General features: G+C 48.7%; 204 protein-coding genes, 1 tRNA gene, 1 other RNA gene and 1 riboswitch (1 of these 207 running past the window's edge). Of the genes, 105 read left to right on the top strand and 101 right to left on the bottom strand.

From position 1 onward, the window contains the following. The first annotated feature begins 62 nt into the window (after nucleotides 1–62). A complete protein-coding gene (locus tag G441_RS0107615) occupies nucleotides 63–521 on the top strand; it encodes a globin family protein (protein ID WP_026375793.1) in 459 nt (152 codons plus the stop codon). Nucleotides 522–712: 191 nt separating this feature from the next. Here G441_RS0107615 and G441_RS0107620 read toward each other — a convergent pair whose 3' ends face one another. The 6 genes from G441_RS0107620 to G441_RS0107645 all read right to left on the bottom strand — a co-directional run bounded on the left by G441_RS0107620 (nucleotide 713) and on the right by G441_RS0107645 (nucleotide 13,520). Further along, on the bottom strand, nucleotides 713–1,405 hold the full coding sequence (locus tag G441_RS0107620) for a hypothetical protein (protein WP_026375794.1): 693 nt from the start codon (nucleotides 1,403–1,405) through the stop codon (nucleotides 713–715). An 85-nt stretch (nucleotides 1,406–1,490) separates the two neighbouring features. Further along, a complete protein-coding gene (locus tag G441_RS0107625) occupies nucleotides 1,491–2,336 on the bottom strand; it encodes a hypothetical protein (RefSeq protein ID WP_026375795.1) in 846 nt (281 codons plus the stop codon). A 149-nt stretch (nucleotides 2,337–2,485) separates the two neighbouring features. Then, a complete protein-coding gene (locus G441_RS19260; protein WP_156896310.1) occupies nucleotides 2,486–4,075 on the bottom strand; it encodes a zinc metalloprotease in 1,590 nt (529 codons plus the stop codon). A gap of 141 nt (nucleotides 4,076–4,216) precedes the next feature. Continuing rightward, complete coding sequence (locus tag G441_RS0107635) at nucleotides 4,217–4,753, bottom strand: GNAT family N-acetyltransferase (protein ID WP_026375796.1); 537 nt, start codon at nucleotides 4,751–4,753, stop codon at nucleotides 4,217–4,219. Nucleotides 4,754–4,803: 50 nt separating this feature from the next. Further along, nucleotides 4,804–5,376 (bottom strand): outer membrane beta-barrel protein, encoded by a 573-nt coding sequence (locus G441_RS0107640; protein ID WP_026375797.1) that lies wholly within the window; start codon nucleotides 5,374–5,376, stop codon nucleotides 4,804–4,806. Between the two features lie 11 nt (nucleotides 5,377–5,387). Continuing rightward, entirely contained in the window at nucleotides 5,388–13,520 is an 8,133-nt protein-coding gene (locus tag G441_RS0107645; RefSeq protein WP_169726061.1) for an Ig-like domain-containing protein, read from the bottom strand. Between the two features lie 435 nt (nucleotides 13,521–13,955). Between G441_RS0107645 and G441_RS0107650 the strand changes: the two genes are divergently transcribed. Further along, nucleotides 13,956–14,810: a TIGR02285 family protein gene (locus G441_RS0107650; RefSeq protein WP_169726062.1), complete on the top strand. Its 855-nt coding sequence runs from the start codon at nucleotides 13,956–13,958 to the stop codon at nucleotides 14,808–14,810. On the opposite strand, the gene G441_RS0107655 is transcribed toward G441_RS0107650, so the two are convergent. The 4 genes from G441_RS0107655 to G441_RS0107670 are packed head-to-tail and all read right to left on the bottom strand — an operon-like array spanning nucleotide 14,807 to nucleotide 18,027. After that, nucleotides 14,807–16,012, bottom strand: a complete 1,206-nt coding sequence (locus G441_RS0107655) for a sensor histidine kinase (protein ID WP_026375800.1) — start codon at nucleotides 16,010–16,012, stop codon at nucleotides 14,807–14,809. The genes G441_RS0107650 and G441_RS0107655 overlap by 4 nt on opposite strands. Beyond that, a complete protein-coding gene (locus tag G441_RS0107660) occupies nucleotides 16,005–16,724 on the bottom strand; it encodes a response regulator transcription factor (RefSeq protein WP_026375801.1) in 720 nt (239 codons plus the stop codon). Before G441_RS0107660 ends, G441_RS0107655 begins: the two co-directional genes overlap by 8 nt. Then, nucleotides 16,724–17,095 (bottom strand): DUF3019 domain-containing protein, encoded by a 372-nt coding sequence (locus G441_RS0107665; RefSeq protein ID WP_026375802.1) that lies wholly within the window; start codon nucleotides 17,093–17,095, stop codon nucleotides 16,724–16,726. The genes G441_RS0107660 and G441_RS0107665 overlap by 1 nt, the downstream gene beginning before the upstream one ends. A gap of 2 nt (nucleotides 17,096–17,097) precedes the next feature. After that, nucleotides 17,098–18,027 (bottom strand): MipA/OmpV family protein, encoded by a 930-nt coding sequence (locus G441_RS0107670; RefSeq protein ID WP_156896312.1) that lies wholly within the window; start codon nucleotides 18,025–18,027, stop codon nucleotides 17,098–17,100. 162 nt (nucleotides 18,028–18,189) lie between these two features. Between G441_RS0107670 and G441_RS0107675 the strand changes: the two genes are divergently transcribed. Continuing rightward, nucleotides 18,190–18,789, top strand: coding sequence for a hypothetical protein (locus tag G441_RS0107675; protein ID WP_034474732.1), 600 nt, complete (start codon nucleotides 18,190–18,192; stop codon nucleotides 18,787–18,789). After that, a complete protein-coding gene (locus G441_RS0107680; RefSeq protein ID WP_026375805.1) occupies nucleotides 18,789–21,365 on the top strand; it encodes a carboxypeptidase-like regulatory domain-containing protein in 2,577 nt (858 codons plus the stop codon). The genes G441_RS0107675 and G441_RS0107680 overlap by 1 nt, the downstream gene beginning before the upstream one ends. A 138-nt stretch (nucleotides 21,366–21,503) precedes the next feature. Here the strand turns inward: G441_RS0107680 and wrbA are convergent, their stop codons facing one another. Both wrbA and G441_RS0107690 read right to left on the bottom strand, forming a co-directional pair. Further along, a complete protein-coding gene (gene wrbA / locus G441_RS0107685) occupies nucleotides 21,504–22,118 on the bottom strand; it encodes an NAD(P)H:quinone oxidoreductase (protein WP_205622165.1) in 615 nt (204 codons plus the stop codon). A gap of 11 nt (nucleotides 22,119–22,129) precedes the next feature. After that, nucleotides 22,130–22,927 (bottom strand): citryl-CoA lyase, encoded by a 798-nt coding sequence (locus tag G441_RS0107690; protein WP_026375807.1) that lies wholly within the window; start codon nucleotides 22,925–22,927, stop codon nucleotides 22,130–22,132. 184 nt (nucleotides 22,928–23,111) lie between these two features. Between G441_RS0107690 and G441_RS0107695 the strand changes: the two genes are divergently transcribed. The 5 genes from G441_RS0107695 to G441_RS18230 all read left to right on the top strand — a co-directional run bounded on the left by G441_RS0107695 (nucleotide 23,112) and on the right by G441_RS18230 (nucleotide 29,088). Then, on the top strand, nucleotides 23,112–24,233 hold the full coding sequence (locus G441_RS0107695; RefSeq protein WP_026375808.1) for a CaiB/BaiF CoA transferase family protein: 1,122 nt from the start codon (nucleotides 23,112–23,114) through the stop codon (nucleotides 24,231–24,233). A gap of 72 nt (nucleotides 24,234–24,305) precedes the next feature. Next, nucleotides 24,306–25,109 (top strand): IclR family transcriptional regulator domain-containing protein, encoded by an 804-nt coding sequence (locus G441_RS0107700; protein WP_026375809.1) that lies wholly within the window; start codon nucleotides 24,306–24,308, stop codon nucleotides 25,107–25,109. A 220-nt stretch (nucleotides 25,110–25,329) separates the two neighbouring features. Then, a complete protein-coding gene (locus G441_RS0107705; protein WP_026375810.1) occupies nucleotides 25,330–27,552 on the top strand; it encodes a TonB-dependent receptor in 2,223 nt (740 codons plus the stop codon). An 87-nt stretch (nucleotides 27,553–27,639) separates the two neighbouring features. After that, on the top strand, nucleotides 27,640–28,236 hold the full coding sequence (locus G441_RS0107710; RefSeq protein ID WP_026375811.1) for a VOC family protein: 597 nt from the start codon (nucleotides 27,640–27,642) through the stop codon (nucleotides 28,234–28,236). A gap of 12 nt (nucleotides 28,237–28,248) precedes the next feature. Continuing rightward, on the top strand, nucleotides 28,249–29,088 hold the full coding sequence (locus G441_RS18230) for an alpha/beta fold hydrolase (protein WP_051275423.1): 840 nt from the start codon (nucleotides 28,249–28,251) through the stop codon (nucleotides 29,086–29,088). A gap of 35 nt (nucleotides 29,089–29,123) precedes the next feature. Here G441_RS18230 and G441_RS18235 read toward each other — a convergent pair whose 3' ends face one another. From G441_RS18235 to G441_RS0107755, 8 genes are all read right to left on the bottom strand, one after another. Continuing rightward, nucleotides 29,124–31,160 (bottom strand): SDR family oxidoreductase, encoded by a 2,037-nt coding sequence (locus G441_RS18235; RefSeq protein ID WP_051275424.1) that lies wholly within the window; start codon nucleotides 31,158–31,160, stop codon nucleotides 29,124–29,126. A 122-nt stretch (nucleotides 31,161–31,282) separates the two neighbouring features. Next, nucleotides 31,283–32,005, bottom strand: coding sequence for a sulfotransferase-like domain-containing protein (locus G441_RS0107725; RefSeq protein WP_026375812.1), 723 nt, complete (start codon nucleotides 32,003–32,005; stop codon nucleotides 31,283–31,285). Next, nucleotides 32,002–32,907: an aminotransferase class IV gene (locus tag G441_RS0107730; protein WP_026375813.1), complete on the bottom strand. Its 906-nt coding sequence runs from the start codon at nucleotides 32,905–32,907 to the stop codon at nucleotides 32,002–32,004. Before G441_RS0107730 ends, G441_RS0107725 begins: the two co-directional genes overlap by 4 nt. Before the next feature lie 100 nt (nucleotides 32,908–33,007). After that, entirely contained in the window at nucleotides 33,008–34,507 is a 1,500-nt protein-coding gene (locus tag G441_RS0107735) for a protein adenylyltransferase SelO (RefSeq protein ID WP_051275425.1), read from the bottom strand. A gap of 18 nt (nucleotides 34,508–34,525) precedes the next feature. Then, nucleotides 34,526–35,041, bottom strand: coding sequence for a hypothetical protein (locus G441_RS0107740; protein WP_026375815.1), 516 nt, complete (start codon nucleotides 35,039–35,041; stop codon nucleotides 34,526–34,528). Nucleotides 35,042–35,164: 123 nt separating this feature from the next. After that, entirely contained in the window at nucleotides 35,165–36,538 is a 1,374-nt protein-coding gene (locus G441_RS0107745) for an NAD(P)(+) transhydrogenase (Re/Si-specific) subunit beta (RefSeq protein WP_026375816.1), read from the bottom strand. Between the two features lie 15 nt (nucleotides 36,539–36,553). Beyond that, entirely contained in the window at nucleotides 36,554–36,829 is a 276-nt protein-coding gene (locus tag G441_RS0107750) for an NAD(P) transhydrogenase subunit alpha part 2 (RefSeq protein WP_026375817.1), read from the bottom strand. Then, nucleotides 36,826–37,977 carry an NAD(P) transhydrogenase subunit alpha gene (locus tag G441_RS0107755; RefSeq protein ID WP_026375818.1) on the bottom strand — a complete coding sequence of 384 codons (1,152 nt, stop codon included), beginning with the start codon at nucleotides 37,975–37,977 and terminating at the stop codon, nucleotides 36,826–36,828. Before G441_RS0107755 ends, G441_RS0107750 begins: the two co-directional genes overlap by 4 nt. A gap of 412 nt (nucleotides 37,978–38,389) precedes the next feature. Here G441_RS0107755 and G441_RS0107760 point away from each other — a divergent pair, with 412 nt between their 5' ends. Both G441_RS0107760 and G441_RS0107765 read left to right on the top strand, forming a co-directional pair. After that, nucleotides 38,390–38,674: a type II toxin-antitoxin system TacA family antitoxin gene (locus G441_RS0107760; RefSeq protein ID WP_026375819.1), complete on the top strand. Its 285-nt coding sequence runs from the start codon at nucleotides 38,390–38,392 to the stop codon at nucleotides 38,672–38,674. Beyond that, nucleotides 38,671–38,955 (top strand): type II toxin-antitoxin system RelE/ParE family toxin, encoded by a 285-nt coding sequence (locus tag G441_RS0107765; protein WP_026375820.1) that lies wholly within the window; start codon nucleotides 38,671–38,673, stop codon nucleotides 38,953–38,955. Before G441_RS0107760 ends, G441_RS0107765 begins: the two co-directional genes overlap by 4 nt. Before the next feature lie 222 nt (nucleotides 38,956–39,177). On the opposite strand, the gene G441_RS0107770 is transcribed toward G441_RS0107765, so the two are convergent. The 5 genes from G441_RS0107770 to G441_RS0107790 form a co-directional block, all read right to left on the bottom strand. Then, on the bottom strand, nucleotides 39,178–39,558 hold the full coding sequence (locus tag G441_RS0107770; protein WP_026375821.1) for a tellurite resistance TerB family protein: 381 nt from the start codon (nucleotides 39,556–39,558) through the stop codon (nucleotides 39,178–39,180). A gap of 117 nt (nucleotides 39,559–39,675) precedes the next feature. Further along, nucleotides 39,676–40,890 carry a hypothetical protein gene (locus G441_RS0107775; protein ID WP_026375822.1) on the bottom strand — a complete coding sequence of 405 codons (1,215 nt, stop codon included), beginning with the start codon at nucleotides 40,888–40,890 and terminating at the stop codon, nucleotides 39,676–39,678. Continuing rightward, nucleotides 40,887–41,522, bottom strand: a complete 636-nt coding sequence (locus G441_RS0107780) for a condensin complex protein MksE (protein ID WP_026375823.1) — start codon at nucleotides 41,520–41,522, stop codon at nucleotides 40,887–40,889. The genes G441_RS0107775 and G441_RS0107780 overlap by 4 nt, the downstream gene beginning before the upstream one ends. Next, nucleotides 41,519–45,205 carry an ATP-binding protein gene (locus G441_RS0107785; RefSeq protein WP_026375824.1) on the bottom strand — a complete coding sequence of 1,229 codons (3,687 nt, stop codon included), beginning with the start codon at nucleotides 45,203–45,205 and terminating at the stop codon, nucleotides 41,519–41,521. Before G441_RS0107785 ends, G441_RS0107780 begins: the two co-directional genes overlap by 4 nt. 197 nt (nucleotides 45,206–45,402) lie before the next feature. After that, entirely contained in the window at nucleotides 45,403–46,281 is an 879-nt protein-coding gene (locus tag G441_RS0107790; protein WP_084407309.1) for a WYL domain-containing protein, read from the bottom strand. Nucleotides 46,282–46,456: 175 nt separating this feature from the next. Between G441_RS0107790 and G441_RS0107795 the strand changes: the two genes are divergently transcribed. Further along, nucleotides 46,457–46,729: a hypothetical protein gene (locus G441_RS0107795; RefSeq protein ID WP_026375826.1), complete on the top strand. Its 273-nt coding sequence runs from the start codon at nucleotides 46,457–46,459 to the stop codon at nucleotides 46,727–46,729. Nucleotides 46,730–46,739: 10 nt separating this feature from the next. Here the strand turns inward: G441_RS0107795 and G441_RS0107800 are convergent, their stop codons facing one another. Beyond that, on the bottom strand, nucleotides 46,740–47,639 hold the full coding sequence (locus G441_RS0107800) for a histone deacetylase family protein (protein WP_026375827.1): 900 nt from the start codon (nucleotides 47,637–47,639) through the stop codon (nucleotides 46,740–46,742). A gap of 129 nt (nucleotides 47,640–47,768) precedes the next feature. Between G441_RS0107800 and G441_RS0107805 the strand changes: the two genes are divergently transcribed. Beyond that, a complete protein-coding gene (locus G441_RS0107805) occupies nucleotides 47,769–49,148 on the top strand; it encodes a M28 family metallopeptidase (RefSeq protein ID WP_051275426.1) in 1,380 nt (459 codons plus the stop codon). Nucleotides 49,149–49,211: 63 nt separating this feature from the next. Here G441_RS0107805 and cspE read toward each other — a convergent pair whose 3' ends face one another. Next, nucleotides 49,212–49,421: a transcription antiterminator/RNA stability regulator CspE gene (cspE, locus tag G441_RS0107810; RefSeq protein WP_026375829.1), complete on the bottom strand. Its 210-nt coding sequence runs from the start codon at nucleotides 49,419–49,421 to the stop codon at nucleotides 49,212–49,214. Nucleotides 49,422–49,771: 350 nt separating this feature from the next. Here cspE and G441_RS0107815 point away from each other — a divergent pair, with 350 nt between their 5' ends. Continuing rightward, entirely contained in the window at nucleotides 49,772–50,611 is an 840-nt protein-coding gene (locus G441_RS0107815; RefSeq protein WP_026375830.1) for a DUF2797 domain-containing protein, read from the top strand. Nucleotides 50,612–50,626: 15 nt separating this feature from the next. Here G441_RS0107815 and G441_RS0107820 read toward each other — a convergent pair whose 3' ends face one another. Continuing rightward, nucleotides 50,627–51,622, bottom strand: coding sequence for a diguanylate cyclase (locus tag G441_RS0107820; protein WP_169726063.1), 996 nt, complete (start codon nucleotides 51,620–51,622; stop codon nucleotides 50,627–50,629). A 185-nt stretch (nucleotides 51,623–51,807) separates the two neighbouring features. On the opposite strand from G441_RS0107820, the gene G441_RS18240 reads away from it, so the two are divergent. Then, nucleotides 51,808–52,830, top strand: coding sequence for a substrate-binding periplasmic protein (locus G441_RS18240; protein WP_156896313.1), 1,023 nt, complete (start codon nucleotides 51,808–51,810; stop codon nucleotides 52,828–52,830). Nucleotides 52,831–52,852: 22 nt separating this feature from the next. Further along, the gene (locus G441_RS0107830; RefSeq protein ID WP_026375832.1) at nucleotides 52,853–54,295 is read left to right on the top strand and encodes a hypothetical protein; all 1,443 of its coding nucleotides are present in this window, start codon (nucleotides 52,853–52,855) and stop codon (nucleotides 54,293–54,295) included. On the opposite strand, the gene G441_RS0107835 is transcribed toward G441_RS0107830, so the two are convergent. Next, the gene (locus tag G441_RS0107835; RefSeq protein WP_026375833.1) at nucleotides 54,269–54,601 is read right to left on the bottom strand and encodes a hypothetical protein; all 333 of its coding nucleotides are present in this window, start codon (nucleotides 54,599–54,601) and stop codon (nucleotides 54,269–54,271) included. The genes G441_RS0107830 and G441_RS0107835 overlap by 27 nt on opposite strands. 140 nt (nucleotides 54,602–54,741) lie before the next feature. Here G441_RS0107835 and G441_RS18245 point away from each other — a divergent pair, with 140 nt between their 5' ends. After that, nucleotides 54,742–55,173 (top strand): hypothetical protein, encoded by a 432-nt coding sequence (locus G441_RS18245; RefSeq protein ID WP_051275427.1) that lies wholly within the window; start codon nucleotides 54,742–54,744, stop codon nucleotides 55,171–55,173. 10 nt (nucleotides 55,174–55,183) lie between these two features. Here G441_RS18245 and G441_RS0107845 read toward each other — a convergent pair whose 3' ends face one another. Together G441_RS0107845 and G441_RS0107855 are read right to left on the bottom strand one after the other, a co-directional pair. Continuing rightward, nucleotides 55,184–56,368, bottom strand: coding sequence for an acyl-CoA dehydrogenase (locus G441_RS0107845; RefSeq protein ID WP_026375834.1), 1,185 nt, complete (start codon nucleotides 56,366–56,368; stop codon nucleotides 55,184–55,186). Between the two features lie 152 nt (nucleotides 56,369–56,520). Beyond that, nucleotides 56,521–57,963, bottom strand: a complete 1,443-nt coding sequence (locus G441_RS0107855) for an NADP-dependent isocitrate dehydrogenase (protein WP_034474708.1) — start codon at nucleotides 57,961–57,963, stop codon at nucleotides 56,521–56,523. A gap of 102 nt (nucleotides 57,964–58,065) precedes the next feature. Here G441_RS0107855 and G441_RS0107860 point away from each other — a divergent pair, with 102 nt between their 5' ends. Further along, nucleotides 58,066–58,983, top strand: a complete 918-nt coding sequence (locus tag G441_RS0107860; RefSeq protein ID WP_026375836.1) for a LysR family transcriptional regulator — start codon at nucleotides 58,066–58,068, stop codon at nucleotides 58,981–58,983. 6 nt (nucleotides 58,984–58,989) lie between these two features. Here the strand turns inward: G441_RS0107860 and G441_RS0107865 are convergent, their stop codons facing one another. From G441_RS0107865 to G441_RS0107875, 3 genes are all read right to left on the bottom strand, one after another. Next, a complete protein-coding gene (locus G441_RS0107865) occupies nucleotides 58,990–59,901 on the bottom strand; it encodes a M14 family metallopeptidase (protein WP_034474709.1) in 912 nt (303 codons plus the stop codon). 92 nt (nucleotides 59,902–59,993) lie between these two features. Further along, nucleotides 59,994–61,427, bottom strand: coding sequence for an aldehyde dehydrogenase family protein (locus tag G441_RS0107870; protein ID WP_026375838.1), 1,434 nt, complete (start codon nucleotides 61,425–61,427; stop codon nucleotides 59,994–59,996). 9 nt (nucleotides 61,428–61,436) lie between these two features. Further along, nucleotides 61,437–63,077 carry an acetolactate synthase large subunit gene (locus G441_RS0107875; RefSeq protein WP_026375839.1) on the bottom strand — a complete coding sequence of 547 codons (1,641 nt, stop codon included), beginning with the start codon at nucleotides 63,075–63,077 and terminating at the stop codon, nucleotides 61,437–61,439. Nucleotides 63,078–63,409: 332 nt separating this feature from the next. After that, a riboswitch (cyclic di-GMP riboswitch) is annotated at nucleotides 63,410–63,496 on the top strand. A 78-nt stretch (nucleotides 63,497–63,574) separates the two neighbouring features. On the opposite strand from G441_RS0107875, the gene G441_RS19265 reads away from it, so the two are divergent. Beyond that, nucleotides 63,575–65,686 carry a zinc-dependent metalloprotease family protein gene (locus tag G441_RS19265; protein ID WP_051275428.1) on the top strand — a complete coding sequence of 704 codons (2,112 nt, stop codon included), beginning with the start codon at nucleotides 63,575–63,577 and terminating at the stop codon, nucleotides 65,684–65,686. Between the two features lie 53 nt (nucleotides 65,687–65,739). Here G441_RS19265 and G441_RS0107885 read toward each other — a convergent pair whose 3' ends face one another. Both G441_RS0107885 and G441_RS0107890 read right to left on the bottom strand, forming a co-directional pair. Then, complete coding sequence (locus G441_RS0107885) at nucleotides 65,740–67,170, bottom strand: sensor domain-containing diguanylate cyclase (RefSeq protein ID WP_026375840.1); 1,431 nt, start codon at nucleotides 67,168–67,170, stop codon at nucleotides 65,740–65,742. A gap of 123 nt (nucleotides 67,171–67,293) precedes the next feature. Then, complete coding sequence (locus G441_RS0107890) at nucleotides 67,294–67,545, bottom strand: HP1242/YdcH family protein (protein WP_026375841.1); 252 nt, start codon at nucleotides 67,543–67,545, stop codon at nucleotides 67,294–67,296. Nucleotides 67,546–67,863: 318 nt separating this feature from the next. Here G441_RS0107890 and G441_RS0107895 point away from each other — a divergent pair, with 318 nt between their 5' ends. The 4 genes from G441_RS0107895 to G441_RS0107910 all read left to right on the top strand — a co-directional run bounded on the left by G441_RS0107895 (nucleotide 67,864) and on the right by G441_RS0107910 (nucleotide 71,915). Then, the gene (locus G441_RS0107895) at nucleotides 67,864–69,966 is read left to right on the top strand and encodes a M13 family metallopeptidase (RefSeq protein ID WP_026375842.1); all 2,103 of its coding nucleotides are present in this window, start codon (nucleotides 67,864–67,866) and stop codon (nucleotides 69,964–69,966) included. Between the two features lie 142 nt (nucleotides 69,967–70,108). Beyond that, nucleotides 70,109–70,645, top strand: a complete 537-nt coding sequence (locus G441_RS0107900) for a GAF domain-containing protein (protein WP_026375843.1) — start codon at nucleotides 70,109–70,111, stop codon at nucleotides 70,643–70,645. Between the two features lie 223 nt (nucleotides 70,646–70,868). Next, complete coding sequence (locus tag G441_RS0107905) at nucleotides 70,869–71,279, top strand: hypothetical protein (RefSeq protein WP_026375844.1); 411 nt, start codon at nucleotides 70,869–70,871, stop codon at nucleotides 71,277–71,279. 105 nt (nucleotides 71,280–71,384) lie between these two features. Beyond that, the gene (locus G441_RS0107910) at nucleotides 71,385–71,915 is read left to right on the top strand and encodes a DUF3750 domain-containing protein (protein ID WP_026375845.1); all 531 of its coding nucleotides are present in this window, start codon (nucleotides 71,385–71,387) and stop codon (nucleotides 71,913–71,915) included. On the opposite strand, the gene G441_RS0107915 is transcribed toward G441_RS0107910, so the two are convergent. From G441_RS0107915 to G441_RS18255, 6 genes are read right to left on the bottom strand one after another with little or no spacing between them, the layout of a single operon-like run. Next, nucleotides 71,912–73,159, bottom strand: coding sequence for a tetratricopeptide repeat protein (locus G441_RS0107915; protein ID WP_026375846.1), 1,248 nt, complete (start codon nucleotides 73,157–73,159; stop codon nucleotides 71,912–71,914). The two genes, G441_RS0107910 and G441_RS0107915, sit on opposite strands and share 4 nt — an antisense overlap. Continuing rightward, complete coding sequence (locus tag G441_RS0107920) at nucleotides 73,152–73,826, bottom strand: energy transducer TonB (RefSeq protein ID WP_051275429.1); 675 nt, start codon at nucleotides 73,824–73,826, stop codon at nucleotides 73,152–73,154. The genes G441_RS0107915 and G441_RS0107920 overlap by 8 nt, the downstream gene beginning before the upstream one ends. Beyond that, nucleotides 73,826–74,233 carry an ExbD/TolR family protein gene (locus G441_RS0107925; RefSeq protein WP_026375848.1) on the bottom strand — a complete coding sequence of 136 codons (408 nt, stop codon included), beginning with the start codon at nucleotides 74,231–74,233 and terminating at the stop codon, nucleotides 73,826–73,828. The genes G441_RS0107920 and G441_RS0107925 overlap by 1 nt, the downstream gene beginning before the upstream one ends. Next, on the bottom strand, nucleotides 74,233–74,793 hold the full coding sequence (locus tag G441_RS0107930; protein WP_026375849.1) for a MotA/TolQ/ExbB proton channel family protein: 561 nt from the start codon (nucleotides 74,791–74,793) through the stop codon (nucleotides 74,233–74,235). The genes G441_RS0107925 and G441_RS0107930 overlap by 1 nt, the downstream gene beginning before the upstream one ends. Before the next feature lie 5 nt (nucleotides 74,794–74,798). Beyond that, nucleotides 74,799–76,193 (bottom strand): MotA/TolQ/ExbB proton channel family protein, encoded by a 1,395-nt coding sequence (locus tag G441_RS0107935; protein ID WP_084407311.1) that lies wholly within the window; start codon nucleotides 76,191–76,193, stop codon nucleotides 74,799–74,801. Continuing rightward, complete coding sequence (locus G441_RS18255; protein ID WP_034474710.1) at nucleotides 76,193–76,960, bottom strand: DUF3450 domain-containing protein; 768 nt, start codon at nucleotides 76,958–76,960, stop codon at nucleotides 76,193–76,195. The genes G441_RS0107935 and G441_RS18255 overlap by 1 nt, the downstream gene beginning before the upstream one ends. A 268-nt stretch (nucleotides 76,961–77,228) precedes the next feature. Here G441_RS18255 and G441_RS0107945 point away from each other — a divergent pair, with 268 nt between their 5' ends. After that, a complete protein-coding gene (locus tag G441_RS0107945) occupies nucleotides 77,229–77,591 on the top strand; it encodes a hypothetical protein (RefSeq protein ID WP_156896314.1) in 363 nt (120 codons plus the stop codon). Here G441_RS0107945 and G441_RS0107950 read toward each other — a convergent pair. The 8 genes from G441_RS0107950 to G441_RS0107985 form a co-directional block, all read right to left on the bottom strand. Next, complete coding sequence (locus G441_RS0107950; protein ID WP_026375852.1) at nucleotides 77,588–78,790, bottom strand: CaiB/BaiF CoA transferase family protein; 1,203 nt, start codon at nucleotides 78,788–78,790, stop codon at nucleotides 77,588–77,590. The two genes, G441_RS0107945 and G441_RS0107950, sit on opposite strands and share 4 nt — an antisense overlap. 31 nt (nucleotides 78,791–78,821) lie before the next feature. Next, nucleotides 78,822–79,787: a calcium/sodium antiporter gene (locus G441_RS0107955; protein WP_026375853.1), complete on the bottom strand. Its 966-nt coding sequence runs from the start codon at nucleotides 79,785–79,787 to the stop codon at nucleotides 78,822–78,824. A gap of 95 nt (nucleotides 79,788–79,882) precedes the next feature. Next, the gene (locus G441_RS0107960) at nucleotides 79,883–80,947 is read right to left on the bottom strand and encodes a DUF21 domain-containing protein (protein ID WP_026375854.1); all 1,065 of its coding nucleotides are present in this window, start codon (nucleotides 80,945–80,947) and stop codon (nucleotides 79,883–79,885) included. A 32-nt stretch (nucleotides 80,948–80,979) separates the two neighbouring features. After that, nucleotides 80,980–81,444, bottom strand: coding sequence for an ATP-dependent zinc protease family protein (locus G441_RS0107965; RefSeq protein WP_240485103.1), 465 nt, complete (start codon nucleotides 81,442–81,444; stop codon nucleotides 80,980–80,982). A gap of 4 nt (nucleotides 81,445–81,448) precedes the next feature. Further along, entirely contained in the window at nucleotides 81,449–82,483 is a 1,035-nt protein-coding gene (locus G441_RS0107970; protein WP_026375856.1) for a succinylglutamate desuccinylase/aspartoacylase family protein, read from the bottom strand. 6 nt (nucleotides 82,484–82,489) lie between these two features. Further along, nucleotides 82,490–83,395, bottom strand: a complete 906-nt coding sequence (gene rimK, locus G441_RS0107975; RefSeq protein WP_026375857.1) for a 30S ribosomal protein S6--L-glutamate ligase — start codon at nucleotides 83,393–83,395, stop codon at nucleotides 82,490–82,492. A gap of 101 nt (nucleotides 83,396–83,496) precedes the next feature. Beyond that, nucleotides 83,497–84,477 carry a phosphotransferase gene (locus tag G441_RS0107980; protein WP_026375858.1) on the bottom strand — a complete coding sequence of 327 codons (981 nt, stop codon included), beginning with the start codon at nucleotides 84,475–84,477 and terminating at the stop codon, nucleotides 83,497–83,499. Then, a complete protein-coding gene (locus G441_RS0107985) occupies nucleotides 84,474–84,968 on the bottom strand; it encodes a 3'-5' exonuclease family protein (protein ID WP_026375859.1) in 495 nt (164 codons plus the stop codon). The genes G441_RS0107980 and G441_RS0107985 overlap by 4 nt, the downstream gene beginning before the upstream one ends. Before the next feature lie 154 nt (nucleotides 84,969–85,122). On the opposite strand from G441_RS0107985, the gene G441_RS0107990 reads away from it, so the two are divergent. Further along, on the top strand, nucleotides 85,123–86,808 hold the full coding sequence (locus tag G441_RS0107990; RefSeq protein WP_084407313.1) for a GGDEF domain-containing protein: 1,686 nt from the start codon (nucleotides 85,123–85,125) through the stop codon (nucleotides 86,806–86,808). On the opposite strand, the gene rnpB is transcribed toward G441_RS0107990, so the two are convergent. The 4 genes from rnpB to zapE form a co-directional block, all read right to left on the bottom strand. Then, an RNA gene (rnpB, locus tag G441_RS19280) (RNase P RNA component class A) lies at nucleotides 86,808–87,182 on the bottom strand. The two genes, G441_RS0107990 and rnpB, sit on opposite strands and share 1 nt — an antisense overlap. 55 nt (nucleotides 87,183–87,237) lie before the next feature. After that, nucleotides 87,238–87,693, bottom strand: coding sequence for a GAF domain-containing protein (locus G441_RS0107995; protein ID WP_156896315.1), 456 nt, complete (start codon nucleotides 87,691–87,693; stop codon nucleotides 87,238–87,240). 104 nt (nucleotides 87,694–87,797) lie between these two features. Then, nucleotides 87,798–88,523: a YebC/PmpR family DNA-binding transcriptional regulator gene (locus tag G441_RS0108000; protein WP_026375862.1), complete on the bottom strand. Its 726-nt coding sequence runs from the start codon at nucleotides 88,521–88,523 to the stop codon at nucleotides 87,798–87,800. A 90-nt stretch (nucleotides 88,524–88,613) separates the two neighbouring features. Further along, nucleotides 88,614–89,711: a cell division protein ZapE gene (gene zapE / locus G441_RS0108005; RefSeq protein WP_026375863.1), complete on the bottom strand. Its 1,098-nt coding sequence runs from the start codon at nucleotides 89,709–89,711 to the stop codon at nucleotides 88,614–88,616. A gap of 193 nt (nucleotides 89,712–89,904) precedes the next feature. On the opposite strand from zapE, the gene G441_RS0108015 reads away from it, so the two are divergent. The 5 genes from G441_RS0108015 (at nucleotide 89,905) to G441_RS0108035 (ending at nucleotide 95,550) form a co-directional block, all read left to right on the top strand. Then, nucleotides 89,905–90,357 (top strand): ZapG family protein, encoded by a 453-nt coding sequence (locus G441_RS0108015; protein WP_026375864.1) that lies wholly within the window; start codon nucleotides 89,905–89,907, stop codon nucleotides 90,355–90,357. Nucleotides 90,358–90,443: 86 nt separating this feature from the next. After that, the gene (locus G441_RS0108020; RefSeq protein ID WP_026375865.1) at nucleotides 90,444–91,808 is read left to right on the top strand and encodes a DegQ family serine endoprotease; all 1,365 of its coding nucleotides are present in this window, start codon (nucleotides 90,444–90,446) and stop codon (nucleotides 91,806–91,808) included. 98 nt (nucleotides 91,809–91,906) lie between these two features. Further along, nucleotides 91,907–92,959 carry a trypsin-like peptidase domain-containing protein gene (locus G441_RS0108025; protein WP_034474711.1) on the top strand — a complete coding sequence of 351 codons (1,053 nt, stop codon included), beginning with the start codon at nucleotides 91,907–91,909 and terminating at the stop codon, nucleotides 92,957–92,959. Nucleotides 92,960–93,116: 157 nt separating this feature from the next. Continuing rightward, entirely contained in the window at nucleotides 93,117–94,085 is a 969-nt protein-coding gene (locus tag G441_RS0108030; RefSeq protein ID WP_026375867.1) for a protein kinase family protein, read from the top strand. Between the two features lie 319 nt (nucleotides 94,086–94,404). Further along, entirely contained in the window at nucleotides 94,405–95,550 is a 1,146-nt protein-coding gene (locus tag G441_RS0108035; protein ID WP_169726064.1) for an NTP/NDP exchange transporter, read from the top strand. Here G441_RS0108035 and G441_RS0108040 read toward each other — a convergent pair. Continuing rightward, a complete protein-coding gene (locus G441_RS0108040; RefSeq protein WP_026375869.1) occupies nucleotides 95,513–97,369 on the bottom strand; it encodes a metallophosphoesterase in 1,857 nt (618 codons plus the stop codon). The two genes, G441_RS0108035 and G441_RS0108040, sit on opposite strands and share 38 nt — an antisense overlap. 194 nt (nucleotides 97,370–97,563) lie before the next feature. On the opposite strand from G441_RS0108040, the gene G441_RS0108045 reads away from it, so the two are divergent. The 4 genes from G441_RS0108045 to G441_RS0108060 all read left to right on the top strand — a co-directional run bounded on the left by G441_RS0108045 (nucleotide 97,564) and on the right by G441_RS0108060 (nucleotide 100,577). Continuing rightward, nucleotides 97,564–99,024 carry a WS/DGAT/MGAT family O-acyltransferase gene (locus G441_RS0108045; protein ID WP_026375870.1) on the top strand — a complete coding sequence of 487 codons (1,461 nt, stop codon included), beginning with the start codon at nucleotides 97,564–97,566 and terminating at the stop codon, nucleotides 99,022–99,024. After that, nucleotides 99,021–99,824 carry an esterase/lipase family protein gene (locus G441_RS0108050; protein ID WP_026375871.1) on the top strand — a complete coding sequence of 268 codons (804 nt, stop codon included), beginning with the start codon at nucleotides 99,021–99,023 and terminating at the stop codon, nucleotides 99,822–99,824. The genes G441_RS0108045 and G441_RS0108050 overlap by 4 nt, the downstream gene beginning before the upstream one ends. A gap of 102 nt (nucleotides 99,825–99,926) precedes the next feature. Continuing rightward, nucleotides 99,927–100,241, top strand: a complete 315-nt coding sequence (locus G441_RS0108055; protein WP_026375872.1) for a hypothetical protein — start codon at nucleotides 99,927–99,929, stop codon at nucleotides 100,239–100,241. 12 nt (nucleotides 100,242–100,253) lie between these two features. After that, entirely contained in the window at nucleotides 100,254–100,577 is a 324-nt protein-coding gene (locus G441_RS0108060; RefSeq protein ID WP_026375873.1) for a hypothetical protein, read from the top strand. A gap of 166 nt (nucleotides 100,578–100,743) precedes the next feature. On the opposite strand, the gene murA is transcribed toward G441_RS0108060, so the two are convergent. The 7 genes from murA to mlaF are packed head-to-tail and all read right to left on the bottom strand — an operon-like array spanning nucleotide 100,744 to nucleotide 105,364. Next, nucleotides 100,744–102,003 carry a UDP-N-acetylglucosamine 1-carboxyvinyltransferase gene (gene murA, locus G441_RS0108065; protein WP_026375874.1) on the bottom strand — a complete coding sequence of 420 codons (1,260 nt, stop codon included), beginning with the start codon at nucleotides 102,001–102,003 and terminating at the stop codon, nucleotides 100,744–100,746. 9 nt (nucleotides 102,004–102,012) lie between these two features. Continuing rightward, nucleotides 102,013–102,270, bottom strand: coding sequence for a BolA family protein (locus G441_RS0108070; protein WP_026375875.1), 258 nt, complete (start codon nucleotides 102,268–102,270; stop codon nucleotides 102,013–102,015). Between the two features lie 21 nt (nucleotides 102,271–102,291). Further along, a complete protein-coding gene (locus G441_RS0108075; RefSeq protein ID WP_051275431.1) occupies nucleotides 102,292–102,591 on the bottom strand; it encodes an STAS domain-containing protein in 300 nt (99 codons plus the stop codon). Then, nucleotides 102,588–103,247 carry a phospholipid-binding protein MlaC gene (gene mlaC, locus G441_RS0108080; RefSeq protein WP_240485105.1) on the bottom strand — a complete coding sequence of 220 codons (660 nt, stop codon included), beginning with the start codon at nucleotides 103,245–103,247 and terminating at the stop codon, nucleotides 102,588–102,590. The genes G441_RS0108075 and mlaC overlap by 4 nt, the downstream gene beginning before the upstream one ends. Nucleotides 103,248–103,295: 48 nt before the next feature. Then, the gene (gene mlaD / locus G441_RS0108085; protein WP_026375878.1) at nucleotides 103,296–103,763 is read right to left on the bottom strand and encodes an outer membrane lipid asymmetry maintenance protein MlaD; all 468 of its coding nucleotides are present in this window, start codon (nucleotides 103,761–103,763) and stop codon (nucleotides 103,296–103,298) included. Nucleotides 103,764–103,778: 15 nt separating this feature from the next. Further along, nucleotides 103,779–104,558, bottom strand: coding sequence for a lipid asymmetry maintenance ABC transporter permease subunit MlaE (mlaE, locus tag G441_RS0108090; RefSeq protein WP_026375879.1), 780 nt, complete (start codon nucleotides 104,556–104,558; stop codon nucleotides 103,779–103,781). Beyond that, complete coding sequence (mlaF, locus tag G441_RS0108095) at nucleotides 104,558–105,364, bottom strand: phospholipid ABC transporter ATP-binding protein MlaF (protein WP_026375880.1); 807 nt, start codon at nucleotides 105,362–105,364, stop codon at nucleotides 104,558–104,560. The genes mlaE and mlaF overlap by 1 nt, the downstream gene beginning before the upstream one ends. 310 nt (nucleotides 105,365–105,674) lie before the next feature. Here mlaF and G441_RS0108100 point away from each other — a divergent pair, with 310 nt between their 5' ends. The 14 genes from G441_RS0108100 (at nucleotide 105,675) to G441_RS0108165 (ending at nucleotide 119,611) form a co-directional block, all read left to right on the top strand. Then, nucleotides 105,675–106,634, top strand: a complete 960-nt coding sequence (locus G441_RS0108100; RefSeq protein ID WP_026375881.1) for a calcium/sodium antiporter — start codon at nucleotides 105,675–105,677, stop codon at nucleotides 106,632–106,634. Beyond that, entirely contained in the window at nucleotides 106,631–107,188 is a 558-nt protein-coding gene (gene kdsC / locus G441_RS0108105) for a 3-deoxy-manno-octulosonate-8-phosphatase KdsC (RefSeq protein ID WP_026375882.1), read from the top strand. Before G441_RS0108100 ends, kdsC begins: the two co-directional genes overlap by 4 nt. Continuing rightward, on the top strand, nucleotides 107,185–107,748 hold the full coding sequence (gene lptC / locus G441_RS0108110) for an LPS export ABC transporter periplasmic protein LptC (RefSeq protein WP_026375883.1): 564 nt from the start codon (nucleotides 107,185–107,187) through the stop codon (nucleotides 107,746–107,748). The genes kdsC and lptC overlap by 4 nt, the downstream gene beginning before the upstream one ends. Beyond that, nucleotides 107,732–108,259, top strand: coding sequence for a lipopolysaccharide transport periplasmic protein LptA (lptA, locus tag G441_RS0108115; RefSeq protein WP_240485106.1), 528 nt, complete (start codon nucleotides 107,732–107,734; stop codon nucleotides 108,257–108,259). The genes lptC and lptA overlap by 17 nt, the downstream gene beginning before the upstream one ends. Then, nucleotides 108,260–108,985 (top strand): LPS export ABC transporter ATP-binding protein, encoded by a 726-nt coding sequence (gene lptB / locus G441_RS0108120; RefSeq protein WP_026375885.1) that lies wholly within the window; start codon nucleotides 108,260–108,262, stop codon nucleotides 108,983–108,985. Between the two features lie 61 nt (nucleotides 108,986–109,046). Beyond that, nucleotides 109,047–110,531: an RNA polymerase factor sigma-54 gene (locus G441_RS0108125; RefSeq protein WP_026375886.1), complete on the top strand. Its 1,485-nt coding sequence runs from the start codon at nucleotides 109,047–109,049 to the stop codon at nucleotides 110,529–110,531. A gap of 26 nt (nucleotides 110,532–110,557) precedes the next feature. Further along, complete coding sequence (hpf, locus tag G441_RS0108130; protein ID WP_026375887.1) at nucleotides 110,558–110,845, top strand: ribosome hibernation promoting factor; 288 nt, start codon at nucleotides 110,558–110,560, stop codon at nucleotides 110,843–110,845. A gap of 16 nt (nucleotides 110,846–110,861) precedes the next feature. Continuing rightward, complete coding sequence (gene ptsN, locus G441_RS0108135; protein ID WP_026375888.1) at nucleotides 110,862–111,305, top strand: PTS IIA-like nitrogen regulatory protein PtsN; 444 nt, start codon at nucleotides 110,862–110,864, stop codon at nucleotides 111,303–111,305. After that, nucleotides 111,302–112,147 (top strand): RNase adapter RapZ, encoded by an 846-nt coding sequence (rapZ, locus tag G441_RS0108140; RefSeq protein ID WP_026375889.1) that lies wholly within the window; start codon nucleotides 111,302–111,304, stop codon nucleotides 112,145–112,147. Before ptsN ends, rapZ begins: the two co-directional genes overlap by 4 nt. After that, nucleotides 112,147–112,419, top strand: coding sequence for an HPr family phosphocarrier protein (locus G441_RS0108145; protein ID WP_026375890.1), 273 nt, complete (start codon nucleotides 112,147–112,149; stop codon nucleotides 112,417–112,419). Before rapZ ends, G441_RS0108145 begins: the two co-directional genes overlap by 1 nt. An 89-nt stretch (nucleotides 112,420–112,508) precedes the next feature. Beyond that, nucleotides 112,509–113,867, top strand: a complete 1,359-nt coding sequence (mgtE, locus tag G441_RS0108150; protein ID WP_026375891.1) for a magnesium transporter — start codon at nucleotides 112,509–112,511, stop codon at nucleotides 113,865–113,867. A gap of 116 nt (nucleotides 113,868–113,983) precedes the next feature. Continuing rightward, nucleotides 113,984–115,051 carry a PAS domain-containing protein gene (locus G441_RS19270; protein WP_026375892.1) on the top strand — a complete coding sequence of 356 codons (1,068 nt, stop codon included), beginning with the start codon at nucleotides 113,984–113,986 and terminating at the stop codon, nucleotides 115,049–115,051. Between the two features lie 104 nt (nucleotides 115,052–115,155). Continuing rightward, nucleotides 115,156–116,034, top strand: a complete 879-nt coding sequence (locus tag G441_RS0108160) for an ABC transporter ATP-binding protein (protein WP_026375893.1) — start codon at nucleotides 115,156–115,158, stop codon at nucleotides 116,032–116,034. Nucleotides 116,035–116,047: 13 nt separating this feature from the next. Continuing rightward, nucleotides 116,048–119,611, top strand: coding sequence for an ABC transporter permease/M1 family aminopeptidase (locus tag G441_RS0108165; RefSeq protein ID WP_026375894.1), 3,564 nt, complete (start codon nucleotides 116,048–116,050; stop codon nucleotides 119,609–119,611). 47 nt (nucleotides 119,612–119,658) lie between these two features. On the opposite strand, the gene G441_RS0108170 is transcribed toward G441_RS0108165, so the two are convergent. The 3 genes from G441_RS0108170 to G441_RS19910 form a co-directional block, all read right to left on the bottom strand. Then, nucleotides 119,659–120,441: an SDR family NAD(P)-dependent oxidoreductase gene (locus tag G441_RS0108170; RefSeq protein ID WP_026375895.1), complete on the bottom strand. Its 783-nt coding sequence runs from the start codon at nucleotides 120,439–120,441 to the stop codon at nucleotides 119,659–119,661. 26 nt (nucleotides 120,442–120,467) lie between these two features. Beyond that, a complete protein-coding gene (gene arcB / locus G441_RS0108175) occupies nucleotides 120,468–122,831 on the bottom strand; it encodes an aerobic respiration two-component sensor histidine kinase ArcB (RefSeq protein ID WP_084407314.1) in 2,364 nt (787 codons plus the stop codon). Between the two features lie 94 nt (nucleotides 122,832–122,925). Next, nucleotides 122,926–123,753 carry an N-acetylmuramoyl-L-alanine amidase gene (locus G441_RS19910; RefSeq protein WP_034474713.1) on the bottom strand — a complete coding sequence of 276 codons (828 nt, stop codon included), beginning with the start codon at nucleotides 123,751–123,753 and terminating at the stop codon, nucleotides 122,926–122,928. A 569-nt stretch (nucleotides 123,754–124,322) separates the two neighbouring features. Here G441_RS19910 and gltB point away from each other — a divergent pair. Together gltB and G441_RS0108190 are read left to right on the top strand one after the other, a co-directional pair. Further along, a complete protein-coding gene (gene gltB, locus G441_RS0108185) occupies nucleotides 124,323–128,789 on the top strand; it encodes a glutamate synthase large subunit (RefSeq protein WP_026375898.1) in 4,467 nt (1,488 codons plus the stop codon). Between the two features lie 18 nt (nucleotides 128,790–128,807). Continuing rightward, nucleotides 128,808–130,223 carry an FAD-dependent oxidoreductase gene (locus G441_RS0108190; protein WP_026375899.1) on the top strand — a complete coding sequence of 472 codons (1,416 nt, stop codon included), beginning with the start codon at nucleotides 128,808–128,810 and terminating at the stop codon, nucleotides 130,221–130,223. A 3-nt stretch (nucleotides 130,224–130,226) separates the two neighbouring features. On the opposite strand, the gene G441_RS0108195 is transcribed toward G441_RS0108190, so the two are convergent. After that, nucleotides 130,227–130,742: a DUF2937 family protein gene (locus tag G441_RS0108195; protein WP_026375900.1), complete on the bottom strand. Its 516-nt coding sequence runs from the start codon at nucleotides 130,740–130,742 to the stop codon at nucleotides 130,227–130,229. Between the two features lie 106 nt (nucleotides 130,743–130,848). Between G441_RS0108195 and G441_RS0108200 the strand changes: the two genes are divergently transcribed. The 10 genes from G441_RS0108200 (at nucleotide 130,849) to G441_RS0108245 (ending at nucleotide 138,785) form a co-directional block, all read left to right on the top strand. Continuing rightward, nucleotides 130,849–131,199 carry a hypothetical protein gene (locus G441_RS0108200; RefSeq protein WP_034474714.1) on the top strand — a complete coding sequence of 117 codons (351 nt, stop codon included), beginning with the start codon at nucleotides 130,849–130,851 and terminating at the stop codon, nucleotides 131,197–131,199. A gap of 109 nt (nucleotides 131,200–131,308) precedes the next feature. Continuing rightward, entirely contained in the window at nucleotides 131,309–131,902 is a 594-nt protein-coding gene (locus tag G441_RS0108205) for a DUF2726 domain-containing protein (protein ID WP_026375902.1), read from the top strand. A gap of 104 nt (nucleotides 131,903–132,006) precedes the next feature. Next, a complete protein-coding gene (locus G441_RS0108210) occupies nucleotides 132,007–132,714 on the top strand; it encodes a 5'-methylthioadenosine/adenosylhomocysteine nucleosidase (protein ID WP_026375903.1) in 708 nt (235 codons plus the stop codon). Beyond that, a complete protein-coding gene (locus G441_RS18265; protein WP_051275433.1) occupies nucleotides 132,715–133,677 on the top strand; it encodes a cobalamin biosynthesis protein CobD/CbiB in 963 nt (320 codons plus the stop codon). Continuing rightward, nucleotides 133,674–134,507, top strand: a complete 834-nt coding sequence (locus G441_RS0108220; RefSeq protein ID WP_026375904.1) for a cobalamin-binding protein — start codon at nucleotides 133,674–133,676, stop codon at nucleotides 134,505–134,507. Before G441_RS18265 ends, G441_RS0108220 begins: the two co-directional genes overlap by 4 nt. A gap of 110 nt (nucleotides 134,508–134,617) precedes the next feature. Next, nucleotides 134,618–136,009: an adenosylhomocysteinase gene (gene ahcY / locus G441_RS0108225; RefSeq protein WP_026375905.1), complete on the top strand. Its 1,392-nt coding sequence runs from the start codon at nucleotides 134,618–134,620 to the stop codon at nucleotides 136,007–136,009. A gap of 60 nt (nucleotides 136,010–136,069) precedes the next feature. Continuing rightward, a complete protein-coding gene (locus tag G441_RS0108230; protein ID WP_026375906.1) occupies nucleotides 136,070–136,441 on the top strand; it encodes a rhodanese-like domain-containing protein in 372 nt (123 codons plus the stop codon). Nucleotides 136,442–136,509: 68 nt separating this feature from the next. Next, on the top strand, nucleotides 136,510–136,920 hold the full coding sequence (locus G441_RS0108235) for a DUF2721 domain-containing protein (RefSeq protein WP_026375907.1): 411 nt from the start codon (nucleotides 136,510–136,512) through the stop codon (nucleotides 136,918–136,920). Beyond that, nucleotides 136,910–137,470, top strand: coding sequence for a GNAT family N-acetyltransferase (locus G441_RS0108240; protein WP_034474715.1), 561 nt, complete (start codon nucleotides 136,910–136,912; stop codon nucleotides 137,468–137,470). The genes G441_RS0108235 and G441_RS0108240 overlap by 11 nt, the downstream gene beginning before the upstream one ends. Before the next feature lies 1 nt (nucleotide 137,471). Further along, entirely contained in the window at nucleotides 137,472–138,785 is a 1,314-nt protein-coding gene (locus G441_RS0108245) for an NAD(P)/FAD-dependent oxidoreductase (RefSeq protein WP_026375909.1), read from the top strand. On the opposite strand, the gene tyrS is transcribed toward G441_RS0108245, so the two are convergent. Continuing rightward, complete coding sequence (gene tyrS / locus G441_RS0108250; protein ID WP_026375910.1) at nucleotides 138,782–139,978, bottom strand: tyrosine--tRNA ligase; 1,197 nt, start codon at nucleotides 139,976–139,978, stop codon at nucleotides 138,782–138,784. The genes G441_RS0108245 and tyrS overlap by 4 nt on opposite strands. A gap of 209 nt (nucleotides 139,979–140,187) precedes the next feature. Here tyrS and G441_RS0108255 point away from each other — a divergent pair, with 209 nt between their 5' ends. The 5 genes from G441_RS0108255 to G441_RS18275 all read left to right on the top strand — a co-directional run bounded on the left by G441_RS0108255 (nucleotide 140,188) and on the right by G441_RS18275 (nucleotide 145,265). Beyond that, complete coding sequence (locus G441_RS0108255) at nucleotides 140,188–141,486, top strand: OapA family protein (RefSeq protein ID WP_026375911.1); 1,299 nt, start codon at nucleotides 140,188–140,190, stop codon at nucleotides 141,484–141,486. Between the two features lie 9 nt (nucleotides 141,487–141,495). Next, nucleotides 141,496–142,605, top strand: a complete 1,110-nt coding sequence (locus G441_RS0108260) for an anhydro-N-acetylmuramic acid kinase (RefSeq protein ID WP_034474716.1) — start codon at nucleotides 141,496–141,498, stop codon at nucleotides 142,603–142,605. Between the two features lie 16 nt (nucleotides 142,606–142,621). Continuing rightward, on the top strand, nucleotides 142,622–143,101 hold the full coding sequence (locus G441_RS0108265; protein ID WP_026375913.1) for an Lrp/AsnC family transcriptional regulator: 480 nt from the start codon (nucleotides 142,622–142,624) through the stop codon (nucleotides 143,099–143,101). Between the two features lie 169 nt (nucleotides 143,102–143,270). After that, a complete protein-coding gene (locus G441_RS18270) occupies nucleotides 143,271–144,599 on the top strand; it encodes a S8 family peptidase (RefSeq protein ID WP_051275435.1) in 1,329 nt (442 codons plus the stop codon). Nucleotides 144,600–144,725: 126 nt separating this feature from the next. Beyond that, the gene (locus tag G441_RS18275) at nucleotides 144,726–145,265 is read left to right on the top strand and encodes a DUF4136 domain-containing protein (protein WP_051275436.1); all 540 of its coding nucleotides are present in this window, start codon (nucleotides 144,726–144,728) and stop codon (nucleotides 145,263–145,265) included. A gap of 44 nt (nucleotides 145,266–145,309) precedes the next feature. Here the strand turns inward: G441_RS18275 and G441_RS0108280 are convergent, their stop codons facing one another. After that, nucleotides 145,310–147,112: a trans-sulfuration enzyme family protein gene (locus tag G441_RS0108280; protein WP_026375914.1), complete on the bottom strand. Its 1,803-nt coding sequence runs from the start codon at nucleotides 147,110–147,112 to the stop codon at nucleotides 145,310–145,312. Nucleotides 147,113–147,238: 126 nt separating this feature from the next. Between G441_RS0108280 and G441_RS0108285 the strand changes: the two genes are divergently transcribed. Beyond that, nucleotides 147,239–148,171 (top strand): D-2-hydroxyacid dehydrogenase, encoded by a 933-nt coding sequence (locus G441_RS0108285; RefSeq protein ID WP_026375915.1) that lies wholly within the window; start codon nucleotides 147,239–147,241, stop codon nucleotides 148,169–148,171. Here G441_RS0108285 and yjjX read toward each other — a convergent pair. From yjjX to G441_RS0108305, 4 genes are all read right to left on the bottom strand, one after another. Further along, nucleotides 148,168–148,701 (bottom strand): inosine/xanthosine triphosphatase, encoded by a 534-nt coding sequence (yjjX, locus tag G441_RS0108290; RefSeq protein WP_026375916.1) that lies wholly within the window; start codon nucleotides 148,699–148,701, stop codon nucleotides 148,168–148,170. The genes G441_RS0108285 and yjjX overlap by 4 nt on opposite strands. 3 nt (nucleotides 148,702–148,704) lie before the next feature. Further along, complete coding sequence (locus G441_RS0108295) at nucleotides 148,705–150,447, bottom strand: ABC transporter transmembrane domain-containing protein (RefSeq protein ID WP_026375917.1); 1,743 nt, start codon at nucleotides 150,445–150,447, stop codon at nucleotides 148,705–148,707. A 20-nt stretch (nucleotides 150,448–150,467) separates the two neighbouring features. After that, the gene (locus tag G441_RS0108300; protein WP_026375918.1) at nucleotides 150,468–152,009 is read right to left on the bottom strand and encodes a leucyl aminopeptidase family protein; all 1,542 of its coding nucleotides are present in this window, start codon (nucleotides 152,007–152,009) and stop codon (nucleotides 150,468–150,470) included. A gap of 458 nt (nucleotides 152,010–152,467) precedes the next feature. Continuing rightward, a complete protein-coding gene (locus G441_RS0108305) occupies nucleotides 152,468–153,199 on the bottom strand; it encodes an SDR family oxidoreductase (RefSeq protein WP_026375919.1) in 732 nt (243 codons plus the stop codon). 502 nt (nucleotides 153,200–153,701) lie between these two features. Here G441_RS0108305 and G441_RS0108310 point away from each other — a divergent pair. Together G441_RS0108310 and G441_RS0108315 are read left to right on the top strand one after the other, a co-directional pair. Next, on the top strand, nucleotides 153,702–154,388 hold the full coding sequence (locus tag G441_RS0108310) for a 1-acyl-sn-glycerol-3-phosphate acyltransferase (protein ID WP_034474718.1): 687 nt from the start codon (nucleotides 153,702–153,704) through the stop codon (nucleotides 154,386–154,388). A gap of 68 nt (nucleotides 154,389–154,456) precedes the next feature. Next, nucleotides 154,457–155,032, top strand: coding sequence for a hypothetical protein (locus G441_RS0108315; protein WP_026375921.1), 576 nt, complete (start codon nucleotides 154,457–154,459; stop codon nucleotides 155,030–155,032). 6 nt (nucleotides 155,033–155,038) lie between these two features. Here the strand turns inward: G441_RS0108315 and G441_RS0108320 are convergent, their stop codons facing one another. The 6 genes from G441_RS0108320 to G441_RS0108345 all read right to left on the bottom strand — a co-directional run bounded on the left by G441_RS0108320 (nucleotide 155,039) and on the right by G441_RS0108345 (nucleotide 162,517). After that, entirely contained in the window at nucleotides 155,039–155,611 is a 573-nt protein-coding gene (locus G441_RS0108320) for a glutathione S-transferase family protein (protein ID WP_026375922.1), read from the bottom strand. Nucleotide 155,612: 1 nt separating this feature from the next. Next, nucleotides 155,613–156,959, bottom strand: coding sequence for a type 2 periplasmic-binding domain-containing protein (locus G441_RS0108325; RefSeq protein ID WP_026375923.1), 1,347 nt, complete (start codon nucleotides 156,957–156,959; stop codon nucleotides 155,613–155,615). A gap of 34 nt (nucleotides 156,960–156,993) precedes the next feature. After that, nucleotides 156,994–160,152 carry an efflux RND transporter permease subunit gene (locus tag G441_RS18280; protein WP_084407315.1) on the bottom strand — a complete coding sequence of 1,053 codons (3,159 nt, stop codon included), beginning with the start codon at nucleotides 160,150–160,152 and terminating at the stop codon, nucleotides 156,994–156,996. Then, nucleotides 160,149–161,285 carry an efflux RND transporter periplasmic adaptor subunit gene (locus G441_RS0108335; protein ID WP_026375924.1) on the bottom strand — a complete coding sequence of 379 codons (1,137 nt, stop codon included), beginning with the start codon at nucleotides 161,283–161,285 and terminating at the stop codon, nucleotides 160,149–160,151. Before G441_RS0108335 ends, G441_RS18280 begins: the two co-directional genes overlap by 4 nt. Nucleotides 161,286–161,410: 125 nt before the next feature. Then, on the bottom strand, nucleotides 161,411–161,755 hold the full coding sequence (erpA, locus tag G441_RS0108340) for an iron-sulfur cluster insertion protein ErpA (RefSeq protein WP_026375925.1): 345 nt from the start codon (nucleotides 161,753–161,755) through the stop codon (nucleotides 161,411–161,413). Between the two features lie 66 nt (nucleotides 161,756–161,821). Next, complete coding sequence (locus G441_RS0108345) at nucleotides 161,822–162,517, bottom strand: DUF6776 family protein (RefSeq protein ID WP_026375926.1); 696 nt, start codon at nucleotides 162,515–162,517, stop codon at nucleotides 161,822–161,824. Between the two features lie 131 nt (nucleotides 162,518–162,648). On the opposite strand from G441_RS0108345, the gene G441_RS0108350 reads away from it, so the two are divergent. The 5 genes from G441_RS0108350 (at nucleotide 162,649) to folE (ending at nucleotide 167,759) form a co-directional block, all read left to right on the top strand. Next, entirely contained in the window at nucleotides 162,649–164,328 is a 1,680-nt protein-coding gene (locus tag G441_RS0108350; protein ID WP_026375927.1) for a chloride channel protein, read from the top strand. Between the two features lie 13 nt (nucleotides 164,329–164,341). Further along, nucleotides 164,342–164,767 (top strand): CopD family protein, encoded by a 426-nt coding sequence (locus G441_RS0108355; protein ID WP_026375928.1) that lies wholly within the window; start codon nucleotides 164,342–164,344, stop codon nucleotides 164,765–164,767. Between the two features lie 82 nt (nucleotides 164,768–164,849). Further along, on the top strand, nucleotides 164,850–165,035 hold the full coding sequence (locus tag G441_RS0108360; protein WP_026375929.1) for a hypothetical protein: 186 nt from the start codon (nucleotides 164,850–164,852) through the stop codon (nucleotides 165,033–165,035). Nucleotides 165,036–165,044: 9 nt separating this feature from the next. Next, nucleotides 165,045–167,114, top strand: a complete 2,070-nt coding sequence (locus G441_RS0108365; protein WP_026375930.1) for an alpha/beta hydrolase family protein — start codon at nucleotides 165,045–165,047, stop codon at nucleotides 167,112–167,114. Nucleotides 167,115–167,204: 90 nt separating this feature from the next. Next, nucleotides 167,205–167,759, top strand: a complete 555-nt coding sequence (folE, locus tag G441_RS0108370; protein WP_026375931.1) for a GTP cyclohydrolase I FolE — start codon at nucleotides 167,205–167,207, stop codon at nucleotides 167,757–167,759. A gap of 17 nt (nucleotides 167,760–167,776) precedes the next feature. On the opposite strand, the gene G441_RS0108375 is transcribed toward folE, so the two are convergent. Further along, on the bottom strand, nucleotides 167,777–168,445 hold the full coding sequence (locus G441_RS0108375) for a UPF0149 family protein (RefSeq protein ID WP_156896316.1): 669 nt from the start codon (nucleotides 168,443–168,445) through the stop codon (nucleotides 167,777–167,779). Nucleotides 168,446–168,533: 88 nt separating this feature from the next. Here G441_RS0108375 and G441_RS0108380 point away from each other — a divergent pair, with 88 nt between their 5' ends. After that, nucleotides 168,534–170,747 carry a TonB-dependent receptor domain-containing protein gene (locus G441_RS0108380; RefSeq protein ID WP_026375933.1) on the top strand — a complete coding sequence of 738 codons (2,214 nt, stop codon included), beginning with the start codon at nucleotides 168,534–168,536 and terminating at the stop codon, nucleotides 170,745–170,747. A gap of 54 nt (nucleotides 170,748–170,801) precedes the next feature. Here the strand turns inward: G441_RS0108380 and ahr are convergent, their stop codons facing one another. Beyond that, on the bottom strand, nucleotides 170,802–171,803 hold the full coding sequence (gene ahr / locus G441_RS0108385; RefSeq protein WP_026375934.1) for an NADPH-dependent aldehyde reductase Ahr: 1,002 nt from the start codon (nucleotides 171,801–171,803) through the stop codon (nucleotides 170,802–170,804). Nucleotides 171,804–171,989: 186 nt separating this feature from the next. Between ahr and G441_RS0108390 the strand changes: the two genes are divergently transcribed. Further along, nucleotides 171,990–173,171, top strand: a complete 1,182-nt coding sequence (locus tag G441_RS0108390) for an Nramp family divalent metal transporter (RefSeq protein ID WP_034474720.1) — start codon at nucleotides 171,990–171,992, stop codon at nucleotides 173,169–173,171. A gap of 82 nt (nucleotides 173,172–173,253) precedes the next feature. Beyond that, nucleotides 173,254–174,444, top strand: coding sequence for a DUF418 domain-containing protein (locus tag G441_RS0108395; RefSeq protein ID WP_084407316.1), 1,191 nt, complete (start codon nucleotides 173,254–173,256; stop codon nucleotides 174,442–174,444). A gap of 8 nt (nucleotides 174,445–174,452) precedes the next feature. On the opposite strand, the gene G441_RS0108400 is transcribed toward G441_RS0108395, so the two are convergent. Together G441_RS0108400 and typA are read right to left on the bottom strand one after the other, a co-directional pair. Continuing rightward, on the bottom strand, nucleotides 174,453–175,583 hold the full coding sequence (locus G441_RS0108400; RefSeq protein WP_026375937.1) for a MalY/PatB family protein: 1,131 nt from the start codon (nucleotides 175,581–175,583) through the stop codon (nucleotides 174,453–174,455). 137 nt (nucleotides 175,584–175,720) lie between these two features. After that, on the bottom strand, nucleotides 175,721–177,556 hold the full coding sequence (typA, locus tag G441_RS0108405; protein WP_026375938.1) for a translational GTPase TypA: 1,836 nt from the start codon (nucleotides 177,554–177,556) through the stop codon (nucleotides 175,721–175,723). Nucleotides 177,557–178,022: 466 nt separating this feature from the next. Between typA and glnA the strand changes: the two genes are divergently transcribed. From glnA to G441_RS0108430, 5 genes are all read left to right on the top strand, one after another. Beyond that, a complete protein-coding gene (gene glnA, locus G441_RS0108410; protein ID WP_026375939.1) occupies nucleotides 178,023–179,432 on the top strand; it encodes a glutamate--ammonia ligase in 1,410 nt (469 codons plus the stop codon). 94 nt (nucleotides 179,433–179,526) lie between these two features. Next, nucleotides 179,527–180,075, top strand: coding sequence for a DUF4124 domain-containing protein (locus G441_RS18285; RefSeq protein WP_034474721.1), 549 nt, complete (start codon nucleotides 179,527–179,529; stop codon nucleotides 180,073–180,075). Between the two features lie 84 nt (nucleotides 180,076–180,159). Then, nucleotides 180,160–181,236, top strand: coding sequence for a nitrogen regulation protein NR(II) (glnL, locus tag G441_RS0108420; RefSeq protein WP_026375940.1), 1,077 nt, complete (start codon nucleotides 180,160–180,162; stop codon nucleotides 181,234–181,236). Then, nucleotides 181,236–182,645, top strand: coding sequence for a nitrogen regulation protein NR(I) (gene glnG, locus G441_RS0108425; protein WP_026375941.1), 1,410 nt, complete (start codon nucleotides 181,236–181,238; stop codon nucleotides 182,643–182,645). The genes glnL and glnG overlap by 1 nt, the downstream gene beginning before the upstream one ends. Before the next feature lie 137 nt (nucleotides 182,646–182,782). Further along, nucleotides 182,783–184,135: a cytochrome-c peroxidase gene (locus tag G441_RS0108430; protein WP_205622166.1), complete on the top strand. Its 1,353-nt coding sequence runs from the start codon at nucleotides 182,783–182,785 to the stop codon at nucleotides 184,133–184,135. 48 nt (nucleotides 184,136–184,183) lie between these two features. On the opposite strand, the gene G441_RS0108435 is transcribed toward G441_RS0108430, so the two are convergent. Next, on the bottom strand, nucleotides 184,184–185,317 hold the full coding sequence (locus G441_RS0108435; RefSeq protein ID WP_026375943.1) for an HD domain-containing phosphohydrolase: 1,134 nt from the start codon (nucleotides 185,315–185,317) through the stop codon (nucleotides 184,184–184,186). Nucleotides 185,318–185,473: 156 nt separating this feature from the next. On the opposite strand from G441_RS0108435, the gene G441_RS0108440 reads away from it, so the two are divergent. After that, the gene (locus G441_RS0108440; protein ID WP_026375944.1) at nucleotides 185,474–186,199 is read left to right on the top strand and encodes a 1-acylglycerol-3-phosphate O-acyltransferase; all 726 of its coding nucleotides are present in this window, start codon (nucleotides 185,474–185,476) and stop codon (nucleotides 186,197–186,199) included. 35 nt (nucleotides 186,200–186,234) lie between these two features. Beyond that, nucleotides 186,235–186,588 carry a ribonuclease E inhibitor RraB gene (gene rraB, locus G441_RS0108445; protein WP_026375945.1) on the top strand — a complete coding sequence of 118 codons (354 nt, stop codon included), beginning with the start codon at nucleotides 186,235–186,237 and terminating at the stop codon, nucleotides 186,586–186,588. A 20-nt stretch (nucleotides 186,589–186,608) separates the two neighbouring features. Here rraB and G441_RS0108450 read toward each other — a convergent pair whose 3' ends face one another. Then, nucleotides 186,609–189,212 (bottom strand): PAS domain-containing protein, encoded by a 2,604-nt coding sequence (locus G441_RS0108450; RefSeq protein ID WP_156896317.1) that lies wholly within the window; start codon nucleotides 189,210–189,212, stop codon nucleotides 186,609–186,611. Between the two features lie 139 nt (nucleotides 189,213–189,351). Beyond that, nucleotides 189,352–190,353 carry a GGDEF domain-containing protein gene (locus G441_RS19275; RefSeq protein WP_051275439.1) on the bottom strand — a complete coding sequence of 334 codons (1,002 nt, stop codon included), beginning with the start codon at nucleotides 190,351–190,353 and terminating at the stop codon, nucleotides 189,352–189,354. Between the two features lie 319 nt (nucleotides 190,354–190,672). On the opposite strand from G441_RS19275, the gene G441_RS18295 reads away from it, so the two are divergent. Further along, nucleotides 190,673–191,455 (top strand): choice-of-anchor H family protein, encoded by a 783-nt coding sequence (locus G441_RS18295; protein WP_026375947.1) that lies wholly within the window; start codon nucleotides 190,673–190,675, stop codon nucleotides 191,453–191,455. 67 nt (nucleotides 191,456–191,522) lie between these two features. Here G441_RS18295 and yacG read toward each other — a convergent pair whose 3' ends face one another. The 8 genes from yacG to G441_RS0108500 form a co-directional block, all read right to left on the bottom strand. Then, nucleotides 191,523–191,744 (bottom strand): DNA gyrase inhibitor YacG, encoded by a 222-nt coding sequence (yacG, locus tag G441_RS0108465; protein ID WP_026375948.1) that lies wholly within the window; start codon nucleotides 191,742–191,744, stop codon nucleotides 191,523–191,525. Next, nucleotides 191,744–192,496 carry a cell division protein ZapD gene (gene zapD, locus G441_RS0108470; RefSeq protein ID WP_026375949.1) on the bottom strand — a complete coding sequence of 251 codons (753 nt, stop codon included), beginning with the start codon at nucleotides 192,494–192,496 and terminating at the stop codon, nucleotides 191,744–191,746. The genes yacG and zapD overlap by 1 nt, the downstream gene beginning before the upstream one ends. 63 nt (nucleotides 192,497–192,559) lie before the next feature. Next, complete coding sequence (gene coaE, locus G441_RS0108475) at nucleotides 192,560–193,177, bottom strand: dephospho-CoA kinase (protein WP_026375950.1); 618 nt, start codon at nucleotides 193,175–193,177, stop codon at nucleotides 192,560–192,562. Beyond that, nucleotides 193,174–194,052, bottom strand: a complete 879-nt coding sequence (locus tag G441_RS0108480; RefSeq protein ID WP_026375951.1) for a prepilin peptidase — start codon at nucleotides 194,050–194,052, stop codon at nucleotides 193,174–193,176. Before G441_RS0108480 ends, coaE begins: the two co-directional genes overlap by 4 nt. A gap of 91 nt (nucleotides 194,053–194,143) precedes the next feature. Beyond that, nucleotides 194,144–195,355, bottom strand: a complete 1,212-nt coding sequence (locus G441_RS0108485; protein WP_026375952.1) for a type II secretion system F family protein — start codon at nucleotides 195,353–195,355, stop codon at nucleotides 194,144–194,146. 84 nt (nucleotides 195,356–195,439) lie between these two features. After that, the gene (locus tag G441_RS0108490) at nucleotides 195,440–195,859 is read right to left on the bottom strand and encodes a pilin (protein ID WP_026375953.1); all 420 of its coding nucleotides are present in this window, start codon (nucleotides 195,857–195,859) and stop codon (nucleotides 195,440–195,442) included. Between the two features lie 183 nt (nucleotides 195,860–196,042). Further along, a complete protein-coding gene (gene nadC, locus G441_RS0108495) occupies nucleotides 196,043–196,888 on the bottom strand; it encodes a carboxylating nicotinate-nucleotide diphosphorylase (protein ID WP_026375954.1) in 846 nt (281 codons plus the stop codon). Between the two features lie 30 nt (nucleotides 196,889–196,918). Beyond that, the gene (locus G441_RS0108500) at nucleotides 196,919–197,443 is read right to left on the bottom strand and encodes a retropepsin-like aspartic protease family protein (protein ID WP_026375955.1); all 525 of its coding nucleotides are present in this window, start codon (nucleotides 197,441–197,443) and stop codon (nucleotides 196,919–196,921) included. 117 nt (nucleotides 197,444–197,560) lie between these two features. On the opposite strand from G441_RS0108500, the gene ampD reads away from it, so the two are divergent. The 7 genes from ampD (at nucleotide 197,561) to G441_RS0108535 (ending at nucleotide 207,440) form a co-directional block, all read left to right on the top strand. Further along, nucleotides 197,561–198,127 carry a 1,6-anhydro-N-acetylmuramyl-L-alanine amidase AmpD gene (gene ampD, locus G441_RS0108505; RefSeq protein WP_026375956.1) on the top strand — a complete coding sequence of 189 codons (567 nt, stop codon included), beginning with the start codon at nucleotides 197,561–197,563 and terminating at the stop codon, nucleotides 198,125–198,127. Then, nucleotides 198,124–198,975, top strand: a complete 852-nt coding sequence (ampE, locus tag G441_RS0108510; protein ID WP_026375957.1) for a beta-lactamase regulator AmpE — start codon at nucleotides 198,124–198,126, stop codon at nucleotides 198,973–198,975. The genes ampD and ampE overlap by 4 nt, the downstream gene beginning before the upstream one ends. A 203-nt stretch (nucleotides 198,976–199,178) precedes the next feature. Continuing rightward, the gene (pdhR, locus tag G441_RS0108515) at nucleotides 199,179–199,928 is read left to right on the top strand and encodes a pyruvate dehydrogenase complex transcriptional repressor PdhR (RefSeq protein WP_026375958.1); all 750 of its coding nucleotides are present in this window, start codon (nucleotides 199,179–199,181) and stop codon (nucleotides 199,926–199,928) included. Between the two features lie 118 nt (nucleotides 199,929–200,046). Next, entirely contained in the window at nucleotides 200,047–202,719 is a 2,673-nt protein-coding gene (gene aceE, locus G441_RS0108520) for a pyruvate dehydrogenase (acetyl-transferring), homodimeric type (protein WP_026375959.1), read from the top strand. A 20-nt stretch (nucleotides 202,720–202,739) separates the two neighbouring features. Further along, complete coding sequence (aceF, locus tag G441_RS0108525; protein ID WP_026375960.1) at nucleotides 202,740–204,692, top strand: pyruvate dehydrogenase complex dihydrolipoyllysine-residue acetyltransferase; 1,953 nt, start codon at nucleotides 202,740–202,742, stop codon at nucleotides 204,690–204,692. A 169-nt stretch (nucleotides 204,693–204,861) separates the two neighbouring features. After that, a complete protein-coding gene (lpdA, locus tag G441_RS0108530) occupies nucleotides 204,862–206,286 on the top strand; it encodes a dihydrolipoyl dehydrogenase (protein ID WP_034474723.1) in 1,425 nt (474 codons plus the stop codon). A gap of 107 nt (nucleotides 206,287–206,393) precedes the next feature. Then, the gene (locus G441_RS0108535; RefSeq protein WP_026375962.1) at nucleotides 206,394–207,440 is read left to right on the top strand and encodes an NAD(P)-dependent alcohol dehydrogenase; all 1,047 of its coding nucleotides are present in this window, start codon (nucleotides 206,394–206,396) and stop codon (nucleotides 207,438–207,440) included. 44 nt (nucleotides 207,441–207,484) lie between these two features. On the opposite strand, the gene G441_RS0108540 is transcribed toward G441_RS0108535, so the two are convergent. Then, a complete protein-coding gene (locus G441_RS0108540; RefSeq protein WP_026375963.1) occupies nucleotides 207,485–208,651 on the bottom strand; it encodes a hydroxymethylglutaryl-CoA reductase in 1,167 nt (388 codons plus the stop codon). 203 nt (nucleotides 208,652–208,854) lie between these two features. On the opposite strand from G441_RS0108540, the gene G441_RS0108545 reads away from it, so the two are divergent. Next, nucleotides 208,855–209,775: a cation diffusion facilitator family transporter gene (locus G441_RS0108545; RefSeq protein WP_026375964.1), complete on the top strand. Its 921-nt coding sequence runs from the start codon at nucleotides 208,855–208,857 to the stop codon at nucleotides 209,773–209,775. A 24-nt stretch (nucleotides 209,776–209,799) separates the two neighbouring features. Here the strand turns inward: G441_RS0108545 and G441_RS0108550 are convergent, their stop codons facing one another. Further along, the gene (locus tag G441_RS0108550) at nucleotides 209,800–210,657 is read right to left on the bottom strand and encodes an SPFH domain-containing protein (RefSeq protein WP_026375965.1); all 858 of its coding nucleotides are present in this window, start codon (nucleotides 210,655–210,657) and stop codon (nucleotides 209,800–209,802) included. A 137-nt stretch (nucleotides 210,658–210,794) separates the two neighbouring features. Here G441_RS0108550 and G441_RS0108555 point away from each other — a divergent pair, with 137 nt between their 5' ends. After that, the gene (locus tag G441_RS0108555) at nucleotides 210,795–212,855 is read left to right on the top strand and encodes an amidohydrolase family protein (RefSeq protein WP_026375966.1); all 2,061 of its coding nucleotides are present in this window, start codon (nucleotides 210,795–210,797) and stop codon (nucleotides 212,853–212,855) included. Between the two features lie 9 nt (nucleotides 212,856–212,864). Next, nucleotides 212,865–214,412: a bifunctional GNAT family N-acetyltransferase/carbon-nitrogen hydrolase family protein gene (locus tag G441_RS0108560; protein WP_026375967.1), complete on the top strand. Its 1,548-nt coding sequence runs from the start codon at nucleotides 212,865–212,867 to the stop codon at nucleotides 214,410–214,412. 3 nt (nucleotides 214,413–214,415) lie between these two features. Here G441_RS0108560 and G441_RS0108565 read toward each other — a convergent pair whose 3' ends face one another. Further along, entirely contained in the window at nucleotides 214,416–214,802 is a 387-nt protein-coding gene (locus tag G441_RS0108565; protein WP_026375968.1) for a hypothetical protein, read from the bottom strand. A 124-nt stretch (nucleotides 214,803–214,926) separates the two neighbouring features. On the opposite strand from G441_RS0108565, the gene G441_RS0108570 reads away from it, so the two are divergent. Both G441_RS0108570 and G441_RS0108575 read left to right on the top strand, forming a co-directional pair. After that, nucleotides 214,927–216,093, top strand: coding sequence for an iron-containing alcohol dehydrogenase (locus G441_RS0108570; protein WP_026375969.1), 1,167 nt, complete (start codon nucleotides 214,927–214,929; stop codon nucleotides 216,091–216,093). Beyond that, nucleotides 216,090–216,533, top strand: coding sequence for an acyl-CoA thioesterase (locus G441_RS0108575; protein ID WP_026375970.1), 444 nt, complete (start codon nucleotides 216,090–216,092; stop codon nucleotides 216,531–216,533). Before G441_RS0108570 ends, G441_RS0108575 begins: the two co-directional genes overlap by 4 nt. A gap of 7 nt (nucleotides 216,534–216,540) precedes the next feature. Here G441_RS0108575 and G441_RS0108580 read toward each other — a convergent pair whose 3' ends face one another. Genes G441_RS0108580 through pepA form a run of 3 tightly spaced genes read right to left on the bottom strand, consistent with a single transcriptional unit; the run spans nucleotide 216,541 to nucleotide 221,277 of the window. Then, nucleotides 216,541–219,312 carry a valine--tRNA ligase gene (locus G441_RS0108580; protein ID WP_026375971.1) on the bottom strand — a complete coding sequence of 924 codons (2,772 nt, stop codon included), beginning with the start codon at nucleotides 219,310–219,312 and terminating at the stop codon, nucleotides 216,541–216,543. Beyond that, nucleotides 219,305–219,763 carry a DNA polymerase III subunit chi gene (locus tag G441_RS0108585; protein WP_026375972.1) on the bottom strand — a complete coding sequence of 153 codons (459 nt, stop codon included), beginning with the start codon at nucleotides 219,761–219,763 and terminating at the stop codon, nucleotides 219,305–219,307. Before G441_RS0108585 ends, G441_RS0108580 begins: the two co-directional genes overlap by 8 nt. 8 nt (nucleotides 219,764–219,771) lie before the next feature. Next, nucleotides 219,772–221,277: a leucyl aminopeptidase gene (pepA, locus tag G441_RS0108590; RefSeq protein WP_026375973.1), complete on the bottom strand. Its 1,506-nt coding sequence runs from the start codon at nucleotides 221,275–221,277 to the stop codon at nucleotides 219,772–219,774. Between the two features lie 256 nt (nucleotides 221,278–221,533). Here pepA and lptF point away from each other — a divergent pair, with 256 nt between their 5' ends. Then, complete coding sequence (gene lptF, locus G441_RS0108595) at nucleotides 221,534–222,640, top strand: LPS export ABC transporter permease LptF (protein WP_026375974.1); 1,107 nt, start codon at nucleotides 221,534–221,536, stop codon at nucleotides 222,638–222,640. After that, the gene (gene lptG, locus G441_RS0108600) at nucleotides 222,633–223,694 is read left to right on the top strand and encodes an LPS export ABC transporter permease LptG (protein WP_026375975.1); all 1,062 of its coding nucleotides are present in this window, start codon (nucleotides 222,633–222,635) and stop codon (nucleotides 223,692–223,694) included. The genes lptF and lptG overlap by 8 nt, the downstream gene beginning before the upstream one ends. 4 nt (nucleotides 223,695–223,698) lie before the next feature. On the opposite strand, the gene G441_RS0108605 is transcribed toward lptG, so the two are convergent. Next, on the bottom strand, nucleotides 223,699–224,199 hold the full coding sequence (locus tag G441_RS0108605) for an RDD family protein (protein WP_026375976.1): 501 nt from the start codon (nucleotides 224,197–224,199) through the stop codon (nucleotides 223,699–223,701). A 79-nt stretch (nucleotides 224,200–224,278) separates the two neighbouring features. Here G441_RS0108605 and selD point away from each other — a divergent pair, with 79 nt between their 5' ends. The 3 genes from selD (at nucleotide 224,279) to G441_RS0108620 (ending at nucleotide 226,638) form a co-directional block, all read left to right on the top strand. Next, the gene (selD, locus tag G441_RS0108610) at nucleotides 224,279–225,310 is read left to right on the top strand and encodes a selenide, water dikinase SelD (RefSeq protein WP_026375977.1); all 1,032 of its coding nucleotides are present in this window, start codon (nucleotides 224,279–224,281) and stop codon (nucleotides 225,308–225,310) included. Beyond that, nucleotides 225,303–226,403 carry a tRNA 2-selenouridine(34) synthase MnmH gene (gene mnmH / locus G441_RS0108615; protein WP_034474724.1) on the top strand — a complete coding sequence of 367 codons (1,101 nt, stop codon included), beginning with the start codon at nucleotides 225,303–225,305 and terminating at the stop codon, nucleotides 226,401–226,403. The genes selD and mnmH overlap by 8 nt, the downstream gene beginning before the upstream one ends. Before the next feature lie 148 nt (nucleotides 226,404–226,551). Continuing rightward, nucleotides 226,552–226,638: transfer RNA gene (locus tag G441_RS0108620), tRNA-Leu, on the top strand. A 339-nt stretch (nucleotides 226,639–226,977) separates the two neighbouring features. Here the strand turns inward: G441_RS0108620 and G441_RS0108625 are convergent. Then, nucleotides 226,978–228,237 carry a GGDEF domain-containing protein gene (locus tag G441_RS0108625; protein ID WP_026375979.1) on the bottom strand — a complete coding sequence of 420 codons (1,260 nt, stop codon included), beginning with the start codon at nucleotides 228,235–228,237 and terminating at the stop codon, nucleotides 226,978–226,980. Between the two features lie 400 nt (nucleotides 228,238–228,637). On the opposite strand from G441_RS0108625, the gene G441_RS0108630 reads away from it, so the two are divergent. The 4 genes from G441_RS0108630 to nhaA form a co-directional block, all read left to right on the top strand. Beyond that, nucleotides 228,638–228,808 carry a hypothetical protein gene (locus tag G441_RS0108630; RefSeq protein ID WP_156896319.1) on the top strand — a complete coding sequence of 57 codons (171 nt, stop codon included), beginning with the start codon at nucleotides 228,638–228,640 and terminating at the stop codon, nucleotides 228,806–228,808. A gap of 185 nt (nucleotides 228,809–228,993) precedes the next feature. After that, nucleotides 228,994–229,704, top strand: coding sequence for a Crp/Fnr family transcriptional regulator (locus G441_RS0108635; RefSeq protein ID WP_026375981.1), 711 nt, complete (start codon nucleotides 228,994–228,996; stop codon nucleotides 229,702–229,704). A 110-nt stretch (nucleotides 229,705–229,814) separates the two neighbouring features. Then, a complete protein-coding gene (locus G441_RS0108640; protein WP_156896320.1) occupies nucleotides 229,815–230,003 on the top strand; it encodes a hypothetical protein in 189 nt (62 codons plus the stop codon). Then, nucleotides 229,987–230,686 carry the 5' portion of a Na+/H+ antiporter NhaA gene (gene nhaA, locus G441_RS18300; RefSeq protein ID WP_051275441.1) on the top strand. Its footprint extends 662 nt past the window's final position, so only the first 700 of its 1,362 coding nucleotides appear in the window; the start codon lies at nucleotides 229,987–229,989; its stop codon lies beyond the right edge, outside the window. Before G441_RS0108640 ends, nhaA begins: the two co-directional genes overlap by 17 nt.

Raw genomic sequence — 230,686 nt, forward strand, 5'->3', positions numbered from 1 at the left:
TTTAAAAAAATAAGTTGACTATACTTTGATTACTTAATAATCGCTTCCAGGCTGACGATGAGATGTCTTTAAGTAAACGTCAGGTTTTTCTGATTCAGAGTAGTTTCGAAAAAGTCGCGCCCATTGCAGATACGGCGGCAGCGTTGTTTTATCGCAAATTATTTGAGTACGACCCAAGCTTGAAGTCGCTTTTCAAGAATGACATGAAGTCCCAAGGAAAAAAGCTAATGATGACGTTGGGCACAGCGGTCAAGGGCTTGTCAGATCTCGACTCCATTGTTCCTGTTTTGCAAAATTTAGCAAGAAAGCATGTAGGTTACGGAGTAAAAGTTGAAGATTACACGCCCGTAGGAAACGCTTTGCTCTATGCATTGAGCCAAGGCTTAGGGACTGATTTCAATCAGGAAGTAAGGCAAGCCTGGGTAGATTTATACAAAGTAATTGCTGAAGTAATGAGAAGTGCTGCATACCCACAATACAATGCCTCTACTTTTCAAAACACTAAGAACTACAATCGATAGGCCCAGTCTAGAGGCGCGCTGGTTTTTCCTCGCAAACGCGATAAAAAGCGTAAAGTGATTATCAAAATGATGGTTATTCTAGTGACACAAAAAATTAGAACCAGGCCATCCCTGTGTATGCCGCCTCGTCACGAATATATTTTATCACTGAGACACTGTCCGGCAGAGCACTTGTGTAAAAAAGTTATCCACTAGGCAAGCAATAATCCAGACCATGCTGTGAAATCTACCCACCATTGCGCATATGGCAACGTTAGAAAGAGAAAAATATTACTTCCCCAGGCTATCGCAAATACCATAAACGGCGCTTTCAGCTGTCGCTGAGCAGGGATCCTCCACAAGAGTACGACAGCAATCACGAGCGGTATAGACATAATTACCGCGAAGGGTGGCGCAGTTAAACCAATACTTCCGGCGATGTCACGCACAGCCCTTCCAAGGCCCGGAATAAGAAAAATCATAGAAGAACAAATCATGTAGCTGGCGTGCAATCGGGCATTTTTGCGATGTCGAATAGCTTGTATAAACATCCATGTAAATGATGCTGCCAGGAATATTCCGAACCAGTGGATGGCTAATACGCCCTTTGAATGCGGCTGGGGAACTTTTGCAATAAAGTCGAAGGTGACATAAATAGCAGCGATACTGACAAGAGGACCAAGCACATACACAGTTTTGCCCAACATTTTGTGCTGTTTATTTCTCTTTGTTCTCATTAGCCAAGCCTGTGTGATCAAAAGAACACACCACAAGGTCATTGTTATTCCATGAAAGTGCTGACCAAACGTGACCTCTCCAAAAAACTTTGAATAGTAACTGGGCCAAAAACCTACTACCAGTATCACCAGTAGTGCTATGAAGTAATAGACTGCATTTCGGTACACCTGTATCTCCTTTTACATCTGACTTGCAACAATTCTCAAAACCTATTGTTTGTAGCAGTATTGAACCCGATGAAAAACAGCTGCACTAACTACCCAAACTAGATGCCATTTTTGAAGTAGTCCGCGCTTGAGGCTTTTTATGATTTGGTTTTCCATGCTCCCAGCCAAGCCATGCAGCTGCAGCTCCAAGTAAAAATCCCACCCCAGAGCTAATCCAACTGGGAATAGAGGTATACAGGTAGAAAACATCGTGAGCTAACTGTACATAATTGGCACCAACAATAAGTAGTGCTTCTAACGCCATAAAGCCAGCCGCATATGCAAAAGGCCATCCGTTTTTTGTGTCCTTTTTCCATAAATACAAAGCTATTGCCGTTGCGATGGCCATCGAGATAACAATAGAAATATGAATTAGATAGAACGTGTCTGGCCCAGTTGGCCGTAATGCTGGAATGGCCATGATAAGCAGTCGGCTAAATGGGCTTTCAAATAAGACTAATGGGGTCGCAAGCATAAAGCCTGCATGAATTTTAACCGAACGACGGTATTTCAATGCGCCATAGTAAAGAAAGAGATATGCGATGATGGCTATTGTCATAGCAAATCCGAAACCTGCTCCCATCATTTGTGCGAATTTTTCACCACTCGTGTACTTTTCGGCAGTGATATTGATGATTCCAACAAAGCTCGCGGTTAGTAGAGGGAATAACAAAAAGCTCGCCTTTCCCACAGTTTTATGAAGCGCTTTCTTTTGATGGTGTATAGACCAGCTTTGTAATATGACTAAGGCAGTCCATATCAAGGATGTCGCAGCATGCGCATGAAATTCTATTGGGGCAGTGTCGAGACGCATAAAATAGCTTGGAAAAAAGCCAATAATCGTGACGACAAAGATACCTGAAATCCAATAATGTGCTTTTCTGTAAGGCATGACGTACTTCCCTATTCGCGTTTACATTAAAACTAGTAAACAAAGCTCATATTCGCCAGACAGAATTTTCTTCTCTCGCATAGAGACGATGAGTACCATACCGCGATGTAATATTGTCTTTTACATCGCGGCATCGCAGCAAATGACCTTTACTTTTGCTTAGTGTACATATCCCATGAAAGTTCAGGCTCGAATTCTTCAGACAAAAGTTGCTCGGTCGTGACGACCTCTGCGTCTGTAATTGACTTTTCAATGACTCCAACACCAACGGCCCCGCCGTCAAACACGATGTTTTGCCAGTTATTCTGTGTACCCAGTTGAGAAATCCATCGATCCCGATTTACATCGCCACGTACCGTACTGATGGGGTTGCCATCACAATCCCAGTCGACAACGTTTAGCGGCGAAGATTTTCGAGTGTATGTGTTGGCACAGTAGTAGAAGGTTTGATATCCACTCCACTGCGAATCCGAGGATATCCCGTCCGCCTCAACTAAGTTAGCCTCGTCTATCATTGGAAGATCAAAACGTTGGTAATCAAACACTTTCCCAGTCGGGCTATCAATTCCCACCACCTGGAAACTGTAGTTCATTACACTCACGTAGTTTGGCTTATAATTTGTGTGGTCATTGCCGCCGTGTTTAAGTCCGAGGTTATGCCCAATCTCATGAATAAACGTCCCTATTTTGTGTTCATCAGTTCCACCGTTTCCATTTTCCCAACGGCCTAACGACACGATAAAGTCTGAAGCAGGAATACCGAAAGATATGCCGCTCCAAGACCCATTATCAAAAGCATTTGCCCATACCATATAGTGATAAACGGGAGATTTAGCGGGATCAAAATGAACCGCTTTTATAGCGTTGAATTCACTCTCTACAGGGTAGAGGTTTTCGTCGAAAGGCACTTCATTACCGATTTCAAGATGGATAGTAATTCCAGTGCTGCCATCAGGATTGCTGACTGGCGCATTATCAAAAACATCTTCTATTTTACTAAGTACATACGCTGAAGGTCCCAAACCATTTGCTGCACTGGCTCTCGACATAAAGTCCATCTCAACATAAATATCTTTTCTTCTCGGATCAGCATCAATCAATAGTGTGCCGTTTGGATGCCCGAGTATTTCCCAGCCGTCCTCCAAAGCATCGCCGTCAGTGTCCTTATCAAGTGGGTTGGTCAGATAGCTCATTACTTCATCACCATCTGAAATTGCATCGGAATCAGTATCTGGATTTATTGGATTAGTTAGCGTAGTTAATACTTCAACACCGTCTTCAAGATTGTCCAAGTCCGTGTCTTTTTCTAACGGATTGGTGAGATAAGTTAACACCTCTTCACCATCTGGCAATTCATCTTCATCAGTATCTGCCAGGCGTGGATCGGTGAAATAACGCTGCACTTCCTCGCCATCAGTAAGCAAATCCCCGTCTGTATCCGGGTTGTCAGGATCAGTGTGATATATCAGCGTTTCTTCAAAGCTAAGTAAGGAATCTTCATCGACATCATCACCACACCCCCTCGCATATAACTTTTCAATGATCCGCTGCCAGGCGACACTTCCTGGAGGCACTTTCGAAACGGCATTAAGAAGGCCATGACAGGAAGAGGAATTATTTTCTGGTGAAATGGGAAGTGATTTATTTTTATCGGCGTATGCAGGAAAAAAGACAATGGCAAACGAGCATATAGAGAAAACAGGAAAAAACTTCGGGAAATATTTAAGGTTACTTTTCATGTAGGACGGTCCTTCAAGATTAAATCGTTCTGGGACCCACAGGTGTAAATAAGTGATAGAAAACATACAACCTGACTTCAGGGAACATAAGCGTAGTTCACGCAAATCAACTTTGCGTCAATTATTTTACCTATATTATTGTTATTCCTCGCAGTGAACCCGCTCAAAGATTTCAGATGCCTCGCCGTTATAGGTACAGCTTCTTCGATGTGTAAATCCCAATTTATTGGCAACATTAATGGACGCATGATTAGGACTGGAGATTATACAGACGATATTTTTAGAAGAGTGGTGTTGAATAAACCAATCCAACGCCAATTCACAGGCCTCCGTCGCATAACCTTTTCCCCAGGATTCTGGATGTAAGGCATAGCCAAGTTCTGCCTCGCCATGGATATCGGATAAACCGTTACGCTTGAAGTCACAAAACCCCACCGCACCAATGATTTTCGCGGATTCCTTCTCTTCTATAAGCCAGTACCCGTATCCCAGACTAACCCAGGCTCCCTGAAACAGCAGCAGCCGCCGCCATACTTCTTCTGAATTTTGCGTTTTACCGCCCGTGAACCTCGCGACTTCAGCGTTGCCCCAAATTTCGCAACATGTTTGCCAATCTTCCATGGAGTGTGTTCGCAGCAATAATCGCTCACCTTCAACAAAGGGGATTTGACTCGCCAAATGTAAATGCCCGTTGCCCATGAGTTTATTTGTCTTACTCGTTATGCGCATTAGAAGGCGATTCTGATACCCAAATTCATCTCATCAACATCGTTGGCATCGAGCCAGTAGCGCCTTACTTGCAGGTATGGCGTGATGCGGTCTGACACCTGATAAGACAGGCCTAAACTTAGTCCCAAATCGGTACCATCAATCTCACGCTCTATATTCAAATTACCCGAGGTTAGTGTGACATCGGACTGCCAGGTAAACAGGCTCGCTGCAGCGAACATACGCCACCTATCATTCGAGTACAGGTAATACTCCACTGCGATATCGACGCCACTAGCAAGAAGTGCGAGTTGCCCGGCATTTTGACGCAGTGTCGTTTCCGGATCCGGGGTTATCGCTGAAAACGACACCTGACTTTCACCTAAGTCGACCCAGCTTGCGGCCACATACCAGCGTGGTGAGAGTTGATAGCGAACACCGAAACTGGTGCTGACATCTGTATTATCAACCTGCGCATTTGTGATATTCACGCTGTGCTTAGCGGTTGATTTGCCAATTGAGGCAAATGCACTCCACTGCGCTGAAGCCTGACCTGTGACCAACAAAAATATTGCTAAAGTGAATATTTTCATAAACCTCTGGTTCATCTGCCTGCTCCCATGGTTATCACTATGCTGTACCGAGCACTGCGACGCCAAAATGCAATTAACAGCGCAAGTACGGTTAGCCATTGCATGGTGCCTGATGACTTATTGGTCACCGTAATTGTCTCAGCCGGCTCAGGTAGCACGGTCACATTCACGGTGGTGCTAGACTCTAACTGCCCGTCGCTGACGGTGTAGTTTATGGTATCGGAGCCACTGAAATTTTGCGGGGGTGTATACGTCAACGTATTGTCAGTATTTATTGTCACATTGCCACGATCGGCTGAGGCACTGACTATCGTTAACGTATCGCCATTCACATCCATATCATTGGCGAGAACATCAATCTCAATCGGTTGGTTATACTCCGTGGTCACCTCGTCAGCCATCGCCATAGGGGCCTGATTTCCTTCTACCACCACAGACACGGTCGCTATGCCGATTGCGCCTGAAGGGTCAGCAACCTGGTAGGTAATGGTATCCAATCCGTTAAAGCTCAGCACTGGCGTATAGTAAATGGTCTGATTATCGGTGATCATTACATCGCCATTTTCTGCCGATGCGTTGACTAAGGTAATCTCGTCGCCATCGACATCGATATCGTTGGCCAGAACGTCTATCTCAATAGACGTTTCATCATTCGTTTGCGCGCTATCGTCCACTGCGCCCGGCGCACGATTGCCACGAATGGTAACGGCCACTTCTGCACTGGCTGTGCCTCCGCGACCATCAGAAATGATGTAAACCAGCGTGTCCAGACCGGCAAATCCGTCGGGAGGCGTGTAAGAAATCACACCATCGCCCTCGATACTGACCTGCCCGACATCACTGACGACGGATGTTACGGTGAGTTCGTCGCCGTCCGCATCAAAATCGTTAGCCAGTACGTTCTTGGTCGCCGTCGTGTTAGTCGCCATGATCAGCGAGTCGAACGAGGCTTCAGGCAGGCTGTTGCCATTTAAAAATACGCCAACGCCGCCCGGATCAAATACTGCCCCGTTTGTTACACCATCATCGTCATTCGGGCCGCCATCCTCGATGAGCAGCTTGATACACCATGCACCTTCGACCAGACCCTCTGTCCAGACTGGCGAGCCTGATGCAGGGCAGAAGCCTTTTCTGCCCATTGCGGAATACACCGCATTGTTGTCATCGTAAGCAAAATTTACCCAACGTTCGGTCTGACGTTTGTATTTGCGATACACCGCATTGGGTGGAAGAGGCTGCTTTTGTGGAATAATGACGTCGAAGCTTGCGCCCTGCAGCGACTCACCGTAAAGAATAAAGTCATAGATACCGCCAACAATGGCATATTCGGTGTCCACAGGTAACCCCTCGACCATCATCTCAACCAGTTCGCCTGCAGAATTGTAGCTCTGGAAGCTGCCGCCAATACCAGCCACGGGAAGGACTTCTATTCCGTCACTCGGATTCAACGCAGCAATTGACCCGCGACGCATACAAACGCCCGGCTCGCTCTCCACCAGGAAGTTATCTTGATTTGAGGCCTGTTCAGGCACCACATTGCATTCGTTGATGGCATCCTGGAAATCAGGTATGCCATCGCCGTCTCTGTCAGTGTACCCTTCCTGATTATCCGGGATAAGATCGCCATCGGTGTCTCGTGTTGCACTCAGTGGTGCCAGAGTCTCAGTAACTTCTATAAACACGTCCGCTGTATTAGACAGGATAGGATCCCCATTATCGGAAGCAAATAGCGTCACTTGATACACGCCTGTCGCCAATGACGCTGGATTAAATACAAATGACTCTTCTGAACTACTTAAATTAGCCAAACCTATCGAGGTCCACTCAACTGTTATAACATCACCTGGGTTGGCATCTGTGACTACTCCCGTAATGGTTACATTGCTCTGGTCCTGCGCGACAGTGAGACGTTCCTCACCGTTCTGGGTTACGGTAAGGTCAATCTCGGGCGCAATGTTTGCCTCACGTATGGTAATGGTTGAGACGTTGTTTGCACCCAGGTTTTGCTCAGCATTCAGGGAAAAGACGATCGTCTCATCGAACTCGACAATATCATCATTCAGGATATCAAATGTTATGACCTGTTCTGTGCCTTCTTCGAAGGTGACAGACCCGCTTGTCGCAGTATGGTCATCGCTTTGTGCGGTGCCATCGACTGTATAACTAATGGTTAACGGGTAGCTAGGGGAATCGCCGTTTAATAATACACTGACTCTTACAGATGCACCTTCACGAACGATCTGATCCTTACTCAGAGATACCAATGGATTAACGTTGACGGTTTGACTGTCAGTTGTGGTAGTCCCATATGAGTCTTCCGCCTGCCAATGCACTGTGTGGCTGCCTGGCGCAAAATAAGTGCTCCCGCGAGTGATGGTGGCTGGCAATGGATTACCGTCGCCATCAGTTGCCGATGCCACGCCTAAATCCACAACTGTAAAAAGTCCTGTGGCATCTACGGTAATATCGTCCGGCACATCAAGAATTGGCGCACCAATACCTTGTACACCATTAACTGTCAGCCTGACTGTCGCCTGATCAGCTCTACCCGCAATGTCACGGATGGCATAGGTAAGATTGACAGTGCCGATAAAGCTAATACCCGGATTATAAAGTAACTGATTGTTCTCAATTGAAACGTTGCCGAACGATGAATCCGCCCCCTGAATTGTCAATACGTCATTATTAGTTGTGATATCCACATCAGTATCATTGGCCAATACATCAAGTAAATAAATACCAGTTTCGTTCTGCTCAACCGTTATTACATCTCTTTCAGCAATAGGCGAATCATTTACACTTGAAACCGTTATTGAAATGGTTGCAGGGGCTGACGTTGCTTCCCCATCGCTTGCGGTAAACGTAAAGCTGTCAGAACCATTAAAATCCGCATCCGGCGAGTATATCCAACCGGTTACGATGTCAACCAATTGGCCGTGTTGCACATCTGTTTGTATTGCAAGTGTGATGTTATCGCCATCAGAATCCGAAGCAACATTACCAATAATGACTACACCATCTTCGGAGACCGTCACAGACTGATCGTTGGCAACTGGCGCCGTATTGTCTGAGGTGACCTCAATAGTGAACCCATCGAGACTGGCGCTAGCCTGGCCGTCATTAACAGTGAGTATAATAGAGTCGGTTGTGCCAACATCATCAGCTCCCGGCGTGCCTGATAACGTCCCAAACTCAGTATCAATACTCAACCATCCAGGCAAACCGGATGCAGAAAAGGTCAAGGTGTCTCCATCTGCATCAGATGCATTAGGAGTAAATGAATACCCCTCTCCTTGTGATATGCCAGTTCGGGGAGAGCCCGAAATAACCGGTGGCGTGTTGCGAGAGACAACTTGTATCGAAAACGCTGGTAGTGATGCGCTATTTTGCCCATCAGATACAGTAACGACAATAGAATCATAGACACCGACATCTGTGTCGCGAGGCGTTCCTCTTAGCGTACCGGTACGGGAATTAAATGACGCCCAGCCCGGTTGGTTAGATATGCTGAAGGAAAGAACGTCTCCGTCTGCATCCGTTGCAGTCGGCGTAAAGCGGTATTGGTCGTTCTGGAAGACAGTCGTATCTGGAACGCCTGTTATTGTTGGTGCATCGTTAAATTCAACCACGGTAATGCTGAAAGGTGGCAGTTGGTCAGTCAGAGTACCATCGGTCACCCGAATGATAATGCCAGAACTAATCCCAACATCTGCCATGCCTGGCGTACCGGTCAATGCGCCGGTATTTTCATCGAAACTCGCCCACGAAGGTTGGTTGATAATCTCAAAGGTCAGCATATCCTCGTTGGCATCACTTGCAGTAGGCACAAACGAATACATCTGTCCTTCTGTTACCGTGATGGCAGGAACGCCGTTGATGGTAGGTGCGACATTGCCGCACACTTCGCACACTTCTATCGTAAAGGAAGGCAAGGCAGCGGTATCTGTGCCGTCTGTCACGCTGATAAGTATACCTTGGAAAATCCCAACATCTGCAGGCGCTGGCGTGCCGCTTAGCGTTCCTGTGCTGGCGTCAAAGGTTGCCCATCCAGGTTGGCTACTTATTGAAAATGTCAGTGTATCACCGTCTGCATCGCTTGCCGTTGGCGTAAAGGCGTAGGTTTGCCCGACTTCCGCTTCTGTCAAGGCGCTGCCGTTGATGGTTGGCGCATTATTAGGCGTCACCTCCAGATTAAATGGCGGTAAAGATACCTCATCTTCGCCATCAGATACCGATATAGTAACATTGCCATAAATGCCCACATCTGAAGAGCCTGGCGTGCCTGTCAATGCCCCGGTATTACCATCGAAAGATGTCCAGCGAGGCCGATTTGCAATCGTGAACGTCAGTGTATCGTTCTCTACATCGCTGGCGGTGGGAACAAAACTGTAAGCCTGGTTGACTTTGGCTGACGTCTCCGGCGTACCCGTTATTTCAGGTGCATCATTCACGTCATTGATGATGATCGTCACCGTTCCCTCATTTGAATCAGCTAACCCATCATTAGCTACATACGTGAAGAAGTCTGTGAAGCCCCCTTCATTTTCAGGCGGCGTGTAAGTGAACGTGAACCTGTCCTCACCGTTAGAGAGCAATTCGACTGTTCCTCGAGTTGCATTAAGGTTTAATCTAAACGTTAAGGCGTCACCATTCTCGTCGAAGGCGGTGATCGTATCGGTAAAAGTGGTATCTTCATCGATGGTGAGCGTGTTATCCCCAACGACCGGTGCGACGTTGGCATTAGGATCTATCACTTCAATACTGAATGGAGGCAGAGCATCAACGAGATCACCGTCTGAGACCGTGATCACGATCCCTTCAAAGGTACCGATATCATTTTCACTCGGCGTGCCACTTAAGGTACCAGTGGTAGCATTAAAAGAAGCCCAACCTGGTGCGCTATCAATAGTGAATGTGAACGTGTCGCTATCAACATCCGATACAGTTGGTGTGAAGCTGTAGGATGCCCCAGAGGCCGCCAGTGTGGCCGGTGTCCCCGAGATCACTGGCGCATCATTTACCGGCGCCACGGTTAACTCGATTGTCGCTTCATTAGACGTTAATAATCCGTCAGTAGCGGTAAACGTGAAGCTGTCAGGGCCGTTAAAATCTGAAGTGGGCGTATAAGTCGCCACGTTGCCGGCAATATTGACCTGACCGTTTGCTGGTTGAGTGGCCAGATTAAACGACAGCTCATCATCATTATAGTCACTCGCGATTAGCTCAATTTCGACCGTAGTATCTTCGTTGGTAGTTGCAGAACCATCCGAGGCAATAGGCGCACCATTTCCATCGGGGTCAATAACTTGAATGCTAAACACCAATGTCTCGGTAAGTTCTCCGTCGGATACATTAATGGTTATGTTGTCGTACAACCCGACATCATTAACTGATGGCGTACCAATCAATGTTTTACCATTATCCCTGGTTTCCAACCAAGCTGGCACGTTCTCTGTGGTTAACTCGAGCGTGTCATACTCGTTATCTACATCTCTATAATCAAATAAGAATTGATACTCTGAATCGGCTTGCGCCACCGTAGATGGTGTGCCCAGAATAATAGGGGCATCATTGACCGGGCTGACAATGAGTGTGACAGTCGCCTCGTTTGACTCGGCGCCATCCGCGTCTATCGCAACGTAAATAAAGCTATCTGGTATGTTTACTTCCGTATTGAAATTTGCTGGAGGGGTATAAATTACCAAATTACCGTTTGTAGTAAGTTCGCCTTCTTCTGGTATTGAACGTATTTCGTAGAACAACTCATCTTCGTCCACGTCAGTTCCTCTAAGGGAAAAGCTCACAGGCGTATCTTCATCAGTGGTAATGTCAAAACTCTCTGCCTCAGGTGGTGTGTTGGATTTTTCCGTTACCGTGACAGATATCGTTTGCGTGACAATATCGGTACCATCGCCAACCGATAACACAAAGGTATCCATCCCCAAAAAGTCGGTATTAGGTAAATAGGCCACTGTTGCCGTATTGCCTTCACCCGCTACTGATGAGGTTCCATTGCTGGCATCTGTCACACTATAGGACAACGTATCACCCTCAACATCTTCTAATGTCACGGTGACTGTGGCAGCTGTAGTGGCATTTTGTTCGACAGTGATAGAAAAATTGTCGCTGGTAAACGCAGGAGGGTCGTTTACGGGGATCACTGTCACAGAAATCGCTTGTGTGATAGTGGACACGCCATCATTGACAGAGAGTGTAAATTCATCACTGCCATTAAAGTTCTCAATCGGCAGATAGCTGACTATTGCCGTATTATCTTCTACGATAAGACTCGACGTACCAGAGGTTGCGCTGGAAACGGAATAAGATAAAAAGTCTTCATCTACATCAGTGACGCTTACATTGAGTATTCCCGCTTGTTCTGAGTCTTCCTGAACTGTGATAGCAAAATCTGTGCTTAAGAATTCAGGATCGTCATTAACTGGATGGATAGTCACCGTCACTTCGGCCACCGCAGTATCAATGCCATCAGAGACTATGTAGGAGAACGTATCTCTACCATTCGCATTAGTGTCCGGTGTATAGGTCGCCACGTTGCCAGAAACACTCACGGTCCCAACCCCAGGAGCCCTGCCAACACGGTAAGTCAGGGTATCGTTGTCATCCTCATCAGAGCCCAACAGCGTAATAGCAACAGGGGTATCTTCATCAGTCTCTGCACTCACATCAGAGGCTGTCGGCGGGGTGTTATTAGCAACAACGACAATTGAAAATGAAGCTAAACTGTCAGACAGATTTTCGTCATCCGTCACGGTAATCACAATACCGTCGTATGAGTCAACATCGTCAGCCGACGGTGTACCCGACAATGTACCTGTGGTCGTGCTAAACGCCGCCCATGATGGCAGCCCTGTTTCGCTGAACGTCAGGGAAGCACTGTCAACATCGGAAGCAGTCGGCGTAAAACTGTAAAGCTCTCCGACGTTGACACTGGTGGCGGGCGATCCGCTGATGACAGGGGCGTCGTTAACAGGATTAACCGTGACGGAAATCGTCTGCTCTATAGAATCAATGCCATCAGATACGGTTAACACAAACTCATCGGTCCCATTGAAATCTGCGTTCGGCAAGTAACTCAATGTCGCTATATCACCATTTCCGGTTAACCCTGAAGTACCAGAAGTTGCGCTAGAGACTGAATATTCCAATGCATCTCCATCGGCGTCAGAGACAGTGACCTGTAACGATGCCGCCGTAGACGGGTCTTCATCAACGGAAATGGCAAAGTTGCTACTGGTAAAAACGGGGGCATCATTGACCGAGTTAATGATAAAAAACACCTCTTGACTATCTGCTAAATCACCGTCAGATACCGTCACAACAAGCATGCCTTCACCAAATGTATTGGCTGCTGGTGTAAGCGTAATCTGAGCTGAGGTACCAGAAGCGCTCGTAGATACTTCAGCGCCGCCTGAAAATCCTGATATTGACCAGGCCAATGTATCTCCGTCAGCATCCGATGCGGTAAAATTGAATAAGTTAGGTCCGCTATCTTCATCAATGCTGATAGAAATTGGACCAGACGTAATTTCTGGCGCACTATTCACGCCATTGAAGGTCACCGTATGCGGCACCACATCAGACGGCAAGCCGCTTACCGGATCATTGGCCACCACAAGAAAGGTGGTCGTTTCGGATATGGCGATTGGTGCAGTGGCCCATTGCCCACCAGACACATTCACCGGACCTGTGGCAGGCGGTTCCTCGATATCAATCAAACCATTATTATTCGCATCAATAACAACAGAAATAATGGTGCCATCAAGCGGATGTGTGCCTGCCACCACGTAATTTTCATCCGAGGTTTCGGTTGCAGAGGTCACCGTTGGTGCTTCTGGTGGATCTGGGTCAGGGCCTGGTCCCGGACCGGGCCCACCTCCACCACCGCTACACTGTCCCTCGGCCACATCGACAAAGCCTACGCCATCCAGAATAGTACCACTGTAAATAGCGCCATTGGTTGCCGAACCTGTACTGGTAAACTCATAACATGTCGAGTCGGTCAGACTGTCATTTTCAAACACGCTCTGGCCAAACTCATCGGTGGCAGTCGCATTAAACAACTCCGCCAGTATATATGTTCCGGGACCCGGATCCGTCGCAGTGACCGAAGAGGAAATTGACAAATCTGACGCGCTACAAATAATCGTATGCGTAGATGAAGTGGTTTCCTCAGATACACCGCCACTGCATGTCTGCGCTAAACCTGTTTGTGACCAGACTGTGGTTGTCAAAACCAACAAACTGAACATTACCGACTTAACGTATTGGCATTTTTTTATTTTTATATGAGGTAAGGAGCGGCATTTATTTTTCATAGAGCGACCACAACAACGTAAGAAAGCTTAGGCAGGGTTTTTTGGTATAGTGCAATTTGTAGACATATTCAACTTAAATGATTGTCACATAGAGCTTTATTGGTGAGTACTTTCACTGTCGGCTCGATCAACATAAGGTGGGCGATTTCATATCCGAGCTCCAGGGTTGAAGACTCATTGCTTGTGGATTTGCAGGCAGTAGTCATCTACTATGCAATGGTTTATTTATTGAAAAGTATCCGAATGATGTTGCTTCGGTTAGCAGTGCTACTCACTTTCATTTGCGTTTCATGCCGCAGCATCAGTGCTGACGACAATATCTATTGGCAGACTTATCACCTTCCCCCCATTTTGATTAAAACCGGAGAATTGACCGGGCAAGGGTTTGTCGACGAAACCCTGCAACTGATTATCGAGCGCTTACCACAGTATCAGCATCACATGCCGCTGGCATCGCACGCACGTGCTCTTGAAGATCTACGCTTAGGTAAGCAGGTTTGTCATCCGAGTCTGTATTTAACTGAAGAGCGAAAGACATTTGCGTATTTTTCTCTACCGTCAATTATTTCACCGAGCCACAGGCTAATTCTCAAAGATGGTAAAACACTACCAGATGCCCTGAACATACCGGTTGATTTAACTCGGGTTATTCAATCTCCTGAGGTCATATTTGGGCTTATACGAGGGCGTTCCTATGGCGTTATTCTTGATAAACTCGTCAGCAAGCTGCCTAATGAGCAACGTTTTTTATTATCTGCAGAGGAAGCGGATGCAGCTATTAAGCTCGTCGCGCTGGGAAGGCTGGATGCGACGATTGGCTACCCTTACGAAGTGAATTATTTTACAACCCACAGCGAACGTGAAAGTGAGTTACGCCAGTATCAGATAGCTGGCGTTGCTCCTTACGCGGTTGGCTATATCGCTTGCCCCAAAAATCCGTGGGGGCAGCAAGTGATTACGCAAATAAATGAGGTTTTAGTTACACTTAGAACCAGCCCTGAATACATCAGCGCCATGACTAAATGGTGGGCCAACGAGCGTCAGTCTGCATGGTTTCAACAAGCAGTGAAAGAACAGTTTGCCTCCCCCTCTCGCTAACTGAGGTCCGTGATCGGCCAGCTAAGCGTAAATCTTGCTCCTCCCAATTGCTGACTGCGGCTCGCTGACAACCTGCCGTTATGCAATTGGATGGCGCGTTCAACGATATACAGGCCTAACCCAAAACCCATATCATCACTATCTTTCGCCTGCCGGTTAAAAGCTTTAGTGAGTGACTCAACTTTGTCATTCAATCCCTCGCCGTCATCTTCGACAATAATATAAAAATCATCATTCTGGCGTTCGCCACTGACCCTAATCTGAGTGTTTGCGTAGCGCATGGCATTGTTAAGCAAATTTTGTAATGCCATGCTGATTAATCGGTAGTCGAATGCCACTTCCGTATCTTCACAACAGAAATGTACCTTTACTGAAGTCAACGTCATCTGCGTTTTTGATTTCATTTCATCGAATAAAGGTGCAATGCACTGATGCTCGAACTCTGCCTTTTGTTGCCTATTCTGCGTTCTGGCAAACGTCAGATAATCGGCCACTAACTGATTAATCTCATCAATGTCCGCCTGAAGACGAGTGGCTGACGTCTCATCTAACTTTGCATGCAGCTTTTGTAAAACAAACTCCATGCGCGCCAGCGGCGTTCTGATTTCGTGCGCCACGGTATTGGCCAAATCCTGTTGCTGTTTCAGTAGCTCAGCTATGCGCGCTGACATATGCTGCATGGATTCTGCCAATGGATATAACACTGAGCGATTGGAAACCTTCAAACGAATAGGCGCTGGAGTCTCAGCAAAGGATGTGGCTGCACGACGCATACTGACAATGTCTCTGGCCACAGGATAGAGCACAATCAATACCACTGCACCGAGCAATGAATAAAAAACAATGGTCAGACTATTTTGTTCTGGTGCACTTTGCGCATTGTCAGGTAAGGGGCCAAGCTCATATAACCTATCGCCGATATGTTGGTAGTAGCGCAGCTGCTCAGCAGTGTCCTTGAGTGCAACCACCTGCCCTTGTTCAAGTTGTTGTTGTAAGGCAGGCGGAAATTGGATGACATTGCTGTCGATGCGCCTTATCAGGTCAGCGTCCTGTTTTACTGCCTGTGTAAATAACGTTGATGTCGACACCAGATATGCGGAAGGTGGAGCAAAAAATCTATCATATAGCGCATTGAACCCAATCAGCATACCGATCAACATGGCCAGCAACAGGGTGGCGAGAAGAAAAAACTGTCTATTCATCGTCGCCTAATGCATTGTCTGAATCCAGCAGCAGAACATATCCCTTGCCTCGTATCGTTTTGATTGCCAGATCATCGCATCCACAGCTAATCAGCTTTCTTCGCAACCGACTCACCTGGAGGTCAGCCGCTCGGTCGCTACCATCGTAAGGGCGGCCCACAATTTGCAGAAAAAGAAATTCGCGACTTACCGGACCATCACAATAGCGTACGAAGAAGTGTAAAAGATCGAATTCTTGATTAGTAAGATTCACTGGTTCGCTATGCCGAGTTACGGTTTTACTGCGCTCGTTTAGCTGGTAAGGGCCAAAAGCCAGCGATGTAACAGATGCCTTAACAGCATGCTTATTCAGATTATTTTTGATCCGGGCAAGTAAAATAGCAGGTTTGACCGGTTTGGTAATAAAATCGGCAGCGCCAAGCTCTAATCCCTGCAAGTGAGTGTCGTCATCGCCAAGTGCGGTAAGAAAAATGAGCGGACAAGACTGATGTAACCTAAGTCTCTGAGCAAGTTGAAAACCATGCAAGTCCGGCAGCATGACATCGCAAATAATCAGGTCATATTGATGTCGTTGGCCTGTTCTGATTGCTTCAGCACCATTGTGAACGGTAGTAACCTGTGCGCCCTGCTCTTGCAGAAACTCATCAATCAGGCTCGCCAGCGCAACGTCATCCTCTATCAGCAATATTCTGGTGTGAGGTAGAGCGGTCATTAGAAACTCCAGGAAAACTGTCGACGACGTCGCGTTTGAGCAGGCTCGTAGTAGGCCAGTTCAAGTCTGGCGCGATCCAGCAAATCTCGATTACTTTGTTCTCTCACTTCCACAGACAGTGACGTTTTTGTGCTGATATCAATTTGCTCTCGGTGTTCTATCGCGGACGCAGAGCACCATTGCTGCTGTTGCTCTGGTATCACAAAGCAGACTGGTGTTGCGCTGTCTGCTTTAAATTGCATTAACAGCTTAACGTCGCATTTACCTGAAGCATCAACCACACACGTTTTCGGCGCAATGGATAAACCACCAGACGGGTTGGCACTTGCGCTAACGCTAAATATGGCTGCAATCAGAAAAAGTCGGTGCATGGTCAAAAATGATAGTTCAGACCAACAAAGCCTGCCCAGTATTGCTGCTTTTCAAGAATCGGGCTCATCGTCAGTGCACTTGGCTTTCGGGTATAGTGCAAAGAAGTCACTGCCGACATGGATTCCGACAGTCGATAAACGACCGCAACTTTAAGGTAGTTATCCCACAACCACTTGTCTGTGACCTGAGTATCCTTACGCAAGCCATTTTCCTCAGCACGGATACCGAAATAGTAGTTATTGACTGCATCGTTTTTCGCCACAGTGCCGAGTTCCCAGTTAAACTTCCAATCCCCGAAGCGATAACTTTTTTGCAGCGAGAACGTAAACTCTTCACCACCGTGGCCCTGAAAAACATCACGTCCCCATTGCGCAGTGAGTTCAAACCAGTCATTCAAATACATAGCTTTGAGGCCAAGCATATAGGAAAAATCCCGTTCGATATCAGGGAAATCAATCTGTCCTGTGTCTGGTCGTCCGCCAACGTTGGGAATTAATTTACTGATTTCAAGATAGGACACTGGATGATTGTCGGTATTAAATAAAATGCCGTCCTGATTGACATAGCCAGCAATATCTATCAGCAGTGAAGGTTGCTCTATGAGGGCATAACCAATATCGGTAGTTTCGATGTAAAAGCGCTCGGCGTAGTAATACCATTGGGGAAGTACTACGGATACAAGGTTATCACGCTGATTTAATGGGTTATCTATGCCCGCCAGGCCTAACCCGATATCGAATCCCCACTCATGGGTACTGGCATGATCACCATGCGTTGTTTCGCGATCGCTTGGCGAAGCTGCGCTCGGTGCACTTAAAATTAATATTGCCAGAAGTAAAAAAGCCTGTCGCATGGCGTTAAATGCCCACCCATTTAAATCACTCGATCTGTCACCGTACTCCCGTTCTGGTGACTTGGCTACATTGTGCAAAGGATTGCTACAAAAGGCTACAGCCGACTACAAAACGCTACACTAAAAACCGTGCCTGACTTCACCGCCTTATGCTTAATTGTTTGCTCGTTGACCGCCTTAACGGTCCATTAATAAAAAATAAATATTTGCAACATTCCAGCAACAAATAGGAGAGTGAAGGTGAAATTACGCTCACTTCTCGGCAAAACCACCTTGGCGGTGGCAATGTCGGCCAGCCTGGTGATGGCACCCGCCGCACTAGCGCAGAAACACATCAAACAAAATCTTTCACAATTAGTTAATAAAGCAGACAGCATCCTGACAGGCTCTGTCGTGTCTGTCACCGATGGCTTCGATAACCGTCAGCGTCCTTATACCGAGGTCACTGTCAAAGTGGAGTCAGATGTCAAAGGTAAAGTAGACCACGATGGCCTTTACACCTTTCGTCAGTTCGGCCTGACCGAACCTCGTTCGATGGGTAACGGCAAAGTGTATCTTGGCGTCTCCCCTCAAGGTTTCGCAAGCTGGACAGAAGGCGAGCACATCATCGCGTTTATGAATCCTGAAATGGGTGGATTAACCTCAACAGTCGGCCTTGAACAGGGCAAGTTCGTTATCCAAAACGGCAAAGTGATTAACGAGTTAGGTAATCAGGGCTTGTTCGACGACATGGATACCAGTGCATTAACAGCCGAGCAGCAAAACCTGCTTACTACCCCTGGTGCGGTCGACGCTATCGCATTCCTACAATTAGTTGATTCGCTTGCGGAGGTGAAATAATGAGATTTTCTAAAGTAGCAGCCGCATTACTGGCGACCGTGACGACTGGCGCATTAGCAGGTGGTCCGTTATACATCCATGAACCGACCATGCAGCCATACAAATGGGACACCTCGAATGGCCCCATTCCGGTATACACTGACGGTGGTCCGCTTATCGAAGATAAAGATGGCAATCCAGTACAAACCTACACAGTACTGGAAGCAGGGACTTCATTTAACCATGACATGACCCTGCCAGATGGTACGTTTATTCCAGCTTATACGCCGCTTGAGCGTGATATGACATTCCTGACCATTGAACAGGCTAATGCCATCACCGCGCGCGCTGTGAAGGAATGGAGTGATGTTGAAACCTCAACTCTGGAAATGACCGTTCAAGGCACTATTGCGGAAATGACCGGCATCAGCGATGTAGACGCTACTAATGTTGACCAAATTTATGGTGCCGAAAACGGTCGTGGCTTCTGGGTAAACTACGACTCGGATGGTTCGATTCTTGAACAGTACTTCGGCGTGCCTCGCAATCAGGTTTTAGGTATTGCGTTCCCAGAGTGGGCCGATGAAGAAACCGGTGAAATCACCGAAGCAACGGCGTTAATGAACGGCTGGTTCGTTGACAGCAAAGACACTGACGGTGCCAATGCCTCTGGCGTATTCACACATGAATTCGGCCATGCGATCAATATGTCTCACTCACAGGCGAATGGTCATCTCGTATACATGGCCAAGCCCTGGTCCCCACAGTATGACGGTGTGCCTGGCTGTGCCATTACCAACACCTATACGAGTGGCACGCTGGAGTTGGCGAAAAACGTTGAAACCATGTTCCCGTTCATCGATGTGCGCGGTGTTACCGGATACGAGCAGTCAACGGTTAATGTACGTGATGACATCGTCAATATTTCAGACCTCTACCCTACCGCTGAATATAAAGCACAATATGGTTCTATTTCCGGCACGCTGCGAACTAAAGACGGTGCAGTTTACTCGGGTATGAATATCGTCGCGCGTAATCTCGATGCACCTCACAGCGACGTTATTACTCAGCAATCAGGTAATATGACACAAGGTTTGGTTGGCCCTGACGGCTCGTTCACCATTAATGGCTTAACGCCCGGTGGTCGCTACGTACTGTATATTGAAACCATCAAAGCTGGCGGCTACCCCACAGCTCCTACACCGCTGGTTTCAGAGGCAGAATACTGGAATGAGGGCGAAAGCAGCAATCCAGCATTGGACAATGCCTGCGCTTACTCTGAGATCATCGTCGCCGCGGGAGAAACCAAAGAAGTCAACATGCAGTTCAATGGCTATCAGGACGGTATTAAGTACACACCACTGGTACAGGCGTACATCACTGATCACTCTAAAAACGGTCAGTTCGCCATGGGTAACACCCCCAGCGGCACTGCATTCCTTTACAAAGCACCCACGCAGGAATTCTCAGCAATACAGCTGGAGAATGGAGCAATCGTGAAGGCAGGCTCTGCCAATATGAACAAAAACGCCACCAAAGCCGGTGTCATTGTTGACTTTGATGGTGACGATATTGCGACGCCAGCGATCTGGGACCTGCGCAGCAACAAACTGACGCCTGCTGAGGACCTGAGCAATGGTACCTGCCAGTTAAGCGGCCAGTCTGGTAAAAGCTCTGCATCAATCTGGGATGCAAGTGACGATGGCAATGTCTTCGTAGGTACAGCACGCGTCGCGAAGTCAGGTGCAGAGGAATGTGCGCCTGGTGAGAGTGCATTTGCCTATGGACAGCCCGTGGTATGGGATGGCAAGGGTAATCTGACTAAACTACCGATGGAATTGGACAGACCGTATCAGCCAGCCTGGATCCGAGCTGATCGCGTATCCGGTAATGGTGAAACTATTACCGGTATGATCAACGGCTTTGGTCAGGTTGCCTGGGTAAACGGTGAACTTCGCGACATCAATACTGAATTTGGCGCGACTGAAGGCTCCGTCATCTCTCAGGATGGCCGTTATGTGGTGACCACCTCCGCGGTTAGACAGGGGCGTTACACCGTTGGCAAAGGCGCGGTTAAATGGGATACCGAGACAGATGAGCTTGAATATCTCGGTTCACTGCGCTGGTGTGACGATGTGCCATACAACAACTTCTTCTTCGGCAACATGTGTGATCGCGGATACGACCACGAGACGCTGGTCGGACTCGTTGGTCTGCCAAATGTACTGGTGCTGGATGCCAACGATGATCTTAGCGTCATTACGGCACGCTTCGGCAGCGCTCTTGCTGGCGGTTTCTATGGTGCAATCTACATGGAAGGTATGGGTTGGATGACCACCAGTGAATTCTTTGCTCGCCAGGGCGTGGTGGAAGCTCGCAACCTGCTGGCTGATAACATCTTTGGTGTCAGTGCAGATGCGTCAGCAATGATGGGTAACCTTGCCGGTGCGGTCATTTCTATCGATATCGATATTGATAAAGCGTTTGTGTGTGATAAGGGCCAGGACAGAGAACTGAGCTTCCCGAAACAAGTGCTTAAAGCGGTAGAGAAAGGCGCAGAGTTCGGACGCTGTGCCCACCTGAACGACAGATTCTAAACCTGGCGTTCATAAACTAAAACGCTCCCCAGTTTGTGTGCAGCTGGGGAGCGTTTTTTATTGTGCGTTACATATCCCAAAATTAAACAGCGGCCACACTCACACGACTGAGATGTGGCCGCTAACGGGAAGAAACTTTTACTGCGTGCGGCCTCTGGCTAGCTGACCGGCAACTTCAGCGACATGACGTCCCTGACTTTTTGCAATTTCCAGCTCATCTTCAGATGGCATACGGCTGCCGTCACCATTGGCGATAGTTGATGCGCCATAAGGCGTACCGCCAGATACTTCGTCGATCTTCACCAGACGTTTTTCTGTGTACGGCAATCCAACAATCGTCATACCGAAATGCATCAGGTTAACGATGGTAGACATTAACGTAGTTTCCTGACCGCCGTGCTGACTCGCCGTTGAGGTGAATACACTGCCAACTTTACCCACCAGTGCATCCTGGAACCACAGCCCACCGGTCTGGTCGAGGAAGTTGGCCATTTGCGCAGCCATACGCCCATAGCGTGTTGGTGTACCTATGATGATAGCGTCGTAGTCTGGCAGTTCTTCAACAGTCGCAATAGGCGCACTCTGGTCAAGTTTCGCGCCAGCCTGCTTAGCCACATCTTCGGGCATTAGCTCAGGTACACGTTTAATAACTACTTCACTGCCGGGTACTGAGCGCACACCCTCGGCAATCGCTTCTGCCATGGCTTCAATATGGCCGTAGGTGCTGTAATAAAGGATAAGTGTCTTGGTCATAATTCGGTTCCTCAAACGTTAGTTTTTGGCTCTGGGCCTGTGTATTCGATATGTTCTGCAGCTTTTCCTGACAAAATAAAGCCGATCGGCGTTTCTGACTCTTCCTGCAGATGTCCCACCAAACTTGCAGTACGCGCGAGCAGTGAAATACCTTTCAATGCTTCAAGCGGGAAACCCACATCCAGAATGGAGGCTGGAATAGCCCCGTTTACATTGATAGGTAATGCGCGTCCCATCACATCAGGTAGTAAGCGGTGTATCGCTTTTAGCGCACCGATATAGTCACCTTCAGTTTGTTTCTCTTGTGCCAGGGCCAGAATACGATTTGCACGCGGATCGCCGCTCGAGTGTAACGGGTGGCCAAATCCGGGGACCCGTTTGCCAGCGGCTTTTAATTCTTCGAGACAAGCGCGGGCAGCGTCATCCATCGACATACCTTCGTTCTTTTTGCTGACCACGTCATGCAGGAAACGCCCTGCTACTTCAGCACTGCCAAGCACCACAGAGCCACAGCCGTTCAACCCGGCTGCTACCGCCCCTTGAAACGACTCAGGTGCAGCGGCGAGGGTCATTCTTGCTGCTACTACGCTCGGCACCAGCCCATGCTCAGCGATCGCTGTTAGTACTACGTTAGCAAAGAAGCGTTGGTTTTCATTTGGCATCTGACCGCATACAAGTAACCAGAAGTACGATGTGAAATCGACGTTACCCATCACTTCGTCGACCAAGTCGTACCCGCGAACCGTAATATTTTCAGCTGTGGACGTGCAGATAGCAGTGTAAGGCTTATCTTGTTTACCTATTCTCATGCGACTCCCCTGTTTAAGGTGATGACAATTAAATGGAAACTACTGTTCACTTTCATATGGATGCGCGATTTAGTATGAAAGTAACACGCAATTTCGAAAATCGAACTTGTTTTCGATATACGAAAGTTATATCATCACGCTCTATCTTGCAAGAAAACTTTATCTTTTCTGAGTGGAGGTGCGTATGGCTGGCATGTTGTCTGACGTTAAAGTTCTTGAAATGGGAACCTTTATTACTGGACCTGCTTGCGGGATGTTTCTGGCAGATTTAGGTGCTGATGTTCTTAAAATAGAAAGGCCGGAAACCGGCGACCCGTTTCGTGCATACAAGGGCGAGTTATATAGTCCTCACTTCCAGACCTACAACAGAAACAAGCGCAGTATTGAATTCGATACGCGCAACGAGCAGGACCTTGCCGAGTTTGACAAACTCGTTGCTGAAGCAGACGTGTTCATTGAAAACTTCAGACCTGGCGTGGCCAACAAGCTGAACGTAGACGTCGAACGCTTGCATAAAATCAATCCTAAACTGATCTATTGTTCAATATCTGGCTTCGGTTCAGATGGCCCTGACGCGTTAAAGCCAGCATTTGACACCGTTGCGCAAGCAGCAACCGGCTTCTTGAGGTTGTTACTTAATCCTAAAGATCCGCGGGTAGTCGGCCCTGCCATTGCTGATGCAATAACCGGATTTTACGCCTCTCAGGGTGTACTTGCTGCACTGTTAAATCGCGCTAAAACCGGTGAAGGCAAGCTGGTGGAAGTGTCGATGCTCGAAGCGATGACACACTTTAACCTAGATGATTTCACCCATTATTTTTCTGCTGACCAAATTATGGGGCCGGAAAGTCGTCCTAATGTATCTCAGTCATATGTATTCGAGTGTCAGGACGGCAAATGGATCGCTTTGCATATGTCATCTCCTGCCAAATTCTGGGAGGGGCTGGCAAACGCCGTCGGTGAGCCTGACATGCTTGAGCGTCCCGAATTTTCATCGCGCTACGCACGCATCGAGAACTACGATAAGGTGCTTGCCCACCTCAAACCGATATTCAAAAGTCAGCCGCTATCCTATTGGTGCCAGCGCTTAGTTGAAATTGAAGTACCTCATTCTCCTGTCTACAACTCAGCAGAGGCACTGGAGACGGAGCAGGCTAAGCACCTCAAGCTAAAAGTGGAGGCGCCGCATCCTGTCAAAGGCACATTCACTACGGTCAGACCGCCGCTGCGATTTGATGGAGAGATGTCTACCGATGTCACCGCTCCTCCGTTGCTGGGCCAGAATAATGGCGAGGGATTTCGCTAGTTCGCATATCGAAATTCTTGCGTTTAGCTTTGGTTTTGCTAATGTGCGCGAAACAGAGGATTATAAAAAAGCATGACCAAAGTAGTAAAAGATCCCGAATATCTCCACACACTTGAGCGCGGCCTCACCGTGCTCAAGTGTTTCGATCAGTCCCGACCTGAGATGTTATTGAGCGAAGTTGCCGCTGCCAGCGGACTGTCCGCAGCCGTAGCAAGGCGCTGTCTCAATACCCTGGTCAAATTAGGGTACGTAAATAAAATTGGCAGGAAGTTCCTGCTTACTCCAGAGGTACTTACTTTCGGTTCAGCCTTTTTAGCGTCAGCCAGTATAGATACCGTTGTCAGTGAGCATTTACAGAGGCTGCGCGACGAAACCGGGGACAGTGCTTCCCTGTCAGTCATGTCAGGTAATGACATATTGTATCTGGCACATATTCCAACCAAACGTCACATCAGGCTTAACGCTGGTGTAGGCACACGTTTTGCCGCACACGCCACGTCGATGGGTAAGGTACTGCTCGCCAATTTACCGGATGAACAGCTCGAACAGTACTTATCTACAGCGACATTGCATCGTTTTACTGACCAGACCATTACTAATTCAGACACCCTGCGAGAAAAGCTCAGGCTAGTAAGAGAGCAGGGCTATGCGTCTTCATTGAATGAACTCGACTATGGCGTAGTGTCAACCGCCGTTCCCGTTTTTGACGACATGGGTGAAATTCTGGCCGCGATTAACTGCTCTACCGGTGCTTCACGCATATCTCAGGAAGAAATGGTGCGCACCCGACTACCTTTGCTACAGGATGTGTCAAAAGATATTCAGTTCTCATTGAGTAAATGGCCAATATTGCGACATTCCCTTTTAGGACATTGATAAATATCCTTATTTACTTATTTAAAAAGCGCCATCAGGCGCTTTTTTTGTATAAACCATAAGCACTTTATCACCGCAATTACTCCTCTTTTTGAATAAAATGCTAAATATTTCGATATTCGTACTTGATTTCGATATTCGAAGTGTTTATTGTTAAGCGAACGTTAACATTGCGTGAAATTGCACGCATTGAAACGACTTCGATCCACGGGAGAATAAAATGAGTTCCAATTTTGAAAACGTGAGGCTTAGAAAATCTTTACTTGCGATGATGGTTTCTGCCAGTTTGTCTGGTGCGGTGATGGCCCAGGAAGCACAAGACGCAGAGGCGCAAGAAGAGGCGGCACCAAGTGATGTAGAAGTAATCATGGTTAAGGGTACGCGAAGAACCCAGGACCTGCAGGATACTCCCGTGGCGCTAACCGCGTTTACCGCAGCCGATATCGATGGTGCAGGGATTGAACGTCCTGCCGACTTTATCGGTCTAACACCCAACGTGACGCTGATCGAAACCCAGAACGCCGGTATGGCATTTATCACGATTCGTGGTATCTCACAAAACCGTGATACCCAACCTTCAGTCGCCGTTATCGTAGATGGCGTGCAGCAAACTGATGCCGGGCAGTTCCAACAAGAATTATTCGACATAGAACAAATCGAGGTACTAAAAGGACCTCAAGGTGGTTTGTACGGCCGTAATGCGATTGGCGGCGCAATTGTTATCACCACCAAAGACCCAGCTGAGTACGTTGAAGGCCGGGTCAAGCTTGCTGTCGACAATGGACCTGGTTACCGCGTTGAAGGTGGTGTAAGTGGACCAGGTGGCGAGGATTGGGCATATCGCGTATCTGGCTCTTACTACGATACCGACGGCTATATCGAGAATACTAATTTAGGGGAAGATTCTGACCCACTGCGTGACCTTTCTTTCCGTGGTAAAGCGCTATGGTATGTCACAGATACTCTTGAAATAGACTTCAGAGGTTATTACAGCGCGCTTGAAACCCAGCCCTTTAATTACAGTATTGGTCCTGACGTAAATCAGATCCTGCCGATTGAAGTTAACAACCGTGGTATCAACGATCGCGATTTATACGGCGCATCTGTCAAAGTAACTTACGAAAACGAAGAGGGCGGCACCTGGACGTCAATTACCGCATGGGACCGCAGCAAAGAGCTTATCGCCGGTGACGCATTTGACTTTAAGCCTGTCGGTGAGTCTTTCCTTGAGGTCATTCTCGGTTTGCCATTCGACCAAAACCAGATTTCTAACTTCGGTTCTAAATCATGGAGTCAGGAAATTCGCTACACGTCGCCTGACGACGCCCGCTTTAAATATATCTACGGTGCCTATGCAGTAGACACCTCACAATTACAACAAAACGGAGCTCGAGCTGACTTTGGCTTAGGTTTTGCTGACCCACTTGGCGGCATCAGTACCGACCCAAATAACTTCCAGCTAAACTTCCTGTCTGATCGTCGCGATAACTTTGCCTGGGCATTCTTTGGCAACGTGTCTTACGAGATCGACGAACAGTGGACAATTGATGCCTCTTTACGCTACGACCGCGACGAACGTGAAAACCTGACACAGACTCCACAGGCATTTATTCCGAACGTGCCAGGCTTCCCTGTTGGTACAGAAGGCGAAGTACGTAAGCGCGATTTCAGCGAGCTACAGCCTAAAGTTAATTTAACGTATGAGCCACACGATAACCTGACTCTCTACGGTGGGTACAGCGTTGGCTTCCGCTCAGGCGGCTTTAACCAGACCGGCTCAGATGCTATCGCAGGCTCCGCAGGCATTATTGGTATTAAAGAGTTCTATGATGCAGAGACTGCCGAAACGCTCGAATTTGGTGGTAAATTCCGTATACCCAGCCTTAACCTACGCGGTGGATTTGCTCTGTATTCAACAGACAGTGAGAACACGCCATTCTTCGTTTTCTTGCAGCAGAACTCTACGCAAAATATCGGCGTCATTCCTGAAGCGGAATTTAACGGAGTTGAATTCGACTTCAATGCTTCTCCTTTCCCAGGTTTCCGCATCAACGGTGGCTTTGGTTATGTAGATAGCGAGATAAAGTCGTTTGACGATCCAGTAGTCATTGGTAATCGTACACCTGCGGTTTCAGATTACACCGTGAATCTCGGTGCTCAATACACCATGGACATGAATGACGGCATTGATTCACTGGTATGGCGTATCGATTATCAACGTATCGGAGAAACCAACTTCGACATTTATGAATCGACTGAGCGTGAGCCAATTAATCTGGTTAACGCACGAGTTACGTATGAAGCAGAGAACTGGTCGCTTGCCCTCTGGGCCAACAACCTGACCAACAAAGAGTACAACTCTGAATGGTCGCCAGGCGGCTTTATCTATCGCGCCAGACCTCGAATTTATGGTCTGACCTTCACTTACGATTTTGAACTGTAAGTGCATAACATACGAAAACAATTGAAACCCTACTCGAGCTGCACGCGACGTGCAGCTCGTCACTACCATCAATAGTGGAGAAAAATTATGTCATTAGCTCTGTGGGATAAATCAGACACCCCGATTCAAACACTGCGCGCGCAGGCTCGTGCTCGTCAGAACAGTAACCATGTTCTGAAATTGCATCATCACGCTTATCGCTGCGACAACGCAGAAGAAACTCGTAAGTTTTATGAAGACATTCTGGGTATGCCACTGGTATGCGCCATTGTTGAGCCTGTTGACCCTATTACAGGGGCAGAAACACCCTATGCTCACCTGTATTTTGAATTGTCTGATGGCAGCTGGCTGGCGTTTTTCGATTTCCCCAAAAAGTATGCCGACTTAAACGCAAGCTTTGAGAATACAGACGTGTGGACCCACCACATTGCGCTTGAAGTACCTGACGAGGCGACTCTGCAGGCACACCGTGAGAACCTGGATAAGCATGGCATTGAGTACATGGATATCGACCACGAATACTGTAAATCGGTGTACTTCTATGACCCTAATGGTCTGTGTGTCGAGTTTACTCACAACGTAGATGAGACAGAGCGTTACTTCCATGACAAGGCTCGCGACGCCAAAAAAGACATGGAACACTGGATGAAAGTGCGCGCTGAACACTACCCAGACGCATCATAAACGAGACCAGATATGAACACACAGCCAGAAAAGCACAGAATCGTCAGTGATGACGGTGTCAAGCTTGCTGTGTTTACCACCGGCAAGCCCAATGGTTTGCCGGTTTTGTTTTTACACGGAACCTGCAGCAGTCATCGTATCTGGCAGCGCCAGTTTGCTTGTCCGCTTCTCACCGAGGACTTGTTCCTTATTGCTCCCGATTTACGCGGTCATGGAGAATCAGAGCAGCCAACAAGCCGTAAATATTATTCGGACGGAATAAGCTGGGCCGGTGACATCAATGCAATCCTTAATCACTTTGACATTGACTACGCTAACGTTGTTGCCTGGTCTTATGGCGGCAGAGTCATTAATGACTACCTGTTGCATTTCGGCGAACAGCGCATAGCGGGGATTAATTTTATAGCCGCTGGCACCCTATCTACGGCTGCGGTAAAAGGCCCTGGGTATAAAACTCTGGCACAGTTATTCAGCGATGATGCTGCGGTCAGAAAAAGTGCAGAAGAAACCTTCGTTGATGACCTATGCGTCGGTGACAGGTCGATGCGCAAAGAAATCCTCGAAGATGTGCAAAAAACCTCACTTAAAACGCGACTGTATATGCGCGACAGGGTAATGAAATACGAGGATATGTTGTCTGCTCTGACCTGCCCTGTATTGTTAACGCATGGGAGAAAAGATCACTATTCACTGCCGCTGCTAGCCGACATGTTGAACCGTCATATCCCTCATACACGCTTATCCTGGTATGAAAATGAAGGACATATGCCCTTCTTTCACAGCCATGAACGTTTTAACCGGGAACTTTACGAGTTTGCCAACCGGCGTGGCGTCCCTCGTAAAGAGGCCTGAGCCACAGGACACCACTGTCGCACTCTCGCAAAACCTTAAGTGTGATAGCCGCGCAGGATATTGTTGATAGCTTCCAACGTTTCTTTGTCCAGATGCAGCTGCTGCAACGCATCCATTGCCTTGGTTGCCACCACTTTCTTGTTCTGTTCAGCAGAAGGATGGGCTGATGCCTTAGCAGCCTCAGAATCATCAGTGATCTGATACAGCGTCGAGAAAATCAGTTTATTCAGCTTCGGCGACAGGATACCTAATTGACGGACAATAGTGCCGGTCATGGTATTGACTTCACTTGGCTGGTACACAATCGCATCGTTGATTAATTTGACAGCCTCTTTGGTACTCAACACGTTGATATCCTGATAGGACGTCGTCGCCGCAATCATCTTTGTTCTGACCAGCGGCATGTGAATATTGGTAAAGGCAATATTGTCCCCAGCGTACTCAAGCGCAGCCGAGTTTGCCCAGGAATCAAGAGCACTTTTCGACGCCGTATACGATGAAAATCTGGGGCTACCTTTACCCATCGCCGCAATCGTAGAGATATTAACGACATGGCCGCGCTTTCTCTCTACCATGGACGGCAGCAATCTCATGGTCAATTTGACCGCCGAGAAATAGTTAAGCTGCATCACTCTTTCAAAGTCGTGGAACCGTTCATAAGTCAGATTGAGTGAGCGTCGAATTGAACGGCCCGCATTGTTGATCAGAATATCTACATAGCCCTGCTCTGCAAGTACTTTATCTATCAACGCATCGCACGCATTCATATCTGCAAGATCACAAGCGTATGCGACCGCCGAGCCACCAGCATCGGTGATTTCCTTGACCGCGACATCCAGTTTTTCCTGAGTTCTGGCCACCAGCAACACTTTTGCACCGGCTTCAGCACACATTTTTGCCGCTTCCAGACCTATACCGTCGGACCCCCCGGTGATCATCACGATGCGTCCGCGTACCACGTCTGATAAATACTGCGGTTTAAGATATTCAGGATTGAGATGCTGTTCCCAATAATTCCATAAACGCGCCGCATAGGCTTTCAAAGGCGGTACACTGATACCACTGCCCTCAAGTGCTTTAAGCGTATTCCTGCAGTCATAGCGGGTATTCAGATGTTCGGTAAGCAATACCTCTTTGGGAATACCCAGGTTTTCCAGAACTTGGGTTTTAACCCGATTGACGATGGCTTTGTTCTGCAAAAACATGCGAGCGCCAATCGGTAAGAAATCCATCAGCCTGTCTGCCGGCAAGTCGAGTTTCATAGTCGGCCCTTTGGCCGCTTTCAGGAACGTATTGATCACCGCACCAAATGGCGATGATTTAGGATTGGTCAGATGAAAACAGGTGCCGTTTAATCCTGGCTCATGACTGATGTGGTCCAGCGCTTTAGCGATAAAATCAACCGGTACAATATTAAATTCATTGCCACGGTAGACTGGCAATGGTACCCAGCGTGGCAGTACTTCAGAAATAGTATTTATCAGTTCAAAAAAGTAGTATGGACCGTCTATTTTGTTGATCCAGCCGGTCTCAGAATTTCCCACTACCACGGCGGGACGATAGATCCGCCAAGGCACCGCACTCTGTTTTCTGACCAGCCCTTCGGAGATATGCTTGGTTTCAAAGTAGGGATTTTTTTCCACATCCACCGCTTCATCAAACATTTCTTCTGTAAAGACGCCGGGATAAAATCCTGCTGCTACGATAGAGCTGACATGGTGAAAGCACTTAACACTGCATTTTTCTGCTAGATTAAGCGCATTCTGTGTTCCCTCAACATTGGCTTTCTTCTGCTGCTCCTGGTCGGCGGTTAAATCATAAATCGCGCCCAGGTGATAAAAATGATCAATATGACCGATATCTTCAGGGTTTACGCCGCACAAAGGTTCACTCAGGTCCCCGGGCACCGCCACCAGCTTGTCGTCGGCAATGCCGTACTCGAAGCGAATCTTCTCCAGCTTCTTAACGGAATTGGGCCTGACCAGCGCATATATCGTACCTTCACGCTTTCTTAGTACTTCAAGAAACTGCCGCCCTATAAACCCTGTTATCCCGGTCACGAAATAATTCATATTTTCCTCGCATAGTATTATCAGCGTGGGCTCAGACCGTTCTCACAGCGTTTTATAAAGCCCGACTTCCACTTCTCGTTTATCTACTTTAGTCAACTTACGCCATTGCGGCATAATTTTATTTACTTCAATGCACGAACAGCCAATGCTTCATAGGCTGGCATTACCTGTTCTAATACCGCCAATTGTTCTTGATCAAGGTTCACTTGACGTTGTTCATAGCGGCCAAACCCGGTTGATGCCTCAACATTGTGATACCAGTGGTCAGCCCATACGCCATCGCTGTGTCGTCGCCCCTGCGGCCAGCTCAACATGCTGCTATCAAAAGGTAATTGTAGCGCCTCACATAGCCGTTGTAGGGCATACGCAGGATCATGTAACACCCAGTTTGAATCAATGACCGGAATAGCCTGTCCGGATAGCTGACTGATCTGCTGATAAAGCTCCCATTGGCGAATGATGCCTATGTCTTCGGCGCTGCATACACCTCGACTACGGGTATAAGAGTCAATAATCTGCGCAGGGTCACGGATAAGAAAACAGTGCGTTAATGATGCTGTCCAGTGCAGATCAACGCCCTCTAACATGTGATGAGTCATATGCTTTTGATATTGCAGCGGTGCGTCACATGGTCCTTCGGTTAAAAGTGACACTACCTGCTGATAGTCACATGACTGACTTGCAAGAATCTCGTCAAACATTGGGTGAGGGCTTTTCGTTTGGTTCAGATAAAACGCATAAAACGGCTCATCTACAACGTCACAGTCATGACGGTTTTCCCAGCTACGCATCATCGCCGTTGAAATGTTACGTGGGCCTGACCACATCGCAATACGCCTGGTCATGATGATGCAGCCTGTTCTTCAATGAACTGGTGGTAATAGGTTGTCAGCGTCTCGATCATCGGCGTGCTGCCATTCCCTATCTTACGACCATCGACTTCGCTTACCCGGGTCAGGCCTGCAAATGTGCCGGTAATAAACGCCTCGTCAGCGGCGTACACATCGGACAGAGTAAAGTTTTTTTCGAAAACCGGGATCTGATAGCGCTGACACAGGGTGATAACATTACGCCGCGTAATACCATCCAGACAGAAATCGCCGCTAGACGTCCATACTTCGCCATGTCTGACGATAAAAAAATGCGTAGAGTTACAGGTCGCCACGAAACCATGGGGATCGAGCATCAATGCCTCATCAACCCCTGCTTTAGCAGCCTGTATGCAGGCAAAGATGCAGTTTAATTTGGAATGGGTATTGAGTTTCGGGTCCTGCACATCAGCATAGCCACGACGGACATGGGTGGTGAACAGTCTGACGCCCTTACTGTCTGGTGCCAGCGGCGTTTTATATTCTGCGATGATAACAATGGTAGGTGCCGATATCGTCACCCTTGGGTCCTGATAAGGCGTGGCTTTTATTCCGCGCGTTACCATCAGACGAATATGCACGCCATCTGTCATATTGTTGGCGTTACAGGTATCCATGATACGCTCAATGAGCTCAGCTTTGCTCAGACCGATGTCCATGTCCAGCGCTTTGGCCCCATCGTATAGGCGCTGCATATGCTGGTCGATAAAGGCTAAATGGCCGTGGTGCAAACGGATCCCTTCCCATACCCCATCACCCAAAATAAAACCACTGTCAAAAACAGAAATTTTTGCCTCGTCACGCTTAAACAGTTCACCATTAATATTGATCAGAATGGTGGCATTGCGCGGGTCTTCCAGATACTGATGGGTGCCCATAACTCATTGTCTTAAGGTGAAAAGTTTACCCTAGACACTCTCACACCCCAGGTCAATGACTATGCTTGATTTAAGTCAAACCAGAAGACAACGATGCATATCAGGTACCGCAAAACGTTTGAAACTTATCCGTAAATGCTGGCGTGGCGGGCTGTAGAAAGCGCGTGTCGTGTTCACGCTGCTCGTAAGGTGCACTCAGCGCCTCCATTAAGGCATAAAATAACCTCAAATCTCCGCTTGTGGATGCTGCCTCAAGGGCTTCTTCAACCAGATGGTTGCGCGGAATAAGCTGCGGATTCACTGCACGCATCCGACCTGCTGCACCATCGACATCGATAGCTTGACGCCATGTCTTCAGCCAATCATGCAAGGCCTGTTTATCCGCAAACAAACCCTCCACATATTCCGTATTACCTTCAGCAGCATCGGCCAGATAACGAAACGCCAGTGTGAAGTCGATTTGTTGCGTCTCAAGTAAAGTAAGCCAGCTATCATAAAGAGCCAACACCGCATTGTCATCGGTGTTGTCATGCAGACCTAACTTAGCTCGTATCAATGGCAACCAGGCATGCCGGTAATACATAGAAAATGCGTTGACGTGTTCAGTTGCCAGCGCAATCGCCTGCTGTTCATCCTCACCGAGCAGAGGTAGCAAGGTTTCGGCAAAACGCGCCAGGTTCCACTGCGCGATGGCAGGTTGATTCTGATAAGCGTAGCGGCCCTGTAGGTCGATTGAGCTAAACACCGTTTCGGGATCGAACCTGTCCATAAATGCACAAGGACCATAGTCAATAGTTTCGCCTGCGATGCTCATGTTGTCGGTATTCATCACGCCATGAATAAATCCCACGCCCATCCAGCGCGCAATAAGCTCTGCCTGTCTCTTTATCACCGCCTGTAAAAATGACGCATAAGGGCTATCGTCGTTGGCACATGCAGGAAAATGACGAGCGATACTGTAGTCAGCCAGCATTTTCACCTGTTGCGTCTGCCCCCGGGCAGCAAAATATTCGAAGGTGCCGATGCGAATATGACTGGATGCCGTGCGAGTAAGGATACCGCCTGGCTGCGGCTGTTCCCGATAAACTATCTCGCCGGTGCTCACCACGGCCAGCGAACGTGTAGTGGGAATGCCAAGCGCGTGCATTGCTTCAGCGATAAGGACTTCTCTGAGCATGGGTGCCAGTGCAGCTTTGCCATCACCGCCTCGGGAGAATGTGGTGCGGCCGCTACCTTTCAGACACAGATCAATTTTGCTCCCCAGTGGCGTGTTGATTTCACCGAGGATCACGGCCCGCCCATCGCCTAATTGAGGATTAAACTGGCCAAATTGATGGCCTGCATATACCTGTGCAATGGGCTGGGCATCGGCGGGTAAATTTGCCCCAGAGAATAATGTAGCCAGTTGTTCGTCATGCAATGCATTGACAGGTAATCCTAGTTCCGTCGCCAGACCGTGATTGAAAAAGGCCAGCTCGGGTTCAGCAACATGGTCGACGGTCGATTGCACAGAAAAGCCTGGCAGCTGTTCTGCATAGCTGTGCGACAATCCAAGACGAAGTTCGCTGTCAGTTGATGGTGTGTCAGATATGTGCGTCATAAAAACATGAAAGTTGGTCTAGCGTTGGTTTTCCCGGCGTTCCACTCTTACCGCTTCCAGCTCTCTTGGCGGATGAGCAAAATGGCTTATTTCCTGTTCAAGTCGCAGCCGATACTCGACGTTATGAAATGTCCATAATGATTCATTAAGTGCGAGAGTCTGGCTGATCTGATGCTGAAAATACGCTTTGTAATCTTCCTGCTCATACCAGAAGCTAACCAGATCGGTATAGGTGGAATCAAATAATGCTGCATAATGAAGAAAGTACGGCCACTGCTGGCAAAGACGCCGCATGAACGGCGCGATATGCTCATGATCGAAAGGGGCATTGGTTATATAGCCAACCCATTTAATCGATACTTTGTGATGTAGGGCTCGGTGCAGTCTTGATTCGGCAGACAGCGTCGACAACTCCTCGACCACAGGAACGATGTTTGCCGCGTTTATCGTAGACTGGGATATGCCAAGCGAACAGAACGACGCATCCTCTGCATTGAGTACCGCGTCTCCCGCTTGATTATAGAATTTAAGCAATCAGCCAGCCTTTTTGTGTGTAAGTCTTCCGTAAGTGGCTATATTGTAGCCAATAATCATCAGCAAAGCAGGTGAAACCTGCGAATTTCACCTGCTAAGACTCACACCAAAAGAGGCTGTCAGTTAATCATCATCAAACTGGCGGATAATCGCATTTAAACTATCTTTTGCGTCACCAAAAATCATATTACTGTTGTCTTTGAAAAACAGTGGGTTGTCTATTCCCGCAAAACCAGACGCCATACTGCGTTTAAACACGAACACGTTTTTTGCCAGATCTGCATTGATAACCGGCATACCGTAAATCGGACTTCCCTGCATTTCTCTGGCGGCCGGGTTAACCACATCGTTGGCGCCAATCACCATGGCCACATCGAAGGTTTCCATACGCGGGTTAATTTCGTCCATTTCAAACAGTTGCTCGTAAGATACATCTGCCTCTGCAAGCAATACGTTCATGTGGCCTGGCATTCTGCCCGCCACAGGATGAATCGCATAGGCGACCTCACAGCCATTCTCTTCAAGCAGATCCTGCAGTTCTTTGAGAGCGTGTTGTGCCTGTGCGACTGCCATGCCGTATCCTGGCACCACGACCACAGACTGCGCAGCCTCAAGTACATAGAAAGCATCTTCCGCTGACAAAGGTTTAACCTCACCTTCTATGACCATATCGCTGCTTACCACTGACTGAAAACCGCTGAACAGCACGTTGCTTAAACTGCGGTTCATGGCTTTACACATGATCTGGGTGAGAATAACGCCGCTGGCACCCACCAAAGACCCTGCCACAATCAGCAGGTTATTCTGCAATGCAAAACCTGCGGCACAGGCAGCCAGACCGGAGTAACTGTTCAGTAATGAAATCACTACCGGCATGTCAGCACCGCCAATCGGTAACACCAGCATGATGCCGAACACCAATGCTAGCCCAACCACAGCGTACGTCACCGTATCGAGCTGCGGCTGTGTCACAAACAGGTAACCACACACCACAATAGCAGTGACTATCAGCAGGTTGACAAACTTCTGACCAGCAAATACCAGAGGGCGACCGGCTATACGTTCGCTGAGTTTAGCCCAGGCCACCACACTGCCGGAAAACGTCACTCCGCCAATAAGGATGGCCAAAAACCCTACTAACAGCATGAGTTGATTAATCTCTACGGCGTCGTGGATGGACGCCCATGCCACAAGCAAACTGGCAATACCGCCTACACCATTCAACAGCGACACCATTTCAGGCATTGAGGTCATGGCAACCAGTCTTGCCGCCAGTATACCTACCAGAGTGCCTGCGCAGACAGCGATAAAAATCCACTGATAGGAAACAATGGCGTTGTCCAATAAAGTGACGATGATTGCCGCCAGCATACCGACAGCTGACAACAGGTTGCCTTTGCGGGCGGTAGAGGGATGTCCCATCATTTTGAGGCCGAAGATAAACAGTGCTGCACACACCACGTAAACGGCATTGATGACAAGCGTGATACTCAACATATTTTCACTCCTGTCCTATTTCTTTTTAAACATGGCAAGCATGCGGTCAGTGACGAGGTATCCGCCAATCACATTGATGGTGGCAAAGAACACCGCAGCGGCGCCCAACCAGGTAGACCAGCTACCGGATTCGCTGCCAGCCAATGCCAGAGCGCCAATCAGCGTGATCCCGGAAATCGCATTTGCACCTGACATTAACGGAGTGTGAAGGGTAGCAGGCACTTTGCGGATCACTTCAAAGCCAACAAAAATCGCCAGCATTAAGATAAATAGTAGATAAATACCCGTCATACTTGTGCCTCCTTCTCATACAAGGCCTTTATGGTTTTGTTAATCAACTCACCCTGGTGAGTGATAATGGCTGAGGATTGAATTTCGTCTTCAATATCGATTTTCAGCGTTTGCGCTTCTTTATCCCACATATCAGAAAGCAGATTCTGTACGTTGTTGGCATACATCTGACTGGCATCCAGAGGCACTTCATTAGCCCAGGCGCCGGTACCAATGATAGTGACACCGTTCACGCTAACAGTTTGACCGGCAACACTGCCTTCCACATTGCCACCGTTCTCGGCTGCCATGTCTACAATCACGCTACCGGGCTTCATGGATGCGACCACATCCGCCTTAATCAACACTGGCGGTTTACGCCCAAACAGCTGTGCGGTCGTGATCACGATGTCAGACTCAGCGATACATTTAGCCTGTGCAGCCTGCTGAATTTGCATCTGTTCTGCGGTAAGCTCCTGCGCGTAGCCCTGGTCGGTCTGCCCGGTTTCACCCAGATCAATATCGAGAAACTTCGCCCCTAATGATTGTACCTGTTCAGCCACCACGCTGCGGGTATCAAAAGCGATGACATTGGCTCCCAGACGTTTGGCAGTAGCAATGGCCTGTAACCCCGCTACGCCAGCGCCTATGACAAATACACGAGCAGGTTTTAACGTACCCGACGGCGTCATCATCATGGGCAACACGCGCGGCAGCGCATTCATCGCTTTCGAGACCATGACATAGCCCGCCAGACTGGCCTGTGAGCTAAGCGAGTCCATCTTCTGACAGCGACTAATGCGTGGGATCATTTCCATGCTGATGGCAGTCAATCCTGACTGTTTCAGTGTCTCAAGCGTGGCTTTATCATTGAATGGATCGAGATGACTTATCACCAGAGTACTGGAAGACAGGGCTGATAGATCTTGCTGAGCCAGCTTGTGCAAGGTGGCAACAATGTCGGCTTTAGCCAAAAGCTCAGCACGTTCAGCCAGCACTTTAGCGCCAGCTTCAATGTAAGCCTCATCATCAATATGTATATGCGCACCAATGCCAGATTCCACCAGGACTTCAGCGCCCATCAGAGCATAGGCTTTTACGTTTGCCGGCAGAACGGCACAACGCTTTTCACCTGCTACGCATTCTTTCACAAAAGCGATTATCGGCATGTTGTCTCCTTATTCTTATAGCGACAGCCAATCTGTAGCCGACGTTTGCTCGGCCACAATTTTCGCTGGCGTTGAGTCAAACACTTGTTTAAATCTTTCGCTCAGGTGAATAAATAGTCAACGTGCAGCGGTGAATACTCAGCATAAGTTGAAGTGATGGGCTGCATAGAAAAAATAATTTTTGTGAATTAGACGCTTGGTGGGACTTTAACAAATTTGACAGGCGTATAGGTGCCAATCACTTCACGTCACACCTGTGGCAACGGGTGTATTATGAGCACGTGAAACCGCCCTTCATCCTTTTGATGGGGCTCAGTGTCTTGAATGTCGCTAAAACCGGTCTCTGGGAGAATTTCAAACTTGAAAAAGTTGTGCTAACGTTTGTCATCACAATTGTTTAAGGCAAACTACGATGGAAACCAGAATCCAGTTTCGAGTCGATGAAGAGACCAAAAGGTTGGCGCAGCAGATGGCCGAAAGCCAAGGCAGAACGTTAAGTGATGCTTGTAGAGAGTTAACAGAACAACTCGCTGATGCTCAACGTAAGGCTCAGTCGCACGAAATCTGGCTTACAGAACAAGTTAATGAAGCCTTTGAAAAGTATGACTCTGGCGCTTCTGTGTTTATTGATAACGACACTGCAAAGGCACAAATCGAGCGGTTTAAATCAAGCATCAGGGGTAAAAATTCTCAATGATTTTATGGGAAGAAGAGTCTCTAAAAGACCGTCAGAAAATCTTTGAATATCTCTATGGATTTAACCCCATAGCCGCCGAACAAACTGATAAATTGATCGAGTCAAAAGTTTCGAACTTGCTACATAATCTAGATTTGGGTGTTAACAGAGAGGGAATTAGAGGGAGGCTTTTGATTATTCCGACTATCTCAATGATTGTTTCATATTGGGTCGATGGCAAAATTATTCGTATTATGCGTGTACTTCATCAGAAGCAGCAGTTTCCGCAAAGAAGCATGTAACCCAGTTTCTTGTTTGTAGCGAAAGCGCTATTTCATCTAAGACTAACAAACTACTTATGGGATGTGGGCTGCTTGTCTAAACAGGCCACCGCCTACGCGGTGGTGACTGGTCGATGAGGTCTGACTTAAAGTTTGGTTTAAGAGGCTACCGCCTGCACGGTAGAAACCGAATATTTCCGCTTCGAGCCGAGCAGTTGATGAGTTCCATATTAAATGATGTACTCAGGCACTCTGGGCAACCTGACTTGTCAGCACTTTGTTGGATAAAAACTTGAGCAATTCGATTTCCTCCTCGCTGCGTTCTCCATCAATCGCTGTCATCTCCATCGCTACCGCAAAAGCTTCTTCTGGAAATAAGTTGAGGTCTTTAGCGAGTTCTTTGATGAAGTCACGCTGTTCACGATTTTCAACTGCAACACGCGCCTCATGAATGGCATTTGTAATGAACGCATCCTGACTGATGTAGCTGTCCCAGCCACGCTGTTCAAACAGATTGTCGAGGTAATCCTGCTCAGTCAGGGTGATTTTGCCATCACTCTGATAAAGCAAAATAGCTAGCTTAAACAAGGCTTCATTAAAACGTTGCTGGTCGGATAACTGCATCAGCGCTCCCCACTTTTATCATTATGATGACATCAACGGTTGCCGTATTTTGACCATGAAACTATCAAAAGGTGCGAAATTAATTTCAGACTACATTGGGCCCGGACTTCCACATCTTTAACGCAAGCCCAGCTCCACGTCGTGAATAAGATAATTACCGGTGTAGACAGGGTGTGGTTCACCGCTCGCTTCAATAGCAAAGTACGCCTGCTCTTCTTCTGTCAGGCCTTGATAGCCACCTATCACCTGATACAGCCACACTTCCGCATCAAACTCGAGCGCATGTCGCTGGTGATACTCCAACGCGGTAATGCGTTGCCCGGTATCAATCACCTCACAGAAGTAGTCCTCTACCGCTGAACGCAATTGGGTATCATCCAGCTCAACGTGGCTTTGTGATTCTACCGGGATATTGACCGCGGGCTTATCGACGTGCCGGTTCTGACGTTTAATGACTCTGATCGAGCTGACCAGTTGTTGCAGCTCACTTTCATGTTCGACGTTATTTACGTCCACTGCAGCGGCATTAATAAGCGCGGCGGCCTGATTAAACATCACCGGCACCTGACTAAGCTTGGTGTAATCGGTAGGGGCAAAGTCTGGCTGCTGCTCCATATGCAGCAAAAACCCTTTCAACAGTCTTGTGCGTCCTTTAAATTCTCTGAAGCGCCCCAGCAGCGCCAGCAGTCTGGCCTGCACCACCGACAGTTCCTGCGTGACACGCGAAAAACTCTGCTGCAGGGTAACCACAAGCAGTTGCCTGAGTTCTCTGTTACTGCCAGCAAGCTCACTCAACTCATCAAAGCGGAACAGTTCAATCTGATTAAGTAACTCAGACACCTGCTTCTGCGCCAGTTCATTCTCTCTAATTTTGGCGTCAACCGACGAGACATAACCAAATTCATTATTGATCCGACCAAATAACACCCTTACCGCATTAGCCAGGGCTTCGGCCAGCGCATAGACATGCTCTGTCAGGTCTGACAGGTATGCCTGAGATTCGGCAAAACGATTGAAATGAAGCGCTTCCTTGTAGTGCTGAGCTACTGTTTTAAGGCTATCCAGCGCGGCACCAATATTGGCATCGAGCTGACGATTTCTTTCATCCTGCAGACTACCTTCAAGCAGCGTACGAACGGCACTCTTGAGGCGCAGCGGTACATTTTCCTCAGGTCTCCACAATACGCCCATCTGGGTCAGGTTTTCGATCACTTTGGAACTGTACCGGGATTCATCCAGCTGCCCTGACAGATATACCTGCATGATCAAATCACTGTGGCGACTCAACGCATTGAGCAGCTTAACACCGGCCTGATGGAGATTCTGATTCATATCAGACGGCCCTGCTGGACGGCTGACTCAGCCTGTTCGGTTAGCGACAGTGATTCAGTTTCATCAATGAATTTGAGCACTTCATAAAGGTGTTCAATTTTGCCTGTGGCAATAAAAATTTGTTTGTCAGGATTCGGCTTAAGCAGATAGCCCAAATCAGTAAGACGTTTGAACACCTGCTTTAACTGTCCGTCCAGACTGACACTGGTACTGCCAAACATGCGATAACGGGATATTTTTTCCAACTGCTCGGCAAACGCTGGAGTATCCTCAATCGCGCTTTGTAGCTCATTCAAGCGCAGTGCAGTACCGATTGAAACGGGCACATCAGCGCCGTTGGCCTGCTGTACCAGCAGCAACCATTCAACCAGAGGCATCAAATTAGCCGCTGTATCCTGAAACTGCTGCGCCAGTTCTTTTCGCTCAGCATCACCTAAGGTTTTATAGGCGGCAAAAAATACTTCGCCTTCGGCACTGCTACACAGCGTGCGGTTAAGCAGGTTCAAGTGGGGTTCAAGCTTATCCACATTGGCTTTATTTTTGATGTAGCGCCAGGCGTCTTCATCGCTGATTTGACAAATAAACTGTCCGCTTAGCAGCTTCTCCAGAACCCGACCTTGTTCAGTGATCATGCCTGCACCTCCTTACTGGTCTGTTTCTGCTGTAAACGCTGCTTAATGGCACTGACTTTTGGCTGAACCACCTGCAACTTGCGCGTATTTTTGTCGATCAAATAGCGATTGTTGAATAACGACAATACATCAGACTCTGGATTCGGGAATGCCCCCACCACGCTGATACGATTCTTCTGACAGGCGTCAAATATCTTCTTCACATTACTTTGATGTAACGTACCTAACTCATCGATTGGCCAGTGGATCACCGCGTCCGCTTCACCACGCAGCAAGCGCGTAAAGGCGAGCAGGAATTTGCACAAGATGAGATAGGCCATACCGTGACTTGACGATTCATTTAACTGGCGATCGGTGCGGATTACCAAATCGCTGTTGCCTTCCTTAAGATGAAGTTCAATATCCAGCAACTTACTGATGCCACCACTTAGCGCGTCACGTCCCAGAATGTCTAATACCCGACGCATACTCTGCCCGTACTCATCGTCCGGCAGTTCGGTCGCCCCCTGCTCCATCCATTCATCATAGAGACGATTGAATGCTTTGAGTTCAGGCCAGAATTCCAGTTCGCTGATTCGAGAACGGATTTTGACCGCCGAATCTGATACGCCATCAAGGAATAACTCTTCCTCAACTTCCTGAGTGATGCGTCGGCTATGACTGGCGATGCGCCTGTCAATATCTTCAAGCACTTTATAGTATTGTGTCAGGTAGGCCCCAAATATACGTCCCTGCTCTCGTAAGCCCTGAAGCTTTTGTGGCACGATGACATTCAGCAGCTGCGCAAGGTGGCTGACCAGTCGTCGATGATCAATAGTACGAACCCCCTGCGCATTCACGTAGGTACATTCCTCTCTGGAACGCTCCCAGGTATCTGAAAGTCCCGTCCCGGCCTGCGCGGCTATCAGCTGGTCGAAGTGCTCTACCAGAGTTTTAATGTCTTGCAGTAACTCCTCTCGTTCCTGCAACAATGCCTGTCCTTCTGAAATACGCTGGCTGACAGCAATGGTATCGGTTGCTGACTCCGCACTGATTTCTGGAGTTGGCAAAGATAGCTTGGTGAGAGAACGCTGCAGCGTTGCCACCGCCTGGTCCTGCTCTTTAGCGGTTTTTAGTGCCTGCTCTGCAGACTGCTGTTGTGCCTTCAACTGCTCGCGCTGCTGACGATATTCACTCTCATGCGCGGTTAGCTGTCGCTCAGCATCGCTGGCAGATTTACGCGCTTTACTCAGCGCTTTTTGCCAGTTGATTTTGTGACCGTTAAACACAGTCTGATACCAGCGCTCGTAGTCCTTGACCTTATGACGATTCGCATCGGTAAACTGGATGTCTTGTTTCAGTTGCTTGATGCGTTTTTTAAGTATACCGATCTCATCGATATCAACACCGCGATTATCCAGTTCGTTGGCCAGCCACTGCTCGGTCTGTTTGCGTTCTTGGGCGGCCTTTTCTCTGGCTTGCTGACTATGCTGCTCAACTTTTTGCAACTGCGCACGCACATCGTCAATAACCTGCTGCCAGTGGAACTGATGCTCTGTTTCGGCTTCTCGTTGTTGATCGCTCAGTTCTTGCAGCATTTCGTCCTGCTGTTGCTGACATTTGGTCTGTACAAGCTCGTTGGCCTTTAATTTTTTCCTGGCCTCCTGCTTTCGACTTGCCAGCGCAGTCTGGTACTCCTGTTGCAGCGCGTCCTTATCCTGCTGGGCGCGACGACGGGCAGCTTCCGCAGTCCGACAGTCACTCTCACATTTTGCCTGCTCTAACTCAGCATTGCGCACGACTTCACTGGCTGTCGATAGTGCATCTTCAGCCTCGTTTTGCTGCTCATTTGCCGACTCCATCGCAGACTTGCAGGTCGCCAGCTGCTCATTAAGCTGTGCTTCAGTTTTTGCAAATTCAGGCGTGGCGACCTTTTCCAATGCCATCACCAGGCCATAGACGCCAGTCTGGTCAGTGTGGAATTCTGGCTTCAGATCAGTACGCGTTAACAGTGCCGGGTCAATAATCTTGCCAACCGTCGCTTCCCACTCAGGCATATTTTTGCGCACAAATTCCAGCAAGCTACCTTCACCAGGAAATAGCAGTGACTGGACGGTTTCAAACTCTTTCTGGGCAACGATAAGCGCTCGTCTGGCGTGCTCAAGCTCTGTATTTCTCTCACCACGTTGCTTGACTGCATGGGTGTACTGTTGCTGTGCTCGCCTTAAGGTTTCACGACATTTGTCTTCATGCGCAGAGGCCTCTTTGATCGCCGCATCAAGAAGATCCAACTGGGTTTGTTCAAACTCCGAATAGCCCGCATTTTTCAGTTCCGCCTCTATGCTGGCGTGCTCAACTTTGTACTGATTGAGCTGCTGCGAAAACTTTTCAGTGTATTCGCTACGCTGAGCAAGAAATTCATCCTGAATAGCGCGCAGTGCGTCGCGTTCCTGTTGCCGTTGCTGCTCCAGGGTATCCTGCAACTGTGACTTTTGCTCACTGTACTGGTGCAGCTCGTTATTTAATTTTTCTGACAGCTCAGCCACTCTTTTGTTATAGGCCGATTCAACATCCTGATGTTTTTCAGTCAGCAACGCATACCGGGTATTAACCATATCCAGTTCACTTTGCCACTGAGGCAGTTGCTGCAGATTGTTTTGTAGAGTATCAATATCCTGCGCTTGCCAGTCCTCGTATTCGCGCTCAACGCTGTCAAGCTCAGCACTGTACTTGTCAATATCAGCGCGCGCAGATGACAGTATTTGGTTCAACTCATCACGTTGTTCCGACCATTGTTTTTCAATGTGTTTCAGTTCATGTAGCGCATCTTCCAATTGGGTTTGCTGGGTTTTCATGTCAGCAGACAGCTTACTTACATCGAAGCTGAATTGTTGATGCAGCTGTGCGAGCCTCAGTTCATTCTGACTCAGTTGGTGGTCGGCACGTTCTAACTTGGCAAACTCTGGGCGAACTGCATCAAACTCCTTGATGAGATGACATTCCCTGATCCAGTCCTCTACTCTGTTACGGCGCAGGCTTGAATTTGGTGGTTGTACCCCGTCTTCCTCAAGGATGGCGGCGATCATGGCCTTAATGGTTTCCATTTTGCCTTCTTTCGAATGCACCGCTTTGGCCAGCTTTTCTATGTGGCGGAGATGCTGTGATGAATCACAGAGGCTGAAAATACGTGCATAGCCGAGCAATTCCCTGGAATTTGCGCATGCATTGACAACCCCGCGATCGTTCTGCAAGACGGCACGGTACTCTTTGGTGTTAAGCAAATTTGTTACCAGCACATTACTGCGTTTAAGCGATCTGGCCAGCTCATTCATCGAGACACTGGTGTGTTTGCCGCCTTTATTTTTGTATAGGTAATCGTCCAGTTCGAACGGTTTAGCGATGAATCGATAGTTTACGCCGCTGCCAGTGGAAGCCAGCACCACCTGACACAAATCGCCTTCATTGCGTGCGTACTCATAGATAATAAAACTCGATTCACGAGGCAGATACCAGCGTTCGAAACTATCTCGGGTGGCAGGCACAACGCGGCTGGGGTACTCACCGTAAAAAACCGGGATCAGGCGCTGTAAGGTTGTTTTCCCTGAGGCATTAGTACCGCAGATATTTGTGTGTCCGTCGAGTTTTAATTCCACCACACCCGGCAAGTGGGTGTCGATCAGAATGATTCTGTGTAATCCAGGCATAGCTTTCCAACAAGCAGTTTATCTAGCATGAGACTGGCGAGTTTTTGCACGCTGCGGACTCGCTCATTGTTATGCAGATGCTGCACACGAAGCAGCATTGACGAACGATTCTACCCATCCCAGCCCGATTTGAATAGCGTAGGGCGCCATCACTTGGCTAAGCTATTTTTGCGTAAGTAGTTTTTTCTCAAAATGACTCAATGGCCTACAGACACACCGGGGGCCAGTCCGGGATTTTCAACCTGTGACAATATGTCAGGATTGGCCAGAGCAAGCTGACATCCCTGCCCTTTAATTTTGTGTCCTGGTGAACAGTCAACCTGCCAGTGCCTGAGCAAATATGCAGCCAGTGCCGCTCTCACAGCGATATCCCGCTTGCCATCCTGCATGCCGTAGTCCATTTCAATGGCTTTTGACTGTTGGATATCCGGGTGTGGGATCAATGTCATGGTAAGCAGGTTGTGCCATTGACTGTCACTCGCCTGACTTTCCAGCGATGTAATGTCTCGTTGCAACGCAGTGGCTGACACAAAGCGAGTACAGACAAAATCTCTAAATGCCCCGTGTTTGCGGTCATAGGCTCTGACATGCCAGCGGTGTCCATTGTTGACGATTGCATGGGGCACGATTTCACGCTGTGACAATCCGGATGTTAACGAGACATACTCACAGCTCAGCGGTTGCCGGTTATGTATGGCGCGCATCAAGGTTGCAATAATACGTGGTTCTGGATGAATCAAATTCACCGCATCTATACATTGCGAAGATGGCTGTACCTGATGTGATACCCCATCGCCAAAACCGCGACTCAAGGATGTCAGGATCACGCTGGGATCGTGATTAAAAAGCGGTACAAAACCTTCACTGCGGTAGTACTGTTTGGTTTGGTGCACCAGCCTCATATTATCCGGTGCCAGCTCTCGATATTGAGTGAAATCGCGGGTGCTGGCAGCCAGACCGGTTTTAAAACGATTAATCAAATCGCTGCGGGCGATATGGCCAAAGTACTGCAGACTGAAATCGATAAACGCCAAACGCTCACGCTGACCGTGAGTTAACCCACTCAATTCGCTCATATTCACCTCGTTACTATCCACAACCACTCTACACATGCACTCATTATGATGCAATCTTTATAGTCGCATCATTTTGATTGCATAATGCAAGGCGTAATATTGTCCCTGATCAACAACGCATCGCTGAATGGTTTGTTACAGTGGGACCAAAGTTATTGATGCGAGGACGACCACGATGAAAAGCACAAACCCTCTATGGCAGCAGATGCAAACACTTAAAGACGAATTAGCATTACAGTCTCATTTGATGAGCATGGATATGCGCGACCAATGGCATGAATTAGAAAAGCAGGCCCAAGCACTGGAACAGCGCTTTGAAAAAGCTATCGAGAGCGCTGCCCATGATATCGGTAAAGCTGAAGAAGAATTTTTTGTGGGTGAACAACAGCACGTTGAGTCGATGGTGAACAAGTTTCAAACGCTTAAAGACGAGCATGAACAAAAGTAAGTGACGAAAATTAGAACACGCCAGCCGCCCTAAACAGTTGCAGATGTACGTCAACTAAGGCAGGGATATCTCGTTGATATCCCCCGCCAATCACCGCAGCCACGGGGATACCCTGTCGCTGGCATGCTTCAAACACTAATCTGTCCCGTTCGAGCACGCCTTGCGTTGATATTTCCAGATGGCCCAGGTCGTCATTTTCGTGTACATCCACGCCGCCGTCATATATCACTGCATCGGCCTGACTGATACTCATTGCCAGTTGTAAGGCAGATGAGACGGTGTCTAAATATTCTGCGTCGGTGGTGCCTTTGGCAAGATTGAAATCCATATCTGACACTTGTTTGCGATAAGGAAAATTCTTCTCGCCATGAATTGAAACCGTAAACACCTGCGGATTATTCGAAGCCAGCTTCGCCGTGCCATCGCCCTGATGCACATCACAATCAAAAATCAATACGCGGTCTATGTGCTCAGATTCCAACATGCGCAACGCAGCCAAATATAGATCGTTGACCATACAAAACCCGGAGCCAAAATTAGCAAATGCATGATGATACCCTCCGGTCAGGTTAAGTGCAGTGCCGTGTTCAAGCGCTAATTCAGCAGTAAGCACCGTGCCACCCACCGCAGTCAGAGTGCGTCGAATCAATTGCATTGACCATGGAAACCCTATCCTGCGCATGGCTTTGGGATCCAACTTACCCGCTACCAGATCGCCAATGTAACCGGGATCAAAAACGCGTTTTACACGCTCAACATCGATAGCATCGGGAGTATGAAAGTGCGACTCAGAAATACCATGCTGGTTAACCAGCGCATCATAAATACCCTGATATTTCTGGATCGGGAAACGATGCCGTTCGGGCAAATCAAGCTGGCTGTATATGGGATGAAAAACAAGCGGACACATCAGATTGGTCAATCAGTTACGTTGATGATTAAGTAGGTCAGGATTATCCTGCCGGATCACTGTCACAACATTGAACCAGTTGCGACATTGCACAGTAAACACTGATACCCTACCGGCAGGAGAACAATAATGAAAGCCAAAAACTGGGCTGCGACACTAATAACCGCGGTTGCCATTCCTATTACATCCTTTGCATCTGATGACATTCAGTATGCAGACCAGAAGAACTTACATGATATCGCCAAGGCTGTGTCGGCGCAGAATATTGAACGGGATATTACTAAGCTGGTGAGCTTTGGTACCCGTCATACATTGTCCGAAACCGAATCGGATACGCGCGGGATCGGCGCGGCCCGGCGCTGGATCAAAGCTGAGTTTGAGCGCATCTCTGAACAATGCGGAGGGTGTCTTGAAGTTTATTTTCAATCTAAAACCATTTCCGGGGAAAGGCGTATTCCTGATCCTGTTGAGGTGGTTAGTGTAATTGCCGTGCAGCGTGGCATGAGTGACCCTGATCGCTACGTGGTCATGTCCGGAGACATCGATTCTCGTATTTCTGATGTGATGAACTACACCGATGATGCGCCTGGTGCCAATGACAATGCATCCGGCGTAGCCGGTACGCTGGAAGCTGCCAGAGTGCTGTCGCAATATAAATTCCACGGCTCTATCGTTTATGCAGCGCTTGCTGGCGAGGAACAGGGACTGTTTGGCGGCCGTATCATGGCGGAAAAAGCCCAACAGGATGGCTGGCGCATAAAAGCTGTGTTGAATAACGATATGATCGGCAATATTGAAGGCATTAACGGTGTCATCAACAATACCACTGCTCGTATTTTTGCTGAAGGCACGCGAGTAACAGAAACCGAGCAGGAGGCGCGTCTGAGACGCTTTACTGGGGGTGAGGTAGACTCACCAAGCCGCAATCTGGCTCGTTATATCGACTGGATGGCCGACCGTTATATTGAAAACCTAGACACCATGGTTATCTATCGCCTCGACCGCTTTCGCCGCGGAGGTCACCATCGCCCGTTTAACGACTTAGGCTATCCGGGCGTCAGGATAATGGAAACCAACGAGCATTATCATCGTCAGCATCAGGATATCAGAGTCGAAGATGGGATCCGCTATGGTGATACGCTGGATGGCGTGAACTTTGACTACGCTGCCAAGCTCACCGGGCTCAATGCAGTATCACTTGCTGCAATGGCGTGGGCACCTAATCCTCCCATTAACGTGCAGATAGAAGGCGCAGTTCAGCCAAGTACGACGCTGAAATGGGGCGCTTTAGATGGACAGCAAAATCCTCAATTAGCGGGTTATAAAATCTACTGGCGCTATACCGATGCCCCCCAATGGCAGTTCAGTCGCTATGTTGGCAACGTCACCGAATACACGCTTGAGAATATTGTCATCGACAATTACTTCTTTGGTGTGGCGAGTGTGAGTAAAGATGGCTATGAAAGTCCGGTCGTCTACCCAGGGGCGGCCGGCGCTTTTGGGGAATAAGCCAGGAAAATGTCAACAAAAAACCCGCCTTAAAGGCGGGTTTTTAACGTTCAGCAATATCGATTAAAGCACTTTAACGTTAGCAGCTTGAGGGCCTTTTTGACCTTCTTCGATATCAAATGTAACTGCTTGACCTTCAGTTAGTGTTTTGTAACCGTCAGTCTGAATAGCGCGGAAGTGTACGAATACGTCCTTTCCACCGTCATCCTTGCTCAGGAAACCATAACCTTTGTCCGCATTGAACCATTTTACTGTACCAGTAGCTTGAGACATTTCATCCTCACTTAATTTATTCAAAGTTATAAAAGCACTCGACACTGAGTGCACTCGTCTTTAATGAATGTCTTTCTTGCTACGTGACTTATGGTTGGAACTTACTTCAAAGCGGACTTCTAAACCGCCGCAATTTCTTACATAAAGCGACTTACAATAAAACACGTCTTATCAAAGACCTGCAAAGAATAGCACAGGCATTACCTATGTGGTTAGCAGTTTTAGCAAAATTAAACAATTATTCATCAATCTGTCACACAGTATGACACGAGTGAACAGTGCCATATTGTACCTGTTGGCAAATTACTATAGGGTTTGCGCCATCTCGATCTGATATTTGTATGGTGTTTATGACCCTTCTCGTCGGCAACGTTCGAAAAATGCGCGTCCGCACTGACGCGGCTCACAAGGCCCATTATCAACTGCCCGTAGGCGATGAGCTTATCGATATGAATGCTGCCGTAGGTCATCAAATTGAGGTGACCTTTGATGGCAATATTCACTGCGTGCACTGTAATACCAAAACCAAGAAGAGTTTTAATCAAGGCTATTGCTACCGTTGTCTTATAACGCTTGCACAGTGCGACAGCTGCATTATCAAACCGGAAAAGTGCCACTACCACGAAGGGACCTGCCGCGAGCCCCAGTGGGGCGAAGAAAACTGTATGCAGGACCACTTTGTCTATCTTGCCAATACCGGCACAGTGAAAGTGGGTATCACCCGCCACGTCACGGATGGCGTATCCAGCCGCTGGATAGATCAAGGGGCGACTCAGGCTCTGCCTATTTTACGGGTCAAGAATCGTCTCGTCAGCGGCCTGGTAGAATCCGTATTTAAAGCCCATATCGCCGATAAAACCAACTGGCGAACCATGCTGAAAGGTGACGCGAGCGGCGTTGATTTGTTGGCACAGCGAGACCAGTTGCTAGAGCTTGTGCAGAACGACATAAAAGCGATTTCCGATACACATGGCCTGCAATCGGTGCAAACGGTTAACGCTAAGCCGTTTGCGATCAGCTACCCGGTAACGGCCTACCCAACGAAAATCAAGTCAATCAATCTGGATAAAGACATGCAGTTTGGAGGCGAATTACAGGGAATTAAAGGTCAGTATCTTTTGTTGGACGGCGACCGCGTCATTAATATGCGCAAATACGCTGGGTATCACCTAAGCGTAGCGGTTAGCTAGCGAGCCTAGACTGCATCACACAGCGTAACAATGGCGACCTGCCTGCTTTGCCTGTTGCAGTTTATGTTCAGCAACCTGCATCATTTCGTTCGCTGACGTAATGCTTTTGTCTTTACTGGTACTGCTGATACCAATGCTCACACTTAGCAGCTCATCACCAATTGGCAATCGTTGCGAGGCACCCTGCACTTGCTCTATCACATGGTTGCTCAACTGGATCGCGCCAGCAGCGTCGGTTGTCTTCAGCACACAAACAAATCGGTCGCCACCCGTTCTCGCTACCAGGTCTGTTGGACGTTTTAAACAGCCATCAATAACCTGTGCCAATTTACACAGGCAGTGGTCGCCAGCGTCATGCCCGTAGTTAACATTAATGGCGTCAAAATGGTCGATATCGATCACTAGCAGTGAGAGAGGTTGTTCGACGCGCATTGCTGCGTCGAATGCATCATATAAAAACTCCTGCAAATAGCGTTGGCTGTAAACACCAGTCAGTGAGTCTTTGAAAACCAGATTGTGTAATAAGTCTGCCTTGAGCTTTAGAGTAAGATGGATGTTTATTCTGTTTATCAACGTTTTTATATTGGCAGGTTTGGTAATGAAGTCACTACCGCCGATATCCAGACATCTGATTTCATCTTCAACAGAATCCATAGAGGTGAGAAATAACACAGGAATGTGACGTGTAAGCTGGTTGCTCTTTAGCATTTCACATGCTTCCATGCCATTAATTTGCGGCATATTCACATCCATTAAAACGAGATCGGGCAGATTGTAGATACAGTATTCGACAGCTTCCATACCGCTTTTGGCGGTTGATAATTTGTAATGTGCGGACAACTGATGTTGGAGTAACTCGAGGTTTATAAGCTCGTCATCTACTAACAGTATTTTAGCGTTACCAAGATTACCTTGCTCGATTTCACGGAATTCGTCGAAATACCTCACCGTATGCCTGTTATCACCGGGTGACACAGGATGTTTATGCAGACCAGATGGCTGTTGATTCACTGAGTGCCTCCATAGGCAACGCAAGCATAACGCTCGCATATGAGACTCTACGCCTTTCATTGCACAGCACCATTAGACTTTAGCGTAAAATTCAACCACATCTGTCTGAGACGTTGCGAACTTGAACCGGACTGGTAATCTGATCATATTAAGTGCAGGTATACCAAGAGACTCATGGAGGTGTTGTGATACGCGCTGACATCAAATACTGTGGTGGCATGATTGCAAAATTACTCCGCTTCACAGCTGTCTTCGCCGCCGTTGTTTTCATGCCTTATAGCGTTGGGCAGACTCTGCGTTTGGTAGCAGATGAATGGCCGACCTATGTTGAATACGATCCTGACAGGTCAAGGCTAACCGATCTAGCTTCGGCTATCCTTAACGCAACGAAGACTCGGCACAATATTGATGTCAGCACACTGGCGATGTCGGTAAGTGGGCTCAAAGCTGGACGCTATGATGGCTATATAGATCAATTGAGCCTGTTGGAAACGCGACCGGGATTTATCTATTCGCAGCCGTTTTTTACTCACCACCTGCATATCGTATCTAAACAGGAGAGTGCGCAAGAGATCACTTCCCAGTCACAGCTTAGAAGAGAACGCGTCGGCATTGTAAGGCGTTTTGCTGACAGCGATCGAATCAGAAACTTGCATGATGTTCGCTGGGCCAGAGTCCCCACCGATTTTGATAATTTCCGCCAGCTCGCTGATGATAGAGTTGACTTTATCCTTGCAGACAGACTGCAAGTTGAAGAATTTAACCGATTACTGGCCGCTGACGGAGAGGAGCTTTTGTACATCAGCCAAAGGCCAATGATAAGCGTCAATGTCAGTCTCGGAATCAAGGCTGATATTGAAAATGCAAAGCAGCTTATTGCACAGTTTGACGATGCTAAACAACAATTATTATCTTCCGGGCAGATAAACCGCATTATGGATATTGCAGTGCTTCTAAGTACAGATGCAGCCGGTAATCAACAGTTAATCGTTAATAACTCAGTCGAGGCCATGCCAGACGCCGGGAAACTGCTTCAACACGCATACAAATTAGGCGCATTCCGAAGCACAGAGCCAACCAGTTACAGAGTAGACGGTCGCACTTACGAAACATGGAACGATGCGCGAGAGCAGGTTCGGGTACGACCGGTTAAAAGGGGCAGCTTGTTAGATGACGCGCTGTACAAACCGCTCGTAGATAGCTGGTAATATTATGCATAGGCGCCATTCAATGCTTCGCGTAGCCGCGCATCTGTTGTGGTACGTTGCGTTCCTTACGCTGTTTTGTTCACATGCACATTCAAAGACAACGCAGCATCTGCATTTCCTACCCGAGCAGATCACCCTTTCTGAGCAACAAAGAGAACGTATAGAACAGCATTTTAGTGAGGTTCTGAATACTCCTGTGATCTATCATTCTGATGTTGCAGCTGACGTAACTATACGCCTAAGCGTTGTTCCTCAACCGGATGAAGACTGGTTGCGTAGCCGCTATGAATATGCAGCTATTCCCGCTTTTGCCTTACTTACCTTACCCGGAGGTATTTCCCAATCGTCAGAGTTCACTGGTGTCGTTAATCGTCCCTATCGGCTGCGATATGAGACTGCCGTATACCCAATCGATGAAGAGGAAGCTGCATTAACCTTATTAGAACGTGGACGAATATCTGCAATCATCGACTACGCAGATAATGCAGGTCTGTATACCAGTCGCAATAAACATATCGAAAAACAAGCAATTTCTTCCTCAAAACCGGTGTACATCGAATTTACAACCGCATCTGCTCGCGAGCATTTTGAAACCCGCATTGAGCAACTCATCGCCGAAAATATCAGTGTACCTTTCGTGAAATCTGCATCAGATACCAGCCGGCATGCCGACAGCACATTGCATTGGATCCTGATTAATAAGTACTTCGACAATAATCAGGATGCATTAACAGTATCTTACAGCGATACAGAGGCAACACAGTGGTGGCGGCAACAACTCGCAAATAACACGACGTTGCAGATACACAATATGAGCTCTACAGCGGCCTTTGACTTTATCGTTGAAAACGCAAATGCCTGTATTTTAAATGTGTTACGGACCGAGGCGAGGCAGCAGGTCACGTATTTTAGTCAGCCTGCAGTGTATTATCTTGATTTGAGGTTATATGCATTGCGCGAGTCTGAACATGCACAACTGCTGAAACGCCAGACTGGCCAACGAACGTTGTCTCTCGAAACATTAGCGAGCACCTACCCATCACTGATTTTCGGATATACAAGGGGAGCGATAACTCACCCCGTTATTGGTGACATCATTGCCGACGAGCCACAACGATTCATCAACCTTGACAGTGGCGAGATGGAGCGTGCTATTCCGCTGTTGAAACGTGGGCGCATCGACTACATGCTCGAATATCCAACAACACTTCACGAAATACGGCGAGCGGTAGGAGATGATACGCCACTTACAAGTTTTGCTCTTGAAGACAGCAAACAGGCTGTACCTGCACATATTGCCTGCAGTCTTACCGAACGGGGAAAACAGCATATCAACGAAATAAACGCGATATTGGAGGATCCATCACTGCGCAAATCACTCGCCGATGTCTATACCAAGGGCATGAGTGAATCGGAGCAACGGGCTTATCATAAGGCTCTATCGTTCGAAAAACTGCTCGACTAAATCAGCTAGCTTGTCATCCAATGTGGATTCAAAGTTAGCGATAGACTTATCAAAATCAGAAAAGAATGCGTCAGCTTTTTGTCTGTCTACTGTCTCATTACTCAGCGCATATTCAATTTCAGGCAAAGATTTATCGTACCGGGGTTTGATAACCCAGCGCAGGATACCGCTTTCAAACGACTTGAGTTCAGTGCGCGCAAATACGCAAAACTCTTCTACGTAGTCTTTCCCCTGTGGCCCCAGACACCCTGGCTCAATGCGAAATAATACCGTTAATTTTTTATATAAAGGCAAACGTATAGACATATTGGAACCGTCTTCCTGGTGATAGACCCAAGTATTATGCGAGTCGACCCTCACCGTCAAAATCTGTGTGAACAAGTTGGCGTCAGGGTAAATAACTCCTATTCTTAATACTAGTTGAAACTATCGCATTGAAATACGTTATGCATCCTGAACAGCATGGTTCGTATCGTCTTTGGCAGCATGACAATGTGCTCTATGCGGAATTAGTCGATACCTGGAATGATATCGCGGCGGCAAATTTTTCTCGCGACTTCAAAGCATTGGCCAGTGAAATAAACGGCGACTGGGGACACATGGTCTACCTAGATAACTGGGATCTCTGCAGTCCCGAGATGTTCGCCATCATTAAAGAGTTAGTAGACTGGTGTATTTCCCATGGGTTGAAGAGAGCCGCCAATGTTTATGCTCCCTCAGCGATGAAAAAAGAGTTTCTGGGTAGAATGATTGTTGAGGAGCAGGGCGAGTTCAAACGCGCACACTTTGATTGCGAGGAAAAAGCCGTGACATGGCTAAGGCATGAAGGTTTCAATGCCACGGCAGATCTATTTAAACGCTCGAAAGCCGCGCACTAGCGGCTAATGGTCAGAAAAACGCCTGCAAGCCAGTCTGCGCGCGCCCCAGAATGAGACCATGCACGTCATAGGTTCCTTCGTAAGTATTGACCGTCTCAAGATTAATCATATGCCGAATGACGTGAAACTCATCGGCAATGCCATTTCCGCCGTGCATGTCTCGGGCCATACGCGCAATGTCTAATGCTTTGCCGCAATTGTTGCGCTTGACCAGAGAAATCATGGTCGGGTCCCAGCTTCCAGTGTCGATAATTTCACCAACGCGACGGGAGGCCTGTAAGCCCAGGGTGATCTCGGTTTGCATATTGGCCAGTTTAGTTTGAAAAAGCTGTGTCTGTGCCAGCGGCCGGCCAAATTGGTGTCGGTCAAGACCGTACTGTCGAGCGGCATGCCAACAATATTCGGCAGCACCCATTGCACCCCAGGAGATGCCATAGCGTGCCATGTTCAGGCAGCTAAACGGGCCTTTTAATCCTCTCACCTCAGGGAACATGTTTTCTTCAGGCACAAATACGTTGTCCATCACGATTTCACCTGTGATCGAGGCTTTGAGTGACAGTTTGCCCTCAATCTTCGGTGCGCTGAGTCCGGCCATGCCCTTCTCTAGTACAAAGCCACAAATCTTGTTATCTTCCGCTTCGTTTTTGGCCCACACCACAAAGACATCTGCGATGGGAGAATTAGTGATCCACATTTTTGAACCGGTAAGCTTGTAACCGCCGTCAACCTTAACTGCGCGCGTTTTCATGCCGGCCGGATCGGAGCCTGCATCCGGTTCAGTCAGACCGAAGCAACCGATCATTTCACCGGTCGCGAGTTTAGGCAGATACTTTTCTCGCATCGCTTCGGTACCAAATTTGTAAATAGGGTGCATCACCAGCGATGACTGCACACTCATGGCACTGCGATATCCGCTATCTACGCGCTCGACTTCTCTGGCAATAAGGCCATAGCAGACGTAATTGACTCCGGAACAGCCGTAGCCATCGATCGTCGAGCCCAATAAGCCGACCTCACCGAACTGACGCATAATGTTCGGGTCAAACTTTTCTTCGCGATTGGCCATCAGGATACCCGGCTGTAACACTTCCTGACAAAAGCTGTGCGCCATATCCCGGATCATACGCTCGTCCTCGCTGAGCTGATCGTTGAGTAAAAGAATGTCGTCCCAATTACTTAATACGGCGCCTGTCACGTTGTGTTACCTCAAAGGTTAATGTTGATTGCTGTCAATTTAGTACTATACACGCTGTTAATCGCAGGTCACCAGCGACGCCGCAACAATTTATCCTTTGATGTAAACGAAGCGCACCGCCATAGACAATTCATCGCGATGCGCCGCACTCATTAGCCGTGTACCGAGGCATAACCCGCTTCACCGTCAAAGGTATACAGGTTTTCTGTTTTCACCACATCAAAACCGGCGTCGTGCAAACGGGTCTGCAAGGCCAGTACTTCGGCAAAGTCCAGATTTTCGGTCGGTGACAGAAAACGACAGCGCCAGTGGTCCGTACAGAACGTTTCCGGAAACCCGGTTGGCCAGACTTTCACACCACGGTTGGTGATAAGTTGCAGTTTAATATTCTCGCGACTCAGGGCGTTAAGTTTTTGTCCTAACTCAGCAGGCTCACCCTGCTGCCATTGCAGGAAGATATCAATCCCTACCAGCGCCTTTTGAGCAGGCGCTTTACGCACCGGCGTCGGCAGTTTAAGTGGCGTGCTTTGTGCGTAACTGACTGGCGAAAGCAGCGATGGTGTTTTACCCAATCTTGCAATCACTGCATCGGCAAACGCCATGGTGCCAACTTTTTGCTTGCTGACCGTCTGTTTATAAATATCTGCGGTATGAATGCCGTCTTCAAGCGTGCAGAGCCAGGCATTATGAACCTTTTCTGCAACATCCGCCTGGCCAATGTGTACCAGCATCTGAACTGCACCATGCAACAGGCCTGAGGGGTTAGCCACGTCCTGGCCAGCTAAATCTGGTGCTGAGCCATGAATGGCCTCAAACATGGCGCACTGGTCACCAATGTTGGCTGAACCTGCCATACCTACTGAGCCAGCGATCTGTGCCGCCACATCAGAGACGATATCGCCATAAAGGTTGGGCATGACCACAACGTCAAAGTTTTCCGGCGTGTCTGCAATGCGTGCAGCACCGATATCAATGATCATGCTGTCCTGCTCAATGTCCGGGTATTGCTCGCCGATTTCCTTGAACACCTTGTGAAACAGACCATCTGTCAACTTCATGATGTTGTCTTTGATCATACAGGTGACACGCTCACGCCCCTGCTGTCTGGCGTATTCAAAAGCGTAGCGCACGATACGCTCACACCCTGGGCGAGTGATCAGTTTCAGACACTGGTAAACCTCTTCAGTCTGACGATGCTCGATGCCTGCATACAAATCTTCTTCATTTTCTCGAATAATCACCAGATCCATATTCGGATGTTTAGTGTCGACGAAGGGCGAGTAGGCAACGCAAGGGCGCACATTGGCATAAAGCCCCAGCGCTTTTCTCATACTCACATTGAGACTTTTATAACCGCCTCCCTGAGGTGTCGTGATGGGGGCCTTAAGAAACACTTTGGTGCGGCGTAGCGACTCCCACGCACTGTCATCAATACCATTGGTCTGTCCACGCAGATAAACCTGCTCACCAATCTCTATCGTTTCAGGCGCAATACGCGCGCCCGCAGCTTCAAGGATATGCAGTGTTGCCTGCATGATAGACGGGCCAATGCCATCTCCATTGGCAATGGTAATAGGAACCGGTTGCATGCTCATTATCTTGTCTCCGATGGGGTTAGCTAAATTCGGGCGTCATTGTAATGAGTCATAACATTTATAATAATAGATTTTATTGTTATTTTTTATCGATTTTCATAGATGATAAAATCATTTCATACCCGCCAGCTCACCTTCAGACAGTTAGAAATCTTCCGCTCTGTGGCTGACTGCGGCAGCGTCACCGACGCTGCCAAGACACTGCATCTGGCCCAGCCAACGGTATCGACACAGTTGGCAAAGCTTGCCCAGACTACACAAACCGCGTTATTTGAACAGGTCGGCAAAAAGCTGTATCTGACCGATGCAGGACAGGAGTTATTGGAGGCAAGCCGCGATTTGTTTGCAGTACTGGAAAATCTGGAGATGCGGCTTGCCAAACGAGCAGGGTTATCGTTTGGTCATCTTCGACTGTCAGCGGTGACCACGTCTAAATACCTGGTTCCCACCTGGCTTGGCTCTTTTTGCCGACTGTATCCATCTATTGAGCCTGAATTTAATGTCGGCAACCGCGCTGAAATTATTGCTCGCCTGCGTCAGAATCTGGATGACTTTTACATCTTTAGTCACCCCCCCCGGGAGCTGGATATCAACGCTCAACCTATTACCGATAACCCACTGGTACTTATCGCGCCACAGGATCATCCGCTGGCAAACCAGGCGGACCTGACCTGGTCTGACTTACGCAATGAACGTTTTCTGATCCGAGAACAGGGTTCAGGCACACGCTTTGCTATCGAAGGTTTCTTCAAAGAATATGGCGCCCCCCACCTTCGTCCTTTGACCATAGCGAGTAACGAGGCAATTAAAGAGTCCGTTGTGGCGGGTTTGGGCATCGCCATCATCAGCCGCCATGCACTTAGCCACATGGCGCCCGGGAATCTGGTTGAGCTTCAGGTTAAGGAACTCCCTATAAAAAGCCGCTGGTACCTGGTCACCCCACAAGGCAAGGTCGCCTCGCCAGCGGCACAGGCATTTTATGAACACGTTAACAGGCTGCTCGACGATATCGCCCAGTGACAACAATCATTTAGTGTTAGCAAGCAAATATTGCAGACCACCAACGATCGCAGCGACCTGGGCATCAATGCAGATTTCCGGTGTCGCAGACGGACTGTCAGGGTAGACTTCCGTGGTGGTGACGTACTCAGCATTGGTAAACCCACCACACAGTTTTAAGGAGCGCTTGTCGTAATTGATGACCCCAGGTTGAGTAACGTCTGCGCCTATAATTTTGCCGTGTTCATCCGGCGGCGCAATATGAGTCACTTTACCTACGCTTTCGATGACCGCGCGTTGAAAGTCGGGCTGTGAGCGCGTGCTGTCGTCAACGGTATAAAAGCCATCCGGAATATTCCAGTTATCATGGGTCGTGCCGTCTCTGGCTGCTAAAGCAGGGCGAAACTCGCTGTTATCCGTGTCGGTCGTCTCATGCAGGTCAAAATGGGCCAGCCACTGCACATCTAATTGCCGAACCAACTGCATCACCATCCGCGCTTCTGCAGAAAGTGAGTTATCCGTAAAAGAACGATTAGGATCGACGGCATCAGGGTTCCAGCGATTGATAGTTTCATAGCCCCACGGGCTAATGCAGGGAGCGATGAGCAAGTTAATTCTATTGGTATAGTCCAGCGCCACCGTCTCAGCAAACCGGATTGCACCCTGCACACCGCTAGTCTCGTAGCCATGTACGCCACCGGTCACCAGCACATTGGGACGGTCCAACTGCCAGTCAAAAGATTTCAGCGCGTACAGCGGATACTTGATTTCGTCATAAGGTAATGCCCCGTATTGAATAAGCTCAAAGCGTTCTGACAGGGGCATGATTTTATCTAATACCTCTGTCTGGTAACTACGCTGTACATGTTGCTGTTGCAACCAGTGTTGTTTTTCTTCGTTTCCCCAGGGAGTACCGGGCTTGCCGATCGGATAGGTCATAGTGGTCGTCTTACCTAAAGTGATTCATGTTTGCCATCGGCTGCCCACAACGGGCAGCCAATTTTTACCAGATGTTGTTGGTCAGGGTAGGCCTAACCCTGCGGGTCCCGGATCACCAACAGGCGCGTCTCGGTCATATCCTCAATGGCGTATTTGATGCCCTCCCTGCCCAAGCCTGATTCCTTCACGCCGCCATAAGGCATGTTATCCACCCGCCAGCTAGGCACATCACCAATTACCACACCGCCCACATCAAGCACATCCCACGCCTTCTGCGCTTTATAGATGTCTCGGGTAAACACACCGGCCTGCAAGCCAAACTGGCTATCATTTACTTTATTAAGGGCTTCGTCGAAGTCGCTGAATTTACTGATGACGGTAACAGGTCCAAAGGCTTCTTCAGCGTTTACTTCACTATCATGCGGTGCATTCTCAAGAATAGTCGCTTCTAGCATGGCGCCGTCCCGTTTACCGCCGCACAATAATGTTGCCCCCGCTGATACCGCATTCTGGATCCATGACTCCAGTCGTTTTGCCTCAGACTCGGCAATCATTGGACCAATGAATGTATTTTCGTCAAAGGGGTCCCCCATTGTTAGCTGGCTGACTTTGTCGACATACCGTGTCTTGAATTCATCGTAAATACTGTCGTGAATGAATATTCGCTGCACGCTGATACAGCTCTGTCCAGACTGGTAATACGCACCAAATACGATGCGCTCAATAGCGTCATCAAGATCGGCATCCGCATCGACGATACAGCCTGCATTGCCACCCAATTCAAGGATCACTGGTTTCTTCCCGGCACGGGCTTTGAGATCCCATCCCACATCCGGAGAGCCGGTAAAACTGAGCAACTTGAAGCGGTCGTCAGTAGTAAAAAGCTCCGCGCCGTCACGGCTACAGGGCAATATACTGAATGCGCCTTTAGGCAAATCAGTCTCGGCCAGTATCTCTCCGATAATCAATGCGCCAAGTGGCGTGCGAGATGCAGGTTTCAATACAAATGCACATCCTACCGCCAGGGCAGGCGCAACTTTGTGAGCGGCCAGATTTAACGGAAAGTTAAACGGTGAAATAAATGAACAGGGTCCGATCGGGACCTTCTTAGTCATACCGCGGTAGCCATTGGCCCGTGGCGTGATCTCAAGGTTAATGACCTCGCCATTGATGCGCACGGCCTCTTCAGCGGCAATGCGAAACGTATCGATCAGGCGAGTCACTTCCCCGCGTGCATCTTTTATAGGTTTACCAGCCTCAACGCATAACGCTTCGGCGAGTTCATCGAAACGCTCTTTAAAACGTTCGACACAATGATTCAGGATATCCTGACGCTGGTGAGGTTTCATTGCTGTCAACGCTTCCTGAGCATCAACTGCTGCTGCGATAGCCTGATCAATCACATCTTCACCTGCCATGGCCACTCGTGTGGCCACTTCACCCGTATATTTGTTGGTGACAGCAAGATCCTGATTTGCAAAAACGGCCTCGTTTGCAAGATAGTAAGGATAAGCATCCTTTAACATAGGGTTTCCTTAGAGCTCCTGGCTCAATTCTTTTATTGTTTTATTAAGTGTTTGGTCATTCAGACTGTAGTCAACCGGGCAATCAATCAGGTGCACGGCTGGCTCATTCAGACATTTCTGAACAAGGCCCAGCAAGCCTTCCGTAGAGTCGACTCGCCAGCCTTTTGCGCCGTAGCTTTCGGCGTATTTGACGAAATCCGGGTTACCGTAATCGAGCCCGAAGTTATCAAAATTCATATGCGCCTGTTTCCACTTAATCATGCCGTACGCGTCATCACGCAGAATGATCACGACGATGTGTAAGTTCAGGCGCACCGCCGTTTCCATCTCCTGACTATTCATCATGAAGCCACCGTCGCCACAGACCGTCAATACGGCCCGATTTGGATAAACGAGTTTTGCTGCCATGGCAGAAGGCAGCCCAGCGCCCATGGTGGCTAGTGCGTTATCCAATAGCAGCGTATTAGGTGCGAATGCGGGATAATTTCGGGCAAACCAGATTTTGTACACGCCATTATCCAGTGTCACAATGCCGTCATCAGGCATGGCTTTGCGAATATCCCTTACAAAGCGCTCCGGCAGCACCGGGAATCGGTCGTCATCTTCGGACTCACTGCGGTGAGCCACGTAGGCATCATGTACATCGCAGTAGAAATCAAGTTTCCAGCCCTGCTGTGGAGTAATTTTTTCTTTGATTTGCCAGATGCTATTGGCAATATCGCCTACCACCTCAAGCTGTGGGAAATACACCGGATCCACCGCCGCAGAATCAAAGTTTATATGGATCACCTGTTGACCGTTCTGCTCCATAAAAAAGGGCGGTTTCTCAACGACGTCATGACCGACATTAATAATCAGATCGGCTCGTCGAATCGCCCTGTGAACAAAATCCCCATCAGACAGCGCGGTATTGCCCATAAACAGCTTGTCGGTTTCATTGAGTACGCCTTTACCCATCTGCGTAGTGATAAATGGAATACCGGTCTTGTCGACAAACTCTCTGAGCATTTTAGCGGTCAGTTTACGATTCGCACCGGCGCCGATGAGCAACACGGGAGAGGTTGCCTGCTCGATCATTTCCACCGCACGATTGATGGCTTTATATTCAGCAATAGGACGACGCCCCTGAGTAGGCGATATCAACGGTGCCGATGTCTGTTCAGCGGCGATATCCTCGGGTAGCTCAATGTGTACGGCCCCTGGTCTTTCCTCATGGGCAATGCGGAAGGCTTCTCTGACCACAGAGGGAATGCGATCACCACTCACTACCTGAGCGGTATATTTGGTAATCGGGCGCATCATATCGACCACATCAATCACCTGGAAGCGACCTTGTTTGCTGGTTTTGATTGGTTTTTGTCCGGTAATGACCATCATCGGCATTGCGCCCAACTGCGCGTAAGCAGCGGGGGTCACCAAGTTAGTCGCGCCTGGCCCTAATGTGGACAGACACACTCCTACCTTGCCGGTTAATCTTCCGTAGGTAGCGGCCATGAAACCGGCCCCCTGTTCATGCCGGGTCAGGATAAGTTTGATGGATGAGTGTCGCAGAGACTCCAGCAAATCAAGGTTCTCTTCACCGGGTATGCCGAAAATATATTCGACTCCCTCAGCCTCTAGTGCTTTGACGAACAGGTCTGATGCTTTCATAAGGCTCCTTTTAATCATGATGGCGAAACGGCGTTTCACCCATTGCCAATCAGGCAGCTTATTCTCTATACGTTAACAGGTATGGGGCGGTAAGTCGCATTTCAACAGCCGTATTCCTATCCATACTTTTTATACTTCATTGTCACTAATATTGATAAACAGCTCAGGTCGCAACTTTACTGCATACCCCCTATCTTTTCTGGACTTTACTGGCAAACATATAGCCGCTATTAGTGTAGACGGATTTTCACAAAGGTATTTTCAGCAATATCCCAACGCGTCACTTCATACTAATAAAATCTGCTGGTCTGATAGTGTTTTGGTATGCAAGTTATGCAGAATGGCAAACCACGTGAAAATGTGGGGCGCAAAGTCACCGGTCTAAGGAGTCATTACTCTACGACAGCGGGATTGCCGGAAAGCTGACGTTTTTTAAACGGGCAGCCGACTGTTTTTCCGTTCCAAATGACCTTGTAGTAACAATTTGGAGCAACCTAATGAGTCTGTTCAACAACCTACGATTAAGCCTGATTGCAGGCTGTGTCTGTACATCAATCTCAGGCGTTACTTATGCCGCCCCCGATGGGACAGGTGTCACCAACCTACCGCCGCAGGCAATGCAAAATATTCCTGAGGGCAGATTAAAACAGAGTCTGTCTAACCTTCCTGAACCTATTCGTCAGCGGGTTTTACAGCGCCTGTCAGATCTCGGTATACCGGCGTTGGATCTACTGTTGATGGATGTGGATGCCGATGGTGAACTATTTTACATCGAAGAAGGCTTAGTTGAGTTTACCGACAGTGCAGAACCGCAAAGCGACACAACCAACGCCACGTTACCTCCTGTCGATGTATTCAATCTGCACAGCAATCCGGGTTCAGCCAACACCATTTTCCTGGATTTTGATGGTGGTGAAATCAGCGGCAAGGCTTGGGGCGGCGGTGCCAGCTACGATTCCGTCCCTTATGATTTGGATGGCAACCCAGCAGACTTTAATGACACCGAACGCGCTCGGATCCATGAGATATGGACACGGGTTGCCGACGACTTTGCTGCGTTTGATGTCAACGTGACCACGCAGGCACCAAGCAACTTTGGCCCCAACACCGGATGGTTACTATTTACCAAAGACACTGACAATAATGGTAAGGCCATGCCCAGTCAGGGTGCAGGTGGTGTTGCTTATGTAGGCGTATGGGGCAGAAGTAACTATACCTACTATCAACCTGCACTGGTGTATTACAACCGCCTGGGCTCAGGCGCGGCCAATTTTATGGCTGAGGCAGGCTCTCACGAGATGGGGCATAATTTTGGCCTGAGTCACGATGGCACCTCTACTGAAAGCTATTATCGCGGCCTGGGCGCTGACAATGAGCCAACCAGTTGGGCACCTATAATGGGAGTTGGCTACTACAAAAATGTTACGCAATGGAGCAAAGGCGAATATCCGGACGCCAGTCAGTCACAGGACGATATTGCGATTATTCGCAATCAGCTTGGCGATAGTGTGGATAGCGCTGGCTCGGCATCAACACCTGCTGCCTTGATTACCGATGAAAATGGTCAATTTACGGCAACCAACAGACAGCTCGACCCCGGCAGTGTGGTATCAGACAATAAAGGCAGCGTGCAGGTTGCAGACTCGGACTGGTTTCAATTTAATGCCGGGTCCGGCCCAGTGGAGTTCAGCGCTACGCCTGCGTGGGATGCGTTTACACGTTCCAGTCGTCGTGGTGCAAACCTCGATATTGGTCTACGACTCTACGATGCCCAGGGTGGCCTGATTGCCGACAGTGCTGATGAGTTCGACACCAGTGCCAGTTTGAGCACCTCCTTAGCGGAAGGGCTTTACTTGCTTGAGGTATATGGTACCGTGAGCAACTACGCCTCCGATTACGGCAGTCAGGGACACTACTATCTGAATGGCCAGATCGCCGTAGGCGTGCCGGATGTAACGCCACCAGATCCTAACCCCATGTCGTTTGCACAAATGCCCAATGCGTTAGGCGCCTATGAGATTGAGATGCAGGCCACCACAGCTGTGGATGATCGCGGTGGGGTAGTCAGTTACCAGTTTGATTGTCAATCCGGAGGACAGGGCTGCGTCACAAGTGCGTGGCAAACGGATAGTCACTTCGTAGTGAGCGGTCTGCAACCACAGACCGAGTATTGCTTTACCGTCACTGCCAGAGATCTTGCTGGTAACACTACGGTCGCATCTGCGCCAGAATGCGCAGTAACTGAACAGGCCCCGCCACAACCAGAGCCACCCAGTGCACCCGGTACGCTGAGTGTTGCTGATGGCGCAAATGGTACAGCTCTGTTGAACTGGACGGATAATAGCGATAACGAAACAGCATTTGTCGTAGAACGGGAAAAGCTGCATAAAAATGGTCGTTGGCACGCTACACAAATTGTAGCCACATTGTCTGCGGACACCGTCAGCTATGCTGATATCAGCGGTGCGGGTGAATTCCGCTATCGCGTTAAGGCAAGTAACAGCGTCGGTGATTCCGCGTGGACCGCCTGGCGCAATGTCACCGTTACATCGAATGACGGCGGTGGTGGCGGCGACAAGCCATGCCGCGGTAAAAAGTGCACGGGCTAGTGTCTACGCCTGACTATCAAGCCTGCCTTATAGCAGGCTTGATGCCTTCTACCCTACACTTTCGAACAGTGTTGGTTCTTACCTTTCGCTTTAGCCTGATAAAGCGCGTCATCTGCGCGTTTCACAATACTGGTTTGCGAATCAACGTCTTTGCAAAGCGTATAGCCGATACTCACGGTCAGTGGCTCTGGCAGACCAAAATCATGCTCTGATACAATTTCAATCAGCTTTTTGGCAAACGCTTCTGCGCCGTCCTCGTCTGACTCAGCGGCAATGACCAGAAACTCTTCTCCGCCCCATCGGCCAATTAAATCTATCGCTCTGACATGAGATTGAAACACCTTGCTTAATTCAATCAGGATGCGGTCGCCTTCAAGATGTCCGTACCTATCATTGACGGGTTTAAAATCATCCACGTCAATCAGATAGAGGGCAAATGGACTGCCGCTGCGCTTAAAACGATTAAGTTCATTATCGAGAAACTCTACGATGTGGTAGCGATTCCACAGCCCAGTGAGCGGGTCATGCCGGTATAACGCCTCGAGTTTTTCGGTTTTTTCCTGGAGTGCCATACTCAGGCGATTGCGCTGATTGACCAGCACAGCAATGGCGAAAATAATGCAAGACATCATTGCCACGAAGAGCTGTAGCGACATCAAAGGAGAAATGATCTCATAGTTGCTAAACGGCCCCAATTCTTTGTTGGTGGCAACAACAGCGACGGCGGCAACAACGATTTGCACCGTAAACACGACCCGCTGACCCGCTTGTAACATTGAGATAAAAGCGAGCGGTAACAATAAGATACTTAAATATATGAACCACTTGTTTGGATATAGCAGTTCGAATATCACGGCGGTAAAGAATGCAAAAACCGCCGCACTAAAGAGCAGAATGGGAACAAAATATTTGCTTGTTACGCTTTGGCGATGCAAAAATGCAGAGAAGAAAGGAGCGAAAAGCAGTACACCTACCCCATCACCAATCCACCAGTTGGTAAACGCAAACGCGTAATCAACACCGCCCAAAAAGCCAAATAAGTACAGTCCGGAGACACCAAACAGGGCGCTGATAAAGGCACCGAGAATCGCGCAAATCAGCACAAACAATGTGAACTCGTGCAAACTGGAAAACGGGGTGTGACTGCCGGTCAATCGCTGTATCAGACGTGCCATTACAACGATAGCTATCACATCACCTACGCCGTTGAATGTGCCAGAAGCTAACGACGCGGCAATACTACCGAGTGAATCGGTAGAAAAGTAGGCCCATACATTGCCGAAAAATGCGCCCAGAAAAATGCCTGGCCATATGCCTGTTCCATATCTAAACGCGAGGGCGAGCATCAAGCCTGATGGGATCCAGACTGGCGTGATGTTTCCGGGTGGGATAGCAAAAATCTGGCTCAGACGCGCACAGAGCACATATAAAATGGCTGTGCCCAGAATAAGTAATACGGGATGTTCGCTGCTGCGAATCGGCATGTCAGTTTGCTTGAGCCAACTCAACCATATACGCCTTGATTACTATGCTTAACAAAACGTTACGCTAAATCCGTGCAAATGCAAGCAGGCGTGTCTAACGTAATGTCATTCGGGTTCGCAGCGCTATTGCGCTGCTTCTTCCTGTTTTACTCTGCCGATCAACTGGTCTTTCAAATGCACACGACGTAACTTCTGTTGTTCAAGATAGTCATCAGAGCGCGGTTCGTCTCCGGATTCAATTCGATACACCTCATGGTCCAGCTCATTGTATTCATTCAGCATTTTGGAAAAATGTGCATCATTCATTTTTAAATGTCGTATGGTGTGGTGGTGATCTGGAAATTCGTTAAGGAAATTGTGTTTTTCTAATGACATGCGACTCACCTTTTTTGTTACTGCTTAATTGACCTAAAGTATGCGCTCAACACACATAGGCATCTTTGATCTGTATCAGCTTACGCACGCTCTCGGAGAGTGAATTAACGAATGTAATCCTATTACTGTTGAAGCACGTAATGACATTGCGCGCTCGACATTTTCTTATGTCATACCAAGTTGACGTGAATCGTATGTTTATAATTTGTTGCAAAAAGGTCCTTTGTAATCAGCGGTAAAGCCCTGGCATATGGACTTTTTTGCATTATGATAGTGTGCTCAAAAAATAGATATTTATAAAGCGACAGTTGAGGAAGTATGAAAAAGTCTATTCTAGCTGCATCTATAGCAGTAGCAGTGCTCGGCATGAGTGGCTGCAGTCAACCTAACACGAATCAGGCCAGCCCGGCCCCACAAACCGAAAGTCAGACAGTAGCGAAACAAGCAGAACAAGCGACAGGTCAGGCTGAATTAGGAAGTTTTGGCGTAGAGCTTGATGCCCGTGACCTGAATGTAAAACCAGGCGATGACTTTTTCATGTATGCAGGTGGAACCTGGTACGAAAACTTTGAATTGCCTGCGGATAAAACCCGCTACGGTGCATTCACTAAATTGGCTGACCGCAGCGAAGAACAGGTAAAAGCTATCATTGACGAGCTTGCTGCAACGCCCAATTTAAGCGGTGAAGGCAAGCTGGTGGCGGACTTTTACAATTCGTTTATGGACGTGGAACGCATAAATGAATTGGGTATAACACCTATCCAATCGACACTGGATAATATCGCACAAATAAGCAATGTTGATGACCTGACGGAAACATTCGGTAAAGCGTGGCTGGAAGATACTGGAAGCCCAATCTGGGGCGGAATGTGGTTTGACCGTCTCGATCCAGACCGCTATCAGCTCTCTGTTGGTGCAGGCGGACTGGGTATGCCTGATCGCTCCTACTATCTGGAAGAGGGTGAACGTTTTGAGAATTTCCGCGCTGAATACGTCAAGCACGTGGCGGAAATGCTGGCCTTTGCTGGTGTAGAAAATGCCGAACAAAAAGCACAAGGTATACTCGCTCTGGAAACCAAAATCGCCGAAGCACACTGGCCACGGGAAAAGCGTCGTGACCGCGACCTGACCCTGAATCAGATTGAGCGTGATGAGCTAAACGAAGCTTATCCAGGCTTCAACTGGGATCTATTCTTTGCCCAGACGGGCCTTAAAATTCCGCATCTTAATGTCTCTCAGCCAGAACCAGTGAAAGGCATGATCACGCTGATCAACGAGCAGCCACTGGATGTGTGGAAAGACTATCTGATGTACCACACTATTAGTAACAATGCGCCGCTGTTATCTGATGATATCTACATGGCGAATTTTAATTTCTACGGCAAAACGCTGAACGGTCAGCAGGAACCTCGTCCGCGTTGGAAACGCGCGATTAGCCAGATGTCAGGAACTGAATCATTAGGCTTCGCTATCGGCAAAGTCTATGTCGACCGTCACTTCCCTGAAAGCTCCAAACAGCAGATGGCCGAGCTGGTTGAAAACCTGCGTACAGCGCTGGGTGAACGTATTCAAAACCTGGACTGGATGGGCGAAGAAACGAAAAAGAACGCCATGGCGAAGCTCAAGGCATTCCGTCCTAAAATTGGTTATCCGGACGAGTGGCAGTCATTTGACGGACTCGAAATCAGCGCAACCGACCTGATGACCAACGTCAGAAATATTCGTCAGTTCTTCCAGAACCAGGAAGTGGAAAGGGAGCTACAAAAAACTGACAGAGAGCGTTGGGGCATGGTGCCGCAGCGAGTCAATGCATATTACAACAGCTCGTTTAATGAGATTGTGTTCCCTGCTGCGATTCTGCAACCGCCATTCTTTGATCCTAATGCCGATCCAGCGGTCAACTATGGTGCCATTGGCGCTGTTATTGGCCACGAAATGGGACACGGCTTCGACGATCAAGGCAGTAAATCAGACGCCGAAGGCATTCAGCGTAACTGGTGGACAGACGATGATCGCGCGGCCTTCGAAGAAAAAGCTGACATGCTCGCCGAACAATACAGCCAGTACGAGCCTATTGAAGGCAACTTCGTAAACGGTCGCAACAGTTTGGGTGAGAACATCGGCGATGTCGGTGGACTGGCTATGGCCTATCATGCTTACAAATTGAGCCTCAATGGTGAGGAAGCACCTGTCATCGACGGTGTAACCGGCGACCAGCGATTCTTCCTGGCCTGGGCACAGGTATGGCGTGAAAAACGCACTGAACAGTCAATGCTGTCTCAGCTACGTGCGGGTACACACGCGCCAGGGCGTTATCGCGCACTCGCGCCGCGCAACCATGATGCCTGGTATGAGGCATTCGGTGTGCAGGAGGGTGATGCGCTGTATTTGCCGCCTGAGCAGCGCGTGCGTATCTGGTAACACAGGTCGTTATTCGGCCGGAGCGCTCTGCTCCGGCCTTTCCTCTTCAAAGCGGTATTTTTCTCTATTACATTGAAAACAATGACAAGTTAGTCAAAACACGTCTATGCTTGTTGAAAAAATAATCCACTGAGAGCACACCATGTCCGACGACTCGCTACAAGGTATCGATGTTTCTTTGCTGAGCAAAGAACAGTTGATGGCCATTGTAGATGCTTTGGCCAGCCTGATAAGAACCAGAGCTACCGAGCAAGAGTCGCTTGAAATTATTGTTAACCTGGCATGTCAATTGACCTACTCAGCCGGTGCTGCGGTGGAGAAAGTCGTCGACGATCATTTGGTTTATGTCGGTGTCACCGATAATACAAAACACAATGATGGCTTACATATTCCGCTCGAAGGCAGCCTGTCTGGGCGCTGTTTAAATGAAAAGCGCTTACTACGCTGTGATGACGCACAAACAGACGACCGTGTAGATAAAGAAGCGTGCGAAAAGGTCGGGCTTCGCTCCATGATGGTCGCACCGGTGACCTTCGACGGTGGTGATGCTGGCGTGTTAAAGGTGTTTTCCATGAAAGCCTGCGCCTATGATGATGTTGATGAGCAAATCCTGCGCGTTTTTACCACTATCGTCAGTCACACACTGGCCGAAGGCTGGCCAGCTGACGCCCCGCAGTAGACGCACTATTTAGGTATTTCTACAAATACCCAATACTTTTTTAACCACTCCCCGTTTTCCATATAAGCCCATGATTTTCATAATTTTAGTGTAAGCACTGTTGAAGATATGACTATTTTGATTAATTTTGCCATCCCAGATTTGATTAAATTTCATACTTAAGACTAATCGTCACGATGCCTGTTCTGAGTATTATCCGCGCCCCTATAGAACCGGAGGTCATGTGCAATTTTCCAGGCAAAACAAGTACGGTGGATTTACTATCACTGTTGATGAGCCGTTCATACATGCGCAGGTGCAAGGTGTATGTTCAAGTGGCTTATGGCACGAATTCAATGAATTGCTAGAGAAAGCAGCACTCTGCTTGCAGCATAAGCGCTGGGCTGGTCTGGCCGATCTTTCTGACTTACAAGCCTGGCCAAAGCATGTCGAAACGGCACTGCAGGAAACCTATAAAATATGTCTGAACAGTGGCTGTTATACCGCCGCGTTTTTGTTTGGCTGCGCCATTGTTCCGAATCAGTTGCGCAACGTTGAGCAGGCACTGGGTATCCAGGGAAAATTGAGTAATCATACATTCGATAACAAACAAGCCGCGATGCGCTACCTTGGCGATCAGTGCCATATGTCTTAACGTTTCGCCATCTGACGAGCAGCTTTAGCGTTTTAACGCAGAAATAATGAACCAAATCTTCATTCGGTAGATACTGTTTATTATTACTTAACCGTTTATCTCCCTATGCAACGACGCCTATTATCTTTGATTTTGCTGATATTGGTCAGTGCCTGTTCAAACAATAACTGGCGCACCGCCAGTCGTGAACCCGCCGGCATTGCACCGGATCCCAGCGAAGTGAACGAGGCGGTTATCGAAGTCTATGCCGCAGACGCCTTTAGATGGCGAGGATGGTTCGCGGTGCATACCTGGCTAGCAGTAAAACCTGTCGACGCAGACGAATATACCGTCTATGAAGTCGTCGGCTGGCGAGTCAATCAGGGATTGCCAGCGTTGCGCCAGTATCAGACATCAACACCTGACAGGTATTGGTATGGCGCTCGTCCAGAAAAGGTTCTGTCTATAACGGGTGACAAAGCTAAGCGTCTTATCCCTGATATACAGCAGGCAGTTGAAAAGTATCCCTGGGCAAATGAATACAAGGTGTTTCCGGGCCCGAACAGCAACACCTTCCCAGCCTGGATAGGACTGCAGATACCGGAACTGGAACTGGATATGCCATTTAGCGCAATAGGCAGTGGGTACGCTGACTAATTCAGTCCTCGCATGGTGTTATATTTATCCTGTTCATTGCTGATATAAGTGATCCAGCGCTGCGCCAAGCTTTTACTTTCGGGAAAAGACGCTGCCCGTTCACAGGCAGTAATGGCTTTCTCGAATGCGTTCATATTAAATCGCGTCATGCCCATCAATAGCCACGCTTCGCCCTTATGCTTTTCATCCAGGCCTTTATCTAACGCCTTGTACACGGCCTGCTCGGCTTCCTGCCACTGCGCCATATCATAGTGAATGTAGGCCTTGCGCACATATAACACGCCATCATCAGCCAGCTCGGCGGCTTTCGCCAGCGCCATCACTGACGGTTGTAATTCTGCAGCTAAACGCCATGCCTGAGACAACATTTCGTAATTTCTCTGCGTTTCCTCAATCACGCCTTGCTCAATGCTGTCTTCCAACAGCACAGCCGCTTTGTAGGGGACTTTCTCAGACAGGTACAGGCTGGCAAGATTAACCAGTTGAGAGCTGTCTGTAAGCTTGCCGTCCTCGTAAAGGGACTCCATCAGTACCGTCTGTTTATCCAGTCTGTCCAACTGTCCATAGATGGATGCCAGATACAATACATAGGTAGATTTAGGATAGTGTTTGATCAGGATCTCAAGGGTATTGACCATATTCTCCATATCCTTGAGTTCAAAGTAGACGGCGTTCTGTAGCAGTAATATATTTTCTTTGGGCACCAAATTCGCCGACTCATAAACTGCGCGAGCTTGCAAACAGGCTTCGAGCGCCGCAGCCCAATCTTCAAGGCGGTAATTAGCCTGAGCGAGTAATGCATAGTCATCCGCTTTGGGTTGTTCAGATACGCTGATAAGGCGCTCGGCGTGATCTCTGGCCTGAGCGAAATTCTCCAGTACCAGATTAAGTTGCACGAGCGTGGTCAGTACTCGCAGATGCAGAAATACCGGGATCCCATCATCAAATTCCAACACTCTGGAAAAGTTCTCAAGCGCTGCCGCTTCCCCTTCAGTCTTATAAAAAATCGTGCCGCGCAAATACCATAGTTGTGCCTTTTCATATTTGGACAATCTGGGCATGTCCAGGGTTTCAGCCAGTTCCAACAACGCGTCTGCTTCACGGCCCTCATCGACCATCAGGTTGATTTCCTCGACAGCTTTGAACACTTTAAGGCTCATGGCATAGGTCTTTTTCTCCTTGCCATGGGCACCGGTAGCCATCAGCCCCAGACACAATAAAACCAGCAGCACGCGTTTAATCATTGCTGTCCTCACGCTTTTGCAGGGTAAATTTGAATAAATTTCTCACATTCGGCACTTCTATTGCCTCACCGTCGATCACTCGTGGTTTATACTTAAACTTGCGGGCCGCTTCTACAGACGCCCTGACAAACACCTGAGGACACTCCCCGGGTACCGTTGTGACATCTTTTGTCGCGCCCGTTTCAGTAACCGTGTATTCAACCAGGCAGTTCCCTTCCGTCCCGGCCATCGACGCTTTTATCGGATAGGTTGGCGCGACTTTGACGATAGGCAGATATTCGCCATCGCCCTGACCGACACCAATGGCACCGACGTCTACGCTTATGCTGGTGTCAACGGTGGGCGCACTGACATTTAGCGTCGCGTCGCTCATGTTCTGTTCACTGGCTTGTGGGGTGGGCGGTGCAGGCGGTGCATCCTGGGTTTCAGGTCGAGTTGGTTTTCGCTGCTTACGTGCTGAGCTCTCCTCCCGCTCTACTCTGACAAAGTCCAGTAAATTAGCGCGACTGCTCTGGTCCAGCTCTTTGTGACTGGACTCAATTAATACGTACATAAACAGTGTCAGCCCTCCTGCAACGACCGCGCCGATGACAAACAACAGCACAAACCGAACACCATAAAAGCGGTCCGTCACTTGATTCAGTTCATCAACACTGACCTGACTCATCAGCTTTTATCCGCTGCCAGTGCAATATCGTAGACACCCGCTTTACGAGAGGCATCCATGACTTTTACTAAGGTTTCGTTGCGCGACATTCGGTCAGCCTGAATGACAACTATCCCTTTAGGATTTTCCGCATGTAAGCGTTCAATATTCGGCCGCAATGCCCGCAAATCCACCTCGCGACGGTTTATCCAAATTTTGTTGTTCTCATCGATAGCAATAAGAATATTAGCTTTCTCCTGCACCACTGCCGTCGACGCTTTGGGTGCGTCAACCTCGATACCTGCTAACTTGACAAAGGTGGCCGTGACAATGAAAAAGATCAGCATGATAAACACCACATCCAGCATCGGCGTGATATCCACGCTGGCTTCCTGATCCTGAGCCTGAGAGGTCATAAATCTGCGCATTACTTTTTCACCTTACGAATTCTGATATGGTTTTCATCCATTCTGAAAGCTTCCAGAATGGCCAACTTCATGTTGTCTGCTTTTTTGATCAGATAGTTACTGACCATGAGCCCTGATATCGCCACAACCATGCCTGCCATCGTGGATACCGTGGCTTTAGAGACACCACCTGCGGTTGTTCTGGCGCTGTTATTGCCAGTAATGGCGAGCGCATCAAAAATTTCCAGCATGCCCATCACCGTGCCGAGTAGCCCTAACAGGGGACACACTTTGACCATGGTGCGAATAAGACTTAGGTTGCGTTGCATATCCCTGCTAAGGCGACTGAGTAGCAGCTGCCTGAACTGTCCCGCGTACCAGCTACTGTGCTCACTGCGTCGCGCCCACAGATCGTAGGCGAAGCGCCGTTTGCGGGGTAATATGGCACCGAAAAACACCAGTCTTTCCAGAATCAGCGCCCACATAAAGGCGGCAATGATGATGATTAACATCAAAATGTCACCGCCTAATTCAAGCATGTCGCCAAACCACGGGAACAGGTTGTCAAAAAACACTGGCATGCTGGCTACTCCGCCGCCTGCTCTGCCTGCATGGCAACCAGTGCAACCGCTTCCTGCTCGATGATCTGCGATAATTTGGTAGCTTTATCACTGACCACGTTGTGTAGCAGTAACGATGGGATGGCGACAGTGAGACCCAATACGGTGGTGACCAGGGCTTGAGAAATCCCGCCCGCCATAAGTTTAGGATCACCGGCACCAAAAAGCGTAATCGCCTGGAAGGTAATAATCATACCTGTAACCGTACCCAGCAGCCCCAACAACGGCGCGATAGCAGCGCTGATTTTGATAAATGACAATCCACGGCTGATACGAGGCACCTCACGCAGCACCGCTTCTCCCAGTTTAAGTTCGAGCGATTCCAGACCGTCGTTTTTGTTGTCCTGATACACTTTCACCACTCTGCCAAGTGCGTTGTTTCCAGGTTGATCAAGATGGCTTAACTGGTGCTTAATTCGACGATCCTCGACAAGCAGAATAATGAAACGCACCAGTGCGGTAAGCACCACTACCGCGCCTAGTGCCAGGATAATGTAGCCAATCACGCCGCCTTGTTCGACGCGTTCACGCAAATCTGGCGCCGCCCCCATCAGAGAGATGAGCTGGCCTCGAACCGGATCTATGGTGAACGGGATAAGTTCGCCATCATTATCCGCCAGTTGTTGCGCGCCGCTCATATAACGATTCGATGGCTGACGAGGGTATTCTACGAGCCGCCCTGTCTCAGCAATTCGCTGAATATATTTGCCATCAGAAATAAGATTAAAGGTGCCGATTCTGATAACCGGCACCTGTGCTTCCTGCCCCTGCCTGTCCAACACAGTTTGCGTAGATTGCACGATTTTTCCCGACTCGGTCATCTCGCGCTGCAGTTCAAACCATAGAGACTCAATTTCCTCGACTGTAGGCAATTCGGTAGTTTGTCCCATTTTTTGCGAGAACGCGTTGAGGCGCTCACTTCGCTGTGGATAGTGGATCTGAATAAGTGAGTTATCGAACTGGCCCTGTGTATCATTGGCGACCAGTTGTAAAACACCAAAAAGTTCTTTCAATGACCCCAGACGTTCAGACAATCTTTCCTGCAACAAGGTGATTTGCTGATCGTTTTGTTCGAACTGGTTTTCTCGTTGCAGGCTAAGCGCTTCTGCCTGCCGACGTTGCTCGACCGTTTCATTCAGCAGGCGCTGTTGCTGTGCCTGTTGGTTACGAAATGCATCGATGCGTTGTTGATTGATAACCCCGTCGTCACGATGCCCCTGACGCACTTTTTCCAGAAGCTCATCAACCGAAATAGCCTTGCTCGATGTTGCTGAATTTGCCTGCTCGGCCTGTTGTGAATGCACTGCAGGCGGGACAATGACAAAAGACATCGCCGTTAATAGAAAAATAAGCCGTCTCATTAACGCACCTCCATCGATGCCAGCATCGGAATAGTAATCAATTCAGGCGATATCTCTTCTTTGGCGATTTTTAATCCCTTGGTGATATGACGTTGATACTGCCGTTCCGTCAGCGGCTGCCAGCTGGCTGTTTTCTTGTCCCACATGCCGACTTGTTCGCCGCTCAGGTCGCGATACAACAGCGCAATACGTCCGATGCGTAAAAAGTCCACGGCGAACTGACTGCCATCAACTGCCACACGTCCCTTGTAAGATTCGATGGTGTAACCGTATTCATTTTCAATCTGGTAGGCTTCGAATACCCGTCTGCACTTTTCTGATGTCGTAAATTCAGATTTGACTAACAGGTCACGCAAGCCTGCAATACGTTCCTCGCGCTCGCGAGCCAGAAATGGCACGTCTACAGAAACGAAATTCTCAAGCGCATCAACCATACGCACCAATAACGGCATAATTTGCCGTTCAATCTGTGTGGCGTTATTGATGGATTGATTGAGCTTATTAATTTCTTTTTGCTGGTCATCTAACTGGCGCTGTAACATGGCGTTGTACATGTTCAGGCCATCAAGCACTTTCAACTCTTCGATATACTTTTTTTCAAGCGTCTGCGTTTTTTCAAAGGTATCAGAAACCTGTTGTTGTGCCTGCTGATTGTCGGCCAGACGTTGCAGTCCGTCTGTCACCAGTTGTTGTGTTTTTTCCTGTGCATGCGCCGAAAATGCGGCACAAATGGAAAGGAAAATCAGGGGCCTTACTGCCGATAACATACACTGTCTCCCGCGTGTGTTTGCGATCATCTGCGATTATTAATATCGCAGGATGAACACAGTTAAACAGAGCGGGAGTGCGTGCAATTTGTCCCAGATCAGTTTTTTGACATTTTTGTTAACGCGTTAAAATGTCGAGCGCTTTTCTTATTTTAAGAGGGGAAGTATTCACAACTGGGGAAGCGCTAGACGAAATCAGTCTAAGCACAGCGTGTGTTAACTCTGTGATCGCCTACACTATGGAGGTTATTTTTCAACCGGCTTACTTTTGCATCAATTATCAAGTTCGTGTGACTCACTGATTAAACCTTCTCCTGACATGTCAGGCTCGCTGGTACCTGTTAATACTGACAGGCTATGTCAGCTTATTGAAGGTGGCGCGGTGTTGCCAACCAGACTGACACTACTTATTGATGGCATAAAATCATCACCCTGTATGCCACTGGACGCCTTGGTCGCCTACATTGCCAGAATGTCCTCCAGGCAGTGCCGTCAACTCACCCTGCAAAGCACCTCTGAGCATCGCCTATTACTTTTAGTCGACCACCCGCATATGCGTTTACGTAGCTACCTCAATGTCACGGGGTTTTCACTGGCAGGATATTTTGCGGAACTTGAGCTGGTTGTTTAGCGGCGGTCTTTTTCGCAGTCTTGATTTAGCAAACGGTTGAGTATTTCGTCAGTGTGTTGACCAAGTGTGGGTGGGGCTAACTCGTACTCAATCGGCGTCGCCGAAAATTTCACTGGATTCGCCACCAATGGCACCTCATCTACGTGCGGATGAGGCAGTGAGATTGCCATATTGCGATGTTTGACCTGAGGGTCATCAAATACTTTATCCATGGTATTAATCGGACCACAAGGTACATTGACATCATTAAACACCCGTAGCCAATATTCGAGTGGTTGCTGACGCAATTTTGCCTGTAGCTGTGGGATCAGGGTTTCTCTGTTGCGTACTCTTGCCACGTTGGTCTGATAAGCCTTGTCCTCAGCCAGTTCAGGACACCCTAACTGCATACAGCAATCAGCGAATTGTCGATCGTTACCCACTGCAAGCAATATATGTCCGTCCTGTACGCTGAACACCTGGTAAGGGGAAATATTAGGATGCGCAGTGCCCATTCTGGTTGGCACCTCTCCGCTTATCAGATAGTTACTTGCCTGATTTGCCAGCCATGCCACCTGGGTGTCCAGCAGTGCTAAATCAATATGTTGGCCTAGCCCAGTCTGTTGCCGATGATGCAAAGCGGCCAAGATCCCTGATACGGCGTACATACCTGTCATCAGGTCTGCAACGGCAACACCCGCTTTCTGCGGCCCCCCTGCTTCGCTGTCATCTGATTCTCCAGTGACACTCATTAATCCGCCCATCGCCTGGATCATGGCATCATATCCAGCACGTTGCGCATAAGGTCCGGTTTGACCAAAGCCTGTTATAGAGCAGTAAATAAGTCTCGGATTGAGTGATGCCAGGCTTGCGTAATCCAACCCGTAGCTGGCTAACGCCCCGACTTTAAAATTCTCTACCATGATATCGGCCTGCGCAGCAAGGTCGCGGATAACCTGCTGTCCAGTGGATGTAGCGATATCCACTTCAATGGATTTCTTGCCACGATTAGCGCATAGATAATAAGCCGATTCAGCACTTTCCTGACCTTGTCGGTCAGTGAGGAAGGGAGGGCCCCACCCTCGTGTGTCATCGCCTAGACCTGGGCGCTCAATTTTCCACACTTCAGCACCATAGTCGGCCAACACCTGGGTTGCCCAGGGACCGGCCAGAATACGGGTGAGATCCAATACTTTTATGCCATTAAGTGGCCCCGCCATAGCTTTGCTTTCCTGGGTATTGATGCGCCGCTTAGAACTGTGTGGTGATCAGGTAATAATTGTAGGCAATAAAGCAGCACAAAAATATCGCCCCCTCAAGCCGCGTGACCTTACCCGGTCCCCTGAATCCAAGGCAGAAGATCATCAGTGCCACGGTTGCGGCCAACATCAACGCACCGTCTCGATATAAAAAGGACTGATCTAACTGTATTGGGCTGATCACACCGGCAATGCCAGCAACGGCAAGAAGGTTGAATAAATTTGAGCCTACTACATTGCCAATCGCTAACTCATGCTCGTTTTTGCGCACCGCAATAATCGAACTAATCAGCTCTGGTAACGAAGTGCCAATACCAACGATGGTCAGACCGATAATGACCTCGCTGACGCCGAAATACTGTGCGACTTCGACCGCTCCCCACACCAGCACACGAGAACTGATAATCAGGATGACTAAACCCGCCACCAGCCACATTAAATGAACATTGAGACTTGCTTTGTCTGGTTGGACGGTCTCAGCAATATCTTCTGCCAGTTTATCTTCTGGCTCTCTGACCGCCTGCCAGGCACTCCAGCCGATAAGGATCAACAAAATCCCTAACAGGGAATAGGCGTCATCATGAGATAATTCAAGATCAATAAGCTGCCATATAGAAAGCAAACTCACCATTAACAGGATCGGTAATTCCTTTCTAACGATATTAGATTTTACCGCGATAGGACTCAGTAGTGCCGTCATACCGACAATCAGGGTAATGTTGGCAATATTTGATCCATACACATTGCCCAATGCGAGGCCACCATTGCCCTGCAACGAGGAAAATATTGATACGATGATCTCTGGTGCAGATGTCCCGAAACCAATAATAAACATGCCGATAAACAGCGGTGAGGTGCCAAAATAGCCCGCTGTAAACGCCGCTCCGTGGATAAAGCGTTCAGCACTCCACACCAGTACGGGTAAACCTATTAAAATCGCCAGAGTCGCCCAGATCATTCCTTTATCCTCCGTAACTGACCATACATGGATACTTATCCTAGATGATGTGAGTCAGAAAGGTTAATTTCATTGCAAAGCAAAGTAGTCGTCCATTAGTCACCACCTTGTGTATCAGATTGCGCAGCAGGTTGTGTATTGGTTCCCTTTAACAATCTGCCAAGGATGTCAGCCCCCGTAATGATCCTGGGTTCACTTCCCCAGACCAGAACCACGTCAATTTCAATATCACCGTCATGATCCAAATCCAATGACTCGTTAGATTTTAGATGCAGAATGACATCTCCCAGATGCATACTTTCATCTCTTACAACAAGGGGACGATAACAGAACTCATAGGGATCAAACGCTTCACCATGATCAAATAACGCCCTGCGCAGCAGTCCATCGGCATCCATCACCAGTAGCGGATTGCCTTCCAAGTCAGTCAGGATCACCCATTTGTGCCCACTGGCATTGACACGCTTTAAAAACCGGTCGTCTGCATTTTGCGTGATATCCGGTAAAATTGGGAAATCAACCTTACTGGGTAAGCGGATAATCGAGGCGGGGTCGATTCTTTCACCCTCGTCGTTGACGTTAATATCATCAATGGTCAGAAAATTAACGGCACCGATACCCTCAAGCCTGTCGACTTCCGCTTCTTCCGCTTCAATGTGTTTTTCGATCACACTTTTTAAATCGGTTTCGCGAAAGTAATTGATCCCCTCTCGGCCAAGCCAGGCGTCTAGTAATAGTGCGGAAGGTTTGGCTACCGGATATAACAACCACTGATAAAAGCGTAGCAGTGGCGCTAGCATGGCGCCCATTCTCATGGCGTTACGGGAAAAATAGGCCTGCGGAATAATTTCGCCAAACAGAGTGATAAACACGGTAGAAAATGCGAATGCCGCCACGCCGACCAGCACAGAGTCAGACAACAGAGTCAGCAGCACGTTGATACCCACATTGCCCCACAGAATGGTTGTCAGCAAGAAATTAGAGTCCTGGCGCAGATCAAGAATAACCTCGGCATTGCTATTTGACTGGCCGACTTCGACCTCCAGGCGCAATCGACTGAGACTGAAAAACGCAAGGTTCAGGCCTGAAAACATGGCTGACTGTGAAATGCAAAACACGATCCCCAGCCATATCAACCCACTCAGGTCAGTATCCGCCATGAAGCTGGTCCATGCGCCCGATGCAAAAAAATTCAGGCACTGCTTTTACCAGGCCCCGAGGCTAAAAAGTCTTTTGCGGGATCGACCAGAAAGTGGGCTTGCAACGCTTCTCTTCCCAATAACATCAGATGGTTCATGCTAGAGCGGTCGGTCAGAGTCAGTTCAATATCCCACTCCAGACTTCCCAGTTTCGCCACGGTACGAATAACAAAGCGCTTCTCCTTGGTGCCGTTGGAGGATTTTACAATCCGTGAGTCATGTAGCTTTGCCGAGCACTGTATGGTTTTATCTATGTCGTGAAAGTCAGGGTGAAACTCAAAATACACGATGCCGTTATCCACATCTTCAGAGATATGATCGACATGCAATGCAGATGTTTGTGCGCCAGTGTCGATGCGTGTCGTTACTCCCTGCAAACCGAGATTAGGCAGGTCAATGTCTTCTTTGACCCCCACCAGTATTTTGTCACCAATTAAATGGAAATCTTCAATATTCACAGTGTTAGATTCCTAATTCGCCGCTCTCGCCGGGTAAGAGATCGTCCTGAAGTTGTTCAATATGTTCAACGACGTTCTCATCTGGCACATCAAAGCGGGCAATGTGGTACATTGCTTCGCCTTCCTGCACGAGCGGAATATTCTGTTTGCCAATGATCACCCCGCCAAATGGCGCGGTTAATGTTTCTGAAAACATCCCATTTGGGCTATGTATGTCCGCCAATACCTCTTTCTTTTCGACACTATCGCCGAGGCGTTTTCTGTCTACTACGATACCGCTGCAGTTCGCTCTGACCCAGGAACTGCTATAAGACTCATAAGGCGTAATGCGTCGCTTCTTAGCGCGGACCTTCCTGACCATCCCAAGATGTCTGAGGATGTTGGTGATGCCTTTCACTCCCATGCGGATAGATAACTCGTCGAAGCGCAGTGCCTGACCCGCTTCATACAGCAGGATCTTTATCCCTTCTTCCGCCGCAGCAGCGCGCAGTGAGCCATCTCGCAGCGTTGAGTTAAGCATGATTGGCGCACCAAATTCCTGGGCCAATTCCTTGGTCTCGGGGTCTGTTAAATTGGCCCTTACCTGAGGCAGGTTGCTACGATGGATGGCACCAGTGTGCAAATCAATGCCATAGTCACACTTCAATACAATTTCATTAAGAAACAGATGCGCCAACCGCCCGGCTAACGAACCTTTGGGCGAGCCGGGGAAACTGCGATTCAAATCACGCCTATCGGGCATGTAACGGCTTTGATTCAATAATCCATACACATTGACGACCGGCACCGCGATAAGCGTTCCACGGCTAATTTTGAATGATTTATGGCTAAGCAAGCGCCGTATTATCTCAACGCCATTCAGCTCATCACCATGTATTGCAGCACTTAAGAAAACCGTAGGACCTGGCTTTTTCGCTCTCAGTACTTCTACAGACAACCACATGTTGGTATCGGTATATAGCTTTGCCACAGGCAGATCGAGCTTGACCCGACTGCCAGGTGCGATGACGTTGTCTCCGATCACTAACTTGTCAGGCATAGGCCATTAGCCTTTGCCGCGCGAGCGGGTATTACCGGGTTTGCCGTTTTTTTCTATAAACTCGATCACCATTGACGCAATGTCTTTCTTGGTCGCCGTCTCAATACCTTCAAGCCCTGGCGATGAGTTCACCTCCATCACAACGGGACCATGGCTGGACTGCAGAATATCGACACCACAGACGTTCAAGCCCATGACTTTGGCCGCATTTACCGCCGTTGCCCGTTCTTCCTTGGTCAGTCTTATCAGCTTAGCTGAACCACCGCGGTGCAGGTTTGAACGGAACTCTCCTTCAGCTGCCTGCCGTTTCATCGCAGCAACAACTTTGCCACCGACAACAAAACAGCGGATATCAGAACCACCCGCTTCTTTAATAAACTCCTGCACAAGAATATCGGCTTTAATGCCCATAAAGGCTTCGATGATGCTTTCCGCAGCCTTATTGGTCTCTGCCAGCACCACCCCGATACCTTGCGTCCCCTCCAGTAGCTTAATAACAACAGGGGCGCCACCGACGTTCTTAATCAAGTCAGGAATATTATCTGCTTTGTTGGCAAACCCAGTACGCGGCAAGCCCACGTCTTTACGTGACAGCAATTGCAGTGAACGCAATTTGTCACGTGACCGGCTTATGGCAATAGATTCATTGACGCTAAAGGTACCCATCATTTCAAACTGGCGAACGACAGCAGTTCCGTAGAACGTAATTGACGCGCCAATTCTTGGAATGATGGCGTCATATTTTGGCAGCTGCTTACCATGATATCTGACTGCAGGACGACTGCGTGTGATATCCATATAACAGTGCAGGGTATCGATGATGTCGACCTCATGTCCCCGGCTCTCTCCCGCCTCTTTAAGACGTCGGGTCGAGTATAAATTTTCATTACGGGACAAAATCGCTATCTTCATTACTTACTCACATGTTGCTAAGTGTTGGACTATCAGCCTAGCGCTAAGTGAAGAATAACTCCAATGATTTTAGCGTGTTAGAAAGACATAAACAGCGCATGTTAAGGCTGAAATGCCAAGCTTGAAAGAGCTTTGCTGGTCATCGCTTGCATGTACAGGTTAATTTTTTGGTGATGGGGATTCCAACCTGATAGAAAACGGAAAAAGTCGGCCCACGCCAGTGGATAAAGGCAACACCACTCGGCTTCAACATTGGCTGCCAGATGGGCTTTGTCGCACTGGTCTAACGCACTGCGAAGCGCAAAAAAGTAGTAATCCAGATAATCGTTCGCGCACGCTTGTAAAGCGTCATCATCAAGGCAACTACCAAGAAAGTACGCGACATCTTTGATTCCCACGCCGGCACCGACATACTGGAAGTCCACTGCGGCAACATCATCGCCATCATGGCTAAAACAGAAGTTTGCCAGCTTGGCATCACCGTGCACCAATGTCTGATAGGTGGCCTGATTGAGTGTGCTATCGATGAGACTGGCCGCAGCTCTCAATCTGCCCGGTGGCATCACTTCAAACTCATCTTTACGTGTAGCAAGGTGCCAATAGGTTCCCACCGGCCATAAGGCGTCATCCTTAATGCCCAGGTGACGAGCGTGAAAGTTAGCCAGCCAACGCAATACTGCCTTAATCTGCACCGATGTCAGCGTTTTCGGTCTCGCGCTGAACCCCAATGCATCCAAATCCTGCATAACGAGCACAGGAGCAGGCTGGTGAGCAATAGAGAAATACAATAAGGGAACACGGCATGTACTCTCGCATGCCGATGCATACTGCTGATAGAAATGTGCTTCGACCTGATAAGAAATACACTTACGACGATGACTATGCTCTCCGCCCCAGCCGCGCGGATGTTCGATGTGTTGCGGCACATCAACATGCTTTACCACCACAGACGCATTTTGCTTATCGACGTATCGGGCAATTTCACCGTAGCCACTCCAAAGGGTCTGTATGGTCTCTTTTTTATGCCAGTCACCACCCAGATGATGTGACAGGTTACTGGTAATCATACTCTTATTATTCATGTCGACCCATCGCGGGTGACCATCCAGGTTTGCTGGATCAGCGCAGCATCCGCACTGGCCCTGTGTCGTGTCGGCGAAGATTGTTCAATAAGCTGTTGCTTGACTGAATGCCAGACTGACATCTGTGTTTCCGTTAAAATCATATCCAATGGGCTGACGGTGAACGCCATTCTATGTTGCGCGGCATGGAACAAGGTAATCAACCACGGTTGATCAACCACCCACCCGTCCGAGTACACGGTTTTGCCCGCCAACAGCTGATTCAACTCCTGACACACCTCGATAACCGGCCTTCCCTGCTTATCAAGTAATTCCCTGGTAATACCATGTAATGCCTGCGCCTCAAACTGCCAGAATTGCCAGTCAGGCTGTGGTTTGATCAAACTGCAAAAACGCTTACCGTCTGGTAGTGCCACACCCACTTCAATAGGGAAGCTGAGGGAGCCAAAGCCACTGGCTTCAACGTCAATAATGCAAGGGATAGCGTTCATGCTAAGTAAGACACTCCATCGCTGGTAGCGATCTCACATAGTCCTGGCATTGTCATCACGATATGCCTCCTAATACTTTAGTTTAATAGTTAATACAATTTTTCAGCATGTGTGAACTACACTTTATCAAGGTTATCGCGAAGTTTAGTGCATCATGGACAGCCCGACTACACTGGCACTTGGGTATTACCCTTCAATATTGTCCTGCCATGTTGATATGGACGGGCTTGCTACCTTTATTTCGCCAGCACTGGCCAAATTGCTGGTATTAGATGAAGAACAAATTCAAAAGCCTGTAAACCTCGGCGATATTTTCGCTATCGATGAGGGCAGCTCCTTTCGTCAATGTATTTCATCAGCGTTTTTAGCCCGGCAAAATACCTACTCCCTGCAGGCTCAACTCATTAACGACAGCTCACGATGGTTTCAGTTTGAAGGCAGTTTTGTCGAAGGCGAATCACCGTATATCGCGTTTCTCATCCACGATATTTCTAACGAAAAGCGAATTCAGACGGAATATTCCAGACTCAGCAAAATGATGGATTCCGCTGGCCAGTTCATCAAACTGGGACACTGGCATATCGACCTGCTAAATGACGAACTGGTATGGTCCGAGGAAATTTACGCCATGCACGGCGTCGACAGGACGCATTATAAACCCAGCTTGCAAAGCGCCCTATCCTTTTATCATCCTGATGACATCATCACGATTAAACAGACCATAGACAGAGCCATTCATCATGGCGAAGAGTGGCACTTTTCATTACGAATCGTTCGTCCTTCGGGCGAAATACGCAGACTGATGTCAGCCGGACACGTACATCATGATGAGCATGGCAAGCCGATATCGATATTTGGTATTTGTCAGGACATCACCGACTTCCATTCGTTGGCAAGTGAAAAAGAGATGCTGACCTCTGCCATTCAATCCACCCACCTCGGCTTAGTGGTGACCGACCAGAAACGCCGTGTAACATGGTGCAATAAAGGCTTTGAAGAAATGAGTGAGTATTCACTTCGAGAGGTTAAAGGTCAGAACCTTTCAGGTTTTCTGCAAGGTGAAGATACCGACCTGGCGACAACTTTGCAGATACGAGAAAAACTCGATGCCGGTCAACACGTCGACACCATTATCCTGAATTACACCAAGTCCGGAGCAACATATTGGAACCGGGTCATTATTACGCCGTTGTATGAACAAGGAAGGATCAGCCGCTTCGTGGGTGTTCAGCACGACGTCACCGAAGAAGTCAAAATCAAACAAGAACTCCAGCGTCTCAACAGTTCACTGGAAGATATAGTTGAAGAACGCACCAGAGAACTGCTTGAAGCAAATCGCCAGTTAAAGCGGCTGGCTATTGAAGATCCCCTTACCGGCGCTTTCAACCGGCGCTATTTCTTTGAGCAGTATGAAACGGAAGCCAAGCGCGCGCTGCGCAATAAACAGTCAATGACTCTCGCGGCGATCGATATCGATTATTTTAAAGCGGTCAACGACACCTACGGTCATTTAGTTGGCGATGACTTGCTGACCTCGATCGTAGCCACAATGAAATCACAGATTCGTAATACCGACAGTATTTACCGAATGGGTGGCGAAGAATTTGTCATTCTGATGAGCAATACCGACAAAAAACAGGGCAGCGCGCTGATACAGCGGGTCAGACAGGCAGTGAAACAAACGGTTGTGGCGCATGAAAAGTATCAGATATCCGTCACCATCAGTGTGGGGCTGTTGGCACACAATGGTGACATGACGTCACAACAAACCCTGAAGATTGCTGACGAACTGCTCTATAAGGCCAAGCGGGCCGGTAGGGATGTGCTTGTTTCAGATTAGTGCGGAGCTGGCCGATAAGCCGGGTTCTGTGCGCTTTCGCGTAGCGATCATTCCTCTAGGCCAGCAATTGCTTACTGGCTCAAGCAACCTACCCGGTTCCGATGCGGGACCACACCATAAGGAACCCTATTTGGTCTTGCTCCGGGTGGAGTTTACCGTGCCACAACCTGTTGCCAGGCGCGCGGTGCGCTCTTACCGCACCCTTTCACCCTTACCGGCTCGCAAAAGCGAGCTTAGGCGGTCTACTCTCTGCTGCACTTGTCGTCGGCTCACGCCGCCCAGACGTTATCTGGCACCCTGCCCTTTGGAGCCCGGACTTTCCTCCCCCCTACAATCTTTACAGATAGTAAGGCAGCGATCGCCTGGCCAACTCCGCGGCGCGCAGTGTATGCAAAATTGTCAGACCACACAACGTGTATTGTGAACAGACTAATGAAAAAACATCGACACAACATTTGCGATTTTGCGCATGTTGCTAATGTCTTCGTCGCTCCATTCAACCTGCCTGCCCACAGACTCACAACATACAACGCCGGTCGGAGTCAGGTCTTCAAATAAAATATAGTCAAGCAGAGAATGGATATCGTGCTCAGCAAAGTAGGTGTCACTAAAACACTGTGTGGAAGGATGTGAGTGCGCATCGTTGGCGCAGATTGTGCTGTTCGACATGATTGCCGAGAAGTAATCGGGAAAGTCGGATTTGTTCAGGCGCTGACCGGAACTGAATCGGCCGGTAGTGCTGTCGTAGCAAATAATGCATTCAATCGCTTCTTGTTCTTCCGATAATCGCCAGAAACTGATGCGGTTTGCCTGAGCGATAATATCAAGGGCAATGCGACACGCCTTGGATAACCTGACATTCATATCGATGTCAGGTTTACTCATCAAGATTGTCAAATCGGTCAACATGGCCCTAGCTCACTGGCAAATCGTAGTAGACTCTCTGCAATGGGTTTATTTACGAACTCAGGCCATATTTTGTTCATTATTTAGCGTTGCACTACCGCGTTGTGGTAGACGTTTTGTACATCATCACAATCTTCCAACATGGTCATGAATTTATCGAACATGGCCACATCATCGTCGCCTGCCACGTCAACGTGTGTCTGCGGCACAAAGGTGATTTCGTCAACATCAAATTCAACATCACCTAATAGCTCTGTGAGCGCTGTTTTGGCCTTGTAATACTCAGTGTGAGGTGCAAACACAGTGATGGTGTCGTCTTCGCTTTCGATATCGGCAACGTCGACATCGGCTTCCATCAACGCATCCAGCACAGCTTCTTCATCGCTGCCTTTAAAACCAAGAATTGCGTAATGATCGAACATATGAGCAACAGCACCGGGCGCACCAATTTTAGAATTGGTTTTGGTAAAACAGTTGCGCACATCCGTAATAGTGCGGTTGGGGTTGTCTGTCAGGCAATCAACAATCACCATGCAATTACCTGGTCCAAACCCTTCATAACGAGCAGGTGAGAAGTCTTCCCCTGCCCCGCCAGCCGCTTTGTCAATCGCTTTATCGATGACGTGACTAGGGACCTGGTCTTTTTTGGCTTTATCCATCAGACGCTTGAGCGCCAGGTTGGCAGCAGGATCGGTGCCTCCATTTTTAGCGCAGACATAAATCTCTTTGCCATATTTAGAGTACACTTTGGTTTTCTGGCCTGCCGTCTTGGCCATGGCGTTTTTTCTTACTTCAAATGCTCTGCCCATGCATATTCTCGTTACGGGTGGTAATTTTGCGCTGAATTGTACTCAAGGTAATGGCCTTAACTCAAGCCGGATACGCTGATGACAATCCTTTTACGGCAAGTGTTGGGTAGCCAGATAGTCGTGTGATTGCATCTCGCGTAATCTCGACAGACAGCGTTTAAATTCAAATGTCAGTTGCCCCTGTGTATACAGTTCCTCCAACGCGACCTCTGCAGACATGATTAATTTCACGTTACGTTCATAAAATTCATCGACCATGGCGATAAATCGACGCGCGATATCGTCCACGGTCTGGTCCATCTGTTCCACATTTGCGACCAGCACCGTATGGTAAAGTCGACTCAGCTCCATGTAATCATTCTGACTGCGTGGACCATCACACAGTGCTCTGAACTCAATCATCAGAACACCATCGGCGTTGCACATGGTTGGGATATTACGTCCATTAATTGCGATGTTTTTCCCAGTCGAGCCCACCTCTGGCGCCAGTTGATAAAAATAGGTCTGCAAATTTTTATTGGCCTGCTCGTCAAGCGGATAGTGAAAAATCTCTGCCTGCTCCAGCGTGCGTAAACGATAGTCAACGCCGCTATCAACATTGACGACACGGGTATTCTGGTTGATAAGTTCGATGGCAGGTAAAAAACGCGCACGCTGCAGGCCATTACGATACAGTTCATCAGGAATAATGTTTGAGGTCGCAACCAGCACAATACCATGCCCGAACAGCTCTTCCATGAGTGTGCCGAGAATCATCGCGTCGGTGATATCAGACACAAAAAACTCGTCAAAGCAGATCACTCGGGTTTCACTGGCGAGTTTTTTCGCGACAATCTTTAAAGGGTCTTGCTGATTCTGCAATGACTTCATTTCCTGATGCACACGATGCATAAAACGATGAAAATGAATGCGCATTTTCTTATCAAACGGCAGGCATTCATAGAAGGTATCGACAAGATAGGTTTTGCCTCGACCTACGCCTCCCCAGAAGTACAGCCCCTGAATCGATGGACGCTTCATACCTTTGCCGAATTTAGCCGCAAGTTTAACGCGCCAGGTGAGCTTCTTCTTGGGTTGCGTAAGCTCGTCGTACAAACGTTGCAGTTCTTTTACCGCGTTTTCCTGGGCCGGGTCATAATGAAAATCAGGTTGCTGCAAGTCCTGCTGGTACTTTTCCCATGGCGTCATGAAGCGCGTTACCCTCTCACTGGTTAATCAATATTAGAGAAATCTTGTACTGTCATTTTTACAATGCGATCAGTCTTGAAAATCGACGAGCCAGACCACAAATCCAAGCAATTCTAACAGATATTTATTAACACTGAGCAATTCCAGCATTGTGTTGATATAGTTAACTGACAGGCTTATCTACGGAGTTTTTATGGATTGGGTAATTGGACTCGCGCTGCTGTTGAGCGGCGGCATCATTGGTTTTTTTGTCGCCAGACAAGTCTATCAGGGCAACGAGCAGCAAAATTCCAGTAAACAAACTGAGCGAGCGTTAAAAGAATTACTCGCACAACAAGCTGCTCAGCACCTGCATCAGTCTCGCTATTCACTCGATGCGATACAGCAACAGTGTGACGCGCTACGTCAGGAAATGAACGCCTACGAGCAGCTTTTGGAGACAGAAACCGCAGATGATGATCAGCCATCGTTGTCGTTTTTCGGTGAACATGCATCAGCTTACTTGCGTAATAAACATTCAACAGCAAAGCGCAATAAGTCAGCTACCGATGTACAGCCGCGCGACTTTGCTAATACCGGCTCTGGTCTGTTTGACGGTCGTTCATCTGCCGCCGTAGAGCCCGGAAACAATTCGAAACAACCTTAAGTTGAACCAAATTCAAACCGGTATTTCTTAATTATCGGAAACATTAGTTTGAGTTGTCGTTAAGTACTTCAGGAGTGTTAGCCTTAATGAATACATTGTTACGCCAAGCAATTGTGATAGTTGGACTAAGCAGTGCAAGCCTTTTAGCAGGCATGTCTGCACATGCCGCATTACCCTTCTTTTCTTCAGATAAAGACGAGATCCCATCACTTGCCCCGATGCTTGAGGAGACCACCCCCGCGGTCGTTTCAATATCCGTAGAGGGGACGCAGGTAGCTCGTCAACGTGTGCCCGATATGTTCCGCTACTTTTTTGGTGGTCCAAGCGAACAGCTTCAAGAGCGTCCGTTCAGAGGATTAGGCTCCGGTGTCATTATTGATGCGGAGAAAGGGTATGTTGTGACCAATAGCCATGTCGTTGCAAACGCTGACGAGATTACCGTTACTCTCACCGACGGCAGGGAAATGTCCGCCAAGAAGCTTGGCGAAGATGAGCAAAGTGATGTCGCATTGCTGCGTATCGAGCCTGATGATCTCACCGCCGTGAAACTGGCTAATTCAGATGAATTGCGCGTGGGTGACTTCGTCGTCGCTATTGGTAATCCATTCGGGCTAAGCCAGACCGTTACATCGGGCATCGTCAGTGCACTGGGACGTTCTGGACTGAACATCGGTGGTTACGAAGATTTCATCCAGACTGACGCGGCGATTAACCGAGGTAATTCCGGTGGCGCGCTGGTTAATTTACGTGGCGAACTGGTCGGTATTAATACAGCCATATTTGGTCCAAACGGTGGCAATGTAGGAATCGGTTTTGCTATCCCCAGCAATATGATGAAGGCGTTGGTCGATCAGATCGTCGAATTCGGTGAGGTACGTCGTGGCCTGCTGGGCATCCTGGGCAGCGACGTTGACGCAGGGCTGGCCGAGGCTATGAACGCCGAAGTCAATATTGGCGCCTTTGTTAGTGAAGTCACGCCTGATTCTGCGGCCGATAAAGCCGGATTGCAGGCCGGAGACATCATTACTGCAGTCAACGGGAATAAACTCAGCGGCTTCCAGGAGCTACGTGCAAAAGTCGCCAGTCTGGGGGCAGGTGCTGAAATCACCGTTGAGGTATTACGCCAGGGCGAGCGTCTTGAACTGGACGTAACCTTGGGTGATGCGACTGACATGACGGTGACTGCTGAAGAAATTCACCCTGCTCTTGAAGGTGCAGAGCTGTCTAATGGTGAAGACAACCGGGGTAACCGGGGTGTAGAAGTCACCGCTATCGAGCAGCGCAGCCCAGCGGCGCGTATTGGTCTTCAGGAAAATGACGTTATCGTGGGTGTTAACCGCACTCGGGTCGAAACCGTCACTGACCTGAGAGCGAATATCGATGATGCCGCAGGTGTGATTGCCCTCAATGTAAGACGGGGCAACGCGACACTTTATCTGGTTATCAGATAGACCATAGTGCTTGGACAGCGGCGCATGCCGCTGTCCTCATCGCTGTTTCATGCTATGCTTATGCGCCCTAGCGGCGTTTTTTGTTTTTTCGAGGTGTAATGAACTTCATCATCCGTTCAGTAGTGCTTGGGCTGATCATTGCACTGATGATACTGGCGTTGGTGCCAGGACTGCGTTACGACAGTGGCATTGGCTTTAACTGGTTTAGTGACGAGGACACCACGCCCGCCAAACTCAGTTACTACCAGGCCGTCAGCCAGGCAGCGCCAGCGGTAGTCAACATTTACAGCCTCAGTACAGAAAATCGCAATGGTCTGTTTCGCTCACAGTCACTAGAACGCACCAGCCTCGGATCTGGCGTTATCATGACTGAAAATGGGCATATCCTGACCTGTCTGCATGTGATTCAGAATGCCGATAGCATTTTAGTCGGCCTGCAGGACAGCCGCATGCTGGAAGCTCAAATGGTAGGCGTTGATCCGTTCACCGATCTGGCCGTGCTAAAAGTGAATGCCGATAACCTGCACGTGATACCGCAGTTACAAGATACCCAAACCCGCGTCGGCGATGTGGTGATGGCAATAGGTAACCCATTCAATTTGGGCCAGACCATTACTCAGGGGATAGTCAGCCGCACCGGACGTAACGGACTGGCAAACTATGTTGATTTTATTCAGATGGACGCCGTATTACATCAGGGCAACTCGGGTGGGGCATTGGTTGACAGCAATGGCTTTTTAATTGGCATTACCAATGCGAATTTTAAAACGCTGGATGCAAGGCGGCGCCTGCGCGACGTTGATGGCGTAAATTTCGCTGTCCCCTATGAGCTGGCTAAACGCGTAATGGACGAAATCATCGTAAACGGCAAAGTGATCCGCGGACAGCTTGGTTTTCGAGGTGGGGACTTGATTGGTGGCCCGGGCATTTTAATCACTGATGTGGCCAGCAATGGTCCGGCTGAACGCGCCGGCATTCGTCCTAATGATATCCTTATTTCCGTTAACGGCGCACAGGTAGAAAATGCCGCCAAGACCCTCGACCTTGTAGCTGAAACCGAGCCGGGTACAGTGTTACAGCTTGAAGTGAGCCGAGGTGAACAACTTTTGACTATTCCCGTCACCGTCGCTGAGTTGAGTATTGCAGGATAACCACCTTATCAGCGGCTTTGGTTTCTATATAACAATTCAAGACTACGCACATCATGCGTATTTGCTTAGCTCAACAAATAACATGATGTCGATCAAAACATAGATGGCATGATTTAGACATACTCTACTCTTGTCTAATTTCCTACGTGATGAGGCCATGAACAGGGAAGGATGCTTCACTTTACTGTCCGCACTTATCGCAATATATTCCAGTATCCCCGCGTTGAGCGCGGCGGCCCAACCTTTAATGAGAGATGAAAAGATCATATTCGAACTTTTACATCATGGAGAAATTGTTCTCTCTCCGGACGTTGCTAAAGCCTTTGGACAAGACCAAAGCATTACTCAGATACGCAGAATAGGGTTGCGCAACGAGCAATATCAAATCCGCGCCGCATTCAGAGATAAGGCAATAAGGAGAATAAAAGAGGTCGATATCACCTTTAGTGACAATTATTACCACGAGTTAGCGGCGTATATTATTTCTGACTACTTAGGCTTAAACATTATTCCACCTACTGTAATGAGAGAAATTCGAATCTCGTCATCTGGCCTGAATTACAGCAAGGACCTGCGGCAAGGCACATTACAATTTTGGGTAGAAAACTCGACCGTCCTATTTGATCACATGGACACAGACTTGGTTTATCCCGGTAATGTTGACCACAAGAACAGTCAAATTAAGGAAATCAAGGTTTTTGATTGCATTATTGGCAATGTCGACCGTCATGCAGGGAATTTGCTTGTTGATGGTAATCCACGCTTTGAAGCAACGGACAGTATGACGAAATCAGCTCCTTATTTGGGCAAAATATGGGCGATCGATCACTCCAGAGCATTTTACCGCGGGCAAATCAGATCATTTGAATACTGCAGACTCAGTAAACTTAAGAAAGGCGCAATAAGCTTGCAATTCGCACAAAGCATGAAGCTATGGGACATTGAAAAAGTGGAATATTTACTGCTCCAGGGTGGACTTTCTGCAGAACAAATAGAAAGTATAAGACCAGCAAGCATTGAACTTAGATTCCGCAAAGTGCAGCAGCATTTTATCGATACGCAAAGAGAAAGCGGTCTCTCAGAAAAAGAGTTTTACAGCTCAGGAATATGGCATCGAGTTTACTAAATGCGCCTGTCAGTAAAGTTATGTTTTGACCTGAAATTGACCTATCTCAAGCTGGGATTTAATTAGGGATAGACACGGCAAGTAGTGTCTCTATGCTTATTTACAGTAGTCTCTTCAACAAGGTTTACCCTCAATGAGAGGTCGCGCCACAAAAAATTACAGCTATCTAGAGCGTTTCATACGGATTTTCGCTTTCGTTGAGCCTGGAGAGGGAAAACCTACCCTAATATTGGCCTGCTATGCCTGCTTATTATTATTGTTGTATTACGTCCTGAAGCCTATCAGAGAGGCACTTATTCTCGCTGAGCACACTGCCGAAATGCGCAGTTACACGATAGCAATACAGGCCTTAATTTTACTAATTATTATTCCTGCCTATGCAAACTTAATCAGGGGTCGTGGAGCAAAACAAGTTTTACCTCAGGTTACTTTGCTGGTAAGTGCCAGTTTGTTTGTATTTTGGGTGCTATATGTATTCGGTTTACCGATATCAATTCCTTTCTACGTTTGGTTAGGGGTAATAAACGTCCTGTTAATCGCGCAATTCTGGGCATATGCGGCAGATATTCACAACCCCGACGAAGGTAAACGTTTGTTTGCCTTTATTGCTGCTGGCGCATCCATTGGCTCTCTGATTGGTGCCCAAATAAGTGGGCGTCTATTTGGACTACTAGGTGCTGAAGGCTTGATGCTAATCGTCGCTGTTATGCTGCTGGCGTCCATGTGGTTACCTCGCATATTGGGGATGCAATCAAAGAAGCAGCAGCAAGTGCTACACGACGCAAGGTCCGCTAAAGCAGGGTTTGATACCATTATTCATAGTCGCTACTTAATAGCGATAGCGGTATTTGTGATTTTACTCAACTGCGTGAATACTACAGGCGAATATATCCTTGCGAAATGGGTACAAACCTATGCCCAACAAGCACCTGATATAAAAGTTTTTGTCGGTGAGTTTTACAGTAATTTTTATACTTGGGTGAACTTATGCAGCATGCTGATTCAATTGTTTTTTGTATCACGTATTTTTCGTCTGTTTCATGTTCATGGCGCGCTTATCGTATTGCCTTTTGTCGCGCTCATCGGTTACGGCATGGCCACGTTCATTCCTATTTTTACGCTCTTCCAAGTGATAAAGATTGCCGAAAATAGTATTGACTACTCTTTGCAAAATACCGCGAGGCACGCGCTATTTCTACCGCTAAGTCAGCAGCAAATCTATGAAGGGAAAACCGTGATTGATGCACTTTGCTGGCGAATAGGCGACCTCGTTCATGTTGGTATTGTATTCATCGGTTTTCAGCTTTTTAACCTAGACTATCAATCATTTGCGGCTATAAATTTTTTCATTTCAATAATTTGGGTTGCTTGCGCTATCAGGTTAGCTAATCAGCATAAACAACGGCTGTCTGAGCACACTAGTGTGGTCAAGGAAATCGCGTTAACAACCAATCGCGACGCTTAACAAGTGCTCTTATCTGCCTCTTATCAAGAAACTCTCCCAGCATTTTTGTCAAGAAAGTCATCTCTAATCGCTGAATGGATTGCTTTAGTGACGGTGACTGAGCGATCGATAATGTTTTCAAATGGGACGGAGCATAAGAATAGCTTCTAAAGGTACTCATATGGCTGTCTAACCACATATCCCAGTCACCGTTATAACTTACACTGTTTATGTTTCTACCCGTGTTGTAGATAAGTGCATCAAAAACATTCATCAAATTTACCTGATAAGACATCTGACAGGATGCGGCCGGATATTCTCCCGTAGCTAGGCGTTTTTCTTCATCGAAGCTTCTATCAATCAATAATTGCAGTGCCCCAGTTTGGCCATCTATCGTCTTTATTATCGTCGGTGGCACCATAAAAATCCCTAGCGCTTTGGCTACTCTGTAGGCAGCAACTTCATATTTGAAACTTAATGTGTCGGAATAATGTGTCTTCTTGGCACCTCTTGGAACATCATCAGCGGTATAAAACATCGCGCTGAATGATTGTCCGTCATGTTTCATAAAGAGCCTACTTGTGAGTGTTTTATTGACCTCCAATGCTTCAACGGATAACACTTCTGCATGCCTGAGTATCTCTTCCCATTGCTCGAAAGTGTGCGCTTTATAGCGTGCTCGATAAGTGTCCTGGTCAGGTTTTAAAACAGACCAACGCTGACCATCAAATTGCTGTGTCTGATTTTTTTGCAGGGACAATAGCATTGGCTGTCCACCATAGTAGGCTCGGTGTAATCCGGTATCGACATTTATTACTCTACCGCCCAATCGACTCTCAATCGTCCTGCTGACGGTAGGTGTATGGCCAATCACCAAACGCTCTGCATTGTAATGGCGCAAAGCGCTTTGCAAGATTGGCTCTTCAAAAAGCGGATGACACAATGCCGAGCCCCGATACCAAAACGGACTGTTCTCGCTCAGGTCAAATGCGTTATCCACTGCAATAAAGTCTTGTGCATCCTGCCATGCGGGATGTATTGAACCGAGTTCTATTACCTCCTGAAGCTTTTTTTGACGCAACTCATACGGGTCATCTTCAGCGAAAACATTTAGCCAATTTAATCTGTTAAATAGCTCTGTATAGGTTCTTATGACACGCGCAGATTGTTGATTGATCGTCTGCAAGTCAGTGAGAGGAAATTCTTCAGATATGCCACCATGAACATATAGAACATCGTTAATTTGCAACACGCTAGGCTTGGACAATAACCATGCCCCATATTTTCCTTCACTTGAGAATGCTTGCATATGCCCGAAATATCCCAGTGGGTATCGCTCATTGAATGCATCCCTAAGGTTCCTCTGTTCGCCGCTTTCCCCCTTATCATGTGCTGTTAATTCGAAGTGTTGCCAATAGAGCATGCGTAACGCTTCTGATTCATCCGACAGATAGTCCAAATAATCCTTGTCGCTGACATATCTGAGGTCACGAATGAGATTCATTTGCTCGTGATTACCCAATACAATATGAACAGCTCCTCCACGCAGATCAGCTTGCGTTTCAAGCCGCATGAAGAAGTCCATGACATCACGAGATTGTGGACCGCGATCCAGTAGGTCACCTACGCTGACAAAATGTGATTGTTGTGCTTGCCAATCGTTGTTTTCATCGATGATACCCGCGGCTCTCAACAATGTTACTAATTCTTCAAGGTCACCATGAATATCACCAACGACAAACACTCTTTGATCGGTGGCCCATTTATAGCTCTGATTATCAGCAATCACTGTCCATGAAATTGGCAGCAATGTGAGTAATAGCATCAGAAACTTATACATTCATTATCACGAGACGTTCGCACCTACTCACAAGTGTAGCTGCACTAAGAAAACGATGAGAGATTTATTAGTATTAAAGATATCGATGCCGGCTTAAATGTTACCTTAAATCTTCTGACGCATTGCGTTTGAAAGTTGAGCATAGTTGCAAGCTGATTTAACATGGCGTTAACAAACACAAGTTGGCGCGCCAAATGGAAGAGCTCAGCGGTTTAGACGCTTCGTTTTTATATCTTGAGTCCGAAACTATGCCGATGCACATAGGTGGCGTCGCTATTCTCGAAGACTCAATGCGGTTTGAAGACTTCAGGGTATTTCTATCGCAGCGCGTACATACCGTACCAAAACTACGTCAACGTCTGGTCAGTGTACCCATGAGTCTGGACCGTCCCTATTGGGTAGAAGATCCGGAGTTTGACCTAAACAACCATATCCGCGCAGTATCGTTACCTGCGCCCGGCGGCTGGCGCGAGCTTAGAGAGCTGGCGTCAGATGTTTTCTCTGGCCAACTGGACCGTGACAGGCCTCTGTGGGAATTTGTCTTTGTAGAAGGCGTTGACGGCATTGATCAGGTTCCCAAAGGGTCGGTCGCACTGATAAGTAAAGTGCATCACGCTGGTTTTGACGGAAAATCCGGCGCGGATTTGATGAGCATGCTGTATGACGTCTCTCCGGTACCACGTCCGGTATCCGCACCGTCTTCTGACAAGATCGAATCTCTGCCCGGTGGCATCGGCCTGCTGGCCCGCAGCGCGCTGCATCTGGTTACGCGGCCGGGTAAAATTCCCGGGCTTGTATGGGATGCTGGAAAAGCAGCCCTTAAAGCCAGCTACCTGTCTCGCATCGAGGGTATTAAAACCCCAACGTTGCCCTTCAAAGCGCCTAAGTCTCGTCTCAATGATACCGTTGATAAGCAGCGTCGTTGGGACTCGGCCGTGCTTGATCTCGCCCGTGTTAAAAAACTCAGACGAGGTGTGGAAGGAGCAACTCTGAATGACGTTGTGCTAGCGATTTGTGCCGGAGCCCTACGTCGTTATCTGTTGGAAAAAGATGAGCTACCGGATAAACCACTGGTGGCTATGGTTCCTGTCAGCACTCGCACGGCTGAAGAGAAAAATGCCATGGGTAACCAGGTCTCGGCGATGTATATCCAGCTTGCTACGGACATTGAAGATCCCATTAAACGTCTTGAAAAAATCAATATCAGTACACTGGTATCAAAGCTTTATCAGGATGCCATTGATGCGCGCAGCTTGATGGGGTTCGCTGAACTGATTCCTTTCGGCCTGGCAGGCGTTGCTGCACGATTTTATTCACGCGCAGCATTGGCGAAACGTCACGCGCCGTTCTTTAATCTTGTGATCACCAATGTACCGGGACCACCGGTACCGGTCTATCTGGCCGGGCACAAACTGTTAGTCAATATGGGCACTGCCCCTATTTATGACGGCATGGGGCTGATCATTCCGGTCTTCAGTTACGACGGTACGATATCGCTTAGCCCCACCAGTTCCGACAACATCATGCCGGACATCAATGTGTTCACACGTTATATACGAGAGTCAGCTTTGGAGTTAGAGCAGGCGGTAAATGAAAGAGTAGAGGCACACGATGCGCTGAACGCTCTGATAAGCAATAAAGAGGTACGCTTATGAGTCAGTTACCAGAGCAGGTAAAAGAGCAAAGACCCAGCGTCATCAACATGCTTCGTGAAGGCAGGTCGATGCTTGAATTTGGCGCCACTGCGGCGATGATGCCACTTCTGATGCGAGCGCCTAAAGGCGACGGCCACCCAGTGGTCGTTATTCCGGGGTTCCTGGCAAGTGACAGCAGCACCATACTGCTGCGTCGGTTTTTAAAGTCTAAAGGCTATCAAACTCATGGCTGGGGACTGGGACGCAACTTAGGCACCCACATTGTCGGCGGAAAAACTGTAGTCAGCGACCACTTATTGAATCGTATTATTGAACTATCTACTCGCCATGGGCAAAAAGTCAGTCTGGTGGGTTGGAGCCTCGGTGGCATTTTATCCAGAGAGATTGCCCGTGTAATCCCTGACCATGTTCGTCAGGTGATTTCTTTAGGCAGCCCATTTAATGGTCCCAAAGGCGCTGCGCCAATTGCCGCAAGAATATTTAAACTTATCAATGGCGATGTCGGCGAGCGCGACCCGCAAGCGGTAAAGCGCATGTTGATGCCTCCACCGGTGCCGTCGACTGCAATATTTTCCCGTACTGATGGCGTTGCTCACTGGCAGGCATGCCGCGACGACTGGGCGCATGATGCAATAAAAGCGGAAAACATTGAGGTCAGAGGAAGCCATCTCGGCTTAGGACACAATGCTCAGGTACTCTGGATTGTCGCCAATCGCCTTGCGCAACCCGAGAATCACTGGCGGCCATTTCGACAAAGAACGTTGCATAAAATTCTTTATCCTAATCCGCACAGGGCATAACTATCGTGTCACGTCCGCGCAGGCGGACGTTCATTTACCACTTTTACTTAGCGGATTCATAGGCTTATACTCGAAGAAAGGAAATTTATCTCAAGGACAGACATGCAGATTATTCATTATGAATTAATAGTCATAGCCGCTTTTCTTTTATCCATCACCATCTACGCAGCATTTAGCGCCCAGTTAGCTTCTATAAAGTCCGATGCAGATGTTAAACACAATGAATACAGACTACGCTTCTTGGCTGTCGGAGCGGGACTTTTGTCACTCACATTTATGATGAGCCTGATCAATTTGTACAATGGAAAGGTGAACGGATTCGTGGGTGATTACCTTTTTGACCTGTATCACACTAAAAAACCGATGCAGCAAACACCCGAACATAGCGGCGAGGTGAATGAATTTTTACCAGCTTGAGATTACGTTACGGTGGATGAGCCTATCGTAAAGTTTTCACTTAAGGAAAATGGCGATATTGTTGGCACGCTCGACGGTGGTGGTGATACTCACCATTTCACCACCACGTTAAATTACCATTCCGACCTATATTTTTTTGAAAATTACAACCGCTTTGAGTTAACACGTATTGCATCTGCCTACAGCGTAGAGTTTTCTTTAAATGAGGTCGAACCTAACAACAAATTCGGTCTCTCAAACGGAGATGAACTGGATAATGTATGGGTTTCATACCGGTTTCCAGGCGCTACATACGGATATACAGTAACGACATATATTCGACGTGTAACTGATTAAAACGATTACCCTTCATTACCAACTCCGACCGAGAATCTTGGCTTTGGTAAAACTGTGGAACTGCATTTTTGTGGTAGCACTTCAGGTTGATGCCAAGACACACGTCATTGCGGCGAAGGCCAAATGACGATTCTTCGATGAAGCTAAGTGGCAGCGCTAAGGCTGCCTAACTCACTCGTTTAATATCCGCGCCCAATCCAGAAAGTTTGGTTTCTATATGCTCATAACCGCGATCCAGGTGGTAGATACGATTTACCGTCGTCTCACCTTCTGCCACCAGACCAGCAATAATCAGGCTAGCTGACGCTCGCAGGTCTGTGGCCATAACCTGAGCCCCTTTGAGGTTCTCACTGCCAGTGCAAACAGCACTATTGGCCTCCAGCGAAATATGAGCGCCCATCCGCTGCAACTCAGGGACGTGCATAAAGCGGTTTTCAAAAATGGTCTCAGTCACTACGCCAGTGCCTGCCGCCACACAATTAAGTGCGACAAATTGGGCTTGCATATCGGTAGGGAAACCAGGGTGAGGCGTGGTCTTAATATTAACGGCTTTGGCTCTTTCGCCCTGCATATCAAGCTCAATCCAATCGTCACCACAAGTCACTTTCGCTCCAGCCTGTGTGAGTTTGGTAAGCACCGCGTCCATTGTCTCTGGTGCAGCATTCACACAGCGGATATGCCCGCGAGTCGCGGCCGCTGCAACAAGAAAAGTGCCGGTTTCAATGCGGTCAGGCAAAACGCGATAGTGACATCCCTGTAAATTCTTTACACCGCGAATGGTAATCGTATCGGTGCCCGCTCCGCGCACGTCAGCGCCCATACGGTTAAGACAGTTGGCCAGATCGACAATCTCAGGCTCTCGGGCAGCGTTTTCCAGCAACGTCTCGCCATCTGCCAGTGCTGCGGCCATCATCAGATTCTCCGTAGCGCCAACGCTCACTGTATCCATGAATATTCGTGCGCCTTTGAGTCTGCCATTCACTTCGGCATGCACATAGCCTTCTTCAACACGAATCTGGGCACCCATTTGTTCGAGTCCAGATAAATGCAGGTCAACCGGCCGCGCACCAATCGCGCATCCTCCGGGAAGAGAAACGACTGCTCGACCATGTTTGGCAAGCAATGGGCCAAGCACCAGAATAGAGGCACGCATGGTTCTGACCAAATCGTAGGGCGCGGTGAGGTCAGTAAGCTGACTCGCATCAACGTTGACCTGATGCTCACCCGGACGGTCGATTTTCGCGCCCAGCTGCTCAAGCAATTTGGTACTGGTATTGATATCCCGCAAATCCGGGACGTTGTCAAAGTAGCAGGTTGAATCAGCCAGCAAGCTTGCCATCAACAACGGCAGTGCCGAGTTCTTTGCACCCGATATCGCCACGTCACCAGACAGCGGACCGCTGGCATGTATTACAAGTTTATCCATTTACGCGAGTTACTTTGTTTGGTGAAAAGGTTTTTCGCGCTGCCACTGTGCAACGGAGAAGGTTTTGATAGACAATGCGTGCATCGAGCCATCGGCAATTTTATCTTTCAACGGCGCGTAGATCATTTGCTGTTTTTTTACGCGTGACATGCCCTCAAATACGTCACTCACGGCAATGATCTGAAAGTGTGAACCATCGCCTGATACATACACCTCATCGAGGTCTAGAGCCTGCTTAAGCAGATCTTCAATCTGTTTATTTTCCATCTGAACTCAGTATATTTTGCGTTATTTTATTGGCAATAACCCATCGGCATCGCTTAGTTTTGCTAATGCCAGTAAGCGTTCTGGTACATTCTCAAATACCACATTTGAGCCTGCTTTTTGGCTATCCCTGACGATGTTGAGTAGCCAGGCCAGTCCGGCGCTATCCACTTTACTTACGCCCTGCAAATCGAACGCTCCGCCGTTGGCAATGGAAGCTGCGTACTGCTGCGAATAGTTTTTGCCCAACGTGTGCCTGTCAAGATCACCGCTAATGGAGACCCTGCTATCATTTTGCACGGTAATCTCTAGCGTCTGGCTCACTCAGCTTGCTCGCTTTGGTCATTGTTCAGCACGATAGGCTTTGAAATGACATCTCGCATCTGTGCAATCACTACATCAATCCCTTCCTGACGCAGAATACTCTCAAACTCACTGCGTTTGCTGGACAACAGGCTAATCCCTTCGGCAATCATATCGTACGCTTTCCACTCGTTGGTTTGCTTACTTTTGCGCACTTTAAAAGCCACTTTGATGTCTGGCTTGCCGTCATCCTGGACTACCGCGCGAACCGTTACGGTATTTTTATCCTCAAACTCGGATTCAGGCTCAAACATGACCGTCTGGTCATCGTAATATCCCATTGCAATCGCGTAGGTCGTGATCAGATACTCACGAAAAACCGCAACAAATTCATTACGTTGCGCTTCGCTGACATTCCTGAAGTGTTTACCCAACACCATGAACGCCGAAAATTTGTAATCGATATACGGAAGCAGCTCTTCTTCCATGATCGTGCGCAGCACTTCAGGGTCACGCTTAATTTGAGTCTGCTCGCGTTTGATTCTATCAAAGGTGGCGCTAGCCACTGTCTGAACAAGTTGGTAAGGGTTTACTTCCTCACTATCTTGCGCTAGCGCCTGCGTTGCCAGTACCCAAAAGACCGTGATGGCTAACAGCTTGTTCAATACTACTTTCACTCTTTTCTCCATTAATCCTAAAACGTACGCCAATTGCTGCTGCAATCTCTATTCGCTGTCTCTACCGAATAAAAACTGGCCAATTAAATCTTCCAGCACGAGTGCTGATTTGGTGTCTTCGATGTAATCACCATCCTGCAAATTCTCTATCCCATCGAAACTAAACCCGGGCGTAAATCCGATGTACTGTTCCCCCAGCAGACCAGATGTCAATACCGCAACAGAACTGGTTTCCGGGAATTCCATGTACTGCTTTGAGATGGTCATTTCCACTACAGGAGTGAAGTCACTCGGATCCAAACGAATAGAATCGACTCTGCCAATGGTCACGCCGCCGACTTTTACCGCTGATCGCTCTTTAAGACCGCCTATGTTGTCAAACTTAGCATAAAGCCGGTAAGTCTCACCGTTACTCTCCATGCCTTGGTTGGCCACGTGTATTGCCAGCATGAGTGCCGCGGCAATCGCCATTGCAACAAAGGCCCCCACCAACAGTTCAGTTTTCCTTGAATTCATTTGACGTCATAACTCCTAATTAATTCCGAACATAAGGGCAGTCAGCACAAAATCCAGCCCCAATACTGCTAAAGATGAATAAACCACCGTCTCTGTGGTCGCTTTGCTGATGCCTTCTGAGGTAGGCACTGCATCATATCCCTTGAACACTGATATCCAGGTCACCACCAGTGCGAACACGGCGCTCTTAATCACGCCGTTAAGTACGTCTTCATTCCATTCCACCGTGGCCTGCATAATTGACCAGTAGCTACCGGCATCCACACCAAGCCAGTCAACCCCAACCAGATGCCCGCCAAGAATACCCACAGCACTGAAAATGAGCGCCAGCATGGGCATCGAAATGATGCCTGCCCATAATCTGGGAGCGATAATCCGGCGTAGCGGGTCAATTGCCATCATTTCCAGACTGCTGAGCTGCTCAGTGGCTTTCATCAAGCCTATCTCGGCGGTCAATGCCGAACCGGCACGACCGGCAAATAATAACGCGGTCACTACCGGCCCAAGTTCTCGCAGTAACGACAGTGCGACCATAGGTCCCAGGCTGCCTTCCGCACCATAGTCCACCAGAATAGTATAGCCCTGTAGCGCCATTACCATGCCAATGAACAGGCCGGATACGATGATGATCAACAGTGACTGCACGCCAACCACGTACATCTGCTTAACCACCAGCGGAAAATGTTTAACCGGTTGCGGTTTTGCAATCACGGCACCAAACAACACCTGAGTCGCTCGTCCCAACGCGGACAAACTTTCCAGGGTAGAGGCGCCAAGGCGCGCTAGCCAATCCATTAACGCACCTCCATTAGACTTTTAGCCAATTCATCTGCGGGATAATGGAAAGGTACCGGACCATCAGCGCTACCTTGTAAGAATTGTTGTACCAGCTCGGATGAATCTTCTCGCACCTCGTCTGGCGTGCCAGAACCAATGATTTTTTGATTAGCCAGGATATATACGTAATCTGCAATGCTCAGGACTTCTTTTACATCGTGAGTGACAACGATTGAGGTAACACCGAGACTGTCATTCAACTGTTTGATCAGCTTTACCAGTACCCCCATGGAAATTGGATCCTGCCCCGCAAATGGCTCGTCGTACATGATCAAATCCGGATCCAGTGCTATCGCTCTGGCCAGCGCCGCACGTCGCGCCATACCACCGGAGAGTTCGCTGGGCATCAGGCCAGCAGCACCTCTCAGACCTACTGACTGCAGCTTTAGAAGCACTACTGTGCGAATGATATCCTCTTCAAGCCGGGTGTGTTCTCGCAATGGATAGGCAATGTTGTCGTATACCGTCATGTCGGTAAACAATGCACCACTTTGAAACAGCATGCTCATCTGGCGACGCACTTTAAATAACCGGCTGCGGCGCATTGCGGGGATCGATTCACCGCGGAATAAAATGTCACCACTATCGGGTCGAAGCTGACCACCGATAAGTTTCAGCAGTGTGGTTTTTCCAATTCCACTGGGTCCCATGACGGCCGTTATCTTTCCCTTCGGCACCTGCAGTGAGATACCGTCATAGATGGTTCTACTGCCACGGCGAAACGTGAGATCTTTTATGTCGACCAAATTGTCCGTCTGTTTCACGCTAGTTCCTGTGTCTCAAATTAAAATATCGCAGTGCACCTTAGTACGGCGAGAGAGCGATATAGCATCATTTTACCTGCTTTCAAGGCCTTTCCACAAAATGAAAAAGTAACAAGGTATATTCGAAAAAATGAATAGAGGATGAATGACGCTGATGAACAGACCCAGGTTTAGCGTGGTTTGGCTCAGCATTTTTTCAAACAAGTGCTCAAAAACTATCCTGTTCATGCATTGTTTAGCCTAATTTGATAGGAAACAGACACTGTTTTTGCGACAATCATCCGATGTTTTTTGAGGTCCTTGGATTGCAGTGTTAATACAGGTTTGTATCTTTATCGTCGGTCTGATCGTGTTGAGCTGGAGTGCCGACCGATTTATCTATGGTGCATCTGCACTCGCACGCAACATAGGCGTGTCACCCATGATGATTGGACTGACTATCGTCGCAATGGGCTCATCAGCGCCTGAAATTGTGGTTTCTGCGACCGCGTCGATGGCCGGTAACCACAATACAGGTATTGGTAATGCAATAGGGTCCAACATCACCAATATTGCGTTGGTACTTGGACTTACAGCGCTTTTTAAGCCACTTTCCGTTTCCTCAGGTACCGTCAAGCGGGAGCTTCCCATACTGCTCGGTATCACCCTGATTGGCTGCTATTTTCTCAGCGACAGCAACTTTACTCAGCGTGAAGGACTTATCCTTATTATCATGTTCTTTGCGGTTATCGTCGGTATGGCATGGATTTCATTGAGTGTTGAGATGGGAGATCCTCTGATCAGTGAAACCGAAGATGAGATCCCCTCGGATGTGCCAATCGGTTCTGCCGTGATGTGGGTATTAGCGGGCTTGGTATTGCTGCCGACCAGTGCACATTTCATGGTTGAGTCCGCCGTGGATATTGCACGCTACTTTGGCATCAGCGACCTGGTTATTGGCCTCACCATCATCGCTTTGGGCACCAGCCTCCCCGAATTGGCTGCCAGTATCGCAGGCGTGGTCAAAGGTGAGCACGATCTGGCACTCGGTAATGTGATTGGCTCCAACATGTTTAACTTGCTGGCCGTACTTGCCATGCCTGGCCTTATTGCGCCCGGTATACTTGACCCTGATATTGCACAGCGCGACATTTATGTGATGCTGGGCTTGACCATATTGCTATTCTTATTCAGTTTTAATTACAGCGGCGCAAGGCGTATTACCCGATTCGAAGGATTGGTGTTCGTCGCCGCGTATATGGCATACCAATATTGGCTATTAATGCAATGACAAAACACACCACCACCTTGTACGGAGACGTCAGTGAAACGCTGTTGAACGCCATGACAGACATCAGGCTCTTGGTTCTAGATGTCGATGGGGTGTTTTCCGATGGACGTATCTATCTGGGCAACAATGGTGAAGAGCTCAAAGCGTTCCACACTCGGGATGGCTATGGCATTAAAGCTGTGGTTAAACACGGCGTCGAAGTAGCGATTATCACTGGCAGGCGTTCACGCATTGTCGAAGAGCGAATGAAAGCGCTGAATGTCGAGCACATTATTCAGGGCCAAGAAGACAAACACCGGGCATTGACCAAATTGGCACAACGCCTAGGTCTAAAAGCCAAACATATCATGTCAGTGGGTGATGATATGCCAGACTTGGGTATGTTTTCACTGTCCGGAATCCGTGTCGCCGTCAAGGACGCCCACCCCTATGTCAAACAACAGGCTGACCTCATCACGACTCAGCCCGGCGGTTTTGGTGCTGTTCGGGAGGTCTGCGATCACCTGTTACTGGCCAAGGGCAAACTGCAATATATCCACGGAGCATCGGTGTGAACCGCGTTGGCCTGAGCATATCTTCGCTGTTCGTACTGGCACTACTGGTATATCTGCCTTCATGGCTGGAAGAAGAGCAGAGCGCGCCCATTTCAGAGCTGGAAGAAGCGTGGCGACCAAACTATCAGGCCAATAACCTGCGCACTACTCTGTATGATGAAAATGGCCGGATTAACCATCAGGTCACAGCGGTAGAGATGGAACATTATGAGTTACTGGGATTTGTTTTGTTCAAGCAGCCCCAATACACCTTATATCTGGAGTCGTCTCAACAGCCCTGGCAACTTACCGCTCAGGAAGGCACACTTTACGATGACAACCGTATTCAGTTAGAAGACAATGTCGTCATTCGCAGTCTCAACCCGGGCGACTTTGTTCAGCAAATCACCGCTGAATTTATTGAGATAGACCTGGAAAATAAAACCATGATGTCTGATCAACCCGTTGTGATTAGCGGCATTGAATATACGATAAACAGCAATGGCTTCGTTGCTGATCTGGAAACCAAGCAATATGAGTTACTCGACCATGTACAAACGTTGTATGCGCCTCGTTCCTAGCCTGGCACTTCTAACTGTCGCGTTTGTTCAGCCATTCAGCCATGCTGGCCAGGATGACTTCCTGCAAGACTTAAAAGTTGTCGCACAAAAACAGTTTGTGGATGGCAAAAATAAAACATCTGTCTTTCAGAACGATGTATTGATCACGCAAGGCTCTCTGACCATTGACGCAGATGAAGTAGAGGTCATTGCCACCTTTGGCGAAGGAAAAGAAGTGATCATCGCCAGAGGTGCACCGGCAATATATACCCAAAAGCTTGACGATGGCAGCGATGTAAAGGCCCAGGCCAATGAGATTCGCTATGAACGGGAAACCCGCACGATCACTTTAACCGGGGGGGCTGAATTGCAGCAAAACAGCAGCATGGTCACCGGTGATTCCATTGTGTTTGATATTGAAAAAGAACAATTAATTGCTGAAGGCAGCGAAGAAAATGATGGTCGCGTCACCACCATTTTCCGCCCTGATGCAACTAACTCAGACAAAAAAGACGAGCAGGAACAGCCGTAAATGCCTACTTTGAAAGCAACCCATCTGGCTAAGTCTTACAAGGCCAGACAAGTTGTAAGAGACGTCAGCCTGGAGGTGTCAACGGGTCAAATTGTCGGCCTGTTAGGTCCTAATGGAGCAGGTAAAACAACGACGTTTTACATGATCGTCGGCCTCGTACCTTTAGATAAAGGCGAGATTTTTATTGACCAGACTGAACTGACGCTACAGCCAATGCACGAGCGTGCTCGTAAAGGCATAGGTTACCTGCCGCAGGAAGCCTCCATTTTTCGTAAACTCAGCGTGTATGAAAATCTGATGGCGATTTTGCAAACTCGAAAAGAGCTGTCAGTTGACCAACGCGAGCAGGAAGCCGACGCGCTGTTAGATGAATTCAATATTAACCATATACGCAATAGTACCGGCATGAGTTTATCCGGAGGCGAACGCCGACGGGTAGAAATCGCCAGAGCACTGGCCGCAAATCCGCAGTTTATTTTATTGGATGAACCTTTTGCCGGTGTTGATCCCATTTCGGTCAATGATATAAAGAAAATTATTCAGCATTTACGAGACCGCGGGATTGGTGTATTGATTACAGACCACAACGTCAGAGAAACCCTTGATGTATGTGAGACTGCATACATTGTTAGCCATGGTGAATTGATTGCTTCAGGTAGTGCTGAACAAGTGTTGAGCAACCAGAAGGTGCGGGATGTATACCTTGGCGAACAATTCAGGCTATAGTTAAGGATAACAACACGAAAAATGAATAACAGCGATTTGCTTTCATCAATTTAAGACGTAAATGAAGCCCTCATTACAGTTAAAATTTAGTCAACAGCTCACTATGACGCCTCAACTGCAGCAGGCCATACGCCTATTGCAGCTGTCTACATTAGATCTTCAGCAAGAGATCCAGGAAGCGCTGGATTCCAATCCGCTGCTTGAAGTTGAAGAAGGCATGGACGGTAGCGCTGAGTCAGCGCTAAACGGCAATGACAAAATTGACAATGAAGCAACCACGACCGCTGACGCCGACAGTATTGAGTCAGGCCAGGCGCTTGAAAAAAACGATTTGCCTGATGAGTTACCGATCGACAGCACATGGGACGAATACTACAGCGCCTCATCCGCACCCGCACCGATGTCGTCCACCAACGACGATGAACAGATTTTTCAGGGTGAGACCAGCGATGACATTCAAGAACACTTATTATGGCAAATGCGTCTTACCCCGTTTAGTGACACCGATCGAGCCATCGCCACTGCGATCATTGATTCTATAGATGAATCGGGGTATCTGACCTGTAGTCTTGAAGATATCTTGGAGAGCCTTGACTCTGATGAAATCGACGGCGAGGCCATCGAGCTGGACGAAGTTGAATGCGTGTTAAAACGTATTCAAATGTTTGATCCTGTAGGTTCAGGTTCGCGCACACCTCAGGAATGTTTGCTGGTGCAGCTTCGTCAGTTCTCCGACGACACCCCCTGGCTTAACGAAGCAAAATCTCTGATCACAGAACATAGTGATTTGTTGGGTAGCAAAGACTATCGCACGCTGATGCGCAAGACTAAACTCAAAGAAGATGAGTTGCGTCAGGCCATGATGTTATTACAATCGCTCAACCCTCGTCCTGGGAGCGCGCTTATTACCAGCGAGCCTGAGTATGTCATTCCGGACGTGTCTGTGGCCAAGAAAAACGGCCGCTGGGTCGTTGAACTGAACCCTGACAGCTTGCCAAAGCTGAATATCAATCAGCAGTACGCTGCGATGAGTCGCAATGCCCGCAATAATGCTGACTCACAGTTCATTCGCTCGCATATGCAAGAAGCCAAATGGTTTATCAAAAGTCTGGAAAGCCGCAACGAGACATTAATGAAGGTGGCAAACTGTATCGTACAGCAGCAAGTCGGCTTTTTTGAGCACGGTCCTGAGATGATGAAGCCAATGGTGCTCAACGATGTTGCGGAAATGGTGGACATGCATGAGTCGACGATCTCACGGGTGACCACGCAGAAATATATGCACACCCCCAGAGGTATCTTTGAACTGAAATATTTCTTCTCCAGTCATGTTGCAACAGAATCCGGCGGAGAATGCTCATCAACGGCAATACGGGCATTGATTAAAAAACTGGTGGCAGCAGAGAAGCCTAACAAGCCACTTAGTGACAGCAAGATTGCTCAATTGTTGGCCGACCAGGGTATTAAAGTGGCCCGGCGAACAATAGCAAAATACCGGGAATCACTGTCGATTCCACCGTCTAACCAACGTAAGAGCCTAATTTAGGCTTACCATCAGAAGGAAGGCGCCTTATGCAAATCAACCTAACTGGTCATCATGTCGAAATTACTGATTCGCTGAGAAACTATGTCGACACCAAGTTTGAAAAGCTTGAACGTCATTTTGACCATATCAACAATGTTCACGTCATCCTCAACGTCGAGAAGCTGAATCAAAAAGCAGAGGCCACGCTACACCTTAACGGAGGTGAAGTGTTTGCAACATCAGAGCATGAAGATATGTACGCGGCAATTGATTCCTTGATAGACAAATTGGACCGTCAGGTGATTAAGCATAAGGAAAAGCTCAAGCGCCACTAACATCTCAATCACCATAATGGAAATAAAAGACATCCTCAGCCCAGACTGCGCTCATTGCGCAGTCGAGGGCAGCAGCAAAAAACGCATTTTAGAAACCATCAGTCTGATCGCCTCAGAACATCAACCCGATATTGAGCAAGCCACCGTGCTGGCCAGTTTGATGAACAGAGAAAAAATGGGCAGTACCGGTATTGGCAATGGCATTGCCTTACCCCATGGACGTCTGCAGGGGTTAAAAGATGTCACCGCTATTTTGGTGACGACTAAAACCGGTGTCGACTTTGACGCCATGGACAATCGCCCCGTGGATATATTCTTCGCCATCCTGGTACCCGAAGACCAGGCCGATGGACATCTGCAAACTCTTGCTACCATTGCTGGCAAACTGAACGATAAAGAGACAGTACAAGCCATTCGCGACGCAAATAATGACGACGCATTGATTAAGGCGATTTTATGAAACTGATTATCATCAGCGGTCGCTCGGGGTCAGGCAAATCCATTGCCTTACGCGCCTTGGAAGACCTTGGCTACTACTGTGTTGATAATATTCCCGTTAACTTGCTACCGACCCTGACACACACGGTCGTTGATGAGTACGATCAGGTCGCTATCAGCATTGACGTGCGCAATCTGCCGAAGAACCCTCATGAACTGGTTGAAATCCTGGACTATCTGCCCGCAACCTGGGACATGACCATCGTCTATCTGGATGCCAGCGATGATATGCTGGTAAAACGATTCAGTGAAACCCGGCGTTTACACCCTCTGTCGCGACAGAATAAATCTCTGGATGATGCCATTCAGGCCGAGAGTCAGCTGCTGGCGCCGATAGCCGAGCGCGCTGACTTATATCTGGATACCGATAAGTTATCCGTGCATCAGCTGGCCGAACTGGTACGAGAACGGATCCTTGGCAAGAAAAGCTCACGACTGGTATTGGTCTTCGAGTCCTTTGGTTTTAAGTATGGCATTCCCAAAGATGCTGATTACGTTTTTGATGCACGCTTTCTTCCCAACCCACACTGGGAGCCAGACTTGAAACATTTAACCGGCCTGGATGCTGATGTGGAAATCTTTCTTGGTTCACAACCCATCGTGACCAAATTTATCTGGCAGATCCAGAACCTTATCTCTACCTGGCTTCCGCATCTGGAACGTAATAATCGTAGCTATGTCACAGTGGCCGTGGGCTGTACCGGCGGGCAACACCGCTCAGTGTATGTCTCAGAAAGTCTGGCAAAAACCTTCAGTGCATCGCACCCCGATGTGCAAATCAGGCACCGTGAGCTGAATCGATAATGGCGCTGCAACAGACGATTACCATCATTAACAAACTTGGCTTGCACGCCAGAGCAGCGACACAATTAGTACAATTGGCCAATCAGTTTGACGCTGATATCACGCTGCAGCTGGGTGACAAATCCGCCTCTGCGAACAGCGTGCTGGGGATCATGATGTTGGAAGGTAATCAGGGTAAAGACATCACTGTGGTCACAGATGGGAAAGACGCCAAACCAGCCATGCAGGCAGTTGTAGAGTTAGTTACCGCAAGATTTAACGAAGCAGAATAGCGACTTTAACGCTGCCAAAACCATCCCCCTTGATGTACACTGTTTCACAAATGCAGCATGCTTTTCAATAGCTTACTGGTGCACATCAAATGGGTGATTCACTCCAGGCAAAATACTCTCAGAAGCAACTTAAGGACATTAATGATGCCCTTGAGCTGGGACGTTTTGTGTCGGTTCGTAAGACCCTGCATGAGCTCCCCGCTTCGTATGTGGCACTGCTGCTAGAATCCAGCCCGACAAAAACCCGTGACGAACTGTGGAAGCTGCTCGATGAGGACTTCCACAGTGACGTAATCGAAGAACTGTCAGAAGAGGTCCGTAACGGCATTATCCGTAAGATGGTGCCCGCCGAGATTGTCGATGTACTGGAAGACATGGACACCGACGATCTGGCAGAAACTCTTAGCAGCTTGCCCGAAGACGTGGTGCAGGGCGTTCTGCGCTCAATGGATTCACAAGACAGGCACAGGGCAGAACAAGCCCTATCCTACGGCGAAGAAACCGCTGGTTTTATCATGAATACCGATACTATCACGCTGCGCCCCGAGGTCAGTGTCGATGTAGTATTACGTTATTTGCGCCTGAAAGGCGAACTGCCTCACAACACCGATATGTTCTATGTGGTGAATCGCAATGACACCCTGATCGGCACAGTGCCCGTTACACGGTTATTGATTTCGGTGCCCGAGACCACCGTTGAAGAGCTCATGGACGATGAGCCCGAGGCGATTCCGGTCGACATGCCTGATGACCAGGTTGCCAGCCTGTTCGAACGTCATAACTGGTTATCTGCCCCAGTGGTTAACGACAAACATCACCTGGTTGGACGGATCACCATTGATGACGTGGTTGATATTATTCGTGAAGATGCGGAACACTCAATGATGAGTATGGCCGGTCTGGATGACGAGGAAGATACCTTCGCACCGGTGATGCAAAGTACAAAACGCCGTTCGATATGGCTGGGTGTTAATTTGGTCACAGCCCTGCTGGCTGCGATGGTCAGTGATATCTTTGAAGCCACACTGGCACAGCTTGCCGTACTTGCGATTCTGAATACCATTGTGCCCAGCATGGGCGGGGTAGCTGGGAATCAGACCCTGACTCTGGTAATCCGTGGTATGGCACTCGGTCACGTAAACCCCGGCAATGCGCGCTGGCTGATCAGTAAAGAGCTTGCGATAGGCTTTTTAAACGGCGTGATATGGGCAGTACTGATTGCATCAGTTGTCGCATTGTGGAAACAGGATTGGTATCTGGGTGTCATTATTGCGTTTGCGATGATGGTCAATATGATTGCGGCTGGCCTGGCCGGCGCCACCCTGCCACTCATCATGAGAAAGCTGCGCATCGACCCGGCTCTGGCCGGCAGCGTCATTCTGACCACTATTACGGATGTGGTCGGTATCTTCGCCTTCCTGGGTACTGCCACGCTATTTTTACTCTAGCCTTTACATTTATTGAGCGAGCACAAGTGGCGACATTTTGCCTTTGCTAGGCTGTTTGCCTTTGCTAGACTAACCGTCGGTTGATTTATACCCGCCATACATACTAAACCACACTTATGTCCCACGATACCGAGGAAATGTTGTTTCTTTCCGCCTTGTTAGTCGACATCAAACCCCTTAAGGTTATTCGTCAACTATTGAGCATGTCTATCTCTCCGATTCTGATCACTGACGCGGGAAGGCTCGATAGCGGTTACCGAATAATCTACGCCAATCGTGCATTTTGTCGGTTGACGGGCTACGAACTGGCCGAATTAGTCGGTCAAAGCCCGCGTATTTTCCAGGGCAAGGACAGTCATAAAGAAACCATTCAGCGATTGGGTAGAAAGTTAAAAGAAACCGGCTATTTTCGTGGTACCTCAGTAAACTATCGCAAAGACGGCAGTGCCTATCCGCTTGAGTGGGACATCTCGCCCATCCGGGATGAACAGGGTAAGATTAAGTTTTTTATATCGATTCAACGGGATTTAAGCATGCTGGTTGGTGTGGCAGAACAGTTCAAAGATATCAATGAATCCGCCAGGCATTTTATTCATCATGTCAAAACAGCAAACCAGGATGACGAATCGATTGTGCAAGAAACCACGGCGCTTCTCAACAAGCTAAAAGACAATGCCATGCTCTACTCATCCCCAATATTTGAAGACGACGCGTTTTTCGACTTTGACGCTGAGCCACTCTCTGCACACGCAGCCAACAAAAAAGCAGCAATGTCGGCATCCGAATACCTGCAAAAAGAAAATCTCACAAAAGATGAACTGTCTACATTGCTGACCTGCATATCACAGCTTGAGGAAGATATTGCTCTGCTAAGTTCATTTCCCAATCAGCAGCAGCGTTTCGGTGATGTTGAAAGCACCTTTAGAGAATTATCCGACGCTATCTTTTTTTTGGTTGAATTTACCGATACTGCCCTGGCACTACAGGAAGTCGCCGACTGCATGGCTACCAGTGATGTCAGTACCAGTAATCGCATGATCATTGAATTTCTGCACTCCTTACTAAATGAGCTGGATGGCTGGATCCGTTCAGTGTTTGTCGATCAAAACAGCGACAACGTGCATGAAGGCGCAGGCAACATTGTCTCCTCAGCAAAACAGATTGCGGCATTATTAAGAGCCTGATTGTTTATCAGCACATTACAAATTTCGTAACACTCTGAAATGTCACTACTGTGCGCGCTCTGCTACTCTGGGTCAGTTAACACGGAAAAGACCAAGGATCACGCATGTTACACATCAAAAACCTCACAAAAACATATGATAACGGGGTCAAAGCGCTAAATGGCGTTAATCTCTCCATTGATAAGGGAATGTTCGGACTGCTAGGGCCAAATGGCGCTGGCAAATCCTCCCTGATGCGCACCATCGCGACGTTGCAGTTGCCAGATACTGGCAGCATCCAGTTCGATGAACTTGATGTGTTGAAGCAGCCCAATGAACTGCGTGAAAGGCTTGGCTATCTGCCGCAGGATTTCGGTGTTTATCCGCGCATCAGCGCAGCGGATTTACTCGACCATCTGGCCATTCTGAAAGGCTTGACCAATAAGGGCGAGCGCAAAGAGGTGGTAGATGGCCTGTTGGCCCACACCAACTTATTCCAACATCGCAAAAAAGCGGTCAGCGGTTTTTCCGGCGGCATGCGCCAACGCTTCGGTATCGCGCAGGCATTGCTCGGCAATCCGGATTTATTGATTGTAGATGAACCCACTGCCGGCCTGGATCCGGAAGAGCGGAATCGTTTTCACAATTTATTGGTCAGCCTCGGCGAGGAAAAAGTGATCATCCTGTCGACGCACATTGTCGATGATGTTTCTGAACTTTGCAGCAATATGGCGGTGCTTGGTTCTGGGCAAATCCTGCTCGAAGGTAATCCAATTGAGGTCACTACCCGCTTGAATGGTCGCATCTGGCGCAAAGCGGTGTCATTGCAGGAAGCCGAACAAATGGAGCAAAGCCTGAATGTTATTTCTAAAAGACTACTGGCGGGCCAGACGCTGATCCATGTGCTGGCGGATGAGGCGCCTGAGGGATTTGAACGCACACCGGCTACGCTGGAAGATGTGTACTTCTCGACGCTGAATGCTTCACGTAGCCAAGCAGCGTAAAGGGAGCAGGATAATGCTAACCAAAATGCTCTCATTCGAGTGGCGCTATTTTACTAAGCAGCCCTCCTTTATTGTTACCGGACTGGTGTTCTTTTTGCTGCCGTTTTTGGCCATGACCATCGATAACGTACAAATTGGTGCCACCGCCAATGTTAACTTCAACAGCCCGTTTGCTATCACTCAGGCCATTTTGATTTTGGGAATATTTTCTATGTTCCTGGTGGTTAATTTTGTGTCTGACACTGCGCTGAGAAATGACAGCAGCAAGATGGCTGAAATCGTCTGCACTAAGCCGGTATCAGCCTGGCAATACCAGCTGGGCCGGTTTTTTGGCGCTTATCTGGTGTGTGTCACGATATATGCAATGGTACCGCTTGGCCTGTTCCTTGGTGCCATTATGCCGTGGGTTGATAGCGAGCGTCTGGGTCCCAATACGCTGGCGATGTATGCCCTGCCCTTCGTATACTTTTCACTGACCACGCTGTTTGTTTTATCGGCAATTTTTTATGCTGCCGCGCTAAAGTTTCGCTCTCAGGTGGCAGTCTACCTGGTCGCCGTCGGTCTGTTTATTTTATATGTCGTGTCGGGCAATCTGCTCGATGACCCTGCATACCGTTCATTAGCCGCCCTGGCGGACCCATATGGCCTGCGCGCGTTTGCGGACCAGACCCGTTATTGGACAACGTTTGAACGTAATAACCAGCTGGTCGAATTCAGCGGTATCGTGCTGCAAAACCGTCTCATCTGGCTACTTGCCGGGATCATTATTCTGGCGTTGTTTGGCGGGTTGAGAAAAGGTCTTAGCCTCTACGTACCAAAGGATAAAAAGAAAAAGAACAAGCAGGAGAAGGTTGAAGCAGTGCCGATGACTAATCGTCTGGATTACAAGCCACGTGGCCACCGTAACCTGCTGCAGTTCTGGACGCGCACACGGTTTGAGATAAAGCAAATCATGACCAGCCCCGGGTTCTACATTCTACTGGCGTTCTCTGCTTTTAATCTGATTGCACAATTAATTGACCCATCGGCGCTGTATGACGCTCCAAACTGGCCGCTGACCCAGGACATGCTGAACCTTATCAGTGGCGCTTTTGGCCTGATGATGATCATCATTGTTACCTACTACAGCGCCGAGGCCGTGTGGCGAGAACGCTCTGTTGGCATGGGTGATATCGTCGACAGCATGCCGGTATTCAACTTAAGTTTCTGGTTGTCCAAGCTGATTGCCGTCTGTCTGGTGTTTCTGTCCATTTACACCGTCTCAGCACTGGTGACGATTTGCTATCAGTTAATAAAAGGCTATGGCTATCTGGACCTTGGACAGTACGCCATTACAATCGGCTTTTTCTTTATGCCGACGTGGATATTGCTGGCGATTCTGGCGTTTTTAATTCAGGCCATGAGCCCGAATAAATATGTCGGTATGCTGATATTCGTTGGTTACTTCTTTGTCTCTATTGCCTTCGGTGAGTTGGGGCTTGAACACAACATGTACAACTATGCCGCGGCGCCGCAGATGCAATACTCGGACATGAACGGCTTCGGCTGGTATCTGACTACGCAAACCTGGTACCTGCTGTATTGGAGTTCATTAGCATTGATTTTCTGTGTTATCAGCTACGGACTATGGCAGCGCGGTCCACAGGTGCCATTGAAAGCGCGCTTTTCTATGCTCACCTACAACGTTGGTCGCAGCGGTCTTATCCTTGCTGCCCTGGGCTTTGTCGGGTTTGTTACCACCGGCGCTGTAATCTATCACAACACGCAGGTGAAAAATGTCTATTTCACCAGCGACCAGTTGGAAGATTTACAAGAGGCCTATGAGCGGCAATTTGGTCAACACCTGGATGACAATATTCCGGTGATCACTAAAGTGGATACCAGTGTGGATATCTACCCTTACCAGCAACGCATTGAAGCCAGCGCTGACATCGTATTTGAGAACCGCTACGACACACCTATAGAAAAGTTTTTGGTCGGCTTACCGCAGTCAACGCCAATGGTGGAGCTGACGATGCAGGGCGGAACCCTTGGCGAGACCATAGGTGATTTCCGTACTGCCTGGTTTATCTTCGATGAGCCTCTAATGCCAGGCGAGCAACGCACTGGCGCTATGAAGGTAGTGCGTGAACACGACGGCTTCAGGGATAGCAATTTTGATACCTTATTGCTTGAGAATGGCACCTTCATTAACAACGCCGAGCTGTTTCCGACGTTTGGCTACAATGAAGGCTTTCAAATTTCAGATCGCCATGAACGCCGCAAGAGGGGACTACCAGAATTGCAGCGCGCCTGGCCACTGGAAAGTGAACAGCACCAGCGTGAAGGATTCTTTGGCAAAGGTGGCGCTGAAATCATGTTCTCTGCCACCCTGTCTACCAGCGACGACCAATTTGCCATTGCGCCGGGTTATCTGACCAGACAGTGGCAGGAGAATGGCCGCAATTATTATCGCTATGAAATGGATAAACCCATGCTCAACTTCTTCTCTTTAATGTCTGCCAATGTGGCGGCGAAGAAAGAAGAATATAAAGGTATCAGCATTGAGGTGTACTACCATCCTGCACACTACTGGAACGTAGATCGCATGATGGAGAGCGTGCGCGACTCCATCGACTACTTTACTGAGGTATTCGGACCTTATCAGCATAAACAAGTGCGTATCATCGAATTCCCCGGTTATCGCAGCTTTGCACAAAGTTTTGCCAATACGGTGCCTTATTCTGAGCGAATTGGATTTATCACTGATATCAGAGACGACGCGCATATTGATCCGGTCTACTATGTGACTGCGCACGAGGTTGCTCACCAATGGTGGGCGCATCAGGTCATCCCGGCTAACGTTCAGGGCAGCGCAATCATTTCTGAAAGTCTGTCACAGTACAGCGCACTGATGGTCATGAAACGTAAGTATGGTGAAGCCAAACTGCGTACCTTCCTGACCTATGAGTTGGACAGCTATCTGCGCGGTCGCAGCACTGAACTGATCAGGGAAATACCGATGCTACGGGCGGAAAATCAGCAATACATCCATTACCGTAAAGGCTCAGTGGTGATGATGGCACTGGCCGATAAGCTGGGCGATGATCACGTTAATGCTGCACTGAAATCCTTGGTCGATACCTGGTATGGTCGCACCGATCGTTACCCCACCACGTTAGATTTGGTGAATGCGCTGAAGCTAGGTGCTACCCAGGAAGAGCAGGACTTCATCGACGCGCAGTTTACTGAAATCACACTTTATGAGCTGATTACTAAAAGTGCGAAGGCAGAGCAGAGCGATACGGGTTACACCGTCACTCTGGATATTGATGCCAAGCGCTTCGTTGCAGATGGCGAGGGTCAGGAGCAGGAGCAGACCATGGAAGAATGGGTAGATATCGTGCTTTTTGCCAATGACCCGGATGACTTTGCCGGTGACACGGACGTGTTGTATCAGCAAAAGCACAAGCTGGTGAGCGGCGAAAATCAGGTTGTCATTAACGTTGAGCAAAAGCCCGCTTATGCAGGTGTCGATCCGTTTGTGCGCTACATAGACCGGGATACGGATAATAATATCCTGCCGGTATCAGAGTAAATTCGCCTGTCGGTAAAATAGTAAAAAGCCCTCTCTCGAGGGCTTTTTTATTTCAACTGCTGCACAAACCCGTTCACTTTGCGCACCAACCAGCGTGGGTAGTGGGTTGCCCACTGCACCAGTACTTTATTGGCTAATTTATCCACAAACACAACATCGTTGTTGGCACAGGCATTGTAAGCCTGCTTTGCCAACGATTCAGGTGAAGCTTTGAACACGCCTGGGATCAGCTTTTCCAATCCCCCCGCTTCGTTCATCATGGCTGTTTTTGTTACACCCGGACATACGCAGGTAACGGTCACGCCAGTACCGCTTAACTCCTGTGAAATACCTTCCGAAAACGACAGTACGAATGCTTTGGTCGCACCATAAACTGTGAAGCCTGGGGTCGGCATAAAGCCCGCTATCGAGGCGATGTTTACAATTTTCCCTTTGCCTCTGGCCAACATTGGCGCGATAAACATCTGGGTCATATTCACAAGCGACTGAATGTTAAGTTGCATAAGATTATTCAGCTTCACAGGATCGGATTCGGCAAACTTTTCGACCTGCATCATGCCGGCATTGTTGATAAGAATATCAACATTAATGCCCTGCTTTTCGAGATCGTTAAAAAGTGCCGTTGGCGCGCCAACGGGGATAAGGTCAACCGCTTCGCAATGCACCTTGACCGAAAAAGCTGCGCTTAATTCCGCTGCCAGTTCCAACAGCCGTTCTTCGTTGCGGGCAACGAGCACCAAATCGTGACCATGTCGGGCAAACTCATAGGCAAGACAGCGGCCAATGCCCTCGGATGCGCCAGTGATAAGTGCAGTCTTAAGCTTTTTCATCAGTACTCCCATTGAAAAGTGGGGATTTAATCTTCGATTGCCTGTTCATTCAGCCAGTCGGACAGCTTCACCATGTCATGCTGAACCGCCATATTCAGTTCCTCCACCCAGTCGTGTACATTCTGCCACCAGGCCGGGTGATCACCCTGCTGGATCTGATTGGCAATACGCTGCACCCGCGACAGCCCAACCGAGCCCGCCGCGCCCTTAATTTTGTGGGCTTGAGAACACACTTCGTCTTTATCGTTAGCACTTAAGTTGGATTGCAGAATATCCATATAGTCAGGGATTTTCTCTTTGAACACGCCAACACTGGTACGCACCATATCTTCGCCAATGTTATCAACCAGCATCTGCAACATATCAATGTCCAGAATACTGTCCAGCTCACCGCTGGCCTTATTATTCTCCTGGGGTTCAATTAACACTGCAGGCTCCTCATGGAATAACGCATTGAACACTTCTATCACGCGACTTTTCTTAATTGGCTTGGCAATAACGTCGTCCATGCCATTTTGCAAATACTCTTCGCGGGTTTTTATCACATTGGCGGTTAGCGCCACGATAGGGGTCTGCTCGACCAGACCTTCTTCGTGCAATATGTTGGCGATATCAAATCCGGTCATATCCGGCAGCTGAATATCAAGCAAAATAAGATCGTAGGTTTTGCTTCGCGCCATGCGCAACGCATCTTCGCCATTCATGGCCACTTCTACAGTTTGCCCGAGCTTCTCCAGTAACGCCTTGGCGACCATAACATTTAATTCAATATCCTCAACCAACAGGATATTCAGCCCGGTCACCTGCAGTTCTTCACGCTGCATGGGCTTGTTGCTTATTGCCAGTGGTAATTCGACCACAAAGCAGGTGCCGACACCGACTTTACTCTGTACGTCGATGGAACCATCCATTCGGCTCACCATTTCTTTAGAAATAGCCAAACCTATCCCGGTTCCCGTTGCAGTCTGATGTTCTGGCCGATCGACCTGATAATACATAGCAAAAATTTTATCCAGTTCGTTTTCCGGAATACCCACGCCGGTATCCTGGATTTTGAAACGCACGATAGAAATACCGGGCCCACCATCTCGGGCGTCGACACTGAGGCTGACTTTACCTTTTTGGGTGAATTTCACGGCGTTAAACAAAAGATTCCACAAAATCTGGCGAAGACGTGTACCGTCTACCTCAACGTGTGCTGGCAGCGGGTCGATGATTTGCGTCTCGAAGGCCAACGATTTGTCTTCCGCCAGCAAGCGAATAATGGAGGCCAGTTCATTGGAAAAATCACGAATGGACACCGTCTTAAGGCTTAGCTCAAGCTTGTCTCGGTCCAGTCTGTCTAAATCAATAATATCGTTAAAGATGTTACCCAGTGTGATGGCACTGGCATAAATCGTACTGACCCAGGCGAACTGCTCTTTGCTCAGCTGCGTATCACGCAGCATTCTGCTCAGGCCCACAATACCATTCAATGGCGTGCGCAATTCGTGACTGATTGTGGCAATGAATTTGGTTTTATCCTGGCTTGCCTTGCTGACGGCATTTTCAGCTTGCTTACGTTCAGTAATGTCCCGTCCAAAGGCGAGCAAGCCAAGACGCTGTCCATCATGGTCAAAAAACGGCACTTTACGCATTTCGAAATAACGGCGTCGGCCGTCGGCAAAACGCAGCCAAAGCTCTTCAGTAATACTGGCATTTGATTCGAGCACTTCGTGATCGCTGGCCACCACCTGTTTGGCCAGATCTTCGTCATAGACCTCATGCGGAGTCAGTCCAATCAGTTCTTCCTGGGATTTGCCAGTCAACTGTTCCGCGACCTTATTACAACCAGCAAAACGGCCCTGTTCATTACGGTAATAAATCAGGTCCGGGGACGCATCAATAATCGATTTTAACAACGTCGACAAGCGTCTTGCTTCTTGTTCCTGCTGGGTTTTTTCACGGATTTCCTTTTCCAGGTCAGCGAACACACTTTCCCGTTCCAACTGCGCGTTTTTACGCTGTTCAATCTCGTGATTTAGCTGCTTTATGTTGTTTTGCAACTCACGGTTGAGCAGTACATCTTCGTCCCTGAGACTTTCTAATTGCGCGACAACGTCTTTAAGGTTGTGGCGTGACTGCTCCAGCTGTTTCACCAGTTCACTGAAGAAATACAGTACCCAGGGCGCACTCAGCATTGTCAGAATGACCGCGCTGACGAAATCGTCCGGTGCCACCTCGCTTCCCAGACTTCGTCTGATGAGGTATGAACCGCCTAACGTAAAAGCAAGGGTCAGAAAGACAAACAGCACACTGACTTTCAGCGTGCCAAAGCGCTCCACAAATTGTGCAAATCGGATAGCCCAGGAATCGCCGGGTGAGCCTGAGGGAGTCGAACTGGTCTGCATATAATCTCTGCAAGGTAGTAGCGAAGTGCGAGCCATGCTAGCAAGTTTCGCTAACGCGTCAACTCCGGCCAGACGATCCCGGGCAGCATATTGCCTAGGTTAAGTACTTGCTACTGACCCAACCTTTGAGGGTAAATTCAACCTGGCTCCATCCCTGTTTTTGCTGCAACACCTTGACATTGGTTCCCAACGAAAGTGGCTCGGTAACTTTATCAAACTGTGCGCCGGGCCCCTCCCGCACGTTAAGGCGACTGGCGTTAACCAGTTTTGAGGTAGCTTCAAACACGCTATCATCCTGACCGTCATCGGCTCTTTCTTTGTCTAACATGGCGCGCAGTTTGTCTAGCGGAAATGCTGGACCGGGATCAACCTTCCGTTTTGGCGATATCTCCTCATGCCCGACGATAGTGTCAATTCCGTAAGCGTTACACAGGCTTTGACACACGGCGAAGGTTGCTTTGATCTGCTCCTCGGTATAGGCATGCCAATAGGTTTCCGTTTTTTGGTTTCGATGCACTCCGCAAAATACATCTTCACCGGAATAGGCACGATTAAACCAAGATAGAAACTGTCCCTGACCATTTGGCGTGAGCTCCCCCGCATTATCCAGCTCAATACCGATGGAAAAACGGTTCAGTCCACTGCGGCCCTGCCAGCTGCTTTTTCCCGCATGCCAGGCCACCATGTCGAATGGTACTAATTGCACAATCGCTCCATCACGGCCAATCACAAGATGCGCAGAAACCGAATTGTCAGGATCGCACAGGGTTCTTACGGCAGACTCTACACTGCTGCCCGCAGTAAAATGGATCACCAGAGTATCAGCCTGCCCTGCCGCAAACCGCCCGCCGGTATTAGGCGAGGACTCAAATGTCACCGATGGGCCAACTAACTTATTATCTTCCACTTGATAATCAGACATATTCCATTGCTCCAGTGATGGCCATATTCCTTTAAAACTGTAGTCGATATTGTTGATTTGTCTGAGCCGATATTAATGTCGAAGGGCATACTTTCGGCTTGAGTGAATAATTATTCGATAAAGAGCCATGTTTTCCGAATAAAAAGCAGATATATGCCGATAATTTACGAATCTTTTATAATAATTTCACAATTCTTATCTTTTCAGAAACCGTTATTGAATTACACCATACTTTAGACATAACCTGTTGATATAAATAACTATTACTTATCTTCTAGACCACTAACTCGCGTTCACCTATGGTATTAGACTTAGAACCAATTGATTTCTAATTATGAACTGGGTATGTTGTACGGCCCGCTTGGTAAAAATGCATAAAAATTCGATACACACCCTGTATCTTCTAAAAATAATAAGACGACAAGAAAACACCCTACGCTGAACCGTGCCGACACGAAAAGAGCACACAGCGTAAAGGCAGCGATCCCTGCCCTCACGCGGAGCAACAAAGCGCCACACAAGCAAGTGCGTTTACCGCGACTAGACAGGCGGTTGAAGGAGAGACATATATGAAATTGTATAATCCCAATGATTCTCGGGATAATTGCGGGTTTGGTCTTATTGCACACACCCAGGGCGAGCCCAGTCACAGGCTGGTGAGTACCGCCATTAAAGCACTGGATCGCATGCAGCATCGAGGCGGCATCGCCGCCGATGGTAAAACCGGCGATGGCTGCGGTTTGCTATTACAGAAGCCGGACGCATTTTTTCATCACATTGCCGAAGAGCAAGGCTGGAAGTTAGGAAAAAAATACGGCGTTGGCATGATTTTTCTCAGCCAGGACCCTGAACTAGCCGAACAGGGTCGTCAGGCCATTAACGAAGAACTGGCCCGTGAGACGCTGACCGTGCTTGGCTGGCGCACCGTGCCTACCAACCCTAGCGTGTTGGGCGATCTGGCAAAAACCGGCTTACCGCAAATCGAACAGGTATTTGTGAATGCGCCACCAGGATGGCGAAAGCGTGACCTTGAACGTCGCTTATTTATGGCCAGACGCCGTGCGGAAAAGCGCATGGAGCATGACGCGGACTTCTACATTGCCTGTTTGTCGGCATTGGTAACGATTTATAAGGGGCTAGTGATGCCCCGAGATTTGCCAGCCTTCTATCTGGATTTGGCCGACGAGCGCATGCAGTCAGCCATATGTGTTTTCCATCAACGCTTTTCTACTAACACATTACCGCGCTGGCCTTTGGCTCAGCCGTTTCGTTTTCTTGCCCATAATGGTGAAATTAACACCATTCGCGGTAACCGGGACTGGGCCATGGCCCGTACCGCAAAATTCAGTACTCCTTTGTTGCCTGATCTGAAAGAAGCAGCGCCGTTCGTCAATATGGAAGGCTCTGACTCATCGTCGCTGGATAATATGCTTGAGCTATTTTTGGCCGGCGGCATGGATTTATTCCGCGCTATGCGTCTGCTGGTGCCACCAGCATATCAAAATAACGACACCATGGACCCGGAGCTTCGCGCGTTTTACGAGTTCAACTCGATGCATATGGAGCCTTGGGATGGACCAGCGGGTATTGTATTAACAAATGGCCGCCATGTTGCCTGTAATCTGGACCGCAACGGTTTGCGTCCTGCTCGCTACGTTATCACCAAAGACGGCTTGATTACCCTGGCGTCGGAAGTCGGTATATGGGACTACCAGCCGCAGGATGTCATTGAAAAAGGCAGGGTTGGCCCCGGCGAGATGCTAGCTGTCGATACCTACACAGGGAAAATCTGGCGCTCCAACGAAATCGATCAAGATCTCAAAGAGCGCCACCCCTATCAGGAATGGCTAACAAACCATATCAAGCGCCTCACACCGATAGAAAAAACCGACTCGTCGCTGATTGGTAAGCGCGTTTTTAACGACGATATGATGGCCACGTTCCACAAGCTGTTCAATTACAGTTATGAGGAACTGCATCAGGTAGTCAAGGTACTGGCTAAAGATGGCCAGGAGGCGGTAGGCTCGATGGGCGATGATACGCCCATGGCGGTGATGTCGTCCAAACAGCGCACCTTGTATGACTATTTTAGACAACAGTTTGCTCAGGTGACCAATCCACCCATTGATCCTCTGCGTGAAAATCATGTGATGTCACTGGCGACCTGTATCGGCCGTGAGCAAAACGTATTCAGTGAAACGTCTGGCTATGCCAACCGCGTACTGTTCGATTCACCCATTCTGATGTACACCGATCTACAGCAGTTGCGGGACTTTGACCCGGAGCATTATTACTCAGAAAAAGTTGAACTGAATTACCTGCCTGAAGAGGGCCTGAAAAAGGCCATCGAACGCATCTGTAATGAGGTGGAGTATCTGGTTAAACAAAAGCATGCCGCTTTTGTGGTGTTATCTGACCGGGATATCAAACCCAATAAGTTACCGATACCGGCAGCGATGGCGGTCGGAGCTGTGCAGCGCCGGCTGGTTGAAAAGTCACTGCGTTGCGATTGCAATATCGTCGTAGAAACCGCATCAGCCAGAGATCCGCATCATTTTGCTGTCCTGATTGGTCTGGGTGCCACAGCAATCTATCCCTTCCTGGCCTATGAAAGCATTGAACAGATGGTCGAGAACAAAGAGCTCGACATCAGTGCGCTGGACGCAGTAATCAATTATCGCAAAGGCATCAATAAAGGTCTGTACAAGATCATGTCGAAGATGGGCATCAGTACCGTTGCCAGCTATCGCAGCTCCAAGCTGTTTGAAGCCGTAGGCATTAACAGCGACGTCATGGAACTGTGCTTTAAGGGTATGCCCAGCCGCATCCAGGGAGCTGGCTTTGAAGACTTCGAACAGGACCAGATTAACTTATCCAGAATAGCCTGGCTGAAACGCAAAAAAATGAGTCACGGCGGACTTCTCAAGTATGTACATAACGGCGAATATCATGCATACAATCCGGATGTAGTTCAGAGCCTGCAAAAAGCGGTGGTCAGCGGTAACTACGACGATTACAAGGTATTTTCGAATCTGGTTAACGAGCGTGCACCATCCCACCTGCGCGATCTGTTAGGTATCGTTACACGACAAAACAGTATCGATATTGAAGATGTAGAACCAGCCGAAAATCTTTATCCACGCTTTGATACCGCGGCGATGTCCATAGGTGCACTCAGTCCAGAGGCCCACGAAGCACTTGCTATTGCGATGAACCGCCTGGGCGGTCAATCAAACTCTGGCGAGGGTGGTGAAGATCCGGAACGTTTCAATACCGAGAAGAATTCCAAGATCAAGCAGGTTGCCTCTGGCCGTTTCGGTGTGACGCCACACTATTTGTCCAACGCCAGTGTGATTCAAATCAAGGTTGCCCAGGGTGCCAAGCCCGGCGAAGGTGGACAATTGCCAGGTGATAAGGTCAATCAGTATATTGCAGAGTTACGCTATTCGGTGCCAGGCGTAACGCTGATTTCACCTCCGCCTCATCATGACATCTATTCGATAGAAGATTTGGCACAGCTGATATTTGATCTCAAGCAGGTCAATCCACAGGCGCTGATATCCGTCAAACTGGTATCTGAGCCAGGCGTGGGTACGATCGCGACCGGTGTGGCAAAGGCCTACGCAGACCTGATTACGATTTCAGGTTATGACGGCGGCACGGGTGCCAGTCCGTTAACATCAGTCAAGTATGCCGGCAGTCCGTTTGAGCTGGGTTTGGCAGAAACACAGCAAGCACTGGTTGAGAACGGTTTACGGCATAAAGTCAGGGTGCAAACAGATGGCGGACTCAAGACCGGGTTGGATGTGGTCAAAGCCGCGATGCTTGGCGCAGAAAGCTTTGGTTTCGGCACCGGCCCCATGGTGGCGCTGGGCTGCAAGTACCTGCGTATCTGCCATTTGAACAATTGCGCGACCGGTGTGGCCACGCAAGATGAAAAACTGCGTGATAACTACTTCATTGGCTTGCCAGAGATGGTCATGAACTACTTCAAGTTCATCGCTCAGGAAGTGCGCGAAATTATGGCATCGCTGGGCGTAAGCCGGTTTGAAGATTTAGTCGGACGTACTGATCTGCTGCAAGTGATTGAGGGCTACACCGCGAAACAAAATCGTCTGGATTTGTCTCCACTTTTAGCTAAGTCAGAAGCCGGCAACCACACCAGGCTGTTCTGCTCTGAGACCACCAATGCGCCGGCAGATAAAGGCGAGCTCAATCTGGCTATTTTGGCAAAGGCCCAGAAAGCCATCGCAAGCAAATCCGGTGCATCATTGAAATTTGATATCCGAAATACAGACCGCTCGGTAGGCGCATTGGTATCCGGAGAAATTGCCAAACAGCATGGCAATATGGGTATGCACGACCACCCTGTGCGAATTGAATTGCACGGCACCGCTGGACAGAGTTTTGGCGTGTGGAACGCAGGCGGACTTGAGATGCGCCTGATCGGCGATGCCAATGACTATGTCGGTAAAGGCATGGCTGGCGGCAAATTGGTCATTCATCCACCGGCGGGTGTCGATTATGATCCGCATACAAGTGCGATTATGGGTAACACCTGTTTATACGGTGCCACCGGCGGCAAATTATTTGCAGCGGGTCGTGCCGGAGAGCGCTTTGCCGTACGTAACTCGGGCGCTATTGCGGTGGTCGAAGGCACCGGCGATAACGGCTGTGAATACATGACAGGCGGTATTGTGGCCGTACTTGGCCCAGTGGGTATTAACTTTGGCGCCGGTATGACAGGCGGATTTGCCTATCTGTTCGATGAACACAATGACCTCGACAATCGAGTAAACAAAGAATTGGTGGAAATTCTGGATATTGGCGACAAGGTCATACTGTCAGAGCATTTACGCGGATTGATTAATCAGCATTATGAAGAAACCGGTAGCGAGCATGCGCTGCAACTGCTGACGAATTTTGGCGAGCTGCTGACGCGCTTTAAATTAATTAAACCGAAAACCAGCGACGTCAAAAATCTGCTTGGTCACATTAGCCGCTCAAGCGCTGAACTGCGCGTTCAGGCACAGTAGTAGGAGGGCTTACGCGAGATGGCAAAAAACGTATATCAGTTCGTCGATGTTGAACGCATTGACCCACCGAAAAAGCCGATTTCTGTGCGCAGATCAGACTTTGGTGAAATCTATCAACCTCTCTCTCAGTCACAGACTGAGGGACAGGCAGACCGCTGTCTGGATTGCGGAAATCCCTATTGTGAGTGGAAATGTCCGGTACATAACTTTATCCCACAGTGGCTGAGCCTGGCTAACGAGGGGAAAATCCTTGAAGCAGCAGAGTTATCTCACCAGACTAACAGTCTGCCTGAAGTTTGCGGGCGCGTCTGCCCACAAGACCGCCTGTGTGAAGGTGCATGTACGTTGAACGATGAATTTGGTGCCGTCACCATTGGCAGCATCGAAAAGTACATCACCGATACCGCTTTTAAAATGGGTTGGCGTCCCGACATGTCCGGCGTTATTCCAACCAATAAGAAAGTCGCGATCGTGGGTGCGGGGCCGGCAGGCCTGGCATGTGCCGATATTCTGGTACGTAACGGCGTCAAACCCGTGGTGTTCGATCGCTATGAGGAAATAGGCGGGCTGCTGACCTACGGGATACCATCGTTTAAGTTGGAAAAAGAGGTGGTGCAGTTACGTCGACAGATTTTCACTGAAATGGGTGTAGAGTTCGTTCTGAACACCGAGATCGGTAAAGACATACCCTTTCAGCAGCTGATGGACGACTATGATGCCGTATTTCTTGGCATGGGAACCTATACCGCCATGAAAGGTGGCTTCAAACATGAATCTGCACCCGGCGTGTATGAAGCCCTGCCCTTCCTGATTGCTAACACCAAGCGCGTGATGGGACAGGAAAAAAATCCGTCTGAATACATCGACATGCGCGGCAAACGCGTTGTCGTGCTTGGCGGTGGCGATACTACGATGGACTGCGTGCGCACCTCTGTGCGCCAGGGTGCTGAGAGTGTTATATGCGCTTATCGTCGTGATGAGCAAAGCATGCCGGGCTCTCGTCGCGAGGTCGTCAACGCGCGCGAGGAAGGTGTCGAATTTCAGTTTAATCTGCAGCCGCTGGATATCGTGCTGAACGACAAGGGCGAAGCCTGTGGCGTGAAGCTGGTCAAAACCGAAATGGGAGAGCCTGATGCACAGGGGCGTCGCCGACCGGTTGAAGTACCGGATTCAGAACACGTGCTTGAGGCCGATGCGGTGATTATCGCCTTTGGCTTCTCACCCAGTCCGGCCGGTTGGTTTTCTGACTATGGCATCGTACTGGATGAAAAAGGCCGCGTGCGCGCCCCGGCGCAGGGCAAGTATCCATTCCAGACATCCAATCCGAAGATCTTCTCCGGTGGTGACATGGTGCGTGGCTCAGACCTCGTTGTCACGGCCATCGACGAAGGCCGCAAAGCAGCTGACGGCATTCTCGATTATCTGGGTGTATAGTCACTATCTAATCATGGGCGAACGTTTGCGTCGCCCTGTGATTGCTATCTTCATTATCCAGATTGAGCCGTCACCTAATACAGCAAACAGCAATGCCATTATTAGCCCAACGGCGACCGCTTCAGGCGTAAGCAGCACCACATAGCTATAGACTTCACGCGTACGTTGTAGAATGTCAACATCAGCATTGCTGGCAATGACCCATATTTGAGTCACTAAGGGCGCATCGAGTTGTGTTAAGTGTGTCTTTAGTCGCTGATTACGCAGCATGATGTTTTCAATATTATCCGCATCGCTGACAAACACGCGGTCCTTGCTGCTTCGATAATGTGCAATCAGGCGCAGCAGACTGCCATCAAAATAACGGTCAGCGGTGTCCTGAAAGCCTGACAAATTTTGCTGTGATTCGCGCCACTGCGCATCTACCCGTTTAACATATTGGTCGATGAACCCTGGCACCTGAATACCGCCTAGCAGCCCCGCGCCGAAAATCATCAGGCGCAAATAGTGTCTGAACATCAATACCTCACTGACAGCCGGCATACCTTAAAGCGTAGCCATCTGCTTGCCCATGCCTGTTTGACACTCTATATTGATGGATAGGTAATCACAAACAGGATTGGTAATGAGCACCACGTGTCGCGCATCTTCACTTACTGCACTATGTCTATTGGCAAGCTACGCAGCGTCTGCACAGATGGAAACGCAAACGTGTCCGAGTGCGTTTCATGACCTGCCTTTGCACCAAAGTGCCAGACTTTGTCAGACTTTTGACGATACGGTCCCTGCCAGTCTGGTCTATCACGCGGATGTGCTGCCTTCTGAAGCTGCGGATTTCTACAGCCAGCAAAACAACTTCACGTTCACCTCAGCCAGTGTCAAAGGACGCACCGTGCTGACTACCGATAATCAGGACAAGATTGTGGTCATCTCTGCCGATGGCGATGGCGCTCAGATCGATATTCTGATCAAATAATTTCCGCCAGCCAGTGCTTAGCTGGCACCAAGTTTGCTCAGTTCCATATAGACGCGTGAAACACACTCAAAGCGTCAAATTTTTGTCGTTGATTTTACGAGGTAGACAAATGGAACTCGCCATTATTTTAATGATGTTGTTGATTGTGGTTGCCATCGGCGCCATCAAACTGAGCGATCAGGGTCTGTCTTTTCCCTTTAAACGCAGAACACAGTTGCTCACTCCCGTTGAACGCAGCTTCCTTGAACTGTTGGAAAGAGCGGTCGGAAACAAATTCCGCATCATGTGTCGGGTCAGGCTCACGGACATTATCAGCCTGCGTCAGTCGACCAATAAAAAACAGGGCAAAGTTGCACTGTCCAGAGCCAATGGCAAACATCTGGACTTCGTGCTGTGCTCACGTACAGACATGAGCCCCATCGTGGCCATTGATTTAGTCCATAACGCTGGAAAAGAGGGATACAAAACCAATCGTGATTGGTTTATCAGCGGTACGCTGGATGCAGCGAAGATCCCACATGTGCGTATCAAGGTTAAATCAGGCTACACAGTGGAAGATATTCGTGGTGTGATTGATGCCAAGCTGGCGCCGTTGAGACGCGTCGATACCAGCTTGCCAGCACTGGATGCCCCCACACCCAAGATGAATGATAAAAAGCGGCCAACCAGACCGATTCGCTCTTCACGACCGGTTGCCGCCTGACGCTCAAATGTTACCTGTCCGGATCGCATCCAGCGATCCGACATGCATTCTTGCCCATAAGCGTATACACTGCGCGCCGAATTTAGATTAGGTACGCATAAACGATGAAAATTGGCATTCTGGGCGCCATGGATCAGGAGGTGTTGCTGCTCAAAGAACAGCTTACCAACGTGACTGTATCCGAGTACGCCCATCTACAGTTTTATTCTGGAAAAATTCATGACACAGACGTTGTCGTAGTCAAATGTGGTATCGGTAAGGTCGCAGCCTCCGTTGCCACGACCGTGCTTATCGACCGTTTTGCGCCAGATTATGTGGTGAATACTGGCTCGGCCGGAGGCTTTGATAAAGATCTGGATATCGGCGATCTGGTCATCGCGGAAAACGTGCAGCATCATGACGTTGACGTGACCCATTTTGGTTACGAGCTTGGTCAGGTGTACGGCATGCCTGCGTTGTATCCTTGTGAAGAAAAGTTGATCCGGGCGGCAGAAAAAGCTGCCCAAGATGTGGTTCACGTAAAAAGTAAACGTGGCCTGATTTGCACCGGCGACAGCTTTATTGGTTGTGATGAAGCGGCATCCAGACTACGTTCGTTAATTCCGGACATGCGTGCTGTAGAGATGGAAGGCGCCGCGATCGGACAAACATGTTACATGCTGGACACGCCGTTTGTGGTTATACGCTCACTGTCAGATATCGCCGGAAAAACCTCGACAATGTCATTTAAGAGTTATATTGATATTGCAGCTAAACATTCGGCCGAACTGGTAATGTCAATGATCAAACAAATGGCAAACGAGGCGGTGTAATTGAACCCGCCAGATTTGCAACTCTGGCTTCACCCCACGCTGATTCCGGCGTGGGTGATCATCGGGGTATTCATCGCCGAAGCGATGCTACCCATCAGCGCCCGTTATCATCCGCTCACTATCATTCGTATTCTGGCTGACAGAATGGCTGCCAGGGTGCATCCCAGTACCCAACGCAGTGTCTCGCAGCAGAGAATTTCCGGCGCACTGGGTTTTATCGTTCTGCTGACACCGCTTATCCTGATCGTGGCACTATTCACCCATGTAGTGGAGTTTCCCCATCTTTTCGACGCGATTGTGTTATTTTTTGCTTGTGAATTCAGAACCTGTCGCAGACAGATGCAACGCATCATTCACGCCCTTGAGCACGAGCACAAATCGCTGGCAAGAGATCTGCTGTCGACGTTTGTATTGCGCCAGACAAACACACTTTCGCCATTGGGCATTGGCAAAGCTTCGCTAGAAAGCATGCTGCTGCGATTCAGCTACCAGGTCATCGCGCCGGTATTCTGGTACCTGCTGTTTGGCGCTGTTGCTGCGCTCAGCTATCGCATGTTGTATGAAGTGGCACAGATGTGGAATCGCCAACAGCTACGTTTTATACAGTACGGCGCGCCTATTCGATGGACCGTCAACTTGCTGCAGTGGCTGCCGAACCATGTGGCTGTTTTTATTGCAGCTATCGCAGGATCACCTCGTGGCGTATTATCAAGTCGCAAACCATCGGCTCCCTGTTTACGTGCGAAGCTGCTTGCAAAACTCGGCGGCGCATTGGAAGTAGAACTAGGTGGCCCGGCGTTTTATGACGGCATAAAACAACGACTGTCAAAAGTGGGCGGCACCAGACAAGTGGTGTTTTCCGATTTGCACAGAGGGCTTCAGAGCGTGCTGCGTATGCAAATGGTCTGCGCTGTATTGGTATTGCTGTTTTGCGCTATCCATTATGGTGCTCGCCATCTATGACAATGCGCAATGTCTTCATATCGCTGCTGTGCTGCCTGCTGGCTTGCTGCAGCAGCATTGCCAGCGCACAACGCATCGTCAGCCTTGCTCCCCATACCACTGAGTGGTTGTTTCAACTTGGATTAGGTGAACAGGTAGTAGGCGTCAGTGCATACAGTGACTACCCCGCTGAAGCAGCGCAGCTGCCCATAGTAGCAGACGCCAACGGCGTAAATTTTGAACAGCTGATCAGGTTACAGCCAGATATCGTTGTCGCCTGGCAAGGTGGCAATAAGCCACAGGATCTGGCCAGAATTACGCAGTTGGGCTTTACCGTATTTTCCTCCAACCCGCAGAAACCAGAAGATATTGGTCTGGAGCTGATAGAGCTTGGACAAATACTGGGGACAGAATCACAGGCGATAACTATCGCGCAAACACTAAATGACAACCTCAGTAGCGTGACAAAACGTTACGCACAATTACCGCCATCACGCATATTTTATTATCTATGGTCTACACCATTGATGTCGATTGGTCCGGATGCCTGGGCCAGTCATATACTGCATTTTTGCAATGCAGCGCAGATATTCAGCGATGCTGAAGTCGATTATCCGCAAGTGTCAGTCGAACAGGTTGTGCGCCGTCAACCTGACGTCATCATCGCCGCAAGTCACCAACCCGCAGCGCAACATCAACAGTTCTGGAGCCGCTGGCAGGACCTGCTTGATGTACCTCTTATCACCGTCAATCCAGACCTACTGCACCGCTTCACGCCAAGAATAGTTGAGGGTATCGAGCAGCTTTGCGACAGTATTCATCAAGCACAGTCATACACCGCCGATATCTGAGATTGGATAGGTGACTATCGTCTGTGAACCGAAGTCACTATACTACGTACAAATTGTCGTGCTGCGTCGCAGCCTCAACCTGATAAACAACTATGACGGCTACTGTATACATGAATCAAGAAAACCACGTAATGGCGACTGGAGACTACAAAGTCGCTGATATTTCGCTGGCCGACTGGGGTCGCAAAGAGCTGACAATCGCTGAAAGTGAGATGCCAGCTTTGATGAAGATCCGCGAAAAATATCGCGCCTCACAGCCTTTGAAAGGCGCTAAAATCCTCGGCTGTATTCACATGACCATACAAACCGGCGTACTGATTGAAACGCTGGTGGCGCTTGGTGCAGAGGTACGTTGGTCTTCTTGCAATATCTTTTCAACTCAGGATCACGCGGCGGCCGCCATTGTTGCGGCAGGTGTACCGGTCTTTGCCTGGAAAGGGGAGACCGAGGAAGAGTATGAATGGTGTCTAGAGCAAACTATCCTCAAGGATGGCAAGCCATGGGATGCCAATATGGTACTGGACGACGGTGGTGATCTGACTGAAATGCTACATGACAAGTACCCGCAGGTACTGGAAAACGTGCACGGCATCACCGAAGAAACAACCACAGGCGTACACCGTCTGCTGGACATGCTTGAACAGGGCACATTGAAGGTGCCAGCCATTAACGTTAACGACTCGGTGACCAAATCCAAGAACGACAATAAATATGGCTGTCGACACAGTCTGAATGACGCGATCAAACGTGCCACAGACCATTTGTTGTCAGGTAAAAAAGCATTAGTTATCGGTTACGGTGACGTAGGTAAAGGCTCGGCACTGTCGCTCAGACAGGAAGGCATGATCGTTAAGGTGACTGAGATTGATCCTATCTGTGCAATGCAAGCCTGTATGGATGGTTTCGAAGTGGTTTCTCCCTATAAAGGAGGCAACAACACAGGCAACGCCGCAGACGTAGACACTGCGTTGTTGCAAAACACTGACCTGCTGGTCACTACCACGGGCAACGTCAATGTGTGCGATGCAAACATGCTTGGCGCTCTAAAAGCCGGCGCAGTGGTGTGTAACATCGGCCACTTTGATAACGAAATTGATACCGCCTACATGCGTAAAAACTGGCGCTGGGAAGAAATCAAACCCCAGGTCCATAAAATCTATCGCTCTGATGAAGAACGCGATCATTTACTGCTTCTATCTGAAGGGCGATTGGTCAACCTGGGTAACGCCACCGGCCATCCGTCACGCATTATGGACGGCTCGTTTGCCAATCAGGTGCTAGCTCAGATTCACCTGTTCGGACAAGCTTTTGCATCACAAAGTGCCGATAAGCAGGCTGAACTGCTGCGCGTGGAAGTGTTGCCCAAGCAGCTTGATGAAGAAGTCGCTCGCTACATGGTAGAAGGCTTTGGCGGTGTATTAACACGCATGACTGAGCAGCAGGCCAAGTATATAGGCGTCTCTGTGGATGGTCCGTTTAAATCTGACGACTATCGTTACTAAATGTAGTAGCAACACCGACGAAGGGAGCGATGGCTCCCTTTTTTACCTTGAGGCAATGTTATGAAACGTTTGTTTATTTCTCTTCTCAGCATCGTTAGCGTCTGGGCAAGCGCCTCTGGCGTGCCAGACATTACTGCCCAGCAGTTGCTTGCACAAGATGCCAACGATCGATTGATCCTCGACGTACGAGGGCCGGATGAATATGCACAAGGTCACGTACCTGGTGCAATTAATATTCCGCACACAGAAATTGCCGAGCGACTGGATGAGATCCTGTCGCACAAGGATAAGCAGGTCGTCGTGTACTGTCGGTCTGGTTATCGAGCTGGCAAAGCGATTGATGTGTTACTTGAGAATAACTTCAGTCAGGTGCAACACCTTGAAGGCGATATGCTGAAGTGGCAAGAAGCAGAATTACCGTTGGAGAAATAATTTTTTTGTCCAACGTCATAGTGCGATACATTACCCCTGAGCATTTATAAACCACTCGGGCTGCCACGATGCAAATTGATCTCGCCACACCGGCAATGTTATTCCCGGCAATCTCACTGTTATTGTTGGCGTACACGAACCGATTTTTAACGCTGGCATCGGTGATCAGAAACTTTGCTGGTGAAGATGAAGACTCGGGTGTTAAACAGCAAATCAGCAATTTACGGCGACGAATTCAGCTGATCAAGCGCATGCAGGAAGCCGGTGCTGTCAGTTTTTTCCTGTGCGTAGTGGCAATGCTGGGCATTTATCTGCAATACCAGACGGTGGGCAGTTGGATTTTCGCTGCCAGTTTGGTCTGCCTGATGTATTCACTGTGGCTGTCGGTCCGAGAAATTCGCATCTCAGTGGAAGCGTTAGACGTCCATCTTGATACCTGTGGCTACCACACTTCAAATAAAAAAAATCATGCAAATTGATTATCAACCCTTAGGTGAATGTCATTACGAAGGCTTGCTAACGCTCGCTAACTTCGTACATGGCGATAATTATCTTGACCATGATGGTCTGACGGCACTACATAAAGCAAGCGTAAAAGACGGTGTGAATGTGAGCTGGGTTGCGCTTCAGGGCGATGACGTTGTTGGGTTTCGTCTGACCCAGGCGGCGGGCAACTGGTCGGTAGACAAATGGTGCACCCCGTCAGCATGGGGTGTACCTATCGAGGATGTCGCGTACTTTAAGTGCAATACCGTGTCGCCTGCTTTACAGGGCCATGGTATAGGCTCGACACTGCTATCATTGTCGATAGATAAACTCAAACAACAGGGCAGTCAGGCTGGGTTGGCGCACATCTGGCTGGCCAGTCCCGGTAATAGCGCGTTCAGATATTTCACCCGCTGCGGTGGCAGGCTGGTTAGAGAACACCCTAACAAGTGGCAAGAGCATTCTATTCACGACGGTTACCTGTGCCCTGTTTGCGGTGAGCTATGTCACTGTACTGCCGCTGAAATGATCATTACTTTCTAGCATGTACGATCCGTTAAAGGACAAAGTCCCTATTGCTTCCGCAACCGGCAGTTACTGGCAACACACCTGCCCCGCCTGGCCCTCTTCACCTATGAGCTGCTCTCAGGATGTTGATGTCGCGATTATTGGGGCAGGATATACCGGGTTATCTGCCGCGCTGCATCTGGCCAGACACTCTGATGCAAAGGTTATGGTATTGGACGCCGTCTCTCCGGGTTGGGGATGCGCAGGCAGAAATGCAGGGTTCGCGTTAGCCGGTAGTGGGCGTCTCAGTCTTGCACAAATGCAGAAGCGCTGGGGCAGCAAAGTGGCAAATGGCGTGCAGCGCGAATACGACCGGGCGCTAACGAGTCTTTACGACCTAATCGACGAATATCAGATCGACTGTGACCTGACCCGCGGAGGCTACTTACGTATCGCGCATTCCCCCACACAGGCACAGGCACTGCGCTCTCTTGCCCAGCACAATAAAATGTTTATAGATGCTGATACGCTGAAAAGCCAATACATACGTGCTCCATTTGCCCACGGTGGTCTGTTCCAGCCGGCAAGTCAGGGACTCAATCCGCTTAAGTTATGTCATGGCCTGGCACATGCTGCGCAATCTGCAGGTGTCAATATTTGCACTGAGACGCCGGTTATTGACTGGCATTCAGCAAGGGATAGGCACACTCTGACAACGCCTCATGGTAAAGTGAAAGCCAGCAAAGTCATTATCGCCAGCAATGCCTATAGCGGTAAAAACCTGCACGCAGAAATCCAACATCGCCAGTTTCCGGTGCTGTCCAGTATTATCGTGACAGCACCGTTAAACAATGAGCAGAAACAAGCCATTGCCGTTCGCGAGGGGCTACTGGTGATGGATACCCGGCCAATGAAGTACTACTACCGGATGCTGCCTGATGGACGGTTATTATTTGGTGGACGGGGTGCAGTGACAGGGGCCTTAGCAGAGGATCAGCGCTACAAAGATTCATTGACCCACGCACTACACCAGACCTTACCAGGACTCGGCCACATTGACGTTAATTACTTCTGGAGTGGCTGGGTCAGTATTGCGCTGGACGACCACCCTCGCCTGTGGAAGAACGAGCAAAGTCAGACCTATGTGTCAATGGGATACTGCGGATCTGGCGTAAGTTACGCCTGTTATGCAGGTCAACAGCTTGGCCGCTGGATAATGGATGATAACGCGCTGCCAGCCTTGCCTATCTATGCGCAGCCGCTGCCGCGCTTCCCTCTGCCATGGGCGCGGCGACCGGCATTATCATTGTTTTATAACTGGTTGGCGTTAAAGCAGAAACTGACCGGCTAGTTGAGCGTGATGCGCGCAAACTTGCGTTTACCTACCTGATAAACCGCAGTGCCCGACTCGGTGATCTGATGTTTGGTATCAGCGACTTTTTCACCGTCAATTTTGACTGCATTTTGCTTAATCATACGCATTGCTTCAGAGGTAGACGCCACCAGTTCCGCTTCTTTTAATAGCGCGGGCAGCCCCCAACCTTCACCCAGCGTGAAGCTGTACTCCGGCATATCATCCGGAATCGCGTTTTTCTGGAAACGCTGAATAAAATCCTGATGGGCTTTCTCTGCATCTTCTTGCGAATGGAAACGCTCAATAATTTCTTTCGCCAGCGCAATCTTCACATCTCTCGGGTTGGCACCCTTTTGCACCTCAGATTTCAATGTGGCGATCTCATCCAGCGGTCTGAAGCTAAGCAGGTCATAGTAGCGCCACATCAATTCATCGGAGATCGACATGATTTTGCCAAACATGTCATTCGGTGCATCCGTAATACCAATGTAGTTATTCAGTGACTTGGACATCTTCTGCACGCCGTCCAGCCCCTCTAACAGCGGCATCATCAGAACGACCTGTTGGGCCTGTCCTTCTTCTTTCTGCAACTCTCTGCCCATCAGCAGGTTAAAGCGCTGATCGGTGCCGCCAAGCTCAACATCGGCCTGCAATTCTACCGAGTCCCAGCCCTGAACCAGAGGGTAGAGAAACTCATGAATAGCAATTGGCTGTTCATTCGCGTAGCGCTTCTTAAAATCATCTCGCTCTAACATTCGCGCAACAGTCTGACGGGCTGCCAGTTTAATCAGTCCGTCCGCGCCCATGTTGTCCATCCATTCAGAATTAAAGCGGATGGTGGTTTTTTCAGGGTCCAGGATTTTGAAAATCTGTTGTTTGTAGGTTTCAGCGTTGGCATTGATCTGCTCACGGGACAAGGGCTTACGGGTGACGTTTTTGCCAGTAGGATCACCAATCAGACCGGTAAAGTCGCCGATCAGAAATATCACTTCGTGGCCTAGCTGCTGAAATGCTCTGAGCTTGTTGATCAGTACCGTATGGCCAAGATGTAGATCCGGCGCTGTGGGATCGAATCCGGCTTTGACTTTTAACCGCTTGCCGGCTTTCAGACGATCAATCAGTTCCTGCTCAACCAGAATATCCTCTGCACCGCGTTTTATCTCGGCTAACGCATCTTGCCAATCGCTCATATTCAGTCCCAAGGTGTATAAAGAACCCGGCATTTTACTTATCAGACCATAGCAAGCAAAGGGTTTGTCAGCCAAAATTATCCGAAATCACCAAAATCAAACATTTGCTTGTCGTTATCCTGCTCTGAACGAGGCCCTAAATGTCACTGGAAATACGCCACAAATCGTTATATTCTGCTGGATGAGCCGGAGTTGAGTTGTACAGAAACGTGGTTGCTAAAACATTAAAACAATTGCCTAAACCGCACAAATGGATGCTTAGTGCCGCCGCAGGGCTATTCCTGGTGAGTCTTTTGTTACCTTCAGATGACGCATCAGCATCTAAGCATACGTCAGCCGTTGAGTTACAGCCTAATACCCGCTATCCGTTAGATATCAAGCTGCAACACCTTGCTCCCACTACTGATGCACCTGTGGTTGATGACGAACCTGAGTGGCAGGTTTACACTGTGCGCAACGGTGACAGTCTGGCCAAAGTATTCAAACGCGCAGGTTTGTCTGCTAAAGAAACCCATGAGGTGAGCCGTGCAGGTGAACATGCCAAGCGACTTCTCAAAATCATGCCCGGCGACAAAATCCACATCGCACTAGACCAGCAAAAACAGTTTTCCGCTCTGATGTATCCGCTTTCCGCGCTTGAAACGTTAATCATAGATAAACAAGACACGGGCTATGTCAGCAATATCGAGCGCAAAGAGGTAGAACATCGCTATTCTTACGCGCAGGGTGAAATTCGGTCTAATTTCTGGAACGCAGCGGTAGAGGCAGGCCTGACCGATAATCAGATCATGAGCCTGGCGGCCATCTTTGGCTGGGATATCGACTTCGCCCTTGAGATCAGACAAGGCGACACCTTTAATGTTGTGTTTGAAGAGCAATATGCAGAAGGCGTATTCGTTGGCTACGGCAACATCGTTGCAGCAGAGTTTGTCAATCAGGGAGACGAGTATCGCGCTATTCGCTATACCGATGGCAACTACTACACGCCAGAAGGGCGTAGCATGCGTAAGAGCTTCTTGCGGGCGCCTGTAAACTTCTCTTACATCAGTTCAAACTTCACTACCAAGCGTTTCCATCCGGTCCAAAAGCGCTGGAAAGCGCACCGCGGCACTGACTACGCGGCAAACCGAGGCACACCTGTCATGGCGGCAGGTGACGGCAAAGTGATACGTTCATCCTATGACAGGTTCAATGGCCATCACGTGTTCATCCAACACGGCGAAAAATACCAGACCAAATATCTACACTTCACCAAGCGTATGGTAAAAGTTGGCGATACCGTCAAGCAGGGACAAGTTATAGGTACAGTTGGTTCGACCGGGCTTGCCTCTGGTCCGCACTTGCATTACGAATTTCTGGTCGATGGTGTGCATCGCAACCCACGCACTGTACAGCTCCCCAAAGCTGAACCTATCGATGCCAGTGAGCGTAGCGCATTTGAACTCCTGGCTGAGCGTCGACTACAGCAATTGAATACCAACAAACGCATTATGCTAGCGATGAACTAGCGCCGTTCTATGTATTATATCGGACTCATGTCAGGCACCAGCTTAGATGGCATCGACGTGGCATTAGCCCGATTCAGCGGTGACACAAGTGAGCTTGAAGACTATGTGAGTAAGCCATTCTCGCCGGCCTTGCGCAACACACTTCTGCAACTATGCGCTACATCAGATGATGAGATTGAGCAGATGGGGCGGGCTCAGGGACAGCTCGCTGCCGAGTATGCTGCCGTCATCCAACACCTGCTAGAAAAAAATCAGATTAATGCTCGTGAAGTAAAAGCGATTGGCTGTCATGGTCAAACTGTCCGCCATCGCCCCGACATTGACATGCCCTTTACATTACAATTGGTCGACGCAAGTCGTTTGGCAGTGCTGACCGGTATCGATGTTGTTAGTGACTTTCGCAGCAAGGATATGGCCTTAGGGGGCCAGGGAGCTCCCCTGGCACCCGGCTTTCATCATGCGTTTTTCGCCCGTCACGTTGCGCAGCAGGATGTCGTTATCGTTAATATAGGTGGCATTGCCAATCTGACAGTGTTGCCACATCGTTCCAATACCGACGTTCTTGGCTTTGACAGTGGTCCCGGCAACGGCTTAATGGACGCCTGGATGCAAAACTATTGTGCTCAGGATTATGATAAGGACGGTGTGTTTGCCGCATCCGGGCGTATCAATCAGATGCTGCTCGATGCCTGCCTACAGGATGATTATTTTGCTAAGCCCATGCCCAAGAGTACCGGCAGAGAATATTTCAATCTCGATTGGGTGCGTCATAGAATCGAGCGTCTGCAGACAACGCCTGAGCATCAGGACGTGTTAGCCACGCTGACAGAGCTGACGGCCGTAACCATTGCCGATGCAATAAAACACACGTCTGCTTCAAGTAAAGTATTTATATGTGGCGGCGGCGCATACAATACATATTTGATGCAACGGTTAAGTCAGCATCTCGACCAGCAGGTACAATCTACAGCCGAGTTGGGTTTATCTCCTGATGCAGTAGAGGCCATGGCCTTTGCATGGCTTGCCCATGCGCATATTGAAAGGCTAGCGGGGAACATACCGGCCGTTACCGGCGCATCTCGACAAGCAGTGCTGGGCTCACTGACACCCTGGCAATAATGGAATGGAGAAAGCGGTGAAACACCACACCAAAGCACTGGATAATACGGACTTAAATATTCTCGCTGAGCTTTATGCTGACGCCCGTGTATCGAACAAAGCGATTGCCGAAAAGGTGGGACTGGCGCCTTCTTCCTGCCTGGAGCGGGTAAAGCGCATGCAGCAAAACGGTGTGATCACTGGCAGCCGACTGTTGCTCGATTTCAACCAGCTAGGCGGGCATATTCAGGCGCTTATATCGGTTCGGGTGTCGGATCATAACCGCGAAACCGTCGATAAGTTCCAACAGGACCTGTTGCCGCTGACGGAAGTCGTCAGCGTCTTTCACCTTGGTGGGGAAAATGACTTTCTGGTGTACGTCGCAGTCAATGACTCGATTCACCTGCGAGATTTCGTATTCAATGCCATTACTGGCCGCCCCGAGGTGAACCACGTAGAAACTGCACTGGTGTATGATTTTCAGGTAAGTCCAACCTTGCCTGTTTTTAAGTCCTGACAAAGACATCTGATCAGATTTGAAAATTTAGCCTTTCTTCAACAGTGGACTATGCTCTGATGACGTTGCCGAATTAATCGGCGGTCGTTTATGAGCGGATGCCGTTCTTTGTCGTGTAAAGATTCCTAACTCATCACGTTGTTTTTTCTTTTCACACGGAACAGTCATCATGAAATATCTTTCCTCCATCGTTTTTTTGATTTTCTTTACCCCTTTATCGTTAGCTGACGTAACCAGTCTTTCGCAGCTTTGTTTTAATACATATGAACCGACGTTTGGTGTACCCAACTCAGAGCCTCTGGGCGTTTGCCAGTGGGATATGAGCCTTATCGGTGCAACTGAGTCAGATAGTTACCAGCGTGCGACAGGACAAGGTGTAAGGGTTGGCGTACTTGATAGCGGTATCGATATGACCCATCCAGATATTGCCCCCAATTTTGAAATGGCAGGCTCATGCTCATTTATCAATGACGATACGCCTACTGCCAACCCCAGTGAGATAGCCAACGGCGACTGCAGCAATAAAGCGGCAGTACAGGATTTTAATGGCCACGGCACCCACGTCGCATCAACCATTGGCGCACCATTAAATGGTATTGGTATAGCAGGTGTAGCGCCAGATGTGACGCTTGTGGCACTGAAGGTCTGCACCGAAGTCGGCTATTGTTTTGCTGATTCAGTGGCTGCAGCACTACGTTATGCCGGTGATATTCGGCTGGATGTGGTCAATTTAAGCCTGTTTGCTGACCCCTACCTGTACTACTGCAAATCAGAAAAAGAACAACGAGCCATCCTAAAAGAGCTGGAAAGCGCAGCCCGCTATGCTCAACAGCGAGGCGTGGTAATTGTTGCCTCTGCTGGTAACGGACAGTCAGATTTACAGCATCCGGGCGAAGACAATGTCAGCCCTGACTGGCCTCCGGGTAACTCTGAGACGCGTGACGTTGGCAATAACTGCCGTGTTGCACCTGCCGAGTTGCCGGGCGTTATTACCGTGTCTGCTACCGGACCGGTTGGCATTCCCGGCTATGATTTGCTGATTGCCGATTACTCTTCTGTGGGCATGTCCAGAATCGATGTCACCGCACCGGGTGGCGACTTCTTTCGGGCTACAAATCTGGTTCAAGACGGTATACTCGGCGCGTATTCAAGCACCAGTACATCTGGCACGTGGGAATACTACAAGTATTTGAGTGACATAAATATATATCCTGATCTCGCTTTAGAAGATGATGGCGCACGATACCTATATTTGAACGGTACATCGATGTCATCACCTCACGCGGCAGGTGTCGCCGCCTTAATCAAACAAATGCACCCTAAATGGAGCAGTGGCGCGGTAAAAGCGCACCTACAAAATAGTGCAACAGAGATGGCATGTCCTGAGAACTGGGAGCCCCTAGGTGAGGGTGATGAGCGCGAAAAATGCTATGGAAAGAATGGTCGCACATCATTTTTCGGTCACGGTATGGTCAATGCAGCCCAGGCAAGTCAATAACAAAGCACCAGCAAAGCTATCACATATGACGATAGCTTTGCTCACCGCATAACCTACTCGTCATTCATTGCATTTCATTGTGGCTAAAGACAAGATAGTAACTTCGTAAAACCAGACCTGACGAGTATGATGTTACGTTCTCTATTTTTTGTCTTCGTTTTTACCACGTTGCATGGCTGTGCTATCCAACCACAGGTTGAGGTTGATTATGACACCGCCTTTGCGTTCAATACTTTACAAAAGTATGCGTGGGCGCCAAAAGGTGATGAAGACGGCCAGTTTCTCAGTTTGTTCGGTCAACGAGTTGAACGGGCCATCACTGACAATTTGACAGCTGACGGTAAACAACATATCGACAGCGCAGAAGCAGCTGATTTTCTTATTGCGTATCACCTGAGTGTTGAAAAGCAGCTAAAAGTAGACAGTTACTACACTCACTGGGGATATCGACCGTTCTGGTGGGGGGCGACGTTTAGTGGCACACAGACACGGGTAAGAGAATATAAAACCGGTACACTGGTGATCGACCTCATTGATCCTCGCACCAATACAGTATTCTTTAGCGGTAGCGTTGAAAGCAAAGTGAAAAAGAACCTTTCGCCTCAAGAGCGGGAAGTAAGAATACGCGAGGCGGTGGGTACCATTCTGGCCAGATTGCCCAAATAAAAAACGGCAGCGTCAGGCTGCCGTCTCATTATCTTATCACCCAACTAGTCAAGTTTAGCGAGCAGCGATTGCATCGATGCTGTCTCGGCATAGTGCTGGCGACATACCTGTTCACTGACAGACAGATAAAGGTCATCAATCTTTTCAGCTGACATAAACTTATCACTAAAGCCGGGCACGCTAGGGTCAATATGAAGTTTGGCAGCGTAGATAAAGTGCGCGATAAGATCCTTCACATTATCGGTGCCCATCGCAATGCGCATAGTGGTCATGTAAATACCGGCTTTATGCTGCTCCTGCTCACTGAGTTCAGAATGCGAAGTCAGCGCCGGGCACAAAATGATGGTGTTATTCTGGCCGATGCTGACCTGATGGCTAAATGCGGGCTCCAGTGCATCAAAAAAGCGCACAAACGTATCGCGCTCCAGCTGTGCATCCTGCATATCTACCGTGAACAGTGCGCAAGGCCAACCGTGACGCATTTGCGACTCGCGGATGCCAGCATTGGGATGTTCAGGTAATGCATGACAGTTCACATTGAAGTCTGGATGGGATGCCAGGAAGCGGCTGAATACAGTGGTATTAATTACCTTATTCATCACCCGCATATCCAGCGTTTTCATGCCATTAAGCACATCGAAAGCCTTTTCAGAATCCAGGAAAGCGCCCTTGATGTAATACACATCCCAGAACATGGTGCGCGACCAGTCATAGCCGTTCACACAGTCTCCCTTAGACTGGAACATCCGATAGGCTTCACCAATCACCACACCCGCCGTCGTTGCGCCACTGCCACAGATATCCTTGGTATAGCTGTGAACCACATAATCAGGACGCTTTGCTTTATCTTTTCGTTGCAGCGGTTGATGCAAAACCGGCGTTGCCAGCGTGGCATCCAGCATCACCAAATGGTCATACGCATGAGCTTCTTTACAAATACCCGCCACATCCAAAACGTAGCCATGGGGGTTGCAGGGCGACTCTATATACACATGCAGCTGCTTGCCTGACGCCAGTCTGTCAGCGTACTGTTCTCGGGTTTGCTTCAGGAACGCACTGAACTCTTCGGTACTGTAGCCATCGAACCAGGCCAGTTGGATATCCATGCGGTTGCTGCGCGCAAAGTAATCATGCAATAGCTGGTAAACGCCGCCATAGATGTTGCGCGATACTACTAAGACATCGCCGTGTTGCAAGACATTGGACAACAGGCCGTCAATGGCTGCCATACCTGAATTGTAATTCCAGGCCAGGTAATCCTGTGCATAAGGACCGGCTTCCATATCCACAATGGCGTTAGCCAGAGAAATATTGGTTGGATTAAGCAGTCGAGAGTAAATTTGATGAGTCAGCTCTTTGCCCTGGAATGCATCATCCACCCATTCCGTACAGGCGTAAACGTAGGTCGCGGTGCGCACCACAACCGGTGTTGCCGAAAACAGTGCGGTAACATTATCAAACAACGGATAGTGTGGGCTTGATAATGACGAACCTGAATGTTTTGTCAGGCTCTGGTGCGTCGCACGGAAGGGGTTTTGTAATGTATCCAGAATTTTGGCGATCTGGAATGATAAAAACTTTTTGGCATTGAAATACGCCAGCTTATCCTGCTTACTTAATCCTGCTAGCGTATCAGTGGTGACCTGCCATAGTTGACTAACATCAGACTGTGCGTGATAAAAATGACATGCCGCGTCGTACAATGCTTTGCCATATGCCGACTCCACATCGATGCCAAAATGCGCTAACTGCTCTCTGGCCAATTCGTCAATTGACTGAGCCTTGGTAGAGTTGCGCTTAGGTGAAAGTAACCGGGCGTGTTGTAATGATTGTTGTTCTGAGGTCACTGCTGAAAGCCTTTAAATGCATAGGATAGATTTCGAATATAATTTGTTTTTAAAACATTTTAAACGAATTTTATTTTGAATATGCCGTTATTAAGGAAAGAATACTTTACTCCAGGAGATAAGGTTTTGAATAAGTTAAGCATTTTAAGCAAAGACGCACAGCACTATGCGACGCTGTTCAAAACAGCCAAATTTGCTGACCTTGAAATCAATGCTTATCAAACATTGCCCGAACATCAGTCCGTTGCTGACACTCAGATATTTTTCGGCAATCCACAGCTCATTGCTCGGGCGATAGATGAGGGAGCAAGACCCCGTTGGGTACAAAGCAGCTGGGCGGGCAATACGCCATTACTTAATTCATCCTGGCAAGGCTTCACTCTGACCGGTGTAAAAGGCGTATTTGGCAGTGCGATGTGTGAGTATGTGTTCACTTATCTTCTTTATTTCAGCCGCAATGTCGAAGGCTTCAGGCAGGCCCAACAGCAGCGTGACTGGTGCAAGCCGTCATACTCTGCTCTGAATGGCAAAACATTGGGTATCATGGGTGTCGGCGATATCGGCAGCGCAGTGGCCAGCATGGCGTTGCAATGGGGCATGCAGGTGATTGGCCTGAGCCGCTCCGGAAGGCCACACTCTGCCGTGTCGACAATGTATGCCAGCACCGACAAACTGGCATTCGCTGCCGAACTGGATTTTGTTGTATGCCTGTTGCCGGATACGCCCGATACTGAACATCTGATTGATGACAAATTTCTCCGCACTCTGCCATCGCACTGCGTGCTAATCAATGCTGGGAGAGGGTCCGTCATCGACGACGCGGCATTGGTAGGCTGTTTACAAGCCAGAAAAATAAAAGCGGCTGTGCTTGATGTTTTTCAGCATGAGCCCTTGCCTGCGAGTCATCCTTACTGGCTACTGGACAATGTGTATATCACCCAACACACGGCTGCGGAATCAACCCCTGAGATGATTGCGCCAATTTTCATCGACAATTATAGCCGCTACATTCAGGGTAAACCGCTGCAATATGTCATCGACTTTGCTAAAGGGTATTAATACAGGTCGGCATGTAAAAATCGCGCAAGCGCCAATATTAACGCCTGCTCATATGCACTCTGACGAGAAGCAAGACCATTGGTCATCAGGCCAATGGCACCACCTTTTTGTTTGATATTGGTTTGATTGAACAATCTATCCATCACATCACCCAACTCCTCACCATTAAGTAACGCCTGATAGATCTGCTCAGGCAGAGGTAGGCGTGCGCTGCATCCCACTGAACGCTGTTTACCGTCATCAATCGCAACGACAGCGAACGTGCAGGGACCGTCTTCAAACCTATCAACACCGCCCTCGATAGCAACGTAACTATCAGCCTGCGGATATTCTCTGCGACAGAATTCCAGGCGATTAATTGCTCCGGCTCTGGTTTCGGTCATATTCATGGGCTGATCAGGCACACCGCTTGGTGCATCAACACCCAAGCATTCAATCTTATGCTGCGGAAAGGCGTTTATGAAGCTATGCGCTGTGGCGTTAACCTTGACTGGATTTTTAGAGCCGACAATGATTTTCATACTATCCATTTTTTAACTAACTAACTGTAGTTCAGCAAACTGCTTATACAATGGGCTTTCATTTAAAAGCTGTGCGTGAGTACCCTGAGCGATAACCTTACCCTCATCCATCACGACGATGCTGTCTGCATTAACGACCGTAGAGAGACGATGCGCGATAATCAGCGTGGTTTTATCTTTCATAAGTTCATCCAGCGCCAGTTTCACCTCTCTTTCGCTGCGCGCATCGAGGGCACTGGTGGCCTCATCTAACAGCAAAATGGGACGTTTTGACAATATTGCACGGGCAATAGAGATCCTCTGCTTCTGTCCTCCCGACAAGCGCACGCCGCGCTCCCCCAGGTTTGTGTCGTATCCATCAGGCAACTTACCAATAAAGTCATCCGCATAGGCAGCCTTTGCCGCTTGTTTAATGTCTTCTTTACTGGCATCCGGACGACCATAGGCAATATTTTCCAGCACGCTGCTGGCAAAAATAACTGGCTCCTGCGAAACAAGCGCAAACTGCTGTCGTAACTGTTTAAGGGGCATGGTCTTGAGATCATGTTGGCCGAGAATAATGGCACCCTGCTGTATATCGTAAAAGCGCAGCAGCAACTGGAATAAGGTTGATTTACCTGCGCCACTGGGGCCAACGAGGGCAACACGTTGGCCTTGCGCGATATCAATATTGACATCTTGCAACACCGCTTTTTCGCCACTCCCCGGATAGGTAAAGGTGACGTTCTGCAAGGTCAGGCTATGCTGTGTGATATCAACCTGCTGTGATGACGTTGAGCTGATTTGGGTTGGCGTGTCGAGCAATTCCATCATCCGCTCACTGGCGCCAGCGGCTTTTTGTATTTCCCCCAACACCTCACTGATTGTGGCGACACTGCCACCGGCCATTACAGCGTAAAACATAAAGGCAGCCAACTCACCAGCGCTGATGCCACCGTCCAGTACGCTTCGCGCACCCAGCCATGCGACAACAACAATGGCACTGATACTGAAAGCCATCACTACGGCTATCAGCAACGCGCGATAACCGATACGCTGCTCTGCGGCTTCCATGACCTTGTCTACCAGGTTGGCAAAGGATTGCCTGCTAATCGTCTCCTGTGTATAGGCCTGCACGGTTTGAATTTCATGCAAGGATTCATCCACGTACGCCCCCATATTCGCAACCGTGTCCTGACTGAGGCGGGAATAGCGACGCACTCGCGGCCCGAGCACACGGATAGGGATCATGACTACAGGTACTGCCAACAGGACATACAATGTCAGCAGCGGGCTGGTGATGAGCATTAGCACAAGCGCACCAATGAAGCCGATAATCGACCGCAGTGCCATCGACATACCCATGCCAATGACCGTTTGCAGCACCGTCGTATCACTGGTAAAGCGAGAGATCACTTCACCGGTGCGGGTTTGACTGAAAAACGCCGGGGACAAACTCAATAGATGCGCATATACCTCATTGCGAATATCCGCACTTACCCTTTCGCCAAGCCAAAGCATGAGATAGAAGCGAAAGAACGCCGCTACGCTGCCCGCTACTGCAATAGCCAGTACCACCAGCATTACCTGATCCAGTCTGGCTGCGTTGTCGGCCATAAAGCCTTCATCCACCACCAGCTTTACGCCCTGCCCCATCACCAGCCAACTTGCAGCCGCTATAGACAGCGCTACCAGCGCAATGACGACACGAGCTTTGTATGGCAGTAAGTGCGCAAACAGCCAGCGCATCACCGAACTGGTAGAGTGTTTATTCATTTATATATTTCTGGGATGCGCTATTTATATTCTCTGACAATCTGATCCATAAAGCGCACACCCCACCCCTGCGAACCGGCGGGTGCGACGGGAATAGACGATGACAACCAGTCTACACCGGCAATATCAAGATGCACCCAGGGCAGCGATTCATCGACGAAGGTTCCTATCACAGCTGCGCCAATACTGGCGCCAGGATTACCCGCACCGGAGTTTTTAATATCCGCGATATCCGACTTTATTTGGGTAAAGTGATTTGGATGCAAAGGCAGTGGCCACACATGTTCACCACTGACATTACCAATTTCCATCATCTTCTCTGACAATGCCCAGTCTCTGGTAATAACAGCTGCGTACTCATCGCTCAGTGCGCGTGCCGCCGAGCCAGTCAGCGTCGCTATATTGACTAACATGCGAGGTGCATATTTATCCTGCGCGTAACGTACCGCGTCAGACAAAATCAGGCGCCCTTCAGCATCGGTAGAGATAATTTCAATCGTGGTGCCCTGCATGGTCGTGAGCACATCGCCGGGACGGATAGCATCCTGCGCAGGCATGTTTTCAGACAGCGGCATTAAGCCAACTACGTTTACGTTTTCACCACGCTTGGCGATGGCCAATAAGGTACCTGCAACCGCCGCCGCACCAGCCAGATCGGATTTCATCTGCCACATATTGTTGTTAGATTTAAGACTGATACCACCTGTATCAAAGGTAATGCCTTTACCCACCAGCGCAATGGGAGCCTGTTTCTTATCTGCTCCCTGATAGCTGATCACCAGTAAACGTGAGTCATGTACAGAGCCTTTACCCACCCCTAGTAGTGCGCCCATGTTGAGTTTTTGCATATCGCGCACGTCTAACACATCAATGTCGACGTTTCGCACATCATCAAACAGATCGACAACATGCTCTACAAAGGCTTGTGGATAAATCGACTTACCCGGCTCTGAGGCCATATCACGGGTCAGATAAACACCTTCCACAACATGACGAAGGTCATTGTTGTAAAGCGCTGAGGCCGACTCACTCTCTGCCCCATGAATGACAAGGCGACGTGGCTCAGTTTGTGACTCAGTCTTTTTATACTTATCAAAGTGATAGTCACGCAGGCTGGCGCCCATCGCAATGTATGCCTGTGGCAACTGCACGGAAGTTGGCAAGGAATCAGCAATCAGGCGTGGCTGACCAACAGCACCGGTCGGCAAAGCCGCTGCAGCGTATCCGCCGAGATCCTGTAACTGTGGCGCATTAAGTGGCTCTGTGCCTGTACCGATGACGGTAATGCGTGAGAACGGTGTCATTGCAAAGAAGACTTCTGTCGCACCTAAAGACGCACTAAATTCAGACTCTGTCAGCGCCTGGGCCAGTCGACCATCGGTAAGCTCATCTACCTGCTTCGCTGTCCCTTTCAATGTTTCAGCATCGTCTATGAAAAGGACTACGCTCTGTGCAGAGGTTTGCAGCGATGGCAAATCAACCTCTTCGAACGTGATTGAAGGCATGGCATACGCCAGTGATGTAGCAAAAACACTGGCCACTAAGATAAATTTTCTAAGCATGGCTTTGTCGTCTCTTATATTAATTTAAGCAACATAAACGCAGCCTTTTACGTGCTGTAACGAAGGCTGGATTAGCTTGAGTGTGAACAAGAGATTACCGGTTTATCGTAAATGTCTCAGTAATTTCGCGTATCTTTTTTGTAACCAACTCATACTGATTGTGTGCCTATCATAAAGTTTGACACGAACGAGAGCTGTATTTGCTGGTGTAGTGGTCGATGATTGATACTTCTCGTTGCCACTAAGCAAATAGCCGTCATTCCGGCCTCCATGCCCCGTCATTCCAGCCTCCGGGCGGGAATCTCGGCTTCAGACAAGCAGCTGACGTTCGCATTTTGGGATTTTTCATAGGGGATTAATGAGGGTTGTAGGCTTTGGCTACTGAAGGTTTAAATGAACACTTTGCTTTGTTAGGTCCCAGCGAGCAGAGCGAGTGGCTTTAGTGGCTTGTTATACGGCTATTTACCACCAGCAATATCTACAAACGTACCAGTAATATATGCAGCTTCGTTTGATAAAAGAAAAGCTATTGAAGCAGCAACTTCTTCTGGAGTGCCGCCACGCTGCAGCGGTATATGTTGCTTAACACGTTCAATTCTGTTGGCTTCACCACCATCAGCGTGCATTTCAGTATAAATAAATCCCGGACGGACGCAGTTTACACGAATATTTTTGTCTGCTACTTCAAGTGATAGTCCTGTGGTTAATGTATCAATAGCTCCTTTGGAAGCCGCATAATCAACGTACTCTGAAGGAGAGCCTAGTCTAGAAGCTGCAGATGATACATTCACTATTGAACCGCCGTTCGCCATTCTTGCTATAGCTTCTCTGCAACATAAAAAATAACTTGTAACATTAGTTGATAAAACTTTGTTGATTCTTTCTGCCGTCATAGATGTAATAGGCATTTGCGGGAGCAAGATCCCTGCGTTATTAACAAGGTGCGTAATACGTCCAACTGTTTGATCTAATGTATTAAAAAGTCGCTTAACATCTTCTTCATTCGATACATCCGCTTGTACAGAAATAGCTGTACCGCCATTTTCAGTAATTTCGGTAACAACGTTGTTGGCTTCAACTTCATTAGACCGATAATTTACACATACAGAATAGCCTTGTTTCGCTAAATATTTTGAAGTTGCAGCGCCAATTCCTCTGCTGCCACCTGTAACCAAAACTATCGGGTTCATCAATTCTCCATTTGTCGTATAACATCTTATTATGAAGACTTCACAGTAACACCTGGCAGGTTTCACGCAACAAATCTCCATATTCGTATGTAATATCAGAAGCTTACTAACTTTCACAAATTAAATAATACTTTTTTATATGCTTGTTACTGTGAAGTCTTAGTAATTACTAACGGATAAATTAGTCTGCTCTTGGTTCAAAACCCGACATTGACTATGTTTTTTGGCGGTTATTTCATCGCCTGAGATTTAACTAGTGTGTTGCATCCATCGATTGAACTCACAGTCTTAGAAGACACCCGTCTCCACGGGTGTGACAGGAAGTGTAGACGCAGGTGTTACAGGGAGTTGTTAACACGGGTGTGACAGAAAGTTGTTGGCACATGAAACCTTTTTACACTTATCGGCAATAACTCAGGTTATTCAGCGAGTGGATTCAGACTGGTGCCAAATGCGCAGGAACCGCTACTATGATGTAGTAACCTTATGAACAGAGCTTAACGTGATAGCTGATATACTGAGATTTCTCTTGTTGTGCCTGGTAAAGTCCAGTCGCTATTGGTGTTATCCGACCACAAGTCGATGGATTTCCAAACCTGCTGATAAGGATTGGCAGGACGTGCGTCTGATCCTGATCGTCAACCATACCAGTTTGGTTGAGTTTGTATTCGCCACCGTCATGCCAAACAAATTTTTATGGAGAATGGCCCGGCGCCTGGTTTTCCCTGTCGCAGATAGCAGTCTAAAGAAGCCCCAGGGCAAAATGTTGAAATTTTTCGCTCCCCGGGTAGCCAGTCTCAGCCGCAAGCGGGACGATACCTGGCATCATTTCGTCGACCAACTTGAATCTGATTCGATTCTGATTTTCATGCCAGAAGGAAGAATGAAACGCCCTAACGGACTGGATAAAGACGGTAAACCAATGACAGTGAAAGCCGGCATCTGTGACTTGCTGCCCAAATTTTCCGGTGAAAACATGATCATTGCCTACAGTGGCGGACTGCATCATGTCATGGCGCCGGGGCAATCTTTCCCCCGCCCCTTTCGACGTCTCAGTGTTAACCTCGAGTGTGTCAATGTCGATGAGTATTTAGCCTCTTTTGCAGATATTCAGGACGACAGGGCGAGACGACGTGCTATCTGTCAGGATTTGGAAAACCGCAGAGACAAATATTGTCCCGAACGCTGAGGCTTCGCTGAAAAGGCGAAACACTATATGATGGCACGACTTTATTTTCTGGTGTTGAATACAACGTGATTAAACTTCTGACAGCAATACTCTTTACCATTTCAATCAGCGCTTACGCTGTGCCCTCAGTACCTGCTCAAGACGCCTTTTTTGATGCGCTGAGGCAACACTGCGGGAAAGCGTTTAGCGGTCGTATCGTGGTCGATAATGCACCCAGTGACGCCTTTCATAACAAACCAATGGTTATGCACGTCAGGAAATGCTCTGACACAACGCTGTGGATACCTTTTCACGTTGGGGGCGATCGTTCCCGTACCTGGGTGATTACCAAGACCGGTTCCGGGCTGTCTTTAAAACACGATCATCGTCACCAAGACGGTAGCGAAGACAGTCTTACCCAGTACGGTGGACACACAACTGATGCTGGATGGCCACAAGTGCAATCCTTCCCTGCAGACAGCTATTCAAAACAACTGTTTGTCGACAGCGGCATTCCTCAATCGATGGGTAATACCTGGCAAATGTACATTTATCCTACATCTTTTACCTACCGAATGGTGCGCGAAGGACGAGAATTCAGGGTTGATTTTGATTTAACCAACCCTGTAGATACTCCTCCTGCACCCTGGGGTTATGAAGATTAAAGGATATCAGTGGCGCGGATCTGTTGCGGTCGCTTCGATGCGCTGTGCGTGTTCATTGCGCATCGCCAGCAGGTGACGAAACGAGGCGAGATCGTGCATATTGCGAAACTCTATCCAGTCGATCAGGCAAAACAGACAGATAGTGGGATAATTCCAGTCTGAAAAGTGTCCCTGTTCAACCAAATCGTCCAGATGTTGCAGCGCATTGTCGGCTCTTTCGCGCTGCAACTTGAAATACATGCGATCGTCTTTTGTATCGAAGTCGGAGCGTTGTAATAACAGCATTTGCACTAATGAATCATTCACCGCATCAATCAGTGTAAGCTGATTTTCCTGCGCCCAGCTTAAGCGCGGATAATCCAGCTTCTCGGTCAAATAGCGGAAAATGACGCGTGAGTCGAAAATCGTCTGTCCATCATCATCCAACATGGGAATTTTCATTGTCGGATTGCGACGAGCCAAGAGCTCACGGTCTTCACCTTCGAAAATTTCCATGTTGATAAACTCATGCTCTACGTTGGCAAGCCAAATCCGCAGGCGACGAACAAAAGGTGATGTTGTTGAACCATACAGTTTCATCTCACTCTCCTTCCCGGCGAACATTCAGTTTTGCGCTGTCATAATCAGACTGTTGAGAATAATAGTTGGATAAACGCCCCGACACCACTATCTCTCTCAATCCCCTATCAAAACTGGCTTTTAACGCCCTACCGTTATCATTATTCTGGAATACGACAAACAGCGGCTGCGGCTCGAACACCGTCATACGCTGTAAACCTTTATCTGCAAACAGAGATTTAGGGTAATCAATTATGACATCAGCAAAGCCGGTTTCGTACAATTCAAAACAGGTTGACAGGTCCTCAGCTTCAATGATTTTTTGCTGGGTTGTTAACAACTGGTCAAAGTCATATCCCCGCACGTAGCAAACGCTGACAGACTGCGGTTGGGTCTCGAACAAGGTTAATGTCGCATTGTCTTTAGCAAACGCGGTGATAGCGGTCTGATAATCAATGTGCAAGTCTGACAGCAGACCATCAGCATTTTCAAACTGGTAGGCACCAACAAGTACGTCTGCCTGTCCTGATGCAAAAAGATCTTTTGCTCGCTTCCAACTGACATTCTGATAATTGGTGTTTACGCTCACACTGTCAGTAAACAGTGCTTTATACACGCCTGAATTAGCCTGAGCTGCAGGCCATTGACCTGACACGGCGGTAATACTTGAGGGTACCGATATCCACTCTTCTGCTTCTGGCTGAGGACGCGTCATGCCGTAACGCTCACGTAATAGCGCTACCTCTCCTAGCTCTTCCAGTCTCATAAGCTCCTGTGCGAGTGACTCAGCCAATGGCGAATAGCGTTTGTTCAGATAATGGTAATCGGGATAAGTGACCAGCGCGTGCTGAATCCAATGAGGGTTGGTGCCAAAAAAGTCAGGTGGCAGCATCGGATCAGCGAGTAGAATGGCATCCACCCGCTCGCCCTCCAGTAACGTCAGTACCTGCTCTGGCGTGGTTAATTCAACCAGTTCAATGGCGGACAGTCTGTCTTTTAACTCTTCACTGACGGCGCGTAATCCTCGCACCGTTGCAACACTCTCAATTTGACTTAAGTCACAGGCACCACAGCGACGACGATCGCCCACTAGTAACAATTTGAATTCAAACAGAGTGAAGGGTACTTTGACCAAGTTAGGGTAAGTCGCTGCGGCTTCGTCAATTCTGGCGCGCAGACCATCAAGTCGGCCAGCGTTTGCCTCTACCCAGCTGCGTGCCAGAGGCATAGACCGATATTCTATCTGATAACCCAAATTGCCATAGGCACGCTCAAGAAGCGCCTGCACGAACATTGCTGCAGGCTCATCGCCTTTGCCATCTAGGATAATTTGTGGCAGCTGTGCAAAGGCCCAATGTGAAGCCAGCAAACAAGCGCCAGCTATCAACAAGCGAACCCTGTGTTTAGCGGATCCCCACCACCTTCGCTTCAGGCTGTGGTGACGACATATCTTGAATTGTTTGTGATTGGTGACGTGCCTTGTCATCTTTAGGTTTTCTCAGCGCCAGCATACATGGCGTCAAAATCAGTGTCAGCAAGGTGGCAAATGTCAGTCCGCCCGCCACTGCCGTCGCCAGTTGCGTCCACCACTGGGTAGACGGCCCACCGACCGCAATGTTGCGATTAAAAAAGTCAATGTTAACCCCGAGTACCATAGGCATCAATCCTAAAACCGTGGTTATTGTTGTCATCAGCACCGGACGAAGACGCTGCGCACCGGTGCGCAAAATCGCTTCGACGTGCTCTATTCCTTGCTGTCGCAAGATATTGTAGGTATCGATCAATACGATATTGTTGTTCACCACAATCCCTGCCAATGCGATCACGCCAATGCCTGACATGACAATGCCAAAGGGCTGCTGGAATATCACCAGCCCGAGGAAAACGCCAACGGTAGAAAATAGCACTGCACTTAAGATCAGAAAGGCCTGATAAAAGCTGTTGAACTGGGTCACAAGAATGATCGCCATGATAAATAACGCGACCATAAATGCATTTTGCAAGAAAGCAGAAGATTCCTGCTGCTGCTCGTTTTGCCCGACAACACTGATCTCAACACGAGGGTCTAAGCCCAGCTCGGGTAGCTGCTGTTGCAACTTGGGCAACTCAAGGCTGAGCTGTTTACCGGGCACCATGTTCGCTTCTACAGTAATGGCCTGACGGCCATCGATATGGCGGATGATATCCGTCTTGGGCTGCGCGACGCGCTCGACAAAATTCGATATGGGTACTATGCCGCTGGATGTTTTCATGCGCAGACTATCGAGCTGACCGATATATCGACTTTCCACCGGGTAGCGCACCCGAATATCCAATTCATCATCTACATCGTCAGGTCGATATTCACCGATTTTCAGACCATTGGTGACAAATTGCACGGTATTCCCCACCAGAGAGGCATCAGCACCAAAGCGGGCAGCATCACTGCGGTCAACACTTAGCCGCCACTCAATACCCGGCTTACTGGCCGTATCACCAATCGCGGTGAAGCTATCGTTGTTTTCAAGCGCTTTACGGATAGTCAGGGCTGCCTCATTAAGCAATTCCGGGAACTTTGAGGTAAGCTGAATTTGCAGGTCTTTTCCAGACTGTGGACCGTCCTGGTCAGGCGCGATTTCAATATCCAGCCCAGGTAATCCGCCAATACGGGTCTTTACGTCGGTAAGGATTTCGTCTGAATGACGTCGGTCCTGCCAGTCAACCAGATTTAGACGAATGTAACCTATCTGATCCCGTCCACCGGTTCGGGAATACAAGGTTTCTACTTCCTGCATATCAAACAGGTGGCTTTCCACATCACGCATGATGCTGTCTTTTTCATAAATCGACATGTCGCCGGTTGAACGTACCGTGATATTCACGCCGGGGCTGTCAACATGGGGGAAAAATTCTGTTCCCAGTCCTGATTGGTAATATGCCGTATAGACGAGTGCGGCGATGGCAATTGCGCTAACAAGAATTTTTTTCGGATGGCGAATAGCCTTCGCTAACAACGTAACATAGCGCCCGGTCAAACCATGCAAATGAGAGATATCCCCCTGCTCCGCATCGAGCAACTGTTGTCTTGCGTCATCGCTGACATAGCGTGGCTTACCAAACAACGCACCCATGGTAGGAACAAAAATAAGTGCCATCAAAAGTGATGCTGACAACACCGCAATCAGCGTAAATGGCAGAAATTTCATGAACTCACCCATCATTCCGGGCCAGAACATCAGGGGGGCGAAAGCAGCCAGTGTGGTCGCCGTGGAGGCGGTAATTGGCCATGCCATGCGCTTGGCGGCTTCCGCATAAGCTTGCTTGCGTGGCATTCCCTCGCTCATGCAGCGATCTGCATATTCGGTCACCACAATGGCGCCATCGACCAACATCCCTACTGCCATGATGAGTGAAAATAACACCACCATGTTCATCGTGTAGCCAAACAATGAAACCAGCAGAATGCCGGTCAGAAACGAGCCCGGAATAGAGATACCAACCAGGGCCGCGGTGCGTAAACCCAATATAGCGACTATCACTACCGCAACCAGAATCACCGCACTAGACACATTATTCTGTAGATCATTTAGCATCAACGTCACGTCTTCAGTGCGATCGCCTGTATACGTCAGCAAAATGTTGGCAGGCCACAAACTGCTCTGTCGCTGCGCCTCAACCTGCGCCTTAACCTTATCCACGGTGATCAGAATGTTTTCACCAGGACGTTTTTTGACCTCAAGTGACACTGAAGTATTGCCGTTCAGACGCGCAAAACTGGAGGGATCTTTGTAGGCGCGGCGGATCTGTGCCACATCCTGGAACGTGATGACCTGCTCACCGTCAACTTTGACCGGTTGTTCCATCACATCTTTCACAGATTCAAATACGGATGGTACTTTGACCGCAAAACTGCCGTGTCCAGTATCCAGCGTTCCAGCAGGTACCAAGCGGTTGTTGCGCGATAACAGCGTAAATATATCGTTCTGATCGAGTCCGTAAGATTCCATTAACAGTGGGTCGACAATCACTTCAACCATGTCCTCGCGATCGCCACCGATATCCACTTCAAGAACTTCTTCAAGGCCCTCTATCTGGTTTTTCAGCTCCCGAGCCAGCGTTAACAGGGCACGCTGTGATGCTTCGCCTGATAACACGATCGTAATAACCGCTTCCTGTCCGGCCATGGTGACTTCATGAATAGTGGGCTCTTCTGATTCTGAAGGCAGTTTTGCCCTGGCTACGGTGACCTTATCTCGCACATCGGCCAGCGCGTCGCTGGAATCCATGCCAGCAAAAAACTCCATCGTGATGTTGGCATATCCCTCACCTGCGGTGGAGCGCATTTCTTTGATCCCATCGATACTGCGAAGCTCTCGCTCCATGGGTTTGACCAGCATCCGCGCCGCGTCTTCAGGTGAAATCCCATCATGCACAATCGATACGTATATGTACGGGATCGGAATATCAGGGTTGGATTCTTTGGGAATGGCAATGTAGGTCATGGAGCCTGCAATCAGCAGCAGGATAAACAACATGATTACCGTACGTGTTCGCGCCAGAGCAGCGTCAATCAGTGTTCTCACTGGCGCTTCTCCAGCACAGCAGCGCTGCTCTGAGGAGCCTCTACAAGCGACACTTCTACCCGATCGCCATGTCTGACATAGCCATGGCCCAACGTGATCACGTCAGCTTGTTCGCCTAAACCAGCCAGCCACACACCTTCGCGGTCGCTTTTCACAATATCGATAGGCACGAAGTGTACCTGCTCATTGCGCACCACTTTGACGCCTAGATTTCCTTGTTCATCCAATGACATCACTGAAGGCGTAATTTTCACTGCCATGGTTTGCTCCAAAGGAATGGACAGCTCGGTACTGATTCCCGCCACGTAACGGGTGTCCGTGTTAGCTACCGCCACTTCCAATGCAAACGTGTTGGTGCCTGGCTGCGAGACTTTGGAAACATATCGAACCGTGCCCTGCAGCATGTCGCCTGACACCAGACGGCCAATCGCCTGCTGGCCTTTAGTTACCTGATAGACATGATTCTCAGTGACTTCTGCACGTATTACCAGCGGATCAAGGTCAACAACGCTAGCAATTCTGTCGCCCTCTCTAACAAGGTCCCCCACTTCCACAAAACGCTGTTCAAGCACGCCGTCGAATGGTGCAGTAACCGTGGTATTTTCAAGTGCCAGTTGCAAGGATGTAAGCTGCGCCTGGGCCATCTGAAGATTAGCCTGAGCTGCGGCTAACGCAGACTGCGATTGCAGGCCTTGTTTGTCGAGTTGCCTGGCCCCCTGCAATTCTATTTGTCGCTGTGCTAACAGGGCCTGTGCCGACTCTATACGCTTCGCAAGGTCATTTTTGTCAATCTCAAAAAGCGCCTGTCCCTGCCGTACGGCGACACCCTCGTCTACCAAGATTTTTTGTATCTGTCCCTGCACTTCCGCACGCAAGGTTGCCGTGCGATCGGGTTCGGTTCGACCATACAAGGTCACTTCACGACTAACAGGTTGTGCTGCCATCCTGGTTGCCTGCACTTTGGCCAGCGCCACAGCAGTTGATGACGTCGTTCTCGGGTTAGATGGGATATTGTGCTCTGAGCCGCTAGCCAGCCATAAAATAAGCGCAATGACCACTAGCAGCGCCACCCACACGGGCTGTTGGATGAGGCGTTGTCGGATCCTGGCAAAAAAAGACTGTTCCGCGGACATAAAATTCCCTTAATAAATTAAGGTCAATATTTTATCGCGAACGTGCGCGGCTGTCTTATACGAGTTTGTGAAAAGTTATGGTGAATTTGTTTCAAATCACGTCAAAAGCAGCACGTAATTCGGCATTAGATGCTGAAACTGGCACCACAACCACAGGTGGTCGTCGCATTTGGATTGTTGACCAGAAAGCGTGAGCCTTCGAGGCCTTCCGTATAATCCACTTCACCACCGACAAGATACTGCAAACTCATTGGATCAACGACAAGGGTCACGTCATGCTTATCAATAGTCATGTCTCCCTCGTTGACTTTCTCATCGAAGGTGAAGCCATACTGAAAACCAGAGCACCCACCGCCGGTAACGTAAACACGCAGCTTGAGGTTAGGGTTTTCCTCCTCTTCAATCAGCGCTTTTACTTTGTGTGCAGCTGCATCAGTGAATTCAATTGGCAATGCGGTTTCTACCGACATGCAGACATCCTCTTATCAAAGGTGATACGTCGAGCTTGCAGATTATCCAATACTTGACTATTCCTATCAAGTATTCTGGATATCTCCCCACATAAAGGTGCGGGACAACTCCCCACGTTTTCGACGAAACTGGTAAATTTCGGTATTAACCGTAATCTGCTCTGGCACAAAGCCTTCGGGCAAACTCACCACCCCATCTATCAGCTGAAAATATTTGAAACTGAAACGGTCGATATCAGCCGATTCGGGCAGCAACAGTTCACTAAGCCTAAACCGAACCGGAGCACCGTTCTGGCTGCCCTCAACAACTATCTGCAACGTGCCGTTGATCACGCTTTTGATTTGGTCCTGTTGCAATAGAACCAACTCGAACCGGTAATGACGGGGCAAAGACGTGGGCGTAAATTGCAAACCTTCAATCACAAACCCTTCCTGAGTTAACTCAGGTGCCATCACCCGTTGATAAAAAGCCAACTCGCGCTGCACAGCCTCTTGTTGTTGTTGCTGAGCTTCAAGTTGTTGTTGAGTCTGTGTGACAGCGAGTTTCTGTACCTCCAACTCAACACCGAGTACGTTCAAGTCACGAGTCAGGGTGTCGTTTTCCTGTCTAAGATTATCAACGGTATGCTGCAATGTGTTTATGCGCGTTTGCTGGCGGGCCTCATGCAGAGAGCCCAATGCATAACCAAGATACGTACAGATCGCCATTACGCCAACCAGCACGACGTAATAACTCAGGGGCCGCGATGCTTTTTCAGCCATTAACTGAACGTCCTGTACAGCGTTAGGACTACAACAAAATAGACGCACAATGATTTCATATGAACTCTTTTGAATACAGACACTTGTGTTAAGCTGTAGAGAGTGTTCACCGTCACTTATCACTCGGTCCAATGACGACGCTTCAGGCCTTACGCTACGAATTAGCTCATCCGCGCACATCCGTTCAGCTGTGCGTACTGGGCATCATGGGTGGCGTGTCCGCAGCTGGCCTGATTATTCTTTTCCGTCTTGGTTTGGAGTGGGTGCAGCTGCACTACCTCGCTACTATCGGTGAGTTTAACACGTTAGCCTGGTATTACAGACTTTTGTTACCGGTCGGGGCAGCAATGTGTATTGTTATCGTGGCCTGGATCACGGGCTTCCGACACTATCGAATGGGCATTCCTTTTGTGATTCACAGGGTCAAGCGGCATTACGGCGTGATCCCCTTCCGTACCACTATCAATCAATTTTTTGGTGGCATGCTGGCGCTGGCGGGCGGCTTCGTGGTGGGTCGTGAAGGTCCGTCCGTACATATCGGTGCCGCAGGTAGCAGTATTCTCGGCGAATGGTTAAAACTCCCCTATAACAGTATCCGCATTCTGGCGGGCTGTGGCATAGCTGCAGGTATTTCCGCCTCTTTCAATACCCCTTTCGCTGCCGTTATTTTCGTAATGGAAGTGGTGTTGCGAGAGTATAAAATCCACATTTTTGTGCCTGTCATGCTGGCCGCTGCATGCGGCTCTCTATTAACTCGTTGGGTTTTCGGCGCGGGTCATGAGCTCAGTGTTGTCGAATTTAACCATGTCGGTGGCTGGATTTATCTGTACTTAGTATTAGTAGGTATCATGCTTGGCGCACTGGCTGCACTTTTCAACAATCAGTTAATGAGGGTAATGCGCTGGTTCAGACCGGTATCCATGGTCAACCGCCTGCTGCTAGCGGGCCTGGTCACCGGGCTGTTTGGTGCCGTTTTGCCCCATGCTATGGGGGCTAACTTTGATGCGCTTTATGCATTCTTTGATCTGCAGCCTTCGTTGTTCTTACTGCTCGCAGTGTTGGCTAGCAAACTGGTATTGGCCGTGTTTGCGATTGCTCTGGGTGTGCCGGGCGGCATAATTGGTGCAGTGATGGTTATAGGCATGCTGTTTGGTGTGTTGCTGTTAACCCCATTGTCGGCTTTCACAGATACTGCTGAACTAACGGATAACTTTGCTCTACTTGGTCTGGCTGGCATGCTTACTGCGGTTCTGCACGCACCGCTTGCGGCGTTATCATCGGTAATGGAGCTATCGTTTAGTCCTGGTGTTATTCTGCCTGCCATGCTGGTCATTGTGCCTGCCTATGTCACCTCCACCCAGCTGTTGGGTAACCGCTCGATATTCATTCGCCAACTGGATTACCAAAAACTGCGCTATACCACGTCATCAGTGCAGGAGACGTTACAAAAGACCGGCGTACTGGCCTGCATGGACAGTGAATTCAAGCAATACAAAAGTGCTCCTGAAAGTGCGATTCTGGCCTTTTTGGAGAAATCTCCAACCCATCCGGTGGTACAACAGTTAACCTTTGAAATTGATGTTCATTATCAACTGGTGCAATACGATGTTAGCCTGGGACACGAGACAGCACCGCTGCGCTTTTACGACATGGAAGGCATTCATTCTCAGGCGACTCTTGCTGAAGTGTACGAAATACTCTCTAAACGACGCGAGGGCGGAGTATATGTCTACGATACTGTGCCGGAAAACATCGTCGGCGTGATCACCTGGAACTACCTGCACAGTTATCTGATGCGCGAGCAATTCTGATAGGAGCGACAGCATGATTTTATGGCTTAAAGCATTGCACATCTTCGTTATGCTGGCCTGGATGGCGGGATTATTTTATCTGCCTCGTTTGTTTGTGTACCACGCCATGACCACCAGCCAGGAAGCCAAACAACAATTTATCATTATGGAACGAAAACTTTGGTGGTTTGTGACGCCATTTGCCATACTGACATTGGTATTCGGGATTTGGTTGATCATTTCCTATGGCGCTGCCTGGTTTGCAGCATCGACTTGGTTGCATGTGAAAATCGCACTGATGATAGGTGTGTATGCCTATCATTTTTACTTGTACAAGCTACTGCGCGACTTTGCCGCCGACCGCAATCGTCACGGCCATAAATTTTATCGGGTTATCAACGAATTACCGGTCTTAGTGATTCTGGCGGTGGTGATTCTGGCAGTGGTAAAACCGATTTGATTGGATAGCGTTGAACTTGGCATAGACGTGACGGTCAAAAAATAATCACACCACAAATTGGTGCACAGGAAGGACAGCGAGCATGGACGACAATAATCAAAGGTTAAGAGCCTTAATCGCACACACCGATGAAACGTTTCGACTGCTCAGTGAAGAGCCTGAAAGCAGCGAACGGCATCAAGCCTATGAAGAGGCCAAACAGGCGTTGGAACACTACGTTAGCGAGCTACGTGAATCGTTGGATCGCAAACTTTCAGGTCATCATTAACCACACGCCATGAGTTCGTTACGGCTGAGTATTGTAGGTCTCTTCAGTCTTCTGCCCACTTTACTTCTGGTAGGGCCAATTCTGGCAGCGCCGATGTCGCTGCAAAATATGACCCAGATGCGCGAAGTCATGACGGCAGAAATGGCCCCCGACGGCAAACATATCGCCTACACGGTAAGCTTGCCGCGGCGAGTGTATATCGATACCAAGGGTCAGAATCATCGCGAATTATACGTACTTGATAGACGCAGCAAAAATCTCCCGGTAATGACCGGTAACGTAGTGGTTGGTAGGGTGCGCTGGCTGAACAACCATACCCTTATTTTTAATGCCCGGCGCGCAGAAGATGCGTCTACCGGCTTGTATTCCTTTGACATGCAACATCAACAATTGCAAAGAATTGACCAGCAACAGGGGGATGTACAGAGCTTTAACCTGTCCAGCAACAGCTCAATATTAATGTGGTGGACTCTCGCTCAGACCAGTGATGCCGAGAAGCAACTGCATGAATTTGGATTTGACGCTCAGGTATACGAACAACAGTATCCGCAGCAGACGCTTTTTACAGCTACTTATGACCCGCAAGAAGGCTGGTACAGCCGAAAGGTCCCGGTAAGCGGTCACGTCATATCGGCGCAGCCATTCAATGATGGAGAAAAAATGCTGCTGGTCTGGAGTGATTCCCCCACTACCCATGATCAGTTGCTCTATGCGCGACTTAGCGTGATGGAGATCAATGGGCAACATATTAAGTCATTCAGGCACGCAGGTAAGCTGGGCAGGGTACTGTTGTCGCCAGACAACAATCACATTGCGATGATTGGCACGAACGACATGAGTGATCCAAAAGAAGGTCGTTTGCTCATTGCCAGTGTTGATGAAGGACACGTGATCAATCTTATCGAGCCCTTTGACGGACATGTGCGCGACATTGCCTGGCTGTCGGCGCAGCGTATTGCGTTTGTCGCACACCGCGGCGTGGAAAGTATCGTGGGCGTTAAGTCAATCGACCAAAACAGCGAAAAATTTCGAACCTTGCTGGACAACAACGGTATTGCAGAGCGTATCACCGCAAGCCGTGACGGTCAGGATCTAGCGATTGTACTACATCGTTCCAAGCATCCGCGGGAAGTGTACTGGCAACGCGGTGTCACCGCCGCCAGAGCGACCCTGTCAAATCCCTGGCTGAGAGACGTGCAGCTTGCCGACCAACGCACGTTAACGTTAACCACGGCAGACAACGTTGAGCTGCAAGGCATGTACGTTTCGCCGCTACAAAAAAAGACGATGCCACCGCCGTTGATCATGTTTGTGCACGGAGGACCAGAGAGTCATATATCGAATGGATGGTTAAGTGACTACACCCAGCCTGTACATTTCGCCGCAAGTCAGGGATTTGCTTCTTTTTTACTGAATTATCGGGGATCAACGGCACGAGGTGTGGCATTTTCAAAGGCTGGTCAGGGGGACTATGCGGGCGCCGAGTTTAACGACATCCTCACAGCCAAGCAGTTTTTAGTCGAACGTGGACTGGCTGATGCCGGAAAAGTCGCCATCGCCGGCATCTCTTATGGTGGCTATGCCGCCGCATGGGCAGCGACTCGATTCACGAACCATTTTGCTGTCAGCGTGTCCGGTATGGGCATAAGTAACCAACTATCCAAGTTTGGTACATCTGATATTCCTGCCGAATTAGTCTATCAGCATGCCCTGCAGTGGCCCTGGCAAGACTGGCAGTGGCTAATGAATCGCAGCCCGGTTTATTACGCCAATGAGGCCACCACGCCTTTGTTATTGCTGCATGGCAAACAGGACCACCGCGTGCACTACAGTCAGTCACTGGAAATGTATCAGCACCTAAAATATCAATCTGACACACCCGTAAGGCTGGTGCTCTACCCCCACGCGGGCCATGGTTTAACGCGCGCGGCAGAGCAGTTTGACTACGCAACACGTATGATGCGCTGGATTGGTCATTTTGTTGACAATCCGCAAGGCACACAACCAGCTATTGGGCTCGACCATCAGAATTACCTGCCGACCGACACACAGGATGGGGCCACGACCACTCAACCTTGAGTCGCATAGCACGGGTGGCCGTGGTAAACTTTAGGGCTATTTTATTTGTGCTGCCACAGCACTGCCGCAGGAATAACGAGAACGCCTGAAATGAGTGACGAATTAAAAGGCCATTACGAAAAGATCATTTCTCTGCTTGGAGAAGATGTGACGCGCGACGGACTACTGGATACGCCGAAGCGAGCTGCAAAAGCAATGCAGTTCCTGACCGCAGGTTACAATCTTAGCCTTGATGACGTCGTCAATGGGGCAATATTTGAATCTGATACAGATGAAATGGTGGTGGTACAGGATATCGAGTTCTACTCACTATGCGAGCACCATGTCCTGCCTTTTATTGGCCGTTGTCATATCGCCTATTTACCCGACAATAAAGTGTTAGGTTTGTCAAAATTTGCTCGCATCGTCGATATGTACGCACGCCGATTACAAATTCAGGAAGGCTTGACTAAACAAATCGCTGAAGCGGTCCAACAGGTCACCAATGCAAAAGGCGTCGGCGTGATCATGGAAGGCAAGCATATGTGCATGATGATGCGCGGGGTACAAAAACAAAACTCATCGATGGTCACGTCAGTGATGTTGGGAGATTTACGCGATTCTCAGGCCACGCGAGATGAATTTTTGCGACTGATCGGTAAGTAATTTCGTCAAACGCTCGATTATTTTTTCACAAATGTCTCAAACTGATTGGGCAGATGCGCAGCCAGCGCACCTGCCACTTTAACGTAAGTTGCCAGCGACTGATTCAGCGACTTGAAAATCATCGGTAAGTGCGCCTCCAGGCCCGGTTTACCCTGCTCAAGCGCCAAGGGCACATCTGCAAAAGTTGAAAACACTTTCAGACAGTGGCCGAGATCTTTGGCTAACACCTCAGCCTGACTGGGCTGTGCCTGAGTCATCCTCTCCCATGCCTGCACCCACACCTGATCGAGATGCTGATGTGCAACCAGAAGGCCGTTAAACCACCTGCTTACAGGAACGTCGGAATAAGGTGGCTGCGGGCATTCAAATCGATTCGGCAAGGCTATACGGCTATCCCGCATCAACGCCAGCTGATGGCGTAACACCGATAATAATCCCTCTCCGACGCTATCAGCCTGCGCTTCACTGACAAAGCTATTGCGCTCAGACAGCGCCCACACCAACCAGCGATCCGGCATAGGAATTTCTGGCGCTGCCGCGACACCAAACACGACCCCCTCAACGTAGTCAGCATCATGCAAAAGTGCACTTGTACTAGGTTCGGCATATAAGGCTTTGAGGCAATCGAGCATGTAAAAATACGTCGTAAGGTTTTTCCTTATGCTCTCACAGATTTTTCTGCGCAAAAAGGCTCTTGACAATACGTCCCGCTAAAACGTTATACTGTAACAACTGTTACATTATCACATAACTTATTTCACAGAGAACTCAACCATGCGACGTTTTCCGTTTTCCGTTGTCTCAATTGCTGTACTGGGGGTGATTTCAGCATCGGTGGCTAATGCTCAACAAACGCAGAAACAGCGTGACGAGCAAACTATCGAGCAAATTACCATCACCGCGACGCCGCTAAACCGCACCGTGCTGGAAACCGCACAACCCGTCTCCGTGCTGGCAGGTGAAGATTTGCGCAATAATCAGGCCGCCACTTTAGGTGAAACCCTGAATAACGTGCCCGGCGTAAACTCTACTTATTTCGGCCCCGTCTCATCCAGTCCGGTCATTCGCGGTCTGGATGGCCCCAGAGTGAAAATCGTTCAAAATGGACTTGATGCGTCAGATGCGTCACGAGTAGGCCCGGATCACGTGGTCAGTACTGAAACATCAACTGCCACGCAGGTAGAAGTGCTAAGGGGACCTGCAACCTTGTTGTATGGCAGCGGCGCTATCGGCGGCGTCGTTAACGTGGTAGATAATCGTTTGCCACGCCAACGAGTCTATGGCCTTGAGGGCGAAGCTGCATATCAATTTAACAGTGTGGCCGACGAAAACTTGTTTAATCTCAGCCTCGATGCTGGCAAAGACGATTTTGCATTCCACATTGATGCATTCGATCGTGACTCGGACAACTACGAGATCCCCGGCTCTGCCGAATTAGGTGGAGAAGAAGAAAACGGCGAATTGGAAGGTTCATCTATCGAAGCTAGTGGGTTTACCGTCGGCGCCGGGTGGATTGGCGACAATGCCAGAGCGTCTTTTTCGTATGGAAGATTAGATAGTCTATACGGGATCCCGGGGCATGCTCACGGTGAAGAACATGGCGATGAGCATGAAGACGAGCACTCAGAAGAAGAGCATGCTGAAGAAGAACTTGTGTTTGCTGATATGCAACAAGACCGTTTTCAGGCAGTGCTAGACTGGCAAAATCTTCCCGGCACGTTCAAAGAAGTGCATTGGCACAATGCTTATACCGATTACCAACATAGCGAAATCGAAGACGGCATGCCCGGCACCACTTTCGCCAACAAAACGCTGGAAAGCCGCCTGTGGACAGTCCACCAGCCATTGGATGGATGGGAAGGCGTAATCGGATTGCATTACTCTGATAGCGAATTTGAAGCGATTGGAGACGAAGCCTACACGCCACCGGTCGATACCCGCACCATTGCGCTGTTTGTGTTAGAAGAAAAACGGGTTGGCAATTTTCTGTGGCAGCTCGGTGCCAGAATTGAGGATGCGCAACATACACCTGATAACAGTTTTTACACCGCAGACGAAGACCATGGTGAAGAGATCAACTTTTCAACCATGTCATTTACTGCGCTGAGTGCATCAGCAGGTACCGTATGGACCATTGATGAGCAAAGCTCTGTGGCGATTAATTATGCCTACTCTCAGCGCGCACCATCGGCAGCGGAGATATTTTCTAACGGCCTGCACATCTCAACCAGTACCTACGAAGTGGGTGTTGGCTTCGAGATAGAAGCAGAAGAAGACGGTTTTCATATCGAACAGTCGACTCGCGCAATCGAAAAAGAAGTGTCAAATAACCTTGACCTTACCTATCGATATGTTGGCGAGCATGTCACATTTATGGCCAGCCTGTTTTATAACGATGTGGCAGATTACCTGTTCCAGCAGGACACGGGTCTGTATATTTCCGGTGAAGATGTGCACGGTCACGAAGAAGAAGATGAAGAACATGCGGGAGAGCATGCAGATGAGCATGGCGACGAACATGCTGACGAGCACGACGACGATCTGCCGGTGTTTATCTTCCAGCAGCAGGATGCGAAATTATACGGGTTTGAAGCCGAACTCGACTGGCACCTGGATGAAAACTGGCGCATAGATGTATTCGCTGACTACACACGCGCGAAATTAGACAGTGGCAACGTGCCCCGTATTCCGGCCATGCGTTTTGGCGCTGAGTTACACTATGAGGCTGACAACTGGCATGCTGAATTGTCAGCTACCCGTTATGCTAAGCAAGACAACATTGCTGCTTATGAAACAGAGACTGAAGGTTACACGCTGGTGTCAGCCTCGGTAAATTACTACACGCAGGTAGGCAACAACGAACTCATCTTCTTCCTGAAGGGTAATAATCTGACCGATCAGGAAGCCAGAGTACATCAGTCGTTTCTGAAGGATGAGGCACCTCTGCCCGGCCGCGCCGTTACCACAGGTGTTCGGCTGTCTTTCTAATCACTAACAAAATAGGGGAGCGTCATGCTCCCCTGATTGGTCGATTAATCAACTTTAGCGTTTGAGCACAATCCGGTAGTGCGCCTTACCATCCCGCAGACGTTGGATGGCTTCATTGACCTGCTCAAAACTAAACGTCTCTGTGACAGGCTCAATATTGTGCAGCGCCGCAAAATCTAACATCGTTTTTATCGTTGCCGGGCTACCCACCGGTGATCCCGATACTGCACGCTGACCCGAAATCAGATCAAATGCGCCTATCTCAATCGGCTCTAAGGTTGCGCCAACAAAGTGTAGACGTCCCTTAGGCGCAAGCGTTGACATGTACGCCGCCCAGTTGAGCTTGACGTTGACAGTAGAAATAATCAGGTCAAAACGACCGGCTGCAGCGCTAATCTCGTCATCATTACGGCTATTGATGACTTCATGCGCTCCCAGCTCCAGGGCCTCTTTTTTCTTCGCTTCGCTGGATGAAAAGGCGACCACTTTACAGCCCCATGCGCGCAGGAACTGCAACGCGATATGGCCCAGGCCACCAATACCGATAACACCAACTTCTGCGGTAGGCGAGATATCAAACTGCACCAGCGGATTAAATACTGTGATACCGCCGCAAAACAGCGGACCGGCTGTGTCCGGATTGACACCATCGGGGATAGGCACTACCGCTGTGTGCTGCGCTCTGACTTTGTCAGCAAAACCGCCATGACGGCCGGCGATGGTCGGCTGAGCACTACCACATAAATTGTGGTCGCCACTGTCACAAGTATGACAGTGGTTGCAGTAACTTGCATGCCACCCGAGTCCGACGCGCTGTCCCGCTTTGAGTGACGTCACACTTTCACCGACTTTACTGATAATACCGACGACTTCATGACCGGGAACAAAGGGATAGGCGGTCATGCCCCACTCGTTATCCAGCATAGACAGATCGCTATGACAGATCCCACAAGACTCAACGTCAATTTCTACTTCATCTGCACCGAGCGGGCCCGGGTCGTATTCAAATGCTTCGAGGGCTGCACCCGCGGCACGAGCTGCATAAGCTTTTATCATTGGTTGTATCCTTGTTGATTGTGCGTGAAGGTTGCTACGTAAAACAGCAAGTGTAGATCATGTGGGGTCGTTGCATGGACGTAAACGCTGACTATTCAGCAAAAATTGTCGCGGTTAAAGCAAAGTGATAGCGTTAGCGCATCAGCAACTGATTCAGGTCTCCATGTGAATACACGTCATCCCGGCATGCTCGTTACTGCTGCATTTATCGGTCCAGGCACGGTAACAACAGCGAGTATGGCAGGTGCTCAATTCGGCTATGCGCTAGTGTGGGCCCTACTGTTTTCGATCATTGCGACCTTTACATTACAGGAAATGGCGTCACGTTTAGGCATCGTTACGGGTAAGGGGTTAGCTGAGGCTCTGAAAAGCCGACTCAGTAACCCACTGTTATCAAAGCTCGCCATGCTATTGGTGATCGCAGCAATTGGTATCGGCAACGCAGCGTATCAAGCCGGCAACCTGACCGGTGCAGCACTTGGGTTAAGCCAACTTTTATCCGCGCCTATTACTGTATGGGTACTGGCACTTGCCAGTGTCGCGGCGGTGCTGTTGTGGTTGGGCAAATATCAGCTGCTTGAACGCACGCTTATTGTATTGGTCGGTGTAATGAGCGTCGTATTCATTGTCACCATGCTGATCGCCGGGCCAGACTGGCCGTTCTTGTTAAATGGCATCTGGCAAATACAGGTGCCAAGTGGCGCGGAACTGATGGTCATTGCGCTGGTTGGCACAACCGTTGTGCCATATAACCTGTTTCTACATGCCAGTATTGTCGCTTCTTCACAAGCAACGTCGTCTGATTCCCATATCTCCGAAAAATTGGCAGCAAATCGCAAAGATGCCGCACTGTCGATTGGCTTGGGGGGCTTGGTCACGCTGGCGATTTTATCCACCGCAGCGAGTGCATTTTTTGCGTCCAGTATGCAGTTATCGGCGTCAAACATTGCCAGTCAGCTAGAGCCTTTGCTCGGCAATGCAGCCGGTTATTTCTTCGCTGCGGGATTTTTTGCAGCCGGTTTAACCAGTGCGATAACGGCACCCTTAGCAGCAGCCTATGCTGTGTGTGGCGCTGTGGGCTGGCCAGCCACACTTACAGATAGCCGCTTCAGAATGGTATGGATGGTGGTATTGCTTAGCGGCGCCCTGTTTGCCAGTTTAGGCGTTAAGCCACTGATTGCAATCCTGTTTGCGCAAGCCACCAATGGATTACTCCTACCAATTATCGCGATTTTCCTGTTGTTGGTGATGAACAGCAAACGCATTCTGGGGGAACATACCAATGGTGCTTTATCGAATCTTATCGGCGGTTTGATTGTGCTACTGGTCAGCGGATTAGGTGTCTATAAAATCTTGTCGCTTGTATAAACGTTTTTGGCTCAGCTGTGCCAACTGGTAAATTGGTATTTTTGTGATACGGTTATAATTTGACCAGCACAAGGGGCGTGCTATGCATCCGGTCACTCCTATGGCGCGAATAGAATATCTCGATATTCTGCGCGGCATGTCTATTTGCTTCATTTTTTTCGCCAATCTGATGGTCTTTTCTGGCGTACTTTTCTATTCACCTGAGTATGCGGCAACGTTCAACACCGCGGCGATGGATGAATTCTTATCCACACTGCAGGTGATGTTTATACAAGGCAAGTTTTACACCCTGTTTAGCTTATTGTTCGGCATCGGCATGGTGATCCAGCTACAACGTTTCAATGGTGATTTACTAGCGTATAAAACTTACATGCGTAAACGCCTGCTGATCCTGCTGTGCATTGCTGTTATTCATATGTGGGTTATTTGGCTGGGCGATATCATTACCTTTTATGCCTTACTCGGTCTGTTGCTGCTGAGTGTCATGCATTGGTCTAATAAGGCGCTGCTTACACTGGGAATAGTCTGCATCTTTCTGCCCGTCGCCCATGCGTTATTAATGGGTGTCGTTGGGTTTTACCCCGGTATTATTTTGGGCATGTATGATCAAGCTGTTTTGCAACATGGCGTGCCTGCCGGTAATCCGTTTGAACAGGCGCTTTATGTGCTACAAACCGATGATGTAGGTTTATATGCTGCCACTAAATTCTATGACCCGCTTATCCGCATTGGTCTGGTACTGGCAGAAGGGAGATTATTCAAAATTTTTGGCATTCTGTGTCTCGGCGTTGTCGCCGGCCGACAAATTATCCAGCATGGATTGCTGGAGAATCGCGCTCTGCTGGTCAAACTGCTGATCTCGGGTGCACTACTAGGTATTCCCTTTAACATCGCCTATACCATGTTCTACGCTGAACAAAGCCCACTTTATCAGCTCCTTGTTACCGTATTTTATGCACTGGGCGTGGTACCACTGGCAATCAGCTATGCAGCGGCTCTGGCACTGATGATGCAGTCATCATGGGGACGGGTCTTTACGGTCTTTGTGCCGTTAGGAAAGATGGCATTAACCAACTACATCATGCAGTCTGTGCTGGCAATCATCCTGTTTAACGGCTTTGCATTTGCACTGGGTGGCTATTATGGGCTAACGACCGCATGGGCTATTGGCGTTATCGTCCTGGTCTGCCAGTGGCTATTCAGTCGCTTATGGTTACACTACTTCAAACAGGGCCCTCTGGAGTCAGCCTGGCGCAGTGCGATTCCAGGCTGAAACCCGTTTTACTTTGCCTGTAAAAGCTGGACCGCCTGCTCAAGCATTGATTTTGGACAACCGAAGTTGATTCGAGCAAACTGCCTGGCGCCAAAATCTGCCCCCGGTGAGGGGCCGACACCTTTCGATTCAAACCAGCTCTGGACATTTTCAGTTTGCAAAGCAGAGCCATCCACCCATAATAAAAACGTCGCTTCTGGTGATAATGTGCTTAACCCATCGATGCTGTTTATCTGCTGTACGAGATAATCACGATTGTCACGCAGATACACTAACTGACTTTCATACCAGTCATCACACTGCGTAAAGGCAGCTTCAGTAGCAACCAGTCCCAACACATTCACCCAGGGTACAATGCCAGCAGCCGCTGATGTGAAGCGTTTGCGCATATCTTGGTCAGGAATGATCGCAAATGATGCACCTAATCCGGCAATATTGAACGTTTTACTGGCAGCCATTAGCGTCACAGAACGTTCGGCTAGGGCGGAATGGGCGCCTGCCGGAAGATGCTGTAGTTTGTCGTCAAGGATAAGATCACAGTGAATTTCGTCAGAGCAGAGCAACACATTGTGTCGCACACAAATGTCAGCAATACGATCCAATTCCTGTTGTCTGAGAACGCTGCCAACCGGATTCATCGGGTTACATAGGATCATCAGTTTACAATCAGGATCACTGGCGTGACGCTCTAACTGCTCAAAATCGAGCGTCCAGCGGTCATCGATGCAAAGGGTATCAACCATTAGTCTGTGCAGACCGTTTAATGCAGGCGCAGCTAATAGCGGCGGATAATTCGGGCTCTGTACAATGACCTTGTCGCCTTTACGACAATAGGCCTTACATGCGACGTTAAACGCTGGCACCACACCCGGCGTCCATACCAGCCACTGCGGATCAATTTGCCAGCCATAACGACGTCCTAACCAACTTGCCACTGCAAGGTTAGCAGGTGTGTATTGGGCCGGCAGTGTGTACCCAAGTAAACCATGCTCAACACGGGCGTGCAGTGACTCGATAATCGGTTCGGCACACCTGAACTCAGTGTCGGCAACCCACATAGGCAAAATATCTGTGCCTTTATATTTTTCCCATTTGAATGCGTACGTGCTGCTGCGGTCGTGTGTGTGGTCAAATTGCATAATAGATCGCTGTCGAGTTATTTACACTCGAGTGTAAAGCAAAAGCAAATTCAATCACTAGCCGGGATTTAGAAGATTATTGACTTTGTTAGACGGACGCACTAAAAAAACGCCGCTCAATTGAGCGGCGTAATGTTTTACTCTTTGCTTCGTGAAGCGCGTTTCCGGTCAGATTCCGTTAACAGCTTCTTACGAATGCGGATACTTTTTGGCGTCACCTCTACCAACTCATCATCGTCAATAAACTCAAGCGCCTGCTCAAGTGACATGATGATAGGCGGCACCAGATTCTGCGCTTCATCGGTACCTGCCGCACGGATATTCGTCAGCTGCTTACCTTTCAATGCATTAACGGTCAGATCGTTATCACGGCTGTGAATGCCGATCACCATACCTTCATACACCTCTACCCCGTGACCAATAAACAGGCGACCGCGGTCCTGCAGGTTGAACAGTGCGTTGGTCAATGCCTTACCGGCTGAATTGGCAATCAGCACACCATTTTTACGCTGTCCGATTACGCCGCCTTTGTGCGGACCATAATGGTCAAACGTGTGATAAATAAGGCCGGAACCAGAGGTCAGTGTCATAAATTCAGTCTGGAAACCGATCAAGCCGCGACTCGGGATCATGAAGTCCATTCTGACGCGTCCTTTTCCGTCCGGAGACATATCAGTCAGCTCACCCTTGCGCAGCCCCAACTGTTCCATGATGGCGCCCTGATGCTCTTCCTCACAGTCAATTGTTAATGTCTCAAAGGGTTCCTGCAATTGGCCATCAACTTCTTTGATGATGACTTCTGGACGAGAAACAGCAAGCTCATACCCTTCACGACGCATATTTTCGATCAGAATACCCAGGTGCAGCTCACCGCGGCCAGACACCCGGAATTTATCCGGATCGCCGGTTTCTTCAACGCGCAGTGCTACGTTGTGTACCAATTCAGCTTGCAAACGTTCGAGTATATTACGCGAGGTAACGTACTTACCTTCCTTACCGGCAAACGGCGAGGTATTGACCTGGAACGTCATGGTTACTGTAGGCTCATCTACGCTCAGCGGTGGCAATGCTTCAACTTCGTTGGCGTCACAAATGGTATCTGAGATCTTCAGCTCGCCAAGTCCTGTTATCGCGATGATGTCGCCGGCGGTTGCCTGTTCGACTTCATGTCGCTGTAATCCAAGGTAGCCCAATACCTGACCGACCTTACCGTTACGTTTCTTACCGTCAGCGCCGACGATGGTGACCTGTTGATTGGTTTTTACTTTACCGCGTTTAATACGGCCGACACCGATTACGCCCACATACGAGTTGTAATCAAGCTGCGAAATCTGCATCTGGAAAGCGCCGTCAATATCGGCATTTGGTGCATCCACCTGACTTACGATTGTTTCAAACAGCGCCGTCATATCTTCCGCTGGCTGCTCATAATCGAGTGATGCCCAACCGTTAAGTGCCGAAGCATAGACCACCTGAAAATCAAGCTGATCATCTGTCGCGCCCAGGTTATCAAACAGGTCAAACACCTGATCCATTACCCAATCAGGGCGTGCACCTGGCTTGTCAATTTTGTTGATGACCACAATCGGCTTCAAGCCTTGCGCAAAGGCCTTCTGTGTCACAAACCGGGTTTGCGGCATGGGACCTTCCTGCGCGTCAACCAGCAGCAACACCGAGTCAGCCATTGACATAACGCGCTCAACTTCACCACCGAAGTCTGCGTGTCCAGGAGTATCAACGATATTGATACGATAATCGTTCCACTTTATCGCGGTGTTCTTGGCCAGAATGGTAATGCCACGCTCTTTTTCAATGGCATTAGAATCCATCACACGCTCTTCGGCCTCTCCGCGGGTCTCAAGCGTGCCAGATTGCTGTAGCAGTTTGTCAACCAGGGTCGTCTTGCCGTGGTCAACGTGAGCGATAATGGCGATATTCCTCAACTTGTCGATTGAGGTTTGTTCAACTGTCATGTTTAATGGTCTCAAATGGTGGGGTAGTGGCCGGCGCGCTAGTCATCATCAAGCGGTTTTACGGTCATTACACTGGCAGCTAAATATTGGGCGCGGATTGTACAGGGTTAATCGTTATTTGGCGATGTCTTTCTGTGATTGTCGAACTGCTCGGCCTATGTGTTGGCCGCCACAGACCGAAGCTGACAGCGACTGCATCATTTTAGTGCGGCATGCACTATATTGATTCAATGTAAGCGCAAAAATATGGGTGCCACGATTGCTTACCTCAGGCTTTTTGAGCCTTACATCAGGGTATGGTGGTTGGCATGAAAATCGCTTGAGAAAGCGCAATCGGAAAACGTGCAGCCGCGAGTACGGATGCAGTAACACCCGTTTATTACAGCGTGAAATCTTCGACACAGAACTGTGCGCGAGAATTCATGCCGCAAGATTACGTATCAAGTGTTTATACCTGGAGGACACGATGTCAATTGAAAAGGCTCTCGAGCTAATTAAAGAAAGTGAAGCCAAGTTTGTCGATCTACGTTTTACTGACACGAAAGGCAAAGAACAGCACGTATCTATCCCCGCCAGCGCGGCTGACGAAGATTTCTTCGAAGAAGGCAAAATGTTCGACGGGTCTTCAATTTCTGGATGGAAAGGCATTAACGAATCAGACATGATTTTGATGCCAGACCCAGCAACAGCGAAGCTCGACCCATTCGCCGAAGAAGCGCAGGTTAACATCACCTGTAACATCGTTGAGCCTTCCACCATGCAAGGCTATGACCGTGACCCACGCTCTATTGCACAACGCGCAGAAGAGTATTTGAAATCAACCGGTATCGGTGACACCGTATTCTTCGGTCCCGAGCCAGAATTTTTCTTGTTCGACGACGTACGTTTCCATACTGATATGGCCGGTTCGTTTTACAAAATCGACTCTGAAGAAGCGAAGTGGAATTCTGGCGCTGAATTCGAAGGTGGAAACCTCGGCCACCGTCCAGGCGTAAAAGGCGGTTATTTCCCTGTTCCACCAGTGGACTCAGCGCATGATATCCGTACTGCGATGTGTCTGGTAATGGAAGAAATGGGACTGGTTATTGAAGCGCATCACCATGAAGTAGCAACTTCAGGTCAGAACGAAATCGCCTGTCAGTTCAATACACTGACCAGCAAAGCGGATGAAATCCAGATTTATAAGTATGTCATCCATAATGTTGCTCATGCATACGGCAAAACAGCGACCTTTATGCCCAAGCCGTTGGTAGGGGATAATGGTTCTGGTATGCACTGCCACCAGTCTATCTCGAAAGATGGTAAGAACATTTTTGCGGGTGACAAGTATGCGGGTCTGTCGGAAGAAGCGCTGTATTACATTGGCGGTATCATCAAGCACGCTCGTGCAATCAACGCGTTTACCAATGCATCAACTAACTCGTACAAGCGTTTGGTACCAGGATTCGAAGCGCCGGTAATGCTGGCTTACAGCGCCCGTAACCGCTCTGCATCTATCCGTATTCCTTACGTGACCAGCGACAAAGCACGTCGTATTGAAGTGCGTTTCCCTGACCCAACAGCTAACCCATACCTTGGCTTCACTGCGATGCTGATGGCCGGTCTGGACGGAATCAAGAACAAGATCCACCCTGGCGACGCAATGGACAAAGACTTGTATGACCTGCCAGCGGAAGAAGCAAAAGAGATCCCAACTGTAGCAAGCTCACTGGAAATGGCGCTTGAGGCACTGGATAACGACCGCGACTTCCTTACCGCCGGTGGCGTGATGTCTGACGATATGATCGATGCATACATCGATCTGAAAATGAATGAAGTCACTACGTTGAACATGACTACTCACCCCGTTGAGTTCGACATGTACTACAGCGTCTAAGATATTCGTTCTTATACCTAAGCCCGCATTTGCGGGCTTTTTTTTGCGCAGTTTATCGCTACACTGTGAGTAACCAAGATATTCGGAACGACCCATGCGAATTCTACTCTGCCTGCTAGCAATGGTGATATTTAGTGCTCAGGCAGGCAAAATATTCAAAATCGTGCACGATGATGGCTCAGTGACTTATACCGACTCGCCTCAACCCGGTGCAACTGAAGTCAACATTGAGCAATATAATCTCAATTTGATCCAGCCAATAGCACGCGTCCCGCAGCGCAGTGATAGTGCCTCGCCCCAACAACGTGCAGCGTCCGCACAGGCTTCAGCAAAAAGCGCCAATTACACACTTTCCGTTCTGGAGCCCCAACCTGAGGCAACCGTCAGGAACAATCTTGGTGCGGTAACCATCAGCGCTGAGGTGACTCCCACGACCGACGGTCAGTATCAATTGATCTTTAATGGTGAAGCGGTTGCACAAAGCAGTGTCGGTGTATTTCAACTTGAGGGCGTTGACCGCGGTGCACATCAATTTCGACTCAACTTTATAAGCAACTCAGGCAAGATCCTTGCATCCTCTCAAGAGCAGACATTTTACATGCACAAAGCGTCCGCTCTGATCAAGCCACAACAGGCACAGTAAGGGCGCGCTAAGGCATTAATGGCTGCATAATTTGCACCGATAAGATATGGTGCACCTTTTTAGTGCAAATAGTGAAAAGTGAACATGCCAAGCCAAGCCGGGGTTGCAAACTTACTGGATTCGTTAAGTACTGCGCTGTTAATGGTCGACAGCCAGTTTCATATCGTTTTTGTAAATCACGCGTCGCAACGGTTTCTGGCTCGCAGTGAAAATCAACTATTAGGTAAACCATTAAGAGAGTTTTTCTTCAATACCGCCATTGATCGTGCGCGCTTACAGCGTGTTTTGGATTTTGGTGAAGAATTTACCGAAACAGAAGTGCGTATCGCCTTCGCAGATGGTCGCCAGACACTGGCCGACGTCACGGTATCCCACGTTGCCAGTGACGACGGACCACGGCTGCTATTCGAAGTCCGTCAGATAGACAAACAAAAGCGCATCACCCAGGAATCTCAGCAATGGGCACAGCAGAAAGCGGCCAGAGATTTAATTAGGGGGCTGGCGCACGAAATCAAGAACCCGCTTGGTGGTATCCGTGGCGCTGCACAATTGCTGCAAAAGGCGCTACAAAATGATGAGCATACAGAATTTACCCAGATGATCATCGAGCAGTCTGACCGCTTGCGCAACCTGGTTGATCGCCTTCTCGGACCCAATTCACCGCCTAATTTTCAGTGGAGTAATATCCATCAGGCGCTTGAGAGAGTGTATGCTCTGGTCAAAGTTGATCGCGGTTTTGATGTCACCATCGAACGCGACTACGACCCCAGCATTCCAGAAATGTATCTTGACCATGAAATGATCCAACAGGCCGTCCTGAATATGGTCAGGAACAGCATGCAAGCGCTACATGAACATGCTCACCCACAGCCGATTATCCGATTAGTAACACGTATCGCCCGGCAGTTTACGATTCACGGAATACGTTATCCCCTCTGCGCCGAAATAAAAATCGTTGATAACGGTCCCGGTATTCCGCAGGCCATAGCTGATACGCTTTTCTACCCAATGGTGAGTGGTAAGCAAAACGGTTCGGGGCTTGGTTTATCCATTGCACAAACATTAATTGACCAACATAAAGGCAAGATAGAAGTGGACTCCCGTCCCGGCGAGACGACGTTTACCCTCTATTTACCGATAAACGACAGGAAACCAGACTGATGAACATCGAACCTGTGTGGATTGTAGACGATGACAGTTCTATTCGCTGGGTGATGCAAAAAGCCCTGCAAAGTGCACAAATCCCCTGCTTTACCTTTGAAAACCCACAGGACTTGTTGCTGCAGTTACAGTCTGGTCAGGTGCCAGAGGTGATTATTTCAGACATCCGCATGCCACAGATGGATGGCATGACGCTTTTAAAACAGATTCATAAAGATTACCCCAATATTCCCGTCATCATCATGACTGCACATTCAGATTTAGACAGTGCAGTGAACGCTTACCAGAAGGGCGCGTTTGAATATCTGCCTAAGCCGTTTGACGTTGATGAAGCCGTCAGTCTGGTGCGTCGGGCACTGACCCATGCTCGTGAACAAAATTCCAAAAACCGAGTACTGGAGCAGCCGCCAGTCACCGAAATCATCGGCGAAGCACCGGCTATGCAGGAAGTTTTCAGAGCAGTGGGGCGGTTATCTCGTTCAAGCATTAGTGTGCTGATCAATGGTCAGTCTGGTACAGGGAAAGAGCTGGTTGCACAGGCATTGCATAAACATAGTCCTCGAGCGAATAAGACGTTTATCGCGCTGAATATGGCAGCCATCCCGGCGGATCTGGTGGAATCTGAGCTATTTGGACATGAAAAAGGGGCGTTTACCGGCGCACAGACAGCGCGTCAGGGACGGTTTGAGCAGGCCGACGGCGGTACGCTGTTTCTGGATGAAATTGGCGATATGCCGTTAGATGTGCAAACTCGACTGTTACGGGTCCTCGCTGATGGTCAGTTTTATCGGGTTGGTGGACACAATCCGATTAAGGTTGATGTACGCATCATCGCGGCGACCCACCAGAATCTTGAACAGCGCGTGGCTGATGGAAAGTTCAGAGAAGACTTATTTCATCGTCTTAATGTCATCCGTATTCACATTCCGACCCTTAGCCAGCGTCGCGAGGATATCCCTCTGCTGGCTCGTCATTTTCTGGCTAAAGCGGCCGTTGAATTGGGCGTTGAAGCGAAAAGTCTGAGCAAAGCAGCGGAAAAAATCCTTTCACAACTCCCCTGGCCTGGGAATGTCAGGCAATTGGAAAATGTTTGTCGTTGGCTAACGGTGATGGCGACAGGTCAGGAAGTCTACCCTGACGATTTACCGCCGGAATTACATACCCAACCGATCACAATGGAGTCAGCCAGTAACCAGCAGGAATGGTACGAGTTATTGGCGAATTGGGCTGACGTGAAGTTGAAAGCCGGGCACAACAATATTTTGGATGACGCTCAAGTTATTTTTGAAAAAGTGCTCTTGCAGCGAGCCTTGCAGCATACCCATGGACATAAACAGGATGCCGCGAAGCGCCTTGGCTGGGGAAGAAATACGCTGACCCGAAAATTAAAAGAATTGGATGTGGAATAAGTACCTAATGTTGGAATGACACAAAATTTTCAGATTAAATCCCCTAAAAATTGCGTTAATTTAGCTTTGTTCTACGCTTGAGATCTGGGGTGCACCAAGTCTTCTTTGGCGCGCTCGCCATTCACAAGGAGAACGATGTGTTTACCATTAAGTCTAGTCTTATTTTTCTTTTTTCTTTCGTTATTGTCAGTATCGCCCAAGCCTCTACGATTCCCGCCTCAATTGAGGATTCTGACTTCTCGGCTCATTCCGCTGAAAAGGTGGAACTTGGTAAAAATTTATTCTGGGATAAGATCCTTTCTGGTAATGAAAATATTGCCTGTGCAAGCTGTCATCACTCACTAGCCGGCACTGGAGACGGTTTGGCCTTACCTATAGGTGAAGGTGGACAAGGGGTGGGTATTACACGTCGCAACGGTGAAGGTAATGCCATGATAGCCGAGCGGGTACCGAGAAATGCGCCGCCAATTTATAACCTCGGTGCGCTATCCTTTGACATTATGTTTCATGACGGTCGCTTGTTTGAAGACCCATCTCAACCAGGTGGCTTCAGAACGCCGGCTGGAGCTCAGTTTCCTGAAGGTGTCGAGAGTGCATTGGCGGCACAAGCCTTTTTTCCCGTCCAGTCAGGAACTGAAATGGCAGGCGCAGCCACTGATAATCCGCAGGGTGCAGCGGCGGCAGCCGGCATATTAGCTGGTGAGGGTGGCGTCTGGGATATTATTGCTGACAAATTAAGAGCGATACCGGAATACGTTGGATTGTTTCAAGCAGCTTACCCAGACCAGATCTATGACTCGGAAGACATACAATATGTGCATATCGCTAATGCCATAGCCGCGTTTGAAGCATCAGCTTTTCGTGCAGACAACAGCCCATTCGACAATTATCTGCGAGGCGATGAGAGCGCATTAACAAGCTCTGCCAAACGTGGCATGCAACTTTTTTATGGTAAAGCCAACTGTTCTTCATGCCACACTGGCCCGTTATTGACTGATTTGGAGTTTCACGCCATTGCCATGCCGCAAATCGGTCCCGGAAAAAATGCAAGTCACGACGACTTTGGTCGCGAGTTAGTATCCGGCAATATCGCCGATCGGTATAAATTCCGCACGCCAACATTACGCAACGTAGCATTGACAGGTCCGTGGGGGCATGCAGGTGCATATGATTCACTTCGAGCTGTCGTGGAGCATCACCTTGATCCTATAGCGGGCTTGTATACTTATGCTGATGATGTTGCTAATAATCAGGCCCAGGCGGTTTTACCTGAGGTTGGCGATGCCGGGGATCATGATTTCACCGTTATGCTTGATGCAAGTAGAGTTGCTGATATCGCTGCGGCTAACGAACTGCCACCTGTCGTTCTGAAAGAGCGACAAATTGATGACTTGATGGCATTTCTTTATGCGTTAACCAGTACAAGCTCTCTGGATGAACGTCATACTGTACCACGCTCCGTTCCCAGCGGATTACCCGTTGCAGATTAAAAGCGGTTGGCGGGGGAAAAACTTCCCCCGCAATTACATATGTAGGACTTAACGTTTAAGTAGCTGGCCCATTGCCTGATTAAACACCTTCATCCATTTATCGCTGAAGTGTCCTTTGGCCACCTTGTTGATCTCAACCACCGCTTTCTTTTTCGGGTGTTTAACATGACCGTTATGCGCTCTGGAATGTGTCATCGCATCAAAGGTATCTAAGATAGCCAGCAGCTTTGCACCGTCACAAATGTCCTCATCCTTAAGCCCCAACGGATAGCCGTTACCGTCAACTCGTTCGTGATGCTGCATAACAATTTTGCGCGCTTCGTCCCACTGTCCCAGATGCTCGAGCAAACGGGAACTTTTGTACACGTGTGAACGCATCAGGTTAAATTCGTTTTCATCCAGCTTATCTTTTTTATGCAGCACCTTGAGTGGCATAAATGCCATACCAAAATCATGTACATAACAGGCGACGGCGAGCTGATCTTCATCGATGGGGCTTCCTGCCAGCTTATTGATATAAAACGCCAATTTCGCGATGCGGTCTCCACGCCCTTCCCAATACATGGAGCGACGTTCAATCGGCTTCATTAATTCCCGGAAAAACAGAATATCAATTTGCTTTTCTGCACTGATGCCTTTTGGAATACCCGTATTCGCCAATGTAACAGGGCGATCCGGTGCACTTGCATCTGCCTGCTCGGTGCCAGAGATATCGCGTTTTGGATCGAGTACTTTGACCGCCTGCGAGAGGAGCCTCTCATGCTCAGTTGCGTTGTCTGGGGTAATCTTAACAATACAGTCAATCAGACGTTGAAGCATGCTTTCATCATACTGCGCACTGCCTGACTTTATGCAGCTCTGCACAAAGTGCTTGACCCGGTCCATGCTAAGCAAGACCAGATCGCTCATTGTACTGGTATACTGAATATCACCCTTGCGAAGATAGTCCAACAAGTCTTCTACATGTTGAAGGATAGGCATCATGGGCGTGAAATTTACCAGCCCGAGGTCACCTTTTATGGTGTGAACGGAGCGAAACAGCGCACGCTGCAGTTCGTTATCCTGGGGCCGTAACTCAAGCTCGATTAGAGTCTGTTCGCTGGCTTCGTAAAGCTCATTAATTTCTTCCAGCAAGTCGTTAAGAATGTCATCTTCAAGCTCTTCGTGACGAAATGTTTGCATGGTCTCTTTGGCTCTTGGCAGGCAAATTAATGGGCGATTAAAACAGTATATCAGATATCGGCAGATGCTCTTGGTAACTTAACTTGTGCAACAGATCAGACATGCTATGCACAGAAAATCGTTATACTGGCGACTTTTATTATGCCGGGATCGTTTGTGCTTGCCATCATCAGAGCTGTTGCTCTCCTTATTCACTTTATCATTGTCAATCTCATGTTACTGTTGGTCTGTTTGGCAAGACCTTTTCACCGTAATAACGTTCATATCGCCGGACAGTTATACAGTACGATGGCATGGACAATGGGCTTAAAAGTTACCGTGCGCAAAGCCCCTGACGTGAATTACAACGTTCCCTGCGTTTATTTGTGTAATCACCAGAACAGCTGGGATTTAGTTACTGTGTGTAAGGCGGCCCAACCAGGCACGGTGGTAATTGGTAAAAAAAGTTTGCTGTGGATCCCGATTTTTGGTCAGCTTTTCTGGCTGTCCGGCAATATCATTATCGACAGAAAAAACAAAGGCAAAGCGCACAATACGTTGCAGTACACTGCAAGGGAAATCGCCGAAAAAAGGCTGTCAGCATGGTTTTTCCCCGAAGGTACCAGAAGCTACGGACGGGGCCTGTTGCCATTTAAAAGTGGGGCAATTCGCACCGCGATCCAGACTAATGAGCCAGTCGTCATTGTCTGCGCGAGCAATTTACATAACAAGATCCGCTGGAATCGTTGGGATAACGGCGAAATGCTGATTGAACTTCAGCGCCCTCAACCCCTGACGGACGATATGACCGTCAAAGAGTGGACTGAAGTCCTCTATGCGCAAATGAAAAGTGGCATTGAAAAGCTCGATGCAGAAGTCGCCGCCATAAGCAATTCAAGGTAAACTGCCAGACAAAATAGACAACATGTAGTGAAACTATGTCTGCACAAGATTCATCGAATGACTGGTATGCATTCAATCAGGAAACCATAGAAGCCCTTATTGAAGACGGCAGTGACCAGTCACAGCCACACACAATTGAACATCATTTTGCCTGCAACAATTTCGATAAGTTGGAAAAAGCGGCAGTAGACGCGTTTAAAGCCGGGTTTGAAGTGGGTGACGCTGAAGAGGTTGAGCTGGACGACGGAGGACTGGTGTACTGCTTCGACGCTGTAGCTGAACGCATGTTATCAATAAGCGAACTCAACGCAGACACTGATAAGCTGCTTAGCATCGCCGCCAAACATGGTGTTCATTATGATGGCTGGGGCACCTACTTTATTGAATAAACCTATAGCGGAAAACGCTGTTAATCCAATAGATTACGAATCGACGTTAACAATTGAACGGTAGTGTATGGTTTAAACAGGATGGCATTTTTTAATGGTAGTTGTGTCTCTCGCATATGCCTGTCATCACTGTAACCACTAACCAGTTGCACTTTTACATACGGAAATGCTGACATGACTTCTGCCGCCAGTTCATAGCCATCCATACCAGGCATAATAATGTCGCTTAGTAATAAATCAGCGCGATGCGTAGACAAATACGCTAGTGCGTCTTCTGCCCGATTAAATACCACCACGTCATAACCAAATTCGGACAAAATTTGCTCAGCAACGTTAGTTAACTCTTTCTCATCATCAACCACCACAATTCGCTCATTTCCATATAGAGATTGCTCCCCCTGCCCTTCAGCAAGGGTAAGAATGTCGCTGCTGTGTGTAGCCCGTGGAAAATATAAGTCGAACGTACTGCCATGGCCGGGCGTCGATCTCACATCAATACGGCCCTGTGCCCTTTTGACGAAACCATACACCTGGCTCAGGCCTAACCCGGTTCCTTGTTTACCTTTAGTGGAAAAGAAAGGGTCGAAGATATGTTGAATGAGCGACGCGTCCATGCCGCAGCCATTATCGATCACGCTGAGCTTGACGTACTCTTGATACTGTTTTTTATCCTCGCCGTTTGCCAGACGAAGGTTCTCAGTTTTAATGATCACCCGTCCTTTTTCATCGATAGCATGCATGGCATTGAGTACTAAGTTAACCAGGCTATCTTCCAGCTCTGACGCATCCATTTCACATAGCCAAAGATCTTTTTGCAGGTCCAGAACCAGTGAAATTCTGACCGTCAGTATCTTTGCCAACATGTCCTCATCTTTACTGACCACCTCATTGATATTGAGCAGCGTGATTTGCGTGCTGCGCGCGCTGGAAAACGACAGCAGTCTTTTCGTCAGTTCTGCGCCTCGGGTACTGGCTTTTTGAATATTTGAAACTAACTCACGCACGTCTTCTTGTGCCTCAGCAACTTTCATATCAAGTAAAGCAGCATAGCCAGAGATGATATTCAGGATATTGTTGAAGTCATGGGCAACCCCGCCAGTCAGCTTGCCTAGCGAGTCCATTTTCTGAGCACGTTTCATTTCTTCTTCGTGGCGCTTACGATCAGTAATATCGTTGGAAATACCACATAAGGCATAAGCCTCTCCATGCTCGTCGAGTAGTGGAAATTTCTCGGACGTGTAGATATGTAGCTGACCATCGGCCTGTGGAATATTCTCTTCAAATTCGATCGGTTGTTTGTTTTTGAGCACATAAATATCGTTTTTACGTACACTCTCTGCAGTGTCCGCCGGCAGAAGCTCATTGTCGGTTTTACCGATAACCTGCTCACGTTGAAGTCCGAATATTTTAAGGTACTGAGCATTGATAAATTCGTAGCGTCCCTCGCGATCTTTGACGTATACCACTGAAGGAGCATGGTCCATAATCGCCTGCAAACCCTGCTGACTTTTTGTCAATTGTTGACGTAACTGAACCTCCTGCGAAACGTCATTGAAAACGACTACGATACCGATGGTCTGCCCTTCGTGACTCTGAATAGGTGCAGCAGTGCAATTAATATAAAAGCGTTTTCCCTGGTGATTTTTCAGTACAACACCACTGCCTAACGTCTTTGCATCGCTCGTTTCAGCAACATGAAGAATTAATGATTGCAGCGATTTACCGCTCTGCTCATCTACAACCGGGAAAATAACATCTAACCTTTCCTGCAAGGCGTCGACCTGATGCCATCCAGTCAGAGCTTCTGCGGTTGGATTCATCAATGTAATAGCGCCGTCCCTGTCTGTTACTATCACGCCATCTGCAATGCTATTCAGCGTGATTGCAATGTTTTTCTCGCGCTCTTTGAGCGTCTCCATGGTTTGTCTAAGCTGCGCCTTATTTTGCACCAGATGCTCGACCATTAGATCAAACGTATTTGCCAGCTGACTCAACTCATCCTGCCCCGTTAGTCCGGTTCTGGCAGTATAATCTCCGGATGCAATACGCGCTGCTGTGTCCGTAATAAGATTAAGTTTGCGGGTTAAAAACCCTGCGGCAATGATTGCCACCACGGCGCTCCCAACAATTCCAGCAAGGGCAATCAATACGCTCACTGTGCGCACACCAGAGTAAGCATCCAACAGCACTATGTCAGAGAATTCAGCGGCCACTAGCCCTGCAGGTTGATTATCAATTTGAATGGGCAAACGTCGCCACTGATGGTGTGGGCGTTCGGAAAGTGTAGGCAAAGGGCGTCCGATATCCTGAGGATGAGTAGAGGCAACAACAATGCTGGTATTGTCAGCAATAACAAGGCGAGTCATGTTGGCTTTAGCCGAAAGTTCATTGATATGTGCTTGTAGCGTAGTGCCATCTCTGCTCAGCAAAGCCGGTAAGGAAATTTCTTTAACCAGCCGCATGATAACCTGCTTGTTATAACTATTATGCTGCTCTGCCGTCTTGTAAGTGCTATCAAGCGTTTGCCATAAAACCAGCGACAGCACTGCACTTTCTAAAAAGAAGATAAGCAGCGCTATTCGATACTTCAAAGAGAGGTTTGGCAATATTTGCCCCTTAGCCACTGACGTTCATCAGAAACGTTGCAGACAAATTGCATAAATTAAGAAGCATGGGTGACTGATAGCTGACCAACGAAGACTTTAAAGATAGTTCAGGAAAACATTGACGTCATAACTAATCACCAATGTTTATCTATATCGACTAGGAAACTGGCGCGACGATGACCTTGTTGCGACCCTGCTGTTTGGCAATGTACAGAGCCTCATCGGCCCGTTTAATGAGGCTTTCCAGAGATTCTCCCGTTTGTAAACCGGCCACACCGAAGCTAGCGGTGATTGAAATGTTGTAATTGTCGTATTGAATACTAGATTGCTCAGTACAGCTCCTTATTCGTTCAGCTAACTTTTCACAGTGAGATACAGAACTGTCGCTAGCAAATAATAAAAACTCCTCTCCACCCAATCGGCAGCATACGTCAGTACTTCTCGCCAGCGAGCGAACAAGTCTGGCAAATTCAGTGAGCACGACATCACCACCTTCATGGCCGTATGTGTCATTTACTTTTTTGAAGTGATCAATATCAATCGCAATCACGTTGACGGACTTATTCGCGTCGATGTCAGCATTCATAATCTGCGTCATTCCCCTTCGATTATAAAGCTCAGTCAGCGGGTCCATAACCGTCAGCTCTGCGAGTTTACGCTGTTCATCGATAAGTAAACTGGCCGTAAGTCCCAGTCCCAAGAACACGAAGGACACAGCTTGGGTAAACACAGAAGAGGCGAACACAATGAGTCGATTATCGAGTGTCAGGAGCCAGAATATTTGAAAAAGCGTATTAGAGAACTGCAATAAGATAGCGATTCCCAGTAGTGCGATACCATAGTTTTTATATTGCGCGTATCCTCCTATCACAGTGCGCAATGCAATAGGCAATAAAGTCAGGCCAACCAACACTTCAATTAGCACCAGTCCTTCTATAGATTTAACGAGAGTAAGACACGCTAATAGTGCGGTCATGAATCCATACAGCAGATAATTATGTTGGTAAGTTTTGCGTTCATAATGTTGCAGCGCAACCAATAGCGTCGCAATATTTATGCAGTAGAACAGCACCGCGAAGAAAAGCAGTTGCCCCCTGCCTTCATCGAGAGATGCCCAGGTTAACGCAAAACCAGCGGCTCCCATGACAAAAAACAGCATGAAAATTCGCAGAAAAATCACTCTTTCCGACGACTTGGCAATTTTTTTTACAAGCAGCGCGCAAGCGATAACCGAGCTTAAAATTAATATGAAGAAGCCTGAGGTGAAGACTTGGGAAAAGCCAGAAGTGTCCATCAGCGGTCGCTTTTCATCTCTTAGTTAGCGCCAGATTAATGCAGTATAAACAGATAAATAGGATTTTAATACTCGCTCTGAAAGAGACAAAACGTCTTTTTAATTAAGATAGTCTTCAGCAAATATTCATCTTGTCAGCACCACACTGTTATTACAGGTTTAGTAATGCGACAGGAGAAACGCCATGCAAATCAAAACCTTATTTGCTTCAATCTTGGCTTTGCCATTGGTTGCCAGTGCGCAAACAACATCCGATGAAAAAGGCACAGGTACGATGCCCCTTGCTGTGAAAACAGTCGAAACACAGTTTGGCTCACAAAAGCCAGAGCGAGCTAAATCGTCTGCCGGTTTTACGCTAAATCTGAACGACAATACTGACGAAGCGGCGGCAAACGACCGCTGGGCGAAGAAAAATAGCGAGTTGCAAAAGACGCCTTCATCACAAACTGTGCGTAGCGACATAAGAACCTACAGTGAGGACTTCTGGATTTACGACGCTTGGACCAGCCTTGATGTCGATAACGACTATGACGGCTATTATCACCGTTTTAGCGTTGAATTTGATGCTGACACCGTTTATTCGAGCGCATGGGTATATGCACGTATCTACCTTGGTCGTGGTGATATCTTCGATGAAATACACACGACGTCAGTATTCATGATAAATGGCGACAACAGTGATGACAGTTTAATCATTGAAAGTGAACTGGTAAGCGGCTTTCCCACTGACGAGTACGAAGTACTGATTGAACTGTATGACGCAGAACATGACGAATTGGTGGCGATTACCGACGGCTATTCAGACGCAGATTTGAGTTATCTGTCATTAGAAAGCGCCAACTATGAGCTTGTCTATGAAGAGCCGCCGGTGGTGATTGTTGAGGAATATGGCGGTAGCACAATCTGGTGGGCAGTCGTTGTTTTGTCTGCAGTAGTAGGATGGCGCAGAAAACGTTCAGTGTGCTGAATGGACTTCAGCCGCTGCGCTCATCTTTGCAGGTAAGCTGACGTCACACTTGGCGTCAGCTTTTTTACTATTTAAAAAAGGAGTCTGGCTGGTCAGCCAGCATGGCTTCAATTTCCTCTATATCGAGAGGCTGTTCAGCGTCTTCAGTCTGTTTGCCTGCAATGACTTTCTCTTCATTTGCCCATTCACCGAGATCAATGAGCTGACATTTTTTACTGCAAAATGGCCGGTAAACATTCTCTGCTGACCATTCAACTGACGTCTGACAGGTAGGACAATTCACATTCATTAACAACTCGCCATTTCAAATGACACGTCCTGCTCTACCGCAGGAGGCTTGCCTGGTTCAGCGTCGAACCACATAAAACGAATAGCATAGCGGTACTTGTTTCCACTTAGTACGGGATAAAAACCACTGTTATTTTCACTGATAATACGAATTAGCTCTATACGGTCATCAGCGACTCCTTGATAAAAGCCCTTTTGCGCAGTGACCTGAGTAAACCGACCTCGTTCACGCAGAAAAGACAGCGCTACCTGGATAGACTCTTTAACCAGTGACAACTCTGACAGCCACCCCTGAATATTGTTTTGCACAATCTCGCTACGCTGATTGAACCAATAATGCAGATTAGGCAGGTCAAAGCTGCATGTGCCGCCTGGAATACTGAAGCGCTGTCTGATTGACGCAAGAAATCGGTCGTCCTTTAATTCACTACCAAGCTTTTTGGCCTGTTTGATTCGTTCACGCAACCGAATAATGCGCTGCAGCGCTGACTGCAATGCTTCCGTGTCGATTTGCGGGTGCTGTGACCACTGCACGAGATTTTTCTCATGGCTGTCTATGTCTTTGAGGATATCATTGCGAATATCAAGCCGTTCAAGCAGATCCAGTAGCGTGAACATGGCTTCAAAAAAACTGATGTACTGCCAGCCTTGCTGTGCTTGTTCGCCTTGCTGGAGTCGCACGAATAACTGCTCAACGCGAAGGTAATTTCTCACCTTTTCATTTAACGGAAACTCGTACACGGCGGTTTGCATTGTTGAAAAATGCCCTCTGACTGGAAACATGCCCCGCCATGACACCCGAAAACTCGTTATATTTCAAGCCCTGCTGCTATTTGTTTTGGTTGCCAATTGCAAATACTGCGTATGTAATGATTGCATTTGTTCAACAAGATAAGAGTGGTCTCGGCTGTTGTCGATGACATCATCAGCGGCGCCAAGACGGTCTTCGCGCGTCGCCTGCGACGCCATAATCGCCTGTACCTGTTCGACAGGCACGCCGTCACGCTGGGACGTGCGCTGTTGTTGTATGAGCGGTTCGACATCAACCACCAGCACTCTGTCGACCATCGATGTCAGCTTATTTTCAACCAGTAATGGTACAGAAAGTATCGCATATGGGCTGCGCACTTGCGCGATCCTCTGTTGCATTCTATCGCGGATGGCTGGGTGTAAAAGGTTGTTCAACCAGTCTTTCTGCTGCTTATCTTCGAACACTATTGCACGCAGAGCCTGCCGGTTAAGGGCGCCGTGCTCGTCGATAATTGATTTACCAAACTTGTCAATAATGGCAGCAAGTGCAGCAGAACCCGGCTCTACCACTTCGCGCGCGATAATATCTGCATCGACAATATCGATACCCTGCTTTGCAAACCAGTCAGACACTGTTGTTTTGCCACTGCCGATGCCACCCGTTAATCCTACAACGTAGGTCATGACATCATCCAGGCAAAGTATGCTGAGCTTATTTGCTCACCAAATAGCAAGGTGATCCAGCCTGCAATCGCCAGGTAGGGACCAAACGGAATAGGCTGACTTTTATCTTTTCCCTGGATCAGGATTAACATGATGCCTAATGCGGCACCAACAAATGAAGACAATAAAATAATGATGGGAAGTTGTTGCCATCCAACCCAGGCACCTAATGCAGCAAGTAGCTTGAAGTCGCCGTACCCCATCCCTTCTTTGCCGGTCAATAATTTAAACGCCCAGTAAAGTGACCATAGACTGAGATATCCAGCGGCAGCGCCAATGATGCTGCTTACAGGGTCGGTAAATATATTGCCTGCAGAGAACAGCAGCCCCAACCACAGTAGCGGCAGGGTGAGTTGGTCGGGCAACAGCATTTTATCAATATCTATCCACGTCATTGCCACCAGCATCCAGGTGGCAACCAATGCGCCAGCAGTTTGCCAGCCAAACCCAAAATGCCAGGCCACCCACATTGATAACAAGGCCGTACTGAGCTCCACAAAAGGATATCGTACAGAAATTCGAGACTGACACTTACTGCATCGACCTTTTAACCACAACCAGCTGAGCACTGGAATATTTTCCCACGCGCGGATTCGATGTTGGCAGGATGGACAGGTGCTATCCGGCTTGACCAGATTAAATGTTTCAGTCTCAGTGGCAGAATCATTAGCTGATTGGAAGTACTGCTGATATTCCCTCTGCCACTCTCGCTCCATCATGACTGGCAGGCGATAAATAACGACATTCAAAAAGCTACCAACCATCAAGCTGATGACAAAAACAAAGCCGATAAAAAATGCAGGCGAGGCCTGTAATAATGTCACGAGGTCAGACATAAACGCGTGATGAAACCTTAGGAGTAAAAGATAAAGGGTGCCAGATTTGCGTCACTGGCACCACCGCCAGGATAGGAAAAATACTTAAGATCTATACCACATTACCCATATCGAAGATGGGCAAGTACATCGCCACAATAAGACCACCGATTATCACACCGAGCACTGCCATGATAAGCGGTTCAAGCAGACTGGTAAGACCGTCGACCATATCATCCACTTCAGCCTCGTAAATACTGGCGACTTTGCCAAGCATATCCTCAACCGCACCGGATTCCTCACCAATAGCAACCATTTGATTGACCATATCAGGAAATACATTGGTCGCGCGCATGGCAATGTTCATTTGCATCCCGCCAGCCACCTCTTTTTTGACAAACAGAATCGCATCTCTGAATACCGCGTTACCTGACGCCCCTGCCGCAGAATCAAGTGCGTCTATCAGTGGTACACCTGCTGCAAACGTGGTTGACAGCGTGCGGGTATATCGCGCAATAGAGGCTTTCTTGAGAATTTCACCAATGACAGGAATTTTTAACATTTTTTCGTCAAGTTTATCTCTTAATTTTGCTGAGCGCTTGTAGGCGCGCATAAACATGACAAAACCCGCCACTGCCGCCATACCAACATACAGTCCGTAATCCTGCATCCCTCGGGAGATTGCAAGAACAAACTGTGTAAATGCGGGTAGCTCAGCACCAAAACTGCTGAAGATTTCTTCAAACTGAGGCACAACAAAGATTAGCAAAATGGTAGTCACAATAAAGGCAACCACAATAACTGCAGTTGGATAAAACAGAGCCTTTTTAATTTTTGACTTTAACGCTTCGGCTTTTTCTTTGTAGGTAGCGATACGGTCATAAATGGTTTCCAGCATCCCTGACTGTTCACCGGTCTCAACCAGATCGCAATACAAATCATCAAAATATTCTTGATGTTTGCGCAACGCTGATGACAGCGGATTACCGGCTTTCACCTCGTTACCAATATCGATCAACATCTTACGCATCTCGGCCTTTGCATGCCCTTGCGCAATCATATCTATGGACTGAATAAGCGTGACACCAGCGCTCAGCATGGTGGCAATCTGACGGGAAAACACGCAAATATCAGCTGCGTTTATTTTTTCCCGACCTTTGCCGAATAACGGCTTACTGAGTTTTTTAACTTTCGTAGCCGAAACGCCCTGGCGTCGCAATAAGTTTTTTGCTTCGGTGACTGAGGCAGCAGTAATTTCCCCTTTGGTTGCCTTACCATGCCTGTCCGTGCCCGCCCAGGTGAATACTGAAGTCGCTTTTGCCATGCCTGAAATCGCCTTGTACTTATTCTAGAGGCAAAAAAGCCCAGACGAGCCGGGCTTTTTGTTAGAGCTAAACCTTTGGACCGATTAGCACAGGTCTGCTGGAGTACATGCTTCTTGCCAAGTAACAACACCAGATGCGGTTACAGTTGGGGTAAGCACGTAAGTTGAGCCAGCCAATGCGCCAGTAGCGTCTGTAGGTGCTGAAATCGTGATAACACCGTCAGTGACTGACACACCAGGCACACCCGCTGCCGCTGCAATCGCAGCTGGAATACCGTTAGCTGTGTCAGAACAGCCAGCTACTGCGCCAGTCAACTGGGCACAAACCTCAACTTGCGACTTCACAGAAGCACTGGCGTTAGTCAGCTCTGAGAAACGTGCCTTGTTGGTGTAGTTCTGGTAAGCAGGCAGTGCGATAGCCGCCAAGATACCGATGATCGCAACAACGATCATTAATTCAATCAGGGTAAAACCTTTTTGTTTGCTGGTCTTAGTCATGTTCATGGTCTTCATCTCCGCGCGTTCCCGGAACGCAAATTTTGTTTACTGACAAGTTTTCGCGATAGCCACCCTCGGACGCATTTGAATGGCTACCTCGTTGGCTTCGATATCAGTATAGATTGACCTTCCGCTTAAACAAGTATGCAGTTGCATACGTAAGTCTGTCAGTCAGGTACGTTCGTTTCCCTAAGCCTGCTGCTCAACCAGTAATGACAAATCAATTGCCGCCACATGTTTGGTCAGCGCACCCGATGAAATATAATCTACCCCGGTATCTGCGAGCGCTTTCAATCCCTCCAGCGTTACATTGCCGGACACTTCTAGTTTAGCGCGTTTGTTAGTAAGTGCCACTGCTTGTCGGATCAGTTCCGTAGAGAAATTATCAAGCATCACTATATCGGCACCTGCATCCAGTGCTTGAACCAGTTCTTCGAGATTTTCCACTTCTACTTCAATCACTTGAGATTCACGTAGTGTTTTAGCGGCAGACACGGCCTGAGCAATACCGCCACAGGCACGGATGTGATTTTCTTTTATTAAAAATGCGTCAAACAGACCAATTCGATGATTTTGTCCGCCGCCAACCTTGACCGCATACTTTTGCGCCAAGCGTAACCCAGGCAGCGTTTTACGTGTATCCAGGATGCGTGTTGAGGTGCCCTCCAGCGCCGCCGCATAGTTTGCGACGCAGGTTGCCGTCGCCGATAACGTCTGCAAAAAATTCAGCGCTGTGCGCTCAGCCGTCATCAACTGTCGGGCATTGCCACGTAAATGACAGAGTGTTTCGCCTGTCTCAACGCTGTCACCATCCTTGACCAGCCACTCTACGGATACATCACCACCTACCTGAGTAAAGGTTTCATTGACCCAGGCAATGCCTGCAACAACGCAAGGCTCGCGAGTGATAATAGACGCTGACACTTGCATATCAGCGGGAATAAGTTGCGCGGTGAGGTCGCCTACATCCGCTGGATACCCACCTAAGTCTTCATCCAGAGCGGTGCGAACGTTTGTGTGTATAACTGATTGCAATTGTTGCAAAGGTGTCTTCTCTATAGTTTTTCAATAATTACGCAGCACAAGCCATTCGCCTCGCTGGGAAAACTCCAACTGTTTGAGTGCGCTCATGCCAAGCAGAATTTTATCGTCACGCATACCCGGGTTGAGATTTGCGTCCACGTCGTAAAGCGTGATATCGCCGATTCGTAGTTGCTCAATCGACGTGTGGGCAACCGTCACTGTGCCATTTGCTGTAGAAACCGGAAACCGTCGGCCTTGTTGCAAGCCAAGTTCGCCGGCCAGATGGTATGGGACTGACACTGAAGTCGCACCGGTATCCAGTAAAAACACCACAGGTTGTCCATTGATTTCACCGCTGGTCACGTAATGGCCCATACGATTTTGCTGCAACCTCACTTCGGCTCCCGACTGACTCATCGTCGAACTCGGCGTTTGATTGGGGTTGAACTGCTTTTCCAGCAGATCCTGAAAAATCATCGCCATTAACGCCAGACCTGCCACCCAGGCCAGGACCACCATCCATTTACTTATTCCCTGGCCCACCTGTGGGGGTTGTTTTTCAGACAACGTCGACTCCCTAATCTAAACCCGCCAAAGTGTACTCAACTACGTTGATGGATAACAGTAGATCACACAGCTATGCTAAGCTTTTTGTCGAATTCGACGTCACACGCAATAAATGGTATGCACGTAATCAATCACAGACTGACTGACGCAAGGTTTTTGTCCTCGCCGCACTATTCAGACCGACCAGCAGATGCTCAGGTCAGCCTGTTGGTGCTGCACAATATTTCTCTTCCGCCCGGCCAGTTTGGTGGCGATTACATAGATGACCTGTTTATGGGACAATTGAACAAGGACGCCCATCCGTATTTCGCCGATATTCATCACCTACGCGTATCTGCTCATCTTCTCATCAAACGTGACGGTGCGATCACGCAGTATGTGCCATTTGACAAGGCCGCCTGGCATGCGGGTTTATCCAGTTTTCAGGGGCAGCCACGCTGTAATGAATATAGTATCGGGATTGAATTGGAAGGCACCGATGACAGCGGATATACCAACCACCAATATCATGCACTACTGGCAGCAAGCCGCCAAATCGTGCAACACTATCCGCGTACTACACTAGGGCGTATTGTTGGACACAGTGATATTGCACCATCCAGAAAGACTGATCCCGGTGTGGGGTTTGACTGGTGCCGTTTCCGACAAGACCTCACAATTTGTCTGCATGAGGATCAGAAATGACCTTGATTAGTTTGTTGATTGTGCTGAGCATTGAACGCGTCACACCTAAAAACCTGTATTGGCGTGACAGTTATTATTTCAACCTGTTCAAACAGCAGATCCAGCACAGAGAGTGGCTGGATGAAGATGCCAGCTTCTGGTTATTACTGGTGTTGATAGTGTTGCCCAGCATACTGCTGTCCCTTCTATTAGGTAGCCTGGGATGGTTTCTGGACTTTGTTATTGCCACGCTAGTGTTGATGGTGTGCATTGGTTGCCACGACTTAAGAGCCACCTATAAATGCTTTTTGCAAGCGGCAAACAGGGGAGACCTGGAAGCCTGTTCCCTCTACGCACAACAGATGGGCCACGGTCAGGACGCCGACATCTCGCTACCTTCCGAAGCCAGGCAAACCGGCTCTTTTGGACAAAAACTGGTTTGGCTTAATTACCAGCATTACGCGGCACCAATGATTTGGTTCGTTGTCTTTGGCGCACCAGGCGTGGTTTTCTATGTCGTAGCGCGCAATATGCAGAACTGGTTGGCACAGACCCAACATCCTTTACAGGATTCATTGGACAAGTTGATGGCCGTCATAGATTGGCTGCCGATTCGGATAACCGCGCTTGGGTTCCTGCTGGTTGGACATTTCTCCCGGGCATTGCCTATCTGGCTAGGTTATCTGCCTGATCCAAGTATTTCTGCACGTCAGTTAATCGCTGAAGTTTCCAGGGCTGCGGAAGAAACTGAGGATGACGATTTTGACCCTACCGAAGAGCCACGTGCACTGGTAAAACTAGCCAAGCGTAATATGACGTTTTTACTGGTTTTGGTCTCGGTGTTAACCTTGTCAGGTACGCTGGCTTGATATAGTCAATGTCCATAATAAGGGAACTGCCACACTCATCATACCAGTTCCCGTTTCATCTCTATCCCGCAGAATTCAAGGCGTTCAGTCAACCTGTAAAGAATTATTGAAAGATGAAGTCAGGCTGTAGGTTTACCTGAGCGCTATCCTCACCTAAACTATGCGGTTAATTGGTCTTACCAATTTACAAAATACGTTAATAAATGAAACAAGTACGAGCCAAAAAACTATCGGATGTCATCAGTGAACAGCTTGAATCTATGATTCTTGATGGTACCTTTTTGGCTGGTCAACGCCTGCCGCCTGAGCGTGAGCTGGCGGAACGTTTTGAGGTCTCAAGGCCTTCAATACGGGATGCCATACAGATTCTTCAGGCCAAAGGTTTGCTGGTGCGTAAGCAAGGGGGTGGCACCTTTGTCAATCGCGAACTGAATGCGACTATGACAGACCCTCTGCTTATGCTGGTTGCTAAGCGTCCGGAAACGCAGTTTGACTTGCTGGAATTTCGTCACGCTCTGGAAGGCATGGCTGCTTACTACGCAGCACTGAGAGGTCAGCCTGAAGACTATCAGGCGCTCGAGCAAGCCCTCAACGCGCTGCCGTGCGATGATGATTGTGAAGCAGAAGCAAAAGCACTTGCTGAGTTTTATCTGGTAATGGCGAATGCATCGCACAACATGGTGCTGATGCACGTGATGCGCACCATGAAAGGCATGCTACAGGATAATATTCAGCGTAACTTACAGATGCTGAAACATAGCGCGGATGTCTCCGCAGATATCCGCGCACAGCGGCGTCAAATTGTCTCGGCAATAATGCAGCGTGACCCTGATGGAGCCCGCACCGCAAGCAATGCCCACTTGGCATTTATTGAGAAAACGTTACTGAACATAAACCGTCGTGATAGCCGTGTACAACGCGCGTTGCGCAGAATTGAAATTAAACCGGCCTAGTAATGTAGGCTGGTAGGAGTCGTCTGTTGATATAACGGGAAGATTTGCACATTTGCACTATCTTTAAGGTTCTGCCAGCAGATATATAGTCGATTTTATAAACGAATAGGAAAGCACCATGACTGATACGATGCATCCGGATGTGGATCCACAAGAAACCCAAGAGTGGTTGGACTCACTGGAATCTGTATTGGAAGAGGAAGGCGTTGAGCGCGCGCATTACCTTCTCGAAACGTTGATCGAGAAAGCGCGTCGTAGCGGTGCACATTTGCCTTATACGGCAACCACCGCTTACATCAATACGATCCCAGCCGGTCAGGAACCCACCATGCCTGGCGATCAGACCATTGAGACCAAGATCCGCAATGCCATTCGTTGGAATGCGTTGATGATGGTGTTACGAGGTTCTAAAAAGGATCTTGAGTTGGGAGGTCATATCTCCAGCTTCGCCTCTTCGGCCATGTTATACGATGTCGGCTTTAACCATTTTTTCCGTGCGCCGAACGATCAGGATGGCGGTGATTATTTGTTTATTCAGGGACACGTTTCTCCGGGCATATACTCACGTGCTTATATAGAAGGCCGTTTGAGTGAAGAGCAGCTGGATATGTTCCGCCAGGAAGTTGATGGTAAAGGCTTATCTTCGTACCCGCATCCCAAATTAATGCCGGATTTCTGGCAATTCCCGACTGTGTCTATGGGTTTGGGGCCGATGCAGGCTATTTACCTGGCACGCTTCCTCAAATATCTGACCAACCGTGGTTTGAAGGATTGCTCAAATCAGCGCGTATGGTGCTTCATGGGTGATGGTGAAGTGGACGAGCCGGAAAGCTTGGGCGCAATTGGTCTGGCATCGCGCGAGGGCTTGGACAACCTGACTTTTGTGATCAACTGTAACCTGCAAAGACTGGATGGTCCGGTACGTGGTAACGGGAAAATTATTCAGGAACTGGAAGGGACATTCCGTGGCGCCGGCTGGGAAGTATTCAAAGTCATTTGGGGCCGTTACTGGGATCCGCTTCTGGCCAGAGATACGTCTGGCAAGCTGCTGGATGTAATGAATGAGACGGTCGACGGCGAATATCAGAATTACAAATCCAAAGGTGGCGCATATACCCGTGATAATTTCTTTGGTAAGTACCCTGAATTAAAAGAAATGGTCGCCAACATGTCTGACGAAGACATCTGGCGTCTCAACCGTGGCGGCCATGATCCAGTTAAAGTGTACGCCGCTTATAAGCGAGCAGTAGACACCAAAGGTCGCCCACAGGTCATTCTGGCTAAAACCGTCAAAGGCTACGGCATGGGTTCTGCCGGTGAAGGCAAGAATATTGCTCACCAGGTCAAGAAAATGGACATGACGGCCGTCAAACAATACCGGGATCGTTTCAACATACCCGTTGCCGACGATCAGTTGGAAAACCTGCCGTACTTCAAGTTTGACGAAGACAGCGAAGAGATGAAGTATCTACGCAGTCGTCGTGAGGCGCTGAAAGGCTATATGCCAGCCCGTCTTGCGAAGACCACTGAAGAGCTGCCCGCCCCCCCTCTCAAGGCATTTGAGGCCGTAACCAAAGGCTCTGGGGAGAGAGAAATCTCAACCACCATGGCCTTTGTCAGGGTGCTCACTGCACTATTGAAAGATAAGCAGATTGGTAAGCGTATCGTACCCATCATTCCCGATGAAGCCCGTACTTTCGGCATGGAAGGGTTATTCAGACAGGTTGGTATTTATTCCAGTGAAGGACAGAAATATGTACCTCAGGATGCCGACCAGGTTGCTTACTATAAGGAAGATAAGAAAGGTCAGGTACTGCAGGAAGGTATCAACGAGCTGGGCGCCATGGCATCCTGGCTGGCTGCCGGTACATCGTATTCATTTAACGATTTACCAATGATCCCGTTCTATATTTATTATTCCATGTTTGGATTCCAGCGCGTGGGTGATATGGCCTGGGCCGCAGGTGATAGTCAGTGCCGAGGTTTCCTGGTAGGGGGCACCGCGGGTCGCACCACGCTTAACGGCGAAGGCTTGCAACACCAGGATGGTCACAGTCATACACAGGCAGCACTTATTCCTAACTGTGTCAGCTACGATCCAACCTATGGCTATGAAATCGCTGTAATTGTTCAGGATGGCCTGCGCCGCATGCTCGAAGCGCAGGAGAACGTCTTCTATTACCTGACGGTCATGAACGAAAATTACATCCAGCCAGAAATGCCCAAAGGTGCGGAAGAAGGCATCATCAAGGGTATCTACATGCTTGAGCGTGTTGGCACAGCAAAAAGCAAAAAGAAAGTGAAACTGCTGGGCTGTGGCACTATCCTCGAACAGGTTCGCAAAGCAGCGGCTATGCTCAAAGACGACTATGGCGTCGCCAGTGAAGTCTACAGTGTCACGTCGTTTAATGAACTGGCCCGTGAAGGTTTTGATTGTGACCGTCATAATATGTTGCACCCGGATGCGAAAGCCCGCACGCCATACATCACGTCAGTATTGAGTGAAGGTTTTGATGGGCCAACGATCGCTGCTACGGACTACATTAAAAACTTCTCCGATCAGGTGCGAGCTTTTGTGCCGGGCAGCTATCGGGTGCTGGGTACAGACGGGTTTGGTCGCTCTGACAGCCGTGCTAACCTGCGCCGTCATTTTGAGGTCGATGCTAACTACGTCACCTTTGCCGCGCTTTATGAGTTGCACAAAGAAGGGGCGGTGGATGCCAAGACGCTGAAGCAGGCCATCAAGGATCTGGACATTGATCCTGACAAAATCAATCCGCTATACGCCTAAACGACGAGGAGAGAGTAATCATGTCAGAGATTAAAGATGTACTGGTCCCCGATGTAGGTGGCGAAGAAGTCGAAGTGATCGAACTATGCGTGTCGCCCGGCGACACTGTTGAAGCAGAAGATGCGCTGGTTACGGTAGAAAGTGACAAAGCCAGCATGGATATCCCTGCGCCGTTTTCCGGCGTAGTGAAAGAACTTAAGGTAAGCGTGGGTGATAAAGTCAGCCAGGACAGCCTGCTAGCACTTATTGAAGTTGGCGAAGCCGACAGCGGCGGTGACGACGCTGCAGATGAGCAACCCACTGAAGCACCCGCACCGTCACCTGCTTCTTCCTCAGACAGTGAAACTGACACTGTTGAGGTTAAGGTACCTGATATCGGTGATGAGAAAGACGTTGAAGTTATTGAGGTGCTCGTCGCTGTGGGGGACGACGTGGATGTTGAGACTGGCTTAATCACTTTGGAAACAGACAAAGCCACCATGGATGTCCCTTCACCCGCTAAGGGCAAAGTAAAAGAATTAAAGGTCAGCGTTGGCGATAAGGTATCAGAGGGCTCGCTGGTATTGGTATTGGAAGGCGGTTCAGCAAGTTCTGATGCGTCCGCTTCAAGCGAGGCGCCCGCGCCATCACCTAGCCCGGCACCATCAACATCATCCGATGCCCAAAGTCAGGTTATTGAAGTCACCGTGCCTGATATCGGCGATGAAACCGATGTCGACGTTATTGAGGTACTGGTAGCCGCAGGCGATAAGGTTGAGCAGGAAAGCGGATTAATTACGCTGGAGACAGATAAGGCAACAATGGACGTCCCCTCGCCGCAAGCGGGTACCGTCAAGGAGCTGAAAGTCAGCGTTGGCGATAAAGTATCAAAAGGTTCACTGGTGCTTATGCTGGAAGTCGCAGGACAGCAAGATGGCGCGTCATCCAGCGATGCTGCGCCCACGCCTACTCCTGCTCCAGCACCTGCTCCATCGGCAGCACCGGCGGCAGCAGCCAAGCCCCCTCCTGTGCCGCATCACCCATCTGCCGGAGAAAAAGCGCGCAGCGGCAAGGTCCATGCCTCACCGTCAGTGCGTAGACTGGCAAGAGAATTCGGTGTTGATCTGGCTCAAGTGAACGGCTCAGGTCCGAAAAACCGCATTCTTAAAGAAGATGTACAATCGTATGTGAAGTATGAACTGTCACGTCCCAAGGCCAGAGCCGGAGCGGTAGCGTCAGGTGAAGGTGGGCTGCAGGTGATACCGCCGCCAAAAGTAGATTTCAGCAAGTTTGGTGAGGTCGAAGAGGTCCCATTAACACGCATTCAAAAAATTTCTGGACCTAACCTGCATCGCAACTGGGTAACCATCCCACACGTCACGCAGTTTGAAGAAGCGGACATTACCGATTTGGAAAGCTTCCGCAAAGACCAGAATGCTATCGCGGAGAAACGCAAGCTTGGCGTTAAAATCACGCCGTTAGTGTTTATGATGAAAGCGGTCGCAGACGCACTGAAAGCTTATCCGGTGTTTAATACGTCTTTGTCTGAGTCGGGCGAGAGTCTGATCCAGAAAAAGTATTATCACATCGGTATTGCCGTGGACACTCCGGGAGGCCTTGTTGTGCCTGTTGTCAGAGATGTTGACAAAAAAGGCATACTGGAACTGTCCAAGGAATTGATGGAAATCAGTGTCAAAGCCCGGGACGGCAAATTAAAAGCGGCAGATATGCAGGGTAGCTGTTTCACCATATCAAGTTTGGGTGGCATTGGCGGCACAGCCTTTACGCCTATTGTAAATGCGCCAGACGTCGCCATCTTAGGTGTATCAAAAAGCGAAATGAAACCGAAGTGGAACGGCAAGGAGTTCGAGCCACGGTTGATGTTGCCGCTGTCACTGTCATACGACCACAGGGTTATTGACGGTGCTGTCGCTGCGCGCTTTGCTGTGCATTTGAAGAACGTGCTTGGTGATTTGCGCGAAATGCTGCTGTAACACTCACACCCATTATGTCAATGCATAATGGGTGTCATGTTCTGTTTGCGGAACAGGATAAATAACGGTCGACCCGCGTGCCTGCAGGTTTGCGCCAGCAGGTCGAGCTAGGTAGAATTCGGCGGGTCAAAAACGAACGTAATATCGATTAACTTGGATTGAGGTCATAATGAGCGAAATAAAAACCCAGCTGGTGGTACTCGGTGCGGGTCCTGGTGGCTATTCTGCGGCCTTCCGTGCGGCGGATTTGGGCATTGACACTGTGATTGTTGATGCACGTGAAACGCTTGGTGGTGTATGTCTGAATGTTGGATGTATTCCATCCAAAGCATTGCTGCACGTTGCTAAAGTAATCAAAGAAGCGAAAGAATTAGCCGCTCATGGTGTTTCGTTTGGCGAACCTCAAATTGATCTTGATAAGCTGCGTAGTTACAAAGACAGCGTTGTCGGCCAGCTGACGAAAGGCCTGTCAGGCATGTCCAAAATGCGCAAGGTCAAGCACGTACAGGGTTACGGTAAATTTACTGGCTCTAACACCCTGGAAGTTGATGGCAAAGAAGGTAAAACCACCATTACCTTTGACAACGCCATTATTGCCGCAGGCTCTGAACCTGTCACCCTGCCGTTCATTCCACACGACGATCCGCGCGTAATTGACTCCACCGGCGCCCTGGAAATGGACAGTATCCCAGAAAAAATGCTGGTACTGGGCGGAGGTATTATCGGCCTCGAAATGGGTACGGTATATCAGGCGCTAGGCGCCCAGATTGACGTCGTTGAGTTCCTCGATCAGCTTATTCCAGCAGCGGATAAAGACATCGTGAAGGTCTACACCAAAACGATGAAAGACAAATTCAATGTCATGCTGGAGACGAAAGTCACCGCAATTGAAGCCAAAGACGATGGCCTGTATGTCAGCTTTGAAGGTAAGCAGGCCCCGGCAGAACCTGTCAAATATGACAAAGTTCTGGTCGCAGTCGGACGTCGTCCAAACGGTTCGCTGATTGACGCCGATAAAGCAGGTGTGACCGTTGACGAGCGTGGCTTCATCAATGTTGATAAGCAAATGCGCACTAACGTCAGCCATATCTTCGCAATTGGTGATCTGGTCGGTCAGCCTATGCTGGCCCACAAAGCTGTACATGAAGGCCATGTCGCGGCTGAAGTCATCGCTGGTAAGAAGCATTACTTTGACCCACGTTGCATTCCTTCAGTTGCTTACACTGAGCCAGAAGTTGCCTGGGTTGGACTGACCGAAAAAGAAGCCAAAGAACAAGGCATCAATTACGAGGCAGCGGTATTCCCGTGGTCAGCCTCTGGTCGCGCAATCGCATCAGATGCCACCAACGGTATGACCAAAATGCTGTTTGATAAAGACAGTGGTCGCGTCATCGGTGGCGCAATGGTTGGCACCAACGCCGGTGAGATGCTGGGCGAAATTGGTCTGGCGATCGAGATGGGCGCAGATGCCGAAGATATTGCACTGACCATTCACGCGCACCCCACATTGAATGAATCTATCGGTCTGGCGTCGGAAATTTTTGAAGGCAGCATTACCGACTTGCCTAACCCGAAAGCCAAGAAAAAGAAATAACGTATTTCATGTACAGCAGGGGCCAATTAATGGCCCCTTTTTCGTTTATACGGGTATACACTTAGCTACTCATCCCTACATCTCACATAACTCAAATGGAGACACCAATGAAAACAATAGGTTATGCAGCACATTCCTCTGACGCACATATGGTGCCCTATCATTTTGAACGTCGCGCTTTGCGAAATAACGATGTTGCCATTGAGATCCTTTACAGCGGCATTTGTCACTCTGATTTACACACGGTAAATGGCGACTGGGGCCCGCAGCCTTATCCACTGGTACCAGGCCATGAAATTGTTGGTCAGGTGATTGAAACCGGGCCTGATGTAACGGGCTACAAGGTGGGTGACAAGGTTGCAGTAGGCTGTATGGTAGATAGCTGTCAGCAATGCGACCAGTGTCATAATCATGAAGAGCAGTACTGTCGCAATGGTATGACGCCAACCTATGGGGCACCTGACCGTATCAGTGGCGAAATCACCCAGGGTGGTTATTCTAAGCACATTGTTGTGCGAGAAGAGTTTGTCTTACGTGTACCAGACGCCCTTGACATGCCCCGGGTTGCACCGATTCTGTGTGCTGGCATTACCACCTATTCACCTTTGAAAACCTGGAACGTTAAACAAGGCTCTCGCGTTGGCGTAATAGGTCTGGGCGGTTTGGGCCATATGGCTGTTAAACTGGCTGCCGCTATGGGCGCTGAGGTAACCGTTATCAGCCGTTCTAATGCCAAAGCCGAAGAAGCAAAAAGTAGCGGTGCGACAGGAATGTTGGTGTCAACCGATGCTGAAGCAATGAAAAAGGCGACGGCCTCATTTGACCTGATCCTGGACACCGTGCCCGTCAAGCACAATGTCGATACTTATACTCCGCTGCTGGATATCGATGGCACCCTGGTTATTGTGGGTCAGGTTGGCCCGCTCGAAGAGTCGATGACCATTCCATTAATCATGGGCCGACGTCGGGTCGCAGGTTCACTTATTGGTGGTATTAAAGAAACGCAGGAAGTATTGGATTTTTGCGCTGAGCACAACATTCACCCTGAGTGTCAGATGATCAACGCCGATGAAATAAACGACGCGTACGCACACCTCAAGAAAGGTGATATTGCACATCGCTTTGTCATTGATATGGCGTCACTGTCATTGTAACGCTATTGCTGGCCCCTGTTGACCGGGGGCCAGCCATCAAACCACTAGCGGTTGCGCCCTAAACGTTCGTGACTTGATACCCATTCATCTGCCACAACTGCGGAAGCTAGCGAAAGTTCACCACATAACACAGTTGCCGCGACTATCTCAGCAAACTTATTGACCTTACCTTTACCATCACAGCCTAATACTTTCAGGCACTCGCCTTGTGATGCTAACCCGGTTCCACCGCCGTAAGTGGCGACCACCAATGAGGGAATGGTCACTGAGAAATAGTAGTCACCGTTTGGCAGGATCTCACCAAAGGTATACCCCGCTGACGACTCTGCAACGTTTGCAACATCCTGGCCACAGGCAATGAACAAGGCGGTGATACCATTGGCAAAGTGCGCGCCATTACTGACGCTGTTTGCCATTATCGCGCCCATATTCGAGTACTGGCGCTGACGGAAAAGCGCTTCTGGCGAACAATGCATGATTTCCGTCATCAAGTTTTTATTTAACGTGATCTCTGCCACGACTCGCTTACCGCGTGTATGCAACGAATTAAGGTGAGAATGTTTTTTATCGGTATCCATATTGGCCGCAAGCACAAAGTGCTCCAGGCCTTCCGGCTTCTGACCCACTATCCATTCGCATGCGGCGCGCGTCGCTTTGCTCACCATGTTCTGACCGGCTGCATCGCCACACTGATAGTTAAATCGCAGCCAGCGTAATTTAGACGCTGCGTATTGCTCAATGTTGGTCAGCTTGCCAACGCTTGTCGTGGACTCAGCAGCAGCGCGAATGGCATCCATATTCTGCTCTATCCACTGACCAAACTGTCTGGACTCTCTGGCGCTTTTAAATGAGAACATAGGCGCGCGTTGCATCGCATCGTCAAGCACTGTCGTGGTAATACCACCGCACTCACGGGTCAGACGCATACCTCTGGAGTAACTCGCGACCAGCGTGCCTTCTGTAGTTGCCATGGGTACATAGAATTCGCCCTGAGCTAGTTCACCGTTCACTAGCATTGGCCCAGCGAAACCGATAGGCACCTGCGCTACGCCAGTAAAGTTCTCAATGTTGCCTGACAATGACTCAGGCGGGACAGAAAAATGTCCAACATGCTCAAGCGACGCGCCGGTTTGCTGTTCAATAAACGTACGCCTCTGCTTCGCCATATCGAGCGAGTAATCGTTGTTTTTGTCTCTTGGTATTCTGGCCACAACATCACCTCATTAGTCAGTTTTTAATCAGTTTATGCGGCCACCAGCCAGATGAGAAATGAATAGTAGTGATAGACATGTATTACAAAAGAAAGACAGCAACTGATATGCATTTTTAATCAATAAGAAATATTTTTTTCAGCTACTAGGCAAATCGAAAAAGAGGCGTACAATCGCGCCGTTTAAAATTCACTCAATTCTGTATGAATATCGGCTTTTTTGAGTTACAGGAAAAGCGCCTGTTATCGCTTTCACTTTTGATAGCCAGCCTGTTCGTTTTGGTAGCATTTAGCTTTGCGTTTGCCACCCATTCTGATGCCATTCTATTTGACGCGATATATTCGCTAATCGCATTTCTCATTGCGTTACTCACATTGAAAGTGGCGAACCTAGTTCAGCGTCCAGATGATGATCGGTTCCACTTTGGCTACACAGCCATCGAACCCACTCTGAATATGTTTAAGTCGATCATTATTATTGTGATGTGTCTGTATGCGGTCACCTCATCCATCAACACTCTCCTATCCGGCGGAAGCTCTGCTGAATATGATGTAGGTCTCATTTATGGCGTGGTAGCAACGTTAGGATGTTTTGGTATTTCGATTTACATGAAATTGAAGAGTAAAAATATTCGCTCAGATTTGATTGCCGTTGATTCACGCACCTGGTTTATAGATGGCGTATTAAGTGCATCTATTTTGTGTGCCTTTGCTTTGGCTTATGGAATACAACACACTGCCTTCGCTCATTACGCACCTTATGTCGATCCAGTTTTACTGATCGTTCTTGGCGTCGCTATGTTGCCAATTCCAGGCAGAATTCTGCTCGACAGTCTTAATGAAGTGATCAATAAAGCACCACCAGAGTCAGTGTCCAGGGTCATAGAGAAAAAACTGAAAAAAACACTTGTCGATGTGCCTTATGAGCATGTCGAAGTGAGAATAAGTAAGCGTGGAAGAGACGTTTATTTGCTGGTTCACATCATCGTCGATGATTCATTCCGTTTCGCCACTGTGAGTGACTTAGATGACATCCGAATACAATGCGAAGCTGAGATGCGAGCCTGGGATCCTGCCATCATTATGGACATATTATTTATTCGAGATCCAGAACTCGCAGAATAATATCAGCGTCAACCGGCAGTCATCTCATTGGGATATACTGCCGGTATTGACTACCGGCTGTGCCGCTTTGTCGCCACATAATACCACTAAGAGATTACTTACCATTCGTGCCTTTTGTTCTTTATCCAGTTCAACTACCCCTTGCTGCTGAAGTCTCTCCAATGCCATTTCCACCATGCTGACCGCGCCCTCAACAATTTTGCTGCGAGCCGCAATAATCGCCGCCGCCTGTTGACGTTGAAGCATGGCACTGGCGATTTCATGCGCATAAGCAAGGTGGCTGATACGGGCCTCATGAACGGTAATGCCGGCCTTACCCAATCGTTCCTGTATTTCCTGTTTTAACTTTTCTGATATTTCGACCGGATGACTACGTAGCGCAACTTCAGATTCCAGGTCATCGCGGGGATCGTAAGGATAACTGCTGGCCAGATTACGCAGCGCTGATTCACTCTGTATGGTGACATAGCTCTCATAGTCATCTACTTCAAACACTGCCTCAGCAGTGTCAGTCACCGACCATACCACGATGGTGGCAATTTCAATTGGGTTGCCCTGATTATCGTTGACCTTGATTTTGGCGCTTTCAAAATTACGGATACGCAGGGAAATAGTACGCCGCATAAAAAACGGAATGGTCCAACGCAGGCCTGTGCGCTTTTCAGTACCCACATAGGCACCAAACAACGTCAGTACTTTGCCCTGATTAGGCTGCACCATGAAAAAGCCCGCCCAGCAGATCAAGACCAATAAAAACAAAATACCACCTATTGCTGGCACCGTGCTGGTAAAGAACATCCGGCCAGTCAAAAACGTTGCGACTGGTAGCAACACAAAAAAGGCCAGATAACCGTTGATCGAAAATCCCCGTGTTTCACTGATCATATGGACTCCTCAATAAATGATACATTGCTTCCTTTCTAGTGCAGCGAGAACGATTGCGCAAATTTTTAATCTTGGTGGATTATCTGAGCGCTACTCTGTGCAATACTGGGCAAAACACCTATGAAACGAAAACAATGACGAGATTACTTATCCTTTTAAGCACGCTGTTACTCGCAACAGCGTGCACGCAAGCACCGCAACAACCAAGCGATGCCACAACGCCGCCAGAGCCTGCTGTGCAGGAATCGTTTTCTGTGTTGTTCGGCGGTACAAAAGTAGGACAATTGACGGTATCAGGCTCGGCGCAACAACTGTCTATCGACTATGGGTTTGAGAACAACGGACGGGGTGCCAGCAGTCAGGAGTCATTAACCTTGACTACCCAAGGCATTCCTACTCAGTGGCAAATAAACGGCAAGACCACATTTGGCAATGCTGTCGATGAGCAATTCAGCGTTGATGGTGATATCGCGAGTTGGACATCCGCGGCAGGAAAAGGCAGTGAAGGCGGTGCTACCGGCAAAATGTATGTTGCTCAAAACGCCAGCCCTTACTCCAGCTACCTTTACGTCAACGCCATATTAAAAGGCGAAAATGACACCCTACCCGCGCTGCCTGCAGGGCAGATGACCTTGAGCAAGGTGGCTGATTACACGTTCAACACTACACAAAACAATGTGCCAGCACGTATCGTTGCATTAGGCGGTATTGCGCTTGATCCAACATATCTGGCACTGAACGAAGACAACCAATTGATGGCGCTGTTGTCACCACGCTTTACCCTTATCCGTGACGGTTTTGAATCGGCCGATGCCGATCTTAGACAGATCGCCACTGAACTCAACGCATCGCGTTTTAAGGATATTGCCGAGCGTGTGACCCACAGTTTTGACAAGCCAGTTCGTATTAACAATGTGCGACTGTTTGAACCGGAAGCACTGGCACTCACATCGTTAAGCTCAGTTGTCGTGCAGGGTGACCGTATTGTCTCCGTTGATGCCCCGGTCACAGATTTCAGTAGCGACGAGGTTATCATTGACGGTGCTGGCGGCACGCTGGTGCCGGGCCTATTCGAAATGCATGGTCATATGAGCGACAATCGGGCCTTGCTTAATGTAATTGCAGGTGTCACATCGGTCAGAGACATGGGTAACGAAATTGACGTAATCGAAACCCTGGTTAATAACATCGAAAGTGGTGTACTGATTGGTCCGCGTATCACCCGTAGCGGCTTTATTGAGGGCGTCAGCAAATTTAGCAATGCCACTGGCGAAATGGCGGACTCTGAAGAACGCGCGCTGGAGTTGGTGCGCGAATACGCAGCTATGGATGGCTATAAGCAGATTAAGATATACAGCTCGGTCAATGGTGAATGGGTACCAGCGATGGCACAAGAGGCCCATAAGCTTGGCCTTAAAGTAATGGGACATGTACCAGCCTTTTCCACCGTAGATGAAATGATCTACGCGGGCTACGATGAAGTGACGCATATCAATCAGGTCATGCTTAGCTGGGTATTGGACAGGTCTGAAGACACCCGTACCTTATTCAGGATCACGGGCATGAAGCGCTTTGCCGATTTGGACTTACAATCTGAAAAAGTACAGAGCACCATCAAACTGATGAGTGAAAGAAACATCGCCGTTGATCCGACCATTGTGATCCACGAATTCGGGCTGACCGCCAGAAACGGAGAAACACGGGCAGGCATGCGTGATTACATCAACAACATGCCTATCAGCGTGCAGCGCAGCGCCAAAGTAGCGTTGTTGAACGTCGCCGATGAAAATGAAGACAAGGAATACAAGGCGGCATTTGAAAAGGTTCTCCAGACCCTGTCAATGATGCACAAGCGCGGTATCTTTATCGTACCAGGGACAGATTTAGGCGGCGCATTTGAGCTTCATCGTGAACTTGAACTCTTTACCCAAATCGGTATGTCACCAGCACAAGCGGTGCGTCGCGGCTCTTATGATATGGCGAACTATCTGGGCTATGGTGATGACCTGGGAAGCATTGAAGCGGGCAAATTAGCCGACTTTTTCTTGATATCCGGCGATCCTACGGCAGATATCAAGGCCATTAAAACCCCCTCAATGGTGTCTTTTGGTGGAAGAATATTCTTCCCATCAGAAGTCTATCCGGAGTTTGGTATTCAGCCATTTACCCGTGCTCCATCGATAATCAATAACTAGAGGAAGTGTATGTCAACTGAATCAGACAATCTCAGCGACGTCAGGTTACGCTTACGCAATCTCAAACCGTCAGACTATGATGACGTCAAACGCATAATGGACTCGGTGTATTCATCGCTGGGGGGCGCGTTTACCAAACGAGAATATCAGGCCATGCTCAAGGTATTTCCAGAAGGTCAGATTTGCATTGAAGACAATGGCAGCGTTGTCGCGGGCGCCTTCTCGGTCGTGTTGGACTACAATAAGTTTGGCGATGATCATACTTATGATGAAATCACCGGCGACGCCTACTTTACCACCCACGATCCGAATGGCGATGTGCTTTATGGTGTCGATGTGTTTGTCGATCCCGAATACCGTAACCTGAGGCTGGGTCGCCGGCTCTACGACGCGCGCAAAGAGCTATGTGAAAGTCTGAACCTCAGGGCTATCATCGCTGGCGGACGGATCCCGTATTATGAAAAGCACAAAGATAAAATGTCGCCGCAGCAGTACATTGAGGCGGTCAAACGTAAAGAGCTTTACGATCCCATATTAACCTTCCAGTTATCCAACGACTTTGAAGTACGTCGGGTTCTGAAAGCGTACTTGCCCGAGGATAAACAATCCAGCGGTTATGCGACGCTTTTACAGTGGTTTAATATCTATTTTGATCCGAAAAAGGCCAAACTGTTTGGTGCCAAAAAAGACACCGTTCGTATCGGCTGTGTGCAGTGGCAAATGCGTGAGATGCACAGTGTTGAAGAACTGTTGCAACAGGCCGAGTATTTTGTCGATGCGCTGTCTGACTACCGCAGTGATGTTGCCCTGTTTCCAGAGTTTTTCAACGCCCCGCTAATGGGTCTGTGCGACCAGACGTCATCACTGGAAGCAATACGCCATCTGGCAACCTATACCGAGAAAATCGTCACTGAGATGTCATCATTGGCGGTCAGTTATAACATCAACATTATTGCTGGCTCTATGCCCTTAATTGAAGATGGTCAGCTGTTCAACGTGGCTTACTTATGTCGTCGCGATGGCACTATCGATAGTCAGTATAAGCTGCACCCTACCCCACATGAGAAAAAAGACTGGATCATGAAAGGCGGCGACAAGCTGACCTTGTTTGATACTGACTTTGGTCGCATCGGTATTTTAATTTGCTACGACGTTGAATTTCCGGAGCTGGCCAGGATCCTGAGTGAAAAAGAAATGCAGATCCTGTTTGTGCCGTTCTGGACTGATACCAAAAATGGTTATCTGCGCGTCAGGCGCTGCGCACAGGCGCGCGCCATTGAAAACGAGTGCTATGTCGCTATCGCTGGCAGCATTGGTAACTTACCCAAAGTGGATAATGTGGATATTCAATACGGTCAGACTGCGGTATTTTCGCCGTCTGATTTTGCCTTCCCACACGACGCGATCATGGCGGAAACCACACCCAACACGGAAATGACGCTGATTGTCGATGTTGATATGGAGAAGCTACAGAAACTGCAAAACGAAGGCTCTGTACGCAACTTTCTGGACCGGCGACGAGATCTTTATAAGATTACTTGGACCGGAGATGATTAATATCTACGCGGGATTATTCAGCCATGCCATGGCTGAATCCCGCGATGTGAATAATTTTCGTTGCCAAGGATGCGGTTTGTCAGCTCCCGCATCCAGCATGGCTTGTATTTTTTTTGTCACACCCTGATCGAGCGAAATAATAGCAATATCGAGCGGTTTATTGCCTTGACTTCCTGCGACAAGACGTGAAGATTCCGCAAATGTTTTTATCCCACCTTCATCGATGATGAAGCGTCTTACGTGAGAACAATCGATAAGCATTTTACGCACCTGCATAAACCGTGCATCGATCGCCAAATCACCATAAACCGTCAGAATATCAACGAGTGTAATGTAACTCGGATACGTCACTGTGAGATGACTTCCGTTAAATTCTAGACCGACAGACATGTCCTTTATCCAGTCAAATAAAATATCAAAAATGTGAATGTTGTTGCATTGTTAATCAGAATACCCGTTTGCTCCATACTCAGTTACGATATTCAGGTGTTCGCTTACCTTTAAGGTAGTACATATGTCCAATTTTGCATTTACAACTGTTCATAAAGTGCTGTGTGGAGAGGGAACCCTCGCGCAAATCAATGATGAGCTCAATTCACTGAGCGTCACACGTCCGCTGATTGTCACCGACCAGGGCATCGTGTCGGCAGGTCTGCTCGATCAACTTTATGCTGCGGTAAATTTGGATGTAGAGGTATTTGCCGATGTCGTTGCCGATCCTCCGGAAGAGATTGTGTTACGTGCGGCTGCAGTTGCCGAGACACATCAGGCCGATGGCATTATTGGTTTTGGCGGTGGTAGTTCACTGGATACGGCAAAGGTCATTGCCCGTCTTGCCTGCCAGCAACAACCGGAAAATCAACAGAGCCTGCAAGACATGTATGGCGTTGATTGCGTAAAAGGCCAGCGATTGCCATTAGTGCTGATCCCGACCACTGCGGGAACGGGCTCTGAAGCAACACCGGTTGCCGTGATCACCACCGGCGAGACGACCAAAGCAGGCGTGGTATCTTCAACATTATTGCCAGACGTAGCCATTCTGGATGCCACACTCACTGCCGGTTTACCAAAACATGTAACTGCGGCAACCGGTATCGATGCCATGGTCCATGCTATCGAAGCGATAACCAGTAAGATTAAACGAAACCCTTATTCCGATATGCTGGCTATTCAGGCGCTTGGCTTACTATCCAGAAATATAGAGACAGCCTGCAATGAGCCTGATAATTTGACCGCCCGGCAGGACATGTTACTCGGTGCATTTATTGCGGGTCAGGCATTTGCCAACGCCCCCGTGGCGGGTGTGCACGCCCTCGCCTATCCACTTGGCGGGCACTTTCACATCCCGCATGGGTTGAGTAATGCGCTGGTACTGCCCCACGTACTTAAATTTAACGCATCAGCAGCGCATGCTGACTATCAGCGTATTGCCGAGGTTGTGGGTATTACCTGTGGTCAGGCGCAAGCTGGCATAGCACTGGCTGAATACTTCTACACATTGTCAGGAAAACTGTCACTGCCACAGACGTTAGAACAGTGTGGGGTGACAGAGAAGGACATCGATATCCTGGCAAGTGATGCTATGTTACAGACCCGACTGCTGGTCAATAACCCCCGGGATATTGCATTGGACGATGCTAAAACCATCTACACACAGGCGCTGCGTGGAGAGGCTGTATGAGTAAACCCGTGCCGCTAAGTCGAAATGAGTTCAGTGTCTTTTTTCCCGTGCAAACTCGCTGGGCCGACAACGACATTTATGGTCACGTCAATAACGTGACCTACTACGCCTACTTTGACTCTGTGATCAATCGCTATCTTATTGCTGAAGGCGGACTGGATATTCACCACGGCAATGTGGTTGGCTTTATTGTCGAATCAAAATGCAACTTTTTTGCCCCCATCGCGTTTCCCGATGAGCTTTTTGCAGGGGTCAGGGTAAAACACCTTGGTAACAGCGCGGTGACATATGAGGTTGGGCTGTTTAAAGCAGAGCAACAAGAGTCATGTGCCGTAGGCAACATGACTCACGTTTTTGTCGAACGCCAGAGCAGTCGTCCAGTCAAGATAGACGGCCTACTGCGCAACGCACTGAGTGCGTTGCTCACTTATACAAACTAGCCATCAGTTACAGATTAGAAATCGTTTCCTGCTGCTCTTTGAGTTTGCTGAACTGCATTTGCATGTCAGCAAGCTTGGCTTTTTCCTTGTCGATAACTGCCTCAGGCGCTTTACTGACAAAATTGTCATTCGCCAGTTTACCCTGGGTACGGGACATATCTTTTTCCAGTTTTTCCAGTGCTTTACCGATGCGCGCGAGTTCCGCATCCTTATCAATCAATCCGGCCATTGGGATAAGAATTTCCATTTCTCCGACCAGCGCCGTTGCCGATGCAGGCCCCTTATCACCGGGCTGAAGAATCGATACGCCTTCCAGCTTCGCCAATTTACTCAAGAACGCTGCACTGATATCCAGCCTGCGCGTATCTTCTGCAGAGACATTGCGAAGCAGCACACTGAGGGGTTTATTCGGGGAGATATCCATCTCACCGCGAATGTTGCGGATACCGACAATAAAGCTCTTCAGCCACTCGATATCTTTCAACACATCGCTGTCCTGCTTTGTAGCATCTACCTGCGGGAATGGCTGTATCATGATGCTGCTACCTTTTACGTGGATCCCGCAAAGTGGCGCCACTCGCTGCCAAATTTCTTCGGTGATAAACGGCATGATCGGGTGCATCAGGCGCAACAGGCTCTCCAGCACGTTGACTAACGTATGACGCGTGCCACGCTTCTGCGCATCTGTACTCGCATCAGAATTTAGTACCGGCTTGGACAATTCCAGATACCAGTCGCAGAATTGGTTCCAGGTAAATTCATAAACCGCATGGGACGCAAGATCGAAGCGATACTCACTAAGATGGGTTTCAAATTCTGCTAACGTCTGTTGAAACTGCGCCCAGATCCAGCGGTCAGCCAGGCTCAGTTCCAGTTCGCCACCGTTCGCTCCTGTATCCTGATCTTCGGTGTTCATGAGTACAAATCGCGACGCGTTCCATAGCTTATTGCAGAAGTTCCGGTAACCTTCAACGCGCCCCATATCAAAGTTGATATCGCGGCTAGTCGACGCCATCGCTGCGAAGGTGAAGCGCAGCGCATCTGTACCATAAGCGGCAATGCCTTCTGGGAACTGCTTGCGAGTCCGCTTGGTTATCTTTTCTGCCAGCTGTGGCTGCATCATTCCCGCAGTGCGTTTGGCTAGCAGGCCGTCCAAATCAATGCCATCAATAAGGTCGATAGGGTCCAGCACGTTGCCCTTTGACTTTGACATCTTATCGCCGTGTTCATCGCGGATAAGGCCAGTGATGTAAATATCTTTAAACGGGATTTTGCCGGTAAACTTCTTGGTCATCATGATCATACGGGCGACCCAGAAGAAGATGATGTCAAAGCCGGTTACCAATACCGAACTGGGCACAAAGGTGTCTAACTCTGGCGTTTCTTTCGGCCAGCCTAAGGTTGCGAACGGCCATAGTGCTGAGGAAAACCAGGTATCCAGTACGTCTTCATCCTGGCGTAACACAACATCGTCGCCCAATTGATGCTTGGCGCGCACTTCAGCCTCATCCCGTCCGACATAGACGTTATCATTACTGTCATACCATGCGGGAATACGGTGTCCCCACCATAGCTGACGAGAGATACACCAGTCCTGAATGTTATACATCCATTGGTAATAAGTTTTATTCCAGTTCTCCGGAATGAAACGGATCTCACCAGTTTCAACAGCGTCAATGGCGGGCTTGGCCAGCGATTCTACCGCTACATACCATTGATCAGTCAGGTAAGGTTCGATTACCGCCCCGCTGCGATCGCCGCGGGGTACCTTTAATTTATGATCGTCAATTTTTACCAGAAACCCTTCGGCGTCCAGCTGCGCCACAATTTTTTGACGAGCGTCGAATCTGTCCAGTCCCTGCAGTTGTTCCGGGGCATTTCCGTTCAGCTTGGCGTCGGGTGTGAACAGGTTAATCATTTCCAGATTGTGGCGTTTACCGATCTCATAATCGTTAAAGTCATGGGCAGGGGTGATTTTTACACAGCCGGTGCCAAACTCAGGATCCACGTAATCATCCGCAATTATATTGATCAGTCGGCCAGTAATCGGCAGCTTAATCTGCTTGCCCACCAGATGTTTGTAACGCTCATCGTCTGGATGCACTGCAACGGCGGTATCACCCAGCATGGTCTCCGGACGCGTGGTGGCAACTACCAGCTCGCCGGTGCCGTCAGCTAGTGGATAGCGCATATGCCACATGTGCCCGGCTTCTTCTTCGTTTAGCACTTCCAGATCAGATACCGCGGTATGTAAAACGGGATCCCAGTTAACCAACCTCTGGCCGCGATAGATCAACCCCTCGTCGTACAGCTGAACAAACACTTCTTTTACAGCGTCAGAGAGTTCAGGGTCCATCGTGAAAGCTTCACGCTGCCAGTCTGGCGAGGTCCCCATACGGCGCATTTGCGATGTGATCGTGCCACCGGACTGAGCTTTCCAGTCCCATACCTTTTCGATAAACGCCTCACGCCCCAAGTCATGGCGCGTTTTACCTTCGGCGTTTAGCTGGCGCTCCACTACCATTTGCGTGGCGATTCCGGCGTGGTCTGTACCACACTGCCAAAGGGTGTTATCGCCTTTCATACGGTGATAGCGGATCAGTGCATCCATGATGGTATGCTGAAACGCGTGCCCCATATGCAGACTGCCTGTCACATTAGGTGGCGGTAGCAAGATACAGTAAGGTTCACCCTTTCCAGATGCCTGAAAGTAACCACTGTCTTCCCAGTTCTGGTAGCACTGCTGTTCAATATTTTGCGGACTAAAAGTTTTATCCATCGTGTTTCTCGTAAAGCTTGTTCACGGGCATGAATGCCATGTCACATCCCGCTCGTTGATATTCTTTATAACGTTGCCGGGCGGCCTGTTTGCCTGGTTCATCAGCAGGCACAAATTCCGCTATCTGCTGATAACGAGTAATGTTTTCCGGCACACTGGCAGCCATATTAATTAGAAAAGGCCTGCCGATATGTTGCTGCTGCCACGCCAGCTCCACCGGCGCGCCACCTTGCGGGCCCTCGCCAGTCAGGTTGTGCGGAATGAATCGGTCAGCCGGTAACTGCCACAGCCATTCATCAACATGTTCAGCGCTTGCTTGATCGGCGCACCATATCACACAGCGTTTTTTCGCTGAGTACCAGGCAGCCGCAATATGGCACACGGCGCTTAACTGCTGATCGGGTTCTCTATCTGACTCCTCATTGAGCTGATAGAAGGTTACAGTTGTCATTTGTGCGTCTAGTTATCCGTGTTAACGCCAGCTCTGTTGAGCAAAAACTGAGACAACATCGGTACCGGACGGCCCGTCGCACCTTTGTTTTTGCCACTCACCCAGGCTGTGCCGGCAATGTCCATGTGTGCCCAGTTGTATTTCTTGGTGAATCGAGACAGGAAGCACGCAGCGGTGATGGTGCCCGCAGGGCGGCCGCCAATGTTGGCCATATCCGCAAACGGGCTTTCGATCTGCTCCTGATATTCATCCCACAGTGGCAGACGCCAAGCTTTGTCACCGCTTTGCTCAGAGGCATTCAGTAGCTCATGGGCCAGAGGATTGTGTGTGCTCATCACACCAGAAGCGTACTTACCTAGCGCAATCACACACGCGCCGGTAAGTGTGGCCACATCTATGACCGCTTCAGGCTCAAAGCGCTCGACGTAGGTGAGTGCGTCACATAGCACTAAACGCCCTTCTGCGTCTGTGTTCAGCACTTCAACCGTTTGTCCTGACATGGTAGTGAGAATATCGCCAGGGCGATAAGCATTAGCATCAGGCATGTTCTCGCAGCCCGCTAGTACGCCGATAACATTGAGTGGCAGATTCATTTTGGCCAGCGAGTTCATCACGCCTAATACGCCTGCAGCGCCGCCCATGTCGTATTTCATCTCGTCCATGCCGTCGCCAGGTTTGAGAGAAATACCGCCGGAATCAAAGGTCAACCCCTTCCCGACTAACACGATGGGCGCCTGCTCACTATCTGCACCGCGATAGTGAATAATTGACATAATGGATTCATTGTGTGAGCCACGGCCAACCGCCAGGTAACTGTGCATACCGAGCTCTTCCATCTGCTTTTCGCCTACTGCCTCAACCGTGATCCTGTCATGACTTTCGGCTAATTCTTTTGCCTGTTCTAACAAGTAAGCTGGATTACAGATGTTCGGTGGCATGTTGGCAACATCTTTGGCCACACGCACGCCGTGCGCGACCGCCAGGCCATGCTCAATGGCTTGTTCGCCGGTTGACAGCTCCCGTCTGGTGGGCACATTAAACACCATCTTACGTAACGGTCTGCGTGGTTCGCCGCGTTTGGTCTTGAGCTTGAGGAAGGTATACAAACTGTCCTGCGTGCTTTCTACCGCCTGACGCACTTTCCAATAGGTGTCACGGCCTTTGACATGTAATTCTGTCAAAAAGCAAACGGCTTCCATCGAGCCAGTCTCGTTCAGGGTTTTAATGGTTTTAGAGATGATTTGCTTATACTGTCGCTCGTCGAGTTCTCGCTCTTTTCCACAGCCCACCAGTAGCACACGCTCGCTGAGCACATTAGGCACATGGTGTAGCAGCAGCATCTGTCCGGCTTTTCCTTCCAGATCGCCCCTGCGCAGCAGATTGCTGATGTAACCACCGCTGATGTCATCAAGCTGTTCAGCGACGGCAGTCAAACGGCGTGGTTCAAATACACCAACGACAATACACGCGCTGCGCTGCTTCTCAGGGCTGCCACTTTTAACGCTAAACTCCACGATTTCACCTCTTTTTCTTATTTATTCAGCCATCGGTTTCGTTAAGTAGGTGACAATATAGCGAACCAAGAGCTAGAATTATGTTCTAATTGAGCTTTGTTACTGTGCATGATGTGCGTGCACAATTTGTCACGAAATGTCGATCCTGACGTGCCTGAATAAACCGGATACCAGCAACAAAACTTGTGAAAACACTAAGTTTACCTAAAAATTCGCAGCTTGCCACGAAAAACCCCACTTTTACGACGGTGACAACGTGCTGATATTCCGTTATTTGCTTAAAGAAACGCTAAAATCCCAACTCGCCGTTTTTCTGATTTTAATGACAATCTTTATCACTCTGAGATTCGTTCGGGTACTAGGTGACGCAACGGATGGTGATATCCCAGCCGGACTGGTGATGGGGTTTATTGCCTTATATAGCCCGGTACTTGCGTCACTGGTTTTGCCCATCAGCCTGTTTCTGGGGGTGATGTTGGCCCATGGCAGATTATATGTGGACAGCGAAATGACCGTGATGCGAGCCTGTGGCATTAGCGAGTGGTACGTGGTCAGGGTGATGCTGGTGCTTGCTGTGTTGATGGGACTAGTGACGGCCAGTGTCACCATGTGGCTCGCGCCGCTAGCTATAGAAAGTGAGTACCAACTTAGAGAAAAGGCCGCTAATGAGGCGGGCTTAGCTGCGTTAGTGCCAGGAAGATTTCAGCAGACCGGAAATGAAAAGGCCGTGATCTTCGCGCATGAGGTTGGCGACGAGAACAACCTGCAACGAGTGTTCTTATCACAATACGGTTCGGATGATACTAAGCAGGATATCCATGTTGTCTATGCACAGAGCGGTGAAGTTGAACTGAACAGTAATGGTGCACAGACTTTGGTGCTTAAAGGCGGTGTTCAGTACGAAGGCGAAATGGGCAAGCGTGACTACCAACTGGTTGAGTTTGATGAATACCGAATTCAAATCAGTGAACAGACAGGCACCGAAAACCGCCGAAAAATGGAAGCTGTCCCCACATCAGAACTGTGGGGTGACGACACAATTGAAGCGATCGCTGAGCTGCAATGGCGTATTGCTATCCCCTTATCCATTCCCTTTCTTATCCTGGTTGCCGTGCCACTTAGTGCGGTGGATCCAAGACAAGGGCGATTCGGTAAAATGTTTCCAGCCATTTTGCTCTACATGGGGTATTTTTTGCTATTACTGGCCAGCCGCAGGGTGCTTGAAGATGGCAAGGTTCCCAGCCAACTCGGTCTATGGTGGGTGCACATCGTCATGCTTTTGATTGGTACAACGCTGATTGCCAGAGATCGTAAAACGGGTGTGCGTGTCCGAGCCTTGTTTAGCAGGAAACGCAATGTTTAAAATCCTCGATCTCTACATCGCCCGCACATTAATCGGCACCGTATTAACGACATTGACGGTGCTGGTTGGCCTCAGTGCGCTGATTAAATTCGTCGATCAGTTGAGAAAGGTTGGTCAGGGCGATTACGACATGATGATCGCAGGGATTTATGTGCTACTTAGCTTATCTCGTGAAGTGGAGCAATTCTTCCCCATGGCCACGTTACTCGGTGCACTTATTGGCATGGGCGTGTTAGCGAATAACAGTGAATTGACTGTGATGCAGGCTGCCGGATTGAGTCGCTGGAATATCATTACATCAGCTATGAAGTCAGCCGTGGTGATGATTCTGGTGGTAATGGCGATCGGCGAGTTTGTTACGCCAGTGAGCGAAACCAAAGCCAAAGAAATTCGAACCGAGGCCATTTCTGGCGGTAGCCTGTTTTCTGGTGATCGGCTGGTGTGGGCAAAAGATGGCGATAACTTTGTCAGTATTGGCGAAGTTGTTGATCAGGACCAGCTCAACGAAGTGAATATTTATCGCTTTAACGATGCACTTAAACTCGAGCAACTTCTCTCCGCCCGCCAGGCACTGTTTGATGGACAGCAGTGGCAGCTGCAGGATGTTCAGTACACCTATTTTGATGACCAGCAGATCCGCAGTGAACAGATAAAACAGAACTCCTGGTTAAGCTCACTCACGCCAGACAAGCTTGGTATTGTTGCAGTAAAACCCGAGGCGCTATCGATCAGAGGACTGTTGGATTACGTGCGCTATTTAAAGAATAACCAGCAAGATCCAGCTCGGTACGAGCTGGCACTGTGGCGAAAGGTTCTGCAACCGGTCACCGTGAGTGTGATGCTGTTGGTAGCATTGTCATTTATTTTTGGACCACTGCGTAGCGTGACCATGGGCGCCAGGGTCATCATGGGGGTACTGACCGGGTTTGGTTTTTACATTGCCAATGAGGTATTCGGCCCGCTGAGTCTGGTCTATCAGATCCCGCCCGTGTTTGGCGCCTTATTGCCAAGCGTTGTGTTCGCAGGTATTGCTGCCTACTTACTGCGTCGTTAGACGGTTACCAATTCTTATGGTCGTTAGCCTGTTTTGACAGGCTAAGCACTTCCATTTTGCTTACGCGATCCTGCAGCGCCAACTTCGACCTGAAGTCGACAAGTGCCAGCAGTGTTCCAATACCGCCAAGTGACGCCAACATTCGCAAAAGCAAGCGCGAATAAGTGACCGGTTTGTCATTGCTACTAAACAGGCGCAGTCGCCACGCCCGCATGCCTAGCGTCTGTCCTCCATGCTTCCAGAACCATAAGAAAAAACCGACAATCCATATACCTACCCACAGCTGCACGATCCCGGTATAGAGTAATGACGCCTGAATAGCCTGTGACGCATGTTCATGACCTAGCTTATCCAATACATCATTTTCTATCAGCGCGACCATTACACTGGTAATCACCAGTGCCGCACACATGCCAACAGCGGTGGCAACCAGCGCATCGTAAATCATAGCGGCAAGGCGACGAAAAAAACTTGCCCGTGGAAATGGTTGTGGTTGTTCTGTCATACTTCTCAATAGATGTTTTTTTCGCGCGCAGTGTAGCACGAGAATACCGTTCATTGTTGGATACTGAAACGCTCTAAATATGATCAAACTAACCCAATACAGCCACGGTGCGGGGTGTGGCTGCAAGTTATCACCTGCGGTGCTAAAACAGATCCTTGGTAGTCAGATGAATGACCTAAGCGATCCGAACCTGCTGGTGGGTAATCAAAGTAGCGATGACGCGGCAGCGTATGATATGGGCGATGGTAAAGTCATTCTCAGTACCACCGACTTTTTTATGCCAATCGTCGATGATCCCTTTGATTTTGGCCGTATCGCCGCGACGAATGCGATCAGCGATATTTACGCAATGGGAGGGAAACCATTGATGGCCATTGCTATTCTGGGCTGGCCTATCAATAAGCTGGGTCCGGAGGTCGCGGCGCAGGTTCTGGAAGGAGGTCGCAAAGCCTGTGCTGATGCAGGATGCATGTTAGCTGGCGGTCATAGCATTGACTCACCCGAGCCCATATTCGGCCTGGCAGTGACCGGACAAGTTAGCAAGCAAAGCCTTAAACGCAATGATACCGCGACGGTCGGATGTGAACTGTTTTTATCAAAGCCGTTGGGGATTGGCTTGCTCACCACGGCAGAAAAGCAGGGAAAATTACTTGATGAGCACAAGGGTTTAGCGACCCAAATCATGTGCCAGTCTAACCGCCTGGGACAGTATATTTCAGACATGGCTGGCATTGCTGCGGTAACGGATGTAACAGGTTTTGGCCTGCTGGGTCATTTGATTGAAATGATGCAGGGCAGCGACCTGTCAGCATCCGTTAAGTTTTCGGCAGTTCCAACCGTTTCAGGTGCCTTTGATTACATTGAAAAGGGCTGTGTACCCGGGGGCACAGAACGTAACTTCTCCGCTTATGGTCATCATGTCAGTGCGCTTACTGCATCACAAAAGGCCTTATTGTGCGATCCGCAAACTTCAGGCGGCTTATTGATTGCTGCGCAAAAGCATGCGGTTGAAGAGCTCAGGGCAACAGCCCAGCGACTCTCATTATCTCTGACGCGCATTGGCGAAGCTCTGCCGTTTGACGGTCACTATCGGGTACAGGTGCATGACTGAACGTGCTGACATGCAATTTTTTCAATCATTGTTGTTAGATGCTGTGCCGCTTATCGATACACGCTCACCCGGTGAATTTGCTCGCGGCGCCTTCCCCTGTGCCGTAAACTTACCACTTATGTCAGACATAGAAAGAGCAAAGGTAGGCACCTGTTATAAACAGCATGGTCAGGAACAAGCCATTGCACTTGGTCACGAACTGGTTAGCGGCATTGTTAAAGCACAGCGTGTGCACGCCTGGCAAAGTTTTATCAGCACTCATCCTGACGCCTATCTTTATTGTTGGCGCGGCGGCTTGCGCTCGCAGATAGTACAGCAATGGCTAAAAGAGGAAGGTGTAGACATTCCCAGGTTGCCAGGTGGATACAAAGCCTTGCGCAACTTCATCCTGCAGCAGGTGGAAGTATTGTCTTCCTCACAACCGTTTGTGGTGATTGCTGGTTACACGGGTTCAGGTAAAACTGAACTGCTTGCACGATGCAGACCCAGTATCGATTTGGAAGGTCTCGCGCGACACCGCGGTTCAGCATTCGGCACGCGCGTCGCGACACAGCCGTCACAAATCAATTTTGAAAATAGCCTAGTGATTGATTTGCTGTGTAAAGCTCAATATCAACCAAGAGCCATTATGGTTGAGGACGAAGGTGGGTTCATCGGCAGCTGCAATGTGCCACTGTCGCTACACAATGCGTTTCAACACAGTGACGTAGTACTTGTGGATGTGCCATTTGAGCAGCGTGTCGATACGATTGTAAAACTTTACATCGAAGACCTGCTCAACGAGTGCAACGCTGAGGATCCCGAGCAGGGGATCAAAAAATTCGCCAGCTTATTGAGTAACTCTCTGGCAAGAATAAGGAAGCGTTTGGGCAATGAGGCATATCAGCAGGTCGAAAAAACGCTTAAATACGCCATTGGTAAAACACAGGAAACCGGGCAATTTGACGCCCATAGAGAATGGATAGCAGAGTTACTTACCCGTTATTACGACCCAATGTATGACTATCAGCTGGAGCGCAGCGGCAGAACGGTAATATTCAAAGGAGATAAGGATGCCGTTTGTGATTGGTGGCATGACTATATCAATCGATAGCCCGACACAGTCAAGACAGCGCATTAATTCGCCACTCAGACAGCAAGTAGAGAGAGTAACTAACAAAATACTTGCACCGTAAAGGTGTGTCGATATAATGCGTCCCTCTCGATTCGTTAGCTCGGTTCGGGAAAGCACATCTATCAGTGCCAGAGTGGCGGAATTGGTAGACGCAGCGGATTCAAAATCCGCCGCCCGCGAGGGTGTGCCGGTTCAAGTCCGGCCTCTGGTACCACTTTTAGCATGTGCAGCACAAACCGACATTAGTCGGTTTTTTTGTGCCTGTGGTTGATGGCTGAACCAATCCATTGAGCATTAACCAGCCGGCACTTCCTGTGCCGTCGTTCGCCCCTTTTCGAGTGATTACTTATCACTCGAAATCTGCAACGCAGACCGGAAACTCACCCTGCTTTCGAGCGGGTTTTGTTGTTTTTGGGGCATGGCCGGCACACATGTGTGCCGACTCGAGGGCGAGCCCCATCAAGTCCGGGCCTCTGGTACCAAACTGCAAACCTTTATCATAGCCATTTAGTGGCTAATGTAGGTAATATTGATGTGCTACAACAAGCAGTAATCAATTTACATCGTGATTACTCGAATACACTTCAAACTGGCTACTACCGGTTTTTTTCGCTTCATACATAGCCTTATCAGCGTGATTGAACATGGCTTGACAAGATTTGGCGTCAGTAGGAAAAATGCTTATGCCTATGCTCAGTCCAATAACTAAAGACTTGCCTGCCACCTGATGTGGTAAACGAAAGGCACTTAAGATTTTCTTAGCCACTCTTTCACAGTCGCTTACGTTGACAATTTCTGTAAGTAATACGGCAAATTCATCCCCGCCATATCGACTCACAGTGTCACTAGCTCGAATACAAGAGGCAAGGCGTTTCGAGACAGACTTGAGCAGTTGATCTCCTGCTTCGTGTCCCATTGAATCGTTAACTGATTTGAAGTTATCCAGGTCGACAAACATCAGACCAACTTGGTGATTGTGTCGGACTGCCAAACTGACAGCCAAATTTAATCGCCCTGTTAAAAATGCGCGATTAGGCAGGTCTGTTAACCAATCATAGTTAGCCTGATGGTGTAATTCCACGTAATGCCGGTCAACTTTGCGCATTACCATCACTGCCCCATCCCTGTCGTCCATACAATCTTTGTATGAACTGATAGTGCTTATAACGTGGGTCCTAAGACCATCATGATTAACTAGTGTCGAGTCCAAACAACGTGAGTGTGATAATTCTCTGGTAAAAAACGCTTCTAATGTTTCTCTGCTGCTGTTACCCGTCCCATCAGTGTCAAACTCAACTATGGCTGTGAGGGGTGTATGTAATGCCTCGCTTTTACTTAGTCCCATAAACCGCTCCGCCGCGCGGTTTATGTAAGTCATTTTACCATGCTGGTCACAACTTATTACTGCTTCCTGCATGGTTGCCAAGATCTTTCGTTCTTGGCTTTGCAAACCATCACGCAATAACTTGGATGGTCTTTCGAGTCCACATTGAATAAATTGCGCCCACATGTCTAATGTCCTCGTTAAGCACTCACGACATAACAAGAAGTTGGCGGGCAGAAACTGTAACAGAGTTTGTGGAATCATCGACATGAGAGTTGATGAAATCGGCTCAACGGCACCGTCAGTGTCAGTGTCAGACACAATTATCAGTAACTCGACGTTTTGAGCACAAATAATCGGCATGACATTTGCTACCTCTTGCGTGAATGAGAGGCGCGCACCCGGTATACGTAGGGCCAGCTCTCTACTCAGCATATCCGCTGAATCCTGATCTTTAATCACGCATAATATGTCAATGTCTTCTTTCACCTAGCGGAATATCCTGTTTAAAAAATCGCGTTCGGGAGCTGTCTACCGATAGGTTAACCTGTCCCTTAAACTAGAAATATAACCACCGAACACTTGCTGAGTTGCGAAAAAACATCTTAAACTCCGGCGTAAAATACTCGAACAAGTGCCATTCCAAATACTAAGTTTCGGCTTGTTAACAATAGTTGTCTGTTCGCTAGCGAACATTGAGCCTCGCTAAGGTAATCCATTTTGTTCATTCATTGTAACGACTGCCCCCTTCACAAATCTGTCTACTGATATCTAATGTTGGTTGAAGGGCGTTAATTTTCTCACTGTGTTCGCTATCGCACAGATAGTTATCTAACGGTCGTTTATGTTCACCCTACCGCCAATAACTTGCCTTAAAAAGAAGCTTCTTATGAACCAGGAAAAAAACGGCGTTAGCAATACCCGAAACATTTTATTCGAGCCAAAAAGTCAAGATAGCGCTAAAAGCGAGTTCTCAAATCCTTATTGGCCAAAAGCATTAGTGCAACAAGAAAGAACTTACACAGAACAAAATATGCGAAAACCAATAAAAGAGGGGTAACCGGTGAATGAATTAACCACCCCACAATTTTTCTTGTTAATGGAACAACATCGTTAAAGCGCAATGGTTTCACTATCTCATCGGCAAAGTACATTTTTGAGCATCGGCTTGACGAAGAATAAAGTAATGGCGAAAAGTCAGTGTTGTAATGGCATTTCAACTCAGAGATAAAAGTGAAGTATTTAATGAACTCGTCGCATTTTCAGCCGACTGACAACAAATTGCTGATGGCTATGCCTGATGAGAGTAAACATAGAGTTTATCCTCATCTAAAATTAATCGAACTCACATTGGGCCGTGTTTTACACGAGGAAGGACAACCCGAGTCTATCGTATATTTCCCAGTTGATAGCATTGTATCTCTGGTATCTGTTATGGCAGACGGCTCTTCAGCGGAAATATCTGTGGTAGGACGAGATGGTTTGGTTGGAATAGCCGTTTTTATGGGGGGGGAAAGTACGCTCAACCGCGCAGTAGTGCAAAGCGCAGGGTTCGCGTACCAATTACCAGCAGAATTGTTATTGTTTGAATTTAATAATAATCAGGCAATTCGTATGGTACTGCTTCGCTATACACAGGCACTTATTTCCCAAATGGCCCAAACTGCAGTTTGCAATCGACATCACTCTATTGATCAGCAGCTCTGCCGATGGCTTCTCATGTCTTTGGACCGCCTGTCTAATAATCATTTGATTATGACTCAAGAACTTATTGCTAACATGCTAGGGGTAAGGCGAGAAGGCGTTACTGAAGCAGCAGGAAAACTCCAGAAATTAGGCGTAATCAGATACCAGAGAGGGCACATTACGGTGCTCGACAGGGAGAAATTAGAAGCACTTTGCTGTGAGTGTTATGCCACCGTACGAGATGAAACTGACAGGCTTGACACGTACTAATCGAGATGTGTTCTCGACTAAAACAGGATCGTGATGTGGCGTCTATTTAGTTGCCTTCTGCCGCGATTCCCGCCGAGCATTATTTTGTGGACGCATTACGGAGATCCGCTTTGAACGATAAAGACGCTCAAATTATGCGACATCTGGGGATAACAGAATCTTTCGTTGCTGTTTATCACTACAAGGGCTACTGCTATAGCAAACTGGTGGATGCAATTAACTACGCGGCAGAAGATGTTTTGAAGGCATCGAGCATGAGCGAGGAGAATGCTTCAAGTGAGGATGAAAACGTTAGTTAATTCACTGCTTTCTGATAGCCGAGGGCGAGCAGAACAGCTACCTCAGTCCCCTATTGACTGGATAACACATCCATTATCTCGTTTCATAAAAATTGAAGCAGCAGCAGGGCTTATCTTGCTTCTTTTTACACTTTTGGCACTTTATTTTGCTAACTCCGAATTTAGCCAAAGTTTTGCTGATATATGGAAAACAACAATCGGTATCAATATTGGCTCAGTAGTGTTTGAACGTTCTTTGCACAGCTGGATAAACGATGCCGTAATGACGCTTTTTTTCTTTTTAATAGCGCTTGAACTGAAGCGTGAAATGGTGTTGGGAGAGTTACGTAAGCCGAAACTTGCAATGCTATCTATTTCGGCAGCAATAGGCGGTATGGCTGCACCTGCAAGCATTTACCTTTGTTTGCAACTCGGAGATGCTGGTCAGCACGGCTGGGGAACCGTTATGGCGACGGATACCGCGTTTGTTATTGGTTGTCTGGCACTGTTAGGAAAACGAATACCCAAGAGCATGCGAGTTTTCATGTTGTCGCTGGCTATTGTCGACGATCTGGGTGCAATTATAGTTGTTGCGCTAGGGTATGGTAATTCGATCGACTTGTTCTTTATGGGGGCAGCCTTGGTCAGCATTGCAGTTTTGCAGTGTATGTCTTTTTTAGGGATCCGCAGTGTCCTCCTGTTCT

The sequence above is a fragment of the Aestuariibacter salexigens DSM 15300 genome (assembly GCF_000429145.1).
GTDB classification, from domain to species: Bacteria; Pseudomonadota; Gammaproteobacteria; order Enterobacterales; family Alteromonadaceae; genus Aestuariibacter; species Aestuariibacter salexigens.

Excerpts from the sequence above, each read along its gene's own strand:
- G441_RS0107615 (WP_026375793.1), top strand. The coding sequence starts at position 63 with ATGTCTTTAAGTAAACGTCAGGTTTTTCTGATTCAGAGTAGTTTCGAA.
- G441_RS0107625 (WP_026375795.1), bottom strand. The coding sequence starts at position 2,336 with ATGCCTTACAGAAAAGCACATTATTGGATTTCAGGTATCTTTGTCGTC.
- G441_RS19260 (WP_156896310.1), bottom strand. The coding sequence starts at position 4,075 with ATGAAAAGTAACCTTAAATATTTCCCGAAGTTTTTTCCTGTTTTCTCT.
- G441_RS0107640 (WP_026375797.1), bottom strand. The coding sequence starts at position 5,376 with ATGAAAATATTCACTTTAGCAATATTTTTGTTGGTCACAGGTCAGGCT.
- G441_RS0107650 (WP_169726062.1), top strand. The coding sequence starts at position 13,956 with ATGATGTTGCTTCGGTTAGCAGTGCTACTCACTTTCATTTGCGTTTCA.
- G441_RS0107655 (WP_026375800.1), bottom strand. The coding sequence starts at position 16,012 with ATGAATAGACAGTTTTTTCTTCTCGCCACCCTGTTGCTGGCCATGTTG.
- G441_RS0107660 (WP_026375801.1), bottom strand. The coding sequence starts at position 16,724 with ATGACCGCTCTACCTCACACCAGAATATTGCTGATAGAGGATGACGTT.
- G441_RS0107665 (WP_026375802.1), bottom strand. The coding sequence starts at position 17,095 with ATGCACCGACTTTTTCTGATTGCAGCCATATTTAGCGTTAGCGCAAGT.
- G441_RS0107680 (WP_026375805.1), top strand. The coding sequence starts at position 18,789 with ATGAGATTTTCTAAAGTAGCAGCCGCATTACTGGCGACCGTGACGACT.
- wrbA (WP_205622165.1), bottom strand. The coding sequence starts at position 22,118 with ATGACCAAGACACTTATCCTTTATTACAGCACCTACGGCCATATTGAA.
- G441_RS0107690 (WP_026375807.1), bottom strand. The coding sequence starts at position 22,927 with ATGAGAATAGGTAAACAAGATAAGCCTTACACTGCTATCTGCACGTCC.
- G441_RS0107695 (WP_026375808.1), top strand. The coding sequence starts at position 23,112 with ATGGCTGGCATGTTGTCTGACGTTAAAGTTCTTGAAATGGGAACCTTT.
- G441_RS0107700 (WP_026375809.1), top strand. The coding sequence starts at position 24,306 with ATGACCAAAGTAGTAAAAGATCCCGAATATCTCCACACACTTGAGCGC.
- G441_RS0107705 (WP_026375810.1), top strand. The coding sequence starts at position 25,330 with ATGAGTTCCAATTTTGAAAACGTGAGGCTTAGAAAATCTTTACTTGCG.
- G441_RS0107710 (WP_026375811.1), top strand. The coding sequence starts at position 27,640 with ATGTCATTAGCTCTGTGGGATAAATCAGACACCCCGATTCAAACACTG.
- G441_RS18230 (WP_051275423.1), top strand. The coding sequence starts at position 28,249 with ATGAACACACAGCCAGAAAAGCACAGAATCGTCAGTGATGACGGTGTC.
- G441_RS18235 (WP_051275424.1), bottom strand. The coding sequence starts at position 31,160 with ATGAATTATTTCGTGACCGGGATAACAGGGTTTATAGGGCGGCAGTTT.
- G441_RS0107725 (WP_026375812.1), bottom strand. The coding sequence starts at position 32,005 with ATGACCAGGCGTATTGCGATGTGGTCAGGCCCACGTAACATTTCAACG.
- G441_RS0107730 (WP_026375813.1), bottom strand. The coding sequence starts at position 32,907 with ATGGGCACCCATCAGTATCTGGAAGACCCGCGCAATGCCACCATTCTG.
- G441_RS0107735 (WP_051275425.1), bottom strand. The coding sequence starts at position 34,507 with ATGACGCACATATCTGACACACCATCAACTGACAGCGAACTTCGTCTT.
- G441_RS0107745 (WP_026375816.1), bottom strand. The coding sequence starts at position 36,538 with ATGTTGAGTATCACGCTTGTCATCAATGCCGTTTACGTGGTGTGTGCA.
- G441_RS0107750 (WP_026375817.1), bottom strand. The coding sequence starts at position 36,829 with ATGACGGGTATTTATCTACTATTTATCTTAATGCTGGCGATTTTTGTT.
- G441_RS0107755 (WP_026375818.1), bottom strand. The coding sequence starts at position 37,977 with ATGCCGATAATCGCTTTTGTGAAAGAATGCGTAGCAGGTGAAAAGCGT.
- G441_RS0107760 (WP_026375819.1), top strand. The coding sequence starts at position 38,390 with ATGGAAACCAGAATCCAGTTTCGAGTCGATGAAGAGACCAAAAGGTTG.
- G441_RS0107765 (WP_026375820.1), top strand. The coding sequence starts at position 38,671 with ATGATTTTATGGGAAGAAGAGTCTCTAAAAGACCGTCAGAAAATCTTT.
- G441_RS0107770 (WP_026375821.1), bottom strand. The coding sequence starts at position 39,558 with ATGCAGTTATCCGACCAGCAACGTTTTAATGAAGCCTTGTTTAAGCTA.
- G441_RS0107775 (WP_026375822.1), bottom strand. The coding sequence starts at position 40,890 with ATGAATCAGAATCTCCATCAGGCCGGTGTTAAGCTGCTCAATGCGTTG.
- G441_RS0107780 (WP_026375823.1), bottom strand. The coding sequence starts at position 41,522 with ATGATCACTGAACAAGGTCGGGTTCTGGAGAAGCTGCTAAGCGGACAG.
- G441_RS0107785 (WP_026375824.1), bottom strand. The coding sequence starts at position 45,205 with ATGCCTGGATTACACAGAATCATTCTGATCGACACCCACTTGCCGGGT.
- G441_RS0107790 (WP_084407309.1), bottom strand. The coding sequence starts at position 46,281 with ATGAGCGAATTGAGTGGGTTAACTCACGGTCAGCGTGAGCGTTTGGCG.
- G441_RS0107795 (WP_026375826.1), top strand. The coding sequence starts at position 46,457 with ATGAAAAGCACAAACCCTCTATGGCAGCAGATGCAAACACTTAAAGAC.
- G441_RS0107800 (WP_026375827.1), bottom strand. The coding sequence starts at position 47,639 with ATGTGTCCGCTTGTTTTTCATCCCATATACAGCCAGCTTGATTTGCCC.
- G441_RS0107805 (WP_051275426.1), top strand. The coding sequence starts at position 47,769 with ATGAAAGCCAAAAACTGGGCTGCGACACTAATAACCGCGGTTGCCATT.
- cspE (WP_026375829.1), bottom strand. The coding sequence starts at position 49,421 with ATGTCTCAAGCTACTGGTACAGTAAAATGGTTCAATGCGGACAAAGGT.
- G441_RS0107815 (WP_026375830.1), top strand. The coding sequence starts at position 49,772 with ATGACCCTTCTCGTCGGCAACGTTCGAAAAATGCGCGTCCGCACTGAC.
- G441_RS0107830 (WP_026375832.1), top strand. The coding sequence starts at position 52,853 with ATGCTTCGCGTAGCCGCGCATCTGTTGTGGTACGTTGCGTTCCTTACG.
- G441_RS0107835 (WP_026375833.1), bottom strand. The coding sequence starts at position 54,601 with ATGTCTATACGTTTGCCTTTATATAAAAAATTAACGGTATTATTTCGC.
- G441_RS18245 (WP_051275427.1), top strand. The coding sequence starts at position 54,742 with ATGCATCCTGAACAGCATGGTTCGTATCGTCTTTGGCAGCATGACAAT.
- G441_RS0107855 (WP_034474708.1), bottom strand. The coding sequence starts at position 57,963 with ATGAGCATGCAACCGGTTCCTATTACCATTGCCAATGGAGATGGCATT.
- G441_RS0107860 (WP_026375836.1), top strand. The coding sequence starts at position 58,066 with ATGATAAAATCATTTCATACCCGCCAGCTCACCTTCAGACAGTTAGAA.
- G441_RS0107865 (WP_034474709.1), bottom strand. The coding sequence starts at position 59,901 with ATGACCTATCCGATCGGCAAGCCCGGTACTCCCTGGGGAAACGAAGAA.
- G441_RS0107870 (WP_026375838.1), bottom strand. The coding sequence starts at position 61,427 with ATGTTAAAGGATGCTTATCCTTACTATCTTGCAAACGAGGCCGTTTTT.
- G441_RS0107875 (WP_026375839.1), bottom strand. The coding sequence starts at position 63,077 with ATGAAAGCATCAGACCTGTTCGTCAAAGCACTAGAGGCTGAGGGAGTC.
- G441_RS19265 (WP_051275428.1), top strand. The coding sequence starts at position 63,575 with ATGAGTCTGTTCAACAACCTACGATTAAGCCTGATTGCAGGCTGTGTC.
- G441_RS0107885 (WP_026375840.1), bottom strand. The coding sequence starts at position 67,170 with ATGCCGATTCGCAGCAGCGAACATCCCGTATTACTTATTCTGGGCACA.
- G441_RS0107890 (WP_026375841.1), bottom strand. The coding sequence starts at position 67,545 with ATGTCATTAGAAAAACACAATTTCCTTAACGAATTTCCAGATCACCAC.
- G441_RS0107895 (WP_026375842.1), top strand. The coding sequence starts at position 67,864 with ATGAAAAAGTCTATTCTAGCTGCATCTATAGCAGTAGCAGTGCTCGGC.
- G441_RS0107900 (WP_026375843.1), top strand. The coding sequence starts at position 70,109 with ATGTCCGACGACTCGCTACAAGGTATCGATGTTTCTTTGCTGAGCAAA.
- G441_RS0107910 (WP_026375845.1), top strand. The coding sequence starts at position 71,385 with ATGCAACGACGCCTATTATCTTTGATTTTGCTGATATTGGTCAGTGCC.
- G441_RS0107915 (WP_026375846.1), bottom strand. The coding sequence starts at position 73,159 with ATGATTAAACGCGTGCTGCTGGTTTTATTGTGTCTGGGGCTGATGGCT.
- G441_RS0107920 (WP_051275429.1), bottom strand. The coding sequence starts at position 73,826 with ATGAGTCAGGTCAGTGTTGATGAACTGAATCAAGTGACGGACCGCTTT.
- G441_RS0107925 (WP_026375848.1), bottom strand. The coding sequence starts at position 74,233 with ATGCGCAGATTTATGACCTCTCAGGCTCAGGATCAGGAAGCCAGCGTG.
- G441_RS0107930 (WP_026375849.1), bottom strand. The coding sequence starts at position 74,793 with ATGCCAGTGTTTTTTGACAACCTGTTCCCGTGGTTTGGCGACATGCTT.
- G441_RS0107935 (WP_084407311.1), bottom strand. The coding sequence starts at position 76,193 with ATGAGACGGCTTATTTTTCTATTAACGGCGATGTCTTTTGTCATTGTC.
- G441_RS18255 (WP_034474710.1), bottom strand. The coding sequence starts at position 76,960 with ATGTTATCGGCAGTAAGGCCCCTGATTTTCCTTTCCATTTGTGCCGCA.
- G441_RS0107950 (WP_026375852.1), bottom strand. The coding sequence starts at position 78,790 with ATGGCGGGGCCACTTAATGGCATAAAAGTATTGGATCTCACCCGTATT.
- G441_RS0107955 (WP_026375853.1), bottom strand. The coding sequence starts at position 79,787 with ATGATCTGGGCGACTCTGGCGATTTTAATAGGTTTACCCGTACTGGTG.
- G441_RS0107960 (WP_026375854.1), bottom strand. The coding sequence starts at position 80,947 with ATGGCGGATACTGACCTGAGTGGGTTGATATGGCTGGGGATCGTGTTT.
- G441_RS0107970 (WP_026375856.1), bottom strand. The coding sequence starts at position 82,483 with ATGCCTGACAAGTTAGTGATCGGAGACAACGTCATCGCACCTGGCAGT.
- rimK (WP_026375857.1), bottom strand. The coding sequence starts at position 83,395 with ATGAAGATAGCGATTTTGTCCCGTAATGAAAATTTATACTCGACCCGA.
- G441_RS0107980 (WP_026375858.1), bottom strand. The coding sequence starts at position 84,477 with ATGAATAATAAGAGTATGATTACCAGTAACCTGTCACATCATCTGGGT.
- G441_RS0107985 (WP_026375859.1), bottom strand. The coding sequence starts at position 84,968 with ATGAACGCTATCCCTTGCATTATTGACGTTGAAGCCAGTGGCTTTGGC.
- G441_RS0107990 (WP_084407313.1), top strand. The coding sequence starts at position 85,123 with ATGGACAGCCCGACTACACTGGCACTTGGGTATTACCCTTCAATATTG.
- G441_RS0107995 (WP_156896315.1), bottom strand. The coding sequence starts at position 87,693 with ATGAGTAAACCTGACATCGATATGAATGTCAGGTTATCCAAGGCGTGT.
- G441_RS0108000 (WP_026375862.1), bottom strand. The coding sequence starts at position 88,523 with ATGGGCAGAGCATTTGAAGTAAGAAAAAACGCCATGGCCAAGACGGCA.
- zapE (WP_026375863.1), bottom strand. The coding sequence starts at position 89,711 with ATGACGCCATGGGAAAAGTACCAGCAGGACTTGCAGCAACCTGATTTT.
- G441_RS0108015 (WP_026375864.1), top strand. The coding sequence starts at position 89,905 with ATGGATTGGGTAATTGGACTCGCGCTGCTGTTGAGCGGCGGCATCATT.
- G441_RS0108020 (WP_026375865.1), top strand. The coding sequence starts at position 90,444 with ATGAATACATTGTTACGCCAAGCAATTGTGATAGTTGGACTAAGCAGT.
- G441_RS0108025 (WP_034474711.1), top strand. The coding sequence starts at position 91,907 with ATGAACTTCATCATCCGTTCAGTAGTGCTTGGGCTGATCATTGCACTG.
- G441_RS0108030 (WP_026375867.1), top strand. The coding sequence starts at position 93,117 with ATGAACAGGGAAGGATGCTTCACTTTACTGTCCGCACTTATCGCAATA.
- G441_RS0108035 (WP_169726064.1), top strand. The coding sequence starts at position 94,405 with ATGCGCAGTTACACGATAGCAATACAGGCCTTAATTTTACTAATTATT.
- G441_RS0108040 (WP_026375869.1), bottom strand. The coding sequence starts at position 97,369 with ATGTATAAGTTTCTGATGCTATTACTCACATTGCTGCCAATTTCATGG.
- G441_RS0108045 (WP_026375870.1), top strand. The coding sequence starts at position 97,564 with ATGGAAGAGCTCAGCGGTTTAGACGCTTCGTTTTTATATCTTGAGTCC.
- G441_RS0108050 (WP_026375871.1), top strand. The coding sequence starts at position 99,021 with ATGAGTCAGTTACCAGAGCAGGTAAAAGAGCAAAGACCCAGCGTCATC.
- G441_RS0108055 (WP_026375872.1), top strand. The coding sequence starts at position 99,927 with ATGCAGATTATTCATTATGAATTAATAGTCATAGCCGCTTTTCTTTTA.
- murA (WP_026375874.1), bottom strand. The coding sequence starts at position 102,003 with ATGGATAAACTTGTAATACATGCCAGCGGTCCGCTGTCTGGTGACGTG.
- G441_RS0108070 (WP_026375875.1), bottom strand. The coding sequence starts at position 102,270 with ATGGAAAATAAACAGATTGAAGATCTGCTTAAGCAGGCTCTAGACCTC.
- mlaD (WP_026375878.1), bottom strand. The coding sequence starts at position 103,763 with ATGAATTCAAGGAAAACTGAACTGTTGGTGGGGGCCTTTGTTGCAATG.
- mlaE (WP_026375879.1), bottom strand. The coding sequence starts at position 104,558 with ATGGATTGGCTAGCGCGCCTTGGCGCCTCTACCCTGGAAAGTTTGTCC.
- kdsC (WP_026375882.1), top strand. The coding sequence starts at position 106,631 with ATGACAAAACACACCACCACCTTGTACGGAGACGTCAGTGAAACGCTG.
- lptA (WP_240485106.1), top strand. The coding sequence starts at position 107,732 with ATGCGCCTCGTTCCTAGCCTGGCACTTCTAACTGTCGCGTTTGTTCAG.
- lptB (WP_026375885.1), top strand. The coding sequence starts at position 108,260 with ATGCCTACTTTGAAAGCAACCCATCTGGCTAAGTCTTACAAGGCCAGA.
- G441_RS0108125 (WP_026375886.1), top strand. The coding sequence starts at position 109,047 with ATGAAGCCCTCATTACAGTTAAAATTTAGTCAACAGCTCACTATGACG.
- hpf (WP_026375887.1), top strand. The coding sequence starts at position 110,558 with ATGCAAATCAACCTAACTGGTCATCATGTCGAAATTACTGATTCGCTG.
- ptsN (WP_026375888.1), top strand. The coding sequence starts at position 110,862 with ATGGAAATAAAAGACATCCTCAGCCCAGACTGCGCTCATTGCGCAGTC.
- rapZ (WP_026375889.1), top strand. The coding sequence starts at position 111,302 with ATGAAACTGATTATCATCAGCGGTCGCTCGGGGTCAGGCAAATCCATT.
- G441_RS0108145 (WP_026375890.1), top strand. The coding sequence starts at position 112,147 with ATGGCGCTGCAACAGACGATTACCATCATTAACAAACTTGGCTTGCAC.
- mgtE (WP_026375891.1), top strand. The coding sequence starts at position 112,509 with ATGGGTGATTCACTCCAGGCAAAATACTCTCAGAAGCAACTTAAGGAC.
- G441_RS19270 (WP_026375892.1), top strand. The coding sequence starts at position 113,984 with ATGTCCCACGATACCGAGGAAATGTTGTTTCTTTCCGCCTTGTTAGTC.
- G441_RS0108160 (WP_026375893.1), top strand. The coding sequence starts at position 115,156 with ATGTTACACATCAAAAACCTCACAAAAACATATGATAACGGGGTCAAA.
- G441_RS0108165 (WP_026375894.1), top strand. The coding sequence starts at position 116,048 with ATGCTAACCAAAATGCTCTCATTCGAGTGGCGCTATTTTACTAAGCAG.
- G441_RS0108170 (WP_026375895.1), bottom strand. The coding sequence starts at position 120,441 with ATGAAAAAGCTTAAGACTGCACTTATCACTGGCGCATCCGAGGGCATT.
- arcB (WP_084407314.1), bottom strand. The coding sequence starts at position 122,831 with ATGCAGACCAGTTCGACTCCCTCAGGCTCACCCGGCGATTCCTGGGCT.
- G441_RS19910 (WP_034474713.1), bottom strand. The coding sequence starts at position 123,753 with ATGTCTGATTATCAAGTGGAAGATAATAAGTTAGTTGGCCCATCGGTG.
- gltB (WP_026375898.1), top strand. The coding sequence starts at position 124,323 with ATGAAATTGTATAATCCCAATGATTCTCGGGATAATTGCGGGTTTGGT.
- G441_RS0108190 (WP_026375899.1), top strand. The coding sequence starts at position 128,808 with ATGGCAAAAAACGTATATCAGTTCGTCGATGTTGAACGCATTGACCCA.
- G441_RS0108195 (WP_026375900.1), bottom strand. The coding sequence starts at position 130,742 with ATGTTCAGACACTATTTGCGCCTGATGATTTTCGGCGCGGGGCTGCTA.
- G441_RS0108200 (WP_034474714.1), top strand. The coding sequence starts at position 130,849 with ATGAGCACCACGTGTCGCGCATCTTCACTTACTGCACTATGTCTATTG.
- G441_RS0108205 (WP_026375902.1), top strand. The coding sequence starts at position 131,309 with ATGGAACTCGCCATTATTTTAATGATGTTGTTGATTGTGGTTGCCATC.
- G441_RS0108210 (WP_026375903.1), top strand. The coding sequence starts at position 132,007 with ATGAAAATTGGCATTCTGGGCGCCATGGATCAGGAGGTGTTGCTGCTC.
- G441_RS0108220 (WP_026375904.1), top strand. The coding sequence starts at position 133,674 with ATGACAATGCGCAATGTCTTCATATCGCTGCTGTGCTGCCTGCTGGCT.
- ahcY (WP_026375905.1), top strand. The coding sequence starts at position 134,618 with ATGAATCAAGAAAACCACGTAATGGCGACTGGAGACTACAAAGTCGCT.
- G441_RS0108230 (WP_026375906.1), top strand. The coding sequence starts at position 136,070 with ATGAAACGTTTGTTTATTTCTCTTCTCAGCATCGTTAGCGTCTGGGCA.
- G441_RS0108235 (WP_026375907.1), top strand. The coding sequence starts at position 136,510 with ATGCAAATTGATCTCGCCACACCGGCAATGTTATTCCCGGCAATCTCA.
- G441_RS0108240 (WP_034474715.1), top strand. The coding sequence starts at position 136,910 with ATGCAAATTGATTATCAACCCTTAGGTGAATGTCATTACGAAGGCTTG.
- G441_RS0108245 (WP_026375909.1), top strand. The coding sequence starts at position 137,472 with ATGTACGATCCGTTAAAGGACAAAGTCCCTATTGCTTCCGCAACCGGC.
- tyrS (WP_026375910.1), bottom strand. The coding sequence starts at position 139,978 with ATGAGCGATTGGCAAGATGCGTTAGCCGAGATAAAACGCGGTGCAGAG.
- G441_RS0108260 (WP_034474716.1), top strand. The coding sequence starts at position 141,496 with ATGTATTATATCGGACTCATGTCAGGCACCAGCTTAGATGGCATCGAC.
- G441_RS18270 (WP_051275435.1), top strand. The coding sequence starts at position 143,271 with ATGAAATATCTTTCCTCCATCGTTTTTTTGATTTTCTTTACCCCTTTA.
- G441_RS18275 (WP_051275436.1), top strand. The coding sequence starts at position 144,726 with ATGATGTTACGTTCTCTATTTTTTGTCTTCGTTTTTACCACGTTGCAT.
- yjjX (WP_026375916.1), bottom strand. The coding sequence starts at position 148,701 with ATGGATAGTATGAAAATCATTGTCGGCTCTAAAAATCCAGTCAAGGTT.
- G441_RS0108295 (WP_026375917.1), bottom strand. The coding sequence starts at position 150,447 with ATGAATAAACACTCTACCAGTTCGGTGATGCGCTGGCTGTTTGCGCAC.
- G441_RS0108300 (WP_026375918.1), bottom strand. The coding sequence starts at position 152,009 with ATGCTTAGAAAATTTATCTTAGTGGCCAGTGTTTTTGCTACATCACTG.
- G441_RS0108305 (WP_026375919.1), bottom strand. The coding sequence starts at position 153,199 with ATGAACCCGATAGTTTTGGTTACAGGTGGCAGCAGAGGAATTGGCGCT.
- G441_RS0108320 (WP_026375922.1), bottom strand. The coding sequence starts at position 155,611 with ATGAAACTGTATGGTTCAACAACATCACCTTTTGTTCGTCGCCTGCGG.
- G441_RS0108335 (WP_026375924.1), bottom strand. The coding sequence starts at position 161,285 with ATGTCCGCGGAACAGTCTTTTTTTGCCAGGATCCGACAACGCCTCATC.
- erpA (WP_026375925.1), bottom strand. The coding sequence starts at position 161,755 with ATGTCGGTAGAAACCGCATTGCCAATTGAATTCACTGATGCAGCTGCA.
- G441_RS0108345 (WP_026375926.1), bottom strand. The coding sequence starts at position 162,517 with ATGGCTGAAAAAGCATCGCGGCCCCTGAGTTATTACGTCGTGCTGGTT.
- G441_RS0108350 (WP_026375927.1), top strand. The coding sequence starts at position 162,649 with ATGACGACGCTTCAGGCCTTACGCTACGAATTAGCTCATCCGCGCACA.
- G441_RS0108355 (WP_026375928.1), top strand. The coding sequence starts at position 164,342 with ATGATTTTATGGCTTAAAGCATTGCACATCTTCGTTATGCTGGCCTGG.
- G441_RS0108360 (WP_026375929.1), top strand. The coding sequence starts at position 164,850 with ATGGACGACAATAATCAAAGGTTAAGAGCCTTAATCGCACACACCGAT.
- G441_RS0108365 (WP_026375930.1), top strand. The coding sequence starts at position 165,045 with ATGAGTTCGTTACGGCTGAGTATTGTAGGTCTCTTCAGTCTTCTGCCC.
- folE (WP_026375931.1), top strand. The coding sequence starts at position 167,205 with ATGAGTGACGAATTAAAAGGCCATTACGAAAAGATCATTTCTCTGCTT.
- G441_RS0108380 (WP_026375933.1), top strand. The coding sequence starts at position 168,534 with ATGCGACGTTTTCCGTTTTCCGTTGTCTCAATTGCTGTACTGGGGGTG.
- ahr (WP_026375934.1), bottom strand. The coding sequence starts at position 171,803 with ATGATAAAAGCTTATGCAGCTCGTGCCGCGGGTGCAGCCCTCGAAGCA.
- G441_RS0108390 (WP_034474720.1), top strand. The coding sequence starts at position 171,990 with ATGCTCGTTACTGCTGCATTTATCGGTCCAGGCACGGTAACAACAGCG.
- G441_RS0108395 (WP_084407316.1), top strand. The coding sequence starts at position 173,254 with ATGCATCCGGTCACTCCTATGGCGCGAATAGAATATCTCGATATTCTG.
- G441_RS0108400 (WP_026375937.1), bottom strand. The coding sequence starts at position 175,583 with ATGCAATTTGACCACACACACGACCGCAGCAGCACGTACGCATTCAAA.
- typA (WP_026375938.1), bottom strand. The coding sequence starts at position 177,556 with ATGACAGTTGAACAAACCTCAATCGACAAGTTGAGGAATATCGCCATT.
- glnA (WP_026375939.1), top strand. The coding sequence starts at position 178,023 with ATGTCAATTGAAAAGGCTCTCGAGCTAATTAAAGAAAGTGAAGCCAAG.
- G441_RS18285 (WP_034474721.1), top strand. The coding sequence starts at position 179,527 with ATGCGAATTCTACTCTGCCTGCTAGCAATGGTGATATTTAGTGCTCAG.
- glnL (WP_026375940.1), top strand. The coding sequence starts at position 180,160 with ATGCCAAGCCAAGCCGGGGTTGCAAACTTACTGGATTCGTTAAGTACT.
- glnG (WP_026375941.1), top strand. The coding sequence starts at position 181,236 with ATGAACATCGAACCTGTGTGGATTGTAGACGATGACAGTTCTATTCGC.
- G441_RS0108435 (WP_026375943.1), bottom strand. The coding sequence starts at position 185,317 with ATGCAAACATTTCGTCACGAAGAGCTTGAAGATGACATTCTTAACGAC.
- rraB (WP_026375945.1), top strand. The coding sequence starts at position 186,235 with ATGTCTGCACAAGATTCATCGAATGACTGGTATGCATTCAATCAGGAA.
- G441_RS19275 (WP_051275439.1), bottom strand. The coding sequence starts at position 190,353 with ATGCTGTTTTTTGTCATGGGAGCCGCTGGTTTTGCGTTAACCTGGGCA.
- G441_RS18295 (WP_026375947.1), top strand. The coding sequence starts at position 190,673 with ATGCAAATCAAAACCTTATTTGCTTCAATCTTGGCTTTGCCATTGGTT.
- yacG (WP_026375948.1), bottom strand. The coding sequence starts at position 191,744 with ATGAATGTGAATTGTCCTACCTGTCAGACGTCAGTTGAATGGTCAGCA.
- zapD (WP_026375949.1), bottom strand. The coding sequence starts at position 192,496 with ATGCAAACCGCCGTGTACGAGTTTCCGTTAAATGAAAAGGTGAGAAAT.
- coaE (WP_026375950.1), bottom strand. The coding sequence starts at position 193,177 with ATGACCTACGTTGTAGGATTAACGGGTGGCATCGGCAGTGGCAAAACA.
- G441_RS0108480 (WP_026375951.1), bottom strand. The coding sequence starts at position 194,052 with ATGTCTGACCTCGTGACATTATTACAGGCCTCGCCTGCATTTTTTATC.
- G441_RS0108485 (WP_026375952.1), bottom strand. The coding sequence starts at position 195,355 with ATGGCAAAAGCGACTTCAGTATTCACCTGGGCGGGCACGGACAGGCAT.
- G441_RS0108490 (WP_026375953.1), bottom strand. The coding sequence starts at position 195,859 with ATGAACATGACTAAGACCAGCAAACAAAAAGGTTTTACCCTGATTGAA.
- ampD (WP_026375956.1), top strand. The coding sequence starts at position 197,561 with ATGCACGTAATCAATCACAGACTGACTGACGCAAGGTTTTTGTCCTCG.
- ampE (WP_026375957.1), top strand. The coding sequence starts at position 198,124 with ATGACCTTGATTAGTTTGTTGATTGTGCTGAGCATTGAACGCGTCACA.
- pdhR (WP_026375958.1), top strand. The coding sequence starts at position 199,179 with ATGAAACAAGTACGAGCCAAAAAACTATCGGATGTCATCAGTGAACAG.
- aceE (WP_026375959.1), top strand. The coding sequence starts at position 200,047 with ATGACTGATACGATGCATCCGGATGTGGATCCACAAGAAACCCAAGAG.
- aceF (WP_026375960.1), top strand. The coding sequence starts at position 202,740 with ATGTCAGAGATTAAAGATGTACTGGTCCCCGATGTAGGTGGCGAAGAA.
- lpdA (WP_034474723.1), top strand. The coding sequence starts at position 204,862 with ATGAGCGAAATAAAAACCCAGCTGGTGGTACTCGGTGCGGGTCCTGGT.
- G441_RS0108535 (WP_026375962.1), top strand. The coding sequence starts at position 206,394 with ATGAAAACAATAGGTTATGCAGCACATTCCTCTGACGCACATATGGTG.
- G441_RS0108545 (WP_026375964.1), top strand. The coding sequence starts at position 208,855 with ATGAATATCGGCTTTTTTGAGTTACAGGAAAAGCGCCTGTTATCGCTT.
- G441_RS0108555 (WP_026375966.1), top strand. The coding sequence starts at position 210,795 with ATGACGAGATTACTTATCCTTTTAAGCACGCTGTTACTCGCAACAGCG.
- G441_RS0108560 (WP_026375967.1), top strand. The coding sequence starts at position 212,865 with ATGTCAACTGAATCAGACAATCTCAGCGACGTCAGGTTACGCTTACGC.
- G441_RS0108565 (WP_026375968.1), bottom strand. The coding sequence starts at position 214,802 with ATGTCTGTCGGTCTAGAATTTAACGGAAGTCATCTCACAGTGACGTAT.
- G441_RS0108570 (WP_026375969.1), top strand. The coding sequence starts at position 214,927 with ATGTCCAATTTTGCATTTACAACTGTTCATAAAGTGCTGTGTGGAGAG.
- G441_RS0108575 (WP_026375970.1), top strand. The coding sequence starts at position 216,090 with ATGAGTAAACCCGTGCCGCTAAGTCGAAATGAGTTCAGTGTCTTTTTT.
- G441_RS0108580 (WP_026375971.1), bottom strand. The coding sequence starts at position 219,312 with ATGGATAAAACTTTTAGTCCGCAAAATATTGAACAGCAGTGCTACCAG.
- G441_RS0108585 (WP_026375972.1), bottom strand. The coding sequence starts at position 219,763 with ATGACAACTGTAACCTTCTATCAGCTCAATGAGGAGTCAGATAGAGAA.
- lptG (WP_026375975.1), top strand. The coding sequence starts at position 222,633 with ATGTTTAAAATCCTCGATCTCTACATCGCCCGCACATTAATCGGCACC.
- G441_RS0108605 (WP_026375976.1), bottom strand. The coding sequence starts at position 224,199 with ATGACAGAACAACCACAACCATTTCCACGGGCAAGTTTTTTTCGTCGC.
- selD (WP_026375977.1), top strand. The coding sequence starts at position 224,279 with ATGATCAAACTAACCCAATACAGCCACGGTGCGGGGTGTGGCTGCAAG.
- mnmH (WP_034474724.1), top strand. The coding sequence starts at position 225,303 with ATGACTGAACGTGCTGACATGCAATTTTTTCAATCATTGTTGTTAGAT.
- G441_RS0108630 (WP_156896319.1), top strand. The coding sequence starts at position 228,638 with ATGAACCAGGAAAAAAACGGCGTTAGCAATACCCGAAACATTTTATTC.
- G441_RS0108635 (WP_026375981.1), top strand. The coding sequence starts at position 228,994 with ATGAACTCGTCGCATTTTCAGCCGACTGACAACAAATTGCTGATGGCT.